A 209780-nucleotide genomic window follows, 5' to 3' on the forward strand; every position below is an offset into this window, starting at 1 on the left:
TCAGTTGTTAAAGAGCGGTTGGTTAAGATCTTTCGTCTCAACCGAGGCGCGCATTCTACAGCAGCCTCTGTTGCTGTCAAGCGGTTTTTTTAAGAAGCTTTCAAAGTTTCCTTTGTAACTTCAACCACTTGCGCTTCCGATCTCTCGTTAGCGGGAGGCGAATTCTACAGCGTTACACGCTGCTGTCAACACCTCTTTTTCTCCGCTTTCGACCGAGAAGATCGAACCGTTAATAGGGCCAAACAACACCGCCTTACTAACTCCTTCTGGGCTTCGATGATCTGAAGCAGCTCGCTGTCGAAACCTACATAACTCTTTGTTTACCAAGGAGTTTTCCGTTTCGACTGCGCCGGAAGTGGGGCGAATTATAGACTTCCAGAATCTGCCGTCAACACCTTTTTTCACAATACTGTCATATCGGTCAAAAAAGCCCTGAAAAGCAAAGGCCGGCCCCAAGGGGCCGGCCTTCTAATTACCGAACCTACAAGCTAGGAAAGGCAAACTGCGACGCTTCATGACTGGCCCGTTGCGGCCAGCGCTGGGTAATCGCCTTGCGACGGGTGTAGAAACGCACCCCATCCGGCCCATAAGCATGCAAGTCGCCAAACAGCGAACGCTTCCAGCCACCAAAGCTGTGATACGCCACCGGCACTGGCAGCGGCACGTTGACGCCAACCATGCCTACTTCAATCTCGTCACAGAACAACCGCGCCGCTTCACCGTCACGGGTGAAGATGCAGGTACCGTTGCCGTACTCGTGATCGTTGATCAGCTGCATGGCCGCTTCCAGGCTATTCACCCGAACAACGCACAACACCGGCCCGAAGATTTCTTCTTTATAGATGCGCATCTCAGGCGTCACGCGATCAAACAGGCAGCCACCCAGGAAGAAGCCGTCTTCATGACCGGCAACACTCAAGCCACGACCATCGACTACCAGTTCGGCCCCCGAAGAAACGCCGTCTTCTATATAGCCGCTGACCTTTTCCCGCGCCTGACCGGAAACCAGCGGCCCCATGTCCAAGCCACAGGTAGTGCCCGCACCGATCTTCAGCGCCTTGATCTGCGGCACCAACTTGGCAATCAACGCATCCGCTACCTGGTCGCCAACACACACGGCAACAGAGATCGCCATGCAACGCTCACCGCACGAACCATACGCCGCGCCCATCAAGGCACTGACCGCGTTGTCCAGATCCGCATCCGGCATCAGCACCGCATGGTTCTTCGCCCCGCCCAACGCCTGCACACGCTTGCCGCGCTTGGTCGCTTCGGAATAGATGTACTCGGCAATCGGTGTCGAACCCACAAAGCTCAATGCTTTGACTTCCGGCGCTTCAATCAGCGCATCCACCGCGCCTTTGTCGCCGTGTACCACACTCAGCACGCCTTTAGGCAAGCCCGCTTCCTGCAACAGTTGTGCAATCAGCAGCGTCGAGCTTGGATCACGCTCCGACGGCTTGAGGATGAAGCAGTTACCGCAGACGATCGCCAGCGGATACATCCACAACGGCACCATCGCCGGAAAGTTGAACGGCGTGATACCGGCCACCACACCCAACGGCTGGAAGTCAGACCATGCGTCAATGTTCGGGCCAACGTTACGGCTGTACTCACCCTTGAGGATCTCCGGCGCCGAGCATGCGTACTCCACGTTCTCGATCCCGCGCTTCAGTTCGCCCGCCGCATCCTCCAGAGTCTTGCCATGCTCTTCGCTGATCAACTGGGAGATGCGCGCTTCGTTCTGCTCCAGCAACTGCTTGAAACGGAACATCACCTGGGCACGCTTGGCCGGTGGCGTGTTGCGCCAGGCCGGGAACGCAGCCTTGGCCGAGTCGATGGCAGTTTGAATGGTTTCGCGGCTGGCCAATGGCACCTGGTGAATCACCTGGCCAGTCGACGGGTTGTACACGTCAGCCGTGCGACCGTTCTCGGTCACCAGTTGGCCGTTGATCAAATGCTGGATGAGGCTCATGCAGGGCTCCTGAAAAGTTGTTCTATATAGAAGGAGAAATCAGTCGATCTTGTTCAGCACTTCGCCGACCGCATCGAACAAGCGATCCAGGTCCTGCGGCTTGCTGTTGAAGGTTGGCCCGAACTGCAAGGTGTCGCCGCCAAAGCGCACGTAGAAGCCGGCTTTCCACAAGGCCATGCCGGCCTCGAATGGACGCACAATCGCATCACCGTCACGCGGCGCAATCTGGATCGCACCGGCCAGGCCGTAGTTACGAATGTCGATCACGTTCTTGCTGCCCTTCAGGCCGTGCAATGCATTTTCGAAATGCGGTGCGACTTCGGCCACGCTCTGCACCAGGTTTTCCTTCTGCAGCAGGTCGAGTGCCGCCAGGCCGGCCGCGCACGCCACCGGGTGAGCCGAGTAGGTGTAGCCGTGTGGGAATTCCACCGCGTACTCAGGCGTCGCCTGATTCATGAACGTCTGATAAATCTCGGTGCTGGCAATCACAGCGCCCATCGGGATCGCGCCGTTGGTGACTTGCTTGGCAATGCACATCAGGTCCGGGGTCACACCGAAACTGTCGGCACCAAACATCGAACCGGTACGACCGAAGCCGGTGATCACTTCGTCGAACACCAACAGGATGTTGTGTTGATCGCAGATCTCGCGCAGACGCTTCAGGTAACCCTGCGGCGGAACCAGCACGCCAGCGGAACCCGCCATCGGTTCAACAAATACCGCGGCGATGTTCGACGCATCGTGCAACTCGATCAGCTTGAGCAGCTCATCCGCCAAGGCAATACCGCCCAACTCCGGCATGCCACGGGAGAACGCATTGCTCGCCAACAGGGTGTGAGGCAGATGGTCAACATCCATCAGGCCCTGACCAAAAATCTTACGGTTGCCGTTCACGCCGCCCAGGCTGGTACCGGCGATGTTCACACCGTGATAACCACGGGCACGGCCGATCATCTTGGTCTTGGTCGCCTGGCCCTTCAGGCGCCAGTACGCACGCACCATCTTCACGGCGGTATCGGCACACTCGGAGCCGGAGTCGGTGAAGAACACGTGGTTCAGGTTGCCCGGGGTAAGGTCGGTAATCTTTTCTGCCAGTTGGAACGACAACGGATGACCGTATTGGAAGCCCGGCGAGTAGTCCAACGTCCCCAACTGCTTGGAGACCGCTTCCTGGATTTCCTTGCGAGTGTGCCCGGCGCCGCAGGTCCACAGACCCGACAGCGAGTCATACACCTTGCGCCCCTTGTCATCGGTCAACCAGCTGCCTTCGGCCGCCACAATCAGGCGCGGGTCACGATGGAAGTTGCGGTTGGCGGTGTACGGCATCCAGTGCGCGTCCAGCTTCAGTTGGCTGGCCAGGGTGGACGGAGCGTTTTCGGGCATGTTCATGAGCAAAACCTCGCAAGGCATAAGGCAGCGTCGGGATTTGAAAAGCGTTGTTGCAGCTAAATTGCCACGGGGATAAAGTCTGTGAAACCCAACTCTTCTAACCTTCAGTCAGGCCTTCACTAAACTATGAGCAGCCGTCGACCCGACCCTCTGGCCCAAGTCAGCGACTTCGATATCCGCCTGTTGCGCATCTTTCGCAGCGTGGTGGAGTGCGGTGGCTTCTCGGCGGCGGAAACCGTTCTGGGGATTGGTCGCTCGGCCATCAGCCAGCAAATGAGTGATCTTGAACAGCGCCTTGGCCTACGCTTGTGCCAACGCGGGCGTGCGGGTTTTTCCCTGACCGAAGAAGGACGCGAGGTATACCAGTCGGCGTTGCAACTGCTCAGCGCCCTGGAAAGTTTCCGCACCGAGGTCAACGGCCTGCACCAACACTTGCGTGGCGAACTGATCATCGGCCTGACCGACAATCTGGTCACCCTGCCCCACATGCGCATCACCCACGCCTTGGCACAGTTGAAGGAGCGCGGCCCGGACGTACAGATCCAGATCCGCATGATCGCCCCCAATGAAGTCGAACAAGGGGTGCTCGACGGTCGCCTGCACGTCGGCGTAGTCCCCCAGGCCAGCGCCCTGTCGGGGCTTGAATACCAGCCGCTGTACAGCGAACGCTCGCTGCTCTACTGCGCAGTCGGCCACCCGCTGTTTTACGCCGACGACAAGCAACTGGACGACGAACGCATCAACAGCCAGGACGCCATCGCCCCGACCTTCCGCCTGCCCGCCGATATCCAGGCGCACTACCAGGCACTCAATTGCACCGCCAGCGCCTCGGACCGCGAAGGCATGGCCTTCCTGATCCTGACCGGCCGCTACATCGGCTACCTGCCCGACCACTACGCCAGCCTGTGGGTACAACAAGGCCGACTGCGTGCGCTGAAACCGGCTACACGTTTTTACGATTTGAGCCTCGCTTCGGTCACGCGCAAGGGCCGTCGCCCTCATTTGGTGCTGGAAAGTTTTCTCGAAAGTCTGGCCGCAACGCGCTAACACGGGCCTTACAGAAAAACCTGAGCAACTGGACAGCTTTTTGCAAGGCAAGGGGATCTCGAACCATCAGCCATGAGCTCCCCACCATGCCGCCAGAATCCGAAAACCCCAGCGACCTGATCTACGGCCTCAACGATCGGCCCAAACCTTTGCCTGCATTGCTTGCCGCGTTGCAGCATGTATTAGCCGCCTTTGTCGGCATCATTACTCCACCGCTGATCATCGGTTCCACCCTCGGTCTCACCGCCCACCTGCCCTACCTGATCAGCATGGCGTTGATGGTTTCTGGTGTAGGCACATTCATCCAGGCGCGTAGGCCATTTGGGATTGGCGCCGGGATGATCTGCCTGCAAGGCACCAGCTTCGCGTTTCTCGGTGCGGTGTTGTCGGCAGGTTTCCTGGTCAAACAACGCGGCGGAAGCCCGGAAGACATCCTGGCGATGATCTTTGGCGTGTGCTTCTTCGGCGCGGCAGTGCAGGTGGTGTTGAGCCGCTTTATCGGCCAACTGAGAAGAGTGATCACGCCCTTGGTCACCGGCATTGTCATCACCCTGATTGGCATCAGCCTGATCAAGGTCGGCATCACCGACTTGGGCGGCGGCTTCAACGCCCCGGACTTCGGCGCCCCGACCAACCTGGCACTCGGTGTGTTCGTGGTAATGACCATCATCCTGCTCAACCGCTCGAACACCCCATGGGTACGCCTCAGCGCCATCATCATCGGCCTGGCTTTGGGCAGCCTCGCCGCCTGGTTCAGCGGCAAACTGGTGCCGCAGGCCCTGCCTGACCTGCCATTGATTAGCCTGCCTACACCGTTCCATTTCGGTTTCAACTTCGACTGGAGCGCTTTCCTACCGGTGGCGCTGATTTATCTGATCAGCACCATCGAAACCGTCGGCGACCTCACCGCCAATTGCATGATCGCCCGCCAACCCATCAGCGGCCCTTCCTATATAAGCAGGCTCAAGGGCGGCGTGCTGGGGGACGGTATCAGTTGCATGATCGCCGCTACCTTCAGCGCCTTTCCCAACACGACCTTCGCCCAGAACAACGGCGTGATCCAACTGACCGGCGTCGCCAGCCGTTACGTTGGCCTGTACATCGGCGTCGTGCTGTTTTGTCTCGGGCTGTTTCCGCTGATTGGCGCGGTGCTGCAACAAATCCCCAAACCGGTACTCGGCGGGGCAACCCTGGTGATGTTCGGCAGCGTCGCCGCCGCCGGGGTGCGCATCCTCGCCCAGGCACCGCTGGACCGACGCAGCATGCTGATCATCGCCACCTCGTTCGGCGTCGGCCTGGGGATCGCCGCCCAGCCAAACCTGCTGCACCTGATGCCAACGCTGGTGCAAAACCTGTTCGACTCCGCCATCACCAGCGGCGGCCTGACCGCCATTGTGTTGTGCCTGTTGTTGCCCGAACCCAAGGCCACCGCGAATGCCGCAAACCAGGCCCTGGAAAGCGACACTCTGGAGCCGCTTTGACGGTTTTATCGTATCGGGACTTGTCTGGGGCTTGAGGGTGGGTTATCTGTGCACACGTCGTATTCATCGATCTGCACGGAAACCTCCATGAGCCTCGAAGTTCCTGCCCACAGCAACCACGCCGGAAAACCTGCAAGCCGCATTCGGCAAAAGAACGAACAAGCGATTCTGCAGGCCGCCGAAGACGAGTTCGCCCGTCATGGCTACAAAGGCACCAGCATGAACACCATCGCGGCGAGTGCCGGGTTGCCGAAAGCCAACTTGCACTACTACTTCACCAACAAGCTGGGCCTGTACATTGCCGTGCTCAGCAACATCCTCGAACTCTGGGACAGCACCTTCAACACCCTGACCGCCGAGGATGACCCGGCCGCGGCCCTGACCCGCTACATCCGCACCAAGATGGAATTCTCCCGGCGCCAGCCACAAGCCTCGCGGATCTTTGCGATGGAGATCATCAGTGGCGGCGAATGCCTGACCGAATATTTCAGCCAGGACTACCGCGCCTGGTTCAGCGGCCGTGCGGCGGTGTTCCAGGCCTGGATCGACGCAGGCAAGATGGACCCCATCGACCCCGTGCACCTGATCTTCCTGCTGTGGGGCAGCACCCAGCATTATGCCGACTTCGCCACGCAGATCTGCCGCGTGACCGGGCGCACCAAGCTGACCAAGCAGGACATGGAAGACGCCGGCACCAACCTTATCCACATCATTCTCAAAGGCTGTGGCATCAAGCCGGCCCTCTAAACGAAGTTACCCATGCCTTTCACGCTTACCGGCTTTTGCGAGTTTCGCGAAGAAATTCGCAAAAGCCGCTTCATTACCCTCGCCGCCCCCATCAGCAGCCCCCAGGACGCCCAGGCCTTCATCGACCAGCACAGCGACCTGAACGCTACGCACAACTGCTGGGCCTGGAAACTCGGCGATCAATACCGCAGTAACGATGACGGCGAGCCCGGCGGCACGGCCGGGCGCCCGATCCTGGCCGCGATCGAAGCGCAGGATTGCGACCAAGTCGTAGTGCTGGTGATCCGTTGGTACGGCGGCATCCAGTTGGGCACCGGCGGCCTGGCCCGGGCCTATGGCGGCGGCGCCAACAAATGCCTGCAAGCCGCCGAACGCGTCGAGTTGATCAAACGTGTGCCGCTGAGTTGCTCCTGTGGTTTTGCCGAGCTGCAGTTGGTGAAACTGCGAGTGGCCGAACTGGGCGGGCTGGTGGTTGAAGAAGTCTTCACCGCCAATGGCGTCGACCTGCAACTGGCCCTCGGCGAAGCCCATATTGACACCCTGCAAACCCAGCTCGCCGACCTGAGCCGCGGGCGCATTCTACTGGAGCGCTGAAACTGCCCACATCTACTGTGCACCCGCCTGTGGATAACCTGAGCACACTCGCCTGTAACCCTTCTGTCACAAGGCTTTCAGCCGGTTGTTCAGTTTTTGCTCAGCCCGTCACACTAAAGTATTAATCCGGCTCAAAAACAGTCAGTTAGGCGGGTTATGTCCTTTAGAACAAAGGGTCGCAGCGCTTATATCCACCGATCACGCTTGCGAACAATTACTGTGGAGCAACCTGTGGATAACCCGTGCAAGAGTGAGCCGGCAGCAGAGCCCGCAACGCCCCGGCGCAACTGAGCGTTTTTTGATCAATTTTCTGCCTGGCGTACCGGCATCAACTGCGCCACCGCCCACAGCACTTCAAACACCACGACAATTACCAACACCACACTTGCGCCGTGGGCCAGCGCGTAAATCTGCCAAGTCGCAAATAACACCCGGCCGGCGGCGTCATAGCGGCCGAATATCGCTTGGGGATCACGGATTCGCAGCACCGACCACACGCACACAATCGAGCCCATCAGGTTGGCCATCAACATATGCACAGGCGCGAACGGCGGCAGTTCGCCGGGCAGATTCAACGCCACCAAAGCGTTATGCAGCAGAACAAAGGTCCAGGGGGTGACCAGCGCCGCGGTGACGATCAAATCGTACCAACCGCTGGCCCGAACCAGTTGACGGTATTGGTGTGCAGTCCACATAGCAGCAAGCTCCTTCAATTCAAGAAGCCAGCACGCTAAAGCCTGGAGTATGCTCCAGGGTCAAGCCCCTTCGAGCCCTCCGCATGCGTATCGGCGAATTAGCCCAGGCCAGCCAGGTCAGCCGCGACACCCTGCGCTTCTACGAGCAACGCGGGTTGATTGCCGCGCAACGCAGTGCCAACGGCTACCGCGACTATCCCGCCGACATGGTGCAGTTGGTGCTGTACATCAAGACCGCCCAGCGCCTGGGCTTCAGCCTGGCTGAAATCGGCAACAGCGTCGGCGCACTATGGCAAGCTCCAGATCCCGACAGCGCCGTCACTCAACTGTTGCAAGACAAGCTCAACCTGATCGAAACCCGCATCGCCGAACTCGACCAACTGCGCCAGGAGTTGCAGCAAAGGCTCGGCCAGCGTTGTCCACTGAACCCGTGAACCTCCACCGTCAAAGGAAGCCATTCATGTCCACTTCAAAAACCGCACTGATTATCGGCGCCTCCCGGGGCCTGGGCCTTGGCCTGGCCAAGCAACTGCTGGCGGACGGCTGGGACGTGACCGCCACCGTGCGCGATCCGCAAAAGGCCGATGCCTTGAAAGCCCTTGGCCCGGTGCAGATCGAAAAGCTCGACATGGATGACCAACAGGCCGTGATCGCCCTGAGCCAGCGCCTCAAGGCAAAAACCTTCGACCTGCTGTTCGTCAACGCCGGCGTCAAAGGCCCGGCCAATCAGGAACCGGGCCACGCTACCCTGGCTGAGGTCGGCCAACTGTTCTTCACCAATGCCGTGGCGCCGATCAACCTGGCCCAGCGTTTTGTCGGGCAGATCCGCCCGGATACTGGCGTGCTGGCCTTCATGAGTTCGATCCTCGGCAGCGTGACCATCCCCGACGGCTCGGACCTGGCCCTGTACAAGGCCAGCAAGGCCGCTCTCAACTCCATGACCAACAGTTTCGTTACCCAGTTGGGTGATCAGAAATTGACCGTGCTTTCCTTGCACCCAGGCTGGGTGAAAACCGACATGGGCGGCGAAAACGCGCACATCGACGTGCCCACCAGCGTGCGCGGCCTGATCGATCAGGTAAATGCCTACAGCGGCAAGGGCGGCCATCACTTTGTGGACTACAAAGGCGAGACCATCGCCTGGTAAAAAACCGCGATCGTTATCGGCCGATTGCCGCCGATAACGATCCACACGTAAACTGCGCACCTCGCCCTTCCCGGCGACCCTGGATCAGCAGACAGGGCAACACTGAGCTGGCAAACCTGAACCCATCATTCAGAGGAGCCGGCCAATGCCTGCGACCCGTATCTGGTTAAAAAACCCCCTCGCGATTTTCACTGCCAATGGCCTCGACGCCCGTGGTGGCCTGGTGCTGCAAGACGGTGTGATCACCGAAGTGCTGGGCTGGGGACAAGAGCCCGCCGTGCCCTGCGGACAAGTCTTCGATGCCCGTGAGCATGTCGTCCTTCCGGGGCTGATCAACACCCACCATCACTTCTATCAAACCCTGACCCGTGCCTGGGCACCGGTGGTTAACCAGCCGCTCTTTCCCTGGTTAAAAACCCTGTACCCGGTCTGGGCCCGACTCACCCCGGAAAAACTCGCCCTGGCGAGCAAAGTGGCTTTGGCTGAACTGCTGCTCTCCGGCTGCACCACGGCGGCAGACCACCACTACCTGTTCCCGGAAGGCCTTGAAAACGCGATCGACATACAAGTCGACAGCGTGCGTGAACTGGGCATGCGCGCCATGCTCACCCGCGGCTCAATGAGCCTGGGCGAGGCCGACGGCGGGCTGCCACCGCAGCAAACCGTGCAACAGGGCGAAGTGATTCTGGAAGACAGCCGCCGTCTGATCCGCCAGTACCACGAGCGCGGCGACGGCGCGCAAATCCAGATCGCCCTGGCGCCCTGCTCGCCGTTTTCCGTCACCCCGGAAATCATGGAAGCCAGCGCCGAACTGGCCAACAACCTCGACGTGCGCCTGCACACGCACCTTGCAGAAACCCTCGATGAAGAAGACTTCTGCCTGCAGCGTTTCGGCCTGCGCACTGTGGATTACCTCGACAGCGTCGGCTGGCTCGGCCCGCGTACGTGGCTGGCCCATGGGATTCACTTCAACCCGGAAGAAATCGCACGCCTCGGTGCGGCCGGAACGGGGATCTGCCATTGCCCGAGTTCCAACATGCGCCTGGCATCCGGGATTTGTCCGACCCTCGACCTGCTCGCCGCCGGCGCACCGATTGGCCTGGGCGTGGACGGTTCGGCGTCCAATGATGCGTCGAACATGATCCTGGAAACGCGCCAGGCCCTGTACATCCAGCGCCTGCGATACGGGGCGGAGAAAATCACCCCGGAGCTGGTGCTGGGTTGGGCAACGAAAGGCTCGGCACAGTTACTCGGCCGCAGCGATATCGGCGAACTGGCCGTAGGCAAACAGGCCGACCTGGCGTTGTTCAAACTGGATGAACTGCGCTTTTCCGGCAGCCATGACCCGATTTCGGCACTGCTGCTGTGCGGCGCCGACCGGGCGGACCGGGTGATGGTCGGGGGCAAATGGCGGGTGATCGACGGGCAGGTTGAGGGCCTGGATCTGAAAGGTTTGATTGCCGATCACAGCCAGGCGGCACGGGAACTGATCAACCGGACTTAACTGAAGAAACACCCTCAAAATGTGGGAGCGGGCTTGCTCGCGAAAGCGTTGGGTCAGTCAATATATCTGGCGACTGACACTCCGTATTCGCGAGCAAGCCCGCTCCCACACAAGCCCGGTTCCCACAATTATTTCTGCGGTGTTTTGAGGATCGGTTACAACCCCAACAGCGACAACATGATAAACGTCGCAAACAACACAAAATGGGTCATCCCTTCGATGGCGTTGGTTTCGCCATCGTTGAGGTTGATCGCACTGACAATCAGCGTGATAAACACCATCACCGTCTGCACCGGCGTCATCGCCATCTGAAACGGCTGGCCGGTGTAAAGGGCCATCGCTTCCATCACCGGCACCGTCAGGATCACTGTCGACAGCGACGCACCCAGCGCGATGTTCACCACCGACTGCATGCGGTTGGCCAGTGCTGCGCGCAACGCGGTCAAAATCTCCGGCGCAGCGGAAATCGCGGCCACGATGATCGCCGTGATCACCGGCGGGGCACCGGTTCCTTCCAGGCCCAGGTCGAGGGTCTTGGACATCACCTCGGCCAACGCACCAATCACGATCACGCCAAACACCAAAGTCCCGACAGAGAACGCCAGGTTAATCGGCGGCGACTCTTCTTCCGGCTGTTTCCTGCGGCGTTTTTCCGGGTAGCTGTAGCTGAAGAAATAACTGTGAGGCCCCACCTGCATCCGCAGGAACAACGTGTACAGCACCACCATCGCGCCAATGGTGAAGGCCGAGTAAATTTTCCAGTCGGCTTCGGGGATAAATTCCGGCACCACCATCGACACACCCATGGCGGTAAGGATCATCACACTGTAGGTCCGCGCCGAATCGTCGTTATAGGACTGCTCGCCATGCTTGATCCCGCCCATCAGCGCCGCCAGGCCGAGGATGCCGTTGATGTCGAGCATCACTGCCGAATAAATGGTGTCGCGCACCAGGGTCGGCGACGGCTCGTTACTCATCATGATCGCCAGGATCACCACTTCCACCAACACGGCGGCAAGGGTCAGGATCATGGTGCCGTAGGGATCGCCAACCTTTTCCGCCAGTTGCTCGGCGTGATGCGCCACGCGCATCGAGGCTACGACGATAAAACCGATCAGCGCTATGCCGCCGAGCAGCGCCACTATCTGCCCGCTGTGCAGCATCCAGTGCTCCAGCGGATAAGCGGCGATGGCGGCAATCAGCGCCAACAGCATGAATTTTTCTTGCTTGATAGATGTGAGCATTGCAGGCCTTTTGAACGCGGCGAATCCGTCATTGATGGGGTACAGACTGCACCGCGCCGCTAACGTTTCGTTACACCTTAGTTCACGCATCGCTTGCACGACGTTCGCGGATGCTTACCGCTTGGTCAGGTTTTGCCGATTATTTCGGCGTGCGCCTGTAGAATGCCGCCATTGCACCTGATGAGAATTTATAAATGTACGATTGGCTCAACGCCCTGCCCAAGGCTGAATTGCACCTGCACCTGGAAGGCTCGCTGGAGCCTGAGCTGCTGTTCGCCCTGGCCGAACGCAACAAAATCGCGCTGCCGTGGAACGACGTCGAAACCCTGCGCAAGGCCTACGCCTTCAACAACCTGCAGGAGTTTCTCGACCTCTACTACAAAGGCGCCGATGTATTGCGCACCTCCCAGGACTTCTACGACCTGACCTGGGCCTACCTGCTGCGCTGCAAGGCGCAGAACGTGATCCACACCGAGCCGTTCTTCGACCCGCAGACCCACACCGACCGTGGCGTGCCGTTCGAAGTGGTGCTCAATGGCATCGCCGCCGCGTTGAAAGACGGCGAGCAGCAACTGGGTATCACCAGTGGTTTGATCCTCAGCTTCCTGCGCCACCTGAGCGAAGAAGAAGCCGAAAAAACCCTCGACCAGGCGCTGCCATTCCGTGATGCGTTTGTTGCCGTGGGCTTGGACAGTTCGGAAATGGGTCACCCGCCGAGCAAGTTCCAGCGCGTGTTCGACCGTGCCCGTCACGAAGGTTTCCTGACCGTCGCCCACGCCGGTGAAGAAGGCCCGCCGGAGTACATCTGGGAAGCCATCGACCTGCTGAAAATCCAGCGTATCGACCATGGTGTACGCGCCATTGAAGACGAACGCCTGATGCAGCGGATCATCGACGAGCAGATCCCGCTGACGGTGTGCCCGCTGTCCAACACCAAGCTCTGCGTGTTTGACGACATGTCCCAGCACAACATCCTCGACATGCTTGAGCGTGGGGTGAAGGTCACGGTGAACTCGGATGACCCGGCGTACTTCGGCGGTTATGTCACCGAGAACTTCCATGCGCTGTACACCTCCCTGGGCATGACCCAGGATCAGGCCAAGCGCCTGGCGCAAAACAGCCTGGATGCACGGTTGGTCAAGCCTTAACCAACGACCGGTCTGGCGAGCCGGGCAATTTCCATTTGCCCGGCTTCACTGACCTGCAGCACCTGAGACTCATTGATCACACTGACCCAGTTCGACTGCAAACACAGTTGCAATAGCGCGACCCCCAACGCACCGCCCAGGTGCGGCTGCTGTTCGCTCCAATCAAAACAATCACACACGACCGGCTGAACCAGTGCCTGGGTAAAAATCCCCAGCGCAGCGAGTTTGCGCGCCCCCAGCGGTGTCACTTCAGTGCGCTGCTCCGCACGTTCGATCCACCCTGCTGCCATCATCCGTTGATACAAACCCGCCGCCAGTTCGCCGCCCAGGTGGCCATGGCAGAGCCTGGCCCGCCGCAAAGCGAGAGGCGCAATCAGTGACTGGGAATGGGTGGGCGTACTGCGTGCAACGCTGGCCATGGTGGTGCAGGCCAGGGCATCCACGGCGGCGCCCACGTCGGCGGCGGCCATACGGAAAAAGCGTTTGCCGCTACGGGCCTCGACGCGCAACAGCCCGCCGGCCGTCAAACGTGTCAGATGAGCATTCGCCGAGGCCGACGACAGCCCCGCCAACGTAGCCAATTCATCGCAAGGTTTAGCCGAGCCGTCCATCAACGCCCAGACCATCGCGGTGCGTTTCGGGTCGGCCAGCAGGTTGGCGATCTGACTGATGCAAGGTGCCTGTTCCATGTGCTCATTCACTCCCTGTTGAATCATTCGTCTGCTGCAGTTCGCGGAAAAGTATAAGCGTGAAAACGCCGGGTTCCGTGCCGTCTTACAGCGCAACCAAGGACAGAGGCTGAAGGAAATTTCCCGATATTCCCGGAGTTAGGGTGTAGGGGCGGACCGCTCCGGCAACTGCGCAGTCAATGTCGCACAACGAGCAACGAGCATTTCCCGCAGAAGATTGATCGGCTTGCTCAGTTGCGCGCGATGGGCGCACAGCAGGTTGAGCGGCGTACGCTCGCCTCGCAGCTCCGGCAGGATCAGGCGCAAGCGGCCGGCCAGTACATCAGAGCTGACATCCAGCCAGGACTTGTAGGCGATACCCACCCCGGCCACCGCCCAGCGCCGCACCACATCGGCATCGTCACTGAATCGGTCGCCGGTCACGGTCAGGCTGATGTCGCGCTTGCCATCGTTGAAACCCCAATGGTCATGCACCCGGCTGCCGAGCATATACAGCAGGCAATTGTGTTGGGTGAGCTGTTCCAGATGGCGCGGTTCGCCATGCCGCGCCAGATAGCTGGGGGCGGCGCAGAGCACGCGGTAGTTGTCCGGGGCGATGGGCAGCGCAATCAGGCTGGAATCTTCCGGCTCGCCGTAGCGCAGGGCGATGTCCACCGGCTGGCGGAACAGGTCGGCAATCCGGTCGCCCAACAGCAGGCGTACGCTCAGGTCGGGGTATTCGCGCTGGAACTCATCCAGCCAGGGCAACAGCTGGTTACGCCCAAAGTCCGACGGCGCCGACAGTTGCAGCACCCCGCTGACTTGGTCCTGGCCACTGGCCAATAAGCGCCGGCCTTCATCCAGGCTGCTCAAGGCGGCACGGGCGTACTCCAGAAAGCCCTCACCCTCGGCGGTCAGGCGCAGGCTGCGGGTGGAGCGCGCCAGCAAACGTGCGCCCAGTTGCTGTTCGATACGCTTCAACGCCGCGCTGGCCACCGCCGCCGACATGTCCATGACCCGCGCCGCCGCCGAAAGGCTGCCCAGGTCTGCCGCACGCACAAACAACTGCAAGTCATCAAAACGCAGCACGCTGACCGCCCATTATCAAAAAAATGTTGAAAGAGACTGCTCTTTTAGCGGGTTTTATCTTCGAGAGAAATAGCCAATCATCTGTCCATCCCGTTCATCACGTATCTGGAGTCGAATATGTCTGCTGCCTTTAACGTCATCGCCACGCTGATCGCCAAACCCGGCCAACATGCCACCCTGGAAACCCTGCTGCGCGAGCTGCTGGAACCGACCCGCGTCGAGGCTGGCTGCCAGCAGTACGACCTGCACCAGGACCTGCAACACCCCGAGACCTTCTACATGCTCGAACGCTGGAGCGACGACGCCGCGCTGGCCGACCACGACCAGAGCGCCCATATCCAGAATTTCCGCGCCAAGGCTGCCGACGTGCTCGAGCATTTCGAACTCAAGCGCCTGAAGTTTCTTGCCTGATCAACCGGCCCCTTTTTGGAAACCATCATGAAAGCCATCGCCTACTACGCCGCATTGCCCATCAACGATCCAAAATCCCTGCAAGACATCGAACTGCCAGAACCGGTCGCCGGCCCCCGCGACCTGCTGGTGGAAGTCAAAGCCATCTCGGTGAACCCGGTGGACACCAAGGTGCGCCAGAACGTCGCCCCGGAAAACGGTGCCGCCAAAGTGCTGGGCTGGGACGTGGCAGGTGTGGTCAAGGCCGTGGGCAGTGAAGTGAGCTTGTTCAAGGTCGGTGACAAGGTGTTCTACGCCGGCTCCCTGGTACGTCCCGGTGGCAACAGCGAACTGCACACCGTGGATGAGCGCATCGTCGGCCACATGCCGAAAACCCTGGGTTTCGCCGACGCGGCCGCTCTGCCGCTGACCGCCATCACCGCCTGGGAGTTGCTGTTCGAACGCCTGCAAGTGCGCGAAGGCAAGACCGATGAAGGCCAGAGCCTGCTGATCGTCGGTGCGTCGGGTGGTGTGGGATCTATCCTGACCCAATTGGCGAAACAGCTTACCGGCCTGAAAGTCATCGGCACTGCCTCCCGGCCTGAAACCCAAGCCTGGGCCAAGGACCTGGGCGCCGACCTGGTGATCGACCACAGCAAACCGTTGAGCGAAGAATTGAAAAACGCTGGCCATCCGCAGGTGAACTACGTCGCCAGCCTGACCCAGACCGACCAGCACCTGGACCAACTGGTGGAAGCGCTGATTCCACAAGGCAAACTGGCGCTGATCGACGATCCCAAGGCGCTGGATATCAGCAAGCTCAAGCGCAAGAGCCTGTCCCTGCATTGGGAGTTCATGTACACCCGCTCGATGTTCGAGACCAGCGACATGATCGAGCAGCACAACCTGCTCAATCGCGTGGCCGAACTGATCGACGCCGGCACCCTGAAAACCACGGTGGGCGAGCACTTTGGCGTGATCAACGCGGCCAACCTGCGCCGCGCCCACGAACTGCTGGAAAGCGGCAAGGCCAAGGGCAAGATCGTGCTGGAAGGGTTCTAACGAAAGGTTCTGTCAGTGTCGTCTGTTATTCATGTGAGTAATGGACGACACCGCTAGTCAGAGACTTGATCCTTGTCATATTTGTGAGCGTATTCGGGTTTATATTGGCCGCCTTTGCCACGCAATTTACGTGAGGAAGTCAGCAATGAAGATCCTGATAAAAGCGCTAGCAAGATCCGAAGGCAACAAATGGCAGGTCCGTCTCGACCAGAACGCCTTTACCTTCCGCAGTGAGGCCGAAGCCCGCGCGTTTGCCGACACCCTGCAAACCCGTATCCAGGCCCCTCACCGATTCCCCGAAAGCCAGCAGCGTTCTGCTGGCTGACCCGCTCAGTCCGCCGCTTGCAGTGCCCGTTGGCGCTGCAGGCGCTGGGTCAGCATCGCGAACGTCACCGCAAGCACGCCACACAAGCTGATGACCATTGCCATCGGCATCGCCGTGCCATCGTGCAACACGCCGACCAACGACGCCGCGCCAGCTGCCACACTGAACTGAATGCAACCGAGCAACGCCGACGCGCTGCCCGCCCGCGCGCCCTGCCCGCTCATGGCGCAGGCCGAGGTGTTGGGCAAAATGCAGCCCAGGCTGGCGATGCAGATAAACAGCGGCACCAGCAAAGGCCACAAGGCGTCAGTGCGCAGGGCAGCAATTGCCAGCAACGACAGGCCCGCCGCCAGGTAGACCCACACCGTGCGCGACAGCAAAAACGCCGGGCCGCGTGAGGCCAGCAAGCGCGCATTGACCTGTGCCACCAGAATAAAGCCGGCGGCGTTGGAGCCGAAGACCCAGCCATAGTGCTCGGCGGGAACGCCATAGAGTTTGATAAAGACGAAAGGCGAGCCCGCGATGTAGGCAAACATGCCGGCAATCGAGATACCACCGGTCAAGGCATAGCCCAGGTACACCCGGTCCGACAACAACCGGCCGTACTGGCGCAGCGCGCCCGACAGCGGCTGGCGCGGTTGATGGGCGGGGAAACTTTCCGGCAGCCCGACCGCTACCGCGATGGCCGCCATCACACTGAATGCCGTCAGCGCCAGGAAGATCGACTGCCAGCCCCAGATACCGACCATCACCCCGCCCGCCAGCGGCGCGAGGATCGGGGCCAGCCCGGTGACCAGCATCAGCTGCGAAAACACCTTGGCCGAGCCCACCGCGTCGCATTTATCGCTGACCACCGCCCGGGAGATCACCATGCCCGCGCAACCGCCCAAAGCCTGGACGAAGCGCGCGCCGATCAGCCATTCCAGAGAAGGCGCGTACGCACACGCGAACGACGCCAGGGTAAACAGGGTGACGCCGCTGAGCAGCGGCCCGCGTCGGCCAAAACGGTCCGCCAGCGGCCCATAGATCAACTGGCCGATCGCCAGGCCCGTGAAGTACACGGCCAAGGTCAGTTGAATATGTTTTTCGTCAGTGCCGAATGCCACGGCCATGGCCGGGAAACCCGGCAGGTAGAAGTCGATGGCCAATGGCGCGAACGCGCTCAGGGCCCCCAAAATCAGGATTATACGAAGGTTCATCAGGCACCCAGGTGAGTCGGCAGCTCGACAGTCTAGCCGGGCATGGGTGCCTTGAACATTAAGTTAGCTCGCTAACTATCAGAAAGTCAGGCGAGCTTGACGCTGTAGCCTTCTTCGCTGATCAGGTTGATCACCTCCGCCGACGACAGCACGCTGCTTTCCACGCCAACTTCCTTTGCCGCGAGGTCGACGCGCACGCTGGCCGCCGGGTCCTTATCCTGCACCGCCTGGGTGACCGAGCGAACGCAGTGGCCACAGGTCATTCCTTCAACGCTGAATACTTGCATGACATGACTCCTTTGATGAGGTTGCCCGCAGTTTTGACCTTGCCACGATGGCAAGGTCAAGTTCTGAAAACATCGGCCGGGCTGGCATTCATTCGCGCCCTCGGCCAAGCTGCACCTATCCACGATGTGAACCTCGGAGAATTCGCCATGCGCTGGTCATTTTTTGGCCTTGTCAGCCTGATGGGCTTGTTTGCTGCTGTGCCACCGGCCAGCGCAGATGAAGATTATGCGGTGCTGATCATTTCCCGGGAGCGCCTCGAAGTGCCGACCAACTGCGAGATTGGTTTGTACATTCAAGACCAGTTGGCCGGGCGGCTGTTTCAGGAGCAGGCCACCTCCTTCAACTTGCCGGCCGGGAATGTGTCGCTACGCCTGAAATTGTTGCCGGGGCAATCCCAGGGCTGCTTGCCGGGCATGCTCGCACCACCGGCGCAAAACATCACGTTGAAGGCGGGCGACGTGCGCAAGCTGCGTATCGCGCAAGGTCCGGACGGCATGTACCTGAAGCCGGCCGCACTGGAATACTAAGCCCCGAAAACCTGTAGGAGCGAGCTTGCTCGCGAAGGTCGTGAACGATAACGCGCCTATCCTGAATGAACGCGGCGCCCTCAAGCTTTTCGCGAGCAAGCTCGCTCCTACAGTAAAAAGCGCCTTGACCTTCCCCGCAGGTCAAGGTTGATCCTATGGGCAATCTCTCTTGGAGTATTGCCCATGAACGGATCCACCACCTTCGACCTGCCGATCAGCGGCATGACCTGCGCCAGTTGCGCCGGGCGGGTTGAACGGGCACTGGGCAAAGTGCCCGGGGTGCAAAGCGTCAGCGTCAACCTGGCCAACGAACGCGCCCACATCGAAGTGCTCGGCCAAATGGACCCCAGCGTCCTGATCGCCGCCGTCGACAAGGCCGGCTACACGGCCACCCTGCCCCAAAGCGAAACCGCCACCCAGGCCAGCCAGGAACAACGCCTGACCCACGAACGCTGGTCGCTGCTGTTGGCGATCCTGCTCGCCGCGCCGTTGGTGCTGCCGATGCTGGTGCAACCGTTCGGCCTGCACTGGATGCTCCCCGCCTGGGTTCAATTTGCCCTGGCCACCCCGGTGCAATTCATCTTCGGCGCGCGCTTCTATATCGCCGCCTGGAAAGCCGTACGCGCCGGAGCCGGCAATATGGACCTGCTGGTAGCCATCGGCACCAGCGCCGGTTACGGCCTGAGTATCTATGAATGGCTCACGGCGTCCGCGGGCACGATGCCCCACCTGTATTTCGAAGCCTCAGCGGTGGTGATCGCCCTGGTGCTGCTGGGCAAATACCTGGAAAGCCGCGCCAAGCGCCAGACCGCCAGTGCCATCCGCGCCCTGGAAGCCTTGCGCCCGGAGCGAGCGATTCAAGTGATCGACGGTCGCGAGCAAGACGTTGCCATCACCGCCCTCAAACTGAATGACCTGGTGCTGGTCAAACCCGGCGAGCGCTTCCCGGTGGACGGCGAAGTGGTTGAAGGCCAAAGCCATGCCGACGAAGCGTTGATCAGCGGTGAAAGCCTGCCGGTGCCGAAGCAGCCTGGCGATGCAGTCACTGGCGGCGCCATCAACGGCGAAGGCAGGCTGCTGGTGCGCACCCTGGCCCTTGGCGCAGAGAGCGTATTGGCAAGGATCATCCGCCTGGTGGAAGACGCCCAGGCCGCTAAGGCTCCGATCCAGAAACTGGTGGATAAGGTCAGCCAGGTGTTCGTGCCGGTGGTGCTGGTGCTGGCCTTGGCCACGCTGACCGGCTGGTGGCTGTATGGCGCTCCGTTGGAAGTTGCGCTGATCAATGCCGTGACCGTGTTAGTCATCGCTTGCCCTTGCGCCCTTGGTCTCGCCACACCCACCGCCATCATGGCCGGCACCGGCGTCGCCGCCCGCCACGGCATCCTGATCAAGGATGCCGAAGCCCTGGAGCGCGCCCATGAAGTCAGCGCCGTAGTATTCGACAAGACCGGCACCCTGACCTCCGGCGCACCGAAAATTGCGCACTTGGCCGCCGTCGATGGCAATGAAGCGGCCCTGCTGCAACAGGCCGGGGCGCTGCAACGCGGCAGTGAACATCCGCTGGCCAAGGCGGTGCTGGACGCCTGTGCCGAACAGGGCCTGAACGTGGCCGATGTCAGCGCCAGCCAATCCCTTACCGGGCGCGGCATCGCAGGCACTCTCGACGGGCGGCAACTGGCATTGGGCAACCGTCGCCTGCTGGAAGAGACCGGCTTGAGCACGGGCGACCTCGCCGACTCGGCCAGCGCCTGGGAGGCGGAGGGCCGCACCTTGTCCTGGCTGATCGAGCAAAGCCCGCAGCCCCGCGTGCTGGGTTTGTTTGCCTTCGGCGACACGCTCAAGCCGGGGGCGCTGCAAGCGATACAAGCACTCAAGGCGCGGCATATCAGCAGCCACCTGCTGACCGGCGACAACCGTGGCAGCGCCCGCGTGGTCGCCGAAGCCTTGGGCATCGACGACGTGCACGCCGAGGTGTTGCCTGCGGACAAGGCGGCTACCGTCGCCGAGTTGAAGAAGACCGGCGTGGTCGCGATGGTCGGTGACGGCATCAACGACGCACCGGCCCTGGCCGCGGCCGACATCGGCATCGCGATGGGTGGCGGCACCGACGTGGCCATGCACGCCGCCGGGATCACCCTGATGCGCGGCGACCCACGCCTGGTGCCCGCCGCGCTGGAAATCAGCCGCAAGACCTATGCGAAAATTCGACAGAACCTGTTCTGGGCCTTTGTGTATAACTTGATCGGCATCCCGCTGGCCGCGTTCGGCCTGCTCAACCCGGTAATGGCCGGCGCGGCCATGGCCCTGTCCAGCGTCAGCGTGGTGAGTAATGCGCTGCTGTTGAAAACCTGGAAACCCAAGGATCTGGAGGACGAACGTCCATGAACATTGGCCAAGCAGCACGCCAAAGTGGCCTGAGCGCCAAGATGATTCGTTATTACGAGTCCATCGGCTTGTTGAAAGCCGCCCATCGCACCGACAGCGGCTACCGCATTTATGGTGCCGATGACTTGCACACCCTGGCGTTTATCAAGCGTTCGCGGGATTTGGGATTTTCCCTTGAGGAGGTTGGCAAGTTGCTGACCCTCTGGCAGGACCGGGGCCGTGCGAGTGCCGACGTGAAGGCGCTGGCCCGCCAGCATATCGATGAGCTGAACCAGAAGATCCGCGAGTTGGGGCAGTTGCGCGATACGTTGCAGGACCTGGTGGAACACTGCCAGGGTGATCATCGGCCGGATTGCCCGATTCTCAAGGAACTGGCGTCGGGCAGTTGTTGCGCCTGACGAGATTTAACTGACTGCACAAAGCAAATGTGGGAGCGGGCTTGCTCGCGAAAGCGGTGGATCAGTCAACTGATGTATTGACTGACACTACGCATTCGCGAGCAAGCCCGCTCCCACATTTGGATATCCACTCGCCGTTGGATCACTGCATCCAAGGCGGCGGTGGAGGCTCTTCCGACGCCTTGCTCGGTGGCGCATCGTCTGCCGCACGGATCGCCTGGCGACGCTCTTCATCGAGCCGCGCCGCTTCGATCTCGCGGATAACACCGCCCACGTCAGCCAACTCTTCCGGCTCGTCGAACTCGCCAGTCAAGACGCTGGCCGGGTGCAGAGTGCCGGCTTCGTAAAGCGCCCACATCTCCTTGGCGTACTTGGTCTTCTTCAATTCCGGGGCAAAGCGCCCGAAATAGGAAGCCATGTTGCCCACATCCCGTTCCAGCATGGTGAACGCGTGGTTGTTGCCCGCCGCATCCACCGCCTGGGGCAGGTCGATGATCACCGGGCCCGTCGGCGTCAGCAGCACGTTGAACTCGGAGAGGTCACCGTGCACCAGGCCGGTACACAACATCAGCACGATCTGGCTAATCAGGAAGGCGTGGTATTCACGCGCCTGGTCCGGCTCCAGCGTCACGTCGTTCAGACGCGGCGCGGCGTCGCCGTATTCATCGGCCACCAGCTCCATCAGCAGCACGCCTTCAAGGAAGTCGTACGGCTTGGGCACGCGAACGCCCGCACCTGCCAGACGGAAAAGCGCCGCTACCTCAGCGTTCTGCCAAGCGTCTTCGGTTTCTTTCTTGCCGAACTTGGAGCCCTTGGCCATGGCCCGGGCCTGACGGCTGTTGCGGACCTTGCGGCCTTCCTGGTATTCGGACGCCTGACGAAAACTTCGTTTATTCGCCTCCTTGTAGACCTTGGCGCAACGTAACTCGTTGCCACAGCGCACCACATAAACAGCTGCTTCTTTACCACTCATGAGTGGGCGCAGCACCTCGTCGACCAGACCGTCCTCGATCAGGGGTTCAATGCGTTTAGGAGTCTTCATCAGCTTTTATTGTGGGTCCTTTATTACCAAACACGCGTATGGCACTCGTTATACGGCAATCCTCTCGCCGCGGGGAGAGGGTACCGACCTTTGACCGCTTAAGAATGCATCCAATATGCCAAATTAATCTGCGATCCCCTGTAGGAGCGAGCTTGCTCGCGAAAAACCTGAGGGCGCCGCGTTGATTCAGGGCGCCAGCGTCTTCGTTAACGACCTTCGCGAGCAAGCTCGCTCCTACAAGGGGTGGCTGTTCATCCATAGTGTCATTCAGCGCTCAATAATCGCGGTGACGCCCTGCCCCCCGGCGGCGCAGATCGAGATCAGACCCCGGCCCTTGCCGGCCGCGTCCAACAGCTTGGCCAGGTTGGCGACGATACGCCCGCCAGTGGCGGCAAACGGATGGCCAGCGGCCAATGAGCTGCCCTTGACGTTCAACCGGCTGCGGTCGATGGAACCCAGCGGTGCGTCCAGCCCCAGGCGGGTCTTGCAATACTCCGGATCTTCCCAGGCCTTCAGCGTGCACAACACTTGGGCAGCGAAGGCTTCGTGGATCTCGTAGTAATCGAAGTCCTGCAGCGTCAGGCCATTCCTGGCCAGCAAGCGCGGCACGGCGTACACCGGCGCCATCAGCAGGCCTTCGGCACCGTTGACGAAATCCACCGCCGCCGCCTCGCCATCACGCAGATAGGCAAGGATCGGCAAGCCACGCTCCTTGGCCCAGGCTTCACTGCCCAGAAGCACCAACGAGGCGCCGTCGGTCAGCGGCGTCGAATTGCCAGCGGTAAGGGTGCCCTTTTCGCTTCGCTCGAAGGCGGGCTTGAGGCTGGCGAGCTTTTCAAGGGTCAGGTCGGGGCGCAGGTTGTTGTCGCGGGTCAGGCCGAGAAAGGGCGTGAGTAGATCGTTGTGCCAGCCCTCGGCGTAAGACGCGGCCATTTTCTGGTGGCTTTCCAACGCCAGTTGATCCTGCTCGGCGCGGGGAATCTGCCAGGTCTGCGCCATCAATTCGCAATGCTGGCCCATGGACAACCCGGTGCGCGGTTCGCCGTTACGCGGCAACTCCGGCTTGAGGTGATGGGGACGAAGTTGTAACAGGACTTTTAATTTATCCGCCATGGATTTGCTGCGATTGGCTTGCAGCAGGATTTTGCGCAGTCCCTCATTCACCCCGATCGGCGCGTCAGACGTGGTGTCGACGCCGCCAGCAATCCCGCACTCGATCTGCCCCAGCGCGATCTTGTTCGCCACCAGCAACGCGGCTTCCAGCCCCGTGCCACAGGCCTGCTGAATATCGTAGGCCGGGGTCTGCGGCGACAGGCGCGAGCCCAGCACACACTCGCGGGTCAGGTTGAAGTCCCGGGAATGCTTGAGCACCGCCCCGGCGGCCACCTCGCCAATACGCAGGCCGTGCAGGTTGTAGCGTTCGATCAGGCCTTCCAGGGCCGCGGTCAGCATCGCCTGGTTGCTCGCCGTGGCGTAAGGGCCATTGGAACGGGCGAAGGGAATGCGGTTACCGCCAATGATCGCTACACGGCGCAATTGAGTCATGGAAAGCTCCCTGAAGGTTGTGGGGTGAGTCTTTGAGACTAGCCTAGGCTCAATCGAACGACTTTCACCTATTGATGGTCCACCGTTTGAACCCCAGCACTCGGAGAGCGTTCCATGTCTGACCGTTATATCGACTTCGCCAACTCAAGCCTCGGCCATCGCCTGGTCGCTGCCATTGGCCTGCCGTCACCGGTGCGCCTGGAACGCTGGCAGGCCGGACGCCTGCGCCCGGTGGAGGGTGAGCTGCTGATCGGCGGCGGCCCGCTGGCAACAAAAATCCTGCCGTTCGCCAATAAGCTGACCGACGCTATCTATAGCTACGGCACCGAACCGTCGACGGCAACCACCTGGATTCCCGGCCACGGGCCCAAGCTCAAGGCCGTGGTGTTCGATGCCAGCCAACTGCAGCACACCGATCAACTCAAGCAGCTGCGGGAATTCTTCCAGCCGTTGATGAAGAACCTCGATCACAGCGCACATCTGGTGATCCTCGGCCGCGCTCCGGAAAGCCTCAGCGACCCGTTTGCCGCCAGCGCCCAGCGCGCCCTTGAAGGCTTCAGCCGGTCGTTGGCGAAAGAGCTGCGCAGCGGCGGCGTCCTGCAATTGCTGTATGTGGGCGACGGCGCCGAAGACCAGCTGGAAGGTGCACTGCGGTTCTTCCTCTCACCTAAAAGCGCCTACATCTCCGGCCAAGTGATTCGTTTAAATGCCTGCCCGACCCAGGTCGAGGATTGGACCCGACCACTCGCCGGGCGCAAGGCGCTGGTGACCGGCGCCGCACGCGGCATCGGCGCCTCAATCGCCGAAACCCTGGCCCGTGATGGCGCCGAAGTGATTCTGCTGGACGTGCCACAAGCCAAGGCCGACCTCGACGCACTGGCTGCGCGCCTGGGTGCCCGCAGCGTCGCCCTGGATATCTGCGCCGAAGACGCCGCCACGCAGTTGATCGAACACCTGCCGGACGGCATCGACATTGTGGTGCACAACGCCGGCATCACCCGCGATAAAACCCTGGCCAACATGACCCCGGAATACTGGGACGCGGTGTTGGCGGTCAACCTCAACGCGCCGCAAGTGCTGACCAAGGCACTGCTGGATAACGGCACCCTGCACGACAACGGCCGCGTAGTGCTGCTGGCGTCCATCAGCGGCATCGCCGGCAATCGCGGGCAAACCAATTACGCCGCGAGCAAGGCCGGGCTGATCGGCCTGGCCCAGGCGTGGGCGCCGTTGCTGGGGGAACGCGGGATCAGCATCAATGCCGTGGCCCCAGGGTTCATTGAAACCCAAATGACCGCGCACATTCCCTTCGCTTTGCGTGAGGCCGGGCGCCGTATGAGTTCGCTGGGCCAGGGCGGCTTGCCCCAGGACGTCGCCGAAGCGGTTGCCTGGCTCGGTCAACCGGGTTCGGGCGCGGTCAGCGGGCAAGCGTTGCGAGTGTGTGGGCAAAGTCTATTGGGAGCGTAAGCATGGAGTGGCAAACATTAGGCAGCACCCCGTTTCTGCCGCCGCTGTATTGGCGTGCGGCGCTCAAGCGCAAGATCACCGGCACCACGTTACCCGAACAAGGGTTGCGCTGCCGGGTCAGCGTCAACCCCAAGGAGGTGGCCGCCTATCGCAAGGTCTGCGGGTTTGCCGAGAGCCCGGTGCTGCCGGCCACTTATCCACACATCCTGGCGTTCGGCCTGCAGATGCAGTTGCTCACCGACAAGGCGTTTCCATTCCCATTGCTGGGGTTGATTCACCTGAGCAACCGGATCCGCATCCTGCGCCCCTTGGGGGGTGTGAGCGACCTGACGGTTGGTGTCTACGCGCAGAACTTGCAACCCCATGCCAAGGGCGCGACTTTCGATATCGTGACCACGGTCGAGGATTCATTGGGGCTGCTGTGGGAAGCCGAAAGCCGGATGCTCTGTCGAGGCGTGAAACTCGATGGCGTTGCGGCGGATAACGCGTTGCAAGCCCCCGTCAGCGTCAGCGAGTTGACCCGATGGAAAGCCCCCGCCGATATCGGACGCCGTTACGCTCGGGTGTCCGGCGACTACAACCCGATTCACTTGAGTGCGATCACCGCCAAGTTGTTTGGCTTCCCCCAGGCAATTGCCCATGGACTATGGAACACGGCACGCACACTGGCCGAAATGGGTGAACACTTACCCGCAGCCAATATTGAGATAGACGTCGAGTTTAAAAAGCCGGTGCGCTTGCCCAGTGAAGTGACCTTATGGGCGAGCGCCGCCGGCTCAAGCGGTGAGTTGCAACTAAAGGGGGCCGGGGACATTGAGCATATGACGGGACGTTGGCGGCCTATCGCCTGATTAATTGTATATATACACCTTAAGTTATAGCGGGCTATCGATAGCCCGCTAAGTTTATTAACCCCATGATTTTAAACCCATCCTGCTTTGCAACCCTCCCGCCCATATACCCTTGGTATTAGTCACTAAGCGGACCCATCCTGCCTGTATATAAATCGTTAATACCAAGTTGAGCATTGCGAGAAGAAGTGCCCGGGTCTGTTATAGCCATAACGGACGAATGTATCGCTGCCCTTAGAAACAGCGAACTTCGATAACAACAAAGGCTGTACCAGGTGCAAGGAACTCAATCATGAAAACTCAAGTCGTGTTGTGGAAAGCAAGTACCGCGCTGGCCCTGATTCTGGCAGTAAGCCTCGGAGGCTGCAGCAGCGGTGGTGGTGGTCATCACAGTAGCGTCGCCGCGTCTTCTCCGGATGCCGGCGCCGGATCAGGTGGTGGCACTGGCGGCGGAACAGATGGAGGCACTGGCGGTGGTACCGGCGGCGGCACTGATGGCGGTACTGGTGGCGGTACTGGTGGTGGTACTGGCGGAGGTACAGGTGGTGGTACAGGTGGTGGTACAGGTGGCGGCACTGGCGGCGGTACCGGTGGTGGTACAGGTGGCGGCACTGGCGGCGGTACCGGTGGTGGTACAGGTGGCGGCACTGGCGGCGGTACCGGTGGTGGCACAGGTGGCGGCACTGGTGGCGGTACAGGTTCGACCACTCCGCTGGTCACCGGCCAGGTAGTGGGCGCTGTTGGCGGTGTCGTCGGCAACGTCGGCACCGCGGTGGGCGACCTGGGTTCAACCCTCACCACTGTCCCCATTGTCGGCACCACTGCTGGCGGGCTCGTCACCGCGACAGGCACTGCCGTCAACAGCATCGGCACCGGCCTGACCGACGGTCTGGGCACACTGGGTACCAATAGCAATTCCCTGGGCATCACTGTTGCCGGCGTCGCCAACGGCGTGGCCGACTTGGGTACCGGCGTTTCCAACACCGGTAAATCCCTGGGCACTACATTGGGTGGCATTCCCGTGGTCGGTGGTTTAACCGGGGGCGTGGGTGGCACAGCAGGCGGCCTGGTCGATAAGGTCGGCCAAACCGTGACCATGCTCGGCGACACCTTGAGCACGGCCAGCACCACCGGACCACTGGGCGGTTTGACCAATACGGTCGGCAAAAGCGTACTGGTACCCGTCGTCTCCCTGGTGGAAAACACCACCGGCAACCTGGGTAATAAAACCGGCCTGGGCAATCCTGTCGGTGGCGTACTGGACAAAGTCGGGGCCACGGTCAAAGGTCTCGGTGGCCAAGTGGCCAGCGCGGGCGGTGCAGGCAACCCTCTCGGGACTATCGTAGGCGGCGCGCTGACCGGTGTTGGCAACACCCTTGATAAGTCGAGTGGCTACGTCAATCCGGCAACCACTACCCCGCAATCGGGTCTGCCTGAACTGGTCGGTGGCCTCGTCGCCAACGTGGGCAACGGCCTGAATATCGGCAACACCAATGGTGCTGTCAGTGCGGCAGGCATCACCGGCGGCGCGGTGGGCAACACCGTCGCGTCCCTCGGCACTCTGATTGGCGGCAACGGTGTAGCCAACACCGGCGCCACCGCTCCAGTCGCTGCTCTGACGACCAATGTCGGCGCCGCACTCAACCCAGTGACTTCGGGTGTTGCCGGGCTGACCCAAAACATCGGTACCACTACCGGCATCGGTGCACCGGTGAACGGTCTGGTCACCCAAGTCGGCGGCGCAGTCAGCGGCCTGGGTACCAACCTGACGGCAGCCAACGCCAACCCGATCACCAACGCCGTAGGCGGTACGCTGAATGCAGTCGGCAATACGGTCGGCTCGGTGGGTGGCTTGGTCACCGGCGGCACCAGCGGTAGCGGTGGTGGCCTGCTCGGCGGCTTGAATGTAGGTGGTGGCACTCCCGCCGGAGGCACTGCAAACACAAACACCGGTGGTGGCCTGGGCGGCTTGCTCGGCGGGCTGACCGGCAAAAAATAGAATTGCACCTGGCCATTAGACGGCCTCCCCTCCAGCGCCTACGCTTGGTTGAGACGAGAGATTCCAATGAGTCTCTCGTCTTTTTTATTGGCCAGTGAAAGGCCCTCCCGAACCGCGCCCCAGAGCCCGGCGGGAATCCGCGAAACGCTGCTGCAGTTTGACCATGGAGTGTCCTATGCGCGCCTCGACGCCGTTGTTTCTACTCACCCTGATTGCTGCCAGTGTCCACGCCGAGACCCTGCCCAGCTTCCTCAACAGCAACGACACCATTCGCAACCTGCCGGTGCCCAATCTACCCGCCGACGCCTATCGTCCGGTCACGCCGCAGACCCAGTTGCCCGAGCCGGCCGCTACCCAGAATCAGCCACTGTTGATGGACACCAAAGTGACCATCCGCAAGCTGCAAATCGACGGCGGAACGATCTACCCGCTCAAGGACGTGGCCCAGGTTTTCGAGCCGCTGATCGGTCATGAAACCACCGTCTCACAACTGATCGAAGCCACCCGCGGCATCACCCGCCGCTACCAGCAGGACGGCTATCTGCTGTCCTACGCCTACCTGCCTGATCAGCGCTTCGAAAACGGCCTGGTGCACGTGGTACTGGTGGAGGGCTACATCAAGGATTACAACGTGCAGGGCGACATCGGCTCAGTCTCGGCCTACGTCGACAAATTGGCGGCCAAGCTGCTGGGCGAGCGCCCACTGACCCGCAAGACCTTCGAACGCTACACCACGCTGATGGGGCGTATTCCGGGTGTGACGCTGCAGGCGCAAGTACCGCCGCCGGGCACTACCGATGGCGGCACACACATGCAGATCCAGGCCTCGCGCAAACCCTTCACCAGCAGCATGAGCATGACCGACGACAGCCGTGGTGGCCTGCAAGCCCTGATCACCGGTACCAGCAATTCCCAGACCTCCATGGGTGAGCAACTGAGCCTCAGCGGCCTGTTCCCGCCTGGCGAAGACAAGGAGCACTACTACCGCCTGGGCTACAGCCAATTCGTCAACGCCGAGGGCACCCAACTGGTGGTGAACGCCGAACGTTACCGCGCCGACCCGCGCAGTAACGTGCAACTGGACGGCGGTTTTGAACTCAAGCCACACCAGGAAATCGACCGCTACTCCGTTGGCCTCAGCCATCCGCTGATCGCCTCCCCCACCGAGTCGCTGACCCTGGGCACACGGCTCTATGCCGTAGACCAAACCACCCGCTATCAACTGGTGGGATTCCCTCAACGTTTCGACCTGGAAACCAACCTGCGCGCCCTGGCTTTTGAAGGCGACTGGCGCAAGTCCGACACGCGCCAACTGCGCATCCTCAGCGCCGGCCTGTACCAGGGCATCGACGGCCTGGGCGCCAAGACTCGCAGCGACTTCGAAGGCATAAAACCCGACATCGACTTCTTCCGCCTGCGCCTCTCGGGCGTGCAGAGCGACAAGTTCTTCGATAACTGGCAAGGGGTCGCCTCGGCGGCCGTTTACTGGAGCAACGACACCCTGCCCGACAGCGAACGCGCGACGTTCGGCGGGCAGAATTTCGGGCGTGGCTACCCCGACGACCAGGGCTCGGGCGACAAGGGTTGGGGCGTGGCGTATGAGGTCAACTACAGCTTCAACCGCAGCGGCGAATGGGTAAAAATCCTGCAGCCGTATGTGGTATTGGATAAGGCCAAGACCTGGTTCAACGAGTTGCCGGTCAAGGCCAACAACATGTCATCGGCAGCGGTGGGCCTGCGTTTCGGTGACAACAAGTACTACAACATCGCGCTGGAAGCGGCCAAGCCAATGTCGGACATTGCCCTAGACAGCTTCAATCGCCGGCCGCGGTACACGCTGAGTTTCAGCTACCAACTCTGACCCCTGCTGCCAACTCCGCCCTCTACTGTAGGAGCGAGCTTGCTCGCGAAGAATGTCCAGACAACGCGGGAAACCAGACTGCCCGCGTTATCGTTGACGTTTTTCGCGAGCAAGCCCGCTCCCACACAAGCCCGTTCCCACACAAGCTCGCTGCTACATCAGCCTGATTTTGGGGATGGGGAAAAGGTTGTTGAGGGTGTCGATCAAGCGCACCAAATAGATCGGCTTACGAAACAGGTCCAGTACCTGCAAACGCAGCATATCGCTGACATCATCCATCTCGGCATGGCCAGACATGACGATCACCGGCAGGTGCTGGCGAGCGGTGTGTTCGCGCAGGCGCTTGATCAAGGAAATACCACTTTCCTCGGGCATGCGCAGGTCGGTGATGACGAGGGCGATATCGGGGTGCAGGGTCAGCTCTTGCAAAGCGAAGGTAACCGAGGTGGCGGTAAAACAGACAAAGCCCTCATTCTCCAGCGACTCCGCCAGTTCAATGAGGGCATCTTCTTCGTCGTCCACCAACAGAATCTGCTGGCGGGCATGTGCAGCCGTGTTCATGAGCAATACCTAACTTGGCCAAGTGCTGACGGGTGTGCTCATAGGCTACTGCTTGAAGGTCAAGGAGTAGCGGGAGTAATTGCCGCCTGGATCCTGGCAAACATGGCAGTGATCTGCGGCCCAAGCAAATTCCCAGCAGCCAGCACAACCAGTGCTACGACCGCTACAAGAATAATGTACTCGATCGCCGTAGCGCCGTCTTTGCGATGAAAAAGCAAGTGGAGTTGAACGTGAAGTTTCATCAAAAGATCAAGGAACATAAGACTTCTCCTCTGGCGACCAAGCGCCCTATCACGATGCCGCACAATAATTGCGATGTGCCACCTCAGCATTGTCAACAAACCTCACCCTCACAACTGTAAGAAATGATTAATCACAAAGTAGTGGTGGTTTTTCTGACGCCTTGAAACCGTGGTTTTCAGGGCTACATTTGTATCCATTAAGAAATCTTGCTGTCAGTAATGGCATTTCGTCCTAGCTGAACTACCTTCAAATAGCGAAATAGTTAGTTAAATGTTCACAGCAGCCAGGTTGCGTCATTAGCCTGTCCGGATAGGCAGGTTGCAGTGCAACAGTGAAAAGGAGAGCCGTCATGAACACTCGTATCAGCATGATACTGGCCGGAGTGCTCTTGGTTGGCGCGCTGTTTGCCGGTTACTGGGGCCTGGTCTTAAGTCGCGCACCAGCGCCCGTAGTCCAGCCGCCCCCACAGGCCACGCCGGCGCAACCCGCCGTCGCGGTAGTTGAAGACCAGACCCGCCAGCCGGTGGTAGTGCTGGCACACGATGTACCGCCCTTTGTCGCCCTCAATGCTGCCGACCTGACCGTGGAAAAACTGCGCACGGTACCCGCCGGCAGCTTGACCAGCGTCGACCAGGCCATCGGCCGTATCCCTTGGAGAACCCTGCACGCCGGCACCTGGTTGAACGAGGAAAGCTTCACACCCGGTGGCCCGCTGGCGCGGATGATTCGCCCGGATGAACGCGCCCTTGCCGTGGCCGTTGATGAGGTCATCGGCGTGGCCGGCCAATTGAGTCCCGGCGACTATGTGGACGTGCTGCTGTACCTGCGCCAGGACACCACCAACCTGGAACAGTCGGCACAAGTGGTGATTCCGGCCATGCGCCTTCTCAGTGTCGGTGACCAGCTGGGCCTGGCCAACGATGGCTCCCCAGCCTCGCAGCCACTTACCGCTGAAGAGAAAAAACAACAGGCCCAACGCGGCAACGCCGCCCGCACCGTGGTGCTCGCAGTGCCCGAACAACTGCTGAGCCGTCTGATGCTGGCTTCCCAGGCCGGCACCTTGCGCCTGGCCGTGCGCAGCGCCGACGAGCACCTGCTGAGCCAGTACTGGGCCGGTGAAAGCACTTCGCCCGGCAACGTGCAAAGCGCCAACCGCGACCTTTATCAATTCACCCAACTGGCCTTCGCCCAAGCGCCGAAAAAAGTCGCCCAGGGAAGCCAGCCGCGCGCCGAGATTGAGATCATCCGCGGCAATCAAACGAACCAAAAAACGCCCTGACTGAACAAGGATGCCTTGAATGACCCGTCGTTACGCACCGGTGTTCACGCGATTGGCCTGTGCCCTGCTGCTGTCGAGCCTGCCCGCGGGTATTGCCTTCGCAGCCCCGGGCAACTGCAGCAGCCTGGGACAATTGCCCGCCACCCTCTCGGTGGGCGAAGGTTTGCAACAGGAATTGCAATCGCCCGTGGCCATTACCCGCCTGGCGATCGGTGACCCGAAAGTCGCCGACGTACACCTCAATGGCGACCGTGGTTTCCTGCTGACCGGCGTCGGCTCCGGCACCACCAGCCTGATGGTATGGACGGCTTGCGCCAGCGCACCTCGCCAGAGCATGGTGTTCGTCAAGGGCAAGGCCACTTCCGCGCTAACCAGCCTGTCACTTTCACCCTCGGACGACCCCACGCTGCCGAGCCAGGTACAGACCGATATTCGCTTCGTCGAAGTGACGCGAACCAAGCTTAAGGAGGCCAGTACCTCGCTCTTCGGCCAAGGCGGCAACTTCCTGTTTGGCAGCCCCGGCAATGGGACGGCGCCAGCGCCGCCCACCAACAGCTTCCGCGGGCAAGCGGTCAATAACGGTACCTTCAACATCGGCTTCGGCGGAGGCAAGATCTCGGCCATGATCAATGCCCTGGAAAGCAGCGGCTTTGCATATACGCTTGCGCGCCCGAGCCTGGTAGCTCTGAGCGGTCAAAGCGCAACATTCCTGGCTGGCGGTGAAGTGCCGATCCCGGTGCCCAGTGCCGCCAGCAACACCATCTCGATCGAATACAAGGAGTTTGGGATTCGTCTGACGCTGACGCCAACCGTCATCGACCATAACCGGATTTCCCTCAAGGTCGCCCCGGAGGTCAGCGAGCTGGACTACACAAACGCCGTGACCATCCAGGGCATCTCAGTGCCGGCCCTGACCATTCGCCGAACCGACACCAGTGTGTCCCTGGCCGACGGTGAAAGCTTCGTCATCAGCGGCCTGATCAGCAGCAACAACACCACCTCCATCAGTAAATTTCCGGGCCTGGGTGACATCCCGATCCTGGGGGCGTTCTTTCGTGATTCCTCGATCAACCGCCAGGAAAAGGAGCTGCTGATGATCGTCACCCCGCACCTGGTCCAACCCTTGGCTGCCAACGCCCAATTGCCCTCATTACCTGGCGAGAACCTACGCAACTACGACCCGAACTGGTATCGCCTGTACTTCCTGGAAAACGGTAACTTCGACCGTAGCAATGGGCTGTCCCAATGAGCGATAGCCTGAGCCAGACTTTCCTGGCAATTACCCGCAATACCACCGACCTGGAATGGCTGCAGGGCGCACTCGCCCCCCTTGGCCAAGTGGTGAGTGCCGGTGGCGGCAGCCTCGACGAATTGCTCGCCCTGGTGGACGTGACCTTCGCCAACCTGGTGTTCGTTGGTCTCGACCGTGAGCACGTGGTGGCCCAGAGCGCACTCATCGAAGGCGCTCTGGAAGCCAAACCGATGCTCGCCATCGTCGCCCTCGGCGACGGCATGGACAACCAGTTGGTACTGAATGCGATGCGTGCCGGCGCGCGGGATTTCGTCGCCTACGGTTCGCGCTCCAGCGAAGTCGCCGGGCTGGTGCGTCGCCTGAGCAAACGCCTGCCTCCCGTGACATCCAATGCCCTCCTCGGCGGCCTGACCGTCCTCTATGGCACCCAGGGCAATGCCGACGGCGCACTGCTCGCCAGCCACCTGGCGCTGGTAGTGCAAAAGAGCGGGCAGCAAACCCTGCTGCTGGACCTGGGCCTGCCCAGGGGCGACAGCCTGGCGCTGCTGGGGCTGGAAAGCTCATTCAATTTCGGTGACGCCCTGCGCCACCTCAGGCGCCTCGACACTACCCTGATCAACAGTGCCTTCACCGCCACCGAAGAAGGCTTGCGCATCCTGGCCTATACCGCCAGTGACGAGCCCATGGAACTGACCAGCGCCGCCGAGCTGTACATGCTGCTCAGTGCCTTGCGCCAACACTTCCATCACATCGTGGTGAACCTCACCGGCCAGCCGGATAGTGAAGCCCTGCGCACCTTTGTCAGCCATTGCGACAAGCTGCTGTGGTGCACCGACCAGAACGTACTCGACTGCCGTCGCAACCTCGCCGTACTGAATCAGTGGCGGGAAAAGGGCATGAAGCTGGAGCATGCCAAGCTGCTGGTAGACCGCTACGTGAAAAGCTGCGCGCCGGACTCCGAAGCCCTGGGCAAGAGTTTCGGGCTGGAGGTGATCGCGGTGCTGCCGTTGAGCCCGGAGGTTCGCCTGAACGCGAAAAACCAGGGCCAGACCTTGTTCGCCTTGTCGCCCCGGGAGGGCCTTACCCAAGGCCTGAAAAGCCTTGGTGAACGCCTGGCAAAACGCTCCGAAGGCCTGGCCAAGCCCTCGAACCGCTGGCTTGACCGATTGCTGGGTACCGGCAAATGAACGGTGAAAAGTTGTTCGGCTCCCCCGCCCGCGGCAGCGCTGGCAACACGGACCACGATGGTCTCAAACTGGTGCTGCACCGCTACATCATCGATGCCATCGAAGAGTCGGGAAAAAATCTGTTGGAAGGCTCGCGCCAGGTCCTGGCGCAATTTGTCATCGACAAGGTGGCCGAATACATCAACCGCATGCACCTGGCGATCTCCCGTTATGAAATGGAGCGCCTGGCGGAAGAAATCGTCGACGAACTCACCGGATTCGGCCCGCTGGAAGTGCTTCTGCGCGACCCGTCCGTGACCGAAATTCTGGTCAACGGCCCGCACCGGGTGTTTATCGAACGCGACGGCCTGCTGCACCAGAGCGACCTGCGTTTCATCGATGCGCATCACGTAGAGCGCGTCATGCAACGCATCCTTGCGCCCCTGGGCCGACGCCTCGATGAGTCGTCGCCGATGGTCGATGCGCGTCTGCCCGACGGCAGCCGGGTCAACGCAATCATCCCGCCGATTGCCCTCGACGGTCCCTGCCTGTCGATCCGAAAATTTCGCAAGGACATGCTCAAGAGCAGCGACCTGGTAGCGATGCAAACCATCGACCAACACATTTTCGAGTTCTTCCAGGAAGCAGTGGGCAAGCGCTGCAATATCCTGATCAGCGGCGGCACGGGCACCGGTAAAACCACGCTGTTGAACATTCTCAGCCAATTGATCAACCCCCAGGAGCGGCTGGTCACCATCGAAGACGTGGCCGAACTGCAACTGGGCCATCCCCACGTGGTACGCCTGGAAACACGCCCGCCGAATGCCGAGGGTCACGGTGAGGTAAAGGCTAGCGACCTGATCCGCAACGCGCTGCGGATGCGCCCGGACCGGATCATCCTCGGCGAGATCCGGGGTGTGGAAGTACTCGACGTACTCACCGCGATGAACACCGGCCACGACGGTTCCATGAGTACCTTGCACGCGAACAATGCCCAGGACGCCCTGCTGCGCCTGGAAACCCTGGTGGGCTTGACCGGCCGGGTGGTCGCGGAAAAAACCCTGCGCCAAATGATCTGCGCGGCCCTCGATGTGGTGATTCAACTGACGCGCCTGCCAGACGGTCGGCGCTGCGTCAGTGAAGTGGTGGAGGTGGTGGGCGTACGTGAAGACGTGTATGTGACCAATACGCTGTTTCGCTATGACCGGCGCACCGGTTTCGGCTTCCTGCGCGAGGCGGTCAACCCTGCCGGCGACAAACTGCGCCGCGAGCCGGCATTGCCTTTATAGGGATGTGAGTATGACCGGGCCTATTCTGATACTTATCTGCGTGATCCTGATCGGCCTGTCGATCCGGCTATTTCAAAACGGCATACGCCGGGCCGAAACCGAGCGGGTATTGGACCGGCTTGCCGAGGGCCAGCCGCAACTCGTCGAAGCGACTAACCAGTGGAGCGGCCTGGAGCGCATGTTTCAACGCGCCGGTTTGGGCAAACCCACCGACAGCCTCGGCCTGTGGCTGACCGCCTGGGCCCTGAGCGCGCTGCTGGGGCTGATGGTCGCCAGTTGGATCGGCCTGCTGACGATGCTGGTATTGCCGCCGCTGGCGTTGCGCGTGTACATCGCCTGGCGCTACCAGCGTCGACTCAAGCGCATGATCGAGCAATTGCCGCAGTTGCTGGATCACACCGTGCGCAGTCTCAAGGCGGGCCGCACCCTGGCCGACGCAGTGCTCGGTGGTATCGAAGCCGCCGACGACCCGCTCAAAAGAGCCATGGGGCGTATCCAGCGCAACGTGCAGTTGGGCGTCAGCCTGCCGGAATCCGCCCACGACTTCGCCGAGTTCTACGAGCAGGACGAGTTCCGTCTGTTCGCCCTTGGTTTGAAGGTTAACCACCGTTATGGCGGCAATGCCAGCGAACTCCTGGAGAACCTGATCAAGATGATTCGCGAGCGCGAGCAAGCCGCCCGGCAACTGCGGGCCATGACCGGCGAAACCCGCGTCACCGCCTTTGTGCTGGCGGGCCTGCCGATCGCGATGGTGGGGTATTTCATGGTGATCAACCCGGGCTACCTGATGACCATGTGGAATGACACCACCGGACGCATCCTGCTGTTTGTCGCACTGGGCATGCAGGTACTCGGTTGCGTGGCCCTATGGCGCATGCTACGGAGCGTATGAGATGGGGACTTCACTGCTGATCAGCGCCGTAATGTTCTTGGCCGCCTTGGCGTTGGTATTGCTCAACCTGATGAAACAGCGGCGCGGCCAGCGTCTGATTGCCCAGCGCTTGCAGGGCCAGATGGGCCGCGAAAACCGGCTTGGCACTATGATGCGCCAACTGGGTAACAGCCAGCTCGCCCAGCGCTCGGTGAGCCTGGACAACGAAACGCAAATTCTGCTCAACCGCATGGGCTGGAGAAAGTCCAGCCAGCGCTCGATGTTTGCCGCCTGCCAGATTGGCGTGCCCGTAGTGATGCTGGGACTTTGCATCCTGCTTCAGGAATTGTTGTTTCCCAAGGTCGCCTCCCCCTGGCTCGCCCCCCTGATGTCCCTCGGCATCGGCTATCTGCTGCCCAAGCGTTTTCTCGCGGCCATCGCCAAATCCCGCCAGGAGCGTATCTCCCGCGAGGTTTCTACCTTCATTCCACTGCTGCGCATCCTGTTCGAATCGGGCATGGCCGTCGAACAGGCGCTGCGGGTCCTGAGCGTTGAAGCGCAGCGCCTGCTGCCGGCGCTGACCCATGAGCTGCGCCTGATCCTGACGCGCGTCGACTCCGGCCTGGAACTGAGCGAGGAGCTGGGCAAGACCGCCAAGCTGTTGGCCGTGGATGAATTTACCGACACCTGCGTCATCCTCCAGCAGTTGGTGCAACAGGGCGGCGGCGCGATGAAGTCGTTGCTGGCGCTCAAACAACTGCTGGATGACCGACGCCTGACTCGCCTGCAGGAATTCATTTCAAAGATGTCGGCAAAGATGTCAGTCGTGATGATGGTGTTCTTGTTTCCCGCCTTGCTGATCGTGCTCGGGGGGCCGGCGTTCATTGGTATCACCCGCGCCCTGACTAACTTATGAGGAGCGCCCGATGAAAGCGTTGATAGCCGGTTTGAGCCTGTTGTTGCTCGGCGGGTGCGCCAGCAATGGCCAGGCCCCCTGGAGCGCCCTGATGTCCAATGCCAGTTGTCCAAAACCCGGCGCCGACCAGGAGCTGTCGCTGAACCTGGCCGATGAGATGGCCAACGACGGCAAGCTGCACGCCAGCCTGGCCAACCTGCAAAACCTGCCCGACAACCTGCCCCAGGTACGCCTGCGCAAAGCCAAGGCTTATCGTTTGCTCGGGCGCAGTGAGGCCGAGCCGTTGTACCGAAGCCTGCTGGGCACCTGCATGGCGGCCGAAGGCGAGCACGGCCTGGGGCAATTGGCCTCGGCTAAGGGCGACAACGGGCAAGCCATGGCGCACTTGCAGCGTGCCGCACGACTGGCGCCCACCGACGAGAAAATCCGCAATGACCTGGGCGTGGTGTACCTCAACCAACTGCGTATCGAAGACGCACGTTTTGAGTTCATGACCGCCATGGAACTCAAGCAGACTGACCAACTTGCAGCCATCAACCTGGTGACCTTGCTGATCTACCAAGACAACTGGAAACAAGCGGCGCAACTGGTGAGTCAACTGGGCCTGAGCCCTGAACAGGTGACCGAAGCCCAGGCCCGTGCAGAGAAACTCAAGGGTTCAAGCGCGCCTGTGGCCAAGGCCAACGACCAGATAGCAACGGTGAGTGACTTACCGTCACCCAGCCCCAAATAATCCGAGGATTTCACAATGAAAGCTCATTACCTCGCCAGCCTTGCCTTGCTGACACTCCCCCTCACCGTAGTGGCCGTCGAGCCGGGCCCGTCTTCACCGCAGCAGAAACAAACCGAAACCTGGCTGACGTTGCAGTCGAGCGGACAAGTGGCGTCACCGGCACAGCAGAAGGCCAGCGCCGCCGAACGCGACTTGGCCACCCAGCGCTGGCTGGACAGCTTCAAGCATCCGATCCCGGAGTATTTTGATCAGAAGGTCGGTGGGCAAACCCAGGGCAGCAATTAAAAAACCCTGTAGGAACGAGCTTGCTCGCCAAAAAAACTGCGCCGCTGGGTGTCAGGCACCCAGCGTTATCGTTATCGCCCCTTCGCGAGCAAGCTCGCCCCAACTGGGCAGATATCAATGCGCCGTTACCCGCTGGCGCATCGCCGAATTGTTGGGCGACAGCGCGAGGGCCAACTGGGTGCGGTTATGCATGTGCGTCAGGCGCAATACCTGGGACACATACAGCTTCACGGTGTTTTCAGTGATACCCAGCTCGCAGGCGATTTGATAGTTAGTCTGGCCCTTGCCTACCAGCCGAGCGACGTCCAACTGCCGGGGCGACAGCTGGTTGAAGATCGCCGGGATTTCCACCGGCCCGGATTCCTCGCCGGACAGTTCTTCGCCTTCTGGCTCACGCGGGGTGCGACGCGCCTTATCGAGGTCGTGGTAAAGGTCGTCGATAGACTCGGAAAGGTATTGCAGCTTCTGGTTCAGGTTCCCCAGGTGCAGGTCCTTGCGCCGATCTTCCAGCGCCGCTTCCTGACGCTCCAGGCCCTCAAGCAGTTCCTCAAGGTTGATCGGCTTTTGATAGTAATCGGCAATCCCGGCGCGTAGGGCCTTGATCACATCCTGCTTGTCGGCACGCCCGGTCAACATGATTGCCTCGAAGGCGCGCTTTTTGCCGGCTACCCGTTGCAGGGCCTGCACCAACTCGATGCCATCCATCTCCGGCATGTGCAGGTCGCACAACACCAGGCCGATGTCGGCGTCTTCGGTAAAACGTTGCAAAGCCTCCTGGCTCGACTCACAAGGGACACAGCGATAACCACTGCTTTCGAGAAATTCGCAGAGCTCTTCCACGATCAGGGGCTGATCGTCGACCACGAGCACTTTTATCGCAGACTTCACTTTGTTCACACGCTACTCCATGCCTGGCAGCCAAAAGATTGACCCATCCCTTACGACAAATATTCCTATACAACTACTTCATAAACGTAGACCTACTTTCCGACTATTTCCATAGCAATAGAGCGGCTTGCGACTAATGGATCCAAAACCAGAACAGGCCAAAACCCACCAATAGAAACGGCGCAAATGGCAGTTTAGTTGACGGTCCCGGAGCGAGATAGCCGAGGGCGTTTCTAAGCCCTTGACTCATAAGCGGCCATAGCCTGGGCGCCACCAGCAACCACAGCACATTGGCCACCGTGGCACCGATGAACGACCACAGCAGGTAGTTCATATCCGACCCCAGGCCCAGGGCGGCCAGGAGCTTCACATCCCCTGCACCCAGGCGGCCGAGGGCGTAACCCGGCAGGGTCAACAGCAGCGCCAGAAAAAACGCCCCCAGCCCATAGCTGCCTGGCGCCCCCAGCCAAGTGGTGCCGGTCCAAAGCAAATAGATCAGCGCCAGCAGCGCCGCCCCCAACGTCAGCCGATTGGCGATTTGACGCCGTCGAATATCCTGCACCGCACACAGCACCAACCAGAGCATCACCACCAGGCCTTGGATCACGTAAAAAACATCCCTTTTCGTCGATTGATTCTATGCTGATATCAAGTAGTAGCCGTCAGGGTAGTCGCGGTGATGAGAACAAGCCTCCCTAGAAAGCAGAAAGGTGCCGTGGCGATCGAGTTCGCCGCGGTCTTCGTGATTTTTTTCGCCGTGTTCTACGGGATGATCAGCTATAGCCTGCCGTTGCTGTTGTTGCAGTCGTTCAATCAAGCCACCGCCGAAGCCGTGCGCCTGAGTGTGGGCCTGGACCCCACTATGGCGGGCTACCAGAACGCGGTCATCACCACTGCCAAAAACACAGTGGTTACGCGCCTGCGATGGATCCCGAACACCTTCGGGTTCACCGCGGCGCAAGTCTCAGCGACCTTCGACGGCAATAGCGTTCTGACCGTACAGGTCAACTACCCCTCGGCCAATCTTCAAGCGGTGATGCCCTTTATCGTGCTGCCAGGACTGGGCACGGTGCCGCGCTTGCCGACCCTGCTGCAAGCCCAGTCGAGCCTGCAATTTTGACCCCTGGCGACAAACTCTTCGGGCGCCTGCTCGGCCGAAGCAGCGCACTGCCCATCGCGCCGGCCGCTGGCGCAGTCATTACAGGATTACAACTGCAACTGGACGATCAAGGTGTTGTGCTCGAGATCAGCGGTTCGCTGCGCCAGCAGTTGGCCCAGCACGATGACCCACCGTTGCTGCGAGACCTGTTGTGTGTTCATAGCGCGCTGGTGATTGAAGGCGTGCCGGCAGACTGGAAGCGCCACAGCCTGGACCTGGACTTCATCGGCATCGCCGGGCAAGTGCTGCATACCCGAGGCACGATTGAGGCCCATGACCACGGATGGCTGCTGCGCGCGCTAGACATCAGCGACCTGCTCGACAGCCGCCAACTGTTCCAGCAGCGTGAACAGAACCATCTACTGATCAGCCAGATGAGCGAGCAGTTGCGCGTGTGTAGCCTCTCCCGGTTGCCGGAGGTGCTCAACGAACAACTGCGTAGCGTCGCCCAGCGCTGGCGTGTCCCTTGTGTGGCCCTGGCCCTGCTCGATCAGCAGGAACAGGGCTGGATGATTTACAGCCAGTACACCGCCCATGACGCCCCCACGCTATGGCAAAACGGGCAACGGCTGGGCACCAGCCTGGACAGCGCCAATGGTAATGCCCCGCTGAACCTGGACATTTCCCACGGGCGCAATGAATACCCGCGCCTCGTCAGCGTATTCGGTAACACCGACGGCTTCCTGGTGCCGTATCGCGATGGCCAGGGCATTACCGCATGGCTGCTGTGTGGCTGCTACAACGGCCACCAGCAGAACAGCGAGCGAGACTGGCTGAACCTTTGCGCCGCCCTCGCTGCCCCACTGCTCAGCCGTCTGCGTGAGCAACATCACCACCAGCAACTGGAACGCCAGGACGCACTGCAAGGCCTGCTCGGTACCGGTTGGTGGGAGCTGTTGCCCGCCAGCGGCGAGATCCAGTTGGCGCCGCAATTAATCCTCAGCCTGAGCCTGGAAGACGGCCCGACCCAGCAAGCCCTGGGCACTTGGCTGAACCTGATCCACCCCGCCGACCGCCAGGAACTCAACAGCCGCCTGGGGGATTTGCAGGCCTTGGGCAAACCCTTGCTCACCAGCGTGCGCCTCAGCCGTGGAGAAGCCGCCCAACCGATCTGGTACCGCGTGCAGGGCCAGGTGCTGGGGGTGGGGGAAAACCGGCGCTGGATCGGCTTCATGCTCGATATCAGCGACATCAAGAACCAGCAATTGGAAGCCTCTGCCGCCCATGCCCGCCTGGATAATTTGATTGCCAGCTCACCTGCGGTGATCTACGTACAGCGCTACGTCAACGGAGCCCTGCACCCGGCATTTTTCAGCAGCAGTCTGCTGCCATTACTGGGCTGGACCCTCGCCGAATGCACCCACGAGACCCTGGCCTCGCTGATCCACCCCGAAGACCGCGACCTCTACTTCGAGCGCACACGTCATCTGCTGCGTGAAGGCAGCGTGCGCAGTCGCTACCGCGTGCGTGACAAACAAGGCAACTACCACTGGTTGCTCGACGAGGCCAAGTTGCTGCGCGACGACCTTGGCCTGCCGGTGGAAGCCGTCGGCCTGTGGCTCGACGTGACCGAGGCGACCCTGGCGGCGCAACAGGTCAAGGACAGCGAGGAACGCTACCGCATCCTCGTGGAAGACTCGCCGGCGATGATCTGCCGCTACCGCCCGGACCTGACCCTGACCTTCGGCAATACGCCACTGGCCAACTACCTGGAATGCACGCCAGCCCAGTTACCCGGGATCAACCTCAGCCAATGGCTGTCAGCCGAGCAACACAACGCCTTTGTGCAGCGAATCAGCCAACTGACCCCGGAGTTTCCGGTGAGCACCGCCGAAATCAGCCTGCAATTGCCAGGGCGTGAGCATGCCTGGTGGGTGTGGTCGGACCGGGGTGTGTTCGACGAGCACGGCCAGTTGCAGGAAATCCAGGCCGTGGGGCGCGACAACACCGAAGTGCGCCGCTCGCAGCAGCAACTGACCCAGAGCGCGAAAATGGCCACCCTGGGAGAAATGGCTACGGGCCTGGCGCATGAGATCAACCAGCCGCTGAACGTGATGCGCATGGCCATCGTCAATGTGCTCAAGCGCTTGAGTAACGGCGACGCACAGATCGACTACCTGACGGAAAAACTCCAGCGCATTGACGCACAGGTCCAGCGGGCGGCGCGGGTGGTGGACCATATGCGGGTGTTCGGCAGGCGCTCCGAAGTCGAGCAACAACCGTTCGACCCGGCGCAGGCACTGGAAGGCACGCTGTCGTTGCTCAATGAAGGACTGCGCGGTAAAGGGGTCGAACTGCGGGTCATGGCACCGGACTTCAGCGTGCAGGTGGTGGGTTATGCCGACCAGTTGGAGCAGGTGTTGATCAACTTGCTGGTGAATGCGCGCGATGCGTTGCTGAGCAAACGCCAAAACCAGCAAGGCTTCCAGCCATGGATCTCGGTGCACAGCGAACACGACAATCGCCACGTGCGGATATGGGTAGAGGACAACGGCGGCGGCATCGACCCGCGCCTGCTGGAGCGGATTTTCGAGCCGTTTTTCACCACCAAGCCGATCGGCGTGGGCACCGGTCTGGGCCTGTCAGTCAGCTACGGCATCGTGGAAAACATGGGCGGGCGACTAAGCGTCAGCAACAGCGACCAGGGTGCACGGTTTTGTGTGGAGCTGCCGATCGTCATCGGGGCTTAAATCACCAGGTAAGCTCCGCCCTTTTGGCCGCAGGTCAGGTTGGCGCCAACGTTTACGTTTACCAGGCTGATTCCCAGGGTATTCAGCAGCCTGTTCAGAATCGGGTCCAGCAGCGGCCCCAGCAGGTTGTCCACCACGGGCGTCACGATCGCCCCAACGCCACTGATCGCCGCCACCGCGCCCGACATCACTGTGCCCAGCGGGCTGTTGCCGACCGGTTGATAGGCCGTGATGCCAACACCATTGAGCGTGGTTGACAGGCTACTGACCACATTGGTCGACGGTGCGACCGCTTGATAGATGGTTGGCAGGTTCACATTGGGCGGAGCAGGAAACGGCGTGGTGCTGGAAAACACCAGGCTCTGATTGGTTGCACCAATCGGGCTTTGCACTTTGATGCCTATCCCGCCACCCGCAAACGGCACGCGGGGGTCACAGGTGCCGATCCCCAGGATCTTGTGGCAAGTCTTGGTACCGATATCAATCAGCGGCAGTGGCGAAACCACCATCGGCAAGGTGGAGGAGAACGCATTGGTGATACTGCCCACGTTCAGCGAGGCCAACGAGGTGCTGGTGTAAGCCGTTACGCTCTTGATACCGGTGGTACCTGTAGGGCAGGTATAGCCGGTCACATAGCTTTGGGCACCGCCGGCATCCAGCACGATATTGAGCGGCAACGCGCCGGGCAGTGCCAGCACATCCAACTGCTGGCAACCGGCGCCCAGCAGGCAAAGGGCCGAATTAATGGTGGTCACCAGGTTAAGGCTCAACAGGCCATTGATCACCGGGGTCAGCGGCCCCACTAGGTTACTCACCGCCGTGGTCAGCCCCGACAGAGAAGACAATATCGGCAAGCTGACCGTTACCTGGGTACGCACCTGGGCGGTACGCACGATAATCCCATTGGGCCCCAGCGGGTTGGCCGCCGCCAACACCGGATTGCCTACCGCCGACACCTGGGGCGGCTCGATGACTTTGATCTGCGTCGTGACATTGGCCAACCCCAGCACACTGACCGGCAAGGTGGCCGCCACCGCACTTTTGCTGCTGGACAGCTGCACCACGCCCTGGATCAGCTGAAAAAGCTGCACGTTGGCATTCAAGGCCGCAGCCGTGGTGCCCGTCTGCAATTGCAGGATCTGGCCGATACTCAGTGGTGCCTGATTGATCGCGGCGACTTTCAGGTTGCCCAAGGCGGTCAACACATCAGCGGTCGCGCCGTTGAGCGTCATTACGTTGATCGCGGCTTGAATCAACTGGGACGCTGTCACGTTGGTCGCGAGCAGTTGAGTGTAATTACCGGCAGACACGCCCAGATTTATCGCCAACTGGTCGAGGTAGCTCAACAGGTTGATGTTGGCACCGAGCAGCCCATTCCAGCCGGCCACCGAGACGGTGACGCTACCGCCGAGAAAACCGGTGAACAGCGGGTTCAACAGATTGATATTAGCGACGGTACTGTTGATGCTCAATTGAGCCACGGTCGGCATGGGCGAAGCCGCGACCGCCGTCGCCGACAAGGCCGTGTTGAGACTCAGCGGCGCCCCGGAGACCAGCGCCCAAATGCCACCGGCGATGCTGGTGGTCACCGGCTTGGTGACCACCACCTGCACCGCTGTCGACTGCGCCGGGTTGGCGGTGAACGTACGCATGCCCGTCGCGGCGGTGGTCAACGAGCCGCAGGTGGTCACGAGGGTATTGCCATTGCCCACCACAAAATTATTGCGCGCCACGCTCTGCCCGGCATAGGCCGCCGCCGTCAAACCCGGCAGGCAAGTACCTTTGCGGCCCACCGCCTCCAGCGCCGCCGTATCGGCCACGCCCTGCAATTTGCGCTTTTCCAAGTACAAACGCCCGCTGTCGACCACCAGCAACGTGCACACCAGCGCCAGCGCCAAAGTACCGACCGCTATCAAGCCTATTGCACCACGCTGGCCGTCACGAAATAGGGGAGACATCGAGCACTCCTGCTTCCTCTCCTGTGTTGTAGAAGAGTGTAGACAAGGGCTGAGGGGCTGCAGGCCAGTCGCCATGGGCAGGCGACTGGCGGAGGGCTGATCAGGAAATCAATGCGGCGGGTAGTTGGAAAGCACCTTGGTCACCGTCGCACGAATAGCCGCGTTGCGGTCCTGTGGCTCGGGGGTACTGGCGAGGATTTGCTCATCGCTGCCGCGCCACACCAGTTTGCCGTCCTTGCCGTCGAGCAAATCAATCTGGATGGTGGCCACCTTGTAGGTGATGTTGCGGGTTTCGTTGTACATCGGCGCGCCCCAGTAGCCATTCCACGGGCCGCCCCAGGCGCCGCCGTAGTTGGTGGTGACTTGTTGCTGACGGTCCTCGACGATCAGGTAAGTCTGCACATTCAGGTCAGCCTTGGTGCCCGGCGCCGCAGGGCGCAGGCCACGCTGGTCGAGCTGCTCGCCCACGGCCTGGCGGATGCGCTGTTCGGTGAGGTCACTCTTGATCCGCGGGTCATCCGGGCGGTATTGCAACGCCGGCTCTTTCCAGCTCCAGCTGCGGTACGCGCCAAAGTCCCGGCTGGCGTCGAAATCATGGTTGACCTGGCTGGTCTGGCAACCGCTCAGCAACACAACAACAGCAAGTGCAGCGATACGACGAAGCATGGTTTTTCTCCAAAAGACGAACTGAGCCTGAAATGAGAATAGCTGCTAACTGGGTGGGTAGGCAGTCATTGCCTTTTGCATCGCCTCACGCAGGGAATCGCCGCGTTCGCTGAGGCTGCCCTGGCTCGTGGTTTCGGCGCTGGTGCTCCATACCGGCTGGCGGGTGCGCGCGTCGAACAGGCTGATGCGCGCCACGGCCACCGTCACTTCATAGGTGCGTACCACCGGCACCGTGTTGTACATGCCGTAGCCGTTGCCGTTGCCGTAGCGGTTATAGCCGCCGTAACCGTAGCCATAGTCGTCCTGGACCTGGCGCAGGCGTTTTTCCAGGCGCACATCGGCGCTCACCAGCAGGTCGGGGGTGCGGTTGTCATGCAAGGGGCGCAGGCCGCGCTGGTCGAGGGCGCCGCTGACGGCCTCGGCAATCTGCGCCGAATCGGCCCAGGCCGAGCCCGCCGGTAGTTGGTTGTTGAGCCAGGCCCAACTGCGGTAGGCGCCATAGTCGCGCACCGGCGCCGGGTAGGCGCTGGCATCAAAGGTGTTGGCCGCCTGGGCAGGCGCCGGCGGCATCGGGGCGGACGCCGCCACATACGGGTTGTTGCTCTGGCAACCCGCCAGGCCCAGGCCCAGCAGGATCAGTCCAAGACAGCGCTTCATTTCGACCTCCGCAGACTGGGCCGCTTAAACCGGACGGCAGATCCAGTGCAAATAACGCCCAAGTCCGGCAAAGCTTGGGTGACGACGGTGTGCGAGCTCCATCTCCAACAAATCCTGCAACTCGGCGCGGGCCTGGAATTCCACCGGCATATAGTCGTGGAACACCCGCACGCCACTCTGGGTTTCGACCTGCCACAGGCCCTCTAGTTGCGTCGCCAATTCCCGTGGATCGAGGGGTTGTTGTGGCGTGAGGCTCTGCTTTTCGCCGGCCATGTCGTTCTTGCGCATTTTGCGGAAGTGGCCTTTGAGCAGGTTGCGGTAAATCAAGGCGTCGCGGTTGTAGAAGGCCAGGGACAGCCAGCCGCCGGGCGCGGTCAACTGGTGCAGCACCGGCAGGATCGCGTGGGGTTCGGCCAGCCATTCCAGCACGGCGTGGCACAGCACCAGGTCGTAGGGTTCGGTGAGCTGGCCGAGCAGGTCCTGCCAGGGCGCTTGAATGAAGGTGGCCGTTTGCCCGGCTTCGGCGAAACGCTGGCGCGCGCCTTCGAGCATCGGCTCGGCGGGCTCGGCCAGGGTCACGTCGTGGCCGCGCTCGGCCAGCCACAGCGACATATGGCCCAGCCCTGCGCCGATATCCAGTACCCGCAGCGGGCGGTCCGGCAGCGCTTCGATCAAATCGGCTTGCAGCACCGCCAGGCGAATCGCGCCCTTGGCACCGCCGTAGATCTTCTCGGCGAAACGGGTAGCAAGCTGGTCGAAATGACGGTCGCTCATTTGGCAAACCGCCGTTCGCTGTCAGCCAGTTTGGCCTGTACAACCTGATCCATGTCCAACCCCAATTCGCTGCACAACAGCAGCAGATACAGCACAATGTCACCCACTTCCTGGCCGGCGTGGGCGAGTTTGTCGGCGGGTAACTGGCGCGACTGGTCTTCGCTCAACCATTGGAAAATCTCCACCAGCTCGGCCATTTCGACGCTGGCGGCCATCGCCAGGTTCTTGGGGCTGTGGAACTGCTTCCAGTCGTTGGTATCGCGGATGCGGTGCAGGCGTTCGGTGAGGTGGTCGAGATTCATGGGGCGCTCCTGAAGGTGTATAGCTTCGGGCGCAAGCCGCGCGAAGGCAAGTGAATCCCTGTAACGCGTAAACCTCTATGCTAGAAGGGAACTAGGGTCAGGTAATAACGACCAAAGCCTCAGCTACGCCCACCTTTTCATCAGGACACACACATGCAGGTAGAAAGCTTTTTCGAATGGCTGGGCCAGGCGCTCGGTTCCGTCATCCGCTTTATCGTCGACGGGCTCAGTGGGTTGTTCAATGCGCTGACCCACGCGGGCGGGAATTTTATCGATGGGCTGTCACGCACGCTGGGCATGGACACCTCGATCATCAGCATCCTTACCCTGATCATCGGCCTGATGCTGCTGTACTCGGCGGTGCGCGCATTTATGCGGGCGTCGATCATCATGGGGATTATCTGGTTGATGCTGGGATTGTGGCTGTTGAGCTGGGTGGTGCGTTAATAAAGGGCCAGCAGGGTAAATCCCTTTAATTTGACGGACGTTTCCGAGACAATCTTTCAGCCTTGTGCCTGCCAGGACCGGTGGCTAGTCTTCGCTCCTTCACTGCATATCAGTGATCGGGTTTAGTCGCCCGAGTTCAGACAGGCGCATGTCTCCCATGAGGTTTTATGGTGGCTGTGCGCAGGGCACCTTCGGGTGCGCCGGAGTTTTCCTGTCTGACCGGTCGACTAACCTGCGTATAGCCGCCACCCTTCGTTTAGTCGCGACAGGGCCGGTTCCTTCTGCAGACAGGAGCTACACGATGAATAAGGTTGTCCCCGATCCGCCAAACGACCTCCTCAGCGACCGCGCCGCTTTCAATCGCGCCCTCGAACATTACCTGCCATCGCAGGGTTTCCACACCATCAACGAAGACCTGAGCTTCGAAGACTCCCTGCTCTACACCGCCAGCCTGCTGAGCAGCGCCTCGGCCACTGCGCTTGATTGCAGTGAGCTGCTGGAGAGCCCACAGCGGGCGAAGATCCTGGCCGTTTGGCACTTGCTGGAAATTGCCAAGACCACCGTCGACCGCTCCATCGAATGCCTGCACCCCCGCAAAACCTGACACTACGCGGTCAAAACTGTGGGAGCGGGCTTGCTCGCGAAGGCGGTGGATCAGCCAATACATCCGGCGACTGACACACCGCTTTCGCGAGCAAGCCCGCTCCCACATTGGATCTGCGGCGCAGCTAATGGACAGTTACACTACCGCTCCCCAAAGGAGCCCGCATGACTTCCCTGCTAACCGACTGGCGCGACCGCCCCACCCACCGCCGCGTGTGGGCCCTCGCCGCGCCGATGATCCTGTCGAACATCTCCGTGCCGCTGGTAGCGCTGGTAGACAGCATGGTCATCGGCCACCTGCCCCACGCCCATCAACTCGGAGCCGTGGCCGTCGGGGCCAGCCTGTACACCTTCCTCGCCTGGGCCATGGGCTTCCTGCGCATGGGCTCCACCGGTTTTGCCGCCCAGGCCGCCGGGCGCGGTGACGGCGCGGCGCTGAGGCAGATTCTGTTGCAGGGGCTGCTGCTGGCGCTGGGCCTCGCGATGTTGCTCGGCAGCATCGGCATTCCCTTAAGCGGTTTGGTGCTGGAGTGGATGCAGCCGTCCCCCGAGCTGAACCAGCTGACCCGCGAATTCTTCCATACCCGCCTCTTCGGCCTGCCCGCCGCACTGGCCAGCTACGCGCTGGTGGGCTGGTTCCTCGGCACCCAGAACGCCCGCGCACCGCTGGCGATTCTGCTGACCACCAACCTCGTCAACATCGCCCTCAACCTGTGGTTCGTCCTGGGTCTGGATTGGGGTGTGGTCGGCTCGGCCCGCGCATCGGTGATCGCCGAATGGACCGGCGCCCTGCTCGGCCTGGCCCTCACCCAAAAAGCCCTGCGCGCCTATCCCGGCCACATCGCCTGGGCGGCACTCAAGCTGTGGCAAAGCTGGCGCCCGCTGCTGGCGGTGAACCGCGATATCTTCATCCGCAGCCTGGCCCTGCAATCGGTGTTTTTCATGATTACCGTCCAAGGCGCGCGTCTGGGGGATGCCACCGTGGCGGCGAATGCGCTGCTGCTTAACGGATTACTGCTGACGGCTCATGCCCTGGACGGATTGGCCCACGCCGTGGAGGCGTTATGCGGCCACGCCATCGGCGCCCACGACCGCCAGGCCTTGCGCCGCTCGCTGGTGGTGGCCTGTGGTTGGTCGCTACTGGCCAGCGTCGGTTTCGCGATCCTGTTCGCCGTGTTCGGCCACTTGTTTATCGCGATGCAAACCGACATCCCGAGCGTGCGCGAAACCGCCGACATCTACCTGCCCTACCTCGCCGTACTGCCGTTGATTGCCGTGTGGAGCTACCTGCTGGACGGCCTGTTTATCGGCGCTACCCGCGCCCGGGAAATGCGCAATGGCATGCTGCTGACGGTGGTGATTGTGCTGCCCTTCGCCTGGGCATTGCAGAGCCTTGGCAACCACGGCTTGTGGATAACCTTCCTGCTGTTCATGGCCCTGCGCAGCCTCACGCTGTGGGCGATTGCCTGGCGCCTGAACAAGCAGGACCGCTGGCTCACTGGCCCGGCGTGAAGGTGATAAACGCCGTGACCCGGTCGAGCACTGGCGCCAGCCAGCGCAGTGGCCGGGACATCGACGCCACCAACGTGGCATGGCTGGTCTTGGCGAAGTAGAACTCCTCCACCGGCACGCCCGCCGCCCGCAGTTTGTTCGCCAAGCCGCCGGTGTTGCGCTTGGGGTTGACCAGGTTGTCGTCCACCGATGCAATCAACAGGCTCGGCGGTGCGTCATGGCTGACGTGATTGATGGGTTGGGAATCGGGCGGCGAATCCGGGTAAAAGAACACCGGGCGCACATCACGGTTTTCAATCGGCAGGAAATCATACGGCCCGGCGAGGCCGATCCAGCCCTTGAGCATGGACGGCGACAGGCCCACCGCCGCCAGTAATCGTGGATCCAGCGCCAGCATGGCCGCGTTATAAGCGCCGGAGCTGTGGCCCATCAGGTAAAGCTGCTTGGGGTCGGCGCCGTACTCGGCGATGTGTTGATGGGTCCAGGACACGGCTTTTGCACCATCCTGCAAAAACGCCGGGTAGCGCACTTGGGGATAAAGCCGGTAATCGGCAATCACCACCACGATTCCACGCGAAGCCAGGGCCTCGCCTACAAAACCGTAGTCATCCTTTGAGCCGCTGTTCCAGCTGCCGCCATAGAAAAACACCACGACGGGCGCGTTGGGCAAGGCGGTGACGGGACGGTAGATATCGAGTTTCTGGCGGGGGTCGTCGCCGTAGGCGATGGAGGAGGTTTTGGTGAAGGTGCTGGTGGGGGTGAGTGCGTTGAGCACTTTGATGGGCGAACAAGCCGCAAGAAGCGCGGCTATGGCCAGGGTGAGCGCTTGCAAGAGCTTTCTCGACATTATTCAGGCCCTATAAAAACTGCAGGACTTGCGGCGATCCAAATGTGGGAGCGGGCTTGCTCGCGAAGGCGGCGTGTCAGTCAATACATGGGCAAACTGATACACCGCCTTCGCGAGCAAGCCCGCTCCCACACTGGATCTCTGTCACTTTGAGATCTTTGTCAGCCTGGGAGCGGTGTACTTACGAGGACAGGTACGACGAACGAGTCAGGCCCAATCGCAACGCATCCAGGAACTGAGTCCGCTCCGCCGCCGTGATCTTCGCGCTGGCGCACTTGTCACGGTAGTGAGTCATCAACTCTTCCGGCGACAAGTGCACGTAGCGCAGCATGTCTTCGATGGTGTCGTGGGTCTCGATCCCGGCGCTGTACACCGAACCGTCTTCACGCTGGTAGATGTTCACCGAGTCGGTGTCACCGAACAGGTTGTGCATGTCGCCCAAAATTTCCTGGTAGGCACCCACCAGGAAGATGCCCAGCAAGTAATCTTCACCCTCGTTCACCGCGTGCACCGGCAGGCTGGTCTCGATGCTTTGCTCATCCACGTACTGCTTGATCTTGCCGTCGGAGTCGCAGGTCAGGTCTTGCAGCACGGCACGGCGCAGCGGCTCTTCGTCGAGGCGATGCAGCGGCAGGATCGGCAGTACCTGGCCGATGGCCCAGGTGTCCGGCAGGCTCTGGAATACCGAGAAGTTGCAGATGTACTTGTCGGCCAGCTTGTCGTTGAGTTCGTCCAGCACCTGGCGATGGGAGCGCTGGCGCGCCTTCAACGAGTTGTGCAGGCGGCGGCACACGGCGAAGTAGCACTGCTCGGCCAGGGCCTTTTCGGCGAGGGTCATTTTGCCGTCAGCGTACTGGGTGGCCACATCGCTCATGTAGTGCGTGGCGCGCCAGTAGGTTTCGGTGACCATTTCAATGTCGGTCGGGCCCAGCAGGTCCACCAGCCATTGCACGGTTTCCGGCAGGCTTTCCTTGTTTTCGATCACCGGCACGTCGTCGTTGTGTTTCTCGACGTCGGTCACTTGCACCACCAGCATGGCGTGGTGGGCGGTCAGGGAACGGCCGCTCTCGGAGAAGATGTTCGGGTGCGGCAGGCTCTGCGCGTCGCAGAATTCCTTGAGCATGCCCACGACCACGCCGGCGTAGTCGTCCATGTCGTAGTTGATGGAACTGGCGTTACGCGAGTGGGTACCGTCGTAGTCCACACCCAGGCCGCCGCCCACGTCGATGTGGTCCACCGGCAGGCCGAGGTTGCGCAGTTCGCCGTAGTAACGAATGGCTTCCTTGAACCCGTGCTGGTAGTCGGCCAGGTTGGCGATCTGCGAACCCATGTGGAAGTGCAGTAGGCGGATGCCCTGGTCCAGGCCCGCCGCGCGGAAGCGCTCGACCACAGACAACAGTTGCGCCGCCGACAAACCGAATTTGGATTTCTCGCCGCCGGTGTCCGCCCACTTGCTCGACGCCAGGGACGACAGGCGAACTCGCAGGCCCACCTGTGGCTTGACCTTGAGGTTGGCGGCTTCTTCGATCACCAGGCCGACTTCGGATTCTTTCTCGATCACGATAAATACGTTGTGGCCAAGCTTCTGGCCCATCAGCGCAAGGCGGATGAACTCACGGTCTTTGTAACCGTTGCAGACGATGGTGCCGCCTTTCGGCGCCAGGGCAAGCACGGCCAGCAGCTCCGGCTTGGAGCCGGCTTCCAGGCCAATGGACACATCCTGGGTGGCAATGATGTTCTCGATCACCGCTTCCTGCTGGTTCACCTTGATCGGGTACAGCGCGGTGTATTTGCTCTGGTATTCCAGGCGCTCGATATTCGCGTCGAAGGCACCGGTCAGTTGGCGCACGCGGTCTTGCAGGATGTCGGGGAAGCGCACCAGCAACGGCAGGGACAGGCCGCTTTTACGCAGCTGGTCTACTTGCTCGTACAGGTCGACAGGCGTGCTGTTCGGACCGTTCGGACGGACTTCAACGCGACCGGCATCATTGATCGCGAAATACCCGGCCCCCCAATGGCGAATCCCGTAAACACTGCGGCTGTCCGCAACTGTCCATTGGCTGCCATCGTCTTTGCGTGTGCGTCGTACGGACATCGAAGTCCCCTATAAATGAAGTCGAAGTGCACCGGCCTGATCAGAGGCTGGCGCAGTCTAAAGAATGAAAATGACGATTTGCCTGTGAGAGGGGTAGACCCCACTTGCAGGACAGAGTTTAGACACCGGTCAGGAACAGGCTCTGTGAAAACCATGGAGACGACAGTTTGCGTTCAGCAAGCGGGTCATCGGGGTGGTTTTCACAGAGGCTGCTAACCGCCGGATTTCTTCGCCTTGTAACCCAGCTTGATCAGCTCGGCCAACAGCAACTCGACGTGGTCGCCCTGAATCTCGATGATGCCGTCTTTCAAGGCGCCACCGGTGCCACAGCGCTTTTTCAGCGTCGTGGCCAACTCCTTCAGAGCTTCTTCGGCCAGGGGCACGCCGGTGATGGTGGTCACCGTCTTGCCGCCACGGCCCTTGCTCTCGCGACGGACGCGGGCAATACCATCGCCTTCGGGAATCAGGGTTGTTTTGCAGGTACACGCGTCCACGGGCTGGCGACAGTCCGGGCAGTGTCGACCTGCGTCGGTGGAAAATACCAGGCCACCAAGGGCAGCGAAGGATGCGGCTTTTTTGGCCACCGGCAATCCTCTTGGGAGGACAAAGACTGATCGATGGGATCATCGACCGCGAAGCCCCACTCAGGCAGGGGCAGCGCTACTGAGCCGCAGATATTCAAACCACTGTAGGAGCGAGCTTGCTCGCGAAGGTCGTCAACGATTACGCGGGCATTCAGACAGCACGCGTCGTGCTTACGTTTTTCGCGAGCAAGCTCGCTCCTACAGGGTGGAACAACAGCGGTTCAGCCTGAAAAGTCGCGCAGTGTAACGGCAAAAAGGCCCCTTGCTAAGAGCCAAATGGCGCCAATTTATGCAACTTTAGCGACGCAGGGCCAAATAACGACGTAGCCCTTCCTGTGCATCCGGGCAATAGGGCTTTTGTTCGGCCTCTTGCAACACCGTCGCCAGTGGCAGAAAGCGCGCTTCCATGACTTCTTCCGGCTGGATCCGCAACGGCCCGTCCCACACGGCCGAGAACGAGGTGCACCAGAGCCGGCTGTCGCCGTCTTCGAAGTAGAAGTGGTCGTGCGGGGTCAATTCGACGCCGCTTACTCCCAATTCCTCTTCCAGCTCCCGAGCCGCCGACTCGGCGTAGGACTCGTGGGCCGCCACCATGCCGCCCGCCGCCGTGTCCCAGAACCCCGGGTACATGGCTTTGCTCAGGGTGCGCCGGTGCACACACAGCTCACCGGCAGAGTTGAACAGGAAGATAAAGGTGCAGCGCCCGATCAGCCCGCGCTGGCGCAGGTCGGAACGCACCAGGCTGCCGAGCAGGTTGTCCTGCTCGTCGACCCAGGCAATCAGTTCGGCGTCGGAGGCCGCGCGGTGCGCAGCCTCCCGGGTGGAAGCGTCCATCATCAACCTTGGTTAAGCAGCTGACGCAAGTCGATCACTGCAGCGTTGGCCCGGGAAATGTAGTTGGCCATGACCAGCGAATGGTTGGCGAGGACGCCAAAGCCACTGCCGTTGAGAATCATCGGGCTCCATACCGGCTCCTGCGAGGCTTCCAGCTCACGAATGATCTGGCGCACGCTGACGGTGGCGTTCTTCTTGGCCAGCACGTCGGCGAAGTCGACTTCGATGGCACGCAGCAGGTGGGACAAGGCCCAGGCCTGGCCGCGGGCTTCGTAGAACACGTTGTCGATCTGCATCCATGGGGTTTCCACCACTTCTTCGTCGACCTGCGGCACTTCACCCGGCGCCAGCGCTTCGGTTTTCAGCGCGGTGTTGAGCTTGACCCGGCCCACGCTGGCCGACAGCCGTTGCGACAGCGAACCCAAACGGGTCGCCACATCACCCAGCCAGTTGTTCAGGTTGTCGGCACGCGCATAGAACAGCGCGCCGCGCTGATTCGGGTCGGACAAACGCGCTTCGTAGCGGCTCAGGGAATTGATGCCTTCCTGGTATTCCGACTCGCTGGACGGCAGCACCCAGCTCTTGTTGTCGAAGTTGAAACGCGGTTCGGCCTTGGCCAGGTCCGCGTCTTCCGCCGACTGCGACTGGGAACGGGCGAAGTCTTTGCGCAAGGCACGGGTCAGGTCACGCACCTGCACCAGCACGCCGTATTCCCAGCTCGGCATGTTGTCCATCCACAGGCCCGGCGGGAAACGGTCGTTGGAAATGTAGCCACCCGGCTTATTCAGCAAAGTGCCCACCACGGTCTTGAGGGTTTCGACGGTGGTGAAGCCCACCACCATCTGCTTGCCTTCCTTCTCGGCGGCAATCTGCGCGTTCTGCTGAACCGGGAACAATGCAGGCTCTTCGCTCCAGTACCACCCCAGGGCACCGGTGACCAACAGATACAACGCAACCAGCGAGAGCAACGCACGGCTCATCAGCATGTTACGGAAATAGCTGCGGGGGGCCGACTTGGTTTCAGGGGCCGGGCCCTTTGCACTGCCTGCGCGGTTTTTCCAGTCCAGCATGGCGATATCCTTTCAATCACTTGAGTTCAATAGCTACGACCACAACCCTACCCCATCGTGCCGAGCCGTGCGGCGCTTTTAGTCAGGGTGGCGCTTGTGCGCGGCTCGACTATAAAGGATGCACGCTGTTTACGCCCGCGCGACTGCAGGGTCGGTAAATGAATATCCAAGACCTCGCAGTTAATTGACGTATGACACTCGTGCAACGGAAAAGAGGTGCTAGCATAGAGCCATCAGTTCGACCTCAGCATGCAGCCTAACTAGTAGTCAGGATATGACCGAGCCAGAAGACCCCAGCCGTGAGCGTCTCAAGCACCATTTTGCCCAGCGTGTAATTCATCAGGCACGTCAAATTCTTGAGATCTGGCAGCGCCTGCAACGCAGCGAATGGTCGACCGCCGACTTGACCGAACTCGGCGAGGCCAACCTGCGCCTGCTGCGTTTTGCCGAACGCTTCGAGCAGCCGGAACATGGCCAGTTGGCACACCAGATCGGCGCTTCACTCAAGGCGGTGGACGATAACCGCGGCCGCCTGAGCAGCCATCTGATCACCGAACTCAACCGTCTGATGCAGCGCCTGTCGCGCACTGGCCTGCGCCAGGGCGATCAGTTGGAGCAAACCCTCCTGCCACCGATGCGCAAGCCGATCTACGTGATGCTCGCCGATCACGATCGCGCCGAGCGCCTGGCCAAGCAGTTGGAATTTTTCGGCTTGAGCGCGCAGTCCCTCGACAGCGTTGCAGCATTTCGCTCATCGATGGCCGAGCGCTTGCCGGCAGCCATCGTGATGGATGTGGATTTCTGCGGCACCGGCCTGGGCCTGAAGCTTGCGGCCGAAGCCCAGGAAGGCCTGGAGCAAAAACTGCCGCTGCTGTTTTTCAGCCTGCACGAAACCGATACACCCACTCGCCTGGCCGCCGTGCGCGCCGGCGGCCAGGAGTTCCTCACCGGAACCCTGGAGGCCTCGAGCCTGCTGGAAAAAATCGAAGTGCTGACCTGCGTCGCCCAGTACGAACCTTATAAAGTGCTGATCATCGACGACTCGCGGGCCCAGGCGATGCACACCGAGCGCCTGCTCAACAGCGCCGGCATCGTCACCCGCACGCTGATCGAACCGATCCAGGCCATGGCCGAGCTGGCGGATTTCCAGCCGGACCTGATCATCCTCGACATGTATATGCCGGCCTGCACCGGTACCGAACTGGCCAAGGTGATCCGCCACAACGACCGCTACGTCAGCGTGCCGATCATCTACCTCTCGGCCGAAGACGACCTGGACAAGCAACTGGACGCCATGAGCGAAGGCGGCGACGACTTCCTCACCAAGCCGATCAAGCCCCGACACCTGATCACCACCGTGCGCAACCGTGCGGCGCGGGCGCGCAACCTCAAGGCGCGGATGGTGCGCGACAGCCTCACCGGGCTGTACAACCACACCCACATCCTGCAATTGCTCGAAGACTGCAGCTTCCGTGCGCGGCGCGAGAGCAAACCGCTGAGCTTTGCGATGCTCGACATCGACCACTTCAAGCGGGTCAACGACAGCCACGGGCACCCCATGGGCGACCGGGTAATCAAGAGCCTCGCGCTGTTTCTCAAGCAGCGCCTGCGCAAGACCGACTATATAGGCCGTTACGGCGGTGAAGAATTTGCCATCGTGATGCCCGACACCGATCTCGACTCGGCCTGCAAAGTGCTCGACGAAATCCGTGGGCGCTTTGCCGAGATTCACTACCCCGCCCAGCCGCAGGATTTGTGGTGCACCTTCAGCGCCGGCGTGGTGGAGCTGTGTGATGGCTCCGACAGCCTGATGATGGCAGCCCAGGCCGACGAGGCGCTGTACCGCGCCAAGGATGCAGGGCGTAACCGGGTGATGTCGGCGCGCGCATCAAAGCAAAGTGCCACCTTTTCACCAGAATCCACCGAATCCGTCATAACTCTGTAATGGAAACGCAATAACTTCAGGCACTTACTTCTGTTGTCGGTTGAAACCACGCATGCGCCTGAAGCTGCTGACGAATCTGAACACCCTCCTTCTGGTCGCCGTTTGCCTGGCCTTGGGCGCGACGCTCTGGTGGTCGCAACGCGCCCTGGAACGGCCTTACCTGTTGATGGAGCGCTACCTGGGCCTGTCGCAGACCTTTCAAAACCAGGCCGCGCGCAATATCGACGATTACCTCGCCAGCGGCGACGCCCTGCGCCTGAGCAGCGCCAGCCAGAGCCTGGAAAATCTGTTGCAGCATCTGGATGAACTGCCGGCAGACCTGGCGCAAAACCTGCGCCCCAGCCTGGTAGACCTGGATACCTTCAGCAAGACCGACCTGCTGGCCGCCGGCAAGCTGGCGGGCGACCCGCAAGCCTTGCTGCTGCAAGCCGAACGCGAACTCGGCGCCAATCTGGAGCAACTGAACCAGTACGCCAGCGGCGTCACCTCCCCCGACGCCGCGCGTTATCTGCCGCCGTTGCTCGCGGCGTCCCAGCACCTGGCCAAACTCTCCCTGGCCCGGGACAAGCTGGTGAGCAGCGGGCGCAGCGAACTGGCCGACGACGTGGAGCGCGAAGTCAGCAATATCCGCAGCCAGGCTGACGTGCTGGGGCAACTGCCATTACTGGGGGTGACCGCCAGCAGCGAGTCCAATACCGACGACTTCTCGGCCATGATGGGCCTGGAAAACGCTGAAAAAACCGTAGCCCAGGACACCGGCGTCGACCTCAAGCGCGAACTTAACAGCCTGCTGACCCGCTACCCCGCCGAGCTGAAACGCACCCGCGAGCAAATCCAGCAACGTACCGAACTGGCCACCAGCACCCACCTGAAAATCAACGCCGTGCAGCAAGCCATCGCCGGGCTGGAGCCGGTGGTGCGGGCCCAGCATGCGCAGATCCAGGGCGAAGTGCGGTTGATGCAAGGCGTCATGATCGGCCTGATCTTGCTGATCGCGCTGTTGATCGACACCTTGCAACGGCGCCTGGCTCGGGTGCTGACCAACCTGGCGCCGGCCTTGTCCACGTGGGCCGAAGGCAACTTCAGCCAGCCCATTGCCTTGGGCAAGACCAACCGCGAACTTCACGATATCGAGGAGTCCCTGAACCGCCTGCGCGCTTATCTGGTGGACCTAGTGGGCACCATTCGCGGCAACGCCGAGCAAGTGGCCGGCAGCAGCAGCGCCCTGGCGGAATTGAGCAATGGCATGCACGACGGCGCCGAGCGCCAGGCCGGTGACACCGCGCAGATTCGCGATTCCCTGGGTGAACTCGAAGCCACTATCCAGCAGGTTGCTGGCGACGCCAGCCAGGCCGCCGAGGCCAGCCGCAGCGCAGGCCAAGCCGTGGAACAGGGCCAACGGGTGATCGGCCTGAGCCTCACCGGGTTGCACGCATTGGTCGGCGAAGTGCAGATAAATGCGCAGATGATCGAGAAACTCGCCGAGGAGTCCGCAACCATCGGCGGCGTACTCACGGTGATTCGCTCAATTGCCGACCAGACCAACCTGCTGGCGCTGAACGCCGCCATCGAGGCCGCGCGGGCCGGTGAAGCCGGGCGCGGGTTCGCCGTGGTGGCCGATGAAGTGCGCTCCCTGGCCCAGCGCACCGCCGGCGCCACCGCTGAAATCCAGCACCTGATCGCCGGCCTGCAAACCGCCGCCCGGCAATCGGTGGAAGGCATGCGCGCCCAGGTCGAACACGCAGAAGCCACCGCCGAGCAAGCCCAGGCGGCTGACGGCGCGCTGGATGAAATCGTCGGCGCGATCCAGACCATTTCCGACACTGCGGTACGGATTGCCGATGTCACCGCCCAGCAAAGTGGCGCCGTGAGCGAAATCCGCGACAACAGTGAGCGAATTCACCAACTGGGTGAGGACAACTTGCTGCGAATTGGCCAGGGACGCAGCCAGGGAGAACACTTGCTGGTACTTGGCGGGCAACTCAACACTGCCGTACAGGCATTCCGCGTCTAACCGGCTCTCCCGCCTTGTGAAGATCAAAATGTGGGAGCGGGCTTGCTCGCGAAGGCGGTGCACCGGCCAACGCATGTGGCGGCTGAACCACCGCCTTCGCGAGCAAGCCCGCTCCCACACTGACCGGATTCAGGCTTGCGGTCACATATTTTGCGCAATCCTCGCTAATCGTGCTGCCTACTGCATAGAACTGGACAGTCACAAAGCCTTTGCGGCATAGTCGCCGGGTTCTACCGTGCCCACATCAATAACAAGGAACAGCCGATGGCGACCTTACTGGTTCTTCACGGACCCAACCTGAACCTGCTCGGCACCCGCGAACCGGGCGTCTACGGGTCAGTGACCCTCGAACAGATCAACCTCGATCTGGAACGACGGGCACGTGATGCCGGCCACCATCTGCTCTACCTGCAAAGCAATGCCGAGTACGAACTGATTGATCGTATCCATGCCGCGCGCAGCGAAGGCGTGGACTTTATCCTGATCAATCCCGCCGCTTTTACGCACACAAGCGTTGCATTACGTGACGCGCTGCTGGCGGTGAGCATCCCATTCATCGAAGTGCATTTATCGAACGTGCACAAACGCGAACCTTTCCGCCATCACTCTTACTTCTCCGACGTTGCGGTAGGAGTGATCTGCGGCCTTGGCGCCAGCGGTTACCGACTGGCCCTGGAGGCCGCCCTGGAACAGCTTGAAGACACGGCCAAGCGCCCCTGACCGACCCTTTGGGAGTTGATGATTCATGGATATCCGTAAAGTTAAGAAACTGATCGAACTGCTGGAAGAATCCGGTATCGACGAGCTGGAGATCAAGGAAGGCGAGGAATCCGTACGGATCAGCCGTCACAGCAAGACCCCGGCCCAACAGTTCTACGCACCTCAGATGCAAGCGCCGGCTCCGGCCGCTGCGCCAGTGGCTGCTCCGGTTGCTGCTGCCGAAGCCCCTGCTGCACCTAAACTGAACGGTTTCGTGGTCAAGTCGCCAATGGTCGGTACCTTCTACCGCACCCCGGCACCGACCTCGCCAGCCTTCGTTGAAGTCGGCGCAACCGTGAAAGTGGGCGACACCATCTGCATCGTTGAAGCGATGAAGATGATGAACCACATCACGGCTGAAAAAGCCGGCGTCATCGAATCCATCCTGGTAGAAAACGGTCAGCCGGTTGAGTACGACCAGCCGCTGTTCACCATCGTTTGAACCGCGGAGCGCCTTCGATGTTGAAACCTGCGAAGAAACTGCAAAAAGTCCTGATCGCCAACCGCGGCGAGATCGCGCTGCGTATCCTGCGCGCCTGTAAGGAAGAGGGCATCAAGACCGTCGCTGTTTACTCGACGGCCGATACCGAATTGATGCACGTGAAACTGGCGGACGAAAGCATCTGCATCGGCCCGCCACTGGCCACGAACTCGTACCTGAAAGTCTCGAACATCATCGCCGCCGCTGAAGTCACTGGCGCCGATGGTATTCACCCGGGCTACGGCTTCCTCGCCGAAAACGCCGATTTCGCCGAACAGGTAGAGAAATCCGGGTTTGCCTTCATCGGCCCGAAAGCCGAAACCATTCGCCTGATGGGCGACAAGGTATCGGCCAAGGACGCCATGATCGCAGCCGGCGTGCCAACCGTTCCAGGTTCCGACGGCCCGCTGCCTGAAGACGAGGCAACCGCGCTGCGCATTGGTCGCGAAGTCGGTTACCCGGTGATCATCAAGGCCGCCGGCGGCGGCGGTGGTCGCGGCATGCGCGTGGTACACAAGGAAGAAGACCTGATCGAAGCCGCCAAGCAGACTCGCTCCGAAGCGGCCGCCTGGTTCGGCAACCCGATGGTCTACCTGGAAAAGTACCTGACCAACCCACGTCACGTGGAAGTGCAGGTATTGTCCGACGGCCAGGGCCACGCCATCCACTTGGGCGACCGCGATTGCTCGCTGCAACGTCGTCACCAGAAGGTACTGGAAGAAGCTCCGGCACCGGGCCTGGATGAAACCGCTCGCCAGGAAGTACTGGCTCGCTGCGTCAAGGCGTGCATCGACATCAACTACCGTGGCGCGGGCACTTTCGAGTTCCTGTACGAGAACGGCCGCTTCTACTTCATCGAGATGAACACTCGTGTGCAGGTAGAGCATCCGGTTTCGGAAATGGTCACCGGTATCGACATCGTCAAGGAGATGCTGAGCATCGCCGCTGGCAACAAGCTGTCGTTTACCCAGGATGATGTGAAGATCCACGGCCACTCCCTGGAGTGCCGGATCAACGCCGAAGACCCGAAAACCTTTATCCCAAGCCCTGGCCTGGTCAAGCATTTCCACGCGCCCGGCGGCAACGGCGTACGTGTGGATTCGCACCTGTACAGCGGCTACAAGGTTCCGTCCAACTACGACTCGCTGATCGGCAAGCTGATCACCTGGGGCGCCACCCGCGACGAGGCCATGGCCCGTATGCGTAACGCCCTGGACGAAATCGTGGTAGACGGCATCAAGACCAACATCCCGCTGCATCGGGATCTGGTTCGCGATGAAGGCTTCTGCGAAGGTGGTGTGAACATTCACTACCTGGAACACAAGCTGGCTAATCAGTAAGCGAAGTGATCCACCCAACAAAGCCGCCTTCGGGCGGCTTTGTTGTTTCTGCCCACCCGTCTTTTCTGGATGGATACATTCCCCTTGTGGGAGCGGGCTTGCTCGCTCCCACATTTTGTTCTGTGTACACCAGCAGTACAGTCGTCTTCTGCTGTTCGCTCGCGTAAACTTGCGCGTCTTTCGCAGCCCTACCCCGCTGCACACTCATTTTTCAAAGGTGCCCGCCATGCCTTGGCTGCAAGTCCGTCTCGCCATCAGCCCAGAACAAGCCGAAACCTACGAAGACGCGTTCCTCGAAGTGGGCGCCGTGTCGGTGACCTTCATGGACGCCGAAGACCAGCCGATCTTCGAGCCCGAGCTCAACACCACCCCGCTGTGGTCCCACACCCATCTGCTGGCCCTGTTCGAAGACGGCACCGAGGCCGCCAGTGTGCTGGCCCATATGGAACTGCTGACCGGCGGCCCACTGCCGGAGCACCACAGCGAAATTATCGAAGACCAGGACTGGGAACGCAGCTGGATGGACAACTTCCAGCCGATGCGCTTTGGCCAGCGCCTGTGGATCGTGCCGAGCTGGCACGCCGCTCCCGAGCCTGACGCCGTCAACCTGCTGCTGGACCCGGGTCTGGCGTTTGGCACCGGCACTCACCCCACCACCGCCCTGTGCCTGGAATGGCTCGACGGCCAGGACCTGAAAGACTGCAACGTGCTGGACTTCGGCTGCGGCTCGGGGATCCTGGCCATCGCCGCCCTGCTGCTGGGCGCAAAGGAAGCCGTCGGTACCGATATCGACGTGCAAGCCCTGGAAGCCTCCCGCGATAACGCCGGGCGCAATAACATCGCTGAAGAGAAATTCCCGCTGTACCTGCCGGAGCAATTGCCCCAGGTGCAAGCCGACGTACTGGTGGCCAACATCCTCGCCGGGCCGCTGGTTGCTTTGGCGCCGCAGCTGTCGAGCCTGGTCAAGCCGGGCGGCCGCCTGGCGCTGTCGGGCATCCTCGCCGAACAGGGCGAAGACGTTGCCGCTGCCTACGCCCAGGATTTCGAGCTGGATCCGATCGCCAACCGCGATGGCTGGGTACGCATCAGTGGTCGTCGGCGCTAGAATGAGCGCCTGCATGAATCGGATGGCCGCATGACCGACAGTTTCGTCACCCAGTGCCCACATTGCCAAGCACGCTTTCGCGTCAACCACGCTCAATTGAGCGTGGCCCGTGGCGTGGTGCGCTGTGGCTCATGCCTGCAAGTGTTCAATGCCGCCCGCCAACTGCTGGAGCAGCGCGCCAGTGCGCCCGTGCCCGAGGCACCAGCAGCGGCACCAGCAGCGGCAGAGCCTGCGCCAGCAGCAGAACCGCCACCCGAAGCACCGCGGGCCATCAGCCAGAAGCAATGGAACGCCGAAGAGCTTGACCTGGATAACCTGGACCTCGACGAAGAGCTGGCCAAGCTGGAACGTCGCGAGATTCAGCACACCCAGCCCGTAGGTGCAGATCGTCGCCAACCCGGCGCCGACCGTCGGCAAAAAGAAGACTCCCTCAGCGCCAGCCGCGACACGGCCAAGGCCGAGGAAGAGCAATGGGCCGCCAGCCTGTTCAGCGAGCCTCGGGATGAACGGGCACAAGCCCCACAACCGACCGATGACGAGCCGCAGCCGGCTAAGGCAAGTCTCGCCAAATCCAAGCGCACCGAACCCTCGATGTCGTTTGAAGCGGTCGAGCCCGACGAAGAACCAGCGCTGCACGCCAACGCCACCGATGACGAACTCGATCCACCGGTAACCGCGGTAACAGACGAGGCAGAACCCGAACAACCGGAACGCCCGCAGCCCAAACGCAAGCGCCCTCGCCCCGAGGCCGGCGCCCACGACGACCTGCTTTCGGACCTGGAAGACGACCCGCTGCACCTGTATTCCCAGAAACGCGCCTCCGGCTGGGGCCGCCGTCTGTTCTGGGGCTTGCTGGTGTTGCTGGCCGCCGCCGGCCTGGCGGGACAATACGTCGCCTACCAATTCGACGAACTTGCACGCCAGGACGCCTACCGCCCGTGGTTCCAGGAACTGTGCCCGAAACTGGGCTGCACCGTGCCATCACGCGTCGATATCGCCCACATCAAGAGCAGCAACCTGGTGGTGCGCAGCCACCCGGAGTTCGCTGGCGCCCTGGTGGTGGACGCGATCATCTATAACCGCGCGACATTCTCCCAACCGTTCCCGCTGTTGGAGCTACGCTTTGCCGACATGAACGGGAATATGATCGCCAGTCGTCGCTTCAAACCCGCCGAATACCTCAGCGGCGAGTTGGCAGGCGTAACCGAGATGCCCTCCCAGACGCCGATCCACATTGCCCTGGACATCCTCGACCCGGGCAACAAAGCGGTGAATTACAGCCTGAGCTTCCACTCTCCCGAGTGATCCGGCCCAAGGAGTAAGGTTTGACGGCGGATTCTTGACTGCTCCGCCGTTGACCAAACCAGCGGCGATAAGAAAATAACTGTTCAGATTTTATCCAATTCAGCCTTTATCCAGTCATCGAGAGCGGGTATCATGCCAACCCTTTTTCGAACTCTAATGATCCGGCCCCACAACAGGGAAGTCCTATGTCGGCGGTACGCATCGGCCCATACACATTGCACAACGGCTTGATCCTCGCCCCTATGGCGGGCGTCACCGACCAGCCCTTTCGTCAGCTTTGCAAGCGTTTGGGCGCAGGGCTTGTAGTCTCGGAAATGGTCACCAGCGACATGAGCTTGTGGAACACCCGCAAATCGCGGATGCGCATGATCCACGAAGGTGATCCCGAGCCCCGCTCGGTACAGATCGCCGGCGGAGATGCGCAAATGCTGGCGGATGCAGCCCGGGCCAACGTGGAGTTGGGGGCGCAGATTATTGATATCAACATGGGTTGCCCGGCCAAGAAGGTCTGCAACAAGGCCGCCGGGTCGGCCCTGTTGAAGGATGAGCAGTTGGTGAGCGAGATCCTGCATGCCGTTGTCGCTGCAGTGGATGTGCCGGTCACCCTGAAGATCCGCACCGGCTGGGACCGGGACAACAAGAATGGCCTGACGGTGGCGAAGATCGCCGAGCAGGCGGGCATTACAGCGCTGGCGGTGCATGGCCGCACCCGCGCCGACCTTTACACCGGTGAAGCCGAGTACGACACCATTGCCGCGATCAAGCAGGCGGTGTCGATTCCCGTCTTTGCCAACGGCGACATCGATTCAGCCGAGAAAGCCCGGCGCGTGCTGCACGCGACCGGCGCCGATGGCTTGTTGATTGGCCGGGCTGCCCAGGGGCGGCCGTGGATTTTTCGTGAGATCGAGCATTTTCTGCGTACCGGTGAAACCTTGCCGGCACCGGAGCTGATCGAGGTGGAACGTATTCTGCTAGAGCATCTGGCCGCCCTGCACGCCTTCTATGGAGACGTGATGGGCGTACGCATTGCTCGCAAGCATGTGGGCTGGTATCTCGCAACCTTGCCGGGCGCCAAGGAGTTTCGCGCCCACTTCAATCGTTTGGATGATACGGAAGCACAGTGCGCCAACGTTCGTGAGTTCTTCAGCGAACGTTACAAGAGCCTGGTGACAGGGGACGGAGAAGGGGTGGCCGCATGACGATGATGACCGAGACTTTAGTGAGTGGAACAACACCCGTGAGCGACAACGTCAATTTGAAACAGCACCTCAACACGCCGAGCGAAGAAGGCCAGACCCTTCGCGGCAGTGTCGAGAAGGCGCTGCACAATTATTTCGCCCACCTTGAGGGCGCTGCCGTCACGGACGTGTACAACCTGGTGCTCTCCGAAGTCGAAGCGCCGTTGCTCGAAAGCGTAATGAACTACGTCAAGGGCAACCAGACCAAGGCCAGTGAGCTGCTCGGTCTGAACCGTGGCACGCTGCGCAAGAAACTCAAGCAGTACGATTTGCTGTAAGCATTCAATCAAACCAGAAAGGCGCCCGCGTAAAAACGGACGCCTTTTTTGCTGACTCCTTTGCTTTTGATGGAAATTGAAATGACCGACCAGACTACCCGCCTGCCGATCCGCCGTGCCTTGATCAGTGTCTCCGACAAGACCGGGATCCTCGAATTTGCCCGGGAGCTGGAAGCCCTGGGCGTGGAGATTCTCTCCACCGGCGGGACCTTCAAACTGCTGCAGGACAACGGCGTGGCCGCAGTGGAAGTGGCGGACTACACCGGTTTCGCAGAAATGATGGACGGTCGGGTCAAGACCCTGCACCCGAAAATCCACGGCGGGATCCTCGGTCGTCGCGGTATCGACGACGCCATCATGAGCGAGCACGGCATCAAGCCGATCGACCTGGTGGCCGTTAACCTGTACCCGTTCGAAGCCACCATCAACAAGCCAGGCTGCGACCTGCCGACCGCCATCGAGAACATCGATATCGGCGGCCCGACCATGGTTCGCTCGGCTGCCAAAAACCACAAAGACGTGGCCATCGTGGTTAACGCCAGCGATTACGCCAACGTACTGGAAAGCCTGAAAGCCGGCGGCCTGACCTACGCCCAGCGCTTCGACCTGATGCTCAAGGCCTTCGAACACACCGCCGCCTACGACGGCATGATCGCCAACTACCTGGGCACCGTGAACCAGGCGGCTGAAACCCTGAGCACTGAAGGTCGCAGCCAGTTCCCGCGCACCTTCAACAGCCAGTTCATCAAGGCCCAGGAAATGCGCTACGGCGAGAACCCGCACCAGAGCGCGGCGTTCTACGTTGAGGCCAAGCCTGCTGAAGTCGGCATCGCCACCGCGACCCAACTGCAAGGCAAAGAGCTGTCCTACAACAACGTGGCCGACACCGACGCCGCGCTGGAATGTGTGAAGAGCTTCGTCAAGCCAGCCTGCGTGATCGTCAAGCACGCCAACCCGTGCGGCGTGGCCGTGAGCCCGGACGCTGAAGGCGGTATCCGCCAGGCGTACGAACTGGCCTACGCCACCGACACCGAGTCGGCCTTCGGCGGCATCATTGCCTTCAACCGTGAGCTGGACGCCGAGACCGCCAAGGCGATCGTCGAGCGTCAGTTCGTTGAAGTGATCATTGCCCCATCCGTCAGTGAAGAAGCCCGCGCCATCGTTGCTGCCAAGGCCAATGTGCGCCTGCTGGCCTGCGGCGAGTGGTCGGCTGAGCGTGCCGCTGCCTGGGACTACAAGCGCGTCAACGGCGGCTTGCTGGTACAGAGCCGCGACATCGGCATGATCGGCAGCGAAGACCTGAAAGTGGTGACCAAGCGCGCCCCGACCGAGCAGGAAATCAACGACCTGATCTTCGCCTGGAAAGTCGCCAAGTACGTTAAATCCAACGCCATCGTCTACGCCAAGAATCGCCAGACCATTGGTGTCGGCGCTGGCCAGATGAGCCGTGTGAACTCGGCACGTATCGCTGCCATCAAGGCTGAGCATGCCGGCTTGCAGGTACAGGGTTCGGTGATGGCGTCCGACGCATTCTTCCCGTTCCGCGACGGCCTCGACAACGCCGCGAAAGCCGGTGTGACCGCCGTGATCCAACCGGGCGGCTCGATGCGTGATGCAGAAGTGATTGCAGCGGCGGATGAAGCCGGCATCGCCATGGTGTTTACCGGCATGCGCCACTTCCGCCACTGATCCAACTTGATCGAAATGTGGGAGCGGGCTTGCTCGCGAATACGGTGTATCAGCTACATATCCTGCGACTGACACACCGCTTTCGCGAGCAAGCCCGCTCCCACATAAAGCGCTCCAGCGGCGCCTTACAGAATTTGAGGTTTTTGAAATGAATGTTTTGATCATTGGCAGCGGTGGCCGTGAACACGCCCTGGCCTGGAAAGTTGCCCAGGACCCACGCGTCCAGAAAGTTTTCGTCGCGCCTGGCAACGCCGGCACCGCCATTGAAGCCAAGTGCGAAAACGTCGCCATCGACGTGCTGGCCCTTGAGCAGCTGGCGGACTTTGCAGAGAAAAACGTTTCCCTGACCATCGTCGGTCCGGAAGTGCCATTGGTAGCCGGCGTTGTGGACCTGTTCCGCAGCCGTGGCCTGGACTGCTTCGGCCCAACCGCCGGTGCCGCCCAACTGGAAGGTTCGAAAGCCTTCACCAAGGATTTCCTGGCTCGCCACAAGATCCCGACGGCCGACTACCAGAACTTCACCGAGATCGAGCCGGCCCTGGCTTACCTGCGTGAGGTCGGTGCACCGATCGTGATCAAGGCCGACGGCCTGGCCGCCGGCAAAGGCGTGATCGTCGCGATGACCCTGGCCGAAGCCGAAGACGCCGTGCGCGACATGCTCGCCGGCAACGCTTTCGGTGAAGCCGGTTCGCGCGTGGTGATCGAAGAGTTCCTCGACGGCGAAGAAGCCAGCTTCATCGTAATGGTCGACGGCAAGAACGTGCTGCCGATGGCCACCAGCCAGGACCACAAACGTGTAGGCGACGGCGACAGCGGCCCGAACACCGGCGGCATGGGCGCTTACTCCCCTGCTCCGGTAGTGACTGCCGAAGTGCACAAGCGCGTGATGGACCTGGTGATCTGGCCAACCGTGCGTGGCATGGCCGATGAAGGCAACGTGTACACCGGTTTCCTGTATGCCGGCTTGATGATCGATAAAGCCGGTAACCCGAAAGTCATCGAGTTCAACTGCCGCTTCGGCGATCCGGAAACCCAACCGGTGATGCTGCGCCTGCAATCGAGCCTGGTACTGCTGGTGGAAGCGGCGCTGGCCCAGGCCCTCGACAAGGTCGAAGCCCAGTGGGACCCGCGCCCAAGCGTTGGCATCGTGCTGGCCGCCGGCGGCTACCCGGCCGACTACGCCAAGGGCGATGTGATTGAAGGTCTGGATGCGGCTGCTACGCTGGAAGGCAAGGTGTTCCACGCGGGCACCGCGCTCAAGGATGGCAAGGTTGTCACCGCCGGTGGTCGCGTATTGTGCGCAACCGCCATGGGCAGCAGCGTAGACGCCGCCCAACAACAGGCTTACAAGCTGGCGGCGAAGATCGACTGGAAAGGCTGCTTCTACCGCACCGACATTGGCTACCGCGCCATTGCCCGTGAGCGTGGCGAAAGTCAGTAAACAGCTATCCGTTCGGTTAGGCAGGGGCCCTTGGCCCTTGCCCTACGCTTGTGGCCCCGCGCATAGTTATACCCATGCATCAACCTACGAAGGGATTTCGCCGTGCGCTGGCTCAGGATCGCCATAGGTTTCACTGTCAGTCTGCTGACCTTGCTCTGCTTGTTTCCAGCCCAGGCTGCGGCACAAGGCAGTGGCTGGGCGGTATTGCTTGATGAACAGGCCGATCTGCAACTGAGCGACATCCGCTCGCCCCGCTACATCAATCAATTCAGCCCCATCGAACTGGACCGGATTACCGCCGCGCAACCGGACGGTGCGTTGTGGGTGCGCTTCAGGCTGCAACCCGGCAAGCACGAGCAGGTGCTACGGGTATTCGCCCCGGACCTGGCACACCTGAACCTGTACGTGCTCGACGGCGACACCCTGGTGGAGCAGCAAGCCACCGGCACCCGCCAGCCCCAGGCCGAGCGCCCGCTGCCCAGCAGCGACTTCATGCTGCCGATGCCCCAGAGCCAGAAGCCGCTGGACGTGTACCTGCGCATGGTCTCGGAACACGAGCTGCGCCCGTACATCACCCTGGAGCCCGCCGTACTCGCGGCGGCCAACCAGAACCAGACGCTGATCTACGGGTTGCTGTTCGGTTGCCTGGTGATGCTGATCCTGCACAACCTGACCCGCTACGCCTACCATCGCTCCCGCAGCAGCCTGTGGCTCGCCGCCTGCGAAGTGTTGTTGCTGCTCAGCCTGGCGCTGCTGCTCAACCTGGTCGGGCCGTGGCTGCCGAACTGGCACGCGGTACAGACCCCCGGTGCGTACCTCGCCCTGCTGCTGACGGCGCCGTGCGGGCTGATGTTCGCCTATCGCTTCTTTGCGCCGCTGGGCCCGCATCCGCTGAACAAGCTGCTGATGGCCGACATTCTGCTGATCGTCTTGAGCGGGCTGTTGCTGCTGTTCGTCAATACGCTGCCGCTGAACATCATCACCTACGCGTTGGTGGCGCTGGCCGGCCTGAGCATGCTGTTCGTCTCGGCCTATCACTGGCAAAAAGGGTATCGCCCGGCGCGCCTGTTCATGGTGGCGATGGTGATTTTCAACATCGGCACGCTGATTATCCTGCCGGCCTTGCTGGGCCTGACATTGGTAGCGCCCCAAGGCTTGATCGTTACCCTGCTCGGTTTTATCTGCCTCAGCGGCCTGTTGATGAGCCTGGCCTTGGGCGAACGCCAGCGCGCCATCACCGAAGATAACTTCAGCCTCAGCCGCGACCTGGCCGCCAGCAATGCCGAGATCGCCGCCAAGGCCGAGTTCCTGGCGAAGATCAGCCACGAAATCCGTACGCCCATGAACGGCGTGCTGGGCATGACCGAACTGCTGCTGGGCACGCCGCTGTCGGTCAAGCAGCGCGACTACGTGCAAACCATCCACAGTGCCGGCAACGAATTGCTCACCCTGATCAACGAGATTCTCGATATCTCCAAGCTTGAGTCCGGGCAGATCGAACTGGACGACGTGCAGTTCGACCTCAACGCGTTGATCGAAGACTGCCTGAGTATTTTCCGCGCCAAGGCCGAGCAGCAAAACGTCGAGCTGATCAGCTTTATCCAGCCCCAGGTGCCACGGGTGATCAGCGGCGACCCGACGCGCCTGCGCCAGGCGCTGTTGAGCCTGCTGGAAAACGCCCTGCAAAAAACCGATGAAGGCGAAGTGCTGATCGTGGTGGCGCTGGATGAGCGCAGCAGCAAACCGCGCCTGCGCATTGCGGTGCAAGACAGCGGCCTGCCAATGGAGCCCGCCGAGCGCGACGCCCTGCTGCACAGCGAATTGCACAGCAAGAATTTCCTGTCTGCTACACGCTTGAGCGGCCATCTGGGCCTGGTCATTGCTCGCCAGTTGATCCTGTTGATGAACGGCGAGTTCGGCATCAAGAGTGGCAGCCAACAAGGCAGCACCCTGTGGCTGACCTTGCCACTGGACCCGGAACGTCTCGAACATCCCACCTCCGACCTCGACGGCCCGCTCAAGGGCGCGCGCGTGCTGGTGGTGGACGACAACGACACCTGCCGCAAAGTGCTGGTGCAGCAATGCACGGCCTGGGGCCTGAACGTGAGTGCCGTGCCTTCGGGCAAGGAAGCCCTGGCGCTGCTGCGCACCAAGGCGCACCTGCGAGACTATTTCGACGTGGTGCTGCTGGACCAGAACATGCCCGGCATGACCGGCATGCAACTGGCGGCGAAGATCAAGGAAGACCCGAGCCTGAACCACGACATCTTGCTGATCATGCTCACCGGCATCAGCAATGCGCCGAGCAAGATCATCGCGCGCAACTGCGGGATCAAACGCATCCTCGCCAAACCGGTGGCCGGCTACACCCTCAAGACCACACTGGCCGACGAGTTGACCCAACGCAGCAAAGGCACCGTGCAACCACGCCAGCCGGCGATCAGCGCGCCAGCGCCTGTGACGGTGCCGAGTGATTTCCGGATCCTGGTGGCTGAAGACAACAGCATCTCCACCAAGGTCATTCGCGGCATGCTCGGCAAGCTCAACCTGCAGCCGGACACCGCGAGCAATGGCGAAGAAGCCCTGCAAGCGATGAAAACCCAGCGGTATGACCTGGTGTTGATGGACTGTGAAATGCCGATCCTCGACGGTTTCTCCGCCACCCAGCAACTGCGGGCGTGGGAAGTCAGCAACCAGCGCATTCGTACGCCGATCGTGGCGCTGACGGCGCACATTCTTTCGGAACACAAAGAGCGTGCACGCCAGGCCGGGATGGATGGGCACATGGCCAAGCCGGTGGAGTTGTCACAGTTGCGCGAGCTGGTGGAGTATTGGGTAGCACAGCGGGCACAACGCCCCGAGCACGCCCCGACTTCCTGACACGCCCCACCTGTAGGAGCGAGCTTGCTCGCGAAGAACCTGAGAGCGCCGCGTTAAACCAGAAAGCCCGCGTTATCGTTAACGACCTTCGCGAGCAAGCTCGCTCCTACAGGGGATCAGTGCAGCCCGTTCGTCACAGGCCTGATAAACTCCCGCTCGCCCTCCTTCGCTGTGAGCTCCCACCATGCTCCACGTGTTGTTCAGCGTTTACCTGAAGATGCTGGTGCTCTACAGCCCCTTCTTCGTGCTTTCCTGCTTTATCAGCCTGACCCGCGGTTACTCCAGCAAGGAGCGGCGGCGCCTGGCCTGGAAAGTGGCCCTCGCCACCCTGGTATCGAGCGTGTTGCTCTACCTGTTCGGCCGGGTGATTTTCAGTGTGTTCGGCATCACCGTCGACGCCTTCCGCATCGGCGCCGGCAGTGTGCTGTTTATCTCCGCGCTGGGCATGGCCCAGGGCAAGTCGGCGGTGCAGACCGACAACGTGCAGCAGGACGTGACCATCGTCCCGCTGACCATCCCCCTGACCGTCGGCCCCGGCACCATCGGTGCACTGCTGGTGATGGGCGTCAGCCAGCCGCACTGGGACGACAAGATCACCGCAATCCTCAGCATTGCCCTGGCCAGCCTTACGGTGGGCGTGGTGCTGTACCTGTCCAACCGTATCGAACGCATCCTCGGCGACCAGGGCTTGCAGATTGTCAGCCGATTGATGGGGTTGTTTGTGTGCGCCCTGGCCGCACAAATCATCTTCACCGGTGTACGCGGCTACCTGGTGCCGTAGGTCAGATCCTGTATTGGGCGATAGCCTGGCGGACCTTGTCCCCTGCGCTGTCGCGCAGCAGTTGAATCGTGGCTTCGTTGACCACCGAGCTGTTCAGCACCAGGCAGGTGCGGCCACTGAAGGCTTCAACGGACGCACTGTCCCACTCCAGAAACGGCATGCCCAACTGCTTGCTGACGCCGTGGGAACTGTAAGTCACCAGCACCATCGACACTTCCCCCGCCGTTTCCGAACACGACGCCAAGCCGAAATCACCGCCCTCATGGGTCGTGATATTTCGTTTGAATAACTCAAATGAGGCCGGGAGTTGCTTCAAGGCTTCGATAGCCTCCCCCACCCGTTTGGGCAGAGCGCTGATCAATGGTCCCGACAGGAACGTCGAGGCTACCGTGGCCGCCACCAGGTTCAGCGCCGCCAACTGCACCGACAACCCCTTGCGAGTCGTGTAGACCCGCTCGAAACTGCTCCTGACCGGCATCCACCCAAGGCTGCTCATCACGTTGATGAATTCGTTGTACCAGGCCTCCGTGCCCCGGGCGATCCGCAACACATCGCTGACGTAGCTGCTCGCCAGCAAATAGCTTTTGCGGGTGTACTCCTTGTTGAGACTCGTCATGCCCTCCACGAACGACATGACGCTGTTGTTCACCACCGCCGCGTTCATCTCCTCATCCCCTTCGGGCTGCACCGCCGGGCTCAAACCCGACGGCAGGCTGGACGCGTCCGGAAGCCGGTAAGTGGCAATCAGCCTCCTCCTTTTTGCGCTGTTGATCCGTCTGTTGTTTCGCTCCATATCCATTTCTCCATAACCCCCAACATGGGGCTCAACGCCAACACTAGTCGAGTTGCCGGGGATTTTGAGCTGCTGGAAATTGACCACAGAACGCGCGGCGACACGCAGGAAAAAATCACTGCAGGCGGCGCAGGTGAGTAAACGTTGGGGATGAACCGGTGGTGCGCAAAGGCGTCGTATTTTTCTTCAATCAGTAGAGAAAGGTATGACCCGTCCCGACGCAAAAAGCACTCGGCAAGCAGACCTTTCTTCCATCACCTGATGACTTTTTCAAGGCAGCCCCGTTGCAGGGCCACCCTTTTTCAGGAGGCCGGCTTATCGCCATACCAACGTGGCGTGTACACCCACTCGCCACCACCGGCCCGGGGAAATACGCAGGTGGTGGACGAACCGATCAGCACCATGGTGCGCATGTCCACCTGGTCCGGTGTCAGTTGCCCCAGCGTTGTGACGCGCAAGGTCTGGCCCGGGCGACCGATATCACGGCCCAGCACCACCGGCGTTTCGGCCGTGCGATGCTGCGCGACGATCTCCAGGGCGCGCCCCAACTGCCAGGGCCGAGCACGGGAAATCGGGTTGTAGAACGCCAACGCCAGGTCGGCCTGGGAAGCCAGGTCCAGACGCTTCTCGATGATCGACCAGGGCTTGAGGTTGTCCGACAGCGACATCACGCAGAAGTCATGCCCCAGCGGCGCCCCCGCCTGTGCCGCCGTGGCGAGGGATGCCGAAACACCCGGCAGAATCTCCAGGTCGACCTGATGCCAGGCCGGGTCGCCGGACTCGTGCAGGGCCTCGATCACCGCAGCCGCCATGGCGAATACGCCAGGGTCACCCGAGGACACCACCACCACCGAACGCCCCTGCGCCGCCAGCTCAAAGGCGTGACGGGCGCGCTGCATTTCTTCGCGGTTGTCGGTGCAGTGCTGGATTTGATCCGGGCGGAACGGCCCGGCCATGCGTACGTAGGTTTCGTAACCCAGCACATCGGTGCAACGGGCCAGTTCGGCCTTTACCGCCGGCACCATCAGTTCGGCAGCGCCAGGGCCCAAACCGATGACCGCCAGGCGGCCACGGGGACGTCCGACCTGGGACAGGTCCAGAGGTGCATCGGCCACCGTGATTGCGATGTCCGCTTGGGTCGGCAGACCGGCGAAGCGCAACGGCACGCCCAACTCGACTGAAGCTTCATGCAACGACGAATTGGCCATCTCGGTTTCAGCCGCCAGCAAAACCGCCAGGGACTGCACGGCGAGCCCCGCATCCTGCAACGCCGCACGAATGCGCGCGGCCAATTGCGGCCCCGGCTGGCAGGTGACCAACACGTTCTTCGGATAAATCAGCAACTCATTGGCTGCAGGCGTGCGCTCGGCACTGCCGACGTGAATCGTCAGATGGGCCTGCTGATCCTGCAGCAAGTTGGCCTGATCCAGCCATGGCGCCGCGCCTTCGATGCGTACCGATTCGCCAGCCAGCAAGTCGGAAACAAAGCGCTTGCCCAGCTCCAGATCACCGAGCTGATAACCGCTGGGCGGGTTGAGTAGGCAGGTGCCGAAACGCAGTTCGCCACTGGTGGTGATCGCGGCGGCCACGCCCAAGGTGGCGGCGATTTCCCGCGCCATTACGTTCACGCCACCCAGGCCACCAAGCAGCGGCACTACGGCGCTACCGTCTTCGGCAACCGCCAGCACGGCAGGCTCGACGCCCTTCTCCAGCAGCAGCGGCGCCAGGGTGCGGATCACAATCCCGGCAGCGCACAACGCGATGATCGGCGTGCCCTGTTGATACAACTGGCGCACGGTGGCGCCAAATTCGTTATAGGCCTGATCTGCGCCCTCGACCCGACCGGCCAAGCCGTGGATCAGCGCATCGGGATACACCTGCTGGATAGCCCGGGCAGTGGCGAGACTGCCCTGCCCCAGAATGACAATCGCGGGAGCCGTCATCAGCCTTGCCACCTTTCGCCGGGAACGATGATCAGCGAGAAGTACGGCGAAGAGGTTGGATCGACGTCGCTCAGGGCGACGATTTTCTGATTGGCCATGGTCGCGCGCTCGACGTACAAAGCCCGGCTCGCCAGCCCCAATTCTTCAAGCACCTGACGCACCTTGGTGAAGTTGCGCCCCAGCTTCATGATCACCGCCGCATCGGCATCCGCCAGGCGACGCTTGAGTTCGTCATGGGGCGATACGCCGGAAAGCACCGACAGGCTCTGGTTGCGATACACCAGCGGCGCACCCAGCACGGACGCGCCGCCGAGCATCGAGCACACGCCCGGGATCACCTGGGCTTCATAGCGCTCGGCCAGGCGGTCATGCAAATACATGTAGGAGCCGTAGAAGAACGGGTCGCCTTCGCAGATCACTGCCACATCGCGCCCGGCGTCCAGGTGTGCGGCCACGTCGACACTGGCGGTGTCATAGAAATCGCTGATCACTTGCTCGTACGACAGCGGCGCCGGCAACACTTCAGTGGTCACCGGGTACACCAGCGGCATCAGGGTTTGCTGTGGCACCAAATGGTCTTCAATAATGCCGAAAGCGTTGCCCTTCTTGCCCTTGGCCACGAAGTACGCCACCACCGGCGATTCGCGCAGCAGGCGCAGGGCCTTGAGGGTGATGAGTTCCGGGTCACCGGGGCCTACGCCCAGGCCAATCAAACGTCCGCGTGCCGGCATTATTCGACCTCCGTGGCCAAGGCGTTGACCGCGGCGGCGGCCATCGCACTGCCGCCCAGGCGGCCTTGCATGATCACGAACGGTACGCCGCGGCTGTCTGCCGCCAGCATCGCCTTGGATTCGGCGGCGCCGACAAAGCCCACCGGGAAACCGAGGATCAGTGCAGGTTTTGGCGCGCCGGCGTCGAGCATTTCCAGCAGGTAGAACAGCGCTGTCGGCGCATTGCCGATCACCACCACGCTGCCTTCCAGGTGCGGGCGCCACAGCTCCAAGGCGGCGGCGGAACGGGTGTTGCCCAGCTCGCGGGCCAACTCCGGCACGCTGTCATCGCGCAGGGTGCAGATCACCTGGTTATTGGCCGGCAAGCGGGTGCGGGTCACGCCTTCGGAAACCATCCGCGCATCACACAGGATCGGCGCACCGGCGGCCAGGGCTTCACGCCCGGCCTTGCCGGCACCTTCGGAAAATTGCAGGCCGTCGATGGCGTCGACCATGCCGCAAGCATGAATCACCCGCACGGCGAGCTTTTCCAGGTCGGCAGGAATGCGATCCAGCTTGGCTTCTGCGCGAATGATCGCGAAGGAGTTGCGATAGATCTCCTGACCGTCGCGGATGTAATCAATCATCGGTGTTGCTCCGTGGGTGGGCGCGMAATAAGGCGCCCGCCGCTTCAATAGAAAGAGTACGCGCGTGCAGGCGGCCAAAACCGGGCTGGCCTGCGTCGCGAAAATAGAGGTCGTAGTGGCCTGGGCTCACGGCCAGCAAGGTGACGGGCGCGGTGTGTGCGGCCGCGCAGGACCGCGGGCAGCCGGACAGGTGCACGCTGTGGCCGGGCGCGAGCGTTGCCAATTGCAGGGCGTCGGTCTTGGTGTCGGCCAGGCCTTTGGCGCACCCACTGGAGCCGGTGCAGGCGATCAGGCGCGCCAGGGGTTGGTCCACCGAGCACAAAAAGCCAAGCCGTTCGAGGCGCTCAATGACCGCCGCCGCGTCACGGATATTGGGCAGCAGCAGGCCCTGCCATGGCGTGACACGCAGGGTGGCGTCTCCATGGTCGACGGCCAGTTGCGCGGCGCCCCTGAGCATCGCCGAATCCAGGCGGCCCAAGGGTGCGACGGCGGCGACGTAGACCTGGTTTTTTTGGCGCTGTGGATAACTTCCCAGGTGCAGCGGCGCGGAGTTGGGGCGCCTTGAAAAGCCTTCAACCGGCTGCAAGGGCAGGTTTAGTCGCTCGATAAAGTTATCCACAGCGGTTTCGGCCAGCAGGTGGCGCATCCGGGTTTGATCGGGCCGGGCCAGTTCAAGGAACAGCTCCAGAACCGCCACCACCAGTGCATGCCCTTGCGCCAAAGGCACGGCGGCCAACGGCGAGTCCTGCGCCGGGCAGCCTGCCAGGCCGAACGCCAACAGCGTCTCGCCGTTGGCGTCGAATGCCGACAGCCACAGGTCGTGATGATGTTCGAGCATTGCCAGCGCTTCACCGCCGTCCAGTTGTACGGCGAACTTGGCCGACAGTTCATGGAATCGCGGGTGGGTTTCCAGGGTGGTAAGGATTTCGTCGGCCAGCGGCCGTGTGTCGAACAACATCTCGCGGTCAATCCCGGCGCTGGGGCTGAGCATCAGATTGCGCACATCGTCACCGGCGGCGCTCCTGGGGCCCAGGTCAGCCGCCAGCAAGGCGACGATCAATGCGTCGTGCCCGGCGCCTATTCCGCGAATTTGCAGGTTGGCGCGGTTGGTTGCCTCGATCACACCGCCGGCATGGGCCTGGGCCGCATCAGCCACGGCAAATGCCTGCTCGGCGCGGATCGAACCACCGGCCAGCTTGATCCGGCAAATCCCGCCGTCCAACGCCTGGACAATACGCAGCAACCCCGGACAGGCCGAGGGGCGCAAGGTATTGGACAGTGGTGTTGGTTTCACAGGGCTACCGGTTCACGGGTAAAGGCGCGGTATTATGCCTGCTTTGTCCGGCGGCATGAAAAGCCTGCCCGTCGGATGTCGTTCAAGGAATTCATATGTCGCCCTGGCTGACGGTAGTAGGCATCGGTGAAGACGGCTTCAAGGGCCTGGGCAGAAACGCCCGGCACGCCTTGTTACGCGCCTCGCGCATTGTTGGCGGCCAACGCCAGCTGGACTTGTTGCCGGTGTGTATCCGCGGCGAACGCCAGTTGTGGCCCAGCCCGTTTTCCCTGGAACCGGTGCTGGCCAAGCGTGGTGAAGCGGTGTGCGTGCTGGCCAGCGGCGACCCGATGTTCTATGGCGTAGGCGCGAGCCTGGCGCGGCAGGTGCCCGCCGATGAGCTGCTGATTTTGCCGGCGCCCTCTTCCGTGTCATTGGCGGCGGCACGTTTGGGCTGGCCATTGCAGGACGTGGTGACGCTGTCGGTGGTTGCCCGACCGTTGGCAGCGCTGAATGCGCACCTGGCCAGCGGCGTGCGTTTGCTGGTGTTGAGCAATGACGGCCAGAGCCCGGCGGCGATGGCGGCGCAGTTGGCTGAGCGCGGGTTTGGCGCAAGTCGCCTGAGCGTGTTTGAACACCTCGGCAGCCCGGATGAGCGGCGCATCGACGGCATCGCCCGGGATTGGCCAGGTGAACCGATTGCTGCCTTGAACCTGGTGGCCATCGACTGCGTGGCCGACGCTAACACCGCGCGCCTGTCACGCCTGGCGGGGCTGCCGGACTCGGCCTTCAAGCACGACGGCCAACTGACCAAACGCGACGTACGCGCCATGACCCTCGCCCGCCTCGCGCCGATGCCCGGCGAACTGCTGTGGGACGTGGGCGCGGGCAGCGGCTCCATCGGGATCGAATGGATGCGTGCTCACCCCAGTTGCCGCGCGCTGGCGATCGAAGCCGATGAAGGTCGGCAACTGTTGATCGAACACAACCGTGACGCCCTTGGCGTCCCCGGCCTGCAACTGATTCGCGGCACCGCGCCCCACGCACTCGCTGGCCTGGAAGCACCCGACGCCATCTTTATCGGCGGCGGCGTAACCCGCGACGGCGTCCTCGACACCTGCTGGCAACACCTGCGCCCCGGTGGCCGGCTGGTGGCCAACGCCGTGACCCTGCAAAGCGAAATGACCCTGATGGCCTGGCGCGAACAACACGGCGGCGAGCTGACCCGCATTCATGTGGCCCAGGCCCAACCACTGGGAGACTTTGATACCTGGCGCCAGGCGCTGCCGATCACCCTGCTGGAAGTGATCAAGCCGCTATGAAACGCATCCTGCTGCTGGGCGGTGTGACGGAAGCCCTGGCCATTGCCCGCACACTGGGCCCCGAGCATATCTACAGCCTGGCGGGTGTTGGCCGCGTCCCCACCGACCTTACGTGCCAGGTGCGCGTCGGTGGCTATGGCGGCGCGGAAGGTTTGGCGCAGTTCATTCGCGATGAAGGTATCGAGCTGGTGCTGGACGCGACCCATCCGTATGCCGCACAGATCAGCGCCAACGCCGCCCGTGCCGCGTGTGTGTGTGGCATTCCCTGCTGGGCCCTGCGCCGCCCGGCGTGGCAGCCACAGGCCGGTGATGACTGGCGCGAAGTCAGTGACTGGGCGGAGTTGATTGAAGCCCTCAAGCCATTCAAGCGACCACTGTTCACGCTGGGTCGCGAACCGTTGCAGCACCTCGACGAAATCCCCGCCGAGCAGTTCTGGACGTTGCGCGCACTGGATGTGTACCCCGGCAATGAACGCTGCGAAGTGATCGGCGCCCGTGGGCCGTTTTTGATCGAGGATGAGCGGGCGTTGTTTGAGCGGCGGCAGATTGATGTGCTGATCAGCAAGAACAGCGGCAGTACGGCTACCGAGCCGAAGCTGGAAGTGGCACGGGAGCGCGGGGTGCCAGTGTTGGTGTTGAAGCGGCCGGTGTTGGCGGCAGTAGATCAGGAGCTTTTGTCGCCCGCAGAAACAATCGAGTTATTGGCAGATTTCATTCGATAGATCAGGATCATCGCCCACCTCTATCAACTCTATTTGTGACTAAAGGGACGGCGATGAATCCACAACATGAAGTGCTACACTCCAGAAACAGTTCAAGCCAGACTCAATTCTATTCAGGAGCTGACATGATAGACGTCAAAGAAGCCGTGCAAGTTGCCAAGGCAGCAGCCAATGATTTTCTCGGCCAGGAAACAGTGCTTCAGGACTTGATGCTTGAGGAAGTCGAGTTAAACCCAGGCGACAAAACATGGGCAATAACACTTGGCTTCAATGTTCCAGCCCCTGATAAATATGAACGGCTAGGCGCATCTTTAGCGGGACAAATGTACGCAAGAAAATATAAAACATTCTTCATTGACTCGGAGACTGGCGAGTTCCGCTCCATGAAGATTCGCGAAGTATGATCGAAACGTATATCCGGCAATATCGAAGAAAAGGAATCATAGTCGACACTAACCTGCTGCTCTTAGCACTGATCGGAGGCACACCCAGTATCGCAGGCTTCAAAAGAACAAGCGGATACACCGCCAAAGATTACAAGCTTCTGCTGAATGTCATTGATCAATTCGAAAAGCTTATTTCAACCCCTCATATACTTGCGGAAGTCAGCAACCTTACAAATGGGCTTTATGGGAGCAAGCTACACGATTTCTACGCAACATTAAAAAAATCATTATCGACAGTCATTGAGATTCACTGCCCCGCTCTTGATATAAGTTGCGATTATGAGTTGTCGCCCTATGGCCTTACCGACGTCGGCATTATCTGTGCAGCCAAAGATAATTATCTGGTTTTGACAGATGACCTAAGAGTCGCTGGATTTGCTCATCAGCACAGCGTAGATGTCGTGAACTTCAATCACATACGGGAAGCAAGCTGGGACGTTTAAAGGCGTCTCACAGGATCATTCCCACACATCAGCGCAGGAACGATCGATCATCGAAGTGTTAAATGCGTTGTCCGGCACTTTCGTGCACCCGATCAGCCAGTAACTCCGCCAGTTCGATCAACTGAGCGACGCCCAACAACTCCTCTCGCTTCGATCCTTCCAGGCTAAACGCTAAGTCGCAACTCAGCGCGTTGGCCGAGGCGAGTGTTTCAATGAGGTTGACCAACAGGTCTTCGGTGCTGATCCCATCGGCCACGGTGAATAGTCGGACGGGGGGATTGGGGGTAGGTTTAATCATTGTGAAGCTCCGGAGAAGGACAAAGGAGCTACCACTGATCGCCGCGATGCGATGGGGGTGGTAGCTGAACGCGGGTTCGCGGACCGGCTCTCCAGAACACCGGCATACCCGAAGGTATCCCGCGCACAGCCACCATAGCGCCGCACAGTAGACGATAAAAAAGCGCCAACTGAAAGGACACGATGACGCTTTTGCGTCTGAAGAAATCCGGGCCGCGACGCCCGACCACTGAGTTTGCAGTGGTGTACGGAGACTAGAGATTGAGTTTCCTAGGGACAACCTCAAATCGCTGTCGGAAATTTCTCTAGTAGGAAGGAGGGGCCGCTCCAACATTTGAACCGCATCGCCTGGTTGATCCACAATCCCTCAGTTCCCGTCTATCCTCAAACCCAGCACTGCGACACCAAACCACACCGCGCCTTTTTACTTATCCCCCCCGATCAGGCTAAATACCCACCTGATCGTTTAACCCTACGGATTGTCCGCCATGGCCCGTCAACGCTTTGCAATTGCCTGGATAGCCTGCCTTGCAGTGCTGTTCAATGCGTTTGCCATGCCGCTGGCGAGTGCGATGCAGCAGGCGGATGACCCGGTCAAGCAATTGCTGTGGGGCAGTTTCTGCTCCTCCAACGGCACGAAACTGACGGCCATTGCCCTGGGCAAGCTGGAGATACCGGCGCCGCAGCAAGACGATCACTCCACCATGCAGCATTGCTGGTGCTGCTCGGGCTCGGCGCCATTAGTGGCGTTGCCGGGGCACTCACCAACACTGTATTTCGCAAGATTCGACGCGGTGCAAGACCTGCCGCCGCCGTCATTGCAATCCCCTACCCCGCGCCAGCAATGGCCGAGCCTTAACCCCCGCGCCTCTCCAACGGTCTGATTTCTTCGCAAGTGAACTGCGTTTAGAACCGTTCTGGAGAACTGCCATGCTCAAATCTTCCCTGCTTCTGGCTGCGTTGTTGCTGCCGGTGTGTGCTGCTGCCAATGCCGAAGACTTCAAGGTCGGCGAACTGGTGGTCAGCGAACCCTGGTCCCAGGAACTGCCGCCCAACGCGCCGACCGTCGCGGCGTATTTCGTGATTCATAACCAGGGCGAGCATGCGGATCGCCTGCTCAGCGTCGACACGCCCGTGGCCGCCAAGGCCGAGCTGCATGAGCATGTGATGCAGGGCGACCTGATGAAGATGCAGCAGGTGACCAGCGTCGCGGTGCCGGCCAAAGGTGACCTGACGTTCGCCCCCATGGCCTACCACGTGATGCTGCTGGACCTGAAGGACCGCAGCGTCTTGCGCGATGGCCAGCATTTCCCGCTGACCCTGAATTTCGAGAAAGCCGGGCCTGTAAAGGTGGAAGTGTCGGTGCAGAAGCAACCGCCCATGGCCGGCCACGAGCATATGCACGCCCAATAGATCATTCTTGATGGGCGCCCCACGCGCCAGGTTGTCCCCGCACCGCCGTAAGCCTGTAGGCCTCATGCGCGGCAGCTGGATCAGCCTGTTCGCCATGCTGATGATCTTTATCGGTCCGCTGATTTCCCAAGCGATGCCGATGGATCATCACGCCGGTATGTCCATGGAAATGCCCATGGACGGCCCGAGTTGCCATGGCGACGCAAAGCCCCCAGCCGAACACAGCAAGGCCCCCGACGAGCATCACGTGCTCTGGGAAAAGTGCGGCTATTGCAGCCTGCTCTTCAGTTGCCCCGCGCTGCCTGGCAGCGTGTCGTTCGTCACCCTCGGCAGCCCGCCGCCCGCCAACGCCCTGCCCCCCGCTCCACGCCTGGGCCATGCCCGGCAAACCGTCTTCCCCGGCGCCCGCAGCCGCGCCCCGCCCATCATCGCGTAAGCACTTCACACCGTTACTTCACCCCGGCCGACTTTAGACAGACAGCCGCAGGCTGCTGGCCGTGTTGTTTACGAATGATTGATGGAATTTTTCATGTCCAGGTTTTCTGCTGACACCCGTTTGGGACGTACTCCCGTGTTCGCCGTTTTGTGTGGCGCGCTGCTGGTTCCACAGGCCCACGCCGACGAGCACGCCGACCACAATGAACTGAGCCCGACGGTGATCACGGCGATCGCCCCCAGCTCGCCGCTGACCGTCGTCACCAACCCGAAAGACCCGCGCCAGCCAGTGCCCGCCAGCGATGGCGGCGACTACCTCAAGACCATCCCCGGCTTCGCCCTGGTGCGCAACGGCGGCACCAACGGCGACCCGGTGCTGCGCGGCATGTTCGGTTCGCGCCTGAACATCCTCACCAACGGCAGCATGATGCTCGGTGCCTGCCCCGGTCGGATGGACGCGCCCACCTCCTATATCTCGCCGGAAACCTACGACAAGCTGACGGTGATCAAGGGCCCGCAAACCGTACTCTGGGGCCCTGGTGCTTCAGCCGGCACGATCCTGTTCGAGCGCGAGCCCGAGCAGTTCGGCGAGCTGGGCACGCGGGTCAACGCCAGCATCCTGGCAGGCTCCAACGGGCGCTTCGACAAAGTCGTCGATGCGGCGGCGGGCGGGCCGCTGGGGTATGTGCGGGTGATCGGCAACCAGGCCCACGCCGATGACTACAAGGACGGCAACAACGACACCGTCGCCTCGCGCTACGACAAGTGGAACGGCGACGTGGCCGTGGGCTGGACCCCGGACGCCGACACCCTGCTGGAGCTCACCGCTGGCCGTGGCGATGGCGAAGCCCGTTACGCCGGGCGCGGCATGGATGGCTCGCAGTTTTTGCGCGAGAGCCTCGGATTTCGATTCGAGAAGTCGAATATCGGCGAGGTGCTGGATAAGATCGAAGCGCAGGTCTACTACAACTACGCCGACCATGTGATGGACAACTACACCCTGCGCGTCCCGTCGGGCACCGGGATGATGGCCGGCCCCATGGCGTCCAACGTCGACCGCCGCACCCTCGGCGCACGCATCAAGGCCACCTGGCGTTGGGCCGATGTGCAGTTGATCAGCGGCCTTGATGCACAAACCAACGAGCATCGCCAACGCAGCGCCATGGGCGTCGACACCTACAAGGACCTGCCCCGCAGCAAGGACGCCAACTTCCACAACTACGGGGTATTTGGCGAACTGACCTGGTATGCCGCCGACCGCGACCGCGTGATCACCGGCGCTCGTGTGGACCGCGCCTCGGCCAAGGATTTCCGGCAAACCATTAGCTCCGGGATGATGAGCAGGCCCAACCCCACTGCCGGCAACACCCGCGCCGATACCTTGCCGTCGGGCTTTGTGCGCTACGAGCACGACCTGGCCGACAGCCCGACCACCCTGTACGCCGGCCTAGGGCACTCCGAACGTTTCCCGGATTACTGGGAGCTGTTTTCCCCCAACACCGGGGCGGTCGGTTCAGTGAATGCCTTCGATGGCGTGAAGCCTGAGAAAACCACCCAACTGGATTTCGGGCTGCAATACAAATCCGCAGACCTGGACGCCTGGGCCTCGGGCTACGTTGGCCAGGTGCGCGACTTCATCCTGTTCGATTACCAGCCGGGCATGATGGGCACCACTTCCCAGGCGCGCAATGTGGATGCGCGAATCATGGGCGGTGAATTGGGCGCGGCATACAAGCTGACCGACAACTGGAAAGCCGATGCCACCTTCGCCTACGCCTGGGGCAAGAACAGCAGCGACGGCAAACCGCTGCCGCAAATCCCGCCGCTGGATGCGCGCTTCGGGCTGACCTACAGCCAGGACGACTGGAGCGCCGGCGCCTTGTGGCGGGTGGTCGCGGCGCAAAACCGCATCGACCAGAACAAGGGCAACGTGGTCGGCAAGGACTTCGACAAGAGCTCGGGGTTTGGCGTGTTCTCGCTGAACGCGGCGTATCGCATCAACAAGAATTTCAAGGTCAGCACCGGCGTCGACAACCTGTTCGGCAAGGCATACGCCGAGCACCTGAACCTGGCCGGCAACGCCGGGTTCGGCTACCCGGCCAATGACCCGCAAGCCATCAAGGAACCGGGGCGCACGCTCTGGACCAAGGTGGACATGAGTTTCTAATGCCCAGTGTAGGAGCGAGCTTGCTCGCGAAAATCGCCAACGATAACGCGGGGCTTCTGTATGACCGCGGCGTCCTCAGGTTCTTCGCGAGCAAGCTCGCTCCTACGGGATTGCGTTCATCAACGAATAACCAAAATGCCTTTGCGGAGCAGCCCCTGATGAGTACACCCAAGATTTCCTTCTACAACCTGGCCTGGCGTTGGCATTTCTACGCCGGGCTGTTTGTCGCGCCGTTCATGGTGTTGCTGGCCCTGACCGGCATCATCTACCTGTTCAAGCCCCAACTCGACCCGCTGATGTACGGCAACCTGCTGACGGTGCAAAGCGCCGAACACGCACTGAGTGCCGACGAACAACTGCAACGCGCCCAGGCCGCCTATCCCCAAGGCAAGATCAGCAAATACCTGCCACCTGCCGACGCCACCAGCAGCGCGCAATTCGTGATGCGCAACGACGGGCACGAAGCGACGGTATTCGTCGACCCGTATCGCGGCACCGTGCTCGGTGAACAGGATTCCAAATACAACCTGCAAGCCATCGCTCGTGCGCTGCATGGTGAGTTGATGATCGGCACCATCGGCGATCGCCTGGTGGAACTGGCCGCCGGCTGGGGCGTGATGCTGGTGATTTCGGGCCTGTATCTGTGGTGGCCGCGTGGCAAGTCGGCGGCCGGCATTCTGTGGCCACGACTGGGCAGTCGCGGCCGCTTGTTCTGGCGGGATTTGCACGCGGTCGCCGGCTTCTGGGGCGCGGCTTTCCTGCTGGTGATGCTGCTCAGCGGTATGACCTGGACCGGCTTCTGGGGCAAGCAATATGCCGAACTGTGGAATAAATTCCCGGCGGCGATGTGGAACAACGTACCGCAGTCCGACCAGCAGGCCCGCAGCCTCAACACCGCGAGCCAACAGACCGTGCCGTGGGCCATGGAAAACACGCCGATGCCGATGTCCGGCGAGCATGCCGAGCACATGAAGCACGCCGGCATGAGCCAGGGCCCGGCAGCCCCGAGTATCCGCCTGCAACAGGTGGTAGACCTCGCCAACTCACGCAAGGTCGAGCCCGGCTACAGCATCACCTTCCCCACCACCGCCGAAGGCGTGTTCACTATCGCGGTGTTTGCCAACGACCCGCGCAACGACGCGACCCTGCATGTGGATCAATACTCCGGCAAGGTGCTGGCCGATGTGCGCTGGGAGCACTACAACAGCGTGGCACGGGTGACCGAATCCGGCGTGATGCTGCACGAAGGCAAGATGTTTGGCGTGGTCAATCAGATCATCGTGCTGCTGATTTGCCTGATGATCCTGCTCAGTGCCGACAGCGGCCTGGTGATCTGGTGGAAGCGTCGGCCACAGGGCAGCCTGGGGGTTCCACCGTTGCGCCATGACCTGCCGAAATGGAAAACCGCGATGGTGATCATGCTGGGGCTGGCGATTGTCTTTCCGCTGGTGGGCGCCTCATTGATCGTGGTCTGGGCGTTGGATCGCCTGGTGCTTTCACGTCTGTTTGGCCAACGTGAATCCGCTTCAGGTTCAGCGTGAAACAGACGAGATGCCCTACCTAGAGGCGTTATGTAGTCTTACGCGGGCTTTCGCCCACGTCGCACAAAGTGTTATGTTGTAACACCTAATGCGTTCCTCCACTCGCCGCGCCCAGCGGCGAGTACCGCCTCGAAGAAGCGATTTATCGTCCGATGAACAAGTACCTTGCGTCCGGCCTGTGCCTGCTCGCCCTGCAAAACAGTGCCCAGGCCCTGACGCTTCCCGCCAGTGCCGTCTCCGCCCCCGCCGTCGACGATGAGCGCGTCGACCTGCAAACCCCGACCACCGCAGGTTCGCGCTTGAACCTCACTGCCCTGCAAACCCCGGGCAGCGTTGAAAGCCAGACCGGCAAGCAGATTCGCGCACGGGGCGATGCCACGGTGCAGGACGCCATTTCCCGGGCCACCGGCATCAGCCGTACCGGCACACCGGGCGACGGCGGCACCTCGTTGTCGGCACGCGGTTTCACTGGCCAGAGTTCGGTGCTACAACTGTACGACGGCGCCCGCATGTTCGATGGCGCGGGCACTTCCACCTTCCCGGTAGACACCTGGTCTGTGGAGCGGGTGGACGTACTGCGCGGGCCGGCCTCGGTGATGTATGGCCAGGGCGCCACCGGCGCGGTGATCAACACCATCCCGAAGAAACCCTTCGAAGGCGAGATCGAAAACCATATCCGCCTGGGCTACGGTTCCTATGACCGCCAGCAGCAAGCCCTCGACAGTGGCGGCTCGCTGACCGACACCCTGAGCTATCGCCTGAACATCAACCGCCTGCGCAGCAACGGCTTTATCGACCGTGGCGAGTCCGGCAGCGACTTCGTCAGCGGCGCCCTGCGCTGGCAGCCGGCGGACAACCTGAGCTTCACCCTGGCGTCCGACTACGGCGACCAGACCCCGCAAAACGACTACGGCACGCCGCTGATCAACGGCCAGTTGCACAAGGGCCTGCGGGACAACAACTACAACGTCAGCAACGATATCCAGCACTACAACGACCAGTGGACACGCCTGACCAGCGAGTGGCAGATCAACGACAACGTCACCGCCACCAATGAACTGTCGTACCTGAAAAACCAGCGCCGCTGGCAGAACGCCGAGAGCTACAACTATGTCGACGGCGGCCTGGTGCGCCAGAGCTACCTGGGCATCAAGCACAACCAGGAACAGGTCGGCGACCGCCAGACCTTTACCTTCAAACACACCCTGTTCGGCCTCGAAAGCCAGACGGTGACCGGCGTCGAGTACAACCGCATTCGCTTTCGCCTGGCCAGCAACTCGCCGTTCGATGACCTGACGAACGCCGGCCAACCGGTGGACATCAACCACCCGGTACCGCAACCGTTTGAAAGCGCCAGCCCCTTCGTTCCGCAGTCCGTCAGCACCACCAAACAGCTGGCTGCGTTCGCCGAAAACCGCCTGCAACTGACTGATCAACTGTCACTGATCACCGGCGTGCGCCGCGACTACGTGCACATCGACAGTGGCTCCCTGGTGGATGGCAGCGACGCCAACAAGACCTTTACCGGCAACAACTGGAAAGCCGGCCTGGTCTACGCGATCACCCCGGACACCTCGGTATACGGCCAGTACGCCACCAGCACCGACGGCGTCGGCAGCCTGATTACCCTGAGCCCGAGCCAGCAGCAGTTCGGCCTGTCCACCGCCAGGCAAACCGAGATCGGCCTCAAGCAGGCGTTCTGGGACTCGCGGGGTGAATGGACGCTGGCGGCCTACCACATCGTCAAAAAGAAGCTGTTGGTGAGCATCCCAGGCACCACCCTCAAGGAACAAGTCGGCCAGCAATCCTCCAACGGCCTGGAAGCCAGCCTCGACCTGCAACTGCCGAACGCCTGGCAGTTGCAAGCCAATGCAGCCATCGTGCGTGCGCAGTACGACGACTTCTCTGAAGTGGTCAACGGCCAGGCAGTGTCTCGCAACGGCAACCGCCCCACCGACGTACCGCGCCGCACCGCCAACCTGTGGCTGAGCAAGGCCATCACTGACGACGTTCGCGCCGCTGCCGGGGTGCGTTATGTAGACTCGCGTTTCGCCAACGCCGCCAACACCAGCGAAGTGCCGAGCTACACCGTGGTCGATGCCACCGTGTCGTGGAAAGCCATGCGTAACACGACATTGGGCCTGCAATTGAATAACCTGTTTGACCGTACCTACGCCGTCAGCCAATACAATGACGGCCAGCAATGGATCCTGGGTGAACCCAGGTCGTTCTTTGTGACGGCGGACTACACCTTTTAACTGAATGCGACACTGTCCAAATGTGGGAGCGGGCTTGCTCGCGAATGCGGTGTGTCAGGCACTGTATCTGTTACTGATCCACCGCTTTCGCGAGCAAGCCCGCTCCCACATTTGTCCTGTGTTGGACCTGAGAGTAAAGATGACCTCACTCAACCTCACCGACCTCGCCTGGGCCCCACCCGGCCACGAGCACTGTCATCACCAGTTCCAACTGCGTGACGCCAGCCTGCGGGTGAGTGCCGGTGAGTTTGTCGGGCTGATCGGCCCCAACGGCAGCGGCAAGACCAGCCTGCTGCGGTGCGCCTATCGGTTCAGCAAACCGGCGGCGGGTGAGGTGCTGCTGGAACACCAGAACGTCTGGAAGCAATCCTCGAAGTGGTGCGCGCAACGTATCGCCGTGGTGCTCCAGGAGTTTCCCGATGCGTTCGGCCTGCGAGTGGATGAAGTGGTCGCCATGGGCCGCACGCCTCACAAGGGGCTGTTCGACAGCGACACCCTTGAAGACCGCAACCTGATCCGCCAGGCCCTCGAATCCGTCGGCCTGCTGGGCTTTGAAGACCACGCCTTCGCGACGCTTTCGGGCGGTGAAAAACAGCGGGTGATCCTGGCCCGCGCCCTGGCCCAACAACCGCAACTGTTGATCCTCGACGAACCGACCAACCACCTCGACCCGCGCTACCAGCTGCAATTGCTGCAACTGGTCAAGCGCCTGAACATCGGCACCCTGGCCAGCATTCATGACCTGAACCTGGCCGCCGCGTTCTGTGATCGGCTGTACGTGATCAACCACGGGCGCATCGTCGCCAACGGCACACCTCACGAGGTGCTGACCGCCGAATTACTGCGCGAAGTGTTCGGCGTTGAAGCATTGATCGACACTCACCCCTTGTCCGGCTACCCCCGAATTACCTGGATAACCCAACCATGATCCTGCGCTCCCTGCTGTCTATCGCGTTGCTGCTCGGCACTGCTCAAGCGTTCGCCGAAGCGACTCATTACCCGTTGAAAATCAAAAGCTGCAACCGCGAAGTGACCTTCGCCGAGGCCCCGAAACACGCGGTCAGCCACGACATCAACATGACTCAGATGATGCTCGCCCTGGGCCTCAAGTCGCACATGGCCGGCTACAGCGGCGTGACCGGCTGGAAGTCCGTGACGCCGGAAATGGCGCAGATCCTCGACGGCCTGCCGGAACTGGCGAGCAAATACCCGTCGGTGGAAACCCTGCTCAACGCCAACGTCGACTTCTTCTTCGCCGGCTGGGACTACGGCATGCGCGTGGGCGGCGATCTCACCCCGCAAACCCTGCAACCGTTGGGCATCAACGTCTATGAGCTGACCGAGTCCTGCGCCTTCGTGATGAAGCGCCCGGCAGCCACCCTGGAAGACACCTATAACGATCTGCGCAACCTGGGCAAAATTTTCGACGTGCAGGACCGCGCGAATGCCTTGATCGCACAGATGCAGGCACAGGTCGCCGAAGTGCAGAAAAACCTGCCGGCCGACAAACCCCGCGTATTCCTCTACGACAGCGGCGAAGACCGCGCCATGACTTCCGGCCGCCTGGGCATGCCCCAGGCACTGATCGACGCCGCCGGCGGGCGCAACATTCTGGATGACGTGGACGCCAGCTGGACCCGGGTCAACTGGGAAACCGTGGTGGAACGCAACCCGCAAGTCATCGTGATCGTCGACTACAGCGAAATCACCGCTGATCAAAAAGAGCAGTTCCTGCTGAACAACCCGGCGCTGCAATCGGTGGACGCCATCAAGAACCAGCGCTTTATCGTGATCCCCTATGTGCAAGCCACGCCGGGCATCGACAACGTGCTGGCGGTTGAAACCCTGGCCAAGGGGTTCCACGGCGAATGATTACCCGTCGCTATGCCCTGCTGCTGAGTGCTCTTGGCGCGTTGTTGCTGATCTCTTGCGTGGTCTCGCTGGGGTTCGGCTCGGCGCGGGTGCCGGTGGACGTGGTGTGGCGGATCCTGCTGCATAAAGCCTTCGGCGTTGGCGAGGTGGACTGGAGCGCGGGGCAGGAACACATCGTGTGGCTGATCCGCGTGCCGCGCATGCTGCTCGGCGCGTTGGTGGGCGCCGGGCTGGCGTTGATCGGTGCGGTGTTGCAGGCCGTCACACGTAACCCGCTGGCGGATCCGCACCTGCTGGGCGTGACCTCCGGCGCCACCCTCGGCGCGGTGATCGTGGTGTTGCATGTGGGTGAAGTGATCGGCCTGCTGACCCTGCCCATCGCGGCGTTCATCGGCGCGTTGCTGAGCATGATCGTGGTGCTGGCGGTGGCCAGTCGCAACGGTCGGCTGGAGAGTGACCGCCTGCTGTTGTGCGGGGTGGCGGTGTCATTCGTGATGATGGCGGTGGCGAATTTGCTGCTGTTCATGGGTGATCACCGCGCGGCCTCGGCGGTGATGTTCTGGATGCTCGGCGGACTCGGGTTGGCGCGCTGGGAACTGCTGGCGATTCCCTTCGCCACGGTGTTGCTGGGGCTGGTGTTACTGCTGGGGATGGCGCGCCCGTTGAACGCGTTGATGGCTGGCGAACAGACCGCCGTGACCCTGGGCCTGAACGCACGCAATGTGCGGCTCAAGGTGTTCCTGATCGCCTCGCTGATGACCGGCGTGCTGGTGTCCATCAGCGGCTCCATCGGCTTTGTCGGGCTGATGGTGCCGCACATTGCCCGGCGCCTTGTAGGCGCCGAGCATCGCCGTTTACTGCCCGTGTGTGTGCTGCTGGGCAGTGTGTTCCTGGTGTGGGTCGATGTGGCCGCACGCACCCTGATCGCCCCGGAGGACCTGCCCATCGGTGTGGCCACAGCAGCCATTGGCGGTCTGTTTTTTATCGGGTTGATGCGCCGGCGTTAAACGCCCTGGTCGGCCTCCTTGAGTTCATGCAGCAGCCGCCGCCCGACCTGGCTGCGAGGTTGCCAAAAATGGTCGGCTTCCAGGATGGTCAGTTTGCCCAAGGTGGCCAGCCGGCGGATCACCTCGCTGGGCTTGACCTTCACCACGCCCGTGTTTTCGTCAATCCAATCATCGCGCAGCAACTGGCTTTCGTCCGAATGATAGCTGGGCTCATAGACAATCAGCGCGCCTTGCACCGGAGTGAAGTAGTAACGCGGTCCGGCCACCGGTTCATTGCGCAGCATCTCAATGAGTCCGCGAATTTCGTACTGGGCAATGAAGTTGTGGGCTAAGGCTTCCTCGTAACGATCAGCCATGCGTTGGCGTGCGCTGTGAATTTTGAACAACTGCTGCACACCCATCACCTTGAAGCCTGCCGGGTATTGAATCGAAGGGTTGGGGTAGCGCAAGTTCATCATGCTGAACAATGCCTTGTAGGCCGGTGTGTCCATCCGCATTCCCACCGCCACCGACGGGCCCGGATCCGCCACGGGATGCACCGCGATAAAGGTGTCGCTGTCGCCATTACCAAGGATCGCCCCCAGCCGTGGCGGGTTTGGCTGGTTTTTGAAACGTTGCCACACCAGGCGCGCGGCATCATCCGGGTGGCCGCACAATGGCCCCAGCGCCAGGCGCGTATCCAAAACTGTCAGCGTCGTAGCCAGGCGTTTTACTCGCGGTAGCAGGGCATCCCAGAATGGGCTGCTGTCGAGCACGCGGACTTCACCGGACTCAGCCAGTTTCAGCACATGGCTGTCATTGCTGCCACGGCTCTCGAGGCGGCGCAGATACCCCTCCTGTCGGTGGCTGGAATCCCAGTCAGGGTCTATCTGGACGGCCTGATAACGGTACAGCGAACCGTCGGCACAGGACACATACAGCGGCAGGAAGCGCTCGACACGCTGATTCAGCACCTGCAGAAAACTCAGTACCGCACGCACCACCGCCGGGGCCAGCAGTTGCTCATAGCCCTGTGCCTGAGGGAACCCGGCGGTGGCCTTCTCGGGTAGCTGCAGATACAGGCCGTGCAGGCTATAGCCGCCGGGCAGGTTGCCACGCAGGAATACGCGGTCGTAGCGGAACTGCAAGTCATCGCCCTTGACCGGTGCACTCGCGACAAAATGCCCGTTGTCGGAAGACTTGAGGATCAGGCCAAAGGTCAGCACGCCACGCCCGGTGGTGCCTTGATGCCCGTCGCGAGCAGCATCGTCGGCATGCTTGAACACGGGCCCCATGGCTCGATCTGCCACGGCATGCAGGGCCGCCTCAGGCGCAATATACGCCAGGGCCGGCATCCAGCCCGGCAGTACGCGCTTGGCAATCCCCCACAACGGGCCGCCCTCGAGCACTTGCAAGGTGCCCACCCGTGCCAGTTGGTTGACCAGTTCGGTCGGGGTTTTACGGCCCGCGCGCAGCTGCTGTTCAATGGCGTTACTGTCGGGATCCTGGGGTGCCAGGCTGTTGGGCGCGAGGGAAGTTTCCAACTGGTTGAGCAACTGCGTCGCTTCGTCTCGCTGGGCGTTGCTCATCAGGTTGCGCTCGGCGTCCCGGGTACTGAAACCGATCAGTGAACCGTCCGGCGTCAGCAGGTATTCGTGGGTCCACAGGTGGCCGGACTTCAGCGCGGTCTCCAGGGTCTTGGTGGAGAACAGGTTTTGATACGTCGCGTTTTCCTGAGTCCCCAGCCAGAACGGCAGCACCCGGGCAGCCCGCGAGCGGTAACGCCCGACCACTTTCCAACCGGGTGTCAGCAGCGCCTGGCTGACGTCCATGACGGGCAGGATCACGTTCGGGTCAAAGTCTTCACTCAACACCTGGATGCCCAGGGTAGCGACGAACTTGCCATTGCGTTGCAGCACCAGGCCACCGTATAGCGTGTCGCGATGTGGACCTAATTGCTGATGGACGTAACGTACGGCATCCGCCTGATTACTGAACAGCGGGCTCAAGCCTCGACGCATGAAGCCGCCAAAGGCGACCCAGGGTGCCTGGCTGACGTCCAGCTTGCCCGTCAGCGCCCAGCACTCACTCGGCACAAGCACACTCAGCCAGCTCAACTTCGCCACTTGGTTGACGAACCCCACCGCCGATAACTGGCCGCTGGCCAACAAGGTCTGAACATCCTCGAAATTACCCGACGCCTGGCGGAGCGGGTCGAACAAAGTTGAGGAGACCGGCGCTTGAACACGTAACAGTGCACGGTCGAGGGTCGAGATAAACACCGGCAAACCGCTCAAGGCTCCCGGCTCGCGCTGGCGCTTGGCTTCAACCGTAGCGCCGGCCAAATCCTCCGCTGACAGGAAGTGCTGCGCCAGCCAGCGTTCGGGACTGCCAAGCCCCTGCGGCATCCAGTGTCGTGCGTAGAACAAGGCATGCAACTGGTAACCCTCGGGGTAAATAACCTTGCCCTGCGCATCCACATCAAACAAGTCGTTCAAGGCGAACAACTCAGCTCTGCTCCACGAGGGCACGACCTCGCTGCTGACAAACGCATTCCTGTCCCGATGTTTGAGGATGAACGCAAATCCGGTTTGCGTCGGCCCGCCACGGTGTAACTTCGCGTGCAACGCTTGGGCGGATTCATCGGCACTGGCACACACTTGGCCGAAGGCAACCTGCTGCGGGCGTTGACTGCGGGGGATTGGCAAACGCGGGCGCCAGTGCTCGGTGATCAGCCCCGGCGCCCCCCAAAGCGGGCTGGACTGCACCACACGCACACTGCCGGCGCTCGCCACTTGCCTGACCCACTCCTGGGCCGTCAGCGTTCCATTGGCGAGGTTAAGCGCCGCCGGGCTTTGTTGTGTCGAGGGGGTGACGTCATTGAGCAGTTTCGCCAGCCCAGAGGAGTCGACCAGGTCATACACCAGCAAACTGTCCTCGTCGGCTGACAGGTAGGCGACTGGCACTTGCCGGCGGTTCTGGATCAGCGTGTAGAGGTCGTCGGGACTGAACATCTGCGCGGCCAGGTAAATATCATCCCTTGACCAGCCTGTGCGCAACATACGCTCGGGCTCGATCAGTGACATGCCGCGACAGGATGCGTAAAGCGCTTTCAGCCCATGTTTCACAGGCAGCAGCGAACGTCCCTTGGTGTCCTGGGGGTACACAAACCCCAGGGCAAAACGCCCGGAGTCGCTGGCATACAACGGCTCAGTCGCCACGTACAAACCATCCGGGCGTTGCAGAATATAGCCGCAGTATTCGCGCTCACGTTGACTGCCGATCTGTCCGTGAGCATAACGCGCCGCGTCTTCTATTTTTACAAAGGCGGGGCTCAGTTGAGGCCGCGCGGCCAATGCATAGGGCCGCCAGGTTTCGCTGACCAGCCCGGACACATCCCACAGCTTGCCCGTCTGAAGTACCGCCAATGACCCGGCTTCGGCGACTTTCAGGATCAGTTCGCGGGGAGTCAGCGTGCCGGCCCGCAACTCGTCTTCCAGGCCGTTGTCGGTGACACTGCCATCGGGCAATACCGTGTAAAGCTGGCTTTCTTCAGCTGAATGGGACGCCTCATAGCCCAGTTGCGCGCCATCGCTGGTGCTGAGGTACAGCGCCAGGTTGTTGCCAGGGCTGGTGCGAAAGGCCGCAACGGCCTGGGCGAAATCCGAGGTGGGGAAAAACGACTCGTAAACCCAGGGCTCGCTGGCCACGCCGGTGCTGTCAGGTTCGCTCTGACAGTACCAGCCTCGCAATGCGAAGCCAGATGGCAAGCGTGGCTGACCGTCGCCATCAAAGGGGAACAACCGTGAAAGTGCGAAGAGCCCATGCGTATCACCGGACGGCACGCTATCGCCAGGCTCGCTGACCACGTATTCCAATTCAGTCTGGTGCTTGAGAATACAACCGATACGCCGCCCGCCAGCATGCGCCTGCATACGATTATGGGCGTAGGACACAGCGCTTGGCAGGTCCGTAAAGACCCAGCTCAACGGCGCATCAATCGCCGCTGCCGCGGCGAACGGGGTCTCTGGAGCCCAGGTTGCGGGCACCCGTCCCTGAATGTTGTACCAACTGTCATCGGCCAGCAGCACCGTCAGTTCGCTGAGTTTTACCAGCTCCTTGATCAGCCCCTCAGGCGTTCCGTCGTAGCCTTGTGCACGCTTTCTCAGTACCCCGGTTTGAAGGGTAACGCGCAGATAATCGGCAAACTCACGCTCAGCACGTGAACCACTGGAGACGTATTTGAGCAGCGTACCGTTCGGCCCGCTGGTGTAAAGCGTCTTTATCAAGTCGGCAAAATGTATGCTCAGATAAACCGAATGAGCATTCGGCGCGCTGATCATGAAAGCCAGTTGCCGGGGGCTGCGTCGAGAAAACTGGCGGCTGAGCTCGTCCATGTCGGCTTCAGCCCGATTGAACTGGGCAACGATGCGATACCCCTCAAGCTCGACACGAGTCAAGTACTCACCGGTGGGCGACGGTACTCCCCATACGGCGTCGCACTCATCGGAACGCAGCAGCTGCGTCGCGACAAACCGGCCATCGGCGCGTTGCAGAATAAAACTGATGAATAGAGCATCACGCTGCCTGCCCGCCTGATAATGCACGTAGCGCGCCGCATCATCGGCCTTCACGAAAGCCGGGCTCAGGGATTGATGGATGCTCTCGAAGGCTCGCCACTGTTGATCGACCACCCCGACCCGGGTAAAAACCTGCCCGGTCGCTACCACTGTCAGCGTGCCCACTGCGGCTACTTGCCGAACAAGTTCGGAAGGACTCAAGGTGCCAGCTTTCAGGCGTTTGTCGATCGGCTTGCCTTGATCGGCGAGCAGCTGTTTTTGCGCCTCGGACCCCGTGCAGTTGTACACCAGCAGGGCTCCATCGTTGGCCCGCAAATACAGGTTTATATCCATGTCATCGGAGGCGGCCGCGGTAACGCCTGTCGCCAGGACCGACGCCGTGAAAAAACTCTCGGCCAGCCACGACTCCCTGGCCACGGTGGGTCCGGCCTTCGCCGCCAGCGAGCAGTAGATACCATGGAGATAGAAGCCGCTTGGCAGCTTTGGCCGGCCCTTGGGCAACGCCAACGCATTGGGGGCGGCCGCAAATATCTTCTTCAACGCGGCATCGGGCAGCATCGCCACGTAATCCCCGGCGTCGTCCTTGAGCAAATAGCCAAAGTAGCTTTCCGGCGTCCGCGCATCCAGGGGCGGCAACGCCGAACGGACCGCGTCCTGCCAGCGGCGAAAAACCTGGGTACCCGGCAGCGATTGCCGGGACTGGGCGAGCTGTGCCACGGTTTGGTTGAGGGTCCAGGGCTCAACAATCTGTCCTGCTTTGCCGCCCAATTCCTTGTTGGCCACCACCACACGCAAGACACCGGATCTCGCCGTGAGGTTGATCAGGAAGATAAAGTCGTCAAAGTCCGTGGGTGGGCGGGTCGTTTCCAGTGTGCGTAAAAAACCTGTTTCGGTTATAGAGCCGCTGCTTTCATATTTGATCAACGAATCGTGAAGCCCCGACAAATAGTAAATCGGGCAGAACTCGCGCTGCCCAATGATAAATATCAGGCCCTTCATTGAAAAAAAGCTGGCATCCAGCCGCCGCTGTGCCGGACTCCAGTGCGCCAACTCTTTCTTCAATACGTCGCTGTCGTCGGCGCGCGAACTGTAAAAAGCGTAGACACTGAAGTCTTCAGGGTGAATGAAATCGCCCTTGGCGTCGGTCTTGAGAATAGCCTCGAAGTTGAACCCGCGGGCATCGCCAGATGCCGGTACCGTCGGCAGGTAGCGGCCATCCGCGCGCTTGAGGATCACCCCGCCATAGACCCGCTCGCGCTTGTTGCTGACCTGCATATGTGCCCAAAAGGCCGCATCGTTACCGGTGATAAATGCCGGCCCCAGAGGGGGAAGCTGCGCCACCGCCCTGGCAGGCTGCTCGTGTTGAGTTTCAGTGCTGTCCATGTCCATTGCCACCTGATTGAAATGAGAAAGCCTGGCGTCACCCTCGAAATCCGGGGCACGCCAGGCAGGCTTAACTTCCAATGAATTGGCCAGGCAAAGGCGTTAGATAGTTAACGGGCGGCCTACAGTTCATCTTTGTCCCGGCCAAAGTCGACTTGGTCTTCATCCGGCTCAGCTGGTACAACGACGAATTGCCACTTTTCGCTCAGCAGTCCTCGTCGTGTCCAGAAGCTGTCGCTGTCCAGTACAGACAACGTGCCGAACCGCCTCAACTGGCTAACCAACTGGCTGGGAGTAGACGGCAGGCTGGGGTTGAGCAGTGCGGTTTCCTGGCTGTTAAAACCGGGCATGTATTTCAACAGGGCACCTCCCCGGCAGGCCAGATAGCAACTCTTCGCCGCGGGTAAATTACGCTGCAACACTTCCACGTAGCTTCGCAAATCCTGAACAGCAACGAAGTTAGCCAAGAGGTGGATGTCCAGGGGCACCTTGCTTGATGTCGAGGGTATCGCCTTGTAGAACGCCTGCACTGCCGCGATGGTGTAGAAGTAAAGTTCGTGAGAGGGCGGCAAATCGAACCCACTGTGATTCGGCCAGAAAAACAACTCCAGGCTGCTTTGTTCACCCTGCGCCCCATCCACATCCTCCACCGGCTCTATCGCCACAAATCCAGGTGTGTGCGGCGGCACCAGTACCGCGCCCAGATACTCCTTGCCGGCGAACGGGCCCAACTGCTTCTGTGCAAACCGCGCCGCATCATCGGCATCGGCAAACAACGGGCCGCAGAACGAGTGGAAATAGGGATTGCTGCTGAAGCCATGCGGGCTTTGCTGGGAATGCCATTGCGCAGTGACCCGTCCGGAGCGCCCCCAGATGCGGCTAGGGATACGAACATCCAACTCGCCACTCGCTACCAGTGACAGCACGTACTCACTCACGCGCTGCGAGCCTTCCAGCAGTTGCGTCGCGTCCCGGGGGGCACGTCTCATCAACTCATACAGCACATTCGGCGCCGTCAGCCGATACCGCAGCAGCGCTCCGTCAGCGCAGATCAGGTAGAGCGGCAACACTCGCCCATTGACGGGTTTGTTGACGAAATTCAGCCCGTTGGCAATAGCCTGGGGGCCCTGGAAGCTATAGACCATATCATCGCCCGGCTCGGCGATCGCCTCGTTGCTGGCGCACAAGTACAAGCCCTCCAGCGCATAGCCCTGGGGCAATTGGCCGTTAGGGAAGACTTGCTTCAAGTCGGCGTAATGCGCCCTCACCAGCGGCAGGGTGACCATGTACTGTGCCTTGTTGAGGGCCTTGAGCAGGAAGCCGAACGCTGGTTGAGCACCTACCGTATATCCCTGCTGGGCATGGCGCACCGCATCGTAGGGCCGGGTAAATATCGGGCTGCAGGCCGGGTCGGCGAGGGACGCCCGAATCAACAGGGCAGCCGGGCGCTCGACGTTCGCAATGAACTCTGCGGTGATCTGTCGGGAAGGGCCCCAGACTTCACTGCCCTCGATAACCCGCAGGGTTCCGGCACGTGCGACCTGGCTGACAAAGTCACTCGGCAACAAGGTGCCCGTGCGCAATTGCTGCTCGATCACAGTGTCGGCATTGTCTCCCCTGACCAGATTGCGCGGCGTCAGCTGGTTTTTCAGTTGGTTCTCTGCGGCAGAGTCCGACAGGTGATAGCTGAGTACCGAACCACGTGGTCCGATGACGTATTCACGCTTGAGGTGCGCCTCTCGCAGCATTAGGCTCGACAAAACTGCGCTGGGTATCATGCTGGTGTAGATAGCCTTTTGGGTCGCTGTCAATAAAATCGGGACCTCTTGCTCCACCACCGATGAATAGCGCGCAACGATTGTGCTGCCCACCGTGTACAGCCCTTTGGCAAGGATTTGGTCGGGGTAAATCCAATCAAGTGTGAACCCGCGAGGCGGCACGGCCAACGGCTCGGTCGCTGCAAACAAACCATTGGCAAGCCGCAGGATCACCCCGCCATAAGCGCGCTTGCGGCCCTGCCCCACCATCTGCGCCACATACCGCGCCGCATCATCGGCGTTGGCGAAGGCCGGGCTCAATCGTCGCCGTGTGATGTGCTCGTAACCAGACCAAGTTTCGCTCACCGGGCCCAAAGTGTCCCAACGCGGGCTGGTGCGTACCACGCTCAGTCGCCCGCGTTTCGCCCAGATCTGCACGAAGTCCCGCGCCTGTTTCTGGCCGCTGGTCAACTCCTGGGTGGTTTGCTCAAGCTCGCTCTCCACCTGCCCGCCATGCCCTATCTGAATGGGTGCAGGCACGTATCGGAGTAGCGCGCCCTCAAGGAGCGAGAAATAAATCGGCAGGTTGTTGCCCTTGTTGTAATCCCTCCCCCTGCGAACCGAGTCGTAGAGCGCGATATACATCACCGCAGGCGTTACAAAGTTCTTCGTCAGCCAGCCCATCGAGGAGTTAAGCCCGGTCGGCGCCCATTGCTGGGATCGAAACAGCGCGTGCAGCACGAAGCCCTTGGGAAACACGTATTCATTCGTTTCCGCCACTGCAAACAGGCTGTTGAGCTTGAAAAGCACATTGGCGCGGTCGACACAGACCACCTCGCTGGCAATGTACTGCGCCTTGTCCTGGTGCTTGAGGACAAACGCAAAACAGTCTTGAGTCTCCAGATTGCGACCGTGCACGCGGGCATGCAGGTCGCGGGCGGCCTGGTCGGCCGTGGCAAACACCGCGCCATAGGTCGCGTAGACCGGCGGCCCAACCCTGGGCTCATACTTGGAATGGGGCGTCCAACTACTGCCAATGACCGAGCGCGGCCCCCACAACGGGTTGCCCTCTATGACCCTCAGGTTGCCGCTTGCCGCCAACTGGCGGACCCACTCGGCGGGCTTGCCCGTTGCATTATCAAAGACAGGCGCGGCTGACGTGTCGGTAGGTGTATACGCAAGCAGACAGTCCTTAGCGCCGGACAAGTACCCCACCTGCCGCGACAGAATGATCGAGCGTATCTGCTCTGGCGAAAACGCCTGCAGGTTGGTCAGCGCCTCGTCCTGCGTCCATCGACGCTTATCGACCCAGCCCCGATCAATCATCGACAGCGCCGGGTGCGAGCCGTAGCGACCGTGCACTTCATAGCGCTCCGGCGGAATCAGCGGCCCCGCCCCGCCCAGGGGAAAGAACAACCGGCCGTCAAAGGCATTGACGGAACTTTCCCGAGGTTCGGAGATAAAAAAGCCCCCGTCCACGCCCTTCAATACATAGCCGCCGTAGTAGTGAGCCCGCCGATTGCCGACCACCTCATGCGCGTGCAATGCCGCATCGTTGGCCGAGAGAAACGAGGCCTTCAGGATGATCGCCTCTGACACCGCCACCACCGCAGAACGAGCAGTCACGGGACCGACATCGCGCCACAACTGCCCAGCCTTCACGACCGACAATTCGGTGGCAGCCATCACCCGCCGCACATAGTCGCGAGGGCTCAGGCTGCCGTCTGCCAGCGCCGCCTGAGTGCCCGTGTCCTCAAGCACACCCGCATGGATCGCGTTTTGGGTCTGCGGCACCTTGAGCTTGAGCAACGCACCATCCGACGCCTGCATGTACAGCTGCAACCCACGACGCTCGTGCTGCAATGCCAGGGTTGCATTGGCCTGAGTGATGGCCGCCTGCACTTCGCCCGGCGTGAAGAAAGCGTCATACAGCCAGGACTCCCGGGCAGGCATGTCGGCAGCCGAGGGCGATGAGCGAAAGTAGATCGCCTCGAGTCGATACTGGGCGGGCAGCGCCCAACCGCTGCGCGTCATGGGTGGAAAACGACCCTGGGGAGAAAATAGCGGCAGGTCTTCCTCCAGGGCAAAGGTCGCCACATAGCGGTCAGCATCCGAGTGCTTGAGCACAAACCCGCAGGTGCGCCGGCCAGGTATCACCATCGATGACGCAAGTGCCGCCCCCACTGCGTCTTCGGCACGCGCAAAGACCGGGGTCAACAGTGGCTGGCTGGTCACGGCCTTTGATGTAAAGGGTTCAAACACCACCCAGTCCGCCGGTACCTTCCCGATGGAGCCACCCCATAATGAGGTGGGCACGATCAGGCTCAACTCGCCCAAGGTAGAGATTTTCTTCACAAACTCACTGAACGGGCCATACACACCGACACGATTGCCCGTCGGTTTGCCCGCCTTGATCCACAAGGCAAAGCTGCGCTCCGCAGCCGAGCCGCTGGGGGCGTAGCGAATCAGTGAACCATCCGGCCCGGAGAGATACGCGGCCGGGAAAAACTCCCGGTCATCGACATCATGGGTAAAGTCCGAGCCGGAAAAGAACCCGAGGAAAGCCTTGACCATCCTTGCGTCAAACGAGCGGTTGCGCTGCTGAATCAACGCATGCCGGGCAGGGTGGGAGTGATAGGTCGCCACACAGGTGTAGCCCCGGGGTTGCTGGTAGTAGCCTTCGGGGCTGAGGGCGAGAACTTTGAGCAGGTTGAATTCTATCGCATCACCGGGCACGGGCTCGGTTGCAAAGTACCGCCCGGCAGGGTTCTTCATAATCACACCGCCGTACTCGCGGTCGCGTCGCTCGCCGATTTTGCGGTGCGCCCAGTAGGCAGCATCCGCCTCATGCAAAAAAGCCGGGCTTAACGGTGGCAAGCGTGCAGCGCCTCGGTTGGTGCTGGCGGCACGTCGCTCGCGGTCTAATCGGATCGCCATGGGAACTCCTTTCAAGTAATCGTCAGCGTCCATTCTCGGCGGCCCACTCAGCGTTCAAGCGGTAGGTAAGTAGCCCGGCACCATCCGGGTGCACCTGCGTGCACAGGCCGCCGCGATTGGCGCCGCATTGGTGCGTCGCCCACGCGCATAGTCCAAGCAAAGCTCTGGTGCACCACGATTGCGCGCCTCGGCACAGCCTTTGCAATCACTCCCTCATCACATCATTGAGTCATGGAGATTGCACAATGAAGCGTCGCAGCTTGATCAAGGCTTTCACACTGTCGGCGTCCATCGCCGCCATGGGCATGACCTGGACCGTACAGGCCGCCGAGACCATCAAGGTCGGCATCCTGCACTCGCTGTCCGGGACCATGGCCATCTCCGAGACCTCGCTGAAAGACATGGCGCTGATGACCATCGACGAGATCAACGCCAAGGGCGGTGTGAACGGCAAGATGCTCGAACCCGTCGTAGTAGACCCGGCCTCCAACTGGCCGTTGTTCGCTGAAAAAGGCCGCCAGTTGCTGACCCAGGACAAGGTCGCCGTGGTGTTCGGCTGCTGGACCTCGGTGTCGCGCAAATCGGTATTGCCGGTGTTCGAAGAACTCAACGGCCTGCTGTTCTACCCGGTGCAATACGAGGGCGAAGAGATGTCGCCGAACGTGTTCTATACCGGTGCGGCGCCGAACCAGCAGGCGATCCCGGCGGTGGAATACCTGATGAGCGAAGAAGGCGGCGGCGCCAAGCGCTTCTTCCTGCTGGGCACCGACTATGTGTACCCGCGCACCACCAACAAGATCCTGCGCTCGTTCCTGCACTCCAAAGGCGTAGCGGATAAAGACATCGAAGAGGTCTACACCCCGTTTGGCCATGCCGATTACCAGACCATCGTGGCCAACATCAAAAAATTCTCGGCCGGTGGCAAGACCGCCGTGATCTCCACCGTGAATGGCGACTCCAACGTGCCGTTCTACAAAGAGCTGGCCAACCAGGGCCTGAAGGCCACCGACGTACCGGTAGTCGCCTTCTCCGTGGGTGAAGAAGAACTGCGCGGCATCGACACCAAGCCGCTGGTGGGCAACCTCGCGGCCTGGAACTACTTCCAGTCGGTGGAGAACCCGGTGAACAAGAAATTCGTCGCCGACTGGAAAGCCTACGCCAAGGCCCACAACCTGCCGGGCGCGGACAAAGCCGTGACCAACGACCCGATGGAAGCCACCTACGTGGGCATCCATATGTGGGCGCAGGCGGTGGAGAAAGCCAAGTCCACTGACGTCGACAAAGTGCGTGAAGCCATGGCCGGGCAGACCTTTGCCGCGCCGTCGGGCTTCACCCTGACCATGGACAAGACCAATCACCACCTGCACAAGCCGGTGATGATCGGTGAGATCCAGTCCGACGGGCAGTTCTCGGTGGTGTGGCAGACGGAGGAGCCGATTCGTGCGCAGCCGTGGAGCCCGTATATCCCGGGGAATGACAAGAAGCCGGATTACGCCGTGAAGAGCAACTAAGCCACACCACAGGTCAAATGTGGGAGCGGGCTTGCTCGCGAAAGCGGTGGATCAGTAAGGGATGCAGTGACTGACACACCGCATTCGCGAGCAAGCCCGCTCCCACATTTTGACCGCGCATGATCAGGACATTTGTTTATGCCCACTGCCCTCAAACGCTATCTCATGACGTTGTTGCTGTTGCTGCCCTTCGCCGCACACGCCAGCGACGCCGAAGACTTCATCAACGCCAACCCGATGCAACAAGCCAAGCTGCTCCAGGACTGGGCCGCCCAGCCCGACCCGGCGCGCATCGAGTTGGTGAACGCCCTGCAACAAGGCCAGATCAGCGTCAACGGTGAAACCAAAACCGTGCGCCTGAACAACCGCCTGCGCGGCCTGATTGACAACGTGCAAGCCAGCCAGGAATTGCTCGCAGCCGATCCCAAGGTGCGCCTTGCCGCAGCGCTTACCCTGCAAAAAAGCGCACAACCTGCGCAGCTGAAATTCCTCGACCAGCAACTCGCCGGTGAAACCAACGACGACGTACACACAGCCCTCAGCCTCGCCCTGGCCAACCTGCAACTGGTGGACCCCGACCCGGCTGTGCGCCTGGCCGCCGTGCGCTTGCTCGGCGGCACCGGTGACCCGCTGGCCCGTACTCGCCTGGAAGCCCTGCTCGCGCCTGGTGTCGAAGCCGACGCCACCGTGCACACCGCTGCCGAAACCAGCCTGGCCCAGGTCAAACGCAAACTGATGGTGGGCGAGATTCTCGGCCAGGCCTTCAGCGGCATGTCCCTGGGTTCGATCCTGCTGCTGGCAGCGCTCGGCCTGGCGATCACCTTCGGCTTGCTCGGGGTGATCAACATGGCTCACGGCGAGATGCTGATGCTCGGCGCCTACTCCACCTATGTGGTGCAGTTGCTGATGCAGCGCTACGTGCCCCAGGCCATCGAGTTCTACCCACTGATCGCGCTGCCGGTGGCGTTTTTTGTCACCGCCGCCATCGGCATGGCCCTGGAACGCACGGTGATTCGTCACCTTTATGGCCGCCCGCTGGAAACCCTGCTCGCTACCTGGGGCATCAGCCTGATGCTGATCCAACTGGTGCGCCTGGTGTTCGGTGCGCAGAACGTTGAAGTGGCCAACCCCGAATGGCTGTCCGGCGGGATTCAGGTGCTGCCCAACCTGGTGCTGCCCTACAACCGCATCGTGATCATCGCCTTCGCGCTGTTCGTGGTGGTGCTGACCTGGTTGCTGCTGAACAAGACGCGCCTGGGCCTCAACGTGCGCGCCGTGACCCAGAACCGCAACATGGCCGCCTGCTGCGGCGTGCCCACCGGGCGCGTGGACATGCTCGCCTTTGGCCTCGGTTCCGGCATCGCCGGCCTCGGCGGTGTTGCCTTGAGCCAGATCGGCAACGTCGGCCCGGACCTCGGCCAGAGCTACATCATCGACTCGTTCCTGGTGGTGGTGCTCGGTGGCGTCGGCCAACTGGCCGGTAGCGTCATGGCCGCCTTTGGCTTAGGGATAGCCAACAAGATTCTCGAACCGCAGATCGGCGCCGTACTCGGCAAGATCCTGATCCTCGCGCTGATCATTCTGTTCATCCAGAAACGCCCGCAGGGACTCTTCGCACTGAAAGGACGGGTGATCGACTGATGAACCAGCCATTGATGCTCACGGCCGCGCAAAAGGCCGGCCCCAAGGTGACCGTTGCGGTCGGTGCAGTGATCCTGATCCTGCTGCTGGCGCTGCCGTTGTTCTCGCTGTTGTCACCGGAAAACCCGCTGCACGTTTCCGCCTACACGCTGACGTTGGTGGGCAAGATTCTGTGCTACGCCATTGTCGCCCTGGCCCTGGATTTGGTGTGGGGTTACGCCGGGATGTTGTCCCTCGGCCACGGCTTGTTCTTTGCGCTGGGCGGTTATGCCATGGGCATGTACCTGATGCGCCAGGCGTCCGGCGATGAGCTGCCGGCGTTCATGACCTTCTTGTCGTGGACCGAGTTGCCGTGGTACTGGACCGGTACCAGCCACTTCCTCTGGGCCATGTGCCTGGTGGTGTTGGCGCCAGGTTTACTGGCGCTGGTGTTCGGGTTCTTCGCCTTCCGCTCGCGGATCAAGGGCGTGTATTTCTCGATCATGACCCAGGCCCTGACCTTCGCCGGGATGCTGCTGTTCTTCCGCAACGAGACCGGGTTTGGCGGCAATAACGGCTTTACCAATTTCCGCAGCATCCTTGGGTTTGGCATCACCGAACCGGGCACGCGGGCGGTGCTGTTTGTGGCCACCGTGGCGTTATTGGTGGCGAGTCTGTACATCGGCTGGCGCCTGGCCCAGAGCAAGTTTGGTCGGGTATTGACGGCACTGCGGGATGCGGAAAACCGCCTGATGTTCTGCGGCTACGACCCACGTGGCTTCAAGCTGTTCGTGTGGGTGTTGAGCGCGGTGCTGTGTGGTTTGGCGGGCGCGTTGTATGTGCCGCAAGTGGGCATCATCAACCCCAGCGAAATGTCGCCGACCAACTCCATCGAGGCCGCTGTGTGGGTGGCCCTCGGCGGACGTGGAACCTTGATCGGTCCGTTGCTGGGCGCTGGCGTGGTCAATGGTATGAAGAGCTGGTTCACCGTGGCGTTTCCTGAGTATTGGCTGTTCTTCCTCGGTGCGCTGTTCATCATCGTCACCCTGTATTTGCCCAAGGGTGTGATTGGCCTGCTGAAGAAAAGGGGCGACCAATGAGGATCACAGCGACGGCCGAATTTATGCTCGAACCCATTCTTGAACCGAACAAAGACCAGGGCAGCGCCCGCGATGCCATCGGCCTCGGCCAGGCGGCTGGCAAAGGCCTGAACACCCGCCACGGCACGATCCTGACCCTGGAAGACATCAGCGTCAGCTTCGACGGTTTCAAGGCATTGAACGACTTGAACCTGTACATCGGCGTCGGCGAATTGCGCTGCATCATCGGCCCCAACGGCGCGGGCAAGACCACGCTGATGGACGTGATCACCGGCAAGACCCGGCCCAGCCACGGCAAGGCCTGGTTCGGCGAAACCCTCGACCTGACGAGCATGAGCGAAGTGCAGATCGCCCAGGCCGGCATCGGTCGCAAGTTCCAGAAGCCCACGGTATTCGAAGCCCTGAGTGTGTTCGAAAACCTCGAGCTGGCGCAGAAGACCGACAAGTCGGTGTGGGCCAGCCTGCGGGCGCGCTTGAGCGGCGAGCAGAAAGACCGCATCAGCGAAGTCCTCGACACCATCCGCCTCACCGCCTCGGTCAACCGCCCCGCGGGTTTGCTGTCCCACGGCCAGAAACAGTTTCTGGAAATCGGCATGCTGCTGATGCAAGACCCGCAACTGTTGCTGCTGGACGAACCGGTGGCGGGCATGACCGACGCCGAAACCGAGTTCACCGCCGAGCTGTTCAAGCGCCTGGCGGGCAAGCATTCGCTGATGGTGGTGGAGCACGACATGGGCTTTGTCGGCTCGATTGCCGACCACGTGACAGTGTTGCACCAGGGCAGCGTGCTGGCCGAAGGGTCGCTGGAACAGGTGCAGGAAAATGAGCGGGTGATCGAGGTTTACCTCGGCCGCTGAACCTGATCGTTCCCACGCTCCGCGTGGGAATGCATCCGGTGACGCTCTGCGTCACACGGCGGACGCGGAGCGTCCATTGCGGCATTCCCACGCAGAGCGTGGGAACGATCATTGAGGAGAATTTGAACATGCTGCAAGTCGACAAGCTGCACCAGTACTACGGCGGTAGCCACATCCTGCGCGGGCTTTCCTTTGAGGTAAAAGTCGGCGAAGTCACCTGTTTGCTGGGCCGCAACGGCGTGGGCAAGACCACCTTGCTCAAGTGCCTGATGGGTTTGCTACCGGCCAAGGAAGGCGCGGTGAACTGGGAAGGCAAGGCCATTACCGGCTTCAAGCCGCACCAGCGGGTGCACGCCGGTATCGCTTATGTGCCCCAGGGCCGGGAGATTTTTGGCCGCCTGACAGTGGAAGAAAACCTGCTGATGGGCCTGTCGCGCTTCCCCGGCTCCGAAGCCAAGGAAGTGCCGGCCTTCATCTACGAGCTGTTTCCGGTGCTGCTGCAAATGAAGCAACGCCGGGGCGGCGACCTGTCCGGCGGCCAGCAACAGCAACTGGCAATCGGCCGCGCCCTGGCCAGCCGCCCGCGCCTATTGATCCTCGATGAACCCACCGAAGGCATCCAGCCGTCGGTGATCAAGGAGATCGGCGCGGTGATCAAGAAGCTCGCGGCACGCGGCGACATGGCGATTCTGCTGGTGGAACAGTTCTACGATTTTGCTGCTGAACTGGCCGACCAGTACCTGGTGATGTCCCGGGGCGAAATCGTCCAGCAGGGGCGTGGAGAAAATATGGAAAGCGAGGGTGTGCGCGGGCTCGTTACGATCTAATCTGTAGCGTCCTAACGATAAGCACTGACCATGACTCTACCTGCCCCCACCGCGCTGTTCACCCCCAGCTGGCACGCCGAGCTGGAGCTCGGCTACGCGCGTTTCGGCGACACCACGCGCCCGGTAATGCGCCGCCACCTCGGCCCGCTGCGGGTGCAAAAGCACCTGTACGCCGAAGGCCCCGAGGTGTGCCAGCACATCATCGTGCACCCGCCAGGCGGAATTGCCGGCGGTGATCGCCTCGACATCACGGCCCATGTCGCCGAAGGAGCCTGGGCGCAATTGACCAGCCCCGGCGCGGCCAAGTGGTATCGCGCCGGCGGGCCGGCCTATCAAAAACTGGAGCTGACGGTGGAGGCTGGTGCGACGCTGGAATGGCTGCCGCAGGAGACCATCGTGTTCAGCGCCGCCCAGGCCGAACTCACCACGCGCATTGAGCTGCAAGGCGATGCCCGGCTGTTTTACTGGGACGTGGTCGCCCTCGGGCGCCCCGCCAGTGGCGAGCGTTTCGACCTCGGGCACTTCCAGTCGCACCTGGATATCCGCCGCGACGGCCAGTTGATTTGGCATGAGCGCCAGCGCATTGTGGGCGCCGACGGTTTGCTCGACTCACCCATCGGGCTGGACGGGCAACCGGTGTTCGCCACCTTGCTGGTGACCGGCGAAATCGACCCTGACCTGCTCGAACAATGCCGCTCCCTGCCCCACGCAGTACGCGGCGACCTGACCCAATTGCCCGGCCTGCTGGTAGCCCGCTGCCTGGCCAGTGAAGCGCTGCTGGCGCGAGGTTGGCTGATCGCGCTGTGGCGCCTGCTGCGCCCGGCGGTGCTGGGCCGAGAGGCTGTATCACCGAGAATCTGGAGCACATGAAGATTAAAAATGTGGGAGCGGGCTTGCTCGCGAATGCAGTGGGTCAGGCAAAGATGCATTCACTGACACACCGCATTCGCGAGCAAGCCCGCTCCCACATTGGATCTCCGGTGTTTTTACGAATGTATTTCATAGTGGACTTTGAACGATGGACCTGACCCCACGGGAAAAAGACAAACTGCTGATCTTCACCGCCGGCCTGGTGGCCGAGCGGCGGTTGGCGCGCGGTGTGAAGCTCAACTACCCGGAAACCATCGCCTACATTTCCGCCGCGCTGATGGAAGGCGCCCGCGATGGCCGCACCGTCGCCGAGCTGATGCACTTCGGCACCACCCTGCTCACCCGCGAACAGGTGATGGAAGGCATCCCGGAAATGATCCCGGACATCCAGGTGGAAGCCACCTTCCCCGACGGCACCAAGCTGGTCACCGTCCACCAACCTATCGCCTGAGGCCCGGCCATGTCCTTTCTGATTCGTGATGCGGTGCACGCCGATTTGCCAGGGATTCGCGATATCTACAACGACGCGGTGCTCAACACCACGGCGATCTGGAACGAACAACCGGTAGACCTGGGCAACCGCCAGGCCTGGTTCAGCGCGCGCCAGGCGCAGTTTTATCCGATCCTGGTGGCCGTCGAAGACGAGCAGGTCATCGGCTATGCCTCGTTCGGCGACTGGCGGCCCTTCGAAGGCTTTCGCCACACCGTCGAGCACTCGGTATACGTGCGCAGCGACCAGCGCGGCAAAGGCCTCGGGCCTCATCTGATGCAGGCGCTGATCGAGCGGGCGAAAACCTGCGACAAACACGTGATGGTCGCCGCTATCGAGAGCGGCAACCAGTCCTCTATCCGCTTGCATGAGCGCCTGGGTTTCATCACCACCGGGCAGATGCCCCAGGTCGGCACCAAGTTCGGCCGCTGGCTGGACCTGACCTTCATGCAACTGACGCTCAACCCAGGCGCTGTGCCGCCCAAGGAGTGATACCGATGAACGCCGCCCAACTGCGTCGAGTCAATGCCGAAAGTTTTGCCCATTACCGCCCGGGTTTGATTGAGCTGTTGTTGGACGCCGTGAAGCATGGCGCATCAGTGGGTTTCATGGCCGACTTCGATGAAGCCCAGGCCAGCGCTTATCTGCGCGGTGTGCAGGCCAGTATCACCGACGGCAGCCTGCTGCTGTGGGTGGTGGTGCGTGATGAGCAGGTCGTTGCCAGCGTGCAGTTGGCCCTGTGCCTGAAGGCCAACGGCCTGAACCGCGCCGAAGTGCAGAAGCTGCTGGTGCACAGCGAGGCCCGGCGCCGCGGCCTCGGCCAGCAACTGATGAGCGCCCTGGAACTGAGTGCCCGCCAGTACAAACGGGGGTTGCTGTACTTGGACACCGAAGCCGGCTCCGGTGCCGAAGCGTTCTACCAGTCGCTGCGCTACACCAAGATCGGTGAATTGCCCGACTACTGCCAAAGCCCGGACGGGCGCTACACCCCGACCGCCATCTACTTCAAGACCCTGGGACAACCCGCATGATTCCTGGCGAATTTCAGATCCAGCCTGGCGACATCGAACTCAACGTAGGCCGTCGAACCGCCACCTTGAGCGTAGCCAACAGCGGCGACCGGCCGATCCAGGTCGGCTCTCACTATCACTTTTTCGAAACCAACGACGCATTGACCTTCGACCGTCCCGCCAGCCGTGGCATGCGCCTGAACATTCCGGCCGGCACCGCCGTGCGCTTTGAGCCGGGGCAGAGTCGCGACGTGGAACTGGTGGAATTGAGCGGCAAGCGCCGGGTGTTCGGGTTTGCCGGGAAAATCATGGGTGACCTGGACTGACCTGTGGCGAGGGAGCTTGCTCCCGCTCGGGCGCGCAGCGGCCGCTAAAGAACTGACTCAATTTTTCTGACTCACCCCGGTGCCTGGCTTTTGGGGTTGCTGCGCAGCCCAGCGGGAGCAAGCTCCCTCGCCACCTATCGGGAACGATCAAGGGACCAAACACATGAAGATTTCCAGACAAGCCTACGCCGACATGTACGGCCCCACCGTGGGTGACAAGGTCCGCCTGGCCGACACCGAGCTGTTCGTCGAAGTCGAACAGGATTTCACCGTCTACGGCGAAGAAGTGAAATTCGGCGGCGGCAAGGTGATCCGTGACGGCCAGGGCCAGAGCCAACTGCTCGCCCATGAGGTGGTCGACACCCTGATCACCAACGCGCTGATCATCGACCACTGGGGCATCGTCAAGGCCGACGTCGGCCTGAAGAACGGCCGCATCTTCGCGATCGGCAAAGCCGGCAACCCGGACATCCAGCCCGGCGTGACCATCTGCGTCGGCGCCAGCACCGAAGTGATTGCCGGTGAAGGCATGATCCTCACCGCCGGCGGCATCGACACCCACATCCACTTCATCTGCCCACAGCAAATCGAAGAAGCGCTGACCAGCGGCGTCACCACCATGATCGGCGGCGGCACGGGCCCGGCCACCGGCACCAACGCCACCACCTGCACCTCCGGCCCGTGGCACCTGGCGCGCATGCTCCAGGCCTCCGACTCGTTCCCGATGAACATCGGTTTCACCGGCAAGGGCAACGCCAGCCTGCCGGAGCCGTTGATCGAACAAGTGAAGGCCGGCGCCATTGGCTTGAAGCTCCATGAAGACTGGGGCACCACGCCGGCGAGCATCGACAACTGCCTGAGCGTCGCCGACGAGTACGACGTGCAGGTGGCGATCCACAGCGACACCCTCAACGAATCCGGCTTTGTCGAAACCACCCTCGCCGCCTTCAAGGGCCGCACCATCCACACCTATCACACCGAAGGTGCCGGTGGCGGCCACGCGCCCGACATCATCAAGGCCTGCGGCTTCCCCAACGTGCTGCCCAGCTCCACCAACCCGACCCGGCCGTTCACCCGCAACACCATCGACGAACACCTGGACATGTTGATGGTCTGCCATCACCTGGACCCGAGCATTGCCGAAGACGTGGCCTTCGCCGAAAGCCGCATCCGCCGCGAGACGATTGCTGCCGAAGACATCCTGCACGACCTCGGCGCGTTCTCGATGATCAGCTCCGACAGCCAGGCCATGGGCCGCGTCGGTGAAGTGATCACGCGCACTTGGCAGACCGCCGACAAGATGAAAAAACAGCGCGGCCCGCTGCCGGGAGACGGCGAAGGCAACGACAACTTTCGCGCCAAACGCTACATCGCCAAGTACACGATCAACCCGGCGATCACCCACGGCATCAGCCATGAAGTAGGTTCCATCGAAGTGGGCAAGTGGGCCGACCTGGTGCTGTGGCGCCCGGCGTTTTTCGGGATCAAGCCGACGCTGATCCTCAAGGGCGGCGCGATTGCCTCAAGCCTGATGGGCGACGCTAACGCTTCGATTCCCACGCCGCAGCCGGTGCACTACCGTCCGATGTTCGCCAGCTTCGGCAGCTCGCTGCACGCCACCAGCCTGACCTTTATCAGCCAGGCGGCGTTGGCGGCGGGTTTGCCCGAGCAGTTGGGCTTGAAGAAGCAGATCGCCGTGGTCAAGGGTTGCCGCTCAGTGCAGAAAACCGACTTGATCCACAACGATTACCTGCCGGATATCGAGGTTGACCCGCAGACGTATCAGGTCAAGGCCGACGGCGTGTTGCTGTGGTGTGAACCGGCGGATGTACTGCCGATGGCCCAGCGTTACTTCCTGTTCTAGGCCCCGAGAATGGCACTGATCGCCTGATCGGTCAGTGTCCGGCCCAACGTCGTGAGCTCGCTGTCGATGCTGGCAAACGACGCGTCGTCGAAGGGGATAAAGGTGATGACCTTAGTCAGTCGCACCCGGTACTCGGCGCTAGCCATTTGAACGGATGTACGACGCACACCAGATTTCTCAGAAACGCGACATCCCCGGTGTAACGATACCTTGTGCAAAAGGGGCCTGCCGGGGCGGTAACCCGGTACTCGACCCATGCGTAATTTCAGGTTGCTGCGTTAACTATTGCAGCTGACCCAGCGGTTTTTCGACTTATTAATCCGATGATGTTTTCAGTAGGCTTTTCTTTTGCCAGCCCAAAGGAATGCCCCATGCAGGATGCCCCATCCGTCACCACCGACGTGTCGGTTGACGACAACAGTGACTTTATTCGCCAGGCCATTCCGGACTGGCTGGTACACGCCCCGCCCCACCGAATCAACGCGTTGAAACAGGTAGACCTCGAGCAAGCGCAGTGGATGGACAGCTTGTCACCGCTGCAGCGAAGAACGCTGAAAGCGTTCAATGAAACCAGTTTCAAATCTCAGCACGTTGTGGATAAACACCTGGAACACGTCCAGAAGCTCGAACCGTTCGCCATTGAGCTACTCAACCATGCGCTGAAAGAACAGTTCAATATCACTGTGGACGTCGAAGGCACTTACCTTCGTTTGTATGAGCCACTGACACTGGGCGTTCTGGGGGTCAAGGCCGGTAAATACAAAGTACTGGAAGTTTCGCTGTTACAGGCGGCCCTGCATAACTTTGAAGCCCACGAAAGCGAAGACGCAGCCTTTGATCCCTCCTCCGGGTTCACCCAACATCCCGATCGGGAAGGCGCCTCTCCCAGCGTTGGCCAGACACTGACCGTGCCTGGGTTTATAACGCTGTGCCGCACGCTGGACATAGGTGCCCGCTACCAGACTCATCTGAAGGAAACATTGCTGCCCACCGACGACGCAGCCGACACCCGCTTGCGCGACGCCGTGATCACCAGCCAAAAAGACGCTCTCAGAGCAGCGGCATACCTGGCGCTGCTCAAGCAAGATATTCGGCCCGACGATTTCATCATGGTGCTTGAGGTTGTCAACGGCGAACGCAACCCGACGTTGGGCGGCAAGCCCGTGTGGTTCAGCTGCCTGAGCGTGACAGGCCGTGCGCTGACGGGGAGCGTGGTGTTTACACCGGTGGAGAAATATCACTATGCCAGCGATTTCATCGTCTATCTGCCCCACGACCCGGAGCAACCGCTCAAGCGCTACAACACGTTTGAGGAACTGAAAGCCGAGCTGAACCGCCAGTTGGTGACGCGCGATAAAGAGCCGAGCGACCCGGGCAGTAAAGGCCGTCCGGAGCCTACTCGCTACCAGCGTTTTTTCAGCCAGTTTCTCAATGAAAGCGACAAGCCGGCGTTCTTCACCCGGTTTACTGAACCCGCTCCGAACTCCACCTCCAGCGCCGATGCGATTGCTCGCTCGCCTGTGACCCAAACCATGCTGCAGATAGCCTTCCCGGTATTGGCTGCGACGGTCATGCCGCAAAAGCTTCCTCCACCGAAATCAGGCTGCAGGACAGTGACGGCGAACACTCCCGACCTGTACCTGCTGGTTGTATCGAGACGCGGCCTGTGGGCAGAAAACGTCGACCTGTGGGTTAGCCTGTTTGAGCATGGACGCGACAAGCTCCTCAAGGATGCGCGCTACCAGGCAGTGCCCACCGCCGATGTCGACGCACGGGTGCGTGCGCAAAAAATCGCCCACTGGCTGGAGGTCGGCGCTGCCGCGCTCGGTTTGGCGCTGGCGTTCGTCCCGGTGCTCAGCGAAATCATGATGGCCGCCATGGCAGGCCAGTTGCTGTATGAAACCTTCGAAGGTGTGATCGACTGGAGCGAAGGCGACCGGGATACGGCCAAGGAGCACTGGTTCAGCGTCGCCCAAAACCTGGCAGCCATGGCCCTGTTGGCCGGTGCCGGAAAAGGCCTGCAAAAAGTGGCTGTACCGCCAGCACCTGCATTGGTACAGGAGCTCAAGCCAGTGCGTCTGCCAGGTGCAGAGCAACGGTTATGGAAACCGGACCTGACCGCCTATCGCAGCGCAGTCGTGTTGCCCAAAGACGCCGCCTTTGATGACTTGGGCCTGCACAGCCACGACCAACAGCCGCTGCTACGCCTCGACGATCAACTGTATGCGCTCGAACCCGAGCCCGACAGTGATAACTATCGCATACAACATCCGACACGCTCCGACGCTTATGCCCCGAAAGTGGCGCATAACGGTGCGGGCGCATGGCTCCATGAAGGAGAAGAACCACTGACCTGGGAGGGCTCAATGTTAATGCGCCGCCTGGGTTATCGCACCCAGGGCTTGAGCGACGCGCAGCTGGAACAGGTGCGCCTGGCCAGTGGCGTCACGCCTGATCAACTGCGCCAACTGCATGTAGACCTCCTGCCGCCGCCAGCGCTGTTGGCCGACAGCCTCGAGCGCTTTGGCATCCATCAGCGGATCGATACGTTTATCGAGAAAATGGGCAGCGATGATCCCCTGGACTATGCCCTGGCCGACCAGGCCATGACCGACCGCGTGGTTGCGCAACAAGGCCTGACCTATCCTGCGGTCCTCAACCCTACTCCACAGGCGCTGGATGAACAGACCATACAGTGGCGCCGAGAAGTCGCCCAAGCAGCCAGGGACAGCCGGGCCTCACTGTTCGACACAGATTACCGCGCCCACAATGTGACCCGCTCGCCTCACGTCCAACAGCTCATGGACCGGTTTGCCGGCCTGCCAGCCGACGTTGCGACGCAACTGCTGGAAACGGCCACAGACGCGGACCTGACGGCGCTCAGTAAACATCAGAAGCTGTCGCCAAGGCTTATGACCCAGGCCCGCGAAAGCCAACATCAGGTGCGGATGGCACGCGCCTACGAAGGCTTGTACGTGGACGCAATGGAGAGCCCGGACAGTCGACGACTGGCCCTGCATACCCTGCCAACCCTTCCGGGCTGGGACCCGAACCTGCGAATCGAAATCCGCGGGGGCAGCGAACAGGGGCCGCTGTTCGACGCCATCGGCCCACCGTCCGACACACCGCCACTGGTGCTGGCGATGGGTGAAGACGGATCATTCGGCGCTACCGATCTGTATGGCGCCGTCCTGGGAAAACTCGAACAAGGCCCACGTCGAGCACTCGGCGAGGCAGCACGCGACGCCGGCACCTTGAAGCAGAGGGTGCGGCAAACGCCGTTGGCCCGGGACGAGCTGCGCCCGGTGCTGCTGGAATTTCCTGCATGGCGTAAACCGCTGGCGGGAAACCTGCGCTTGCCGGGCGGTTCCCCGTTACTCAAATTCAATCGACTGCGCAGCCACTCAGCGCGATTGTGCAAGCTGTATCCGGACTTCCGCGAGGAGCACGTCAACGCCTTCATCGAGGCCCACGGGAGTGATGTACGCAGTGAACTGACGCGCAGGGAAGCACAGTATGCCGCCCTCAAACGCGAGCTCAAAGACTGGGTTAAACGAAGTGCCCGTGAAGAGGCTAGCCAGCGACCATTTGAAGTGAACCCGGGTGGCCGGGAGCGGGCGGCGGCCGATGCGTTGAGAAACTGCTGGCGCCGGCAGACGGTGGACAGCGCCGGAGCAAATACCGGGCGCCGCCTGGAAATCAGCACACAGGTGACCCTGCCGGACGTGACCACTGACTTTGGCCATGTGGAAGAGTTGGTTCTCGACTCTGTGGGTTTTACCGACAGTCCCGGGCAGTTCCTTGGCCGCTTCCCCAATCTGAAACGTTTGACCCTCAAGCAAATCGGAGGCCTGGGTCGCCAGACGCTGACCGAATGGCCCGCAGCGGTCACCGCGATGAAGGAGCTGACGCATCTGGACGTGTCCGGCAATGCCATCCGCCTGAGCGAAACCAGCGCAGGCCAACTGGCTGGCTTGAGCCGCCTGGAAGAACTGTCCCTGAATGACAACCCCGTGGGTACCCTGCCCGATTTCAGCACCCTGCTCCGGCTGCGCAAGCTGGAACTGCGCAACACACGGATCAACCAGTGGCCCACGGGCCTGCTCGAGTTGCCGGAACTCAGGGAACTCGACCTGTCCAGCAATCAGCTCAGCGCAGTGCCCGACAGCCTGCTCAACCCTGCACCCGAAAGTGTGGAGGCCAGTATTCGTCTCAACCGCATGACACGTCTGCACAACAACCCGTTCACCCCGCAAGCCAATCAGCAGATGCGTGCGTACATCACGCGCCTGTCGCAGACTCGACCGGGCTGGCGCAACGGTGGGCAGCCTGGTGCATTCGAAGTGCCCTTGAGCCACACCGAAGAAATGCTGCGGGTACGAGAGCTGTTTCCCGGTTTCAGCGAGGGAGAAAATGAGCAATTTGTGCTGAATGCAGGCGACGGGGCGCCGGCCGAGCTGACGCGCCTGGAAGGCCAATGGCAAGACTTGAACGCCCAACTGGACGCCTGGGCCGCGCAACGGTTTCTGATAGCCGCCGACGACGCAAACCTTCGCTTAGGGGACGCCGGCCACCGCCAGCAATTCGCCCGCAGCCTCAAACAGTGCTGGCGTCGCCTGACCCCCAAAGCCCTGGCTCGCGATGGCTTGCCCATCGGCTACACACTTGAAGCACTCGGCGTAAGCGTCGGTGACCTGCCCAGGCTGGAAGCGGATTTCAGCCACGTTGGGTCAATCAAATTGCAGGGCATGCATTCCCTGTACGGCCTGGATGAGTTTCTCGGCCACTTCAGCCACACCCGCTGGCTCGAACTCTCGAACAGCGAGTTGGGTTCAATCCCACCCAGCGTTGCGCGGATGAATCAGCTAACCCGCCTGGACCTCAGAGGCAACCTGCTGTCCATGACCGAGGCCGACGTGAATGTGCTGGAGGGGCTCACCTCACTCAAAATAATCAAGCTGGACAACAACCCGCTGTTGCGCACCCCGAACTTCAGCAGCCTGCGGAACCTGCGCGGGGTGTGGTTGAGAAACACCGGGATCACCGAATGGCCGCAGGGCCTGGGGGCTCATCAGACATTGGATATCATCGACCTCAGCGACAATCGCATCACGCAATTGCCTGCGTCCCAGGTCAACCCGCCGTCCGGGCAGGCCGTGTCTACCGTCCGCACCAATAACGTCACGTTTATCGGAGGAAACCCCCTGACCGCAGAAGCCCGGGGGCAACTGGCTGAATACTGGCTCAATGTTGCCTCGCGTCACCCCGAGGCAGAGACGGGGCGGCTCCTCGGCGCCATGCGCTACCAGGCGCCACGCCCGCCGGCAGAAGTGGCCGGCGCGGCACAAGTGCCGGCGGTGGACGACACGCCGGAGCCGGCATTCCATCACTGGATGAGTGGGTTGTCCCCCATGCAGATAGCCCAAAGACGCATCGCATGGGAGTCGATTGCCGAGAAACCTGGCTCGCAAGCCTTCTTCAACATCCTCAACAGCCTCGAAGCCTCTGCGGAGTACCGTAGCGGCTATATCGACCTGCAATCGCGCCTGTGGGATCTGCTCGACGCTGCCCGGCACGATGGCTTGCGTGAAGAGCTATTCAACATTGCGAGTGACCCACGCTGTGGTGACCGGGCAGCGCTGGTGTTCAGTGATATGGAAATCAAGAAGCTGACGTGGGATGCCACGTATGGGGCCAGCGACGACGAAGCAGGGCCGGCACTGCTGGACCTGGCAAAGGGCCTGTTTCGCCTGGACGAGGTGGAACAATCGGCAAGCGGAGATATTCGTGTTCGAGAAGGCGCGATTCGCATGTCGGGCATGACCCCGGAACAAAAAGCCACCGCCCTGGCAAACCTGGAAGACGTTGAAATCCGCCTGGCCTATCGTATGGGGTTACAACAACGTCTTGGCCTGCCTGGCCAACCCGGCGAGGCCCGCTACCTTGCAACGGGCCAGGTGACTCCGCAATTGCTGAAAAACGCTGCACGCCGAATCGAGCGATTGGACAACTCCAAGTTGTTCGTACAGTCACTGTTGGGCCGCGAGTTCTGGCAGGTATTTATCCGCAATCAGTATGCCGATGAGTTCAGCGCACTGAGAACACCCCATGACATGCACTTGAACAGGCTGTCGGAGGAACACGATTCAGGCACCCTGAGTGATGCGGACTACGCGACTCAGGCTGAAGATGTGCAACTGCAACTGGCCGTGAAGGACGCGCAGCTGATTCAGTCGCTAACCCTGCGTGACTGGGTGTCGTGCAAGGAGCACTGCAGCATTGCCTGATGGATTCAGGGTGTCTGCACCAACCGCCCCAAACGCTGCTTGAGCATCTGGTTCTCGGCCCGCAGTTGCTGGACTTCCTCCAGCAGGTCGAGCGCCAGGGCGACGCCTTCCCATTCCAGCTCCAGGTCCTTTTGCAGCGCCGAGGCACGCTTGGCCAGGGCCAGTTCGTAATCGGTAAAGCGCCAGGATTCGGGACTCGTCCCCACCGGTTCAACAATGCCGTGCTCGACGATTTCGATCACGTAGGCCACCGACAGGTCGGTGGCCTCACAGAATTCTGCCATGTTCACTTGAACCAAACGGGGACTGCTCATCGTTAGTTACTCCATGATTCTCTTGGATCGAAGGCGGCTTTTTGTGCCAGTTCCTGCCACAACGCCTTGACCTCTTCGTCGGTGTTTTTCGGCATCACCGCCTTGAGTTGCACAAACAGGTAACCGCGCTGCCCGGCCTTGTTCAACAAGCCGTGGCCCTTGGCGCGCATGCGCTGGCCGTTCTGGCTGCCGGCCGGCACCTTGAGGTTGATCTTGCCGGTGAGGGTCGGCACCGCCACTTCCGTGCCCAGCGCCAGCTCCCATGGAGCCAGTGGCAGGGTGATGATCAGGTCTTCGCCTTCCACATCGAATTTAGGGTGGGGCGCGAACTTGATGATCAAGTACAGATCACCTGCGGCACCCCCGCCAATCCCCGGAGCGCCCTGGCCCTTGAGGCGAATGCGCTCGCCGTCGGCCACACCGGCTGGGATCTTCACGTTCAGGCTCTTGGTGGTGTTGCTGACGTGCTGGCCGGCCGCGTTGTATTGCGGCACCTGGAAGTTGACCTGCTTGGATTCGTTGGACAGGGTCTCTTCGAGGAAGACCGGCAGTTCCATTTCCACATCTTGCCCTCGGCGCCCGGCACTGCGGCCCTGGGCACCACCAAAACCATTGCCGCGCGAACCGAAGATCGAGCTGAAGAAGTCCGAAAAGTCGCCGGTGTCTTGGCCACCGCCACCGTAGCCGCCACGGCTCTGCCAGCCTGGCGGGCCCTGGAACGGCTGGCCATGCTGGCCGTATTTGCGCAAATCGTCGTATTCGGCGCGCTTGTCGGCGCTTTTCAGCGCTTCATAGGCTTCGGACGCGTCCTTGAACTTGGCTTCCGCGTCCTTTTCCTTGCTCACGTCCGGGTGATATTTGCGCGCCAGCTTGCGATAGGCGGCCTTGATCGCCTTGTCGTCAGCGGTGGGTTCTACACCGAGAATCTTGTAATAGTCTTTGAAGTCCATCGGGGGCATCACCATCCATTATCGATATCGCACTGCCAGCGTCACAGCATGCGCCTGTTTGCGGCGTCTGGATTGACCGATCTCAATCTTGTGACCGAAGGGTGCGTCAGAAGTTTATCGGCGCTGCGGGCAGAATCGTGCAGCTACCAACCGTATGGGGAGGATTTGGGGGCAAACACCGGGCTTTCAAGGTAACAAGTCCGCTGTATTTAGCGGATAGTCGGCCTACGCATCTGCGCGCGGGTGGCATACACTGCGCGGCCGTTTTTCAACCGGAACCCGATTGACATGAAAAACCCATCCCCAGCCCGTGCCTGCGGTATCGACTTCGGCACGTCCAACTCCACCGTCGGCTGGATTCGTCCCGGCATGGAAACGCTTATCGCGCTGGAGGACGACAAGATCACGCTGCCGTCGGTGGTGTTCTTCAACTTCGAAGAACGCCGCCCGGTGTACGGTCGCCTGGCCCTGCACGAGTACCTGGAAAACTACGAAGGCCGGCTGATGCGCTCGCTCAAGAGCCTGCTGGGTTCCAAGTTGATCAAGCACGACACCAGCGTATTGGGCACGGCCATGCCGTTCACCGACCTGCTGGCGCTGTTTATCGGCCAACTCAAGAGCCGTGCCGAGACCACCGCCGGGCGTGAGTTTGAAGAAGTGGTGCTGGGCCGCCCGGTGTTCTTCGTCGACGACGACCCTATGGCCGATCAGGAAGCCGAGAACACCCTGGTGGACGTAGCCCGCAAGATCGGCTTCAAGGACATCTCGTTCCAGTACGAACCGATTGCCGCGGCTTTCGACTACGAGTCCACCATCGAGAAAGAAGAGCTGGTGCTGATCGTCGACATCGGCGGTGGTACCTCCGACTTCTCCCTGGTGCGCCTGTCGCCCGAGCGTCGCCAGATCGACAACCGCCACGACGACATCCTCGCCACCGGCGGTGTGCACATCGGCGGGACCGACTTCGACAAGCAGCTCTCGCTGGCCGGCATGATGCCGCTGTTCGGCTACGGCAGCCGCATGAAAAGCGGCGCCTACATGCCCACCAGCCACCACATGAACCTGGCGACCTGGCACACCATCAACTCGGTGTACTCACAGAAATCCAAGCTGGCGCTGGGCAGCATGCGCTACGACATCGAGGACACCGGCGGCATCGACCGCCTGTTCAACCTGATCGAACAGCGCGCCGGGCACTGGCTGGCGATGGAAGTGGAAGAAACCAAGATCCAGCTGACGCAGCAGGACAGCCGCCATGTGCTGCTGGACCGGGTCGAGCCAGGGTTGAGCGTGGAGTTGAGTCGGGCATTGTTCGAGTCGGCCATCGATGGCTTGCTGGAGCGGGTGCGCAACAGCGTGACCCAGTTGCTCAACGACGCCTCGGTGGACGTGGCCCAGGTGGACACGGTGTTCTTTACCGGGGGTTCCAGCGGGATTCCGGCGCTGCGCCACAGCATCTCGGCGATGCTGCCGAATGCGCAGCATGTGGAAGGGAATATCTTTGGCAGTATTGGCAGTGGTCTGGCGATTGAGGCCAGCAAGCGGTACGGCTACTGAGTTTTAGCTGAAACCGTGGCGCGCCCTTCGCGAGCAAGCCCGCTCCCACATTCGACCGAGTTCCAACTTTGGAATGCAGCCGAATGTGGGAGCGGGCTTGCTCGCGAAGGGGCCAGTCCAGGCAACATCAATGCCTAAACCATCCCCGCCAGCTTCAACTCACTCTTCAAGTACGCATAATAAATCGGCCCCGCCACCACCCCCGGCAGGCCGAAGGCGGCTTCGAACACCAGCATCGCCAACAACAATTCCCACGACTTGGCACTGATCTGCCCGCCGACGATCCGCGCGTTGAGGAAGTACTCGACCTTGTGGATCACGATCAGGTAGCCCAACGCCGCCACCGCCACCCAAATCGACAGCGACAAGGCCACGATGGTGATCAGGGTGTTGGACATGAGGTTACCGATCACCGGCAGCAGGCCCAGCAGGAATGTCAGCACGATCAGGGTCTTGGTCAGCGGCAGGTGAATCCCGCACAGCGGCAGCACCACCGCGAGGAAGATCGCGGTGAACGCCGTGTTCAACGCGGCGATCTTGATCTGGGCGAAGACAATGTTGCGAAAGGCCTGGACCAGCAAATGCAAGCGATCGAACAGCGCAGCAGCCAAGGGTTTACGCTTGGTGACGTCCGGCACCCGCTGCAGGGCGATGATCGCGCCCAGCACCATGCCGATCAGCAAGGTCACGAACATGTGCGCAGCGTCTTTGCCCACCAACTGCAATTCGCTGAGGTGTTTGCTCAGCCATTCGCCGATGGCCACGCGAAACTCGGCGGCGCTGGCCGGCAGGTAGGCGTCGAGGAACGGCGGCAGTTGGCCGCGCGCACGGTCAACCACGCCCATGAATTTGTCGAGGGAAGCCCCCGGATTTTCCGCTTCGTGCAGCAGGAAGCTGATGGCCCCGGCGAAGATCAGGGTCAGGATGCTGACGATCAAAGTCCCCAGCAACGCCACCGCCAACCAGCGCGCACGCCGGCCTTCGATCAGCCGCTGCAACTGCGGGGTGAGCATGTTGACCAGCTCGTACACCAGCAGCCCGGCCAGCAGGCTCGGCAGCAACTTCAACGGCAAAACCAGCAGCAGCCCGCCAAAAATCAGCACGCAACTAACCAACAACAACACGTGACGCTGAGAAAACGTTGGCATACAGCCTCAAAACGAACGGCGTTAAAAGATGCTGTTATTTGTAGGAGCGAGCTTGCTCGCGAAAAACGCAAGGAAGCCACGTTTATTCAGGATGAACGCGTTTTCGTTGACGTTCTTCGCGAGCAAGCTCGCTCCTACAAGACAACAGAGGGCTGTGTGCGAGTGTCGCAGCCTTCTATGGCACCCGGCTATTATTTCTTCAGGCAGGTGCTCATAAACGTTTTACGTGCATCGCCGGTCAGCGCCTGGGTTTTCGCCGTGGCGTTGCAGTCTTTCATCTTCTGCTGCTGTGGCGTGAGGGTCTTGGCGTCGTTGGCGGCCGGGGCGGCCTTGAGGCAGGTGCTCATGAATGCCTTGCGATCATCACCGGTTTTGCCACTGGTCTTGGCTTCGGCGTTGCAAGTGGTCATTTTTTGTTGCTGAGCCGTCTGTGCGGCAGTCGCGGCAAAGCCTTGGGAACACAACAGCAAGCCCATCATCAACAGCGGAATACGCAGCATCTTCATGGAGTTTTCTCCCTGTTACCGTGCCGAGGGGCACGGCCTCCCCAGCAGTGTAGTCAAACCCTGTTACACGTTCACCTGCTACGAATATTCGTCCGTCGGTACTGCTCCGGGGTGCAGCCGGCCTGGCGCTGAAACATCGCGATAAACGCCGAGGCGGTGCTGTAGCCCAGGTCAAACGCCACTTCCTGGATGCTGCGCGGGCTATCCAAGGCTTCGATGGACGCGAGGAAGCGCAGGCGTTGGCGCCATTCGCCGAAACTCATCCCCAGTTCACGAGCAAATTGCCGGGCCAGGGTGCGCTCGCTGACATGTGCCTGCTCCGCCCACTGGGCCAGCGCGCGGTTATCACCTGGGTCGGCCTGCATGCCTTCCAGTACGCTGAGCAACCCGGGATGGCTGGCGTACGGCAGGAAACAATCGTGCACCGGGGCCTGCCGGAGCTGGTCGACCAGCACTTGGGCCAGGCGCACATCAGCTTCATTCTCTGGAATGTTGACGTCACGCTCGGCGAAATCGCTGAGGATCGCCTTGAGGATATCGCTGATGGTCAGGGTGCACGGCTGCGCCGGCAAGTGATCGCACAGCGTGGGCGCCAGGTACACCGAGCGATAGACAACCGCCTGGGCATTGTAGGAACTGTGCTGGGTATTCGGCGGGATCCACACCGCGTATTGCGGCGGCGACATGAAGCGGCTGCCGGCGACTTCAAAACGCATCACGCCTCGGGCCGAGTAGTCCAGGGAGCCCCAGGCATGCTGGTGCGCACTGGCATGGGTGTCGGCCTCGAACTCCGAATAACGGAAGTACACCGGGGACGGCAACTGGTCGAAATCGGGAAGGTTGATGTACTTCTTGAGCATATTGTCTGGATACAAAGGTCGGATGGCTGGATCGAAGTATAGGCTTCGATCCAGACAAAGGATAATCGCCGCTCATAGACGTAACAGGTTCCTTTAGATGCAATACGCTTATCCGTTACTGGCCATTTTTATCTGGGCCGGCAATACCGTGGTCAACAAACTCGCGGTGGGGACAATTTTCCCTGCCGAGATCGGCTTTTATCGCTGGCTGCTGGCCGGCGTGCTGTTTACCCCGTTCATGCTCAAACCTGTCATCGCCAATTGGTCGCTGATTCGTCCCAACCTGGGCAAGATCTTTATCCTCGGCGTGCTGGGCATGGCGGTGTATCAAAGCCTGGCGTATTACGCCGCCAACCTGACCTCGGCCACCAACATGGGCATCATCCTCTCGCTGATGCCGCTGATGGCCCTCACCGCCGCAATCATCAGCCTTGGCCAACGCCTGACCTTCGGCGCCCTGACCGGTGCCGTGCTGTCGTTCGCTGGCGTGGTGGTGGTAGTGTCCGCCGGCAGTCTCAGCGCCCTGCTGCAACACGGGCTGAATATGGGTGATGCGATGATGCTGGTGGCCACCCTCGCCTACGCGGTCTACAGCACCCTGCTGAAAAAATGGCAGCTGCGGTTGCCGCCGCTGGTATTGCTGTATTTGCAGGTGCTGGTGGCGGTGGTGGTGCTGTTTCCGCTGTTCCTGTTCTCCGACAAGGCCGGCCTTGGCTGGTCGAATATCCCGCTGGTGCTGTATGCCTGCCTGCTGGCCTCGATGCTCGCGCCGTTGGCGTGGATGCATTCGGTGAAGACCCTCGGCCCGAGCCGCACCACGCTGTTTTTCAATCTGCTGCCGCTGATCACCGCGTTGATTGCCTCAGTGGTGTTGAAGGAGCAACTGGCGATGTATCACCTGGTGGGCGGCTTGCTGACCCTGGGCGGGGTGATTTTGTCGGAGCGCTGGACGACTCCGGTTCGCAGCAATGTCAGCGCGCCTGAAGCTACTTAAGGCCGACCACGCCGGCGACGATCAAGCCCACCGACACCAGCTTGATCATCGTCAGGCTCTCCCCCAGCAGCGCAAACCCGAGAAACACCGTACCCAGTGAACCAATGGCAGTCCAGATCGGGTAAGCCACGCTCACCGGCAACTCACGCATGGCCAGGGTCAGAAAATAGATCCCGCCCACCGCTGCAATGACGGTGATAAGCGATGGCCACAGCCGGGTGAAGCCGTCGGCGTACTTCATGCCCATGGCGAAGGTCACCTCAAACCCGGCAGCGATCAGCAGGAAGAGCCAGGACACCTCAGAAGCTCCCGGCCAGATCGCGCAGTTGCCCTTCGACCGCATCGCAGGAGCGGCGGAACACGCTCGGGTCGGACTCTTCACCTTCTGCTGCAATCACCGTGACGTCTTCAATGCCGATGAACCCCAACGCGGTGCGCAAGTGCGGATCGGCGTGGTTCATCGCCTCGTTTTCCCCGCCCGGGCCAAAGCCACTGCCGCCGCGGCTGGTGATGATCAGCGCCTTTTTACCCAACAGCAACGGCTGGTACTGGGCGATGCCCTGGCTGTCCTGGGTGATGTCCACGGTGTGGCCCATGCGCACGATCTGGTCGATCCAGGCCTTGAGGCCGCTGGGAATCCCGAAGTTGTACATCGGCACGGAAATCACCAGCAGTTCGTGCTCGACCAGCTCGGCCACCAGTTCATTGCTCAGTTGCAAGTCGGCGTGCATGGACAAGGGCATCGACTGCGGCTCGGGGTGAAAACTGGCGGCAATAAAGGCTTCGCTGACATGGGGAATCGATGCACGGCCGACTTCGCGGCGGCTCAGTTGCGCGTCAGGGTTGGTGGCGTGCCATGCGCCCAGGAACACCTCGGCCAGGCGCCGGGAGTGAGAACGTTCGCCACGGGGGCTGGAATGGATCGCAAGCATTTTTTTCATCTGTAGGCCTTCACGCGCTAGACTCAGGCAACCTGACTGGCCGCCTCTCTTGCCCACAAATCTAGAGATGCCTGGCTTACCTCACAAATGAGCAATAGTTGTTCTGGATGATTTGAATTCATCCATGGAGCTTCATATGTTTGCCTCGCTGCCCCTGACCGCCCTGCGTGCCTTTGAATCGGCGTCGCGCCTGCTGAGCTTCAAGGCCGCCGCCCAGGAGCTGTCGGTAACGCCAACGGCCGTGTCCCACCAGATTCGCGCCCTGGAAACCTGGCTCGGCGTGCCACTGTTCGAGCGCCTGCCGCGCCAGGTGCGACTTACAGAACGCGGCGAGCGCCTGTTCCACAGCCTGCATGGGGCGCTGCTGGACGTCGCGCAAAGTGTCGACACCCTGCGCCCGCAGCGCAGCGCCGGCAATCTCACGCTCTCCACCACCCCGGCGTTTGCCGCTCTGTGGCTGGTGCCGCGACTCGGCCGCTTCTATGCCGCTCATCCGGACATCAGCCTGCGCCTGGACACCAACTGCGCCGTGGTCGATTTGCAGCAGGACGCCAGCGTCGACCTGGTGATCCGCTACAGCATCGACGACTACACGAACCTGTACGGTTTGTGCCTGTTCGACGAATGTTTCGCCGTGTACGGCTCCCCCGAACAAGTCGCTTTGGCGAGCGAACGTACCCCGACCCTGATCAGCGTGCGCTGGCACAACTCCAAGCTGTACGCTCTGGGCTGGCAGGCCTGGTGCGAAAAGGCCGGGGAAGACTGGCTGCAATCCGCCTCGCCACTGCGCGAATACGACGAAGAGCACTACGCCTTGCAAGCAGCGATTGCCGGCCAGGGTCTGGTGTTGGCGAGCAACATCCTGGTTTCGGAAAGCGTCGCCAGCGGTTTACTGGTGCCTTACCGGCCACAGGTCCATGTCGACGGCGCCGGTTACAGCGCCCTGTGCGTGCCGGGCCGTGAACGACACCCGCCGGTCCGGGCGTTTTTTGAATGGTTGCAGGAGGAAGCGCGGCTATCGGGACACGCGCTGTAAAATCCGATAAAACTTTTCGGGTTGCCTGGGACTCACAACCAATGAGCGATCACGCCGGCAGAGCGTGGCGCAAAACCGGATTAGTACCAGGAGAATGAGATGACTGACTCACATTTGTCTGACGTAGCCACCTTACGTGAGCGCGCCCGCAAGAACGTCGAAAACGGTGCCGTGACTGAAGGCTATGACGCCGACCGCCAGGAAATCCTGCGTCTGCTCAACGAATCGCTGGCCACCGAACTGGTGTGCGTGCTGCGCTACAAGCGCCACTATTTCATGGCCAATGGCGTCAAGGCGCATGTCGCCGCCGAGGAATTCCTCGAGCACGCCACCCAGGAAGCCGAACACGCCGACAAACTGGCCGAACGCATCGTGCAGTTGGGCGGCGAGCCGGAGTTCAACCCCGACCTGCTGTCGAAGAACTCCCACGCGCAGTACGTGGCCGGTAATACGCTGAAGGAAATGGTCTACGAAGACCTGGTGGCCGAGCGTATCGCGGTGGACAGCTATCGCGAGATCATCCAGTACATCGGCGATAAAGACCCGACCACTCGCCGGATCTTCGAAGAGATCCTGGCCCAGGAAGAAGAACACGCCGATGATATGGCGGATATTCTGAAGGACCTGTAACTAACACAGCTAACACCGCAAAACCCATGTGGGAGCGGGCTTGCTCGCGAAGGCGGTGGACCAGTCGGCACATTATTGACTGATCCACCGCCTTCGCGAGCAAGCCCGCTCCCACATTTGGTTCCCGGTTTTGTCAGCTAGCCCTTCACTGTTTTAGGCGCCTTGCCTTCCTTCATCTGTTGCAGCAACGGCGCACATTGGTTCGGCTCATCGCCGCTCGGTGCCACCAGCGCCAGCAAGCCTGCTGCCGGGCCGGCAATCACACCCAGTGCAACCATTCCCGCGCCACGCAGCATCAGCGGCACCGCCTTCACGCCAGCATTCGGCTTGATAAACGGCCCGTTGACGTACAACGGCGAGCGCAGGGAGAACAGGCGGAAGCCTTTCGACTCTGGCGTGATCGTCAGATCAAGCTGCTCACTGGCCATGTTCGCAGTGCCATCGATGTAGATGATCGCGTTCTCGGTATCGAACACAAACAGACGAGTCGTCGCCAGGCCGGACTTGATGCCAAAGTCTGCCGCCGCGCAGTTGATCTTCACTTCCTTGTCGCCAAACAGGCGGCCGACCACGTAGTTACCGACGTTGAGCCCAGCGATTTCCATCAGGCCACGGCTGATGGCGCCGTCGTTGATCAACATCTTCAGATCGCCATTCGACGTGCCCAACAGCGCCGCGACGGAGTTGCCGCGCCCGGAAATGTCGGCGTCACCGTTGAGTTCACCGAAGCTGGTTTTCATCGGTTCAAAGGTCGGGAACAGCTGCTTGAGCTTGAAGTTACGTGCGGTGAGTTTGGCCTGGCCTTCCATCGGCGTGGTGCGCCCATTGAGGCGAATCTGCGCGTCGAGCTTGCCACCGGCTACGCCGAAACGCAGGGGCTCGAGGCTCAACTGGCCATCGTTCAACACCAGGTGGGTGTAGAGGTCGGTGAACGGCAGTTCGGCACTGTGGACGATGCGCTTGCCGGTGAATTCGACGTCGGCATCCATGTCGCGCCAGCGCTCCGTGCGGAACTCTTCCACCGGCAGCACCTTGGTCGCCGGCTGCTTGCTTTCGCCGCCACGGGCTTTTTGCTTGGCGTTGGAGTCGGCACCAATCAGCGGCGCCAGGTCGGCCATCAACAGTTGGTTGGAAACCAGCGCGCCCGTGAGCTTGGGCCGTGGCTGGCTGGCGACGTAGCCAAGGTTGCCGTGGATGTCGCTATTGCCGATCTTGCCGTTGAAGTTTTCATACTGGAACGACGCACCGCTGGCCTCATGCAATTTGGCGATCAAGTGGCCGTCGGTGGAATAGGCCGGAGAATCCGGCAAGGTCACGCCGGTGAGCGGGTACAGGTTGCCCAGGCTGCTGCCGGAGAGCTTGAGGCGCAGGTCGAGTGCGCCAAGGTTCATTGGGTCGGTGAGGGTGCCGGCCAGCGCGATGCTGGTGTCGCCGATCCTGGCCTGGGCTTGCAGCGGAAACGGCTTGGCCGCGTCCTGCAATGCCAGCAGGCCACCGATCTTGCCGCTGCCATCGAGCTTCTGGCCGTGGTACTGGCCTTTGACCTTGAGGGCGAACGCGTAATCCTGCGGCGCCGAGCCTTTTTCCAGGGCTTTCTTGGCGTCGGCATCACCGACGATCTCACCGAAGGGAATTGGCTTGCCGAGCAAATCAATCACTACGTCGAGTTGGGTCTTGAGGGTTTGGTCGTCGAGGGTCACGTGGCCTTTGTCGAAACCAATCGCGCCGATGTCCACCACCCAGTTGGAGGGTTCAGCGTTCGGGTCCTTGGGGTCGAACTTGAAAGTCCAGTTGGCGCGGCCGTCGGCCAGGCGCTGCAACTGCGCACTCGGTTCGGTAAGGTCGATACGCGGGATCACCACGCGCTGGGCCAGCAACGCCAGGGGCGAGATGCGCAACTCCACGCGTTTGAGGGTGACCATCTGCGGGGTTTTCGACCAGTCGGGGTTGCCCAGGGTCAGGTCTTCGGCAATCACATGGGGCCACGGAATCCAGGCGCGCCAGCCGCCTTCATCGGGCTCGCGCTGCCACACCACTGCCAGGTTGCCATTGATGGCAAACGGTCGATGCAGCTCTTCGGAGACCTTGGCGTTGAGCGGCGGCTTGATCCGGTTCCAGTCAAAGAACACCAGGACCAACACCACAATGGCGATTAACAGAACGAAGCTGGCGCAGCTCCAGGCGAGAATTTTACGAGTGCGCGTCATTGCACAGGACTCCAGGTTACGACTGAGCGGGCGCATTGCGGCGCGCGTTTTGACTACAGCTTATATGGCTACGACTGACAAACGGCGCTGGGGTTTAACCCCATTGATGAATTAGCCCTCAAAACCGCCTTTCCTGACCAATCAGACAGTTTCAATCATCAATCACGCACCGTTGTTACCCACGGTCGTGTCGAAAATACCCACCACGGTGCAAAAGCGCGGGCTTGAGACCTGCGAGATAGAGCCCTCGGCGAGAACAATCAATTCTGTTGATTATTACCATTGTGTTTATGAACTTTTATATCGACTTATCAAGAGTAGCATTAGCCCTGTACCCAATTTATCGCCCTCCCAAGGAGCAACCCATCATGAAACGCCAATTACTCGCAAGCTTTGTACTTTCCGTCCTGGCCACCAGCGCATTTGCCCTGCCAGCTGCTGAACAGGCCACCCCACAAGTAAAAGCCGATGCTTCCCACGTTAGCCAAACCCTGGCGCGCAGCGGTGCTTCGGACAAGAACAACACCGACTACAACGGCAGCATCACTGAAAACGGTTCGGACAACGCCAACAAACGCGCTTACACCGAAGGTGTTGTAGAAAACGGCCGTAATCGTCTGGAACAGAAAGGCCTGGTTGAAGGTGGCGCTGATCGCCTGATGGAACGCAACGCTGTTGCCGAAGGTGGCCGTGATCGCCTGGAACAGAAAGGTCTGGTTGAAGGCGGTGCTGAGCAAGCCAACGAACGTGCCTACGCCGGTTCTGTAGCTGAAGGCGGTGCTGACCGTCTGCAAGAACTGCATCAAGCACAGAGCTAAGCCCGTGCTGGCCCTGGAAAAAAGCCCGATCACCCGATCGGGCTTTGACTTTGTGTGAACCGCAACGCCCTTCTCCCTTTTGAAGTTCGACGCTGGCAAAGCTGATTTGCTAGAGTGCGTCGCTGTCCTTGTCCACAAAGCCCGCCTGCCAATGCTGCCCCGTGCCGAACAGAAGCAACAGACCCGACTCGCCCTGATGGACGCAGCCCGCCATCTGATGGAGTGTGGCCGTGGGTTCGGCAGCCTGAGCCTGCGTGAAGTGGCCAAGACCGCCGGCATCGTGCCCACCGGTTTCTACCGTCACTTTGCCGATATGGATCAGTTGGGCCTGGTATTGGTCAGTGAAGTCGGCCAGACCTTTCGCGCGACGATTCGCCTGGTGCGCCACAACGAATTCGTAATGGGCGGCATCATTGATGCCTCGGTACGGATTTTCCTGGATGTGGTCACCGCCAACCGTTCGCAATTCCTGTTCCTGGCCCGCGAGCAATACGGTGGCAGCCTCGCCGTGCGCCAAGCCATTGGTGCCCTGCGCGAAGACATCACCAGCGACCTCGCCGCCGACCTGACCCTGATGCCCAAGCTCCAGCACCTGGATGCCGACGGTTTACACGTAATGGCCGACCTGATCGTCAAGAGCGTGTTCGCCACCCTGCCCGATATCATCGACCCACCCGCCGAAGCGCTGCCTGCGCACCTCACGCCTCAAGCCAAGATCACCCAGCAACTGCGCTTTATCTTCATTGGCCTCAAGCATTGGCAAGGCCTGGGCAGCACTGAATAAATCAGCGCACGGCGTGGAATCGCTTGGCGGTGGTGTAGTTCTTGTTCCAGTAACTGTTGGCCAGTGAATCGATGCGCACGCTTTTGCCGGTGCGGGGCGAGTGAATGAATTTGCCCTCACCTATATAGAGACCAACGTGGCTGACCTGGCCGCGCCCATTGCCCCTGAAAAATACCGCATCACCCGGTTGCAATGCATCGCGCTTGACCGTGGCCGCAGTTGAGCGATGCATTTCGGAAGTCGTGCGGGGCAGATGAATGTTGGCTTCAGTCTTGAACAGGTACACCAGGAAGCTGCTGCAATCGAACCCCTGCCGTACCGAGGTGCCGCCCCACTTGTAGGGCGTGCCCAGCAGTGCATGGGCACGATCGATCACGTTGTCGATAGAGGGCCGCGGGGCAAATGCCGGGGCCCGCTGGAGATTGGCCGAAGCGGATGAAAGGGCGAGCGACAGGCTGACAATGATTAAACAGAAAAATGACTTGTACATGATGGAACCGCTGAGAATTAAACACGGAGCGGAATCCTAATGAAACAGCGCGTAACCCGATGACCGCCTAATCCTGTAACTGCGTGGGAAAAATCCGAAACAACTCATCACCCCCCCAAAGATGAAAGAAATTTCATGCAGCGAGCCATGGAATTCAACGCTGAGCGCCCGAATCCGGTGCTATAAATCCACTCACGCACCAAAATGAAACATTTTGGAATAATTTCCTGCGCCATCAGGTGGCACATGCCGCCTGCCTACAGGGAATTCCTACTCTTCGCGTGGTTGGCAAGACCCTTGCTCTAGCTTGCTTATCGCTCATAGCTGGAAGCTTTCTGATGTTGGTGATCCACCGCCGAATCGCCCCCGAACCCGTCTGGGCCGCCGAGTTGCTGCTGAACTTCGAAGCCCGCAGCAAAAGCCGCCTGCGCTGTTTCAGTGCCGACGGAGAAGACGTCGGCCTGTTCCTGGAGCGCGGCCAATCGCCGCTGCACGATGGCGAATTCCTACAGGCCGAAGACGGACGTGTCGTACGCGTATGTGCCCGCCCTGAACAACTGTTGCACGTCACCTGCAGCAGTGCCTTTGAACTGACCCGCGCGGCCTATCACCTGGGCAATCGCCACGTGGCGCTGCAAGTGGGTGACGGCTGGCTGCGCCTGCTGGATGACTACGTGCTCAAGGCCATGCTCGATCAGTTGGGCGCGACAACCGAGACCATCGAGGCCCCCTTCCAGCCGGAACACGGTGCCTATGGCGGTGGCCACCACCATTCCCGCCATGGCGACGAAGACTTCAACTACCCGCCCAAGCTGCACCAGTTCGGCGTACGTCTATGAACCCAGCCTGGGCGCTGTTGCGTCTGGCCAGTCCGCAGCTGCCGATTGGTGGCTATAGCTATTCCCAGGGTCTGGAAATGGCCGTGGAGCAAGCTCGCGTGACCGACCCGGCGAGTGCCGGGCGCTGGATCAGCGATCAACTGTTGCTCAACCTGGCGCGCTTCGAAGCGCCGCTGCTGCTCGCCCACTGCGAGGCCGCTGCTGAACAGGATTGGCCGCGCCTCGCGCAGTTGTGTGAAGAACACCGCGCCAGCCGCGAGACCCGCGAGCTGTACCAGGAAAGCCGGCAGATGGGTTATTCGCTGCATCAACTGCTCAACGGTTTGCCGGAGCTGGATGATGACGCGCGGGCGTTTCTCGCGCTGCGACCCGAACCGCACCTGGCCCTGGGCTGGGCGCTGGCCGCCCGCGCCTGGCAGATCAGCCCCGATGACGCCCTGGCTGCCTGGTTGTGGAGCTGGCTGGAAAACCAGCTGGCGGTGCTGATGAAGACTCTGCCACTGGGCCAGCAAGCCGCTCAACGCCTGACCAGTGAACTGCTGCCGCTGCTGCAACAAGCCCAGCAAAGCGCCAGCCAACTCGACCCCAATCATTACGGCAGCGCCGCCTTTGGCCTGTCCCTGGCGTGCATGGCCCATGAGCGCCAGTACAGCCGCCTGTTCCGTTCCTAGGGCACTTTATCTTGGAGAATCACATGAACACCCAACCCCTGCGCGTCGGCATCGGCGGCCCGGTCGGCTCCGGCAAGACCGCCCTGACCCTGGCCCTGTGCCTGGCCCTGCGCGACCGCTACAACCTGGCGGTGGTGACCAACGATATCTACACCCGCGAAGACGCCGACTTCCTGGTGCGCAACCAGGCGCTGGCACCCGAGCGCATCATCGGCGTGGAAACCGGCGGCTGCCCCCACACCGCGATTCGCGAAGACGCCTCGATCAACCTCGAAGCGGTGGACCAGTTGAACCGGCGCTTTCCCGGCCTGGACCTGATCCTGGTGGAATCCGGCGGCGACAACCTGTCGGCCACCTTCAGCCCGGAACTGTCAGACCTGACCATCTACGTGATCGATGTGTCGGCCGGCGACAAACTGCCGCGCAAAGGCGGGCCGGGGATCTGCAAATCCGACCTGCTGGTGATCAACAAGATCGACCTGGCGCCGCTGGTGGGCGCGTCCCTGGAGCTGATGAACAGCGACACCCAGCGTATGCGCGGCGGTAAACCTTTCGTCTTCAGCAATCAGAAAACCGGCGTCGGCCTGGAAGAAATCGTCGCCTTCATCGAACGCCAGGGCTTGCTGACCGCAGCCTGATCAACCCCAACAAGGAGCCTGTCCATGCGCCTCAATACACTTCTCGCCGCCGCAGCGTTGCTGCTCACTCCCGCCCTCGCCTTCGCCCACCCCGGCCATGGCGACAACGGCCTGGTGGCCGGCATCAGTCACCCGCTGGGCGGCATCGACCACTTGCTGGCGATGGTCGCCGTGGGCCTGTGGGCCGCTCAACAAAAAGGCGCCGCACGCTGGGCGCTGCCGTGCACCTTTGTCGGCACCATGCTGATCGGCGGGATGCTGGGCTTTGAAGGGCTGGAACTGCCGGCGCTGGAAAGCGGGATTGCCGCGTCGGTGCTGGCGCTGGGCCTGGCGGTTGCGCTGGCAGTGCGTCCGCCGTTGTTCGTGGCGGTGGCGGCGACTGCACTGTTTGCGCTGTTCCATGGCGTGGCGCATGGCTTGGAGCTGCCGGACATGTCCAGCCCTTGGGCGTATGCCATAGGGTTTGTGGGTGCGACGGCGGTTCTGCATGCGGCGGGCTATGCCGTGGTGCGTTTCCTGCCAGCAGCGGCAGCACCGTTGGTGCGGGTGGCTGGTGCGGCGTCGGCGGCGACTGGGGTTTGGTTGCTCGCTGCCTGATTTTCGGTGCTCCTGAGGGCCTCTTCGCGAGCAAGCCCGCTCCCACATTCGACTGCATTCCAACAATGGAACTCGATCGAATGTGGGAGCGGGCTTGCTCGCGAAGGCGGCAGTAAAGACAACACCGATCCCAAGCCTGATACCATGTCGCGCAAACACCCCTGCCGTGACGACGCCAGCCGATGCCCATCGCTCCAAGCTCCGCCCTCAAGCCTCAATTGACCGCTGTGTTGACGCACTTCCACGACCTGATCGTGCCGCTCTGGCATGGCCCGGGCTGGAATGCCGACCTGGCGCTGCCCTATGAGGCCCTGGACGCCGATCATCGGCCTTTGCCCCCGCAACGCTACCGCGCCATGGCCTGCGCACGGCAGTTGTACCTGTTCGCCAGCCTGATAGGAGAGCCCGGCGCAGCCTTTGCCGAGGAGCGCGCCGCCGCACTGTTCCGCTCCCTGCAACGGCACTTCCACGACGCGGAGCACGGCGGCTGGTTCTACAGCATCGACGCCCACGGCAAGCCGCTGGATAAACGCAAAGACCTCTACACCCACGCCTTCATCATCTTTGCCTGCGCCCACTATTGGGCCAAGGTGCGTGAATCGCTGGCGGAGTCGGTACTCGATGCCGCCCTGGAAGTGGTTGCCGAACGCTTCGCCACCGGCGACGGCCTGTACGAAGCGGTGCTGGAACGTAACTGGTCATCCCTCAAGTCCGGCCCTCTGCAAAACCCGTTGATGCACCTCGCCGAAGGCTTCCTCGCCACGCTGGCCGTGCGTGAAGACGCCGTAACCCAAGACGCACTGGTGGACCTGGCCAACGCCATGCAGAAGCGCTTCATCGACCGCCAACAGGGCGTAATGATGGAAAAACCGCTGGGCGCTGTGGATAACTGGTTTGAGCCGGGGCACCAGTTCGAATGGTTCTTCCTGCTGGAATCTTCGGACTTGTTGCGGGGCACGCCGCTGCACGCATCGTTGAACAAAGCGTTCACCTATGCCGAGCAAAAGGGTGTGGATAAAGTGACTGGCGCGGTCAGCGGAATGCTGGCCCTGGACGGCAGCGTACGCGACGGCACCCAGCGTATCTGGGCCCAGGCCGAATACCTGCGGGCGCTGACCTTGCGGCCCAACAGTGAAGCCGTGCTGCAACGCCAATTGCTGGCGTTGCAGCAGCGCTTCCTGCACGACAAAGGCTGGAATGAGTGCCTGGATGCCAAGGGGCACGTGAGCCGACGGGACATGCCGTCGACCACGCCGTACCACTTGGCGACGTGTTACCTGGGCCTTACGCAATCCATTTGCGATCCCCGGTAAAACTGATCGTCAGCCAGCGCGCCGCGTCCGGCTTGCCGAGTCCTGTGGATATTTCTTCGCGCAGCCCGTCCAGGGTGGCGACGTTATCCACCGGGTAATCCGCCGGCAGCACCACATGAATCTCGATAAACCGCGCCCGCCCGTGCTTCTGCACGTAGGACACGTAGTCGTCGAAACCATGCCTGGCCTGGGCCGCATCCATCACTTCGCGCACTTTGCCGTCCAGTTGGTCCGGCACAATCCCCAGCACATCCCGTAGCGCCGGGCGCAGGATCTTGAAGGCCGGCGCCAGCATGCTCAACGCCAGCAGGATCAGGATCAACGGGTCGACATACACCGCCCACTGCCCATAGCCCTGGGACTTGAGCAACAGCGCCGCCAGGAAGCTCACCAGCAGCCCCACCGACAGCATCGCGTCCACCAGCCAGCTGATGTTGTCGAACTGGATCAGCGACGACTTGAGCGTGCGATTGCGATAACGCACATAAAAGAAATAGGCGAACTCGACGACGGTAAACACCGCCGCGTAGATGATCACCAGGCCCAACTCGATATCGCGCCCGCCATTGATAATGCCGAACACACCGTTGAGAAACGCATAGATGGCGATCAACAGCAGGAAACTGCCCTCGATCAACAGCACCATCGGCTCCAGGTGCCAGTAGCCGAACTGGAAACGTTCGTTGCTTTTCTTGGCGATCAGCTTGGCCGTGATCAGCATCAGCACCTTGATGGCCGTGGCGATCAGCGAGAAAAAGCCGTCGAATAAAATCGATTGGGCGCCCGACACCACACCCGTGACAATCCCGGCGATCGCTACGGCGAACATCAGGATGGTCGATTGTTTGAGCAGCGACTGCTCACCTCGGTTACTCACATATCCTCCTGTCAAAACCTTTGAACCGCACAACGCGGCGGGGTTTTCAGGGGTGGAGTGTACCTTATGTCCTGTTTTGGCCGATTTGCCGCATATTCAAGGCTGACAAAAACCTGTGGCGAGGGAGCTTGCTCCCGCTGGGGCGCGGAGCGGCCCTAGCTTTTTTGGGGCCGCTTCGCAGCCCAGCGGGAGCAAGCTCCCTCGCCACAACAGCTCGACGAAATTAGCCCTTGGCGCCACGCTCAATCGCAAACCCGGCCCAGGTCTGGCTGACCGGCATCAGTTCCAGACGGTTGATGTTCACGTGCGCCGGGGTGTTCAGCACCCAGAAGATCGTGTCCGCAATGTCCTGTGGCTGGATCGGCTCGGCACCGGCATAAGTCGCGTCATAACGCGACTGGTCACCGGCAAACCGCACCAGGGAGAACTCGCTTTCGCACAGGCCGGGCTCAATGTTGGTCACGCGCACGCCGGTGCCTTGCAAGTCACACCGCAGGTTCAGCGAGAACTGTTTGACGAAGGCCTTGGTGCCGCCATACACGTGGCTGCCCGGGTACGGGTAGCTGCCAGCGATGGAACCAAGGTTGATGATGCCGGCGCCACGGCCGTGGGCGATCAGGCGCGGCAACAGCAGGCTGGTGGTGGTCAGCAGGCCCTTGATGTTGGTGTCGACCATGGTTTCCCAATCGTCGAGGCTGCACTTGGGCGCAGGGTCGGTGCCCACCGCCAGGCCGGCGTTGTTGATCAGCCCGCGCAGCGTGGCGAAGGACGGCGGCAGGTTGGCGATCGCCTCTTCCATGGCCTTGCGGTCACGTACGTCCACCACCAGGCCGAGTACTTCGGTCTGCTTGGAGAGCTCGGCGCACAGGGCGTTCAGACGCTCTGCGCGACGGCCGGTGAGCACCAGTTTCCAGCCGGCTTCGGCAAAACGGCGGGCACAGGCTTCGCCGAAACCGGAGGTCGCGCCAGTAATAAACAGCGTATTGGACATGGTGTTCTCCTTGCAGGGCTACGAGGTAAAAAATCAGCCAGCAGAATGCCCGGCTGCCGGGCTGGCGGCAACTGATACACGCTGTGGACACAGGTGAACGCGGCTCATACTGTACGAAATTCAACCAATCGCCCGGGAGCCATACAGGCCGTGGCGTGCAGCCATGTGCGCGCACCTTATCCACAGCCCCGTCCACAGTCTTTGGGGGCAAGTGCAAAAGCTGAAAGCCGCGGTGTACAAGGCTTTCAGCACGATTCAAAAAGTTTTTTGCTTGACCTGGACCAAGCCATATGTAGCCCGGTTCAAAACAGTGCAACTAGAACGATGGCTCCAGGCCAGTCATTCCGGCCTCTGCGGCACTCTTTCCAGAGTTTAGTCACAGACTTATCCACAGGCCGGAGTGACATATTCCGGTCATATACCTGTGTCTTTAAACAGGTTGACAAAATCCTCGGGTGGTCGCGAAAAACTCACTGTTCAATAAACAACCACCACGCTACAAGCCACGAAAACAAAGGCCTCCAGCCAGCTACTCCCACGTTACCCACAGCCGGTTCCACAGTGGCTGGGGACAAGTCAAAACTGTGACAAAACAGGGATTTGCGGCGGCTATATGTCGCGCTTTGGCAGGTGGCTGGATTTGTTGTCCACAATTTGCTGCAAGCGCAAAAAACTGTAGGAGCGAGCGTGCTCGCGAAGAGCGTTAACGATGACGCGGGCATTCAGAATGAACGCGGCGCCCTCAGGTTCTTCGCGAGCAAGCTCGCTCCTACAGAGGGTCCAACTGGGGATCAGTGCCCGCCGAGGTAGGCGTTACGCACCTCCTCATTCACCAGCAGCTCCTTGCCGGTGCCTGTAAGGCGAATCTCGCCGTTGACCATCACGTACGCCCGGTCCGACAAGCGCAGCGCATGGTTGGCGTTCTGCTCCACCAGGAAGATGGTCATGCCGGTAGACGCCAGCTCCCGCAGCGTGGCGAAGATCTGCTTCACCACAATCGGCGCCAGCCCCAGGCTCGGCTCGTCCAGCAGCAACAGCTTGGGCCGGCTCATCAGCGCGCGGGCGATCGCGAGCATCTGCTGCTCACCACCGGACATGGTCATCGCCCGCTGGTTACGCCGCTCCTTGAGCCGCGGAAACAGCTCGAACATCCGCTGCATGTCCTCGGCGGCGAACTTGTCGCCAATCGGGATGGTGCCCATCAGCAGGTTTTCCTCGACGGTCATGTCGGGGAACACCCGCCGCCCTTCCGGCGACTGCGCAATGCCGTTGGAGGCGATGTAGTGGGACGACTTGTGGGTAATGTCGACGCCGCGGTAGATGATCTGCCCGGACTCGGCCCGTGGCTGGCCAAAGATCGACATCAGCAGCGTGGATTTACCCGCGCCGTTGGAGCCGATCAGGCTGACGGTTTCGCCTTCGTTGATGTGCAGCGAGACTTTCTTCAAGGCCTGGATCGGGCCGTAGAACACGTCCAGGTCTTTCAGTTCGAGGATTGGCTCACTCATACCAGCTCCTCTTCATCTGCGCCCAGGTAAGCCGCGATCACTTTAGGATCGTTGCGGATCGCTTCCGGGCCGCCTTCAGCAATCACGTTGCCGTGGTCCAGCACCACGATGTGGTCGGAAATACTCATTACCATGCCCATGTCGTGTTCGATCAGCACCACCGTCAGGTCGTGTTCGTCCCGCAGCAGACGAATCATCGCGCTGAGGGCTTCGGTTTCCTGGGGGTTGAGGCCGGCAGCCGGTTCGTCGAGGCAGATGATCTGCGGCCGGGTGCACATGGCGCGGGCGATTTCCAGGCGGCGTTGTTGGCCGTAGGACAGCTCGCCGGCGAGGCGGTTGGCGCAGTCCACCAGGTCCACCACTTCCAGCCAGTAAAACGCATGGTCGAGGGCATCGCTTTCAGCCTTGCGGTAACCCTTGGTGTTGAGGATGCCCGCGAGCATGTTGCGGTTGACCCACATGTGTTGGGCCACCAGCAGGTTCTCCACCACCGACATTTCCTTGAACAGGCGAATGTTCTGGAAGGTGCGCGCCAAACCGGCACGGTTCACCAGGTGGGTGCCGCCGAACATCTTGTAGAACACCCGGCTGAAGAAGCTTTTCGGTGAAACAAAGTCGGTGACCTTGAAGCGCTCGCCCAGCAGTTGGATCACGTTGGTCTGCTTGCCGCGCACATTGAGTTCGATCTTGCCGCCGGAGGCTTTGTAGAAACCGGTCAGGCAGTTGAACACCGTGGTCTTGCCAGCGCCGTTGGGGCCGATCAGGGCGAAGATCGAGTTGCGTTTGACCTGCAGGCTCACATCACTCAAGGCCTTGATGCCACCGAAGTGCATCATCAGGTGTTCCACGGAGAGGACGACTTCCTTGCTCATGGCGCCACTCCTTTACGTGGGACTACACCGGTACGGCTGATACGAATCAGGCCTCGTGGTCGCCAGATCATCATCACCACCATCAACACGCCAAACAACAGCACGCGGTACTCGGAGAAGCTGCGCAGCAGTTCCGGCGCCACGGTCAGTACGAACGCGGCAATCACTACGCCGACGGTCGAGCCCATGCCGCCCAACACCACGATGGCCAGGATCAGCGCCGACTCGAAGAAGGTGAACGACGACGGGTTGACGAAGCCCTGGTAGCTGGCGAAAAACACCCCGGCCAGACCGGCAGTGGACGCGCCGATGGTGAACGCCGAGAGCTTCACCAGCACGTGGTTGAGGCCCATGGAACGGCAGGCGATTTCATCTTCGCGCAAGGCTTCCCAGGCGCGGCCCACCGGCATGCGGGTCAGGCGGTGCTTGATGTACAGCACCAGCAGCACCACCAGGAACAGCACGATGTAGATAAACAGGAATTTGAAGTTGGGGTTGTAGTCGATGCCGAAGAACTCGTGGAACGGCACCCCGCCGTCCTTCGCCTTACGCACGAACTCCAGGCCGAAAAAGGTTGGCGACGGCACCGGCATGCCGTTCGGACCACCGGTAAACGACAGCCAGTTGTTCAGCACCAGGCGGATGATCTCACCGAAGCCCAGGGTCACGATCGCCAGGTAATCCCCGTGCATTCGCAACACCGGGAACCCGAGTATGCACCCCGCCAACGCCGCGCAGATCGCCGCCAGCGGCAGCACCGTCCAGAAGCCCAAACCGAGGTATTGATAACCCAGCGCCAGGCCATAGGCGCCGATGGCGTAGAACGCCACGTAACCGAGGTCGAGCAGCCCGGCCAGGCCCACCACGATGTTCAGGCCCAGGCCCAACAACACGTAGATCAACCCGAGGATCACCACGGTCAGCAGGTATTTGTTGGCAAAAAACGGGAACACAATGGCAATCACGATCAACGCCGGGATGATCCAGCGCAGGCGCGATTTGTAGTCCGGCTTGAGCACATGCACACCGGAGCCGGTGCTTTCAAAACCCTGCAGAATCCGCAGGCCCTTGGGGGTTTGCAGGAACAGGCTCATGGCGAACCGGCCGATCATCACGATGGCCACCAGGATGCCGACGCGCGCCGGTTGCAGGTTGAAGCTGTAGCCGTCGAGGACCACGCCGACGATCGGACCGAACACGATCAGCGAAATCAGCCCGGCGAGTACCGCATCGACGACACTTTTCTTGATATCGATAGAGTAGGCAGCAGACATAGTTACACCTTCGCCACGAGTGGGCGACCGAGCAGGCCCTGGGGACGGAAAATCAGGATCACCACCAGCAGGGAGAAACTGAACACGTCTTTGTAGTCAGAGTTGATCAACCCCGAGAACAGCGACTCGGAAATACCCAGGATGATCCCGCCCAGCATGGCCCCAGGCAGGGAACCGATGCCGCCGAGTACCGCCGCGGTAAATGCCTTGATGCCGATGATGAAGCCGGCATAGAAGTCGAACGTGCCGTAGTTCAAGGTGATCAGCACACCGGCCAAGGCGGCCATGGCGGCACCAATCACGAATACGTAGGAGATGACCCGGTCGGTGTTGATGCCGAGGATCGACGCCATCTTGCGGTCTTGCTGGGTAGCGCGGCACATGCGGCCGAGCTTGGTGTACTTGATGATGTAGGTCAGCAGGCCCATGCCGACAAACGCGGCCACCAGGATGAACACCTTGGTGTAGGTCAACTGCACGAAGCCGGTGCCGATATCGACTCTCCAGGCGCCGGCCAGCAGCGTCGGGATGCCTTGTTGCTTGGCGCCCTGGGCGATCTGCGCGTAGTTCTGCAGGATCAGCGAAATACCGATGGCGCTGATCAGCGGTGCCAGTCGGGTGGAGTTACGCAGCGGTTTGTAGGCGACACGCTCGATAACCCAGCCGTAAACGCCGGTGACGACGACGGTGAAGATCAGAGTGCCAAGAATGAGCAGCGGGAAGGATTCGATGCCGAAGTAAGCCAGCAGTGCCAGACTGATCGCCGCGAGGTAAGCGGAAATCATATAAACCTCGCCATGGGCGAAGTTGATCATGCCAATGATGCCATAGACCATTGTGTAGCCGATGGCGATCAAGCCATAGACCGACCCGAGGGTCAGCCCATTGACCAGTTGCTGCAGGAAAATACCATCCATAACGCAATCTCACGCAGTGAGAGCCTGCACACGGGTGGGTGTGCGGATCTTCTAGGAGGAAAACAGAGGCTCGGCACTCGCCCACTGCAGGAGCGAGCTTGCTCGCGAAAAACCCGAGAGCGACGCATGCATCCAGGATGCCCGCGTCATCGTTGACGTTCTTCGCGAGCACGCTCGCTCCTACAGAGAGGTCATGCAGTCAGTTCGGATTACTTCTGCTTTTCCAGCTGGTGATACTTGCCGTCCTTGTCCCACTGGTAAACCACGTAGTCAGAGATTTTCAGGTCGCCCTTGGTGTCCCAGTTCTTCTCGCCCATAACGGTTTTGACCGGGTGGGCCTTCAGCCACTTGGCAGCGTCTTCGCCCTTGTCGGACTTGGCGCCGTTGAAAGCAGCCGCCAGGGCCTGGACCGACGCGTAGGCGTACAGGGTGTAGCCTTCAGGCTCGGTGCCATTTTTGCGGAACTCTTCCACGACGGTCTTGCTGTCTGGCAGCAGGCGCGGGTCGGCGCCGAAGGTCATGTACACACCATCCACGTACTGCGCACCACCGGCGGTCGCCACCAGTTCGTCGGTGACCACGCCGTCATCGGACATGAACTTGACGTCTTTCAGGCCGGCTTCACGAATCTGGCGAACCAGTGGACCGGCTTCCGGGTGCAGGCCGCCGAAGTACACGACGTCAGCACCGGTGGAGCGGATCTTGGTGACCAGCGCGCTGAAGTCTTTCTCGCCACGGGTCAGGCCTTCTTCCAGCACCGGCTTGACGCCACGCTTGGTCAGCTGAGCCGCAGTGGCGTCAGCCAGGCCTTTGCCGTAGGTGTCCTTGTCGTTGATAACCGCGACTTTCTTGCCCTTGAGCACGTCGACGATGTAGTCGCCGGCCACGATGCCTTGCTGGTCGTCACGGCCACACATGCGGAACACAGCCGACAGGCCGCGCTCGGTCACCTGTGGGTTGGTGGAGCCCGGGGTGATCATGATCACGCCCGCATCGGCATACACCTCGGAGGCTGGAATGGTGTTGGACGAGCAGAAGTGCCCGACCACGCCAATCACTTTGTCCTGGTCAACCAGGCGGTTGGCCACGGCCACGGCCTGCTTGGGTTCGCAGGCGTCATCACCGGCCACCAGCTTGACCTGCTCGCCGTTGATACCGCCGGCCTTGTTGATGACATCGGCTGCCGCCTGGGCACCTTTCATGTACTGCTCACCAAATGCCGCGTTGGCGCCGGTCATCGGCCCCGCTACGCCAATCTTCACATCAGCTTGAGCAAACGCAGAAACACCCAGCGCCGCAGCAACGGCGAGGGCTAGAAAACCTTTCTTGTAAAACGTCTGGGACATGAGTGGTGCTCCGAGGTTTTTGTTGAATTGGCATTCTTTTAATAACAGCCGGCTTCACTTCAAAAGCTTTCGGAAAGCCCAGAGCAAGCGGCGTGCCATTACGTTTTTATTATTCAAAAAGACACGGTGTCATTGTTATTACAGGTTTTTGGGCGCCTTTTGATTGGACGTGCAACCGTCTATCTCAACCGGGTGCAACCATTGGACCCATAAAGTGCAACCCGACCAATCAAGCACTGCAACCCGGCCATTAAACGGCCACCCTTGAACCTGTAACAGCGTGCGTAACGGAAGTGCACATTTACAGTGCGTTACTGCTACGACTCGCACCAATACAGATTAGTAGCCTGCTAAGAAAATGCAGGCTTCTGAGCGGTATTTCGTTGATCAGATCACGATCCGCAGACATTGGCCCGCGTGATACAGCGAGAATCCCGCCTCATATAGACAGCTACGCAGGCCCACACCGGCCAGCGGCTGCATGGGTGCAAAGGGGATTGGCAACGCCTGTGGATCCTGGTGACACAGGTAATCCGCAAAGGCTTTACCCACGACACTGCCGGTCGTCACTCCACGCCCGTTGTAACCGGTGACGGCCACCAGCCCGGGCGCCGGCTCGAACAGGCGCATCAGGTGGTCCGGAGTGAAGGCAATGCAGCCGGTCCAGGTGCATTCCCACTGCACCGGTTTGAGGTACGGGAAATAGTGCTGCTGCACCCGATCGGCCCAGGCCTTGAGAAACCACGCGGGTTTCTGGTTGCCATTGCCCAGGCTGCCGAGTAGCAGCCGGCCTTCGGCGTCGCGGCGGATGCTGCTGAGTACCTGACGGGTGTCCCAGGAGCCTTGTCCGCCGGGGAGGATTTGTTGTGCGGCTGCGTCGGTCAGCGGGGCCGACGCCACCTGATAGTAATAACCGGGGAAGAAGTTGCGGCGCAGCTCGGTCCACTCGCCTTCGGTGTAGGCATTGGAAGCGATCACCACCTGTTCAGCCTGCACCGAGCCCTGGGCAGTTTGCACAGACCAGTGCTGGCCCTGGCGTTCCAGTTGGGTGACCGGGGAATGGTCAAACAACTGCCCGCCCAGGCCGACTGCGGCATTGGCCAAACCGCTGGTGTAGGCCATCGGGTTCAAGGTGCCTGCACGCCGATCCAGCAAGGCGGCGGCGATTTTTTTAGTACCGGTGGCTTGCTCGCAGGCCGCGCCGGTCAATAGTTCCACCGGTGCGCCGCGACGCTTCCATTGTTCTTCACGACTGCGCAGGTCCGCCTCGCCACGGGCGTTATGCGCCATGTGCAACGTGCCCTCGCGGCGCAGTTGGCAATCGATGTTGTATTTGTCGATCAGGCTGAACACCAGGGACGGTGCCGCGCCGAGCATGCGGTTGAGCTGGCTGCCTACCGCTTCGCCGAAACCGGCTTCGATCTCGTCCGGGGGAATCCACATCCCGGCGTTGACCAGCCCCACGTTGCGCCCCGAACCACCGTGGCCGGTGCGATGGGCTTCGAGTACAGCGACGCTTTTACCTTGTTCCAGCAAATGAATGGCCGCCGACAAACCGGTGATCCCGGCGCCGATCACGCACACATCCACCTTGACCTCGCCCTTGAGCGCGGCGCGATCCGGCCGGCCAGGGGTGAGTTGCTCCCACAAACACGCTTCGCGTAATGCCATTGCCAGACTCCGATGAGACCTAACAAACCACTTTTCCGAATTGTAAATACGGTCAAATGTGGGAGAGGGCTTGCTCGCGAAAGCGGTGGGTCAGATAAGTATTCGTTGACTGACACACCGCTTTCGCGAGCAAGCCCGCTCCCACATGGACCGCACTCCGAGCAGAGACTTAGTCGAAAGTAATGCCCTGGGCCAGCGGCAATTCCAGCGAGTAGTTCACGGTGTTGGTCTGGCGACGCATGTACCCGCGCCATGCATCCGAACCCGACTCACGCCCACCACCGGTCTCTTTCTCACCGCCAAACGCGCCACCAATCTCCGCGCCGCTTGGGCCGATGTTGACGTTGGCGATCCCGCAATCACTGCCTACCGCCGACATGAACTGCTCAGCTTCACGCACGTCAGTGGTAAAGATGCATGAAGACAGGCCTTGTGGCACCGCATTGTTCAGGCGCAGCGCCTCAGCAAAATCGGTGTAGCCGACCACGTACAGAATCGGCGCAAACGTCTCGGTGCACACCACATCACTCTGTTCCGGCATTTCCACAATCGCCGGCGACACGTAGTAAGCGTTGGGGAATTTATCTTCCAACTGACGCTTGCCACCAAACACCCGACCGCCTTCGCTCAAGGCTTGTTCCAGGGCATCCTGCATGTTTTCGAAGCTGTGTTTGTCGATCAGCGGGCCGATCAGGTTGCCTTCCAGCGGATGACCGATGCGCACTTTGGAATACGCGGCCTTGAGGCGGGTGACGATCTCATCTTTCACCGACTCATGGGCGATCAAGCGGCGCAGGCTGGTGCAGCGCTGCCCGGCGGTACCGACGGCGCTGAACAGGATGGCGCGCACGGCCATGTCCAGGTCGGCGCTTGGGCCGAGGATCATCGCGTTGTTGCCGCCCAGTTCGAGAATGCTGCGGGCAAAACGTGCGGCGACTTTCGGTGCCACTTCGCGGCCCATGCGGGTGCTGCCGGTGGCGCTGATCAGCGCAACGCGCGGGTCATCCACCAACGCGGCGCCGGCATCGCGGCCACCGATGATCACTTGGCTGAGGTACGGCGGCGCATCGCTGAAGTTCTTCAACACGCGCTCGAAGAGCGCCTGGCAGGCCAGGGCAGTGAGCGGGGTCTTTTCCGAGGGTTTCCAGATCACCGCGTTGCCGCATACCAGCGCCAGCGCGGTGTTCCACGCCCATACGGCGACCGGGAAGTTGAAGGCGCTGATTACGCCGACCACGCCCAGCGGGTGCCAGGTTTCACGCATGTGGTGGCCCGGGCGCTCAGAGGCGATGGTCAAGCCGTACAGTTGGCGCGACAGGCCGACGGCGAAGTCGCAGATGTCGATCATTTCCTGCACTTCACCCAAACCTTCCTGGGTGATCTTGCCGGCTTCCCACGACACCAACTCACCGAGGTCGGCCTTGTACTCGCGCAACACGTCGCCGAACTGGCGCACCAGCTCACCACGACGGGGTGCCGGCACCTTGCGCCAGGCGTCGAATGCATGCTCGGCGCGACTGACCTGCTGCTCCACCTCGGCGGCGCCTTCCCAGTGCACACTGGCAATCCGGCTGCCATCAATCGGCGAATGCACGGGTTGTTTACCCGACTGGTACAGCGCCGGGTTTACCCCGAGACGATCAAGCAATGCGGCAACCATGGGTCACTCCTTCAATCCACAAACAGAAATATGCGCCGCCAGTTCACACGGCGATCCAGACCTTATTTGTAGCTGGCCCAAGACTTGCCAACAAACGACGATTAGGCGAGATATCATTCCGTTTATTCATGCTAAGAACAAAAAGAGGCGTGCCGTGCTGAATAAAAGACATTTGCCCTCGATCACCGCCTTGCAGTGTTTCGAAGCGGTCACCCGCCACCTGAGTTTTACCCGCGCCGCCGAGGAGCTGAACCTCACCCAGAGCGCTGTCAGCAAACAGGTCGCGCAGCTGGAAGAACTGCTGCAGCACCTGCTGTTTCGCCGGGTGCGCCGCCGCTTGCAAATGACCCCGGCAGGCGATCTGTACCTGGTGGAAGTGCGCAAGATCCTCACCCAGGTGGAGATGTCCACCCACTACCTGCGTTCCTACGGCGGCGAGACTGAAGTGCTGCGGGTGTCCACGCCCTACACCTTCGGCGCCCGCTGGCTGGTGCCGCGCCTCAAGGGCTGGCGACTGCGGCATCCGCAGATTCACCTGGACCTGTGCAACGAACAGGAGCCCGACGAGCTGCTGCAAGGCAAGGCCGACCTGGCCTTCTACTTCGGCCAGGGCTCACGGCCCGGCACCGAGAGCCTCAAGCTGTTCAGCGAAGAACTGGTGCCCGTGTGCTCGCCCGACAGCCTGCCCTCCCAGCCGTTTACCGACCCCACGCAACTCAGCGAACTGGTGCTGCTGCAAAACGCCTCGCGCCCCCAGGGCTGGCACGACTGGTTCGCTGCACAGGGCCATCACACCGAACACAGCTACCACGGGCCGCGCTTCGAAACCTTTTATATGTGCATCCGCGCCGCACAAGTCGGCTGCGGCGTGGCGCTATTGCCCAGGTTCCTGGTGGAAGAAGAGTTGGCCGAAGGCAAGCTAGTGATCCCCTGGCAGCACGCGATGCCGAGCCAGGATGCCTATTACCTGGCCTACCCCGAGCACTCGGCGGAAGTGCCCAAGGTGCGGGATTTTGTGAAGTGGATGATGGAGCAGGTTGAGTCTGATTGAGGCGCGTCGCCTGCAATACCGCCCTCGCGAGCAAGCCCGCTCCCACATTTGGAACGCATTCCAAATGTGGGAGCGGGCTTGCTCGCGAAGGCGTCAGGGGCCAAACAACAGTGCTCAGCTGAAAAAACACTGGCAAAACAACACAGGTCTATGCGCCACTAGCGCCATTCCTTAATTGTGCGTAAAGGTCGGCGCCCATCGCCGACCCGTCTGGAGATTCCCGTTATGAGCGAGAGTGTGTTTGCCGATCGCATCGTGCAGAACCTGCTCGACACCGACTTCTACAAGCTGACCATGATGCAGGCGGTGCTGCACAACTACCCGAACGTGGAAGTTGAATGGGAGTTTCGTTGCCGTAACAGTGAAGACCTGCGCCCGTACCTGGCGGAGATCCGCTACCAGATCGAGCGCCTCGCCGAGCTGAGCCTGAGCCCCGACCAACTGGGCTTCCTGGAACGCATCAGCTTCATGAAGCCGGATTTCCTGCGCTTCCTCGGGCTGTTTCGCTTCAACCTGCGCTACGTCCAGACCGGCATCGAAAACGGCGAGCTGTTTATCCGCCTGCGCGGGCCGTGGCTGCATGTGATCCTGTTTGAAGTGCCGATGCTGGCCATCGTCAGCGAAGTGCGTAACCGCTATCGCTACCAGACCGTGATCCTCGAACAGGCCCGCGAGCAGCTGTATCGCAAGTTCGACTGGCTGACGGCGAATGCCAGCGTCGAAGAGCTCTCCGAATTGCAGGTGGCGGATTTCGGCACGCGCCGACGCTTCTCCTACCGCGTGCAGGAAGAAGTGGTGAGCGTGCTCAAGCACGACTTCCCCGGGCGTTTTGTCGGCACCAGCAACGTGCACCTGGCCCGTGAGTTTGATATGAAGCCGCTGGGCACCATGGCCCACGAATGGATCATGGCCCACCAACAACTCGGCCCGCGCCTGATCGACAGCCAGATCGCCGCCCTCGATTGCTGGGTGCGGGAATACCGTGGCCTGCTGGGCATCGCCCTGACCGATTGCATCACCACCGATGCGTTCCTCGGCGATTTCGACCTGTACTTCGCCAAACTCTTCGACGGCCTGCGCCACGACTCCGGTGACCCGGTGCAATGGGCCGAAAAGGCAATCGCCCACTATCACAAGCTGGGGATCGAGCCGATGAGCAAGACCCTGGTGTTCTCCGACAGCCTGTCGCTGCCCAAGGCGCTGGAGATTTTCCGCGCGCTGCGTGGTCGGATCAATGTGAGCTTCGGCATCGGCACCAACCTGACCTGTGACATTCCAGGTGTGGAACCGATGAGCATCGTGCTTAAAATGACCGCCTGTAATGGCCAGCCCGTCGCAAAGATCTCTGATGAAGCGGGCAAGACCCACTGCACCGATCCGAACTTCGTCGCTTATTTGCGCCACGTTTTCAAAGTACCTGCCCTACCCAGCAAGGAGTGAATCATGCAAGCCGTACAGCGCGAGATTGCTGAACAGCTCAAGGTCCAACCACCGTTCAAGGACCAGGCCGCCCTTGAGGCGGAGGTCGCCCGGCGCGTTACCTTTATCCAGGACTGCCTGCTCAATTCAGGCCTCAAGACGTTGGTGCTGGGCATCAGCGGCGGCGTCGACTCGCTGACCGCCGGCCTGCTGGCCCAGCGTGCGATGGAAGAGTTACGGGCCGCCAAGGGCGACGACGCTTACCGCTTTATCGCGGTGCGCCTGCCCTACGAAACCCAGTTCGACGAACACGATGCCCAAGCGTCCGTGGACTTTATCGAACCCGACGAGCGCCACACGGTGAACATCGGCCCGGCGGTGAAATCCCTGGCCAATGAAGTGGCTGCGTTTGAAGGCAAGGCCGCGGTCTCCCGGGACTTCGTGCTGGGCAACACCAAGGCGCGCATGCGCATGGTGGCGCAGTACACCATCGCCGGCGCGGCCAGTGGTTTGGTGATCGGTACCGACCATGCGGCGGAAGCGGTGATGGGCTTTTTCACCAAGTTCGGTGATGGCGCCTGCGACCTGGCGCCGCTGAGCGGGCTGGTGAAGAACCAGGTGCGCGCGATTGCCCGGCACTTTGGTGCACCGGAATCGTTGGTGGAGAAAATCCCGACGGCCGACCTGGAAGACCTCTCGCCGGGCAAGCCGGATGAAGCGTCCCATGGCGTGACCTATGCCGAGATCGATGCGTTCCTGCACGGCGAGCCGGTGCGCGAGGAAGCCTTCAAGATCATCTGCGACACCTATCGCAAGACCGAGCACAAGCGGGTAATGCCGTTTGCACCCTGAGCACTGTAGGAGCGAGCTTGCTCGCGAAGATCGTCAACGAAAACGCGCCCATCCTGGATGAGCGCGGTGCCTTTGAGGTTTTCGCGAGCAAGCTCGCTCCTACAAGGGTGATTACTTCAGGGTCACAGTGCCTTTCATCATCGAGATGTGGCCTGGGAACGAGCAGAAGAATGCGTAATCAGTACCTGCCGCCAGCTTCGACACATCGAAGGTCACGGAGTCTTTCTCGCCAGCACCGATGATCTTGGTGTGGGCGATGATGCGGGTGTCGCCGTCTTTCAGGTAGTTCTTGTCGATGCCGGCGGCCATGCCGTCGCTGGCGATGCCAGGCATGTCGGCGGCGGAACTCAGCACCCAGTTATGGCCCATGACGTTTTTCGGCAAGCTGCCGGAGTGGGTCAACTCAACGGTGAACGTCTTGCAGCTCTTGTCGATTTCGATGGCCTTGGTGTTGAAGGACATCTGGTCAGTGGAGTCGACAGTGACCTTGCACTCTGCAGCAAGCAACTGGCCGCTAGCCAGAGTCAGCAGGGAAACAGCAACGAGTTTGGCAAACATGTGAATCTCCAGGGCAGGGTTTAAAAAACGCGTATTGCGACAAGGGTGCCTGAGGCAGGCGGGAATTCTTATGATCTGAGTCAACAGATTGTATACAACTTTAGGCTATCAGACTCATCGACACAATCTACCGGCCAAAGTACTGATGCCGGCCTATGATCGGCTCATCACCCTTCCGGAGTCCGAGCCATGCACCTCAATAGCCTGTTCCGCAGCCTGCTTGCCGCCTATGCCTGTGGCGCCAGCGGCACCTGTGAAACGCCTCAACGCGAGGTTTAATCCTTTGAGAGACGCAGGCCAGCCTTTACTCTTTAGCCACAACTGAGTGGAGTCAGGTATGTCCTTGAAGTCTGTCTGTGTGTTTTGCGGTGCCAGCAGCGGCACCAACCCGGCCTACCGTGAAGCAGCCGTGGCCCTCGGGCGCGCGCTGGCCGAACGCAAGCTGACCCTGGTGTACGGCGGTGGCGCCGTGGGCCTGATGGGCATCGTCGCCGATGCCGCCCTGGAAGCCGGCGGTGAAGTGATCGGGATTATTCCCGAAAGCCTGAAAGTCCTGGAAATCGGCCACAAAGGCCTGACCCGCCTGGAAGTGGTCGACGGCATGCACGCCCGCAAGGCCCGCATGGCCGAACTGAGCGACGCCTTTATTGCGCTGCCAGGCGGCCTGGGCACCCTGGAAGAACTGTTCGAAGTCTGGACCTGGGGCCAGCTCGGTTACCACGGAAAACCGCTGGGTTTGCTCGAAGTGAATGGTTTTTACCGCAAGTTGACCGATTTTCTTGATCATATCGTCGGCGAAGGTTTCGTCCGTGCACCGCATCGTGCCATGCTGCAAATGAGCGAATCGCCGGCTGAGCTGCTTGACGTACTGGATGCCTGGCAACCGCTGGTCTTGCCCAAATGGGTGGACCAAAAACCCGATTAACCCTTGGGACGCGATTAAAGGCAGAATACGCGCCGCTCAACCTCACCTTCGACCCCAGAGGATCGCCCATGGCAAAACCTAATTACTCCTTCGCCAAACGTCAGAGAGACTTGGCCAAAGAGCAGAAGAAAGAGGAAAAGCTGCAGCGCAAGAAAACTGCAGCCGACGAAGAAGCCGGTGCACTGAACCCGGATGCTGAAGGTACAGTGGCTACAGACGAAACCGAAGCACCGAAAGACGCTGAATAGGTGATCGTTCCCACGCTCCGCGTGGGAATGCATCCTGGGGCGCTCCGCGTCCCGATTTGAGATATGTGCAGGGTGACGCAGAGCGTCACGGCAGGCATTCCCACGCGGAGCGTGGGAACGATCTTGCGCATTACTCCAGCGGCATCACCGTCACCCGCACTTCCGGGTCATGGCTCCCTCCCCCCAGAATCACCCCCCGCAACGGCGAAACATCGGAGAAATCCCGGCCCCAGGCCAGGGTGATGTGTTCCAGTGCCGGCTGCACATTGTTGGTCGGATCAAAATCCACCCAACCCGACACCGGGCAAAACACTGACACCCACGCGTGGGACGCATCCGCGCCGATCAACCGTGGCTGGCCGGGCGGTGGCTGGGTCAGCAGGTAACCACTGATATACCGCGCCGCCAGGCCTCGGGAACGCAGGCACGCGAGCATCAGGTGGGCGAAGTCCTGGCACACGCCGCGCCGGCGCTCCAGCACTTCCACCAGCGGCGTGGCGACCTGGGTGGCTTCGGCGTCGAAGGTGAACTCGCTGAAGATCTTTTCCATCAACGCCTGCACACCCAGCAGCAACGGACGACCCGCCGGGAAACAGTCTTGGGAGAACTCGACGAAGCTTTTCTTCAAATGCACGTAGGGTGATTCGAACCGATAGCGGCAGGCCTCGATCACCTCGGCCGACATCGGCTGGCTGCTGTAGGTCAGGCCGTTGCGGGTCTGGTCCCAGGCCGGCGACAGGCTGAAATCCAGCACCGGACGCGCCAGCACTTCCACCGTCAGCCCGGCGTTGACCAATAGCTCATCGTGGGGCCGCTCGAACGCCAGCCGGGTGATCGGATTGCCAAACACGTCCAGCTCATCCCGGCGCGAGGTCGGCTCGGGGCTGATCTCCAGTTGCTGCGAGCTGCAGCGCTGCCAGGCGCAAGGCCGCGGCCACAGGTGCGCCAGCTGCTGGGCCAGGGACACCGGGCTGTCGTAGTGGTAATGGGTATCGTGGAAAATCTGGTAGCGGGCACTCATCACACAGACACCGTTTGCTGGCTGACATCGTCCACATGGGCAAAATGGCGCAAGGCCAGGCGGTCGGAGACTTGCCCGCTTTCATCGGCCACCGCTTGCAGCAGGTCGGCCAGGCCATCCAGCGCAGCGCGCACGCTGGACTCGCCGAACAGCGGGTTCTCCAGGCAGCCCAGGTCAAAGCGCGCCAGGCGCTCCACCAACGGCGCCAACCCGGTTTCCCGGGGCACGCCGAAATCGTCATTCAGGCGGCGCAAGGTGCGGCTCACCAGTTTCAGCTGGAACAGCACCGCGTGGGGGTTCTGCTCGTCCAAAAGCAACAGGTCCAGCACCGGAATCAATTGCGGCACCGCGAGGTAGCGCGAACGATAGGTGATGCTGCTGTTGCCCAGTTCCAGCAACCATTCCAGCCCGGCCTGATCGAACACCGCCACGCCACGCAGGAAGGCTGCCAGGCTGCTGCTGAGAAACTGCAGGCGCTCGATGCGCCGGCCCATCATCAAGAAACGCCAGCCTTCGTCGCGGGTCATGTCGTCGAGGGCAAAGCCCGACAGCGCCGCCAGGGACATCACCAGGCGGTTGAGGAAATCCAGCAGTTCGCCGAAGTCCGGCTCTTCGCTTTCCAGCTCCAGGGCTTCGCGCTGCAATTCCACCAGCGCCTGCCAGTTTTCCCGGGACAGCTTGCCGCGCACCTGGGACGCCGCCCACTGCAAACGCTGCAAGTTGGCCCGCAGGCTCGACGGCCAGTCATCACCGAGCAACGCCGCCTGAAGCCGCTCAGGCAATTCGCCCTCCTCCGGCAACAGTCGCAGATTCTCACCCAGCTCAACCGCCGCCTGCAGCGCCAGCGGGTCGTCTCCGTCGACATAGCGGGCGAGGACGATGCGCAGCCAGCGCGCACTGTCATCACAGCGCTCGCAATAGCGGCCAAACCAGAACAGGTTTTCCACCACCCGCGACGGCAGGTACGGATCGCGCCGCACCAGGTCATGTGCGCCGATGGCCCGCTGGGCGCGCCATTGCTCGGTGCCGAGGGCGCGTTCGCCAAGCACCCAGGTGTCCTTGCTCGCACCGCCGCGCTGCATCGACACCACTTCGGCATCGGCTTCGGCGGCCACACGAGTCAGGCCACCGGGCAGTACCCGGTAACCGTCGGCACTGGCCACGGCGTAGACACGCATGCCGATGGCGCGGTGTTGCAGGTGATCGTCGACGGTGTGCCAGACCGGCGCCTGTGACAGCTGCGCCAGTTCTTGGGCGACGTAGGCGTAAGGCCGCGCGCGCATGCGTTCGGCCAGGGCCTCGCGTTGTTCGTCGTTCAAGTCGCGACCAAACACCGGGGCGAAACTTTGCGACGGGAACGCCGGCTTGATCAGCAGTTCCGGCAGTTTTTCCAGGGCTTCGGCCAGCACCGGCGCCTCACCGCACCACCAGGTGGCGATGGACGGCAGGATCAGTTCTTCGCCAAACAGGAATTGATTGATCTTCGGCAGGAAGCCCAGCAGGCCGGGGGATTCCAGCACACCACTGCCCAAGGCGTTGGCCACCAGCACATTGCCTTGGCGCACAGCGTCCAACAGGCCGGGCACGCCGAGGGCCGAGTCGGTGCGCAGCTCCAGCGGGTCGCAGAAGTCGTCGTCCAGGCGGCGCATGATCGCGTGCACCCGGCGCAGGCCGCTGAGGGTCTTGAGGTACACCGTGGCGTCGCGCACGGTCAGGTCGCCGCCTTCCACCAGCGGGTAGCCAAGCTGGCGGGCGAGGTACAAATGCTCGAAATAGCTTTCGTTGAAACGGCCCGGGGTCAGCAACACGATCAGCGGTGGCTGGTCGTCGCTCGGCGCCTGGCGGGCCAGGGTTTCCTGCAAGGTGCGGAAAAACCCGGTGAGGTGCTGCACCTGCAAGTCACGGTACAGGTCCGGGAAGGCGCGAGACACGATGGTGCGGTTTTCCAGGGCATAACCGGCGCCGGACGGGGCCTGGGTACGGTCGGCGGTGACCCACCAGCGGCCATCCGGCGTGCGCGCCAGGTCCACGGCGTACAGGTGCAGAAAGGCGCCGTCGGGCGGTTGGATGCCCTGGCACGGCCACAGGAAATTGTTGTGGCCGAATACCAGTTCTGCCGGCAGCAAACCTTCGGCGATCAAGCGTTGCGGGCCGTAGAGGTCCGCCAGTACCGCATTCAGCAGGCGCGCACGTTGGGCGATACCGGCGGAAAGTTGCTTCCATTCATCGGCCGCCAGCACGTGGGGCAACAGGTCCAGTTCCCAGGGCCGATCGGCGCCCTTGGGGTCGGCGTAGACGTTGTAGGTCACACCGTTTTCCTGGATCTGCCGGGTCAGCAAGGCCTGGCGCTGGGCGAGTTGCGCCGGGGTGCTGCGTTGCAGGTGATCGAGCAGGCGCTGCCAATGGGCACGAACCGCGCCGCTGTCGTCCAGCAGTTCGTGATAAGTGCCCGCGGTCAGCGGGTAACGGTCGAGCAAGTCGGGCATGGAACGCTCGGCAGGGGCAAGGGAAGTCAGGTTAACTCACAAACCACGCGATCCAACTGTGGGAGCGGGCTTGTGTGGGAGCGGGCTTGCTCGCGAAAGCGGAGTGTCAGTCACTTAATGTGTTTCTGATACACCGTATTCGCGAGCAAGCCCGCTCCCACATTTTGAATTGCGTTTAGTCATTCTTATTGGGGAAACGTCGTAAATCCAGGGTCATCGGCAACTCATCGTTGATCACCACACTCGGCACCGGCAATTTTCCAGGGCTGTGTCCCAGACGGAAAAACCGCGCCATTCGCCGGCTTTCAGCTTCATTGGCATTCACCGGCAGGCTGTCGTAATTGCGCCCGCCCGGATGGGCGACATGGTACTGGCAACCACCCAGCGAGCGCTGCATCCACGTGTCCAAAAGATCAAACACCAGCGGCGCATGCACCGGGATGGTCGGCTGCAAACAGTTGGCCGGCTGCCACGCGCGATAGCGCACGCCAGCCACAAACTCGCCGACACGCCCGGTGGGTTGCAACGGCACCGGAATGCCGTTGCAGGTCAGCAGGTAACGCTGGGGTGGCAGGCCGCTCAACTTGACCTGCAAGCGCTCCAAGGACGAGTCCACGTAACGCACCGTGCCGCCCACCGCGCCCTCCTCGCCCAGCACATGCCAGGGTTCAAGGGCCTGGCGCAGTTCCAGTTCGATGCCGCTGACCGCATAGTCGCCGACCTTGGGAAAACGGAATTCCAAGTGCGCAGCAAACCATTCGGCCCGCAGCGGATAACCGGCAGCGTTCAGCTCGACAATCACGTCGGCAAAATCCTGCTCGATGAAGTGCGGCAGCAGGAAGCGGTCGTGCAGTTCCGTGCCCCAGCGCGCCAGCTTCGGCGGCGCATAGGGCTCACGCCAGAAGCGCGCGACCAGCGCCCGCAGCAGCAGTTGTTGGGTCAGGCTCATGCGTGCATGGGGCGGCATTTCAAAGGCGCGCAATTCCAGCAAGCCCAGGCGGCCGGTGGCACCGTCCGGCGAGTAGAGCTTGTCGATGCAGAACTCGGCGCGGTGGGTGTTGCCGGTGACGTCGATCAGCAGGTTGCGCAGCAGGCGGTCCACCAACCAGGGCGGGCATTCTTCACCCACTTCGGGCATCTGCGCGAAGGCGATTTCCAACTCGTACAACGCATCGTTACGCGCTTCGTCGACCCGTGGCGCCTGGGAAGTCGGGCCGATGAACAAGCCGGAAAACAGGTAGGACAACGACGGGTGGTTATGCCAATAGCTGATCAAGCTGCGCAGCAGATCGGGACGCCGCAGGAACGGCGAATCCTTCGGCGTGGCGCCACCGAGCACAAAATGGTTACCGCCGCCGGTGCCGGTGTGGCGGCCGTCGATCATGAATTTTTCTGTGGTGAGGCGGGTTTGCCGGGCTTCCTCGTAGAGAAACTCAGTGCGCTCCACCAACTCGTCCCAGGTGGCGGACGGCTGCACGTTGACCTCGATCACGCCCGGGTCCGGTGTCACCCGGAAGTTGCTCAGGCGCGGATCACTCGGCGGCTCATAACCTTCCAGCAGCACCGGGCAATGCAGTTCTTCGGCAGTGGCTTCGATGGCCGCCACCAACTCCAGATAATCCTCGACCCGCTCCAGCGGCGGCATGAACAGGTACAGCCGGCCTTCCCGCGCTTCGGCACACAGGGCGGTGCGGGTCAGCCAGTCGGCGGATTCGTCGATCTTCGGAGTGCGCTCTTTGCTCTCGGCCGCCTCGCCGTGGCTTTGCAACTGTGAGGGGGTCGGCAGGTCTGCCAGATCCTGGTTGGGATCGGTGGGGTGCACGAACGGATAGTCCGCCGCCGTCACCCACGGCTGCGAGGCCAGTGGCAGGCGATAACCCAGTGGTGAATCACCCGGCACCAGGCGGCAATGGTTGTCCCGCAGGTACCAGCGGCCGCTCTGCCAGCGGTCATTGGCCGCCGTGCGCGCCAGCGGCAGCACCTGGCCGATGACTTTATCCAGGCCCTGGCTGAAGACTTTGCGCAGGCGTTCGCGCTCGAGCTTGTCCTCCAGGCGCGGATCTTCGGCGCTGACGTTTTGCGGCAAGGCGCCTTCACGCCACAGGTAATAGAAATTGTCTTCGTAGGCCGGGAATACAAAATGCGTAGGCAGTTTCAGGCGCTCGGCGACGCTGGCCAGAAAACGCCCGGCCATCACGCCGTCGGCGCCATAGCTTTCCTGCTCATCGGCGATCAGCGCGCTGTTGTGCCAGATCGGCACGCCGTCGCGGCGCCAGTAGCAGTTGAGGGACCAGCGCGGCAGTTGCTCGCCGGGGTACCACTTGCCCTGGCCAAAGTGCACCAGGCCCTTGGGCGCGTAGTGCTTGCGCATGCGCTGGAACAGCTCGGCAGACAGGCGGCGTTTGTCCGGACCGAGAGCGGCGGTGTTCCATTCCGCACCGTCGGGGTCGTCGATGGAGACGAAGGTCGGCTCGCCACCCATGGTCAGGCGCACGTCGTCCTTGAGCAGGTCACCGTCGATCTGCCGGCCCAGGGCCTGGATCGCCAGCCACTGCTCTTCGGTGTAGGGCTTGGTAACCCGTGGGGCTTCCCAAATCCGCTCTACGGACATCTCGTGGGTAAATTCGCACTCGCAGGGTTCCACCAAGCCACTGATGGGCGCTGCTGAGGAAGGATCAGGACTACAAGCCAACGGGATATGCCCTTCACCGGCGAACAAGCCGGAAGTGGCATCTAGACCGATCCAACCGGCGCCGGGCAAATACACTTCGCACCAGGCATGCAGGTCGGTGAAATCCACTTCGGTGCCGGACGGGCCGTCCAGGGCTTTGACGTCAGCGGTCAGCTGGATCAGATAACCGGACACAAACCGCGCCGCCAACCCGAGATTGCGCAGCAGTTGCACCAGCAACCACGCTGAATCCCGGCAGGAACCGGAGGCGTTTTCGAGGGTGAATTCCGGGGTCTGTACGCCCGGCTCCATGCGGATCAGGTAGCCGATGTCGGCGGCCAGACGCTGGTTGAGGCCTACCAGGAAATCCACGGCCGGCAACGGCGTGCGGTCGATACCCGCCAGGTAGGCGGCGAATCGCGGGGTCAGCGGCAATGTTTCCAGGTACGGCGCCAGCTCGCGCTGCTCATCGGCGGCGTAGCTGAACGGGATTTTTTCGGCGTAGGGTTCCAGGAAAAAGTCGAAAGGGTTGAACACCGCCATCTCGGCGACCAGATCGACCTCAATGCGCAACTCGTCAGTTTTTTCCGGGAACACCAGACGTGCCAGGTAATTGCCCTGGGGGTCTTGCTGCCAATTGATGAAGTGCTGTTCCGGCAACACCTTCAACGCGTAGGACAGAATCCGCGTGCGGCTATGGGCCGCCGGACGCAGACGGACAATCTGTGGGCCGAGTTCGACCGCGCGGTCGTAGCGGTAATGCGTAACGTGGTGCAACGCGACATGAATCGACACGGCGGCCTCCTGCGAGCCAGGGCATGAAAACAAAGCGCGCAAGACTTATGCCAGAGCAGCAGTCATTGCGCTTTATCGTGGGACCCGGTGCAGTACAGCACCAAAACGGCGCGATGGCTGCCGTCGTGGTGCGAGGGTTGCACATTTTTGTGGCGGGAGTGTGAGGGTGGGTGGTGAATCTACCCAGTCACCGGGCTGTGTGCCTGCCGATCATGGCTTCGCGCAGGTGACGCACTTCGATCAGCTTCTGGCGCATTTCGCGGTGGCGCTTGCTGTTGAGCAATAGCAGCGCAAGCAAGGGTAAAAGCACGCTCACACCATAAATGAACGCATGCGGCTGATACACGATAGTGGGCAGCACACACGCAAAACAAAGCCCCAGTAACACCACCAGTGGCCAGACCCATTGCGGGCGCCCGCGCGCAATCATGAAGTTGCAGTGCACGATGACCATCGTTAAAGCGATTCCGCCGATAAAGGAGTACTTGGCGGTATCGGCCACAGAAAGGTCCCGGAAATAGCTTTCAAAAAACAATGGCACCGCAAAGGCCAGGGAAAATACCGATGCCAATATCACCCCCATGAAAACAGGAAAATACCGGGACAGAAAACCGCGAATGCTCGGTGCTTGATTCATTGCTCGATTCCCTTATCAAAATCGACAGGAGTGATGCCCTGATACCTATCGGGTTCGGCTCTTGGTCTTCAATGACTGCCGAATGTGGCGAATTCCCACGAGTTTAATGCGCATATCTCGCTGAACAGAGCTGTTGAGTATCAAGAGGCCAAACAGCGGAAAAACCAACGCCAGGCCATAAAGAACGGCGTGCGGCGTGTACTGAATCATGGGAAGCACAAACAGAAAGCAGGCGAAGTAAATACCCACCATTACCCACACCCACGACGGGCGCCCGCGCAAAATCATGAAATTGCTATGGACCGTTAACAGGATCAGCAATGCTCCGACGAGCATGATCGAAAAGCCCAAACCGCCAGCGAGAGGTGAATCACGAAAATAGGTCGCAAAGGAAAGCGCTGTAGCGAAGCCCAAAGAAAAATAGGCCGCAAATACACCACCGATAAAAGTAAGGAAGTAATCCCTGAAAAAATCACGAAGCGTCATCAGCTCGCTCATTCTCCGACCTCCTCATACAACCCCAATGCGATGGTTTTTACGTTGCCCGTGTAAGCACTCCCTATAAGGCCCGCCGTTGCGCCTAAGGCGTCTTTAATCTGGGTTTTGGTGCTGTGTTTAAGTTGGGTCGGGGTAAAACGCTTGGGCAGTTCGCCCGACAACTGCTTGAGCTTGAGCATCTTCGATGTGAGGCGAGGGTCATTGATGGTCAGCAGTTCTTTTGTGAGCTTCGCTCTTTCTTGTCGATTCAAGCCACGAAGCACTTCGCGCAACGTCTTGCCTGTGGCCGCCTTCGCGACATTGACAAGTTTTATTGTCGTCAGCGCGGAGGCACCCACTCCAGCTAACGATACTGCGTCCAAAACCGTTGAGGTGTTCTGATACCACGCCTCGCTGTCGAGCCAATCATTTCCCTCTGGCCTTGCCACCTCGAGTACCGTTCGAGTAATGCCATTGAAACACTGGAGTGCGCTTGCACCAGCAGCCGCGTATCCGACCACGACGATGACGGAACTTGCGCCGGCGCTGAATGGAACCAAAATGGTTCCGCTGGCAATAGCCGCCCAACTGATGACGGCGCCAAAACAAGAAATGCCGGTATTCACCGCCTCACCAATCAGGCGGGATTCGCGCGGATTACTCACAACATGTTCAGCAAATTGCGTGGGGGCAATGTACTTCTGCGCCTCCCGCAGAATCACGCGCTTGGGCGTAATGCTGCAGAGGGGTTTGAATTCACGCAGGGTCACGATGTTGAAGTCAGCATCGATATACACCACACCCGCCCCCACAATGCCGGGGTCGGCGTCGATGGCGGCAAACAGGCGTGGCAGATTGATCTGGCTTTCGATGCGCTGGCGCGCCATGAACTGGGAGCGGTTGGAGTCCATGCCGATGCCAAGCAGGGGGCTGCTCATGGGGGTGCTCTTCCTTGAAATGGGTGGTGTCTGAACTGGCGCTTTCGCGAGCAAGCCCGCTCCCACATTCGACCGCATTCTCATGCTGGAACCTGGTCAAGTGTGGGAGCGGGCTTGCTCGCGAAGGCGATTTAATGGACGCCACCTTAACAAACAGGCTACCCACCCGCTAGAAAGCAAAACGCCAGCACGAGGCTGGCGTTTTGCGTTTCAGGCTGCGATCAACGCGGCACGACCGGCTTGCGGGCTGGCTTCTTGCCTTTGCCCTTGGCGGCGTCGGTGCGTTCCTTGGCGGCCTGCTTGTTGCGCACCATGGCCGCGGCCTTGGCTTGCTCACGCTTGTCCCACGGGTTGCTGCCGTCACTGCCACGGGGCGGCAAGCCGGTGTGCTGGGTGAGGATCCTGGTGGTGGTTTCCTTCGCAACCTTGTGGCTGCCAGCCGGCGTCGAGTTCTTGCGACGGGCGCTCTGGTAGCTGTCGGTGGACGGCTGATGCAACGGGATCAGTTGCTCCTTGCCCGACCCGATCAGGTCGGCACGGCCCATACGGGTCAAGGCTTCACGCAGCATCGGCCAGCCTTTCGGGTCGTGGTAGCGCAGGAAGGCCTTGTGCAAACGGCGCTGTTCTTCGCTCTTGACGATGGTCACCGCGTCGCTCTTGTAGGTGACCTTGCGCAGCGGGTTCTTGCCCGAGTGGTACATCGCGGTGGCGGTGGCCATTGGCGACGGGTAGAACGCCTGCACCTGGTCGGCGCGGAAGCCGTTGCCCTTGAGCCACAGGGCCAGGTTCATCATGTCTTCATCGGTGGTGCCCGGGTGGGCAGCGATGAAGTAAGGAATCAGGTACTGCTCCTTGCCCGCTTCCTTGGTGTACTTCTCGAACATGCGCTTGAACTTGTCATAGCTGCCGATGCCCGGTTTCATCATCTGGTTGAGCGGACCTTCCTCGGTGTGTTCCGGGGCGATCTTCAGGTAGCCACCAACGTGGTGGGTCACCAGCTCTTTCACGTATTCCGGCGACTCGACGGCGAGGTCGTAGCGCAGGCCGGAAGCGATCAGGATCTTCTTCACACCCGGCAACGCACGGGCGCTGCGATACAGCTGGATCAGCGACGAGTGGTCAGTGTTCAGGTTCGGGCAGATACCCGGGAACACGCAGGACGGCTTGCGGCACGCGGATTCGATTTCCGGGCTCTTGCAGGCGATGCGGTACATGTTCGCAGTCGGGCCGCCGAGGTCGGAGATAACGCCGGTGAAGCCTGGCACTTTGTCGCGGATCTCTTCGATTTCGCGAATGATCGACTCTTCGGAACGGTTCTGGATGATTCGGCCTTCGTGCTCGGTGATCGAGCAGAAGGTGCAGCCGCCGAAACAGCCACGCATGATGTTTACCGAGAAACGGATCATGTCGTAGGCCGGGATCTTTTCCTTGCCGTACGCCGGGTGTGGAACACGGGCGTAAGGCATGCCGAACACGTAGTCCATTTCTTCGGTGGTCATGGGAATCGGTGGCGGGTTGAACCACACGTCCACTTCGCCATGCTTCTGCACCAGGGCGCGCGCGTTGCCCGGGTTGGTTTCCAGGTGGAGCACGCGGTTGGCGTGGGCATACAGCACCGAGTCGCCACGGACTTTTTCCACGGACGGCAGACGAATGACCGTCTTGTCACGGGTCATGCGAGGGCTGGCCAGAATCTGTACGACCTTGGCTTCTTCCGGGTCGTCCGTCGGGCCCTTTTCCTGCTCGATGGCGCAGGCCTGGGTGTCCTGGGTATTCACGTACGGGTTGATGATCTTGTCGATCTTGCCCGGACGATCAATACGGGTGGAATCCACCTCGTACCAGCCTTCAGGCGTGTCACGGCGAATGAACGCGGTGCCGCGCACGTCGGTGATGTCTTCGATCTTGTGGCCCCACGACAGGCGCTGGGCGACTTCGACGATGGCCCGCTCGGCGTTGCCGTACAGCAGGATATCGGCGCAGGCGTCGATCAGGATCGAGTTACGCACCCGGTCCTGCCAGTAGTCGTAGTGGGCAATGCGGCGCAGGGACGCTTCGATGCCGCCGAGCACGATTGGCACGTGCTTGTAGGCTTCCTTGCAGCGCTGGCTGTAGACCAGGCTCGCGCGGTCCGGACGTTTGCCAGCCATGCCACCGGGGGTGTAGGCGTCATCGGAACGGATTTTCTTGTCGGCGGTGTAGCGGTTGATCATCGAGTCCATGTTGCCGGCCGCGACGCCGAAGAACAGGTTCGGCTCGCCGAGCTTCATGAAGTCGTCTTTGGACTGCCAGTTGGGCTGGGCAATGATCCCGACGCGGAAGCCCTGGGACTCCAGCAACCGGCCGATGATTGCCATGCCGAACGACGGATGGTCTACATACGCGTCACCGGTGACGATGATGATGTCGCATGAATCCCAGCCAAGCTGATCCATCTCCTCCCTGCTCATCGGCAGGAATGGCGCAGGACCGAAACATTCGGCCCAGTACTTGGGATAGTCAAATAACGGCTTGGCTGTTTGCATGACGGTGACCGGTGTTGAGATGAAAAATCGCGGGCGCGGAATATAGCACAAATTTTGACCAATTCCGACCTTTGCAGTCGGAATTGGCAGGACGACTTTTTACTCGTCGTCGAAGTTATAGCTACCCGGCGCCAGGTTTTCGAAGCGGGTGTATTTGCCGATAAAGGCCAGGCGCGTGGTGCCGATTGGCCCGTTACGCTGTTTACCGATGATGATTTCGGCGATGCCTTTATGCTCGGTTTCCGGGTGGTACACCTCGTCCCGGTACACGAACATGATCACGTCAGCATCCTGCTCGATCGCTCCGGATTCCCGCAAGTCGGAGTTGATTGGGCGCTTGTTCGGACGTTGCTCAAGAGATCGGTTGAGCTGCGACAGGGCAACCACCGGGCAGTTGAATTCCTTGGCCAGGGCTTTCAACGAGCGGGAAATCTCGGAAATCTCGTTGGTCCGGCTGTCGCCGCTTGAACCCGGGATCTGCATCAGTTGCAGGTAGTCGATCATGATCAGGGCGATGTCGCCATGCTCACGCACCAGGCGTCGGGTACGCGCGCGCATTTCCGACGGGCTGATGCCCGCGGTGTCATCGATAAACAGCTTGCGGTCGTTGAGCAGGTTGACCGCCGAGGTCAGCCGCGGCCAATCGTCGTCCTCCAGGCGACCGGCACGCACCTTGGTCTGGTCGATGCGGCCCAGGGACGACAACATACGCATGATCAGCGATTCACCTGGCATCTCCAGGGAGTAAACCAGAACGGCCTTGTCGCTGCGCAACACGGCGTTCTCCACCAGGTTCATGGCGAAGGTGGTTTTACCCATGGATGGACGGCCGGCGACGATGATCAGGTCAGACGGCTGCAGGCCGCTGGTCATGCCGTCGAGGTCGGTGTAGCCGGTGGACAGGCCGGTAATGGCGTTATCGGTGTTGAACAGGGTATCGATACGGTCGATGGCCTTGGTCAGCAGGTCGTTGACGCTGACCGGGCCGCCGGTTTTAGGCCGGGCCTCGGCAATCTGGAAGATCTGGCGTTCAGCTTCGTCGAGAATCTCTTCAGCGGTACGGCCTTCCGGGTTGAAGGCACTGTCGGCGATCTCGGTGGCAATGCCGATCAGCTGGCGCAACGTGGCCCGCGCGCGGACGATCTGCGCATAGGCCTTGATGTTGGCGACCGATGGCGTGTTTTTCGCCAGCTCGCCCAGGTAACCCAGGCCGCCCACTTGGGATGTCTGGCCTTCCTTGTCCAGTTGCTCGGCCAGGGTCACCACGTCGATCGGTGAGTTCTGGTCGGCCAGCTTGGCAATGGCGCGGAAGATCAGGCGGTGGTCATGACGGTAGAAATCGCCGTCCGAGACTTGATCCAGCACGCGCTCCCAGGCGTTGTTGTCCAGCATCAAACCACCGAGCACGGCCTGTTCGGCCTCGATGGAATGCGGCGGCACCTTCAGGGCAGCGGTTTGCAGATCATATTGCTCAGGAGCGGAGATATCGTTCATGGCCACTTGGAATAGTTGGAGAATCAGGGGCTACAGAAAACAAAAGGCAGAAAAACAAAAGGCACGACCTGTAAACAGGATCGTGCCCGATGTTAACCGCCCGGCACGCGAGGTGCCAGTCAGTTAGGTGCTGCTTAAGCTGCTACCACAACAACGCGTACGGTTGCTTCGACTTCAGCGTGCAGGTGCACGGCTACATCGAATTCGCCAACGTTGCGGATGGTGCCGTTCGGCAGACGAACTTCGCTCTTCTGCACTTCAACGCCGGAGGCGGTCAGTGCATCAGCGATGTCGTGGGTGCCGATCGAACCGAACAGCTTGCCTTCGTCACCGGCGGTGGCAGTGATAGTCACTTCCAGCTCAGCCAGTTGGGCAGCGCGAGTTTCGGCCGAAGCTTTTTTGTCTGCTGCTGCTTTTTCCAGCTCAGCACGACGCTCTTCAAACGCAGCCAGGTTGGCAGCGGTTGCAGCGGTGGCTTTGCCGTATGGCAGCAGGTAGTTACGACCGTAGCCGGCCTTAACGTTCACTTTGTCGCCCAGGTTGCCCAGGTTGGCGACTTTTTCCAGAAGGATCAGTTGCATGTGAAAATCCTCTAACTTTTAACCTTCACCGTTCGCGTTATCGGCGTCTTTCGGCGCCAGACGACCGCGAAAATCAATCAGGCCGTCGACAATGGCCAAGACCACGAGTAACGGATAGATCAGCTGCATGAACAGCAACAGCGTTACGTACAACCCCACCAGCCAGAATCTGCCCAGTCGCTTTTGCGCCACCAGCCCATGAATCAGGGATAGCCCGGCGAATACCAGCGGTACGCTGCACAACGGCACCAACAGCGCCAGGCCAAAAGTCGGCCCGACCACCATGAACGCCAGCAGCAACATCGCCGGTCCAGCGGGGATTCTGATACTGCGAAACTCGCGACCAAAACCACCCGGGTTATACAACAACGCCTGCCAATAACGCCCAAGAATCAGGCTCAGCACGCTGACGATCTGCAACAGTGCCGCTATCAGGCCGGTAAGCATCGGTGCAACCACTGACGCAAAGCGCGCTCGCTCCTCTACCGATAACTGCTGGTAGAGATCCCCGAGGGCCAGCGGCAGGATCTTTATGATCTCCTGCGCCAGCGCCTCGATTTGCGGGCGGAAAGCCGCGCCAAGCGCCAGTGAATACACCAACCCCAATGCCACGCTGACCAGCAGCGTACGGACCCAGGACTCACTTGCGCGTAAAACCAACGCAAGGGCCGATGAACCGAGCAGTACCAGAAGTACCCGTGGATCATCGAATTTCAACCACCAGACCAAGGCCGGCAGCATTCCCAGGGCAAGAACGCCAAGGGCGTCCTTCAAACCGCGCCGCAGGAGCACAAGGCAACCTGCAGCAGCACCCAACCAATACAACAACGGCAACGCTGCACATCCAGCCACTACCAGAGTGGCCTGCACACGACCGCGCATGATGAACTCAGCTAAGGCGCGCATGCATTCAATCCCTTACTACTTGTCGACTGCCCGGTCTCAGCGGCCGTGGCTGTCGGTGTAGGCCAGCAGGGCCAGGAAGCGGGCGCGCTTGATAGCGGTGGCCAGCTGACGCTGATAACGAGCTTTGGTACCGGTGATGCGGCTTGGAACAATTTTGCCGGTCTCGGATACGTAGGCTTTCAGAGTGTTGAGATCTTTGTAATCGATCTCCTTCACGTCTTCAGCGGTGAAGCGGCAGAATTTACGACGACGGAAGAAACGTGCCATTTGATAGGCTCCTTAAAAGGTCCGTGGATTACTCGTCAGCGTTATCGCTGTTGTCGCTGTCATCACTATCAGCGCTTTCAGCGCCTTCGTGCTCAGGACGGTCGCGACGCTCACGGCGCTCACTGCGGTTTTCTTCAGCCTTGAGCATCTCGGATTGGCCGGTAACGGCTTCTTCGCGACGGATGACCAGGTTACGGATCACTGCATCGTTGTAGCGGAAGTTGTCTTCCAGCTCGGCCAGGGCCTTGCCAGTGCATTCAACGTTCAGCATCACGTAGTGAGCCTTGTGAACATTGTTGATTGCGTAGGCCAGTTGACGACGGCCCCAATCTTCCAGACGGTGGATTTTGCCGCCGTCTTCTTCGATCAGCTTGGTGTAACGCTCTACCATGCCGCCGACTTGCTCGCTTTGATCCGGGTGGACCAAAAAGATGATTTCGTAATGACGCATGAATGCTCCTTACGGGTTGTAGCCTGCCGCTCAAAAACGGTCAGACAAGGAGTGAATGACACTTATGGATCTTGCCGAAGGGAGGCACATGCGTGCCTGCCATGAAGGCAAGGGGCGCAATTGTAGAGAAGGGGGAGAAAGGGCGCAAGGTGATTGGTGATTATTTGAACAGCCCCACACACCACAAAAACAAATGTGGGAGGGGGCTTGCTCCCGAAAGCGGTGTGCCAGTCACCAAATGCACTGGCTGATACACCGTATTCGGGAGCAAGCCCCCTCCCACATTTTGACCTGCGCCAGACTTGTTTACTTCTTGGCTTTAGCCTTGGCGCCACGCTGGCGCCGGGCTTCGAACAGGCAGACGCCCGTTGCGACTGAAACGTTGAGGCTGCTGACGCTACCGGCCATCGGCAGGTGCACCAGGTAGTCGCAGTGCTCACGGGTCAGGCGACGCATGCCCTTGCCTTCAGCCCCCATGATCAAAATGGTCGGGCCGGTGAGGTCCTGGTCATAAATACTGACCTCGGCCTCCCCCGCCGTACCCACGACCCACAGGCCGCGCTGCTGGAGTTTCTCCAGGGTGCGCGCCAGGTTGGTCACGGCTACCAACGGAATCACTTCCGCCGCACCGCAGGCGACTTTACGCACCACAGGGGTCAAGGTTGCCGACTTGTCTTTGGGCACGATCACCGCCAGCGCACCGGCAGCATCCGCCGAACGCAGGCAGGCGCCGAGGTTGTGCGGATCGGTCACGCCGTCGAGCACCAGCAACAGCGGTGCGCCTTCGGTGCGATCGAGCAGCTCGTCGAGCATCGCTTCGCCCCAGACCTGGCTCGGGCTTACGTCCGCAACCACACCCTGGTGAACGCCTTCGACCCAAACGTCCATTTCACGACGCTCGGCCTGGCCGATGGCGACTTTATTTTGGTTGGCCAGTTCGACCAGCGCTTGAACGCGCGGCTCACTGCGGCCTTCTGCCAACCACACCTGCTTGACGCGTTTCGGGTGGTGACGCAGCAATGCTTCTACGGCGTGTACGCCGTAGATTTTTTCCAGACTCATGACTTGGCCTTAGGTTTGCGCGACCCGCCGCTTTTCGCGGGGGCCGAACCCGCTTTTGGCGGGCCTTTACGGTGTTTACTCGGCTTGCTCGACGGTTTTTCCGCCTCGCGGGACTTTCCCCCAGACGCCGCTTTACCACCGCTTTTGGCTTCGTTGAGCAACTGCTGCTTCAACTCGCGGCTCTTGCGCAGCTCGGCGTTTTTCGCCGCGGCATCGCTTGGACGATAAGCCTCTGGGGCCTTGTCCTTGGCAGACGAACGACGAGCAGGCTTGGCTGGCGCAGGTTCGGCGACCGCTGCTTTCGCAGGAGTACCTTTGCCTTTGCTGGCCGGCGCAGTCGTTTCGCCGCCACGTTTTTTACGGCCAGTCGGCTCGGCCGGCTTGTCGGGCATACCGAAGTCGATCTTGCGTTCGTCGAGGTCGACGCGCATAACCTGCACTTCCACGGTGTCGCCCAGACGGAAGCTACGACCGGTGCGCTCGCCCGCCAGGCGGTGATGCACAGGGTCGAAGTGATAGTAGTCACCCGGCAAGGCGGTGACGTGCACCAGGCCCTCGACGTAGATGTCGGTCAACTCGACGAACAGGCCAAAACCGGTCACGGCGGTAATCACACCCGGGAACGACTCGCCCACGCGGTCTTTCATGAACTCGCACTTGAGCCAGTTCACTACGTCGCGGGTCGCTTCGTCAGCGCGGCGCTCGCTCATGGAGCACTGCTCGCCCAGCTGTTCCAGGGCCGCTTCGTCGTACGGATAGATCCGTGCTTTCGGAATGGTCATGGCACCGGCGCGCTGGACGTGCGGGGTATTCTGCTTGGAATGGATCACGCTGCGGATCGCCCGGTGCGTGAGCAAGTCCGGGTAACGGCGAATCGGCGAGGTGAAGTGGGTGTACGCCTCGTAATTCAGGCCGAAGTGGCCCTGGTTATCAGCGCTGTACACCGCCTGGCTCAGGGAGCGCAGCATGACGGTCTGGATCACATGGTAATCCGGACGGTCCTTGATGCTCGCGAGCAGAGCCTGGTAGTCCTTCGGCGTCGGGCCGTCCTTGCCTTTGTGCAGCGACAGGCCGAGCTCACCGAGGAACGCGCGCAGCTTCTCCAGACGCTCCGGCGGCGGGCCGTCGTGCACCCGGTACAACGCAGGAATCTCGTGCTTTTTCAGGAACTCTGCGGTGGCCACGTTGGCCGCCAGCATGCATTCCTCGATCAGCTTGTGGGCATCGTTACGTGTGGTCGGGGTGATTGCGGCGATCTTGCGCTCGGAACCGAAGACAATCCGGGTTTCCTGAGTTTCAAAGTCGATCGCGCCACGCACGTGACGAGCACCCAGCAGCACTTTGTACAGCGCATAAAGCTGCTTGAGGTGCGGCACGACGTGGCCGTACTCACCGCGCAGAGCTTTCGCCTCGCTGGTTTTCGGCTGTTCCAGGATGGTGCTGACCTTGTTGTAGGTCAGGCGGGCCTGGGAGTGGATCACTGCTTCGTAGAACTGGTAATCGGTCATTTCGCCGGTTTTCGAGATGGTCATCTCGCACACCATGGCCAAACGGTCGACTTTCGGGTTCAGGGAGCACAGGCCGTTGGACAGCTGCTCAGGCAGCATCGGGATTACGCGCTCAGGGAAATACACCGAGTTGCCGCGCACCTGGGCTTCGTTGTCCAGGGCCGAACCGATCTTCACGTAGCTGGACACGTCGGCAATCGCGACGAACAACTTCCAGCCGCCGGAGAACAGGCGCAGCTTGCCAGGCTTGGCTTCGCAGTAGACCGCATCGTCGAAGTCGCGGGCATCTTCGCCGTCAATGGTGACGAACGGCAGATGACGCAAGTCGATGCGCTTCTCTTTGTCTTTGTCTTCAACTTCCGGCTTGAGCTTGGCGGCTTCTTTGAGCACAGCCTCAGGCCAGACGTGAGGGATATCGTAGGTGCGCAGCGCAACATCGATTTCCATGCCCGGCGCCATGTAGTTGCCGACCACTTCAACGATATCGCCCTGTGGCTGGAAGCGCGCAGTTGGCCAGTGGGTGATTTTCACCTCGACGAACTGACCGACTTTTGCGGCGCCATTGCGGCCCGGGGTGATCAGCACTTCCTGCTGGACCTTCGGGTTATCCGGCACGACAAAACCGATGCCGCCTTCTTCGAAGTAGCGACCAACGATGGACTCGTGGGCACGGGACACGACTTCGACGATCACGCCTTCGCGGCGGCCGCGACGGTCGAGGCCGGAAACGCGCGCCAGGGCACGGTCGCCATCGAACACCAGGCGCATTTGCGCCGGGCTCATGAACAGGTCGTCGCTGCCGTCGTCCGGAATCAGGAAGCCGAAACCGTCACGGTGGCCGGCAATGCGACCGAGGATCAGGTCAAGCTTGTCCACAGGCGCGTAGGTGCCCCGGCGGGTGTAGATCAACTGGGCATCGCGCTCCATGGCGCGCAGGCGGCGGCGCAGGGCTTCGAGTTGGTCTTCGGTGGTCAGACCGAATTCTTCAACCAGCTGCTCGCGGCTAGCAGGCGAACCCCGATCGGCGAGATGCGCCAGGATCAGTTCGCGGCTAGGAATAGGGTTTTCATATTTTTCCGCTTCACGAGCGGCCTCGGGATCGAGGGACTGCCAATCGGCCATTAGAGAGTTTTCACCTTGTCTATATGCGGGTTAGTTTGGCATACGCGTATTGAAACGGGAAATTTCAGGTGTCGACAAGCCCGTAAAAGCACTTTGTAGCCCTCGAAATGCACCTTGCGCGACCGCCCGCGAAATTTTCCAGGCTTTTTTGATAACGGGGCTTTACAGCGCAAAAAGTGCTCCGTATAGTGCGCGCCATCGACGACGGCAACGTTGACGATACTGCCCAGATGGTGAAATTGGTAGACACGCCAGCTTCAGGTGCTGGTGACCGCAAGGTCGTGGAAGTTCGAGTCTTCTTCTGGGCACCAATTCTAAACTTGAGGTTTTAACCTTGAGTCTCACAAAAACCCGCGAAAGCGGGTTTTTGCGTTTCAAGCCTTTGATTTTTAACCATAAAGTTGATTTATAAATTCAAATCAGGGGTTTACAGATCAAAAAGCCCTCCGTATAGTTCGCTCCATCAACAGCGGCAACGTTGCTGATGCTGCCCAGATGGTGAAATTGGTAGACACGCCAGCTTCAGGTGCTGGTGACCGCAAGGTCGTGGAAGTTCGAGTCTTCTTCTGGGCACCAATTCCAAACTTGAGGTTTTAACCTTGAGTTTCACAAAAACCCGCGAAAGCGGGTTTTTGCGTTTCCGGGGTTTGAAAACTTCCAGGCCGATTTGCCTCATGACCGCACCTGAGAAACTTTATCGTTTATCCTAGCAACGATTTGTTGCACTCAAGTGAGGAACACCCCGGATGATGATCCGCGATACCCGTCTCAAGACATCCCTTCTGCGTGGCCTGACCATCACTCTGCTCGGCCTGACCCTGCTCTCGCCCGCTGCTTATTCTGCCGACAAGGTTGCACTGACCTTGTACAACGGCCAACACAAGGAGGTCGGCGATGAACTTGCCAAGGCCTTCGAAGCCAAGACCGGCATCCACGTCAATGTGCGCAAGGGCAGCAGCAACCAGTTGGCCAGCCAGGTCGTCGAAGAAGGCGACCGCTCCCCTGCCGACGTGATCTACACCGAAGAATCACCGCCGCTGAATAAACTCGGCGAGCAAGGCCTGCTGGCGACCATCGACGCCAGCACCCTCGACGTTCTACCCAAGGAATACGTGGCCGCCAACGGCGCCTGGATGGGCGTGACCGCACGCACCCGCGTCGTGGCGTTCAACCCGAAACTGATCGCTGAGAAAGACCTGCCCAAATCGGTGCGGGATTTCGCCGGCCCCGAATGGCAAGGCAAGGTCGGTTTCGTACCCACCAGCGGCGCCTTCCAGGAACAGGCCGTGGCGATCATCAAGCTGCACGGTCGCGAAGCAGCTGAAGAGTGGCTGACCGGCCTGCGCGCCTTCGGCAAGGTCTACAGCAACAACATGGTTGCGCTCAAAGCCGTAGAAAATGGCGAAGTCGCCACCGTCCTGGTGAACAACTACTACTGGTTCGCCCTGAAGAAAGAAAAAACCAACCTGGATTCGCAGCTGCACTACTTCACCGACGGTGATGCCGGCGGCCTGATCACCGTGTCTGCCGCAGCAGCATTGAAATCCAGCAAGCATCCAAAGGAAGCCCAGCAACTGTTGGCCTTCATGGCCAGCGAGGAAGGCCAGCGGGTGATCACCAACACCTCTGCCGAATACCCGTTGCGCAAGGGCATGGAATCCAACCGCGGCCTCAAGCCTTTCAGCGAGCTGCAACCGCCGAAAGTCACCCCTGCCGACCTGGGCAACGCCGAAGAAGCCCTGGAACTGGAACGTGACGTTGGCTTGAACTGATGAACCCATCGCTCCCCGCCCCCGCCTTGCGCGGGGGTTTTACGCCGAGACGCAAACGCCCTTCGATCTGGTTGTTATTGCCGGTCCTGCTGCTGGTAGGCCTGAGCCTGTTGCCGCTGGCGTATGTCGGCCTCAAGGCCTGGCAAGCGGGTTGGGCCGAGGCGGTGCATTTGCTGTGGCGGCCTTATGTGTTCGGGCTGCTGCGCAACACCCTGGCGCTGATGGTCGGTGTGACCGTGGCCTGCGGCGTGATTGGCCTGTCGCTGGCCTGGCTGCTGGAACGCAGCAACTTGCCGGGGCGGCGTATTTGGGGGGTGATCCTGTGCCTGCCGTTTGCAGTGCCGGCGTTTGTCAGCAGCTTTACCTGGGTTTCGTTGAGCGCCAATTTCGAGGGGCTGGGCGGGGCAATCCTGGTGATGACCCTGTCCAAATACCCGCTGGTGTTTCTGCCGGTGGCGGCGACCCTGCGCAATCTTGATCCATCCCTGGAAGAATCGGCCCGCACCCTCGGCCTGAATCGCTGGGGCGTGTTCTTTCGCATCACTTTGCCGTTGTTGTGGCCATCGCTACTGGCCGGGGCGCTGTTGATTGCCCTGCATATGCTGGTGGAGTTCGGCGCGCTGTCGATCATTGGCCTGCAGACGTTTACCACCGCGATCTATCAGCAATTCGAGCTGGAATTCAGTAATGCCAATGCAGCGATGCTCTCGGCAGTGCTGCTGGTGATGTGCCTCACGCTGCTCTGGCTGGAGCTGCGAGTGCGCGGCAAAGGCCGGCATGTGCGCACCGGCCAGGGCGCCGCGCGACACGCCGAACAGGTTCGACTCGGCAAACGGGCACCGCTGGGGCAGTTGTATTGCCTGCTTCTAGCAATCATTGGCAGCGGCATTCCATTGGGCATGCTCGGTTACTGGCTGGCAGTGGGCAGTTCGGCGGCGTTTCCGGTCGCCGAGATCAGCGAGGCGCTGCTTTCTTCCCTGGCGCTATCGCTGGGCGGCGCAGCACTGTGCCTGTTGTTTGCAGTGCCGGTGGGCTTGCTGGTGGTGCGCTACAAGGGTCAGCTCGCGCTGTGGGCAGAACGCTTGCCATACCTGCTGCACGCACTGCCCGGCCTGGTGATTGCGCTGACGCTGGTGTACTTCGCGCTGCATTACGTGCCGGCGCTGTATCAGACGTCCGCGTTGTTGCTGATCGCTTATGCATTGCTGTTTTTGCCGCTGGCCCAGGCGCCGATCCGTACGGCACTGAACAAGGCGGCACCCCAGCTGGAAGAGGCCGCGAGAACACTGGGGGCGTCGTCGTTCAGTGCGTTTTGCCGGGTGACGTTGCCGATTATTTTCCCGGCATTGGGCGCGGCGTTTGCGCTGGTGTTTCTGGATGCGATGAAGGAATTGACGGCGACGCTGCTGCTTAGCCCTACTGGGTTGAACACACTGGCGACTGCCGTATGGGCGCATACCTCGAATGTGGAATTCGCGGCTGCCGCGCCGTACGCGGCGCTGTTGATTCTGGTGTCGGGGTTACCGGTGTATCTGCTTACGACGCGGACGTATCTGAGCCGCTGAAATAGCTTTCGCGAGCAAGCCCGCTCCCACATTTACTCGCATTCCAGAAGTGGAACTCGGTCGAATGTGGGAGCGGGCTTACTCGCGAAAGGGCCGCACCAGGCGACATCAAGCCCGGAACTGCCCCAGGCTCGCCTTCAACTGCGCCGCCAACCCATCCAGCACCTTGCCACTGGCGGTAGTCTCCACCACTGCCTGAGCCGCGCGCTCGGCCTGGGCATGAATGATCTCCACCCGCCCACGCACCGCATGCGCGCCTTGCGCCTGATGCTCAGCCGCACGCGTCGCCAGACCAATCGCTGCATGCACCTGCTCCACCGAGGCCTGCACCGACTGCTGCAGGCGCACGCTATCGCGCAATACCAACAGACCTTCGCTGGCCTGGCGCCCGGCCTTGCCGATGGTCTCTACCGCCTCACGGGCGCCTTGCTGCAAGGCCACGATGTGCGCCTGGATATCACCGGTAGAACTCTGGGTTTTACTGGCCAGGGCTCGGACCTCGTCCGCCACCACTGCAAAACCGCGCCCGGTCTCGCCGGCTCTCGCCGCTTCAATCGCTGCGTTGAGTGCCAGCAGGTTGGTTTGCTCGGCAATCCCGTGGATCACCGTCAATACCACCTCAATCTGCTCGCTCTGCTGCGCCAGACGCTCGATCACCTTGGACCCGGCCTGCACCTGCCCCGCCAACGCCTCGATCAGGCTGCCGACTTCGGCTGACGTACGCGAGTTTTCATCAGTGGCCTGGCGAATATCCACCACCTGCTGCAACGCCGCCTGCATCGCATGACTTTCCGCCTGCGCCTCGTCGGCCATTTGCGACAGCGCCCGCAGGCTTTCGGCAACCTCATCACGCTGCAGGCCGGCGGCGGCATCGGCACCGGCATTACGCAGGGTCATCGCGCCGATTTCCACGCCGGTACGCTGGGCCACATCACCCGCTTCACGCACGATGGGCTGCAACTTATCCACAAAGCGATTGACCGCTGAGGCCATGTCGCCGATTTCATCACGGCTGTTGATCTGCACGCGCTTGGTCAGGTCGCCCTCGCCTGCCGCCAGATCGTCCATCGCTGCAATCAGCAGCTTCAGGCGATTGACCACCCGACGCCCGAGCACCACGGCAATCAGCAACAGCACGCCAAAGCCTACAACCGCCAGGCCCATGCCGATGCGCCAGCGCAAGGTACCTGCCGCCTCTTGCACGGCATTGGTGGTATTGGCGGTCATCTGGGTGGCGGTTGCTTGTGCCGACTGCAAACGCGCGCCCATGGCGGCAGCACTGTCAGCGGCGGCACCTTTGAGGCTGTCACCCACCAGTTGATCACTGCTGGCAATCAGCGCGGCGAAGCGCTTATCCAGCGCCGCCAGATCAACGTCCACCGAAGCGGTCGAAACCCCCATGATGACCTTGCCGATTTCCACGCCATTGGGGCTGATGGACGCCTCGAGGTAGTAGACCGCCGGATCGTTTTTCGCCGCATCCAACACCTTATCCAGGGCACGCTCGCCCTGCCCTTTCTCGAGCAGCGCAGCGTTAATCGGGTTATCCCGGTTCAGGTAGCGCGTCAGGTGCTGGCCGGTGGCATCGTCGTAGACCACGAACAACACATTGGGATTGCGCTGGGCACGCCGAGCAAATTCCGACAGCGTCGGCACGTCACTGTCCCACATGGCGCGGGGCGCCACCGAGGCCAGCAGTTGCGCCATATCGTTGGCGGAGTCCTTCAGGTCTTTTTCCAGGGTCGCACGCAGTTGCTTCTGCTCGTCCTGCAGGCGTGTGGAAAGCCCCGCGGTGAGACGCTGGCGAGTGCTGGAAGACAGACTGTCCAGACTCGAGGTGACTTCCTTGCCGGCCTGGGCCAGTTCACCGGAAAGCTTTTGGCTGTCGACACCCAGCCGGTTGTCTAAATCGGCTTCCAGGGCCGTGACCGTGCTCCGGGTCAGAGCGACAGCCACCAGCACTTGCACCAAAAGAGCGATACCTAGGGTAACGAACACCGGCCGCAACAGTCGGCTTTGTAACAATGAGAGAACGGCAGACACTGGGAATCCCTCCACCACGGGTGCCATTAATTTGATAGCACCGCGAAAGAAAGAACCATAGCAAGGGCCGTGCCGTTTACCAGGCGGAAACGACAAAGGGCTCCCGAAGGAGCCCTTTGCTTTTTACATCAACAGCTTATTAAGCGAACGGGTGACGCAGAACGATGGTCTCGTTGCGGTCCGGGCCCGTCGAAATAATGTCGATTGGCGCACCGATCAGCTCTTCAACGCGCTTGATGTAAGCGCGAGCGTTCGCTGGTAGTTCTTCCAGGGTCTTGGCGCCCACGGTCGATTCGGTCCAGCCCGGCACTTCTTCGTACACAGGCTGCAGGCCTACGTAGCTGTCAGCGTCGGTTGGGGCAACGTCGTTGCCTTGCGCATCTTTGTAGCCGATGCAGATGTTGATGGTTTCCAGGCCGTCGAGTACGTCCAGCTTGGTCAGGCAGATGCCCGAGATGCTGTTCACATCGATAGCGCGACGCAGGATAACGGCGTCGAACCAGCCACAACGACGAGCACGGCCAGTAGTTGCGCCGAACTCGTGACCTTGTTTGGCCAAGTGCGCACCAACGTCGTCGAACAGTTCAGTCGGGAACGGACCCGAACCCACACGCGTGGTGTACGCCTTAGTGATGCCGAGGATGTAATCCAGGAACATCGGACCAACGCCCGAACCGGTCGCAACGCCGCCAGCGGTGGTGTTGGAGCTGGTGACGTACGGGTAGGTGCCGTGGTCGATGTCCAGCAACGAACCCTGGGCGCCTTCGAACATGATGTCTTTGCCAGCGCGACGCAGGTCGTGCAGCTCGGCAGTCACGTCCAGCATCAGCGGCTTGAGCAGCTCAGCGTATTCCTTGCACTCAGCCAGGGTCTTTTCAAACTCGATGGCCGGCTCTTTGTAGTAACCCACCAGCATGAAGTTGTGGTAATCCACCAGTTCACGCAGCTTGTCTTCAAAGCGCGGCATGTTGAGCAGGTCGCCCACACGCAGGCCACGACGTGCAACCTTGTCTTCGTAGGCCGGGCCGATACCGCGACCGGTAGTACCGATCTTCAGCTCGCCACGGGCCTTTTCACGGGCCTGATCCAGCGCAACGTGGAAGGACAGGATCAGCGGGCAGGAAGGGCTGATACGCAGGCGCTCGCGCACGGGTACGCCTTTCTCTTCCAGCTTGGTGATCTCGCGCAGCAGGGCGTCAGGTGCAACCACCACGCCGTTGCCGATCAGGCACTGCACGCCTTCGCGCAGTACACCCGACGGAATCAGGTGCAAGACGGTTTTTTCGCCATCGATGACCAGGGTGTGGCCAGCGTTGTGGCCACCTTGGTAGCGCACTACGGCGGCAGCATGTTCGGTCAGCAGATCAACGATCTTGCCTTTGCCCTCATCACCCCATTGGGTGCCCAGGACTACGACATTCTTACCCATAACACTTGTCCTCATTCGCGCAAACTTGGTGCCGGCAGCGGCCGGCAGGAAAACTCAAGAAGCCAGTGGCGATACTTGCCAAAGCCCGTTCTGCAGAATCAATTGCCGGTCGCAGTCCGCTTCACGGGCGGCGGCCAATGGCTGCCCAGGCAAGGCCTGGACCACACGTTGACCCTCACTGCGCAACTGGCAAACCTGCTGCCAGAGTGCTGCGTCCGTACTGTCGGGCATCCAGATGCCACCAGACGGCAGCACGACCTCAGCACGCCCCAGGGTCACCAGGGTTTTCAAATCGGTGGAGAAGCCGGTCGCCGGACGGGCGCGACCGAAGTCGGCGCCGATATCGTCATAACGACCGCCCTGGGCGATGGCTTGACCAACACCCGGGACAAACACCGCGAACACCACACCGGTGTGGTAGTGGTAGCCGCGCAGCTCACCCAAATCAAAGTACAGCGGCAACTGCGGGAAGCGCGCAGACAACTGCTCGGCAATCGCCACCACGTCGTCCAGGGCCGCCAATACATCAGCCGGCGCGTTCGCCAGACGATCACGGGCGGCGGTCAGTACTTCACGGCCGCCACACAGGTCTACCAGCGCACGCAGCATGCCGGCCAGGTCAGCAGGCACGCCCGCCGTCAGGGCGATCACTTCATCGATGGCCTTGCGTTGCAGGGCATCGAACAACTGTTGTTCCACTTCACCCGACAAACCGGCCGCACGGGCCAGGCCGCGGTAGATGCCGACATGCCCGAGGTCCATGTGCACATCCGGCACATCGGCCAATTGCAGCATGGCCAGCATCAGGCTGATGACTTCCACGTCGCTGCTCGGGCTCGCATCGCCGTACAACTCGGCGCCCAACTGGATCGGGCTACGGGAAGACGACAAGGCACGCGGTTGAGCATGCAGCACGCTGCCGGCGTAGCACAGGCGACTTGGCCCTTCGCGACGCAGGGTGTGCGCATCAATGCGCGCGACTTGCGGCGTGATGTCGGCACGAAAACCCATTTGCCGGCCCGATTGCGGGTCGATGACCTTGAAGGTGCGCAGATCCAGGTCCTGGCCCGCGCCGGTCAGCAGGGATTCCAGGTACTCGATATGGGGGGTCACGACAAACTCGTAACCCCAGCTCTGGAACAGATCCAACACCTGGCGGCGCGCGATTTCAATGCGCGCAGCTTCTGGTGGCAGTACTTCTTCGATGCCATCTGGCAGCAGCCAGCGGTCTACCGTTGCCATTACGCCATTCCCCTATGATCCGGGCGGCCAGCCCTCGGGCGAGCCTTGAGTGAAGCAGAAAATACCCGGCCCCTGCATAAACCACGCGCAAGAGCGACGTGACGAACGACCAACAATCGGCCTCGTCGGGCACTTTCCTCGAAAAACCTGTGGCGCCTGCGGAGCAAAATCACAATCAAACATGCAGACGCAAAAAAGCCGGGAATTTCCCGGCTGCCGCATCATACACCCGTTTTCTGAAAGGATCACCCCGCCCGGCATTTTAGCCGCCCGACGGAGTGATTCTCAGACTACATGTGGGTTACTTGGACTTTTCCAGGTAGCGGAAGAAATCGCTACTTGGGTCCAGCACCATGACGTCGGTTTTGTTCGCGAAGCTTTCACGGTAGGCACGCAGGCTACGGTAGAACGCGTAGAACTCCTGGTCCTGGCCATACGCCTTGGAGTAGATCGACGCGGCTTGAGCGTCACCATCACCACGAGCCTCTTCAGACTCACGATAAGCTTCTGCCAACAGTACGCGACGCTGACGATCGGCATCCGCACGGATCCCTTCTGCCAGTTCGTTACCCTTGGCGCGGTGCTCACGAGCTTCACGCTCACGCTCGGTGCTCATACGCTCGAACACGCTACGGTTCACTTCCTTCGGAAGGTCGATAGCCTTGACCCGAACATCGATCACTTCGATGCCCAGTTCTTTTTCCGCCATCGTGTTCAACGAACGCGTGATGTCAGCCATCAGCGCATCACGTTCACCGGATACCACCTCGTGCAGGGTGCGTTTACCAAACTGGTCACGCAGGCCCGATTCCAGACGGCGCGACAAACGCTCGTCAGCAATCTGCTTGAGGCCGGAGGTCGCGGTGTAGAAGCGCTCGGCGTCCTTGACGCGCCACTTGGCGTAGGCGTCAACCATCACAGCTTTCTTTTCCAGGGTCAGGAAGCGTTGTGTCGGTGCATCCAGGGTCATCAGGCGGCCGTCGAACTTGCGCACCTGGTTGACGTAGGGGACTTTCACATGCAGGCCCGGCTGGACATCTGCCTGGACCACGCGACCGAATTGCAGCAACACCGCGCGCTCGGTCTGAGACACGATGTAGAAGCAGTTCCAGGCAGCGATGACCACGACGACGCCCACAATCAGGGCGGTCAGCGATTTATTGCTCATCAACGACTCTCCCTGGTACGTGTTTGCTGTTGCAGCAAGTCAGCGGCCGCACGGGCGCTCGCTTCGTTGGCAGCAGCCGTTGAACCGGAGGCCGGTGCGCTGGTGCTGCTACGACCACCTTCGATCATCTTGTCCAGCGGCAGGTACAGCAGATTGTTCTGCCCGCCCTTGCTGCCGGTCACGAGAACCTTGCTGGTGTTGGTGAACACTTCCTGCATGGTGTCCAGGTACAGACGCTCACGGGTGACTTCCGGTGCCTTGCGGTACTCGGCCACCAGCTTGGTGAAGCGATCTGCCTCACCCTTGGCGCGGGAAACCACTTCGTCGCGGTAACCGTTGGCATCTTCAAGGATACGCTGGGCCTGACCACGGGCTTCCGGCACCACGCCGTTGGCGTAGGTTTCAGCCTGGTTGCGCGAACGCTGCTCGTCTTCACGGGCACGGATCACGTCATCGAAGGCTTCCTGTACTTCACGCGGTGCGGCTGCGCTCTGTATGTTGACCTGGGTTACGGTGATACCGGTGCGATAGGTATCGAGGAACCGTTGCAGGCGCTCCTTGATCTCGCTGGCCATCAATTCACGACCTTCGGTCAGCACTTGGTCCATTGCGGTGGAACCCACCACGTGACGCAGGGCACTTTCGGTCGCTTGTTGCAGGCTGATTTCCGGCTGATCAACGTTCAGCACGAAGTCCTGCAGATTGCTGATCTTGTACTGCACGGTCAGCGGCACCTCGACGATGTTTTCGTCTTCGGTCAGCATCTGGCCCTGCTTGGTGTAGGCACGCTCACGCGTGACGTTTTCCATGTACTTCTTGTCGATCGGCGGGAAGTAGATGTTCAGGCCGGGGCCGACCGTCTCGTAGTATTTGCCGAAGCGCAGCACCACGGCCTGCTCCTGCTCGTCCACTACATAGACGGCGCTGTACAGCCAAACGGCCGCCAGCACGACGAGGCCGATGCCAAGCAAGCCGTAACCACCGCCCTTGCTCGTACGACCGCCTTCGTCACCACCACGTTTTTTTCCACCACCGAACAACCCATTCAGGCTTTCCTGCAGCTTTCGGAAGGCCTCGTCGAGATCTGGTGGCCCCTTGCGGTCGCCATTATTGCGGCGTTTACCACCCCAAGGATCCTGATTATTCGAGTTGCCACCCGGCTCATTCCAAGCCATAGCGCTCTCCATCTGATAAAGCAAAGACGCACCCACGGCGCGCCGACCAATGCTACAGAATGCCTGTCACAGCGGCACAACCGCTTTTTCAGGCTTTTATTGCAAAGTGTGTTGTTCGATGAACTCCGCCGGCACAACACCTTCCCGGCTGACCAGCCGATTCAGCTCCGTGCGCGGTATTCGAACGGCCAGCAAGCTGACACCTTCTTCGTCGTGCTCTTCTTTCTGTACCGCGCCCAGCTCGAAAAACTGTGCACGCAGTCGAGCAAAACGCTGAGGCAAGCGCAAGGTGCCAACAAACAAATCGCTGCCCAACAGCTCGGCAATGGCTTGTTCAAGCAATTCCAGGCCGCGGCCATCACGCGCCGACAGCCAGACCCGCTGGGGCTTGCCGTTTTCGTCGCGCTGGATTTGTGGCTCAACGCCTTCAAGCAAATCGAGTTTGTTATAGACCTCGAGGATGGGCAAGTCCTGGGCACCAATCTCACCCAACACCACCATGACCTGTTCAATCTGCAACATGCGATCCGGTTCAGCCGCATCGATTACGTGCAGCAGGAGGTCGGAATTGCTCGACTCTTCGAGCGTAGACCGAAATGCCTCGACCAGCTTGTGGGGCAAGTGACGAATGAAACCCACGGTATCGGCCAGGACAATCGGCCCCAGGTCGTCCAGTTCCAGACGGCGCAAGGTCGGGTCGAGGGTCGCAAACAGTTGGTCGGCCGCGTACACGTCCGATTTCGTCACGTTATTGAAGAGCGTGGATTTGCCGGCGTTGGTATAGCCCACCAGGGAAACGGTCGGGATATCCGCACGCATACGGCCACGTCGCGATTGTTCGCGCTGGCTGCGCACCTTCTCCAGGCGGCCCTTGATCTGTCGCAGGCGCACCCGCAGCAGACGCCGGTCGGTTTCCAGCTGGGTTTCACCCGGACCACGCATGCCGATACCGCCACCCTGACGTTCAAGGTGAGTCCAGCCGCGAACCAGCCGGGTGCTCATGTGGTCAAGCTGGGCCAGTTCTACCTGGAGCTTGCCTTCATGGGTACGGGCGCGCTGAGCGAAAATATCGAGAATCAGACCCGTGCGGTCGATCACGCGACACTCGAAAACTCGTTCGAGGTTACGTTCCTGACTGGGCGTGAGGATGTGATTGAAAATCACCAGATCGGCCTTTTCGGCATGGACCAAGTCGTGCAGCTCTTGGACCTTACCGCTGCCAATCAAGAATTTGGCGGTTGGCCGATGACGCGGCACGTTAAAAAACGCGACGGTCTCGGCACCGGCCGAATTTGCCAACTCCTGAAACTCCTGCGGATCTTCGCGCGCCTCAGGGTCCTGTCCATCCAAGTGAACGAGGATTACTCGCTCACCACCACCGTGGCGCTCAAAGAACAAAGGAGACTCCTATCAGGCGTTACCTGGTGCAGGCTCGGCGTCACCCTGTTCTTCGGTTGCGCTAGGCAGACGAATCGGACGAACCGGCACTACGGTCGAGATAGCGTGCTTGTAAACCATTTGGCTTACGGTGTTTTTCAGCAGGATCACGAACTGGTCGAACGACTCAATCGTGCCCTGCAGCTTGATACCGTTGACCAGATAGATGGAAACCCCAACTTTCTCTTTACGTAAAGTATTCAAGTAAGGGTCTTGTAGCGAATGCCCTTTTGACATGTGCCGCACTCCTTTAAGGATCAATAATAAAAAATCGGAAAATAGATAGCTTATGGCCGTCACACCCCCAAGGATAGACGGCAATTGCAAGGACTCAGCTCAATATGGAGACCGTTCCCAAGTATTTCAAGGCGCGTGACAGATTGTCGCAATCCAGACTGTCCAACCAGTGTAAATCAGTCCAGCTGCGCAGCCATGTGAACTGGCGTTTTGCCAATTGGCGCGTGGCAATGATGCCGCGCTCCTGCATTTCGGCTGACGTCAGCTTGCCATCCAGATGATCCCAGACTTGGCGGTAGCCTACAGCACGTATCGAAGGCAACCCCGCATGCAGGTCACCTCTTGAACGCAGTGCTACGACCTCGTCCACAAACCCCTGTTCCAACATAATTGTGAATCTTTGTGCAATTCGTTCATGCAGCACCTGGCGATCCGTCGGAGCGATGGCCAGATTCGCCACAGTATAGGGCAATTGTGAGTGTCCCGAGGCGCCTGCTTCAGCACTTTGCGCAGTTTGTTTCAGCCTGTGTTCAGTCATGGTCTGGCCACTGACCCGCCAGACTTCCAAGGCTCGCGTCAGGCGCTGGGGGTCATTGGGATGAATCCGCGCGGCGGAAACCGGATCCACAGCCGCCAACTGGTCGTGCAAGGCCTGCCAGCCAAGGCGCGCAGCCTCTTCCTCAAGGTCGGCACGAACCTGTGGATCGGCCGGCGGCATATCAGCCAGACCTTCCTGCAACGCCTTGTAGTAGAGCATCGTGCCGCCCACCAACAGCGGAATCTTGCCCCGCGCGGTGATATCGGCCATGGCTGCCAGGGCATCGGTGCGAAAATCCGCCGCCGAATAGCTCTCGCTGGGATCGATGATGTCGATCAACCGGTGCGGATACTGGGCCAGCAGCTCTTTTGAGGGCTTGGCGGTGCCAATGTCCATGTCCCGGTAAACCAGTGCAGAGTCGACACTGATCAGTTCGCACGGCAAAACCTTGGTCAGCTCGATGGCCAGGTCGGTCTTGCCGGCGGCCGTCGGGCCCATCAGGAAGATCGCGGGGGGCAAGGCACTCATCAACGGCCGCGCAAGAACAATTTGTCGAGATCGTCCAGGCCCATCTGGGTCCAGGTCGGCCGGCCGTGGTTGCATTGGCCGCTGCGCTCAGTGTTTTCCATGTCCCGCAGCAAACCGTTCATTTCCGGCAGGGCCAGCCGGCGGTTGGCGCGGATGGCGCCGTGGCAGGCCATGGTGCCGAGCAGTTCATTGATGTGAGCCTGGATACGGTCGCTGGTGCCGTATTCCATCAAGTCCGCCAGTACGTCAGCCACCAGCCGGTTGGCCTCGGCCTGCTTGAGCAAAGCCGGGATCTGGCGGATAGCCAGGGTTTCCGGGCCCAGGCGTTGCAGCTCAAAGCCCAGCTTCTGGAACACGCTGACGTGTTCTTCGGCGCAATCGGCCTCGCGCTGGCTGACCGCCAGGGATTCCGGCACCAGCAGCGGCTGGCCACTAAGGCCTTCGCTGGCCATGGCGATCTTCAGGCGCTCGTACATGATCCGCTCGTGGGCGGCGTGCATGTCCACCAGCACCAGGCCGTGGGCGTTTTCCGCAAGGATGTAGATGCCCTTGAGCTGGGCCAACGCGTAACCCAGCGGCGGCACGTCGCCCTGGCCTTCCGGCAAGGCGGCAGCCCCCGACTCGGCGCCTGGCAGCGGTGCAAAAAACTCGCGATAGGCTGCCTGGGCTTCGGCGACTGGCAACGCTGATTGCGGGCGCGGCGTGTATTGGTATTGATAGCCGGCGCCAGCACCTGAGCCTGGAGCGGTATAGCTCGGCTGGGCTTGCGGCGATTGCAGCAAGTTGGCCGCCAGGCTCATTTCGCCCTGGGGCCCGAACTCACCGGCTTCCGGCCCCGAGGGACGGACGACAGCCGTGACAATCGGTGCGGCCAGATGATCATCGGGGCGCACATCGCCCAAGGCGCGGTGCAGCGTGCCATAGAGGAAGTCATGAACCATGCGACCGTCACGGAAGCGCACTTCGTGCTTGGTCGGGTGCACGTTAACGTCCACCACCGACGGGTCGACCTCGAAAAACAGCACAAACGTCGGATGCCGCCCGTTGAACAGCACGTCGCGATACGCCTGGCGCACCGCGTGGGCCACCAGTTTGTCGCGCACCGCCCGGCCGTTCACAAAGAAGTACTGCAAGTCTGCCTGGCTACGGGAGAAGGTCGGCAAACCCACCCAACCCCAAAGGCGCAGGCCATTGCGCTCGATCTCGATCGGCAGCGCCTGCTCCAGGAACCCCGCGCCGCAGATAGCCGAGACGCGCCGGGCACGGGCCGCATCATCATGGGCCTCATGCAGGCTGAGGATGGTCTTGCCGTTATGGCGCAGGTGGAAAGCCACATCAAAACGGGCCAGGGCCAAGCGCTTGATGACTTCTTGCAAGTGATCGAATTCGGTTTTTTCGGCCTTGAGGAATTTGCGCCGGGCCGGGGTGTTGAAGAACAGGTCGCGCACTTCCACCGAGGTGCCCACCGGATGCGCAGCCGGCCGGACTCGGGGCGCCATGTCGCGACCTTCGGTTTCAACCTGCCAGGCTTGATCGGCGTCGCGGGTGCGGGACGTCAGGGTCAGGCGAGCCACGGAGCTGATGGAAGCCAGGGCCTCACCACGAAACCCAAGGCTCATCACTCGCTCAAGGTCTTCCAGGTCGCGAATCTTGCTGGTGGCGTGACGGGCCAGGGCCAGCGGCAGGTCGTCGGATGAAATCCCGCTGCCGTCGTCGCGCACCCGCAGCAGCTTGACGCCGCCCAGCTCAACGTCGACGTCAATGCGCTTGGCGCCGGAGTCGATGCTGTTTTCCAGCAGTTCCTTGATCACCGACGCTGGCCGCTCGACCACCTCGCCCGCCGCGATCTGGTTGGCGAGGCGCGGGCTTAGCAGCTCAATGCGCGAAGTGTTGCTCAAGACTGTTTCGCTCATTATTGCGCCGCCAGTTCAGTGCCCGGGATGGTCAACACCTGGCCGACCTTCAGTTCATCGGTCTTCAGGTTGTTGGCACTGCGCAAGGTTGCCGCAGACACCTGGAACCGCACCGCCAGCATTGCCAGGGTGTCGCCCGGTTGCACGCGATGGTCACGCGGACCCTGGGCGATCTTCCCGGAATCACGCAGCCAGGCGATGTAGGTGCCCGGCGGCGGGTTCTGCTGGAAGAACTGGCGAACACCGGCGCTGATGGAACGCGCCAACGCCTGCTGGTGGCTGGAAGAGGCCAGTTTCGAGGCTTCGTTGGAGTTGGAGATAAACCCGGTTTCCACCAGGATCGACGGAATATCCGGCGACTTGAGCACCATGAACCCGGCCTGCTCCACGCGCTGTTTATGCAGCGAAGTGACACGACCGATATTGCTCAGGACTTTCTGCCCGACGTTCAGGCTGGAGGTCAGCGAGGCGGTCATCGACAGGTCGAGCAATACGCCGGCGAGCATTTTGTCCTTGTCGTCGAGGGACACGTTGCCGGCCCCGCCGATCAAGTCGGAACGGTTTTCACTGTCCGCCAGCCAGCGGGCGGTCTCGGAAGTGGCGCCGCGATCCGACAGGGCAAACACCGAAGCACCAAACGCAGCAGCCGAAGGGGCGGCGTCGGCGTGGATCGAGACGAACAGGTCGGCGCCCTTCTTGCGGGCGATTTCGGTACGGCCACGCAGCGGAATAAAGTAGTCGCCGGTACGGGTCAGCTCGGCGCGATAGCCTTTCATGCCATTGATCTGGCGCTGCAGTTCGCGGGCGATGGCCAGTACCACGTCTTTTTCATGCTGGCCGCGCGAGCCGGAGGCTCCAGGGTCTTCGCCGCCGTGACCGGCATCGATGACCACGATGATGTCACGCTTGCCCGCGGGTGCAGGTGGTGGTGGCGGCAATTTGACCTGAGGCTGGGACTGGTTGACCGGCACCGCCGGTATCGTCGCAACGCTTGGGGTTGGCGCGGGCGGCGGCGCGGCATCGGCGGCGTTGTCGAACAGGTCGACCACCAGCCGGTTGCCATATTGCGCGTTGGGCGCCAGCACGAAGCTTTTCGGGGTCACGGCCTTTTTCAGGTCGATGACCACCCGCAGATCGGTCGGCGTACGTTGGGCCGAGCGCATCGCGGTAATCGGGGTATTGGCCATGGCGACTTTCAACGGCGCGGCCAGGGTCGCACCGTTGATATCAATCACCAGGCGATCGGGCGCCGTAAGGGTGAAGACGCTGTGCTGAACCGGGCCAGACAGGTCGAATACCAGTCGCGTGTTATCCGGTGCCCGCCACAGGCGAACACTTTTCACCTGTGAGGCCGCCAGTGCATTGAAAGTCATTGCCGCAAGCAACACCCCTACGACAGTAACCAACGCGCGAAAGCGCATACCTAACCCCATCAATTATTTGAATTCCAATGCCAAAGCGGCGCACCACGACTCGCCGCGCGCGCTCTGGGACAACAACTTCAGCTGACGTCCATGCTTATGCGGGGTAATGGTAATGGTCAGGTCCGGCTTTGGCAAAAAGCCTGTGCCTTTATCTGGCCACTCGATCAGGCATAACGCGTCTTCATCGAAGTAATCGCGGATGCCCATGTATTCCAGTTCTTCGGGATCCACCAGGCGATACAGGTCGAAGTGGAAAGCTCGTACGTCGCCAATTTCGTAGGGTTCTACCAAAGTGAACGTAGGGCTTTTCACAGCACCTTGATGCCCCAACCCGCGAATGATGCCCCGGGACAAGGTGGTTTTCCCGGCGCCCAAGTCGCCTTCCAGAAAGATCAAACCCGAGCCTTTCGTCACCTGGGCGATACGGTTGCCCAGCGCGACCATGGCGTCTTCATCGGACAGGAAAAGGACTACTTCAGACACGGCGATTGCTCCTCCAGCAACTGACGAATGGCAGGAATCAGGTCACTGGCGGCCAGCCCGCGACCGTAGATGCCCTGGCGATCTCCGGCAGTGGCATGCAGCCAGACCGCCAGGCAGGCGGCATCAAATGCCGACATGCCTTGAGCCAATAAAGCACCGACCAGGCCAGCCAACACGTCGCCCAGGCCGGCCGTCGCCATCGCCGGATGGCCCTGATCACAGCGGGCAACGCGGCCGTCCGGGCTGGCGATCAAGCTGCCTGCGCCCTTGAGGATCGCTACTGCATTGAATTTCTGACTCAACGCGCGCGCTACGTTAAGGCGGTCGGCCTGAACCTCGGCTGTCGAAATGCCCATCAAGCGGGCGGCTTCGCCAGGGTGTGGAGTGATCACACAATTGGCCGGCAAGCTGACGCTGCCCGTCGCCAGCAGGTTCAAGGCGTCGGCATCCCAGACCTGCGGCTGCCTGGCGTTGGCCGCTACCGACAGCAGGCTTTTGCCCCAAGAGGCTTCGCCCAGGCCCGGGCCGATGACGATCACGGAAATCTTTTCCAGCAAGCCCATCAACTGATTGGCCGAGTGCACGCCCACGGTCATGACTTCCGGCAACCGCGCCAGCGCCGCTGCAACGTGCTCGCTGCGAGTCGCCAGGGAAACCATGCCGGCACCACTGCGCAGGGCACTTTCGGCGCTGAGCAAGGCGGCGCCGCCAAAACCCCGGTCGCCGCCGATCAGCAATACATGGCCGAACTGGCCTTTATGGGCGTCCGGGGAACGCGCAGCGAGTTGCGGCAATTGGCCGGGCAACAGGTGCTGAACGTCGGGTATTTCGTGTTTTGTCTGCGGCATGCGTCTTCAAGCTCCGATGTCTGGCAGAATTATACGCATCTAACCTGCGGTTTCTCTTGTTCATGCCTGCTATTACCTACGACCTGCCCGCCCTCGCTCAATCGATCAAAGACTGGGGCCGCGAGCTGGGCTTTCAACAAGTGGGCATCAGCGGCCTTGACCTCGCCGAGCATGAGCAGCACCTGCAGCGCTGGCTCGACGCCGGCTACCACGGCGAAATGGACTACATGGGCGCCCACGGCAGCAAGCGCTCACACCCGGAAGAACTGGTGCCCGGCACCTTGCGCGTGGTGTCGCTGCGCATGGACTACCTGCCCGGCGACACTCAAATGGCCCAATTGCTGGCCAAACCCGAAAAAGCCTACATCTCCCGTTACGCGTTAGGCCGCGACTATCACAAGCTGATCCGCAAACGCGTGCAGCAACTGGCCGACCGGATTCAGGCGCAGATCGGCCCGTTCGGCTTCCGTGCGTTTGTCGACAGCGCCCCGGTGCTGGAAAAAGCCATCGCCGAACAAGCCGGGCTGGGCTGGATCGGCAAAAACACCCTGGTACTCAACCGCAAGGCCGGCAGCTACTTCTTCCTGAGCGAGTTGTTTGTCGACCTGCCGTTGCCGGTCGACCCACCCCACGCCACCGAACACTGTGGCCGTTGCACCGCCTGCCTGGACATCTGCCCGACCAACGCCTTCGTCGGCCCCTACGTGCTGGACGCCCGACGCTGCATTTCCTACCTGACCATCGAGCTGAAAAGCGCGATCCCCGAAGACTTGCGCCCACTGATCGGCAACCGGGTATTCGGCTGTGATGACTGTCAGATCGTTTGCCCGTGGAATCGTTTCGCCCGGCCTACCGACGAAGGTGATTTCAAGCCACGGCACAATCTGGATAACGCAGAACTGGCCGAATTGTTCATGTGGGACGAAGACAAATTTCTCAGCAGCACCGAAGGCTCGCCCCTGCGCCGCGCCGGCTATGAGCGCTGGCTGCGCAACCTGGCGGTGGGCCTGGGCAATGCGCCGTCAAGCATTCCGGTGCTGGAAGCGTTGAAGGCGCGAAGGAAGTACCCGTCGGAACTGGTGCGCGAACATGTGGAATGGGCGCTGAACCAGCATGCCGAACGTCAGTGCACGTCGTCGTTGTAGACGAACTTGGGCATTTCCCAATGGAAGCGGATCGCCAACAGACGCAATAGAAAGCCGCTGAACAGCGTCAGCAGGATTGATTGCTCGCTGGGCAGTTCCAGATAGATGCACAACATGTAGAACCAGGCGGCCAGGAACGAAACGCTGGCGTACAGCTCGCGGCGGAAGATCAGCGGGATGTCGTTGCAGAAGATGTCCCGCAGGATGCCGCCGAATACCCCGGTGATCACACCGCTGACCGACGCCACCAGCATGCCGTGGCCCATTTCCAGGGCGGTCATGCAACCGATCAGAGTAAAGGCCACCAGACCGACGGCGTCCAGCGCGAGGAACAGCGAGCGCAGGTGGCGCATCAGTGGGGCGATGAAGATTGTCACCAGCGCTGCGATGGAGGTCAGCACCAGGTATTCCGGGTGCTTGACCCAGGTCAGCGGGTAGTGGCCGAGCAACACGTCACGCACCGAACCGCCGCCCAGTGCCGTCACACAGGCGATCAGCACCACACCGAACCAATCCATGCCCCGCCGCCCGGCGGACAAGGCGCCCGTCATGGCTTCGGCGGTAATGGCGACGAGGTAGAGCATCAGCAGCATGATGGCGATCCTTGCAAAGAGGCGCGCAGTCTAATCATTTGGTGATGGCACCAAAAGGGGGCGAGCCCTCAAGAGCTTAAAGCTCGTCCTAATGTGGCGAGGGAGCTTGCTCCCGTTGGACTGCGCAGCAGTCCCATTTTTCAGGGCTGCTTCGCAGCCCAGCGGGAGCAAGCTCCCTCGCCACAACAGCTCTTCACCACGACTCAAATCAGAACTTGATGAAATGCTTGCGGTAATGCTGCAGCTCGGCAATCGACTCGCGAATATCGTCCAGCGCCAGGTGGGTGCTGCCTTTATGGAAGCTGTCTTTGACTTCCGGCGCCCAGCGCGCGGCCAGTTCCTTCAAGGTCGACACGTCCAGGTTGCGGTAGTGGAAGTAGCTTTCCAGCGCTTTCATGTGGGTATAAAGAAAGCGGCGGTCCTGGCAAATGCTGTTGCCGCAGATCGGCGACTTGCCCTTGGGCACCCACTTTTCCAGGAAGGCGATGGTTTGCGCTTCAGCCTCGGCCATGCTCACGCGGCTGTCACGCACGCGCTGGGTCAGGCCCGAGTTGCCGTGGGTGCGGGTGTTCCACTCGTCCATGGTGGCCAACACAGCATCGCTGTGGTGAATGGCAATCACCGGACCTTCGGCCAAGGTGTTGAGGTTGCTGTCGGTGACAATGGTCGCCATCTCGATGATGACGTCGGTGTCAGGGTTCAGACCGGTCATTTCCAGATCGATCCAAATCAGGTTCTGTGGGTTTTGCATGTCGTGGTTCCTTGGCACCTTGGCGTAGCTGCGCAGTTTAGCAGGCAGGGCGTGCTAGACTCGCGACCGTTTTACCTAACCTTTGCATTATCGACACGGAACACCAATGGCCAAACGCCAGCTCAACCGTCGCCAAAACTGGCGCATCGAAAAGATTCAGGGCGAACGCGCTGCCCGCGCCGCCAAACGTGAGTCCTCCGCCGTGGAAGCGCTTGAGGGCGGCGACCTGGGCCCCGAGCAAACGGGGCTGGTGATCGCGCACTTCGGTGTGCAGGTCGAAGTCGAGGCCACAGAAGGCGACCACGCCGGCCAGGTATTCCGTTGCCACTTGCGCGCGAACCTGCCTGCGCTGGTGACCGGCGACCGGGTGGTATGGCGTGCTGGCAACCAGGGCATCGGCGTCATCGTCGCCCAGTTGCCGCGAACCACCGAACTGCGTCGCCCCGACAGCCGTGGCCAGCTCAAGCCGGTGGCGGCCAACGTCGACATGATCGTCATCGTCTTCGCGCCACTGCCCGAGCCCCATGCCAACCTGATCGACCGCTACCTCGTAGCCGCCGAACATGCCGGCATTCGCCCGCTGTTGCTGCTGAACAAATTCGACCTGATCGACGAGCAGAACGCCCCGGCGCTCAACGCGCTGCTGGCGGTGTACCGCACCCTCGGCTACCCGGTGCTGGAAGTCTCGGCGCATCACGGCAATGGCATGGAGCAATTGCAGACTGAACTGGATGGACGCATCAGCGTGTTCGTCGGCCAGTCGGGTGTGGGCAAGTCGTCCCTGGTCAACAGCCTGTTGCCGGAAGTCGAAACCCGTGTGGGTCCATTGTCGGAGCTGTCCGGCCAGGGCACCCACACCACCACCACGGCACGGTTGTTCCACTTCCCGGGCGGCGGTGAACTGATCGACTCCCCGGGTATTCGTGAATTCGGCCTGGGCCATGTGAGCCGTGCCGATGTTGAAGCGGGTTTTATCGAGTTCAACGACTTGATCGGCACCTGCCGCTTCCGCGACTGCAAACATGACCGCGAGCCGGGTTGCGCCCTCCTCAAGGCACTGGAAGACGGCCGCGTGCAGCAGCAGCGGATGAACAGCTATCGCTCGATCATCGCCAGCTTGCCCGAGACCAGCTATTAACAGGTAGGAGCGAGCTTGCTCGCGAAAAGCGTGAGGGCGCCGCGTGCATTCAGAGAGCACGCGTCATCGTTAACGTCCATCGCGAGCAAGCTCGCTCCTACAGGATGTAGCAGATACAAAAGGCCGCGATCATCGCGGCCTTTTTGTGTCCGGCTTACGAGCCAGTGGCAGGTTGAGTCGGATCCTTCATTCCACCGTCATCAAACAGGTTCAGCTTCTGCCGCAGCTCATGGGCCGGCAACGGCTCCTGCTCGGGCGGCAGTGCGTTCGGGTCTGCCGGCACTTCGCCCGGCGCACCGTCACCCGGGGTCGGTACCGGCGTCGTGACGGGCGGGTCACCTTCAATCGCACGCTGGGCCTTTTTGGTCAGCACGACGATATCAATGCGTCGGTTGATCGGGTTGAACGGGTCCTTCGGATCAAACAGCTGCGAGGAAGCAAACCCCACCACCCGTGCCACTTGCGGGTCCGGATAGCTACCCGCGACCAGTGCACGACGCGCGGCATTGGCCCGGTTGGCCGAGAGCTCCCAGTTACCGAAGTCGCCCTGCCCTGCATATGGCTTGGCGTCGGTGTGGCCACTGATGCTGATCTTGTTCGGCACGGCCTTGATGGTGTCGGCCATGGCCAGCAGGATGTCTTCAAAGTACGGCTTCAACCGCGCGCTGCCAGAGTCGAACATCGGCCGGTTGGCGGCGTCCGTGATCTGGATACGCAAGCCATCTGGCGTGATTTCGAAGGAAATCTGGTCCTTGAACTTCAGCAGTTGCGGGTTTTCCTCAACCTTGGTTTGCAGCTCTTGCAGCAACAGCTCGAGGCGTTCCTGCTCAACCTGATCAGCCATGGCCTCGACGGTATCGCGCTCGATCGGAATTTTTTCCTGAGGCGAGTCGGTCTTGATTTCAGGATTGATGGTGCGCTCGGGCGCCAGTTGCGGCGAACCACCGAGGTCGATCACAAAAGGCGTGCCGCTCTCGGAGAAACCGATGGGGTCCTTGAAGTAACCGGCGATGGCGATCTTCTGTTCCGGCGTGGCGGTGGACATCAGCCACAGCACCAGGAAGAACGCCATCATCGCCGTCGCAAAGTCGGCGAAGGCGATTTTCCAGGCGCCGCCATGGTGCCCCGCAGCGAAGCGCTTGACGCGCTTGATGATGATCGGCTGGTTGTTTTCCATGGCTTAGCGACCGCGAACCGCTTGTTCCAGCTCAGCGAAGCTTGGACGGTGCTTCGGATACAGAACCTTGCGCCCGAACTCCACCGCCAGCGAAGGCGGCATGCCGGAAGCCGAAGCCACCAGGCACGCCTTGATCGCTTCGTACAGATTCACTTCTTCCTTGGCATCGTGGGCCAGGGAAGTGGCCAGCGGGCCGAAGAAACCATAGGCCGCGAGAATACCGAAGAAGGTACCCACAAGTGCCGCACCCACGTGCATGCCGATGGCCTTCTGGTCGCCTTCGCCGAGGGAGGCCATGGTCACCACGATCCCGAGAACCGCCGCAACAATACCGAAACCGGGCATGCCATCGGCGATGCCGGTCACGGCGTGGGAAGGGTGTTCCAGCTCTTCCTTGAGGCTGAACAGTTCCATGTCGAACAGGCCTTCCAGCTCATGGGGCGCCATGTTGCCGGACGACATGATGCGCAGGTAATCGCAGATGTAGGCGGTCATGCGCTCGTCTTTGAGCACCGCCGGGTACTTGGCGAAAATCGGGCTCGCCGAAGCGTCCTCGATGTCGCCTTCGATGGCCATCATGCCTTCGCGGCGGCTCTTGTTGAGGATCTCGTAGATCAACCCCAGCACTTCCAGGTAGAAGGTGTGGGAGAAGCGCGAGCTGAACATGCCCAGCGACTTCTTGATCACGTGCATGGTCATGTAGCCAGGGTTGGCTTGCAGGAATGCACCGAACGCCGCACCGCCGATAATCAGCACTTCGAAGGGCTGGATCAGCGCCGCAATCTTGCCGTGGGAAAGGACGTATCCGCCGAGCACGCTCGCGATGACGACGATGATGCCGATAATTTTAGCCATAGGGGATGAGTACTTGCGCCGTCGGGTTCAGGGTCATATTCGCAAGAGTTGAAAACTCTTGTTCTACTTATCGGCAAATCTGCGCCAGACTATAGCTCGTTATGGCGAAAAACCAGTTCGGCCCGTCCCGGGCGTGTTGACCGCAAGTGATGATCGCGCCCCAATCATGGCAAATGAAACGACAGTCCCACCTCAAAAACCCACGACGCTGGCCGCTTGGATAAAGCGTCTGGACGATGTGCTCTTGCCTGTTCCACAGGCGAGCCACGACCGGGTCTGCAAGGCCATCGGCGACAACCGTAGTTCGTTGCGCGATATTGCGGAGCTGATGCAGAACAGCCCGGCACTGGTCCTCAGCGTGATGCGCGAGGCGAATAACCAGGCCCACGGCAGCCTGGCGGAACCGGCGGAAAACCTCGAAGTGGCGATCAATCGCCTCGGCCTCAAACGCACCGAGGAACTGCTGTCGCGCTTGCCTTCAGTGCCACTGAATGAAATCCCCGTGGCCCTGCGCCAATTGCAGATGATCAGCCAGCACGCCTCGCAACAAGCCAGCGGGCTCTTCGCCAGCCGCCTGGCGCGGCTGTGGCAGGACATCCACTGGGGCAGCCTGCTGTTTCTTTCGCCGCTGTGGCCGATGGCGATTGCGTACCCCAAGCTGTTGGAAGAATGGGAGCTGCGGGTGATTCACAAGGGCGAATCGGCCCGCACAGTCGAACAGGAGTTATTCGGCGTACGCCTGCTGGACCTGTGCCTGGGATTGACCGAGGCCTGGCGCCTGCCGATATGGGTGTCCCAGGGTTATACGTTGCTGCTGAAGGAACGGCGTTTGCTGGCCAAGGCGCTGCGCATCGCCCGCGAAGACGAGCCGTTGCGCCAACAGCAGTTGCTGGATGCCGACCCGAACCTGCGCCGCTGGCTGAATCAGCCGGCGAATACCGTGCTGTTGGCCAACGGCCTGGCGCTGGCGGCGCAGGAGTCGTGGACCTGCCCGCACACCCAACGCTGGCAATACCTGACCGCGCTTTACCTGCAACAACCGCTGGCCGAGGTGCAACAACAGTCTCACCAACACGCGGCGATCAGTGCCCGCAACACCCTCATGCGCGACCTGTGGCACCCGGCGTTGTCGTTGATCTGGCCCTGGGATGTGCAGCGCGTTCACCACGGGTTGCTGCCGGCACCGCCGCCCACTGCCGAATCCCTGGCGATCTGGCGCAAGCGCTGCACCGAATTGCTGGTAGAGCCGAGCCGCTTTGCCAACGCCATGCACCTGACCACCTGCGCCAAGGAAGCCCTCGTGGCCTGCGGCATGCAACGTGTGATGTTGCTGATGGCGGACAAGACCCTGAGCGCCTTGCGGGTGCATCAAGTCGACGGCCTGCCCAAGGACGCCGACCACCTGAGCCTCGACGCGACACAAAGTACCCTGCTGCAACGCCTGCTGGCCAAGTCCGCCCAGGTGCGCCTCAACCCCGACAACCATGCTCAGTTCTCGGCACTCCTGCCTGCGCAACTGCGCCGCCTGTTCAAGGGCGAACATCTGCTGCTGCGCTCCCTGAGTTGCAATGGCCGGGTGGTGATGCTGATGGTGGCCGACCAGGGCGGCGGGCCGTTCTCGGAAACCACCGTGCAGGCCTTCGGCAAAACTGCCCAATGCATCGAAAAGGCCCTGCACAGCTTTACCAACCGCAGCGCCTGAAGCTTGCGCTACAATCGCCCTCCTTTAGCGCCCAATTTTTATGCCCAGGAGACCTCACATGCCTGACTTCTCTGGCTTGCCGCTGGTTATCGAGGCCAGCGACCTGCTCGGTCGCCTTGATGCAGAACACCTGATTCTGGTGGACCTCACCAGCGCCGCGCGTTACGCCGAAGGGCATATCCCCGGCGCACGCTTTGTCGACCCCAAGCGCACCCAACTGGGACAGGCGCCAGCGCCGGGCCTGCTGCCGGGCAAGGCTGATCTGGAAAAGCTGTTCGGCGAACTGGGCCACACCCCGGATGCCACCTACGTGGTGTACGACGACGAAGGCGGCGGCTGGGCCGGGCGATTCATCTGGATGCTCGACGTCATCGGCCACAAGAAATACCACTACCTCGACGGCGGCCTGCTGGCGTGGCTGGAAGAAAAACACCCCGTGTCCACCGAGGTACCGGCCAGCGCCGGCGGCCCGGTCAGCCTGACGTTGCATGAAGAACCCACCGCCACCCGCGAGTACCTGCAAAGCCGCCTCGGCGCTGCCGACCTGGGCATCTGGGATGCTCGCGGCCCGCTGGAATACTCCGGGGAGAAAGTCCTCGCGGCCAAGGGTGGACACATCCCGGGCGCGGTGAACTTCGAATGGACCGCCGGCATGGACAAGGCCCGCCAACTGCGCATCCGCCGCGACATGCCGCAGATCCTCGAAGACCTAGGGCTGACCAAGGACAAAGAAATCATCACCCACTGCCAGACTCACCACCGTTCTGGCTTCACCTACCTGGTGGCCAAGGCGCTCGGTTATCCGCGAGTCAAAGGTTATGCCGGTTCCTGGGGCGAATGGGGCAACCACCCCGACACCCCCGTTGAGATTTAAGGTTTAAGGACAGTTAATGAAAAAGCAGTTGTTCATCCTCAGCCAGTACTTGCTGCCCCATCACCTGCTGTCGCGTCTGGCCGGCTGCATTGCCGAATGCCGCGTGCGCTGGTTCAAGAATGCGTTCACCACGTGGTTCGCCAAGCGCTATCAAGTGGACATGTCCCAGGCCCTGGTTGAAGACGTGACCGCTTACGAGCACTTCAACGCCTTCTTCACCCGCGCCCTGAAAGACGGCGCACGCCCGCTGGATCAAACTCCAGGTGCGGTGTTGAGCCCGGCCGATGGCGCCGTCAGCCAGTTGGGCCCGATTGAACATGGTCGGGTGTTCCAGGCCAAGGGCCACAGCTTCAGCGTGCTGGAATTGCTCGGTGGCGATTCGGCGGTGGCTGCGCCATTCATGGGCGGTGATTTCGCCACGGTCTACCTGTCGCCGAAGGACTACCACCGGGTGCACATGCCACTGGCCGGCACCCTGCGGGAAATGGTCTACATCCCTGGCCGCATCTTCTCGGTGAACCAGACCACCGCCGAAAACGTGCCAGAGCTGTTTGCACGTAACGAGCGTGTTGCCTGCATTTTCGACACCGAACGTGGCCCGATGGCTGTGGTGTTGGTGGGTGCAATGATCGTGGCGTCGATTGAAACCGTATGGGCCGGCCTGGTTACACCGCCGAAGCGCGAACTGAAAACCTTCCGCTACGACGAAGCTGCACGCGGGCCGATCCATCTGGAAAAAGGCGCGGAGCTGGGACGCTTCAAGTTGGGTTCGACGGCAATCGTGCTGTTTGGGCCGGACCAGGTGACATGGTCGGCAGAAATGCGCGCGGGGACGCCGGTGCAGATGGGCCAGGGCATGGGTTTACCGAAAGCCTGACCTAACGAGCATTCCCACGCTCCGCGTGGGAATGCATCCCGGGACGCTCCGCGTCCCAACCTCAAAATCGGACGCGGAGCGTCCAGGGCGGCGTTCCCACGCAGAGCGTGGGAACGATCTTCAGAGCTGACCGTCGCGGTCGCGGAAGCCCAACAGGTACAACACGCCATCCAGCCCCAAGGTTGAAATCGCCTGTTTGGCCGATTGCTTGACCAGCGGCTTGGCACGAAACGCCACACCCAACCCGGCAATCGCCAGCATCGGCAAGTCATTCGCCCCGTCGCCGACCGCAATGGTCTGCTCCAGACGCAATCCTTCCTTGTGTGCCAATTCCCGCAGCAAGTCAGCTTTACGCTGTGCGTCGACAATCGGCTCCACCGCCACGCCCGTCACCTTGCCGTCCACCACTTCCAGCTCGTTGGCGAACACATAGTCGATACCCAGCTTGACCTGCAATTGCTTGGCAAAGTAGGTGAAGCCGCCGGACAGAATCGCAGTCTTGTAGCCCAGGCGCTTGAGTTCGGCGAACAGGGTTTCGGCGCCTTCGGTCAGTCGCAGGGAAGCACCGATGGAGTCCAGCACACTCACATCCAGGCCCTTGAGCAGCGCCAGGCGCTCCTTGAAGCTGGCACGGAAATCCAGCTCACCGGCCATGGCGCGCTCGGTGATTTCCGAGACTTGCTCACCGACACCGGCAGCCTTGGCCAACTCGTCGATGACTTCGGCTTCGATCAGCGTCGAATCCATGTCGAACACCGCCAGGCGGCGATTGCGACGGAACAGCGAATCTTCCTGGAAGGCGATATCGACATTCAGCTCCTGGGCAACGCTCAGGAATTCGGCACGCAGGGCCTGAGGATCTGCCGGCTCACCGCGTACGGAGAACTCAATGCAGCCCTTGCCCTTGTCCGCTGGCGTGTCCAATGGCATGCGACCCGACAGACGGTCAATATGGTCGATATTCAAACCATACTGAGCCGTGATCGAACTGACACGCTGCAATTGCTCGGCCGTCACCTTGCGGGTCAACAGCGTCACGATATGGCGTTTTTTGCCCTGGCCGGCCACCCAGCTCTGGTAATCCTCTTCGGACACCGGGGTGAAACGCACCTGTTGATCGAGCTTATACGCCGTAAACAGGATGTCCTTGAGCACGGACGAGGCTTGCTCGGTGCTGGGAATTTCCACCAGGATGCCGAACGACAGCGTGTCGTGAATCACCGCCTGGCCGATGTCGAGAATGTTCACACCACCCTGGGCCAGAACACCGGTAATGGCTGCGGTGAGACCCGGACGGTCTTCACCTGTGATGTTAATCAGGACAATTTCGCGCAAAGCGCACCCCCGAGCTGGAAAAAAACCGCATTCTACCCACTTTCAGTGACCATCGGGCACAGCCAGCGCTTTGCCGGTCTTGGGCCTGTCGCTATACTGCGCGTCAACTTCACGGACTAAAGAGCCGAGCTTAAGTGAACCGGCCCACGCCAGTAAAAACCGATAACTTCTTCCTGCTGATCTTCCGGGCACTGCGCCACCGCCGTGTACCGATCGCATTACGCATCGCCAGCCATAACGTGATCCTGGTCGCTCTGGCCCTGGTCATCTACGCCTGCGTGATGGGTTTGCAATTCAAGCAGGCCATGCATGAGCAAGCCGACGCCCTCGGCGAGAGCCTGACCACCCAGACCGCCACCTCGGCGACTGAGTTGTTGGTGTCCAACGACATCCTCAGCCTCAACGTGCTGCTCAACAACCTGACCAAGAACCCGCTGGTGGCCCACGCCGCTATCTATAGCGTGGACAACCGGATCATGGCCGAAGCCGGGCAACGCCCGAAAAACGGCCTGCTGGGTGAAGCCGAAGGCCTGTACCAGAGCAATATCACGTTTCAGGACGTGAAGGCCGGCCAACTGCGCATCAGCCTGGACATGCAACAGTTCCAGCAGCCGATGACCATCAGCCTGCAAAGCATGGGTATCTTGAGTGCGATCCTGCTGGCCCTGTCCCTGGCCTTGAGCCTGCGCCTGGGCCGGCATATCTCCACGCCACTGATGCAACTGCGCATCTGGCTGCGGGATATCGACGAGCACACACCGGCCACCGACCGCCAGGACGAAATCGGCGACCTCGCCCGCCAACTGCACACCAGCTTCGCGCCGGAGCCCGTGGTGCCCGAGGTTGAACCCGAGCCCGAGTTCGACGACACCGAGTACGAAGACGACGAGCCCGAGTTTGAAGTGCGCAACCTGCGCGACCCAAGCTTCGACGAGTCCGCGCCGGTGGCCGGTCTCAAGCCGGCAGCCCGTCAGGTGATCAAGGCCGAAGAAGACGAACTGGACGAAGAAGACCCGTTCGCCGATCTTCGCGACAACTCAGCGCCAACGACCACCGTGCCGCAACCGGCACCTGTGCGCAGCACCCAGCCCCAGCACAGCGCCGTATTGGCCGTGCAGTTGGGCGCACAGGACCAACTGCGCCGCTTGCCGCGGGCACGCCTGACGGAGTTGCTGGAGCGCTATCGTGATTGCCTCGACCAGGCTGCCTCGCTGTATCAGAGCGAGTTGCACACCCTGAACGATGGCAGCACGTTGATGCTGTTCCACAGCGAAGACAGCGGCGAAGACTACCTGACCAACGCCATCTGCTGCGGTGAGCTGCTGCGGGCCCTGGGCCATGCGCTGCAGATCGAAGTGGCCGACAGCGGCATCACCTTGCAGCTGCAATTGGGCCTGACGGTGGGTGACGATCTGTATGGCATGAGCCAGATTGATCTGCTGCTGACCGAGATTGCCCAGGACGCCCTGGCCTTGTCGCAACACAGCCGCAACCTGCTGCTGGTGGAACGCAAGATCAGTGACGACATGCTGATTCGCCAGCGTGCGCGGATCCGCCCGATTGCCAGCCCTGAGGGTGCGTGCTGTGTGGAGCGGTTGATGGAGCCTTACCCGTCGATGCTTGAGCGCCAGCTGGCGCGGATGCATGAGACGCGGGCGAAGAACTAACCCTAAGCCATAAAAAAGCCCGCCAATGATCACTCATTGGCGGGCTTTTTATTGGCTCTCTGTAGGAGCGAGCTTGCTCCGGGCGGCGTACTGGTAAAACGTGTCGCTCTTGTGTTTTTCGCGAGCAAGCTCGCTCCTACAGGGGGGCCTTTTCGTTGGTATGCCAGGTCAGAACCTGAACACTTCCATATCCGTACGAATCGGCACGGCCATCGGCATCTTCGGCTTCTCCGGTGCCGCAGCCTTGGGCTGCGCCGGGGCCTGTTTGCGTGGCGCCTCTGCAACCGCCGGCTGATTGGCCAATGGCTTGAGAGCGATGGACAGCTGCTCAGCCAAATGCTGCAGCAACACACCCTGGGCCTGGACCTGGGACGCGGTGCTGCCGGCGTGTTCTTCCTGCAAGTGCACGATGCGGTTATCCCGCACCTGGCCGCGGCGGTCGATCAAGCGCCACTGCGCGTCGAGGATAGCGGGCTGCGAAACGCCCGAGTCCAGCCGCGTAATGGTCAGCAGCACCTGTACGTCCGGGGCAAAACCCAACGGCGCCGGCGCCAATACCACACGCTGGCTGTCCAGATGGCCTGCCACCTGGCGCAACATCAACTGATTGATGTCGGACGACAGGCTACCGGCCCAGCGACCATCGGTGGAACCTTGCAGGCTGCCGTCGTTCTGACGTTGCAGCAGGGTTTCACGTTGCAGGTAGTCGGCCACCACAACCGGGCCAAGCAATACGGCCATGCCGGCACTTTGTGCAGGCTGAGCCGGACTTCCACTGTCCAGCTGATACAGCGACACAGGTTGATGTGTGCTGCAACCCGCCAGGCCCAAAACGCCAGCGAGCAACAAAAATAAAGGAAGGCGCGGAGCAGTCATCATCCCATCCAGGTGGCTGCCACAAGGCGAACCACAATGTAATACTTAAAAATAACCTATACGCGCTCAGCCACGCCGGCGCTGGAAAGGCCATATCATCCGTGAATATGCGCCATGACTCCAGCGCGAAAGCGTCGATCTACGGGTTAAATCGTAGATCGGGCTCTCTATATCGCGTTAAACCGGTGTTTCCACCAGTAAAGCATCCACTCGCTGGAAGCCGCGCGGCAGTTTATTGCCACGACGCCCTCGCTCTCCCTTGTAGTGTTCGAGGTCGTCAGGGCGCAGTGACAACGTGCGCTTGCCGGCCTGCAACACCAGGGTCGAGCCTTCCGGGATCACTGCGATGTCGGTCACGTACTCTTCGCGACTGGCCACCCGCTCCCCGGGGATACCAATGATCTTGTTGCCCTTGCCTTTGCCCAACTGCGGCAAATCGCTGATCTTGAACACCAGCAGGCGCCCTTCGGTGGTCACCGATGCCAGCCAATTGCCTTCACGGTCTTCCACCGGACGCGGCAGGATCACCTTGGCGTTGTTCGGCAGGCTCAACAACGCCTTGCCCGCCTTGTTCTTGGCCTGCAGGTCTTCACCCTTGACCACGAAGCCGTAACCCGCATCGGAGGCGATGACGTAAAGCGAATCATCGTCCGGCAGCAGCACGCACTCAAAATTCGCACCCGGCGGCGGTGTCAGGCGCCCGGTCAACGGTTCACCCTGCCCCCGCGCCGACGGCAACGTATGCGCCGGCACCGAATAACTGCGACCGGTGGAGTCGATAAACACCGCAAACTGGTTGGAACGCCCCGCTGCAGCAGTTTTGAAACCGTCACCAGCCTTGTACGACAGGCCGGTGGCGTCAATATCATGCCCCTTGGCCGAGCGAACCCAACCCTTTTCCGACAGAACGACGGTAATTTTCTCGTTAGGCAGCAGCTCGGTTTCAGTCAGGGCCTTGGCTTCAGCGCGCTCGACAATCGGCGAACGGCGGTCGTCGCCATAGGTTTCGGCGTCTTTGATCAGCTCGGTGCGCACCAGCTTCTTCAGCTTGGCTTCGCTACCCAGCAGGGCCTGGAGCTTGGCTTGTTCCTTGAGCAGCGCGTCCTGTTCGTCGCGCAGCTTCATCTCTTCCAGCCGCGCCAACTGACGCAGACGAGTGTCGAGGATGTAGTCAGCCTGGATCTCGCTGAGTTCGAAGCGCGCGATCAGCTCGGCCTTCGGGTGTTCGGCGGTACGGATGATGTGGATCACTTCATCCAGGTTGAGATAGGCAATCAACAAACCGTCCAACAGGTGCAGGCGGCGCTCGACCTTGTCCAGGCGGAATTGCAGGCGGCGACGCACGGTCTGTACCCGGAACTCCAGCCATTCCACCAGCAATGCCCGCAGGTTTTTCAACTGCGGCTTGCCGTCCAGGCCGATGATATTGACGTTGACCCGGTAGCTGGACTCCAGCTCCGTGCTGGCGAACAAGTGCTGCATCAGCACTTCGTGGTCGACCCGGCTGTTGGTCGGGATGATCACGATGCGGCACGGGTTCTCGTGGTCGGACTCGTCACGCAGGTCGGCGACTTGCGGCAGCTTCGACGGCTTGGCCTGCATCATCGCGGCAATCTGCTCCAGCACCTTGGCGCCGGACACTTGGTGCGGCAGCGCGGTGACGATGATGTCGCCATCTTCGATGTGGTACACGGCGCGCATGCGCACCGAGCCTTTACCGGTCTGGTAGATTTTCAGCAGATCGGCTCGAGGCGTGATGATTTCCGCTTCGGTCGGGTAGTCCGGGCCCTGGATATGTTCGCAGAGCTGCTCGACCGTAGCCTTCGGCTCATCCAGCAGGCGCACACAGGCGCTGGCCACTTCCCGCAGGTTGTGGGGCGGCACGTCAGTGGCCATGCCCACGGCGATGCCGGTGGTGCCATTGAGCAGGATGTTCGGCAAACGTGCCGGCAACACCAACGGTTCGTCGAGGGTGCCGTCAAAGTTCGGGCCCCAGTTGGCCGTGCCCTGGCCCAGTTCGCTGAGCAGCACTTCCGAATACCGCGACAAGCGCGCTTCGGTGTAACGCATGGCGGCGAAGGACTTGGGATCATCCGGCGCACCCCAGTTACCCTGGCCGTCCACCAGCGTATAGCGGTAACTGAACGGCTGGGCCATCAGCACCATGGCTTCGTAGCACGCCGAGTCGCCGTGGGGGTGGAACTTACCGAGCACGTCACCGACGGTACGCGCCGACTTCTTGTGCTTGGAGTCCGCGTCCAGGCCCAACTCACTCATCGCATAGATAATGCGCCGCTGTACGGGCTTCAGGCCGTCGCCGATATGCGGCAAGGCACGGTCCATGATCACGTACATGGAGTAGTTGAGGTAGGCACTTTCGGTGAAGTCAGCCAGCGACCGGCGTTCTACGCCGTCTAAGCTGTCTGCAAGGATGTCACTCATGCGGGCCTCATCATTGTTTGGTCTGGCGCAGCAGCAAGGTGCCGCTGCGCTGGGTAAATTCAAGTTGTTTCAATGCACTCATGCCCAGCAATACCTGTTCATCGCCCAAACCCGGTACCACGATGGCGCGCACGTCCTGAAGGACGATATCGCCCAGTTGCAGGCGGCCCAGCTCGGTCCGGAAGCCCTGGGTTCGCCCGTTGGCCGTACTCACGCCAACCGGCATGCCGCGTTTAAGCCCGAGACGGTCGGCCAATTCGGCCGGAACCGCCACGTCGGTGGCCCCGGTGTCGAGCATGAACTGCACCGGCTGGCCGTTGATCTGGCCAGTGGCGACAAAATGCCCTTGGCCGTTGCCCAGCAATTTTACTTCGACATAACCCTCGTGTTGCTCCGAGGTCACCACGGCATTGGGATTTTCCTGTCGCGCTTCCCACTGTCCAAAAAATCGTGTCGCCAAAAACAGGCCGGCGCCCCACGCGACGAACATCAACACCCGGCCGGCGCGCTTGCCCGGTGGTTGCACACTCATGGCTTGGCGCTCCAGCCACCCGCAGGGGCGGCGAAACGATAGACCACCGGCCGCTTTTCGCCATCGGCGCGGGCGCCGAAGTTATTGTCGATGCCGATCCAGGCACCGTCAGCGTCCACCACCAAGGCTTCGGCCAATCCATAGGCCTGGGCATAACGCCGATTCGGCGTCAGCGCTTCATCGGCAAACGACCAGCACAACTCCACCTGGGCCGTGACCGCATCCCGGCGACACACCTGAAACGCATTGCGCTCCAGGGTAAACAGCTTGCCATTGAACAGCGCCAAATCTGCAAAGTCCTTGGACACCGCCTTGGCGCCCGGGAACTGCGCCGGCTGCATCTCCTGGCCGGCCTCGCTCAGCAACACACAAGGGCCATCACAATCCCAAAGGGTTTGCGGGCGCTTGATGGAGATCAGCCCGCGCCGCTCACGCTCTGCCGCGAGCCAGATTTGATTGCCTTCCGGGTTAACCACGATGCCTTCAAACAACGCATTGAAGTGCAGCAACATGCCACTGGCCCGAGCTTCGCGAACCATGCCCGGGGCGATCTTCAGCCACTCCGTATCACCGTGTTCTGCGGAGAAAGGCACCCTGAGAACCGCCGCGTGAGCCTCACTGACGATGTAACGGTTGCCCGCCGCATCGCAGCTGATGCCTTCAAAATCCAGGTCGCCGCCACGAATCAACGCAGCTGCCTTGGTGCGTGAGCGCAGGCCAAAGGGCAAACCCGACTCCGGCACCGGCGGCACGTCAATCCCGTATTTCTCTGCTTTCCAGACATCACCAGCGGTATCGAGCCGGTAGATCTGGTCGTCATCGCGATCGGAGACTGTCCACAATTCGTTACCGCATAAGGCCAGGCCCGACAGGTTACCGCCGCGCATGCCTTCCACCGGGTGTTCCGACAACAGCTTCAGCTCAGCCACAGGCGCCGCGACCACCGAGGTGGCCGCCAACCCGCTCAACAACAGAATCGCCAGGGCGAAACTGCTGCGCATCAGCCCACAACCTCGGCCAAGTGGCCCTTGGACTCCAGCCAGCTCTTGCGATCCGGTGCACGCTTCTTCGCCAGCAACATGTCCATCATTTCAGAAGTGGCGGCGAAATCTTCCAGGGTCAATTGCACCAGGCGCCGGGTGTTCGGGTCCATGGTGGTTTCTCGCAGTTGCGGCGGATTCATCTCACCCAGACCTTTGAATCGGGTGACCTGAGGCTTGCCACGCTTCTTCTCCGCCACCAGGCGGTCGAGAATGCCATCACGCTCGGCTTCGTCCAGGGCGTAAAAAATCTCTTTGCCCAGGTCGATGCGGAACAGCGGCGGCATGGCGACGTAGACGTGACCGGCATCCACCAACGGGCGGAAATGCTGGACGAACAACGCGCAAAGCAAAGTCGCAATGTGCAGGCCGTCGGAGTCGGCGTCGGCGAGGATGCAGATCTTGCCGTAGCGCAGTTGGGCGATATCGGCCGAGCCCGGATCGACACCGATGGCGACGGCGATGTTGTGCACTTCCTGGCTGGCCAGCACTTCGCTGCCATCGACTTCCCAGGTGTTAAGAATCTTGCCGCGCAGGGGCAGGATCGCCTGGAATTCCTTATCCCGCGCTTGCTTGGCGGAACCGCCGGCGGAATCACCTTCTACCAGGAACAGCTCGGAACGCATCGGGTCTTGCCCGGCGCAGTCCGCCAGCTTGCCCGGCAGTGCCGGGCCCTGGGTAATGCGCTTGCGTTCGACTTTCTTGCTGGCCTTCAGGCGGCGGCCGGCGTTGTTGATCGCCAGCTCTGCCAGGGCCAGGCCCAATTCAGGGTGTTCGTTGAGCCACAGGCTGAAAGCGTCCTTGACCACACCAGAGACAAACGCTGCAGCCTCACGGGACGACAGGCGTTCCTTGGTCTGGCCGGAGAATTGCGGCTCCTGCATCTTCATCGACAGGACGAACGCGATCCGCTCCCAGACGTCTTCCGGCGCCAGCTTCACACCCCGTGGCAACAGGCTGCGGTATTCGCAGAATTCGCGCATGGCATCCAGCAAGCCCTGACGCAAACCGTTGACGTGGGTACCGCCCTGGGCGGTCGGGATCAGGTTGACGTAGCTTTCCTGAACGCTGTCGCCACCTTCCGGCAGCCACAGTAAGGCCCAATCCACGGCTTCTTTATTACCGGCCAGGCTGCCGCAGAACGGCTCGTTGGGCAGGCGTTCGAATTCGCTGACGGAGTCTTCCAGGTAGGAGCGCAGGCCGTCTTCGTAATGCCACTCGACCTTTTCGCCAGTGCCTTTGTCTTCAAAGCTGACCAATAGGCCCGGGCACAGAACGGCCTTGGCCTTGAGCACGTGCTTGAGGCGGCTGATGGAGAACTTGGGCGAATCGAAATATTTCGGGTCCGGCGCGAAATACACGCTGGTGCCGGTGTTGCGCTTGCCGACGGTACCGATCACTTCCAGGTCGGTGGCCTTGTAGCCATCGGCGAAGGTCATCTGGTACTCATTGCCGTCGCGCTTGACCTTGACCCGCACGTGGTTCGACAAGGCGTTGACCACGGAGATACCCACACCGTGCAAGCCACCGGAGAACTGGTAGTTCTTGTTGGAGAACTTGCCGCCGGCGTGCAGCTTGGTGAGGATCAGCTCGACGCCCGACACACCCTCTTCCGGGTGAATGTCCACCGGCATGCCGCGACCATCGTCGGACACTTCCAGGGAATGGTCGGCGTGAAGGATGACTTGTACCGACTTGGCGTGCCCGGCCAAGGCTTCGTCGACGCTGTTGTCGATGACTTCCTGGGCAAGGTGGTTCGGCCGACTGGTGTCGGTGTACATACCGGGGCGTTTGCGCACCGGGTCGAGGCCCGAGAGGACTTCGATGGCGTCGGCGTTATAAGAGCTAGCGCTGGGAGTGGCCATGGGGTCTCGTCGTGAGTCGTTCGATTAAAAAGTAACCTGCGGTTTCACAATGCGGTGAAATCGAAGGATTGGTACTGATCTGCGCCAATGCCGGCAAAACTCAACAGCGCCGGTAACTGCTGGGCGAAGCCTTGGTAACCGTGGTCGCCACCGGCCTGGATGCGCAAGGCACAGGCTCGGTAATACTGCTGGGCGAGCCGATAATCCAGTGTTTCATCGCCGGTCTGCAACCACACCTGATAACGCTGGGCGTCCTGGGGTGCCGGCACTTCCAGCTCGGCCAGGGCCGCAACGTGGTCGTGGGTCAATTCCCAGGTTTCATCGGTGTAGAGGTTCTTCTGGGTGCCCAGGTATCCGTCGAACATCCGATGAGGGCTGACTGCCGGGTTGACCAGCAAGGCGTTGAGGCCATGGCGTTCGGCAAGATGGGTTGCATAGTAGCCGCCGAGGGAGCTGCCTACCAGCAGTGGCCTTCCGAGGTCACGGATAGCCGCCTCCAACTGGGGGATCGCCTGGCGGGGGTGATGATGCAGGGCCGGCACGCGCAACTGGTCGGCCAGACCGAGGCTGTCCATCACGGTGATCAACTGGCTGGCCTTGTTGGAGGCAGGAGCGCTGTTGAAGCCGTGGATATACAAGATCGATGCGGACATTCCGGGTCCTCTGGGGGGCGGCTTAAAGAGGGGGCAGTTTACAGGGAACTTGGGGGCTAGGCTCTAGCGGGGTTTCTGGGTGTATATCCGTTATTTTTGTAACGGCGACTATTGGTTCCGCTCTTACAGCGGCTCACTTTTGAACAGCGCAAAAGTAAGCAAAACGCTCTTGCCCCACCACTCGGCACCTCGCTAATGCTCGGTGTGCCCTCACTCCGGCTTTGGACCGTGGGCCGCCGCGATGGGCCATCCTTGGCCCAGCGCGGCTAACCCGGCGTCCTGCCGGGTTACCCACGCTCCAAAGCCTGCGTTCGGCCAGCGTGGTTTAACGGGGCGCCTAAGATCAAGATCAAAAGCAGATC

The 209780-nt window shown here is 61.1% G+C and carries 181 protein-coding genes, 2 tRNA genes and 1 pseudogene; 95 read left to right on the forward strand and 89 right to left on the reverse strand.

Annotation, left to right across the window (positions count from 1 at the left end):
• Positions 1–481: 481 nt before the first annotated feature.
• Both AU074_RS30850 and AU074_RS30855 read right to left on the reverse strand, forming a co-directional pair.
• Positions 482–1975, reverse strand: coding sequence for a CoA-acylating methylmalonate-semialdehyde dehydrogenase (locus tag AU074_RS30850; protein WP_076017928.1), 1494 nt, complete (start codon positions 1973–1975; stop codon positions 482–484).
• Between the two features lie 39 nt (positions 1976–2014).
• Positions 2015–3364, reverse strand: coding sequence for an aspartate aminotransferase family protein (locus AU074_RS30855; protein ID WP_008430786.1), 1350 nt, complete (start codon positions 3362–3364; stop codon positions 2015–2017).
• 126 nt (positions 3365–3490) lie between these two features.
• Between AU074_RS30855 and AU074_RS30860 the strand changes: the two genes are divergently transcribed.
• The 4 genes from AU074_RS30860 to AU074_RS30875 all read left to right on the forward strand — a co-directional run bounded on the left by AU074_RS30860 (position 3491) and on the right by AU074_RS30875 (position 7233).
• Entirely contained in the window at positions 3491–4411 is a 921-nt protein-coding gene (locus tag AU074_RS30860) for a LysR family transcriptional regulator (protein WP_010174131.1), read from the forward strand.
• An 86-nt stretch (positions 4412–4497) separates the two neighbouring features.
• Positions 4498–5892 (forward strand): uracil-xanthine permease family protein, encoded by a 1395-nt coding sequence (locus AU074_RS30865; RefSeq protein ID WP_076017929.1) that lies wholly within the window; start codon positions 4498–4500, stop codon positions 5890–5892.
• Between the two features lie 87 nt (positions 5893–5979).
• A complete protein-coding gene (locus tag AU074_RS30870; protein WP_003211175.1) occupies positions 5980–6639 on the forward strand; it encodes a TetR/AcrR family transcriptional regulator in 660 nt (219 codons plus the stop codon).
• A gap of 12 nt (positions 6640–6651) precedes the next feature.
• Complete coding sequence (locus AU074_RS30875; RefSeq protein ID WP_076017930.1) at positions 6652–7233, forward strand: YigZ family protein; 582 nt, start codon at positions 6652–6654, stop codon at positions 7231–7233.
• Positions 7234–7535: 302 nt separating this feature from the next.
• Here the strand turns inward: AU074_RS30875 and AU074_RS30880 are convergent, their stop codons facing one another.
• Positions 7536–7928 (reverse strand): hypothetical protein, encoded by a 393-nt coding sequence (locus tag AU074_RS30880; protein WP_076017931.1) that lies wholly within the window; start codon positions 7926–7928, stop codon positions 7536–7538.
• 83 nt (positions 7929–8011) lie between these two features.
• Between AU074_RS30880 and AU074_RS30885 the strand changes: the two genes are divergently transcribed.
• The 3 genes from AU074_RS30885 to AU074_RS30895 all read left to right on the forward strand — a co-directional run bounded on the left by AU074_RS30885 (position 8012) and on the right by AU074_RS30895 (position 10579).
• Entirely contained in the window at positions 8012–8362 is a 351-nt protein-coding gene (locus tag AU074_RS30885) for a MerR family transcriptional regulator (protein ID WP_076017932.1), read from the forward strand.
• Positions 8363–8388: 26 nt separating this feature from the next.
• A complete protein-coding gene (locus AU074_RS30890; RefSeq protein WP_076017933.1) occupies positions 8389–9075 on the forward strand; it encodes an SDR family oxidoreductase in 687 nt (228 codons plus the stop codon).
• Positions 9076–9220: 145 nt separating this feature from the next.
• On the forward strand, positions 9221–10579 hold the full coding sequence (locus AU074_RS30895; RefSeq protein ID WP_076017934.1) for an 8-oxoguanine deaminase: 1359 nt from the start codon (positions 9221–9223) through the stop codon (positions 10577–10579).
• 155 nt (positions 10580–10734) lie between these two features.
• On the opposite strand, the gene AU074_RS30900 is transcribed toward AU074_RS30895, so the two are convergent.
• Positions 10735–11823 carry a calcium:proton antiporter gene (locus tag AU074_RS30900; protein ID WP_076017935.1) on the reverse strand — a complete coding sequence of 363 codons (1089 nt, stop codon included), beginning with the start codon at positions 11821–11823 and terminating at the stop codon, positions 10735–10737.
• Between the two features lie 194 nt (positions 11824–12017).
• On the opposite strand from AU074_RS30900, the gene AU074_RS30905 reads away from it, so the two are divergent.
• Positions 12018–12971, forward strand: a complete 954-nt coding sequence (locus AU074_RS30905; RefSeq protein ID WP_008430770.1) for an adenosine deaminase — start codon at positions 12018–12020, stop codon at positions 12969–12971.
• Here AU074_RS30905 and AU074_RS30910 read toward each other — a convergent pair.
• Both AU074_RS30910 and AU074_RS30915 read right to left on the reverse strand, forming a co-directional pair.
• Entirely contained in the window at positions 12968–13660 is a 693-nt protein-coding gene (locus AU074_RS30910) for a helix-turn-helix transcriptional regulator (RefSeq protein ID WP_076017936.1), read from the reverse strand. The genes AU074_RS30905 and AU074_RS30910 overlap by 4 nt on opposite strands.
• 138 nt (positions 13661–13798) lie before the next feature.
• Positions 13799–14728 carry a LysR family transcriptional regulator gene (locus tag AU074_RS30915; RefSeq protein WP_076017937.1) on the reverse strand — a complete coding sequence of 310 codons (930 nt, stop codon included), beginning with the start codon at positions 14726–14728 and terminating at the stop codon, positions 13799–13801.
• Positions 14729–14845: 117 nt separating this feature from the next.
• Between AU074_RS30915 and AU074_RS30920 the strand changes: the two genes are divergently transcribed.
• From AU074_RS30920 to AU074_RS30930, 3 genes are all read left to right on the forward strand, one after another.
• Positions 14846–15139 (forward strand): putative quinol monooxygenase, encoded by a 294-nt coding sequence (locus tag AU074_RS30920; protein ID WP_076017938.1) that lies wholly within the window; start codon positions 14846–14848, stop codon positions 15137–15139.
• Between the two features lie 27 nt (positions 15140–15166).
• A complete protein-coding gene (locus AU074_RS30925) occupies positions 15167–16180 on the forward strand; it encodes a zinc-binding alcohol dehydrogenase family protein (protein WP_076017939.1) in 1014 nt (337 codons plus the stop codon).
• 145 nt (positions 16181–16325) lie between these two features.
• Complete coding sequence (locus AU074_RS30930) at positions 16326–16505, forward strand: hypothetical protein (RefSeq protein ID WP_003211153.1); 180 nt, start codon at positions 16326–16328, stop codon at positions 16503–16505.
• Between the two features lie 5 nt (positions 16506–16510).
• Here the strand turns inward: AU074_RS30930 and AU074_RS30935 are convergent, their stop codons facing one another.
• Together AU074_RS30935 and AU074_RS30940 are read right to left on the reverse strand one after the other, a co-directional pair.
• Positions 16511–17704, reverse strand: a complete 1194-nt coding sequence (locus AU074_RS30935) for a multidrug effflux MFS transporter (RefSeq protein WP_076017940.1) — start codon at positions 17702–17704, stop codon at positions 16511–16513.
• A gap of 86 nt (positions 17705–17790) precedes the next feature.
• On the reverse strand, positions 17791–17991 hold the full coding sequence (locus AU074_RS30940; RefSeq protein ID WP_076017941.1) for a heavy-metal-associated domain-containing protein: 201 nt from the start codon (positions 17989–17991) through the stop codon (positions 17791–17793).
• A 147-nt stretch (positions 17992–18138) separates the two neighbouring features.
• Here AU074_RS30940 and AU074_RS30945 point away from each other — a divergent pair, with 147 nt between their 5' ends.
• The 3 genes from AU074_RS30945 (at position 18139) to cueR (ending at position 21302) form a co-directional block, all read left to right on the forward strand.
• On the forward strand, positions 18139–18519 hold the full coding sequence (locus AU074_RS30945; protein WP_003211148.1) for a hypothetical protein: 381 nt from the start codon (positions 18139–18141) through the stop codon (positions 18517–18519).
• Positions 18520–18702: 183 nt separating this feature from the next.
• Positions 18703–20904 carry a cation-translocating P-type ATPase gene (locus AU074_RS30950; protein WP_076017942.1) on the forward strand — a complete coding sequence of 734 codons (2202 nt, stop codon included), beginning with the start codon at positions 18703–18705 and terminating at the stop codon, positions 20902–20904.
• Positions 20901–21302, forward strand: a complete 402-nt coding sequence (cueR, locus tag AU074_RS30955; protein WP_076017943.1) for a Cu(I)-responsive transcriptional regulator — start codon at positions 20901–20903, stop codon at positions 21300–21302. Before AU074_RS30950 ends, cueR begins: the two co-directional genes overlap by 4 nt.
• A 142-nt stretch (positions 21303–21444) precedes the next feature.
• Here the strand turns inward: cueR and AU074_RS30960 are convergent, their stop codons facing one another.
• Both AU074_RS30960 and AU074_RS30970 read right to left on the reverse strand, forming a co-directional pair.
• A complete protein-coding gene (locus AU074_RS30960) occupies positions 21445–22344 on the reverse strand; it encodes a PA4780 family RIO1-like protein kinase (RefSeq protein WP_076017944.1) in 900 nt (299 codons plus the stop codon).
• A 267-nt stretch (positions 22345–22611) separates the two neighbouring features.
• Positions 22612–23889: an acetyl-CoA C-acetyltransferase gene (locus tag AU074_RS30970; protein ID WP_076017946.1), complete on the reverse strand. Its 1278-nt coding sequence runs from the start codon at positions 23887–23889 to the stop codon at positions 22612–22614.
• 114 nt (positions 23890–24003) lie between these two features.
• Between AU074_RS30970 and AU074_RS30975 the strand changes: the two genes are divergently transcribed.
• The 4 genes from AU074_RS30975 (at position 24004) to AU074_RS30995 (ending at position 30067) form a co-directional block, all read left to right on the forward strand.
• Positions 24004–25356, forward strand: coding sequence for a 3-oxoacyl-ACP reductase (locus tag AU074_RS30975; RefSeq protein ID WP_076017947.1), 1353 nt, complete (start codon positions 24004–24006; stop codon positions 25354–25356).
• A gap of 2 nt (positions 25357–25358) precedes the next feature.
• The gene (locus AU074_RS30980) at positions 25359–26207 is read left to right on the forward strand and encodes a MaoC family dehydratase (RefSeq protein ID WP_076017948.1); all 849 of its coding nucleotides are present in this window, start codon (positions 25359–25361) and stop codon (positions 26205–26207) included.
• 292 nt (positions 26208–26499) lie between these two features.
• Positions 26500–28206, forward strand: coding sequence for a collagen-like triple helix repeat-containing protein (locus tag AU074_RS30990; protein WP_256576990.1), 1707 nt, complete (start codon positions 26500–26502; stop codon positions 28204–28206).
• A gap of 175 nt (positions 28207–28381) precedes the next feature.
• The gene (locus tag AU074_RS30995) at positions 28382–30067 is read left to right on the forward strand and encodes a ShlB/FhaC/HecB family hemolysin secretion/activation protein (RefSeq protein WP_076017950.1); all 1686 of its coding nucleotides are present in this window, start codon (positions 28382–28384) and stop codon (positions 30065–30067) included.
• A 153-nt stretch (positions 30068–30220) separates the two neighbouring features.
• Here AU074_RS30995 and AU074_RS31000 read toward each other — a convergent pair whose 3' ends face one another.
• Both AU074_RS31000 and AU074_RS31005 read right to left on the reverse strand, forming a co-directional pair.
• Positions 30221–30628: a response regulator gene (locus tag AU074_RS31000; protein WP_076017951.1), complete on the reverse strand. Its 408-nt coding sequence runs from the start codon at positions 30626–30628 to the stop codon at positions 30221–30223.
• Between the two features lie 59 nt (positions 30629–30687).
• Positions 30688–30888, reverse strand: coding sequence for a Flp family type IVb pilin (locus tag AU074_RS31005; protein WP_076017952.1), 201 nt, complete (start codon positions 30886–30888; stop codon positions 30688–30690).
• Positions 30889–31220: 332 nt separating this feature from the next.
• Between AU074_RS31005 and cpaB the strand changes: the two genes are divergently transcribed.
• The 8 genes from cpaB to AU074_RS31045 are packed head-to-tail and all read left to right on the forward strand — an operon-like array spanning position 31221 to position 38662.
• Complete coding sequence (gene cpaB, locus AU074_RS31010) at positions 31221–32150, forward strand: Flp pilus assembly protein CpaB (RefSeq protein WP_076017953.1); 930 nt, start codon at positions 31221–31223, stop codon at positions 32148–32150.
• A gap of 19 nt (positions 32151–32169) precedes the next feature.
• A complete protein-coding gene (locus AU074_RS31015; protein ID WP_076017954.1) occupies positions 32170–33399 on the forward strand; it encodes a type II and III secretion system protein family protein in 1230 nt (409 codons plus the stop codon).
• The gene (locus tag AU074_RS31020) at positions 33396–34589 is read left to right on the forward strand and encodes a pilus assembly protein (protein ID WP_076017955.1); all 1194 of its coding nucleotides are present in this window, start codon (positions 33396–33398) and stop codon (positions 34587–34589) included. The genes AU074_RS31015 and AU074_RS31020 overlap by 4 nt, the downstream gene beginning before the upstream one ends.
• A complete protein-coding gene (locus AU074_RS31025) occupies positions 34586–35857 on the forward strand; it encodes a CpaF family protein (RefSeq protein ID WP_076017956.1) in 1272 nt (423 codons plus the stop codon). Before AU074_RS31020 ends, AU074_RS31025 begins: the two co-directional genes overlap by 4 nt.
• A 10-nt stretch (positions 35858–35867) precedes the next feature.
• Positions 35868–36749, forward strand: a complete 882-nt coding sequence (locus AU074_RS31030; protein ID WP_076017957.1) for a type II secretion system F family protein — start codon at positions 35868–35870, stop codon at positions 36747–36749.
• Between the two features lies 1 nt (position 36750).
• Complete coding sequence (locus AU074_RS31035; RefSeq protein WP_076017958.1) at positions 36751–37644, forward strand: type II secretion system F family protein; 894 nt, start codon at positions 36751–36753, stop codon at positions 37642–37644.
• A 10-nt stretch (positions 37645–37654) separates the two neighbouring features.
• Entirely contained in the window at positions 37655–38377 is a 723-nt protein-coding gene (locus AU074_RS31040) for a tetratricopeptide repeat protein (RefSeq protein ID WP_076017959.1), read from the forward strand.
• A 15-nt stretch (positions 38378–38392) separates the two neighbouring features.
• Positions 38393–38662, forward strand: a complete 270-nt coding sequence (locus AU074_RS31045) for a DUF3613 domain-containing protein (RefSeq protein ID WP_076017960.1) — start codon at positions 38393–38395, stop codon at positions 38660–38662.
• A 114-nt stretch (positions 38663–38776) separates the two neighbouring features.
• Here AU074_RS31045 and AU074_RS31050 read toward each other — a convergent pair whose 3' ends face one another.
• Both AU074_RS31050 and AU074_RS31055 read right to left on the reverse strand, forming a co-directional pair.
• On the reverse strand, positions 38777–39559 hold the full coding sequence (locus AU074_RS31050) for a response regulator transcription factor (RefSeq protein WP_076017961.1): 783 nt from the start codon (positions 39557–39559) through the stop codon (positions 38777–38779).
• Positions 39560–39683: 124 nt separating this feature from the next.
• Positions 39684–40154 carry a prepilin peptidase gene (locus AU074_RS31055; RefSeq protein WP_076018078.1) on the reverse strand — a complete coding sequence of 157 codons (471 nt, stop codon included), beginning with the start codon at positions 40152–40154 and terminating at the stop codon, positions 39684–39686.
• A gap of 75 nt (positions 40155–40229) precedes the next feature.
• Here AU074_RS31055 and AU074_RS31060 point away from each other — a divergent pair, with 75 nt between their 5' ends.
• Positions 40230–40670 (forward strand): TadE/TadG family type IV pilus assembly protein, encoded by a 441-nt coding sequence (locus AU074_RS31060; protein WP_076017962.1) that lies wholly within the window; start codon positions 40230–40232, stop codon positions 40668–40670.
• Positions 40667–43399 carry a PAS domain-containing sensor histidine kinase gene (locus tag AU074_RS31065; protein ID WP_076017963.1) on the forward strand — a complete coding sequence of 911 codons (2733 nt, stop codon included), beginning with the start codon at positions 40667–40669 and terminating at the stop codon, positions 43397–43399. Before AU074_RS31060 ends, AU074_RS31065 begins: the two co-directional genes overlap by 4 nt.
• Here the strand turns inward: AU074_RS31065 and AU074_RS31070 are convergent.
• From AU074_RS31070 to AU074_RS31090, 5 genes are all read right to left on the reverse strand, one after another.
• Complete coding sequence (locus AU074_RS31070; protein ID WP_076017964.1) at positions 43396–45357, reverse strand: pilus assembly protein TadG-related protein; 1962 nt, start codon at positions 45355–45357, stop codon at positions 43396–43398. The genes AU074_RS31065 and AU074_RS31070 overlap by 4 nt on opposite strands.
• A 108-nt stretch (positions 45358–45465) precedes the next feature.
• Complete coding sequence (locus AU074_RS31075; protein WP_076017965.1) at positions 45466–46023, reverse strand: DUF4136 domain-containing protein; 558 nt, start codon at positions 46021–46023, stop codon at positions 45466–45468.
• Positions 46024–46068: 45 nt separating this feature from the next.
• Positions 46069–46680, reverse strand: coding sequence for a DUF4136 domain-containing protein (locus tag AU074_RS31080; RefSeq protein ID WP_076017966.1), 612 nt, complete (start codon positions 46678–46680; stop codon positions 46069–46071).
• 24 nt (positions 46681–46704) lie between these two features.
• A complete protein-coding gene (locus tag AU074_RS31085; RefSeq protein ID WP_076017967.1) occupies positions 46705–47454 on the reverse strand; it encodes a methyltransferase domain-containing protein in 750 nt (249 codons plus the stop codon).
• Positions 47451–47756 carry a MazG-like family protein gene (locus AU074_RS31090; protein WP_017478435.1) on the reverse strand — a complete coding sequence of 102 codons (306 nt, stop codon included), beginning with the start codon at positions 47754–47756 and terminating at the stop codon, positions 47451–47453. Before AU074_RS31090 ends, AU074_RS31085 begins: the two co-directional genes overlap by 4 nt.
• A 153-nt stretch (positions 47757–47909) precedes the next feature.
• Here AU074_RS31090 and AU074_RS31095 point away from each other — a divergent pair, with 153 nt between their 5' ends.
• The 3 genes from AU074_RS31095 to AU074_RS31105 all read left to right on the forward strand — a co-directional run bounded on the left by AU074_RS31095 (position 47910) and on the right by AU074_RS31105 (position 50318).
• Complete coding sequence (locus AU074_RS31095) at positions 47910–48203, forward strand: hypothetical protein (protein ID WP_076017968.1); 294 nt, start codon at positions 47910–47912, stop codon at positions 48201–48203.
• 301 nt (positions 48204–48504) lie between these two features.
• Entirely contained in the window at positions 48505–48807 is a 303-nt protein-coding gene (locus AU074_RS31100; RefSeq protein ID WP_076017969.1) for a DUF6124 family protein, read from the forward strand.
• A gap of 164 nt (positions 48808–48971) precedes the next feature.
• Complete coding sequence (locus AU074_RS31105) at positions 48972–50318, forward strand: MATE family efflux transporter (RefSeq protein WP_076017970.1); 1347 nt, start codon at positions 48972–48974, stop codon at positions 50316–50318.
• On the opposite strand, the gene AU074_RS31110 is transcribed toward AU074_RS31105, so the two are convergent.
• The 5 genes from AU074_RS31110 to AU074_RS31130 all read right to left on the reverse strand — a co-directional run bounded on the left by AU074_RS31110 (position 50302) and on the right by AU074_RS31130 (position 55748).
• Positions 50302–51165, reverse strand: coding sequence for an alpha/beta hydrolase (locus AU074_RS31110; protein WP_076017971.1), 864 nt, complete (start codon positions 51163–51165; stop codon positions 50302–50304). The two genes, AU074_RS31105 and AU074_RS31110, sit on opposite strands and share 17 nt — an antisense overlap.
• A 181-nt stretch (positions 51166–51346) precedes the next feature.
• Entirely contained in the window at positions 51347–53260 is a 1914-nt protein-coding gene (speA, locus tag AU074_RS31115) for an arginine decarboxylase (protein ID WP_076017972.1), read from the reverse strand.
• A gap of 212 nt (positions 53261–53472) precedes the next feature.
• The gene (locus tag AU074_RS31120) at positions 53473–53844 is read right to left on the reverse strand and encodes a translation initiation factor Sui1 (RefSeq protein WP_076017973.1); all 372 of its coding nucleotides are present in this window, start codon (positions 53842–53844) and stop codon (positions 53473–53475) included.
• A 297-nt stretch (positions 53845–54141) separates the two neighbouring features.
• Positions 54142–54678 (reverse strand): NUDIX hydrolase, encoded by a 537-nt coding sequence (locus AU074_RS31125; protein WP_076017974.1) that lies wholly within the window; start codon positions 54676–54678, stop codon positions 54142–54144.
• A 2-nt stretch (positions 54679–54680) separates the two neighbouring features.
• A complete protein-coding gene (locus AU074_RS31130) occupies positions 54681–55748 on the reverse strand; it encodes a DUF2333 family protein (protein ID WP_076017975.1) in 1068 nt (355 codons plus the stop codon).
• A gap of 274 nt (positions 55749–56022) precedes the next feature.
• Here AU074_RS31130 and AU074_RS31135 point away from each other — a divergent pair, with 274 nt between their 5' ends.
• From AU074_RS31135 to AU074_RS31195, 13 genes and pseudogenes are all read left to right on the forward strand, one after another.
• The gene (locus AU074_RS31135; RefSeq protein WP_076017976.1) at positions 56023–57693 is read left to right on the forward strand and encodes a PleD family two-component system response regulator; all 1671 of its coding nucleotides are present in this window, start codon (positions 56023–56025) and stop codon (positions 57691–57693) included.
• 1519 nt (positions 57694–59212) lie between these two features.
• A pseudogene (locus AU074_RS35035) lies at positions 59213–59707 on the forward strand (methyl-accepting chemotaxis protein); the annotation flags it as partial.
• Positions 59708–59971: 264 nt separating this feature from the next.
• The gene (gene aroQ / locus AU074_RS31145; protein WP_017478426.1) at positions 59972–60427 is read left to right on the forward strand and encodes a type II 3-dehydroquinate dehydratase; all 456 of its coding nucleotides are present in this window, start codon (positions 59972–59974) and stop codon (positions 60425–60427) included.
• Positions 60428–60452: 25 nt separating this feature from the next.
• The gene (gene accB, locus AU074_RS31150; RefSeq protein WP_076017978.1) at positions 60453–60908 is read left to right on the forward strand and encodes an acetyl-CoA carboxylase biotin carboxyl carrier protein; all 456 of its coding nucleotides are present in this window, start codon (positions 60453–60455) and stop codon (positions 60906–60908) included.
• A gap of 17 nt (positions 60909–60925) precedes the next feature.
• The gene (accC, locus tag AU074_RS31155) at positions 60926–62287 is read left to right on the forward strand and encodes an acetyl-CoA carboxylase biotin carboxylase subunit (protein WP_076017979.1); all 1362 of its coding nucleotides are present in this window, start codon (positions 60926–60928) and stop codon (positions 62285–62287) included.
• A 226-nt stretch (positions 62288–62513) separates the two neighbouring features.
• Positions 62514–63392 carry a 50S ribosomal protein L11 methyltransferase gene (gene prmA, locus AU074_RS31160; RefSeq protein ID WP_076017980.1) on the forward strand — a complete coding sequence of 293 codons (879 nt, stop codon included), beginning with the start codon at positions 62514–62516 and terminating at the stop codon, positions 63390–63392.
• A 30-nt stretch (positions 63393–63422) separates the two neighbouring features.
• The gene (locus AU074_RS31165; RefSeq protein WP_076017981.1) at positions 63423–64697 is read left to right on the forward strand and encodes a DUF3426 domain-containing protein; all 1275 of its coding nucleotides are present in this window, start codon (positions 63423–63425) and stop codon (positions 64695–64697) included.
• A gap of 185 nt (positions 64698–64882) precedes the next feature.
• A complete protein-coding gene (dusB, locus tag AU074_RS31170; RefSeq protein ID WP_076017982.1) occupies positions 64883–65896 on the forward strand; it encodes a tRNA dihydrouridine synthase DusB in 1014 nt (337 codons plus the stop codon).
• A complete protein-coding gene (fis, locus tag AU074_RS31175; RefSeq protein ID WP_003186237.1) occupies positions 65893–66213 on the forward strand; it encodes a DNA-binding transcriptional regulator Fis in 321 nt (106 codons plus the stop codon). Before dusB ends, fis begins: the two co-directional genes overlap by 4 nt.
• An 81-nt stretch (positions 66214–66294) precedes the next feature.
• A complete protein-coding gene (gene purH, locus AU074_RS31180; RefSeq protein WP_076017983.1) occupies positions 66295–67902 on the forward strand; it encodes a bifunctional phosphoribosylaminoimidazolecarboxamide formyltransferase/IMP cyclohydrolase in 1608 nt (535 codons plus the stop codon).
• A 148-nt stretch (positions 67903–68050) separates the two neighbouring features.
• Positions 68051–69343: a phosphoribosylamine--glycine ligase gene (purD, locus tag AU074_RS31185; protein WP_003217326.1), complete on the forward strand. Its 1293-nt coding sequence runs from the start codon at positions 68051–68053 to the stop codon at positions 69341–69343.
• 102 nt (positions 69344–69445) lie between these two features.
• Complete coding sequence (locus AU074_RS31190; protein ID WP_076017984.1) at positions 69446–72223, forward strand: hybrid sensor histidine kinase/response regulator; 2778 nt, start codon at positions 69446–69448, stop codon at positions 72221–72223.
• Positions 72224–72407: 184 nt separating this feature from the next.
• Entirely contained in the window at positions 72408–73004 is a 597-nt protein-coding gene (locus AU074_RS31195) for a MarC family protein (RefSeq protein ID WP_003217330.1), read from the forward strand.
• 1 nt (position 73005) lies between these two features.
• On the opposite strand, the gene AU074_RS31200 is transcribed toward AU074_RS31195, so the two are convergent.
• From AU074_RS31200 to cobG, 5 genes are all read right to left on the reverse strand, one after another.
• The gene (locus AU074_RS31200; protein ID WP_076017985.1) at positions 73006–73797 is read right to left on the reverse strand and encodes a hypothetical protein; all 792 of its coding nucleotides are present in this window, start codon (positions 73795–73797) and stop codon (positions 73006–73008) included.
• A gap of 302 nt (positions 73798–74099) precedes the next feature.
• A complete protein-coding gene (gene cobJ / locus AU074_RS31205; protein WP_076017986.1) occupies positions 74100–75740 on the reverse strand; it encodes a precorrin-3B C(17)-methyltransferase in 1641 nt (546 codons plus the stop codon).
• Positions 75740–76471, reverse strand: a complete 732-nt coding sequence (locus AU074_RS31210) for a precorrin-2 C(20)-methyltransferase (RefSeq protein WP_076017987.1) — start codon at positions 76469–76471, stop codon at positions 75740–75742. The genes cobJ and AU074_RS31210 overlap by 1 nt, the downstream gene beginning before the upstream one ends.
• On the reverse strand, positions 76471–77097 hold the full coding sequence (locus AU074_RS31215; RefSeq protein ID WP_010174005.1) for a precorrin-8X methylmutase: 627 nt from the start codon (positions 77095–77097) through the stop codon (positions 76471–76473). Before AU074_RS31215 ends, AU074_RS31210 begins: the two co-directional genes overlap by 1 nt.
• Positions 77090–78391, reverse strand: coding sequence for a precorrin-3B synthase (gene cobG, locus AU074_RS31220; RefSeq protein ID WP_083676746.1), 1302 nt, complete (start codon positions 78389–78391; stop codon positions 77090–77092). The genes AU074_RS31215 and cobG overlap by 8 nt, the downstream gene beginning before the upstream one ends.
• 95 nt (positions 78392–78486) lie before the next feature.
• On the opposite strand from cobG, the gene cbiE reads away from it, so the two are divergent.
• From cbiE to AU074_RS31240, 4 genes are all read left to right on the forward strand, one after another.
• Complete coding sequence (gene cbiE, locus AU074_RS31225) at positions 78487–79692, forward strand: precorrin-6y C5,15-methyltransferase (decarboxylating) subunit CbiE (protein ID WP_076017988.1); 1206 nt, start codon at positions 78487–78489, stop codon at positions 79690–79692.
• Positions 79689–80414, forward strand: a complete 726-nt coding sequence (locus AU074_RS31230) for a cobalt-precorrin-6A reductase (RefSeq protein ID WP_076017989.1) — start codon at positions 79689–79691, stop codon at positions 80412–80414. Before cbiE ends, AU074_RS31230 begins: the two co-directional genes overlap by 4 nt.
• Before the next feature lie 125 nt (positions 80415–80539).
• A complete protein-coding gene (locus AU074_RS31235) occupies positions 80540–80818 on the forward strand; it encodes a hypothetical protein (RefSeq protein WP_076017990.1) in 279 nt (92 codons plus the stop codon).
• Positions 80815–81303 (forward strand): PIN domain-containing protein, encoded by a 489-nt coding sequence (locus AU074_RS31240; RefSeq protein ID WP_003217347.1) that lies wholly within the window; start codon positions 80815–80817, stop codon positions 81301–81303. The genes AU074_RS31235 and AU074_RS31240 overlap by 4 nt, the downstream gene beginning before the upstream one ends.
• A gap of 58 nt (positions 81304–81361) precedes the next feature.
• Here AU074_RS31240 and AU074_RS31245 read toward each other — a convergent pair whose 3' ends face one another.
• A complete protein-coding gene (locus AU074_RS31245) occupies positions 81362–81601 on the reverse strand; it encodes a DUF6124 family protein (protein WP_076017991.1) in 240 nt (79 codons plus the stop codon).
• Positions 81602–82088: 487 nt separating this feature from the next.
• Between AU074_RS31245 and AU074_RS31250 the strand changes: the two genes are divergently transcribed.
• The 9 genes from AU074_RS31250 (at position 82089) to AU074_RS31295 (ending at position 92293) form a co-directional block, all read left to right on the forward strand.
• Positions 82089–82484: a DUF2946 domain-containing protein gene (locus AU074_RS31250; RefSeq protein WP_076017992.1), complete on the forward strand. Its 396-nt coding sequence runs from the start codon at positions 82089–82091 to the stop codon at positions 82482–82484.
• Positions 82485–82530: 46 nt separating this feature from the next.
• On the forward strand, positions 82531–83013 hold the full coding sequence (locus tag AU074_RS31255) for a copper chaperone PCu(A)C (protein WP_076017993.1): 483 nt from the start codon (positions 82531–82533) through the stop codon (positions 83011–83013).
• Between the two features lie 64 nt (positions 83014–83077).
• Positions 83078–83449: a DUF2946 domain-containing protein gene (locus AU074_RS31260; protein ID WP_083676747.1), complete on the forward strand. Its 372-nt coding sequence runs from the start codon at positions 83078–83080 to the stop codon at positions 83447–83449.
• Between the two features lie 93 nt (positions 83450–83542).
• On the forward strand, positions 83543–85615 hold the full coding sequence (locus AU074_RS31265) for a TonB-dependent copper receptor (RefSeq protein WP_076017995.1): 2073 nt from the start codon (positions 83543–83545) through the stop codon (positions 85613–85615).
• A gap of 158 nt (positions 85616–85773) precedes the next feature.
• Complete coding sequence (locus AU074_RS31275; protein WP_076017997.1) at positions 85774–87156, forward strand: PepSY domain-containing protein; 1383 nt, start codon at positions 85774–85776, stop codon at positions 87154–87156.
• A 152-nt stretch (positions 87157–87308) separates the two neighbouring features.
• The gene (locus tag AU074_RS31280) at positions 87309–89414 is read left to right on the forward strand and encodes a TonB-dependent siderophore receptor (protein ID WP_076017998.1); all 2106 of its coding nucleotides are present in this window, start codon (positions 87309–87311) and stop codon (positions 89412–89414) included.
• 139 nt (positions 89415–89553) lie between these two features.
• Complete coding sequence (locus AU074_RS31285; protein WP_076017999.1) at positions 89554–90342, forward strand: ABC transporter ATP-binding protein; 789 nt, start codon at positions 89554–89556, stop codon at positions 90340–90342.
• Positions 90339–91286 carry an ABC transporter substrate-binding protein gene (locus tag AU074_RS31290; RefSeq protein ID WP_076018000.1) on the forward strand — a complete coding sequence of 316 codons (948 nt, stop codon included), beginning with the start codon at positions 90339–90341 and terminating at the stop codon, positions 91284–91286. Before AU074_RS31285 ends, AU074_RS31290 begins: the two co-directional genes overlap by 4 nt.
• Positions 91283–92293, forward strand: a complete 1011-nt coding sequence (locus AU074_RS31295; RefSeq protein WP_076018001.1) for an iron ABC transporter permease — start codon at positions 91283–91285, stop codon at positions 92291–92293. The genes AU074_RS31290 and AU074_RS31295 overlap by 4 nt, the downstream gene beginning before the upstream one ends.
• On the opposite strand, the gene AU074_RS31300 is transcribed toward AU074_RS31295, so the two are convergent.
• Both AU074_RS31300 and AU074_RS31305 read right to left on the reverse strand, forming a co-directional pair.
• Positions 92290–98235, reverse strand: a complete 5946-nt coding sequence (locus AU074_RS31300) for a hypothetical protein (protein ID WP_076018002.1) — start codon at positions 98233–98235, stop codon at positions 92290–92292. The genes AU074_RS31295 and AU074_RS31300 overlap by 4 nt on opposite strands.
• 122 nt (positions 98236–98357) lie before the next feature.
• Positions 98358–102929 (reverse strand): DUF4329 domain-containing protein, encoded by a 4572-nt coding sequence (locus AU074_RS31305; RefSeq protein ID WP_076018003.1) that lies wholly within the window; start codon positions 102927–102929, stop codon positions 98358–98360.
• Between the two features lie 245 nt (positions 102930–103174).
• Between AU074_RS31305 and urtA the strand changes: the two genes are divergently transcribed.
• The 11 genes from urtA (at position 103175) to ureC (ending at position 113404) form a co-directional block, all read left to right on the forward strand.
• A complete protein-coding gene (gene urtA / locus AU074_RS31310; protein WP_076018004.1) occupies positions 103175–104440 on the forward strand; it encodes an urea ABC transporter substrate-binding protein in 1266 nt (421 codons plus the stop codon).
• Positions 104441–104578: 138 nt separating this feature from the next.
• Positions 104579–106081, forward strand: a complete 1503-nt coding sequence (gene urtB, locus AU074_RS31315) for an urea ABC transporter permease subunit UrtB (RefSeq protein ID WP_076018005.1) — start codon at positions 104579–104581, stop codon at positions 106079–106081.
• Positions 106081–107160, forward strand: a complete 1080-nt coding sequence (urtC, locus tag AU074_RS31320) for an urea ABC transporter permease subunit UrtC (RefSeq protein ID WP_063033353.1) — start codon at positions 106081–106083, stop codon at positions 107158–107160. Before urtB ends, urtC begins: the two co-directional genes overlap by 1 nt.
• The gene (gene urtD / locus AU074_RS31325; protein ID WP_003217378.1) at positions 107157–108017 is read left to right on the forward strand and encodes an urea ABC transporter ATP-binding protein UrtD; all 861 of its coding nucleotides are present in this window, start codon (positions 107157–107159) and stop codon (positions 108015–108017) included. Before urtC ends, urtD begins: the two co-directional genes overlap by 4 nt.
• 128 nt (positions 108018–108145) lie before the next feature.
• On the forward strand, positions 108146–108844 hold the full coding sequence (gene urtE, locus AU074_RS31330) for an urea ABC transporter ATP-binding subunit UrtE (protein WP_017478391.1): 699 nt from the start codon (positions 108146–108148) through the stop codon (positions 108842–108844).
• Between the two features lie 30 nt (positions 108845–108874).
• On the forward strand, positions 108875–109714 hold the full coding sequence (locus AU074_RS31335; RefSeq protein WP_076018006.1) for an urease accessory protein UreD: 840 nt from the start codon (positions 108875–108877) through the stop codon (positions 109712–109714).
• Positions 109715–109862: 148 nt separating this feature from the next.
• Positions 109863–110165 (forward strand): urease subunit gamma, encoded by a 303-nt coding sequence (ureA, locus tag AU074_RS31340; protein ID WP_003217383.1) that lies wholly within the window; start codon positions 109863–109865, stop codon positions 110163–110165.
• 9 nt (positions 110166–110174) lie between these two features.
• Positions 110175–110696, forward strand: a complete 522-nt coding sequence (locus AU074_RS31345) for a GNAT family N-acetyltransferase (RefSeq protein WP_076018007.1) — start codon at positions 110175–110177, stop codon at positions 110694–110696.
• Positions 110697–110701: 5 nt separating this feature from the next.
• A complete protein-coding gene (locus AU074_RS31350; RefSeq protein WP_076018008.1) occupies positions 110702–111235 on the forward strand; it encodes a GNAT family N-acetyltransferase in 534 nt (177 codons plus the stop codon).
• Positions 111232–111540 (forward strand): urease subunit beta, encoded by a 309-nt coding sequence (locus tag AU074_RS31355; RefSeq protein ID WP_076018009.1) that lies wholly within the window; start codon positions 111232–111234, stop codon positions 111538–111540. The genes AU074_RS31350 and AU074_RS31355 overlap by 4 nt, the downstream gene beginning before the upstream one ends.
• Positions 111541–111703: 163 nt before the next feature.
• Positions 111704–113404: an urease subunit alpha gene (gene ureC / locus AU074_RS31360; RefSeq protein WP_076018010.1), complete on the forward strand. Its 1701-nt coding sequence runs from the start codon at positions 111704–111706 to the stop codon at positions 113402–113404.
• Here ureC and AU074_RS34110 read toward each other — a convergent pair.
• Complete coding sequence (locus AU074_RS34110; RefSeq protein ID WP_159442647.1) at positions 113401–113571, reverse strand: hypothetical protein; 171 nt, start codon at positions 113569–113571, stop codon at positions 113401–113403. The genes ureC and AU074_RS34110 overlap by 4 nt on opposite strands.
• 204 nt (positions 113572–113775) lie before the next feature.
• Here AU074_RS34110 and AU074_RS31365 point away from each other — a divergent pair, with 204 nt between their 5' ends.
• Positions 113776–119691, forward strand: coding sequence for an NEL-type E3 ubiquitin ligase domain-containing protein (locus tag AU074_RS31365; RefSeq protein ID WP_076018011.1), 5916 nt, complete (start codon positions 113776–113778; stop codon positions 119689–119691).
• Between the two features lie 5 nt (positions 119692–119696).
• On the opposite strand, the gene AU074_RS31370 is transcribed toward AU074_RS31365, so the two are convergent.
• Positions 119697–120005, reverse strand: a complete 309-nt coding sequence (locus AU074_RS31370) for a chaperone modulator CbpM (RefSeq protein WP_003217397.1) — start codon at positions 120003–120005, stop codon at positions 119697–119699.
• Positions 120006–120007: 2 nt separating this feature from the next.
• A complete protein-coding gene (locus AU074_RS31375) occupies positions 120008–120955 on the reverse strand; it encodes a DnaJ C-terminal domain-containing protein (protein ID WP_076018012.1) in 948 nt (315 codons plus the stop codon).
• A 288-nt stretch (positions 120956–121243) separates the two neighbouring features.
• Between AU074_RS31375 and AU074_RS31380 the strand changes: the two genes are divergently transcribed.
• Positions 121244–122512 (forward strand): Hsp70 family protein, encoded by a 1269-nt coding sequence (locus AU074_RS31380; RefSeq protein WP_076018013.1) that lies wholly within the window; start codon positions 121244–121246, stop codon positions 122510–122512.
• A 134-nt stretch (positions 122513–122646) separates the two neighbouring features.
• Here the strand turns inward: AU074_RS31380 and AU074_RS31385 are convergent, their stop codons facing one another.
• The 3 genes from AU074_RS31385 to AU074_RS31395 all read right to left on the reverse strand — a co-directional run bounded on the left by AU074_RS31385 (position 122647) and on the right by AU074_RS31395 (position 125026).
• Positions 122647–123660 carry an AI-2E family transporter gene (locus tag AU074_RS31385; protein WP_076018014.1) on the reverse strand — a complete coding sequence of 338 codons (1014 nt, stop codon included), beginning with the start codon at positions 123658–123660 and terminating at the stop codon, positions 122647–122649.
• A gap of 191 nt (positions 123661–123851) precedes the next feature.
• A complete protein-coding gene (locus tag AU074_RS31390) occupies positions 123852–124166 on the reverse strand; it encodes a PsiF family protein (RefSeq protein WP_017478381.1) in 315 nt (104 codons plus the stop codon).
• Between the two features lie 71 nt (positions 124167–124237).
• The gene (locus AU074_RS31395; protein ID WP_076018015.1) at positions 124238–125026 is read right to left on the reverse strand and encodes a helix-turn-helix transcriptional regulator; all 789 of its coding nucleotides are present in this window, start codon (positions 125024–125026) and stop codon (positions 124238–124240) included.
• A 97-nt stretch (positions 125027–125123) separates the two neighbouring features.
• Here AU074_RS31395 and AU074_RS31400 point away from each other — a divergent pair, with 97 nt between their 5' ends.
• Positions 125124–126020, forward strand: coding sequence for a DMT family transporter (locus AU074_RS31400; RefSeq protein WP_076018016.1), 897 nt, complete (start codon positions 125124–125126; stop codon positions 126018–126020).
• Here AU074_RS31400 and AU074_RS31405 read toward each other — a convergent pair.
• Positions 126013–126318: a multidrug efflux SMR transporter gene (locus tag AU074_RS31405; protein WP_076018017.1), complete on the reverse strand. Its 306-nt coding sequence runs from the start codon at positions 126316–126318 to the stop codon at positions 126013–126015. The genes AU074_RS31400 and AU074_RS31405 overlap by 8 nt on opposite strands.
• A gap of 1 nt (position 126319) precedes the next feature.
• The gene (locus AU074_RS31410) at positions 126320–126961 is read right to left on the reverse strand and encodes an FMN-dependent NADH-azoreductase (protein WP_076018018.1); all 642 of its coding nucleotides are present in this window, start codon (positions 126959–126961) and stop codon (positions 126320–126322) included.
• 124 nt (positions 126962–127085) lie between these two features.
• On the opposite strand from AU074_RS31410, the gene AU074_RS31415 reads away from it, so the two are divergent.
• Positions 127086–127997: a LysR substrate-binding domain-containing protein gene (locus tag AU074_RS31415; protein WP_143503751.1), complete on the forward strand. Its 912-nt coding sequence runs from the start codon at positions 127086–127088 to the stop codon at positions 127995–127997.
• Positions 127998–128096: 99 nt separating this feature from the next.
• Positions 128097–128627 carry a bacterioferritin gene (locus AU074_RS31420; RefSeq protein WP_076018020.1) on the forward strand — a complete coding sequence of 177 codons (531 nt, stop codon included), beginning with the start codon at positions 128097–128099 and terminating at the stop codon, positions 128625–128627.
• A 137-nt stretch (positions 128628–128764) separates the two neighbouring features.
• On the opposite strand, the gene AU074_RS31425 is transcribed toward AU074_RS31420, so the two are convergent.
• Positions 128765–130834: an AsmA family protein gene (locus tag AU074_RS31425; protein ID WP_076018021.1), complete on the reverse strand. Its 2070-nt coding sequence runs from the start codon at positions 130832–130834 to the stop codon at positions 128765–128767.
• Between the two features lie 368 nt (positions 130835–131202).
• On the opposite strand from AU074_RS31425, the gene AU074_RS31430 reads away from it, so the two are divergent.
• Both AU074_RS31430 and AU074_RS31435 read left to right on the forward strand, forming a co-directional pair.
• Positions 131203–131652: a hypothetical protein gene (locus AU074_RS31430; RefSeq protein ID WP_076018022.1), complete on the forward strand. Its 450-nt coding sequence runs from the start codon at positions 131203–131205 to the stop codon at positions 131650–131652.
• Positions 131653–131803: 151 nt separating this feature from the next.
• Positions 131804–132436, forward strand: coding sequence for a TetR family transcriptional regulator (locus AU074_RS31435; RefSeq protein ID WP_076018023.1), 633 nt, complete (start codon positions 131804–131806; stop codon positions 132434–132436).
• A 1-nt stretch (position 132437) separates the two neighbouring features.
• On the opposite strand, the gene AU074_RS31440 is transcribed toward AU074_RS31435, so the two are convergent.
• On the reverse strand, positions 132438–132926 hold the full coding sequence (locus AU074_RS31440; protein WP_076018024.1) for a C40 family peptidase: 489 nt from the start codon (positions 132924–132926) through the stop codon (positions 132438–132440).
• 338 nt (positions 132927–133264) lie between these two features.
• Here AU074_RS31440 and ureE point away from each other — a divergent pair, with 338 nt between their 5' ends.
• From ureE to AU074_RS31465, 5 genes are all read left to right on the forward strand, one after another.
• Positions 133265–133765 carry an urease accessory protein UreE gene (ureE, locus tag AU074_RS31445; RefSeq protein WP_076018025.1) on the forward strand — a complete coding sequence of 167 codons (501 nt, stop codon included), beginning with the start codon at positions 133265–133267 and terminating at the stop codon, positions 133763–133765.
• Complete coding sequence (locus AU074_RS31450) at positions 133762–134436, forward strand: urease accessory protein UreF (RefSeq protein WP_076018026.1); 675 nt, start codon at positions 133762–133764, stop codon at positions 134434–134436. Before ureE ends, AU074_RS31450 begins: the two co-directional genes overlap by 4 nt.
• Before the next feature lie 23 nt (positions 134437–134459).
• Positions 134460–135074, forward strand: a complete 615-nt coding sequence (ureG, locus tag AU074_RS31455) for an urease accessory protein UreG (RefSeq protein WP_003217431.1) — start codon at positions 134460–134462, stop codon at positions 135072–135074.
• Between the two features lie 24 nt (positions 135075–135098).
• A complete protein-coding gene (locus AU074_RS31460; protein WP_076018027.1) occupies positions 135099–135671 on the forward strand; it encodes a HupE/UreJ family protein in 573 nt (190 codons plus the stop codon).
• Positions 135672–135853: 182 nt separating this feature from the next.
• Entirely contained in the window at positions 135854–136984 is a 1131-nt protein-coding gene (locus tag AU074_RS31465) for an AGE family epimerase/isomerase (RefSeq protein WP_076018028.1), read from the forward strand.
• Here AU074_RS31465 and AU074_RS31470 read toward each other — a convergent pair.
• From AU074_RS31470 to AU074_RS31510, 9 genes are all read right to left on the reverse strand, one after another.
• Positions 136956–137861, reverse strand: coding sequence for a cation diffusion facilitator family transporter (locus tag AU074_RS31470; RefSeq protein WP_003217435.1), 906 nt, complete (start codon positions 137859–137861; stop codon positions 136956–136958). The two genes, AU074_RS31465 and AU074_RS31470, sit on opposite strands and share 29 nt — an antisense overlap.
• A 223-nt stretch (positions 137862–138084) precedes the next feature.
• Positions 138085–138852, reverse strand: a complete 768-nt coding sequence (locus AU074_RS31475; RefSeq protein WP_076018029.1) for an SDR family oxidoreductase — start codon at positions 138850–138852, stop codon at positions 138085–138087.
• Positions 138853–139643: 791 nt separating this feature from the next.
• Positions 139644–140360 (reverse strand): ABC transporter ATP-binding protein, encoded by a 717-nt coding sequence (locus tag AU074_RS31480; protein WP_076018030.1) that lies wholly within the window; start codon positions 140358–140360, stop codon positions 139644–139646.
• The gene (locus tag AU074_RS31485; protein ID WP_076018031.1) at positions 140357–141232 is read right to left on the reverse strand and encodes an ABC transporter ATP-binding protein; all 876 of its coding nucleotides are present in this window, start codon (positions 141230–141232) and stop codon (positions 140357–140359) included. The genes AU074_RS31480 and AU074_RS31485 overlap by 4 nt, the downstream gene beginning before the upstream one ends.
• Complete coding sequence (gene livM / locus AU074_RS31490; RefSeq protein ID WP_076018032.1) at positions 141229–142506, reverse strand: high-affinity branched-chain amino acid ABC transporter permease LivM; 1278 nt, start codon at positions 142504–142506, stop codon at positions 141229–141231. The genes AU074_RS31485 and livM overlap by 4 nt, the downstream gene beginning before the upstream one ends.
• A gap of 2 nt (positions 142507–142508) precedes the next feature.
• On the reverse strand, positions 142509–143423 hold the full coding sequence (locus tag AU074_RS31495; RefSeq protein WP_003217447.1) for a branched-chain amino acid ABC transporter permease: 915 nt from the start codon (positions 143421–143423) through the stop codon (positions 142509–142511).
• Positions 143424–143632: 209 nt separating this feature from the next.
• Positions 143633–144769: a branched-chain amino acid ABC transporter substrate-binding protein gene (locus tag AU074_RS31500; protein WP_076018033.1), complete on the reverse strand. Its 1137-nt coding sequence runs from the start codon at positions 144767–144769 to the stop codon at positions 143633–143635.
• 387 nt (positions 144770–145156) lie between these two features.
• Positions 145157–146440 carry an FAD-binding oxidoreductase gene (locus AU074_RS31505; RefSeq protein ID WP_076018034.1) on the reverse strand — a complete coding sequence of 428 codons (1284 nt, stop codon included), beginning with the start codon at positions 146438–146440 and terminating at the stop codon, positions 145157–145159.
• Positions 146441–146609: 169 nt separating this feature from the next.
• Positions 146610–148100 carry an aldehyde dehydrogenase family protein gene (locus AU074_RS31510; RefSeq protein WP_076018035.1) on the reverse strand — a complete coding sequence of 497 codons (1491 nt, stop codon included), beginning with the start codon at positions 148098–148100 and terminating at the stop codon, positions 146610–146612.
• A gap of 154 nt (positions 148101–148254) precedes the next feature.
• Between AU074_RS31510 and AU074_RS31515 the strand changes: the two genes are divergently transcribed.
• The 3 genes from AU074_RS31515 to nadE all read left to right on the forward strand — a co-directional run bounded on the left by AU074_RS31515 (position 148255) and on the right by nadE (position 151422).
• Positions 148255–149151: a LysR family transcriptional regulator gene (locus AU074_RS31515; protein WP_076018036.1), complete on the forward strand. Its 897-nt coding sequence runs from the start codon at positions 148255–148257 to the stop codon at positions 149149–149151.
• Between the two features lie 225 nt (positions 149152–149376).
• Complete coding sequence (gene pncB, locus AU074_RS31520) at positions 149377–150591, forward strand: nicotinate phosphoribosyltransferase (RefSeq protein WP_076018037.1); 1215 nt, start codon at positions 149377–149379, stop codon at positions 150589–150591.
• Between the two features lie 3 nt (positions 150592–150594).
• Positions 150595–151422, forward strand: coding sequence for an ammonia-dependent NAD(+) synthetase (nadE, locus tag AU074_RS31525; protein ID WP_076018038.1), 828 nt, complete (start codon positions 150595–150597; stop codon positions 151420–151422).
• Positions 151423–151533: 111 nt separating this feature from the next.
• On the opposite strand, the gene azu is transcribed toward nadE, so the two are convergent.
• Entirely contained in the window at positions 151534–151980 is a 447-nt protein-coding gene (gene azu / locus AU074_RS31530; RefSeq protein ID WP_008439083.1) for an azurin, read from the reverse strand.
• 337 nt (positions 151981–152317) lie between these two features.
• Here azu and AU074_RS31535 point away from each other — a divergent pair, with 337 nt between their 5' ends.
• Complete coding sequence (locus AU074_RS31535; protein ID WP_063033377.1) at positions 152318–152905, forward strand: TIGR00730 family Rossman fold protein; 588 nt, start codon at positions 152318–152320, stop codon at positions 152903–152905.
• Positions 152906–152973: 68 nt separating this feature from the next.
• Entirely contained in the window at positions 152974–153153 is a 180-nt protein-coding gene (locus tag AU074_RS31540) for a hypothetical protein (RefSeq protein WP_076018039.1), read from the forward strand.
• 130 nt (positions 153154–153283) lie between these two features.
• Here the strand turns inward: AU074_RS31540 and AU074_RS31545 are convergent, their stop codons facing one another.
• From AU074_RS31545 to rnr, 14 genes are all read right to left on the reverse strand, one after another.
• The gene (locus tag AU074_RS31545; RefSeq protein ID WP_076018040.1) at positions 153284–154174 is read right to left on the reverse strand and encodes a transglutaminase family protein; all 891 of its coding nucleotides are present in this window, start codon (positions 154172–154174) and stop codon (positions 153284–153286) included.
• Complete coding sequence (locus AU074_RS31550; protein WP_063033378.1) at positions 154174–156660, reverse strand: circularly permuted type 2 ATP-grasp protein; 2487 nt, start codon at positions 156658–156660, stop codon at positions 154174–154176. Before AU074_RS31550 ends, AU074_RS31545 begins: the two co-directional genes overlap by 1 nt.
• Positions 156661–156835: 175 nt before the next feature.
• A complete protein-coding gene (locus tag AU074_RS31555) occupies positions 156836–160126 on the reverse strand; it encodes a DUF2126 domain-containing protein (RefSeq protein ID WP_076018041.1) in 3291 nt (1096 codons plus the stop codon).
• A 187-nt stretch (positions 160127–160313) separates the two neighbouring features.
• The gene (locus AU074_RS31560; protein WP_076018042.1) at positions 160314–160763 is read right to left on the reverse strand and encodes a hypothetical protein; all 450 of its coding nucleotides are present in this window, start codon (positions 160761–160763) and stop codon (positions 160314–160316) included.
• A gap of 45 nt (positions 160764–160808) precedes the next feature.
• Positions 160809–161261: a hypothetical protein gene (locus AU074_RS31565; RefSeq protein WP_076018043.1), complete on the reverse strand. Its 453-nt coding sequence runs from the start codon at positions 161259–161261 to the stop codon at positions 160809–160811.
• Complete coding sequence (locus tag AU074_RS31570) at positions 161258–162178, reverse strand: NAD synthetase (RefSeq protein WP_076018044.1); 921 nt, start codon at positions 162176–162178, stop codon at positions 161258–161260. The genes AU074_RS31565 and AU074_RS31570 overlap by 4 nt, the downstream gene beginning before the upstream one ends.
• 221 nt (positions 162179–162399) lie before the next feature.
• The gene (locus tag AU074_RS31575; protein ID WP_076018045.1) at positions 162400–164703 is read right to left on the reverse strand and encodes a YgiQ family radical SAM protein; all 2304 of its coding nucleotides are present in this window, start codon (positions 164701–164703) and stop codon (positions 162400–162402) included.
• 99 nt (positions 164704–164802) lie between these two features.
• Positions 164803–166197, reverse strand: coding sequence for a replicative DNA helicase (dnaB, locus tag AU074_RS31580; RefSeq protein WP_064450415.1), 1395 nt, complete (start codon positions 166195–166197; stop codon positions 164803–164805).
• Positions 166198–166331: 134 nt separating this feature from the next.
• Positions 166332–166778 (reverse strand): 50S ribosomal protein L9, encoded by a 447-nt coding sequence (gene rplI / locus AU074_RS31585; RefSeq protein ID WP_003171376.1) that lies wholly within the window; start codon positions 166776–166778, stop codon positions 166332–166334.
• An 18-nt stretch (positions 166779–166796) separates the two neighbouring features.
• Complete coding sequence (locus AU074_RS31590) at positions 166797–167684, reverse strand: hypothetical protein (protein ID WP_076018046.1); 888 nt, start codon at positions 167682–167684, stop codon at positions 166797–166799.
• 36 nt (positions 167685–167720) lie between these two features.
• Positions 167721–167951 carry a 30S ribosomal protein S18 gene (rpsR, locus tag AU074_RS31595; RefSeq protein WP_002551829.1) on the reverse strand — a complete coding sequence of 77 codons (231 nt, stop codon included), beginning with the start codon at positions 167949–167951 and terminating at the stop codon, positions 167721–167723.
• Positions 167952–167979: 28 nt separating this feature from the next.
• Positions 167980–168402: a 30S ribosomal protein S6 gene (rpsF, locus tag AU074_RS31600; protein ID WP_003217491.1), complete on the reverse strand. Its 423-nt coding sequence runs from the start codon at positions 168400–168402 to the stop codon at positions 167980–167982.
• 306 nt (positions 168403–168708) lie between these two features.
• Positions 168709–169464 carry a 23S rRNA (guanosine(2251)-2'-O)-methyltransferase RlmB gene (gene rlmB, locus AU074_RS31605; protein ID WP_076018047.1) on the reverse strand — a complete coding sequence of 252 codons (756 nt, stop codon included), beginning with the start codon at positions 169462–169464 and terminating at the stop codon, positions 168709–168711.
• Positions 169461–172094 (reverse strand): ribonuclease R, encoded by a 2634-nt coding sequence (gene rnr / locus AU074_RS31610; protein WP_076018048.1) that lies wholly within the window; start codon positions 172092–172094, stop codon positions 169461–169463. Before rnr ends, rlmB begins: the two co-directional genes overlap by 4 nt.
• A 224-nt stretch (positions 172095–172318) precedes the next feature.
• Between rnr and AU074_RS31615 the strand changes: the two genes are divergently transcribed.
• The 4 genes from AU074_RS31615 (at position 172319) to AU074_RS31630 (ending at position 175431) form a co-directional block, all read left to right on the forward strand.
• Positions 172319–172405, forward strand: a tRNA-Leu gene (locus AU074_RS31615).
• A 178-nt stretch (positions 172406–172583) separates the two neighbouring features.
• Positions 172584–172670, forward strand: a tRNA-Leu gene (locus AU074_RS31620).
• 170 nt (positions 172671–172840) lie between these two features.
• Complete coding sequence (locus tag AU074_RS31625) at positions 172841–173866, forward strand: extracellular solute-binding protein (RefSeq protein ID WP_076018049.1); 1026 nt, start codon at positions 172841–172843, stop codon at positions 173864–173866.
• Entirely contained in the window at positions 173866–175431 is a 1566-nt protein-coding gene (locus AU074_RS31630) for an iron ABC transporter permease (protein ID WP_076018050.1), read from the forward strand. Before AU074_RS31625 ends, AU074_RS31630 begins: the two co-directional genes overlap by 1 nt.
• A 108-nt stretch (positions 175432–175539) precedes the next feature.
• On the opposite strand, the gene AU074_RS31635 is transcribed toward AU074_RS31630, so the two are convergent.
• From AU074_RS31635 to AU074_RS31690, 12 genes are all read right to left on the reverse strand, one after another.
• The gene (locus AU074_RS31635; protein ID WP_026078087.1) at positions 175540–177474 is read right to left on the reverse strand and encodes a methyl-accepting chemotaxis protein; all 1935 of its coding nucleotides are present in this window, start codon (positions 177472–177474) and stop codon (positions 175540–175542) included.
• A 139-nt stretch (positions 177475–177613) separates the two neighbouring features.
• Positions 177614–178903: an adenylosuccinate synthase gene (locus AU074_RS31640; RefSeq protein WP_076018051.1), complete on the reverse strand. Its 1290-nt coding sequence runs from the start codon at positions 178901–178903 to the stop codon at positions 177614–177616.
• 54 nt (positions 178904–178957) lie between these two features.
• Positions 178958–180145 (reverse strand): ATP phosphoribosyltransferase regulatory subunit, encoded by a 1188-nt coding sequence (locus AU074_RS31645; protein ID WP_076018052.1) that lies wholly within the window; start codon positions 180143–180145, stop codon positions 178958–178960.
• A gap of 301 nt (positions 180146–180446) precedes the next feature.
• Positions 180447–181313 (reverse strand): protease modulator HflC, encoded by an 867-nt coding sequence (gene hflC / locus AU074_RS31650; RefSeq protein WP_076018053.1) that lies wholly within the window; start codon positions 181311–181313, stop codon positions 180447–180449.
• Positions 181313–182488 carry an FtsH protease activity modulator HflK gene (gene hflK, locus AU074_RS31655; protein WP_076018054.1) on the reverse strand — a complete coding sequence of 392 codons (1176 nt, stop codon included), beginning with the start codon at positions 182486–182488 and terminating at the stop codon, positions 181313–181315. The genes hflC and hflK overlap by 1 nt, the downstream gene beginning before the upstream one ends.
• Before the next feature lie 96 nt (positions 182489–182584).
• Positions 182585–183886: a ribosome rescue GTPase HflX gene (hflX, locus tag AU074_RS31660; protein ID WP_076018055.1), complete on the reverse strand. Its 1302-nt coding sequence runs from the start codon at positions 183884–183886 to the stop codon at positions 182585–182587.
• Positions 183887–183898: 12 nt separating this feature from the next.
• Positions 183899–184162 (reverse strand): RNA chaperone Hfq, encoded by a 264-nt coding sequence (hfq, locus tag AU074_RS31665; protein WP_003217515.1) that lies wholly within the window; start codon positions 184160–184162, stop codon positions 183899–183901.
• A 94-nt stretch (positions 184163–184256) separates the two neighbouring features.
• Positions 184257–185228, reverse strand: a complete 972-nt coding sequence (gene miaA, locus AU074_RS31670; protein ID WP_076018056.1) for a tRNA (adenosine(37)-N6)-dimethylallyltransferase MiaA — start codon at positions 185226–185228, stop codon at positions 184257–184259.
• Positions 185228–187126 carry a DNA mismatch repair endonuclease MutL gene (gene mutL / locus AU074_RS31675; protein ID WP_173860421.1) on the reverse strand — a complete coding sequence of 633 codons (1899 nt, stop codon included), beginning with the start codon at positions 187124–187126 and terminating at the stop codon, positions 185228–185230. Before mutL ends, miaA begins: the two co-directional genes overlap by 1 nt.
• 14 nt (positions 187127–187140) lie before the next feature.
• The gene (locus tag AU074_RS31680) at positions 187141–188574 is read right to left on the reverse strand and encodes an N-acetylmuramoyl-L-alanine amidase (RefSeq protein ID WP_197680881.1); all 1434 of its coding nucleotides are present in this window, start codon (positions 188572–188574) and stop codon (positions 187141–187143) included.
• A 3-nt stretch (positions 188575–188577) separates the two neighbouring features.
• The gene (tsaE, locus tag AU074_RS31685; protein WP_076018059.1) at positions 188578–189048 is read right to left on the reverse strand and encodes a tRNA (adenosine(37)-N6)-threonylcarbamoyltransferase complex ATPase subunit type 1 TsaE; all 471 of its coding nucleotides are present in this window, start codon (positions 189046–189048) and stop codon (positions 188578–188580) included.
• Complete coding sequence (locus tag AU074_RS31690; protein ID WP_076018060.1) at positions 189036–189896, reverse strand: NAD(P)H-hydrate dehydratase; 861 nt, start codon at positions 189894–189896, stop codon at positions 189036–189038. The genes tsaE and AU074_RS31690 overlap by 13 nt, the downstream gene beginning before the upstream one ends.
• 62 nt (positions 189897–189958) lie before the next feature.
• Here AU074_RS31690 and queG point away from each other — a divergent pair, with 62 nt between their 5' ends.
• Positions 189959–191041 (forward strand): tRNA epoxyqueuosine(34) reductase QueG, encoded by a 1083-nt coding sequence (gene queG / locus AU074_RS31695; RefSeq protein WP_076018061.1) that lies wholly within the window; start codon positions 189959–189961, stop codon positions 191039–191041.
• On the opposite strand, the gene AU074_RS31700 is transcribed toward queG, so the two are convergent.
• Together AU074_RS31700 and orn are read right to left on the reverse strand one after the other, a co-directional pair.
• Positions 191020–191637: a trimeric intracellular cation channel family protein gene (locus AU074_RS31700; RefSeq protein WP_173860422.1), complete on the reverse strand. Its 618-nt coding sequence runs from the start codon at positions 191635–191637 to the stop codon at positions 191020–191022. The genes queG and AU074_RS31700 overlap by 22 nt on opposite strands.
• 205 nt (positions 191638–191842) lie before the next feature.
• On the reverse strand, positions 191843–192385 hold the full coding sequence (gene orn, locus AU074_RS31705; RefSeq protein ID WP_076018063.1) for an oligoribonuclease: 543 nt from the start codon (positions 192383–192385) through the stop codon (positions 191843–191845).
• A gap of 106 nt (positions 192386–192491) precedes the next feature.
• Here orn and rsgA point away from each other — a divergent pair, with 106 nt between their 5' ends.
• On the forward strand, positions 192492–193523 hold the full coding sequence (rsgA, locus tag AU074_RS31710; RefSeq protein ID WP_076018064.1) for a small ribosomal subunit biogenesis GTPase RsgA: 1032 nt from the start codon (positions 192492–192494) through the stop codon (positions 193521–193523).
• Positions 193524–193677: 154 nt separating this feature from the next.
• Here rsgA and motB read toward each other — a convergent pair whose 3' ends face one another.
• Both motB and motA read right to left on the reverse strand, forming a co-directional pair.
• Positions 193678–194700: a flagellar motor protein MotB gene (gene motB / locus AU074_RS31715; RefSeq protein WP_076018065.1), complete on the reverse strand. Its 1023-nt coding sequence runs from the start codon at positions 194698–194700 to the stop codon at positions 193678–193680.
• A 3-nt stretch (positions 194701–194703) separates the two neighbouring features.
• The gene (motA, locus tag AU074_RS31720; RefSeq protein WP_076018066.1) at positions 194704–195555 is read right to left on the reverse strand and encodes a flagellar motor stator protein MotA; all 852 of its coding nucleotides are present in this window, start codon (positions 195553–195555) and stop codon (positions 194704–194706) included.
• A 166-nt stretch (positions 195556–195721) separates the two neighbouring features.
• Here motA and AU074_RS31725 point away from each other — a divergent pair, with 166 nt between their 5' ends.
• Genes AU074_RS31725 through asd form a run of 3 tightly spaced genes read left to right on the forward strand, consistent with a single transcriptional unit; the run spans position 195722 to position 199008 of the window.
• Positions 195722–197257 carry an HDOD domain-containing protein gene (locus AU074_RS31725; RefSeq protein ID WP_076018067.1) on the forward strand — a complete coding sequence of 512 codons (1536 nt, stop codon included), beginning with the start codon at positions 195722–195724 and terminating at the stop codon, positions 197255–197257.
• Between the two features lie 58 nt (positions 197258–197315).
• Positions 197316–198131: a rhodanese-like domain-containing protein gene (locus AU074_RS31730; RefSeq protein ID WP_076018068.1), complete on the forward strand. Its 816-nt coding sequence runs from the start codon at positions 197316–197318 to the stop codon at positions 198129–198131.
• A 16-nt stretch (positions 198132–198147) separates the two neighbouring features.
• Complete coding sequence (gene asd, locus AU074_RS31735; protein WP_076018069.1) at positions 198148–199008, forward strand: archaetidylserine decarboxylase; 861 nt, start codon at positions 198148–198150, stop codon at positions 199006–199008.
• A gap of 120 nt (positions 199009–199128) precedes the next feature.
• Here the strand turns inward: asd and serB are convergent, their stop codons facing one another.
• On the reverse strand, positions 199129–200343 hold the full coding sequence (gene serB, locus AU074_RS31740; RefSeq protein ID WP_076018070.1) for a phosphoserine phosphatase SerB: 1215 nt from the start codon (positions 200341–200343) through the stop codon (positions 199129–199131).
• 134 nt (positions 200344–200477) lie between these two features.
• Between serB and AU074_RS31745 the strand changes: the two genes are divergently transcribed.
• Entirely contained in the window at positions 200478–202010 is a 1533-nt protein-coding gene (locus AU074_RS31745; protein ID WP_076018071.1) for an AhpA/YtjB family protein, read from the forward strand.
• Between the two features lie 168 nt (positions 202011–202178).
• Here the strand turns inward: AU074_RS31745 and AU074_RS31750 are convergent, their stop codons facing one another.
• From AU074_RS31750 to AU074_RS31775, 6 genes are all read right to left on the reverse strand, one after another.
• Positions 202179–202886 (reverse strand): membrane integrity-associated transporter subunit PqiC, encoded by a 708-nt coding sequence (locus AU074_RS31750; RefSeq protein WP_076018072.1) that lies wholly within the window; start codon positions 202884–202886, stop codon positions 202179–202181.
• Between the two features lie 177 nt (positions 202887–203063).
• Positions 203064–205328 (reverse strand): DNA topoisomerase IV subunit A, encoded by a 2265-nt coding sequence (gene parC / locus AU074_RS31755; protein ID WP_076018073.1) that lies wholly within the window; start codon positions 205326–205328, stop codon positions 203064–203066.
• A 10-nt stretch (positions 205329–205338) separates the two neighbouring features.
• The gene (locus tag AU074_RS31760) at positions 205339–205860 is read right to left on the reverse strand and encodes a TIGR02281 family clan AA aspartic protease (RefSeq protein WP_076018074.1); all 522 of its coding nucleotides are present in this window, start codon (positions 205858–205860) and stop codon (positions 205339–205341) included.
• Positions 205857–206861, reverse strand: coding sequence for an esterase-like activity of phytase family protein (locus AU074_RS31765; RefSeq protein ID WP_076018075.1), 1005 nt, complete (start codon positions 206859–206861; stop codon positions 205857–205859). The genes AU074_RS31760 and AU074_RS31765 overlap by 4 nt, the downstream gene beginning before the upstream one ends.
• Positions 206861–208765, reverse strand: coding sequence for a DNA topoisomerase IV subunit B (parE, locus tag AU074_RS31770; protein WP_076018076.1), 1905 nt, complete (start codon positions 208763–208765; stop codon positions 206861–206863). Before parE ends, AU074_RS31765 begins: the two co-directional genes overlap by 1 nt.
• Before the next feature lie 44 nt (positions 208766–208809).
• On the reverse strand, positions 208810–209418 hold the full coding sequence (locus AU074_RS31775) for a YqiA/YcfP family alpha/beta fold hydrolase (RefSeq protein ID WP_076018077.1): 609 nt from the start codon (positions 209416–209418) through the stop codon (positions 208810–208812).
• Positions 209419–209780 lie beyond the last annotated feature (362 nt).

Origin of the sequence: Pseudomonas sp. ATCC PTA-122608 (assembly GCF_001952855.1) — a bacterium.
Lineage (GTDB): Bacteria > Pseudomonadota > Gammaproteobacteria > Pseudomonadales > Pseudomonadaceae > Aquipseudomonas.

What these genes read in the sequence shown, in the direction of transcription:
- AU074_RS30850 (WP_076017928.1), bottom strand. Translation starts at nt 1,975, where the DNA reads ATGAGCCTCATCCAGCATTTGATCAACGGCCAACTGGTGACCGAGAAC.
- AU074_RS30855 (WP_008430786.1), bottom strand. Translation starts at nt 3,364, where the DNA reads ATGAACATGCCCGAAAACGCTCCGTCCACCCTGGCCAGCCAACTGAAG.
- AU074_RS30860 (WP_010174131.1), top strand. Translation starts at nt 3,491, where the DNA reads ATGAGCAGCCGTCGACCCGACCCTCTGGCCCAAGTCAGCGACTTCGAT.
- AU074_RS30865 (WP_076017929.1), top strand. Translation starts at nt 4,498, where the DNA reads ATGCCGCCAGAATCCGAAAACCCCAGCGACCTGATCTACGGCCTCAAC.
- AU074_RS30870 (WP_003211175.1), top strand. Translation starts at nt 5,980, where the DNA reads ATGAGCCTCGAAGTTCCTGCCCACAGCAACCACGCCGGAAAACCTGCA.
- AU074_RS30875 (WP_076017930.1), top strand. Translation starts at nt 6,652, where the DNA reads ATGCCTTTCACGCTTACCGGCTTTTGCGAGTTTCGCGAAGAAATTCGC.
- AU074_RS30880 (WP_076017931.1), bottom strand. Translation starts at nt 7,928, where the DNA reads ATGTGGACTGCACACCAATACCGTCAACTGGTTCGGGCCAGCGGTTGG.
- AU074_RS30885 (WP_076017932.1), top strand. Translation starts at nt 8,012, where the DNA reads ATGCGTATCGGCGAATTAGCCCAGGCCAGCCAGGTCAGCCGCGACACC.
- AU074_RS30890 (WP_076017933.1), top strand. Translation starts at nt 8,389, where the DNA reads ATGTCCACTTCAAAAACCGCACTGATTATCGGCGCCTCCCGGGGCCTG.
- AU074_RS30895 (WP_076017934.1), top strand. Translation starts at nt 9,221, where the DNA reads ATGCCTGCGACCCGTATCTGGTTAAAAAACCCCCTCGCGATTTTCACT.
- AU074_RS30900 (WP_076017935.1), bottom strand. Translation starts at nt 11,823, where the DNA reads ATGCTCACATCTATCAAGCAAGAAAAATTCATGCTGTTGGCGCTGATT.
- AU074_RS30905 (WP_008430770.1), top strand. Translation starts at nt 12,018, where the DNA reads ATGTACGATTGGCTCAACGCCCTGCCCAAGGCTGAATTGCACCTGCAC.
- AU074_RS30910 (WP_076017936.1), bottom strand. Translation starts at nt 13,660, where the DNA reads ATGGAACAGGCACCTTGCATCAGTCAGATCGCCAACCTGCTGGCCGAC.
- AU074_RS30920 (WP_076017938.1), top strand. Translation starts at nt 14,846, where the DNA reads ATGTCTGCTGCCTTTAACGTCATCGCCACGCTGATCGCCAAACCCGGC.
- AU074_RS30925 (WP_076017939.1), top strand. Translation starts at nt 15,167, where the DNA reads ATGAAAGCCATCGCCTACTACGCCGCATTGCCCATCAACGATCCAAAA.
- AU074_RS30930 (WP_003211153.1), top strand. Translation starts at nt 16,326, where the DNA reads ATGAAGATCCTGATAAAAGCGCTAGCAAGATCCGAAGGCAACAAATGG.
- AU074_RS30935 (WP_076017940.1), bottom strand. Translation starts at nt 17,704, where the DNA reads ATGAACCTTCGTATAATCCTGATTTTGGGGGCCCTGAGCGCGTTCGCG.
- AU074_RS30940 (WP_076017941.1), bottom strand. Translation starts at nt 17,991, where the DNA reads ATGCAAGTATTCAGCGTTGAAGGAATGACCTGTGGCCACTGCGTTCGC.
- AU074_RS30945 (WP_003211148.1), top strand. Translation starts at nt 18,139, where the DNA reads ATGCGCTGGTCATTTTTTGGCCTTGTCAGCCTGATGGGCTTGTTTGCT.
- AU074_RS30950 (WP_076017942.1), top strand. Translation starts at nt 18,703, where the DNA reads ATGAACGGATCCACCACCTTCGACCTGCCGATCAGCGGCATGACCTGC.
- cueR (WP_076017943.1), top strand. Translation starts at nt 20,901, where the DNA reads ATGAACATTGGCCAAGCAGCACGCCAAAGTGGCCTGAGCGCCAAGATG.
- AU074_RS30960 (WP_076017944.1), bottom strand. Translation starts at nt 22,344, where the DNA reads ATGAAGACTCCTAAACGCATTGAACCCCTGATCGAGGACGGTCTGGTC.
- AU074_RS30970 (WP_076017946.1), bottom strand. Translation starts at nt 23,889, where the DNA reads ATGACTCAATTGCGCCGTGTAGCGATCATTGGCGGTAACCGCATTCCC.
- AU074_RS30975 (WP_076017947.1), top strand. Translation starts at nt 24,004, where the DNA reads ATGTCTGACCGTTATATCGACTTCGCCAACTCAAGCCTCGGCCATCGC.
- AU074_RS30980 (WP_076017948.1), top strand. Translation starts at nt 25,359, where the DNA reads ATGGAGTGGCAAACATTAGGCAGCACCCCGTTTCTGCCGCCGCTGTAT.
- AU074_RS30990 (WP_256576990.1), top strand. Translation starts at nt 26,500, where the DNA reads ATGAAAACTCAAGTCGTGTTGTGGAAAGCAAGTACCGCGCTGGCCCTG.
- AU074_RS30995 (WP_076017950.1), top strand. Translation starts at nt 28,382, where the DNA reads ATGCGCGCCTCGACGCCGTTGTTTCTACTCACCCTGATTGCTGCCAGT.
- AU074_RS31000 (WP_076017951.1), bottom strand. Translation starts at nt 30,628, where the DNA reads ATGAACACGGCTGCACATGCCCGCCAGCAGATTCTGTTGGTGGACGAC.
- AU074_RS31005 (WP_076017952.1), bottom strand. Translation starts at nt 30,888, where the DNA reads ATGTTCCTTGATCTTTTGATGAAACTTCACGTTCAACTCCACTTGCTT.
- cpaB (WP_076017953.1), top strand. Translation starts at nt 31,221, where the DNA reads ATGAACACTCGTATCAGCATGATACTGGCCGGAGTGCTCTTGGTTGGC.
- AU074_RS31015 (WP_076017954.1), top strand. Translation starts at nt 32,170, where the DNA reads ATGACCCGTCGTTACGCACCGGTGTTCACGCGATTGGCCTGTGCCCTG.
- AU074_RS31020 (WP_076017955.1), top strand. Translation starts at nt 33,396, where the DNA reads ATGAGCGATAGCCTGAGCCAGACTTTCCTGGCAATTACCCGCAATACC.
- AU074_RS31025 (WP_076017956.1), top strand. Translation starts at nt 34,586, where the DNA reads ATGAACGGTGAAAAGTTGTTCGGCTCCCCCGCCCGCGGCAGCGCTGGC.
- AU074_RS31030 (WP_076017957.1), top strand. Translation starts at nt 35,868, where the DNA reads ATGACCGGGCCTATTCTGATACTTATCTGCGTGATCCTGATCGGCCTG.
- AU074_RS31035 (WP_076017958.1), top strand. Translation starts at nt 36,751, where the DNA reads ATGGGGACTTCACTGCTGATCAGCGCCGTAATGTTCTTGGCCGCCTTG.
- AU074_RS31040 (WP_076017959.1), top strand. Translation starts at nt 37,655, where the DNA reads ATGAAAGCGTTGATAGCCGGTTTGAGCCTGTTGTTGCTCGGCGGGTGC.
- AU074_RS31045 (WP_076017960.1), top strand. Translation starts at nt 38,393, where the DNA reads ATGAAAGCTCATTACCTCGCCAGCCTTGCCTTGCTGACACTCCCCCTC.
- AU074_RS31060 (WP_076017962.1), top strand. Translation starts at nt 40,230, where the DNA reads ATGAGAACAAGCCTCCCTAGAAAGCAGAAAGGTGCCGTGGCGATCGAG.
- AU074_RS31070 (WP_076017964.1), bottom strand. Translation starts at nt 45,357, where the DNA reads ATGTCTCCCCTATTTCGTGACGGCCAGCGTGGTGCAATAGGCTTGATA.
- AU074_RS31075 (WP_076017965.1), bottom strand. Translation starts at nt 46,023, where the DNA reads ATGCTTCGTCGTATCGCTGCACTTGCTGTTGTTGTGTTGCTGAGCGGT.
- AU074_RS31080 (WP_076017966.1), bottom strand. Translation starts at nt 46,680, where the DNA reads ATGAAGCGCTGTCTTGGACTGATCCTGCTGGGCCTGGGCCTGGCGGGT.
- AU074_RS31085 (WP_076017967.1), bottom strand. Translation starts at nt 47,454, where the DNA reads ATGAGCGACCGTCATTTCGACCAGCTTGCTACCCGTTTCGCCGAGAAG.
- AU074_RS31090 (WP_017478435.1), bottom strand. Translation starts at nt 47,756, where the DNA reads ATGAATCTCGACCACCTCACCGAACGCCTGCACCGCATCCGCGATACC.
- AU074_RS31095 (WP_076017968.1), top strand. Translation starts at nt 47,910, where the DNA reads ATGCAGGTAGAAAGCTTTTTCGAATGGCTGGGCCAGGCGCTCGGTTCC.
- AU074_RS31100 (WP_076017969.1), top strand. Translation starts at nt 48,505, where the DNA reads ATGAATAAGGTTGTCCCCGATCCGCCAAACGACCTCCTCAGCGACCGC.
- AU074_RS31105 (WP_076017970.1), top strand. Translation starts at nt 48,972, where the DNA reads ATGACTTCCCTGCTAACCGACTGGCGCGACCGCCCCACCCACCGCCGC.
- AU074_RS31110 (WP_076017971.1), bottom strand. Translation starts at nt 51,165, where the DNA reads ATGTCGAGAAAGCTCTTGCAAGCGCTCACCCTGGCCATAGCCGCGCTT.
- speA (WP_076017972.1), bottom strand. Translation starts at nt 53,260, where the DNA reads ATGTCCGTACGACGCACACGCAAAGACGATGGCAGCCAATGGACAGTT.
- AU074_RS31125 (WP_076017974.1), bottom strand. Translation starts at nt 54,678, where the DNA reads ATGGACGCTTCCACCCGGGAGGCTGCGCACCGCGCGGCCTCCGACGCC.
- AU074_RS31130 (WP_076017975.1), bottom strand. Translation starts at nt 55,748, where the DNA reads ATGCTGGACTGGAAAAACCGCGCAGGCAGTGCAAAGGGCCCGGCCCCT.
- AU074_RS31135 (WP_076017976.1), top strand. Translation starts at nt 56,023, where the DNA reads ATGACCGAGCCAGAAGACCCCAGCCGTGAGCGTCTCAAGCACCATTTT.
- aroQ (WP_017478426.1), top strand. Translation starts at nt 59,972, where the DNA reads ATGGCGACCTTACTGGTTCTTCACGGACCCAACCTGAACCTGCTCGGC.
- accB (WP_076017978.1), top strand. Translation starts at nt 60,453, where the DNA reads ATGGATATCCGTAAAGTTAAGAAACTGATCGAACTGCTGGAAGAATCC.
- accC (WP_076017979.1), top strand. Translation starts at nt 60,926, where the DNA reads ATGTTGAAACCTGCGAAGAAACTGCAAAAAGTCCTGATCGCCAACCGC.
- prmA (WP_076017980.1), top strand. Translation starts at nt 62,514, where the DNA reads ATGCCTTGGCTGCAAGTCCGTCTCGCCATCAGCCCAGAACAAGCCGAA.
- AU074_RS31165 (WP_076017981.1), top strand. Translation starts at nt 63,423, where the DNA reads ATGACCGACAGTTTCGTCACCCAGTGCCCACATTGCCAAGCACGCTTT.
- dusB (WP_076017982.1), top strand. Translation starts at nt 64,883, where the DNA reads ATGTCGGCGGTACGCATCGGCCCATACACATTGCACAACGGCTTGATC.
- fis (WP_003186237.1), top strand. Translation starts at nt 65,893, where the DNA reads ATGACGATGATGACCGAGACTTTAGTGAGTGGAACAACACCCGTGAGC.
- purH (WP_076017983.1), top strand. Translation starts at nt 66,295, where the DNA reads ATGACCGACCAGACTACCCGCCTGCCGATCCGCCGTGCCTTGATCAGT.
- purD (WP_003217326.1), top strand. Translation starts at nt 68,051, where the DNA reads ATGAATGTTTTGATCATTGGCAGCGGTGGCCGTGAACACGCCCTGGCC.
- AU074_RS31195 (WP_003217330.1), top strand. Translation starts at nt 72,408, where the DNA reads ATGCTCCACGTGTTGTTCAGCGTTTACCTGAAGATGCTGGTGCTCTAC.
- AU074_RS31200 (WP_076017985.1), bottom strand. Translation starts at nt 73,797, where the DNA reads ATGGAGCGAAACAACAGACGGATCAACAGCGCAAAAAGGAGGAGGCTG.
- cobJ (WP_076017986.1), bottom strand. Translation starts at nt 75,740, where the DNA reads ATGACGGCTCCCGCGATTGTCATTCTGGGGCAGGGCAGTCTCGCCACT.
- AU074_RS31210 (WP_076017987.1), bottom strand. Translation starts at nt 76,471, where the DNA reads ATGCCGGCACGCGGACGTTTGATTGGCCTGGGCGTAGGCCCCGGTGAC.
- AU074_RS31215 (WP_010174005.1), bottom strand. Translation starts at nt 77,097, where the DNA reads ATGATTGATTACATCCGCGACGGTCAGGAGATCTATCGCAACTCCTTC.
- cbiE (WP_076017988.1), top strand. Translation starts at nt 78,487, where the DNA reads ATGTCGCCCTGGCTGACGGTAGTAGGCATCGGTGAAGACGGCTTCAAG.
- AU074_RS31230 (WP_076017989.1), top strand. Translation starts at nt 79,689, where the DNA reads ATGAAACGCATCCTGCTGCTGGGCGGTGTGACGGAAGCCCTGGCCATT.
- AU074_RS31235 (WP_076017990.1), top strand. Translation starts at nt 80,540, where the DNA reads ATGATAGACGTCAAAGAAGCCGTGCAAGTTGCCAAGGCAGCAGCCAAT.
- AU074_RS31240 (WP_003217347.1), top strand. Translation starts at nt 80,815, where the DNA reads ATGATCGAAACGTATATCCGGCAATATCGAAGAAAAGGAATCATAGTC.
- AU074_RS31245 (WP_076017991.1), bottom strand. Translation starts at nt 81,601, where the DNA reads ATGATTAAACCTACCCCCAATCCCCCCGTCCGACTATTCACCGTGGCC.
- AU074_RS31250 (WP_076017992.1), top strand. Translation starts at nt 82,089, where the DNA reads ATGGCCCGTCAACGCTTTGCAATTGCCTGGATAGCCTGCCTTGCAGTG.
- AU074_RS31255 (WP_076017993.1), top strand. Translation starts at nt 82,531, where the DNA reads ATGCTCAAATCTTCCCTGCTTCTGGCTGCGTTGTTGCTGCCGGTGTGT.
- AU074_RS31260 (WP_083676747.1), top strand. Translation starts at nt 83,078, where the DNA reads ATGCGCGGCAGCTGGATCAGCCTGTTCGCCATGCTGATGATCTTTATC.
- AU074_RS31265 (WP_076017995.1), top strand. Translation starts at nt 83,543, where the DNA reads ATGTCCAGGTTTTCTGCTGACACCCGTTTGGGACGTACTCCCGTGTTC.
- AU074_RS31275 (WP_076017997.1), top strand. Translation starts at nt 85,774, where the DNA reads ATGAGTACACCCAAGATTTCCTTCTACAACCTGGCCTGGCGTTGGCAT.
- AU074_RS31280 (WP_076017998.1), top strand. Translation starts at nt 87,309, where the DNA reads ATGAACAAGTACCTTGCGTCCGGCCTGTGCCTGCTCGCCCTGCAAAAC.
- AU074_RS31285 (WP_076017999.1), top strand. Translation starts at nt 89,554, where the DNA reads ATGACCTCACTCAACCTCACCGACCTCGCCTGGGCCCCACCCGGCCAC.
- AU074_RS31290 (WP_076018000.1), top strand. Translation starts at nt 90,339, where the DNA reads ATGATCCTGCGCTCCCTGCTGTCTATCGCGTTGCTGCTCGGCACTGCT.
- AU074_RS31295 (WP_076018001.1), top strand. Translation starts at nt 91,283, where the DNA reads ATGATTACCCGTCGCTATGCCCTGCTGCTGAGTGCTCTTGGCGCGTTG.
- AU074_RS31300 (WP_076018002.1), bottom strand. Translation starts at nt 98,235, where the DNA reads ATGGACAGCACTGAAACTCAACACGAGCAGCCTGCCAGGGCGGTGGCG.
- AU074_RS31305 (WP_076018003.1), bottom strand. Translation starts at nt 102,929, where the DNA reads ATGGCGATCCGATTAGACCGCGAGCGACGTGCCGCCAGCACCAACCGA.
- urtA (WP_076018004.1), top strand. Translation starts at nt 103,175, where the DNA reads ATGAAGCGTCGCAGCTTGATCAAGGCTTTCACACTGTCGGCGTCCATC.
- urtB (WP_076018005.1), top strand. Translation starts at nt 104,579, where the DNA reads ATGCCCACTGCCCTCAAACGCTATCTCATGACGTTGTTGCTGTTGCTG.
- urtC (WP_063033353.1), top strand. Translation starts at nt 106,081, where the DNA reads ATGAACCAGCCATTGATGCTCACGGCCGCGCAAAAGGCCGGCCCCAAG.
- urtD (WP_003217378.1), top strand. Translation starts at nt 107,157, where the DNA reads ATGAGGATCACAGCGACGGCCGAATTTATGCTCGAACCCATTCTTGAA.
- urtE (WP_017478391.1), top strand. Translation starts at nt 108,146, where the DNA reads ATGCTGCAAGTCGACAAGCTGCACCAGTACTACGGCGGTAGCCACATC.
- AU074_RS31335 (WP_076018006.1), top strand. Translation starts at nt 108,875, where the DNA reads ATGACTCTACCTGCCCCCACCGCGCTGTTCACCCCCAGCTGGCACGCC.
- ureA (WP_003217383.1), top strand. Translation starts at nt 109,863, where the DNA reads ATGGACCTGACCCCACGGGAAAAAGACAAACTGCTGATCTTCACCGCC.
- AU074_RS31345 (WP_076018007.1), top strand. Translation starts at nt 110,175, where the DNA reads ATGTCCTTTCTGATTCGTGATGCGGTGCACGCCGATTTGCCAGGGATT.
- AU074_RS31350 (WP_076018008.1), top strand. Translation starts at nt 110,702, where the DNA reads ATGAACGCCGCCCAACTGCGTCGAGTCAATGCCGAAAGTTTTGCCCAT.
- AU074_RS31355 (WP_076018009.1), top strand. Translation starts at nt 111,232, where the DNA reads ATGATTCCTGGCGAATTTCAGATCCAGCCTGGCGACATCGAACTCAAC.
- ureC (WP_076018010.1), top strand. Translation starts at nt 111,704, where the DNA reads ATGAAGATTTCCAGACAAGCCTACGCCGACATGTACGGCCCCACCGTG.
- AU074_RS31365 (WP_076018011.1), top strand. Translation starts at nt 113,776, where the DNA reads ATGCAGGATGCCCCATCCGTCACCACCGACGTGTCGGTTGACGACAAC.
- AU074_RS31370 (WP_003217397.1), bottom strand. Translation starts at nt 120,005, where the DNA reads ATGAGCAGTCCCCGTTTGGTTCAAGTGAACATGGCAGAATTCTGTGAG.
- AU074_RS31375 (WP_076018012.1), bottom strand. Translation starts at nt 120,955, where the DNA reads ATGGACTTCAAAGACTATTACAAGATTCTCGGTGTAGAACCCACCGCT.
- AU074_RS31380 (WP_076018013.1), top strand. Translation starts at nt 121,244, where the DNA reads ATGAAAAACCCATCCCCAGCCCGTGCCTGCGGTATCGACTTCGGCACG.
- AU074_RS31385 (WP_076018014.1), bottom strand. Translation starts at nt 123,660, where the DNA reads ATGCCAACGTTTTCTCAGCGTCACGTGTTGTTGTTGGTTAGTTGCGTG.
- AU074_RS31390 (WP_017478381.1), bottom strand. Translation starts at nt 124,166, where the DNA reads ATGAAGATGCTGCGTATTCCGCTGTTGATGATGGGCTTGCTGTTGTGT.
- AU074_RS31395 (WP_076018015.1), bottom strand. Translation starts at nt 125,026, where the DNA reads ATGCTCAAGAAGTACATCAACCTTCCCGATTTCGACCAGTTGCCGTCC.
- AU074_RS31400 (WP_076018016.1), top strand. Translation starts at nt 125,124, where the DNA reads ATGCAATACGCTTATCCGTTACTGGCCATTTTTATCTGGGCCGGCAAT.
- AU074_RS31410 (WP_076018018.1), bottom strand. Translation starts at nt 126,961, where the DNA reads ATGAAAAAAATGCTTGCGATCCATTCCAGCCCCCGTGGCGAACGTTCT.
- AU074_RS31415 (WP_143503751.1), top strand. Translation starts at nt 127,086, where the DNA reads ATGGAGCTTCATATGTTTGCCTCGCTGCCCCTGACCGCCCTGCGTGCC.
- AU074_RS31420 (WP_076018020.1), top strand. Translation starts at nt 128,097, where the DNA reads ATGACTGACTCACATTTGTCTGACGTAGCCACCTTACGTGAGCGCGCC.
- AU074_RS31425 (WP_076018021.1), bottom strand. Translation starts at nt 130,834, where the DNA reads ATGACGCGCACTCGTAAAATTCTCGCCTGGAGCTGCGCCAGCTTCGTT.
- AU074_RS31430 (WP_076018022.1), top strand. Translation starts at nt 131,203, where the DNA reads ATGAAACGCCAATTACTCGCAAGCTTTGTACTTTCCGTCCTGGCCACC.
- AU074_RS31435 (WP_076018023.1), top strand. Translation starts at nt 131,804, where the DNA reads ATGCTGCCCCGTGCCGAACAGAAGCAACAGACCCGACTCGCCCTGATG.
- AU074_RS31440 (WP_076018024.1), bottom strand. Translation starts at nt 132,926, where the DNA reads ATGTACAAGTCATTTTTCTGTTTAATCATTGTCAGCCTGTCGCTCGCC.
- ureE (WP_076018025.1), top strand. Translation starts at nt 133,265, where the DNA reads ATGTTGGTGATCCACCGCCGAATCGCCCCCGAACCCGTCTGGGCCGCC.
- AU074_RS31450 (WP_076018026.1), top strand. Translation starts at nt 133,762, where the DNA reads ATGAACCCAGCCTGGGCGCTGTTGCGTCTGGCCAGTCCGCAGCTGCCG.
- ureG (WP_003217431.1), top strand. Translation starts at nt 134,460, where the DNA reads ATGAACACCCAACCCCTGCGCGTCGGCATCGGCGGCCCGGTCGGCTCC.
- AU074_RS31460 (WP_076018027.1), top strand. Translation starts at nt 135,099, where the DNA reads ATGCGCCTCAATACACTTCTCGCCGCCGCAGCGTTGCTGCTCACTCCC.
- AU074_RS31465 (WP_076018028.1), top strand. Translation starts at nt 135,854, where the DNA reads ATGCCCATCGCTCCAAGCTCCGCCCTCAAGCCTCAATTGACCGCTGTG.
- AU074_RS31475 (WP_076018029.1), bottom strand. Translation starts at nt 138,852, where the DNA reads ATGTCCAATACGCTGTTTATTACTGGCGCGACCTCCGGTTTCGGCGAA.
- AU074_RS31480 (WP_076018030.1), bottom strand. Translation starts at nt 140,360, where the DNA reads ATGAGTGAGCCAATCCTCGAACTGAAAGACCTGGACGTGTTCTACGGC.
- AU074_RS31485 (WP_076018031.1), bottom strand. Translation starts at nt 141,232, where the DNA reads ATGAGCAAGGAAGTCGTCCTCTCCGTGGAACACCTGATGATGCACTTC.
- livM (WP_076018032.1), bottom strand. Translation starts at nt 142,506, where the DNA reads ATGTCTGCTGCCTACTCTATCGATATCAAGAAAAGTGTCGTCGATGCG.
- AU074_RS31495 (WP_003217447.1), bottom strand. Translation starts at nt 143,423, where the DNA reads ATGGATGGTATTTTCCTGCAGCAACTGGTCAATGGGCTGACCCTCGGG.
- AU074_RS31500 (WP_076018033.1), bottom strand. Translation starts at nt 144,769, where the DNA reads ATGTCCCAGACGTTTTACAAGAAAGGTTTTCTAGCCCTCGCCGTTGCT.
- AU074_RS31505 (WP_076018034.1), bottom strand. Translation starts at nt 146,440, where the DNA reads ATGGCATTACGCGAAGCGTGTTTGTGGGAGCAACTCACCCCTGGCCGG.
- AU074_RS31510 (WP_076018035.1), bottom strand. Translation starts at nt 148,100, where the DNA reads ATGGTTGCCGCATTGCTTGATCGTCTCGGGGTAAACCCGGCGCTGTAC.
- pncB (WP_076018037.1), top strand. Translation starts at nt 149,377, where the DNA reads ATGAGCGAGAGTGTGTTTGCCGATCGCATCGTGCAGAACCTGCTCGAC.
- nadE (WP_076018038.1), top strand. Translation starts at nt 150,595, where the DNA reads ATGCAAGCCGTACAGCGCGAGATTGCTGAACAGCTCAAGGTCCAACCA.
- azu (WP_008439083.1), bottom strand. Translation starts at nt 151,980, where the DNA reads ATGTTTGCCAAACTCGTTGCTGTTTCCCTGCTGACTCTGGCTAGCGGC.
- AU074_RS31535 (WP_063033377.1), top strand. Translation starts at nt 152,318, where the DNA reads ATGTCCTTGAAGTCTGTCTGTGTGTTTTGCGGTGCCAGCAGCGGCACC.
- AU074_RS31540 (WP_076018039.1), top strand. Translation starts at nt 152,974, where the DNA reads ATGGCAAAACCTAATTACTCCTTCGCCAAACGTCAGAGAGACTTGGCC.
- AU074_RS31545 (WP_076018040.1), bottom strand. Translation starts at nt 154,174, where the DNA reads ATGAGTGCCCGCTACCAGATTTTCCACGATACCCATTACCACTACGAC.
- AU074_RS31550 (WP_063033378.1), bottom strand. Translation starts at nt 156,660, where the DNA reads ATGCCCGACTTGCTCGACCGTTACCCGCTGACCGCGGGCACTTATCAC.
- AU074_RS31560 (WP_076018042.1), bottom strand. Translation starts at nt 160,763, where the DNA reads ATGAATCAAGCACCGAGCATTCGCGGTTTTCTGTCCCGGTATTTTCCT.
- AU074_RS31565 (WP_076018043.1), bottom strand. Translation starts at nt 161,261, where the DNA reads ATGAGCGAGCTGATGACGCTTCGTGATTTTTTCAGGGATTACTTCCTT.
- AU074_RS31570 (WP_076018044.1), bottom strand. Translation starts at nt 162,178, where the DNA reads ATGAGCAGCCCCCTGCTTGGCATCGGCATGGACTCCAACCGCTCCCAG.
- AU074_RS31575 (WP_076018045.1), bottom strand. Translation starts at nt 164,703, where the DNA reads ATGCAAACAGCCAAGCCGTTATTTGACTATCCCAAGTACTGGGCCGAA.
- dnaB (WP_064450415.1), bottom strand. Translation starts at nt 166,197, where the DNA reads ATGAACGATATCTCCGCTCCTGAGCAATATGATCTGCAAACCGCTGCC.
- rplI (WP_003171376.1), bottom strand. Translation starts at nt 166,778, where the DNA reads ATGCAACTGATCCTTCTGGAAAAAGTCGCCAACCTGGGCAACCTGGGC.
- AU074_RS31590 (WP_076018046.1), bottom strand. Translation starts at nt 167,684, where the DNA reads ATGCGCGCCTTAGCTGAGTTCATCATGCGCGGTCGTGTGCAGGCCACT.
- rpsR (WP_002551829.1), bottom strand. Translation starts at nt 167,951, where the DNA reads ATGGCACGTTTCTTCCGTCGTCGTAAATTCTGCCGCTTCACCGCTGAA.
- rpsF (WP_003217491.1), bottom strand. Translation starts at nt 168,402, where the DNA reads ATGCGTCATTACGAAATCATCTTTTTGGTCCACCCGGATCAAAGCGAG.
- rlmB (WP_076018047.1), bottom strand. Translation starts at nt 169,464, where the DNA reads ATGAGTCTGGAAAAAATCTACGGCGTACACGCCGTAGAAGCATTGCTG.
- rnr (WP_076018048.1), bottom strand. Translation starts at nt 172,094, where the DNA reads ATGGCCGATTGGCAGTCCCTCGATCCCGAGGCCGCTCGTGAAGCGGAA.
- AU074_RS31625 (WP_076018049.1), top strand. Translation starts at nt 172,841, where the DNA reads ATGATGATCCGCGATACCCGTCTCAAGACATCCCTTCTGCGTGGCCTG.
- AU074_RS31630 (WP_076018050.1), top strand. Translation starts at nt 173,866, where the DNA reads ATGAACCCATCGCTCCCCGCCCCCGCCTTGCGCGGGGGTTTTACGCCG.
- AU074_RS31640 (WP_076018051.1), bottom strand. Translation starts at nt 178,903, where the DNA reads ATGGGTAAGAATGTCGTAGTCCTGGGCACCCAATGGGGTGATGAGGGC.
- AU074_RS31645 (WP_076018052.1), bottom strand. Translation starts at nt 180,145, where the DNA reads ATGGCAACGGTAGACCGCTGGCTGCTGCCAGATGGCATCGAAGAAGTA.
- hflC (WP_076018053.1), bottom strand. Translation starts at nt 181,313, where the DNA reads ATGAGCAATAAATCGCTGACCGCCCTGATTGTGGGCGTCGTCGTGGTC.
- hflK (WP_076018054.1), bottom strand. Translation starts at nt 182,488, where the DNA reads ATGGCTTGGAATGAGCCGGGTGGCAACTCGAATAATCAGGATCCTTGG.
- hfq (WP_003217515.1), bottom strand. Translation starts at nt 184,162, where the DNA reads ATGTCAAAAGGGCATTCGCTACAAGACCCTTACTTGAATACTTTACGT.
- miaA (WP_076018056.1), bottom strand. Translation starts at nt 185,228, where the DNA reads ATGAGTGCCTTGCCCCCCGCGATCTTCCTGATGGGCCCGACGGCCGCC.
- AU074_RS31680 (WP_197680881.1), bottom strand. Translation starts at nt 188,574, where the DNA reads ATGGGGTTAGGTATGCGCTTTCGCGCGTTGGTTACTGTCGTAGGGGTG.
- AU074_RS31690 (WP_076018060.1), bottom strand. Translation starts at nt 189,896, where the DNA reads ATGCCGCAGACAAAACACGAAATACCCGACGTTCAGCACCTGTTGCCC.
- queG (WP_076018061.1), top strand. Translation starts at nt 189,959, where the DNA reads ATGCCTGCTATTACCTACGACCTGCCCGCCCTCGCTCAATCGATCAAA.
- orn (WP_076018063.1), bottom strand. Translation starts at nt 192,385, where the DNA reads ATGCAAAACCCACAGAACCTGATTTGGATCGATCTGGAAATGACCGGT.
- rsgA (WP_076018064.1), top strand. Translation starts at nt 192,492, where the DNA reads ATGGCCAAACGCCAGCTCAACCGTCGCCAAAACTGGCGCATCGAAAAG.
- motB (WP_076018065.1), bottom strand. Translation starts at nt 194,700, where the DNA reads ATGGAAAACAACCAGCCGATCATCATCAAGCGCGTCAAGCGCTTCGCT.
- motA (WP_076018066.1), bottom strand. Translation starts at nt 195,555, where the DNA reads ATGGCTAAAATTATCGGCATCATCGTCGTCATCGCGAGCGTGCTCGGC.
- AU074_RS31725 (WP_076018067.1), top strand. Translation starts at nt 195,722, where the DNA reads ATGGCAAATGAAACGACAGTCCCACCTCAAAAACCCACGACGCTGGCC.
- AU074_RS31730 (WP_076018068.1), top strand. Translation starts at nt 197,316, where the DNA reads ATGCCTGACTTCTCTGGCTTGCCGCTGGTTATCGAGGCCAGCGACCTG.
- asd (WP_076018069.1), top strand. Translation starts at nt 198,148, where the DNA reads ATGAAAAAGCAGTTGTTCATCCTCAGCCAGTACTTGCTGCCCCATCAC.
- AU074_RS31750 (WP_076018072.1), bottom strand. Translation starts at nt 202,886, where the DNA reads ATGACTGCTCCGCGCCTTCCTTTATTTTTGTTGCTCGCTGGCGTTTTG.
- parC (WP_076018073.1), bottom strand. Translation starts at nt 205,328, where the DNA reads ATGAGTGACATCCTTGCAGACAGCTTAGACGGCGTAGAACGCCGGTCG.
- AU074_RS31760 (WP_076018074.1), bottom strand. Translation starts at nt 205,860, where the DNA reads ATGAGTGTGCAACCACCGGGCAAGCGCGCCGGCCGGGTGTTGATGTTC.
- AU074_RS31765 (WP_076018075.1), bottom strand. Translation starts at nt 206,861, where the DNA reads ATGCGCAGCAGTTTCGCCCTGGCGATTCTGTTGTTGAGCGGGTTGGCG.
- parE (WP_076018076.1), bottom strand. Translation starts at nt 208,765, where the DNA reads ATGGCCACTCCCAGCGCTAGCTCTTATAACGCCGACGCCATCGAAGTC.
- AU074_RS31775 (WP_076018077.1), bottom strand. Translation starts at nt 209,418, where the DNA reads ATGTCCGCATCGATCTTGTATATCCACGGCTTCAACAGCGCTCCTGCC.